This is a genomic window from Streptosporangium sp. NPDC000239, from assembly GCF_040300765.1.
Taxonomy (GTDB): Bacteria; Actinomycetota; Actinomycetes; order Streptosporangiales; family Streptosporangiaceae; genus Streptosporangium.
On the sequence record NZ_JBEPEI010000012.1, the window covers coordinates 56306 to 241972 of the forward strand.

Below are 185667 nucleotides of genomic sequence, written 5' to 3' on the forward strand. Positions count from 1 at the left end.
GACCGCCGGACCTGGGTCCTAGAAGCCCTCGGCGTCACCGACGAACCCGCCGACGTGGGCCGCTACGTCTGGTCACCGGTCAAGGCCAGAGACCCCGACCTCCCACCGATCCGCGTCCGCCTGCTCCGCTCCATCCGCGAACGCCTCCGCTGGCGCGCTCACCTGAACCAACTCCAAGCCGCAGCAGACGGCCAAGATCCTTCGACAGTCGAGAGGAGCGCGGCATGACCATCACCGCCGGTCGTCTCCTGACCGTGGAAGAGACGGCGGAACGCCTGAACACGAGCGTCCGGTTCACCCGTCGCTTGATCGAAGAACGCCGCATCACGTTCGTCCACGTCGGCCGTCACGTCCGTATCCCCGAAGCCGCGCTTGAGGCCTACATCTCCGCTGGCGTCGTCTTGGCGGTCGTGCCCCGTTCCCGAAAGGCCACGCGATGAGCAAGAGCAAGAAGGCCTCAAAGCGCCGCTTCGGACGCGTTCGGCAACTGCCCTCGGGACGCTGGCAGGCCCGTTACACAGGACCGGACGGCGTCGACAGACCGGCCCCGGAGACCTTCGCGACCAAGACTGACGCGGACATCTGGCTCACGAAGAAAGAGGCCGAGATCCTCAACGACGACTGGATTGATCCAGAAGCCGGGAAGATCCTCCTCAGTAAGTACGGCCGGGACTGGATCGACGAACGCCCGAACCTGCGCCCCCGTACGGTCGAGCTCTACGGCTACCTGTTCCACAACCACCTCGTGCCGACCTTCGGCGAACGGGCCATCGCCGACATCAAGGACCCTCAGATCCGGCGCTGGCGCAAGACCTTGTTGGACAAGGGCGTGAGCGCGGTGACCGGCGCCAAGGCGTACCGGCTCCTGAAGGCCATCATGACCACAGCGGTCGACGACCTACTAATCAAGCGCAACCCATGCCGAATCAAAGGCGCGGGACAAGAGAAGTCCCCAGAGCGCCCGGTCCTCTCGGTGGCCCAGGTCTTCCGCCTGGCCGACGTCGTCGAAGGTCGTTATCGGGCGCTGATCCTGATGGCGACTTTCGCCGGCCTCCGCTGGGGCGAACTCGCGGGCCTCCAGCGTCAGGACATCGACATGGAAACCGGCGTGGTCCGGATCAGGCGTCAGCTCATCTCGATCACCGGGCAGGGCCTCGTCTTCACCGACCCGAAGTCGGAAGCAGGTAAGCGCACGGTCACCATGCCCGGCCTGATCCTCGACGACATCCGCGCGCACCTGAACGACTTCACGTTGGAGCCAGACGACGCCCTGGTCTTCATCGGCCCCGACAACGGCCCGCTTCGCAACGTCAACTTCAACCGCCGCGTCTGGTCCAAGGCCCTCACCGACGCCGACCTACCGAAGATCCACTTCCACGACCTCCGCCACACCGGCAACACCCTCGCCGCGAACGCCGGAGCCTCCACCCGCGACCTCATGAAGCGGATGGGCCACAGCAGCTCCCGCGCCGCCCTCATCTACCAGCACTCCACCAACGAACGGCAACGCGAAATCGCCGACAAGCTCAACGACCTCGCCCAACGGGCACAGGAAAAGCCATCGGGCACGCAACGGGCACGGGACCGAAAACAGCCTTGAGAAACACTGAAGCCCAGGCAGAGGAATGGCCTCTGAACTGGGCTTTTACGTGGGTGGAGCCTAGGAGATTCGAACTCCTGACATCCTGCTTGCAAAGCAGGCGCTCTGCCAACTGAGCTAAGGCCCCGAGACCAGGTCGCCGACCGGCATGTGGAAGTGCGCTCGCGACCTGCTTCAGGCGTACACGGTAGCAACTGGACGCCCTCCGACGCCACTTGACGCATGACCACCGGAGAAGGGTCAGCGGGCGGAGGCGCCCACGGGGGTCTCAGCGGGGCGGTCGGTCAGGACCAGGGAGGGCAGGTCCCTGACGGAGTCCAGGATGTGGGTGGCGCCGCCCTTGAGGAGGCGTTCCCTGCTGTGGGCCCCGGTCATGATCCCGGCGACGACCGAGGCTCCTGCGCGCCGTCCGCAGAGCATGTCGTTCTCCGAGTCTCCGGCCACCGCGACCTGGCGGACGTCCTGGACGCGAAGGCGCAGAAGCGCGCTGAGCACCATGTCGGGCATCGGGCGGCCACGGCCGACGTCCTCGGTGCAGAGCACGAGGTCGAACCGGTCGGACCAGCTCAGGTCGGCCAGCACCCGGCTGATCAGGGAGCGGCTGAAGCCGGTGGTCAGGCACACCTTGACGTCGCCGTCGCGGAGTGTGTCCAACGTCTCGACGATGCCGGCCGCCGGGACGAGGCCGGAACGGCCGATGGCGCCCTCGTAGGAGCGCTCGAAGGTCAGATTGGCCGCCTGGGCCTGAGCCTCGTTGTCGGGGAAGATGCCCCGGAAGACGTCCAGTGTGGAGCGGCCCCGGGACCGGTGTACGTGCACCATGGCACGTGCGTACGCGCCGGTCCCGGGCACGATTCCCTGTGTGGCGATCGCCTCGGTGAACGCCCGTTCGACCATGACGACATCGCCGATCGTGGTGCCCGCCAGATCCAGGCAGACGAGCCTGATGGGGAGCGTTCCCCCATCGTGGGCAAGGACCATGAAAGCACCCGAATCGGTAGCCGCGTTGTTCAGTTCTCGCTTCCTGTGGCCTCAGTCCACAGGTCGAGCTCGGCGCGGTCCGCCTGCACCTTGCGCCAGATCAGCAGTCCCCCAAGCGCGACGAGCGCGAGAACGAGCAGCTTCTTCACGGTGTGACCCCACTTCTTGACGGTCTCACCTGCCGGGGTGAGACAACGCCCGGTTCCAACGTTTTCCCTGCAGCCTAGCAAGGGATCGGGCCATGATCCGGTTTGGGCGACAAGCCGAAGCGGCCAATCACCGTCAACCGGGTGATTCTAAACATCACGCCGTACGGCTCGCATCCAAACGGCCGCAATACGCGACGAGTCGGGCCTCATGGCCGTTCCCGCTTCACCATAACCCCCGGAAACCTCTGGCGGCGCACCCACCCGGGGACGATCTTCCCCAAAGCCCGCACGATCAGGAAATATGCGTATTTTTGGGTAGGCGCAGGGGAGGAAAACCGGGAGGTCAGCGCCGTTCCCGCCTTCCGCCGCCCTTGCGACGAGTGCCCCCGGGCCTGGTCAGCGCGTCGCGTCCCCGGTGCACGATGTCCCTGACCGCCTTCAGCCCGGCCTCGTCCCTCGCCGCCGCCAACGCCTCCTTCGCCGCGTCGTAGGCGTCGAGGGCCTCGTGCCAGTCGGCCGCCTCGGCGTCGGTGCCCGCCTGGTCGAGCAGGTCGATCTCCTCGCCCAGCGAGGTCACCTCCTCCTCGACCGCACGCCTGGAGTCCTCGAACCGGGCCCGTTCCCGTACGGCGGCCCGCCTGCGCCGTACGACTCCCCGGGCCATCCTGGCGGCGAGGGCGGCGGCGGCCAGGCCGAGCAGCCACAGGACGACGACCCAGCCGACCGGCATCTCGCTCGTCGAGCCGGAGAGGTCGGCGTCGTCGACGTTGGCCGTCTCCATGTCGGTGACATCCGCCCCCTGGAAGGACGCGCCCTTGAGGTGGGTGGAGGACAGGTCGGCACCGATGAGGGAGGCGTTCCTGAAGACCGCGTCGAAGTACTGGCCGCTGCTCAGGTCGGCGTGTTCCATCATGGCCCCGGTGAAGTCGGCCCGGTCGCCCTTGGCGCTGCCGAGACGGGCGTCACGCAGGTCGGCGCCCTTGAAGGAGGCGCCCCTGAGGTCGGCGCTGCCGAGGTTGGCCGTGGCCAGGACGGCGGAGCCGAGGTCCGCGCCCGTCAGGTCACCGCTGCCGACGTCGGCGCCGATGAGACGGGCCTGGCGCAGGTCGGCTCCCTTGAGGGAGCGGAGCCTGGCCCCGGACAGCGACGCCTTGCGCAGGATCGCGCGGTCGAGCCGTACGGAACTCAGGTTCAGGCCGTCGAGACGGGCACCGGTCAGGTCGGCGCAGCTGAGGTCGTCGGGGAAGTCGCTGACGCCGGTGAGGTCCCGGCCCGCGTACCGCTGGCCGCTGCCCGGCTCGCAGTTCGCGCCGGGGGCGGGCAGGTCGGTGGGGACGCCCTTGCTGCCCGCCAGGTCGAGGCCGGTGGCGTCACGCAGGTTGGCCTCGGTGACGTCGGCGTCCTGGAAGGTGGCCCCGTCGGCGGCGGTCGAGTACATCTCGGCCTTGGTCAGGTCGGTCCTGTGGAAGACCGTGTCGATCAGGATCGCGTTGTAGAACCTGGCCCCCGCCGCCCTGACGTCGGTGAGGTCGGCCCGGCGCAGGTCCGCGTAGTAGACGCTCGCCTCGCGCAGGTCGGCCCCGGTGAGCCTGGCGCCGTCGAACTGGGCGTTGTACGCCTTGGCCCTGACCATGCGGACCCCGCGGAGGTCGGCCCCCTCCAGGTGGGCGTAGGCGAACATGGCGTCGTCGAGGGTCGCCTCACGCAGGTCGGCGCCGCGGGCGTCGGCGCCGGGCAGGTTCGCCTCGGTGAGGTCGGCCTCCCGCAGGTCGGCGCCCGCCATGCTCACGGTGGACAGGTCGGCCCCCTTGAGGGAGGCTCCCCTGAGGTTCGCCCGGGTGAGGGGGGCGCGCAGCCGTACTCCGTCGAGGGTCGCGCCGTGCAGGTCGGCGCAGGTCAGGTCGGCGGGCAGGGCGGCCGTGGTGAGGTTCCTGCCGGACAGGTCGACGCCGCTGCCCGGCCTGCACGCCGCCTCGGCCGATGCCGGAGGGGCCTGCGTCACGGCCGCCAGGATCACCGTCGGAGTGAGAAGGGTGAGAAGCCAGAGAAAGACCCGCATTTTCCACTCGCTATCTCCCCCGAAACATCAGGATCCTACCGAAAAGCGGGTCAGGCGTCCTTGACGAGGTCGGCGTAGTCGGGGTGCCGGTCGATCCACTGCCTGACGAACGGACAGCGCGGCACCACCTGGACGCCCTCGGCGCGGGCGGCGTCCAGGGCCGTGCGGACGAGGGAGCCACCCACCCCCTTGCCACCGAACTCGTCCTCCACCTCGGTGTGGGTGTAGACGATGACGCCGTCACGCCGGACGAACTCCAGCTGTCCCGCGTGCCTTCCGTCGATCAACGCCTCGTAGAGGTCGCCTTCGGGTGAGAGCTTGACGTCGACGTGCACGAGAAGTCCTCCTTCGTCGGGCCGCCGGGCGGCGGCCTACCGATCAGCCTCCACCGGAGGGGATTCATTCCCCCGCGGACCACGGAGCCGTGGTGGCCTGGTAAAAGGCACCCAACAGGATTTCCGGTCAACGGTAAACTGGACGGTCACGGCGTCGGTCGTGTGACGCCTTCCGATCCGACAGCCCGCAAAGGTGGCCCCGTGACCACGGTCGTCCGCGTAACCGTCGTCCCCGGCGACGCCCCCGAGGGGATTCTCCTTCTCGCCCTGGGTGGGGAGCTCGACTACACCAACGCCGAACGGCTGCGGCACGACCTGCACGAGGCCGTCGGCCCCGAGCCGCGTGACCTGGTCGTCGACCTGACGGAGCTGAGCTTCTGCGACTCGTCCGGCCTTCAGGTCCTTCTCGGTGTGCGCGAGCTCGTCCAGGCCCGTGGGCGCCGGATCGCGCTGGCCAATCCGCACCAGCGGCTGAAGCGGATCTTCCACCTGACCGGCCTCGCCGAGGCCTTCGGCGTCCAGCCGACCGTCACACGGGCGGTGGAGATCATGACGAGCCAGACCCCGCTGTAGGACGTAAGTCGGCGGGGACCGGGCAGATGTCTAACGACCACCGGACGGGGCGAGGTCGAGGGGGAAGGCGTGACCGGCGACCAGGAACAGCAGTGGCCGATCGATGAGGATCTCGGTGCCCTGCGGGACTTCCTCCTGCGCAGGGCGGTCCTGGCGGGCCTGCGCGACGACCGCCTCGACGACCTGCTGATCGCCGTCAACGAGGCCGTGATCAACGTGCTCGAACACGGCGGCGGCGAGGGCACGGTGACCGTACGGCACGACGCGGACTGCGTCACCGTCGACATCACCGACACCGTGGGCGCGCTCGGCAGGCGTGACGTCCCGCCCCGACGTCCCGCCGACGCCGTGCGGGGCTTCGGCCTGTGGCTGATGAGTCAGCTCTGCGACGAGTTCACCATCCGGCGCAACGACGGCCGCTCGCTGGTACGCCTGCGGATGTGCCTGGACACCGTCCCCGCCCGGTAAGCCCTCTCCGAAGCTTTGCCTCGCGTGGAGATCGGCACGCGAATCCCGGGGGGATCACCTGGCCATCGTCTGCGCGCGAGGGGGATGCGATGGGCCGTCTCAGGGTGATCGGCGTCGTTGTGGTGGCCGTGGCGACGGGAGCCGCGCTCGCCGGGTGCTCGGGACAGGACAAGGCGGAGAAGGACCCCGCGGCGATCGCCGCCGCGGCGAAGGCCTCGGCGTCCGCGGTCGCGGCCAAGAAGGCGGCCCAGCTCAAGTCCAGGGCGGTGACGGCGGCCCAGGTCCGCGCCAACGAACTGGGGCAGATCCCCGTCCTGATGTACCACCGGGTGGTGGACAAGCCCGGCACCCAGGACGACCGCACCCCGAAGCAGTTCCGCACCGAGCTGGAACGGCTGGCCAAGGAGGGCTACGTCCCGGTGACGGCCGCCGAGTACGTCACCGGGCGCATGGACATCCCGGCCGGCAAGCACCCGGTCGTGCTCACCTTCGACGACTCCTCTCCCTCCCAGCTCTCACTGGACGGGATGGGCGTCCCCAAGCCCGGGACGGCCGTGGCCATCCTTGAGGACGTCGCCAAGCGGAACCCGGGCTTCCGGCCGGTCGCCACCATGTACGTGACGCGCGACATGTTCGGCAAGGCGACGCCCGAGGAGGGCACCGAGATGCTGACGTGGCTGCACGACAAGGGGTTCGACATCGGCAACCACACCCGGGACCACAAGAACCTGCGGGGTAAGCCCGAGGACCAGGTCACCGCCGAGATCGCCGCGGGTCACAAGCTCATCACCGACCTGATCCCCGCCAAGCCCGTCACGCTCGCCCTGCCGTACGGCAACCAGCCGAGCACCAAGTCGTGGGGGCTCAAGGGGGCCTCCGGAGGCGTCTCCTACGACTACGGCGGGGTGTTCCTGGCCGGGTACACCCCCGCGGAGTCGCCCTTCAGCAAGAAGTTCGACCCGCAGGGCATCCCGAGGATCCGTTCGATGGACAAGACCGGTGACTGCGCGAAGTTCTGCTCGACCGCCTGGCTCGACTGGCTGCAGGCCCACCCGGACGAGCGCTACACCTCCGACGGCGACGTGAACACGGTCGCCTTCCCGAAGTTCAAGTCGCCCTTCGCGCTCAAGCGCTTCAGCGACCGAATCCTGGCCTACTGAACAGGGCGAGGGTCTCCGGCAACTGCGAGTGGCGGGGTTCCGGCAGGTCGCCGGGGTCGAACCAGCCGAGCCGGTCGAACTTGTGCGGCTCGCCGATCGCGACCTCGGCGGGGTCGACTCTGACCGCGAAGACGACCGCGACCCAGTGGGAGTCGGGTACGACGCGCACGACGTTGCGGACGCCGATCGTCTCGATGTCGAGCGCGTCCGCCGAGTACTCCTCGCGGACCTCGCGGGCGACGGCCGTCTCGAACGACTCGCCGTATTCGAGGGCTCCGGCGCCGCAGTCCCAGGTGCCGGGTTCGTCCCGCGCGCCCGCGCCGCGCCGGGCGAGCAGCACCCGGCCCGCGCCGTCGTGGCAGACGAAGACACACGAGACGGATGGTGTACGGTTCCCCTCCATCAGAAGTGGTCCAGTAGCTCGGGGAACGCCCGCAGGGTGAGCACTCCCCGGTCGCCGGGGTCGAGGGTGGCCTGTTCGAGCACCCACGTGTGGGCGTTGGGGATGAGGACGGCGTTCATTCCGGCCTGCCGGGCGGGGATGATGTCCGACTTCGGGGAGTTCCCGATCATCCAGGTGCTCGCGGGTGTCAGCGCGTGCTCCTCGGCCAGCCGTAGGTAGGCGGTGATGTCCTTCTCCGCGACGATGTGGATGCCGTCGAAGTGGTGCGCCAGCTGGGAGGCGTCCAGTTTGCGGCGCTGTTCCGCCTGGTCGCCCTTGGTCAGCAGGAGCAGCCGGTGCCGGGTGCCGAGGTCGAGGAGCGTCTCGGCGACGCCGGGGACCAGCTCGACGCGGTGCTCGACGAGCGCGACCGCCAGCTCGTCGATCCGGCGCCGTTCCCGCTCGGTCGTGGGCCGCTCGTTGAGCCGCTCGAAGCAGTCGCGGAGGCTGCGCAGGAACACCTTGCTGCCGTAGCCGTGGACCGCCGTGTTGGCCTTCTCGATGTCGTTGAGGACGGCGCGGAGTTCGGCCCTGTCGAGGGTCGGATGCTCAAGCCAGTCGAGGAAGTCGTCGATGACCCGCTCGAACAGGACGTTGTTCTCCCAGAGCGTGTCGTCGGCGTCGAAGATGAGCACCCTGCCGGTTGACCGCGGTGGCACGACTCTCCCTTGCTCGGATTTCCGCATGCCGTACAAGAGGTACAGGGCACCCGGAGCAGCGGCAAAGGGTTTTCCCGCCGTCAGGACGCGGCTTCGGCGATGACCTCGTCCACTTCCCGGCGGCGCGCCGCCTCCTCGGCGGCGAAGCGCTCGACCTCGATCCGCTCGGCGATCTCCTCGTCCTGCCGCATGAGGGCGTCGAGGTCGCCCCTGGACATCTCCAGGACGCCCATGTCGTCGTAGGCCTGGCGGATGCGCTCGCTCCACAGGCCGATGTCCTTCACGCACGGGACGATCCGGCTGAACAGCAGGCTCTGGAACATCCGGATGTACGGCGAGTCCCTGAGCATCTCCTGGGCCTCGGCGCGGGGGATGCCGAAGTTCTCCCAGATCTCGACGCCGCGCAGCCGGTCGCGCATGAGGTAGCAGCCCTCGATGACGAAGTCCTCGCGTTCGCGCAGCTCGGCCGCCGACAGCTGCGCGTAGTAGTCGCGCAGCGCCAGGCGGCCGAAGGCGACGTGCCTGGCCTCGTCCTGCATGACGTAGGCGAGGATCTGCTTGGGCAGCGGCTTGGTGCTGGCGTCGCGGATCACGCCGAAGGCGGCCAGCGCCAGACCCTCGATGAGGACCTGCATGCCCAGGTAGGGCATGTCCCAGCGGGAGTCGCCGAGCGTCTCGCCCAGCAGGTCCTGGAGCTTGCCGTTGATCGGGTAGACCAGCCCGAGCTTCTCGTGCAGGAAGCGGGAGAAGATCTCCACGTGCCGGGCCTCGTCCATGGTCTGGGTGGCCGAGTAGAGCTTGGCGTCCAGGTCGGGGACGGTCTCGACGATCCTGGCGCCGGTGATCATGGCTCCCTGCTCACCGTGCAGGAACTGGGAGAACTGCCAGGCGGCGGCGTGGTGGCGCACCCGCTTCCGCTCCCGCTCGTCCATCTTCTCCCAGTGCCTGGTGCCGAAGATGGCCAGCGACTGGTCGGGCATGCCGAGCGCGTCGTACGGATCGACCTCGATGTCCCAGTCGATGCGTTTGACCGAGTCCCACTGCTTGTCCTTGCCCTTCTGGTACAGGGCAAGCAGTTTCTCCCTGTTCTCGTCGTACTCCCAGGTGAAGCGGGCGTCGCCGGTCATCGGCACATCCCAGGTCGCCTCGCCTACGGGGGTCGTGTAGAACCGGCCGGTCGACACGATGATCACCTCCATGGCACGCGGACGTACGCCGTAGGAACGGTTTCACGCGCTCCCTGGGGTGTCAACGGCGGGGCCGTAAGTCCGCAACCAGGGAGAACCCGGTTCTCACACCGCCTCGACCGCCGCCGGGGCCTCCGTTTCCTGGGCGGGGGCGCGCAGCCCGCGCACCCCGGGGAAGAGCAGCGCGGCGAGCGAGGCCAGCAGGATGAGGGCGGCGCAGCCGAGCAGCGCGGGCCTCGGCCCGACCAGGATCGCCGCGGGCCCGGCCAGCATCAGGCCGATGGGGCCGAACATGAGGGACCCGAGGGCGTCGTAGGAGCTGACCCGCGACAGCGCCTCCGGCGGGATCTCACGCTGCATGGTGGTGTTCCACAGCACGCCGAAGACGTCGAAGCACACACCCATCACGACCGCGCCGAGGACGACCGTCCACAGCGGCGCCGAGATCCCGAGCAGCAGGTACGGCAGCGCGGTCGGCAGTGTCATGAGTGTGGCGATCAGGATAGGACGGCTGGGCCGCAGCCGCAGGGTGACGACGATGCCGCCGAGCATGCCGACCGCCTCGCCCGCCAGGACGGCCGACCAGGCCGCCGCCCCACCCATCTGTTCCTTGGCGACCAGCGGCCCGAGCACGCCGTGCGCGGCCTGCATGGCCAGCACCAGCAGGGAGAACTGCGCGACCACGACCCACAGCCACTGCCGTGAGATGAACTCGCGCCAGCCGCCGCGCAGGTCGGTGAAGACGGAACGCACGCCGTCGAGGAGCGACGTCCTGGCGGGCCGTACGGTCTCGGCTTCGTCCGAGGCCCGGGCGGCGGCGGTCTTGAGGCGCAGGGCGGCCACGAGCACGGCGGCCAGGGAGAACATCAGGCCGCTGACGACCAGTGCCCAGCCCGCGCCGATCAGGACGACCGTCATGCCGCCCATGACGAGACCGGCGACCCGGGAGATGTTGGTGCCCAGCCCCAGCAGGGCGTTGGCGGTCTGCAGGCGGTCGGCCTCGACGACGTCGGGGACGATGCCGGTCAGGGCGGGGAAGAGGATGGCCGTGGAGACGCCGCTGACGGCCGCCGCCGTCGCCAGGGCGGGCAGCGGGGTCCAGCCGGTGAGCATCATGCCGGCGAGGCTGAGGAAGGCCGCCGCGTTGAGCGTCTCGGCGGTCATCATCACCCGGTCGCGGGGCAGCCTGTCGGCGATCACACCGCCGACGAGCATGAACACCACCATGGGCAGCGACTCGGCGGTGAGGACGACCGACAGGGTCCCGGCCGTCGCGCCGGGCAGGGCCAGGACGCCGAAGGCGAGGGCCACGGGGGCGAAGGAGGTGCCGAGCACCGAGATGGTTCTGGCGACGAGCAGAAGAGAGAAGTCCCGATCCCGGAGCATGCCGAGATCACTCCGGTAGCTGTGCACGTGCCGTCCCCTTAGACCCCAAACCAGAAAGAGAACCCATTCTTCCGGTTCCCGGGTCATATGTCGCATGAATTTCGCCCCCTGTCCAGGAGCCAGGCAACGCAGAAGAAGCCCCAAAAGACGAAATATCCGACAATTGACTGACAGTCAGCACCTCATGTCATCCTCGCGACCACGGCGGCTCCGCAGGACCTCGCGCCCGCCTGACGGCCGGGGACCGCTGCCGAAGGAGTCCGATGAGACCGCTGAGCGTCATGCGATGGGCGGCGCACGAGGACGGCGCGAAGATGATCGACCGGCTGGGGGAGCTGGTCTCGTGCGAGTCGCCCCCCGGTTCCCTCCCCCACCTGCGGGCCTGCGCCGACCTGGTCGCCGGCTGGGGCGAGGCCGTACTCGGCAGACCGGCGCGGCGGGTCGTCAGGGACGGACTGCCCCACCTGCTCTGGGCCGCGCGGGACCAGCGGGTGCTGCTGCTCGGCCACTTCGACACGGTGTGGCCCGCGGGAACGATCAGGCAGTGGCCCTTCGCCGTGGACGGCGACCGCGCGACGGGGCCGGGGGCCTACGACATGAAGGCGGGCATCGTGCAGATGTTCACCGCCCTCGGCCTGCTCGCGGACACCTCACGGGTCGGGGTGCTGCTCACCTGCGACGAGGAGAGCGGCTCCGTCACCTCCCGCGAGCTGATCGAACGCCAGGCCCTGCGCTCGGGGGCGGTGCTCGTCTGCGAGGCCAGTGACCCGGCGGGCGCGCTGAAGGTCGCGCGCAAGGGCGGCTCCCTCTACCGGCTCACCGCCGTCGGCAGGGCGGCGCACGCGGGCGTCGAACCCCAGCGGGGCGTCAACGCCACCGTCGAGGTCGCCCACCAGGTCCTCACCGTGCAGGCGTTCGCCTCACCGGCGGAGGAGACCAGCGTGACCCCGACGGTGCTGACCGGCGGCACCACGACGAACACCGTCCCGGAGACCGCGACCCTCTGCGTCGACGTCCGCGCCTGGACCAGGGACGAGCTCGAACGGGTCGACCTGGAGATCCGCAGGATGACCGCACGGCTGCCCGGGGCCGTGCTGTCCGTCGGCGGCGGGATCAACCGCCACCCGCTGACCCCGGAGGTCGCGCTGCCGCTGCTCGCGGTGGCACAGGCCGCGGCCAAGGACATCGGCCTGCCGCCGCCGGACGGCGCGCACGTGCCCGGCGCCTCCGACGCCAACTTCACCGGCGCGCTCGGCGTGCCGACGCTGGACGGGCTCGGCGCGGTCGGCGGCGGCGCGCACGCGCGGGGGGAGTACGTCGACGTACGGGCGATGCCCGACCGCGCGGCGCTGCTGGCCGCACTCGTCGCGAGGCTTCTGACGACGCCTTCCTGACGAAGGCCCCACATCGGACGGCCGCCCCCAATACGCTGTGATCGGCCGCGCTCCCGCGCGTCCGGGGCTACCGCGAAGGTGGGCGCGACACGATGAACAGGGACAGCCGGCGGATCGGGGTCGAGGAGGAGTTCCTGGTCGTCGATCCGGTCACCAGGTGCGCGGTGCCCCAGGCGGAGGCGGTGCTGCGCCGGGCGGCCGACCGGCTCGGACCCCAGGTGGGCGGGGAGATCACCAAGCTCCAGGTCGAGTCACGGACGCTGCCCTGCCGTACAGTCACCGACCTGTACGGCCAGCTCGCGCGGGGCCGGGCGGAGCTGGACGCCTCGGCGGCCGAGGAGGGGCTGCGGATCATGGCCAGCGGCACCCCGGTGCTGGGGGACGTCGTCCCCTCGCCGATGACCGAGGGCCCCCGGCAGGACCTGGGCAACGCGACCTTCAGGGGGCTGCACGACGAGCTGAGCATCTGTGCCCTGCACGTCCACGTCGAGCTGCCGGAACGCGACCGGGCGGTGCTCGCGGGCAACCACCTGCGGCCCCACCTGCCCACGTTGATCGCGCTCACCGCGAACTCGCCGTACTGGTCGCGGCGCGACACCGGCTACGCGAGCTGGCGCACGCTGGTGTGGAACCGCTGGCCGGTCGCGGGGCCTCCGCCGTACTTCACCTCGGCCGACCACTACGACTCCCACATCGCCATGCTCCAGGAGGCCGGGGCCCTGGTCGACGTGGGCACGGTCTTCTGGGACATCAGGCCCTCGGCGCACCAGCCGACGCTTGAGATCAGGGCCGCCGACGTGCCGACCACCGCCGAGGAGTCGGCGATGGTCGCCGCCCTGGTCAGAGGCCTGGTGACGACCTCGCTCACGCTGGTCGACCGGGGGGACCCGGGGCCGGTCGTCTCGGCCGACCTGATGCGGGTCGCCTACTGGCGGGCCGCCCGCGACGGGCTCGGCGGGTACGGCGTTGACGTGCGCACCGGCCGTCCCGTGCCCGCCGCCGAGCTGGCCGTACGGATGCTCGACGCCGCGGCTGCCGGGCTTGAGGAGCACGGGGACCTCGACCTGGTCACCGGCTGGCTGAAGCGCCTGACCGGGGAGGGCGACGGGGCCACCCGCCAGCGCCGCGCCGCCGAGGAAGGCGGGCTCGCCGGGGTCGTCGACCACCTCATCACCTGTACGGCCCCGCCCGCCCTCCAGGAGGAGAGCACGTCCGCGTAACGACATCCCGGTCCGCCCGGTCCACCCTTGAGGGGAGGCAGGACGGACTGGGAGGCGTTTTCCGTTGACCGAGACCGCAGAGCACCCGACGATTCCCCTGGACACCAGCCGTAGGCCGCCTTCGGCCATGGCCCACGACGCCAGGGCGTTCGCCGACACGATGACCGCCCGCAGGTCGGTGCGGGAGTTCGCACCCGACCCGGTGCCCGAAGGGGTGATCGAGGCGGCCGTACGGGCGGCGGCGAGCGCGCCGAGCGGCGCCAACCTGCAGCCGTGGCGGTTCGTCGTCGTGACGGACCCCGAGCGCAGGCGACGGCTGCGTGCGGCCGCCGAGGCCGAGGAACGGGAGTTCTACGCGCACCGGGCCCCCGCCGAGTGGCTCGACATGATCGCCCCGATCGGCACCGACTGGCACAAGCCGTTCCTGGAGATCGCCCCGGTGGTGATCGTGATCTTCGAGGTGCACCAGGGGCCGCGTACCCCCAAGCCCTACTACGTCAAGGAGTCGGTCGGCATCGCGGTCGGTCTGCTGATCGCGGCGCTGCACCACGCGGGGCTGGCCACGCTGGTCCACACGCCAAGCCCGATGCGCTTCCTCAACGAGGTGTGCGACCGGCCCCCGGAGGAGCGTCCCTACCTGGTGATGCCGGTCGGCTACCCGGCGGCGGGCGTCCGGGTGCCCGACCTGACCCGCAAGCCGCTGGAGGAGGTGATGATCCGCTGCTGAGGCCGCTCCTCCGAGCGGATCCAGGCCGGGGTCGCCCGGCTGCTCAGGTGAGGTTCTCCTCGAAGAAGGCCAGCAGCGGTTCCACGTGCCGTTCGGGACGGCGCCAGTCGGCCAGCAGGTCTTCGAGCAGGTGCCGTTCGGCCACCTGCTCGGTGCCCCGGTGGCGCCGTACGACCGGGTGGATGAACGCGCTCTCCCGCGCCCGGCCGGGTTCGGGGTGCCGTTCGATGGCGAAGACGTCGCCGTAGTCCTCACGCCCCCAGCGCAGCGTGACCGTGTAGTAGTGGGGCTCGTCCCCGAACCGGGAGAGCGCGTAGTCCTCCGGCAGGTCCGTGTAGTGCCTGACCAGCCCGTTCGCCTCGTCGAGCACCAGCACGTCGCACAGGTACTCGAACTGGGTCCACAGCGCCGAACTCCAGTTCACCCGGTCGAGCACCAGCGCCATCAGCTTCTGCGGGTCGGCGGGAACCGTGTCGTACGGCAGCGCCACCCCCTCGTAGCGTTCGCGCAGCAGGGCGGTGAGCGTGCGCAGGTTGTAACGGAAGCCGTCGATGAAGGCCGAGGACGCCCGGCGGAAGTCACGTGCCTGGGCGATGGTGCCCGCGAAGTAGAGGTCGTCGACGTTGGACGAACGCCAGTCCGGGTGCAGCGAGGGGAGCCTGTCGTCGCGTTCGGTCTCCGGACGGCAGGACGGGTCGAAGATCGAGGTGTCCATCCTGAAGCCGGTGCACCGGATGACCGCGTCGTATTCGAGCACGGCCTGTTCCCCGTCGGCGTGGGTGTAGGTGATGCGAACCTCGTAGTGCTCCCCGGTCCAGGAGATCTCGTCGATCACGCAGTCGAGCACCGAGTGCAGCGTCTTGAACTGGTAGCTGTCCAGGATCGCCCCGTACTGACCCCGTACGTCACCGGGGTGTTTGGTGTTCCACGCCAGGCGCAGCGGTCTGCGGCTGGCCAGGTGCACCATCGCCGCGTGGCCGAGGATGGCGTTGGCGGTCTCGAACGCCGAGTTGCCCTTGCCGACGACGAGCACCCGCTTGCCCGCGTACGCCGCCGGGTCGGTGTCCATCTCCTCGTAGCCGACCGCGTGCTCGATGCCCCTGATCTCCGGCACGTACGGCGCACCCCACCCGGTGGCCACGACGACGCACCGGCAGCGCAGCACGTCGTCCCCGGTGCGCACGAGGAAGCCGTCACCGGAGCGCTCGATCCGGCTCACGGCGGTGCCGTACCGGACGGCGAGGCCGTGCAGGCCCTGGAAGTCGGACAGGTAGCGCACCAGGTCGTCGGCCGCGGGGAGGTACTCGGCGCTGTAGTCGGGGAACAGCAGTCCGGGGGAGTCGTTGAGCAGCGAGTTCCAGTCCCAGCGCAGCCTGATCTCCGGGTCGGTGCTAGTGGTGTGCACCTTGTTGAGGGAGATCAGCCTGCGGTGGCGGGGGTAGGTGCGGAAGAAGCTCGCGGGGGCGTCCGCGCGTTCCAGCGTCACGTAGTCGGCGCCCGCCTGCTGCAGGAAGTAGCTCAGCTGGAGACCCGCTGGCCCCGCTCCGACGATGACGTACTGGTGCGCTTCACTCATGGGTGACATGGCCTCCGCTCGTGACCCCTTTTGACCATGGGGGACCCTCAAAAGACTGTCAATGACGCATAGTTGGCCGGATCAGGACGTGTCGCCTTCTGAGCACTTTCAGCGAAGACACGCGGGATGACGCCGTGTCACCATCGGCCTTCACCGATCCTTCGAGGAGTGACGTCATGGCACACATCGATCTCGGCGTGGACGAACGCGCGTTTCCCGGCATCTCCGGGCTCATGCGGTTCAGGCCGGAGACGGCCGGGCCGCTCGGCGCACTGGCCGAGGTGCTGCTGCGCGGGCCGCACCCGCTGACCGCCGGTGAGCGCGAGCTGATCGCCGCCTACGTCTCCGGTCTGAACGAGTGCTCCTTCTGCTGCGCGTCCCACTCGGCGTTCGCCGCCGCCCAGCTCGACGAGGGGATGACCCTGGTCGAGCAGGTGCGCGTCGACCTGGACGCGGCGCCGGTCTCCGGCAAGCTGCGCGCCCTGCTGCGGATCGCGGGCGTCGTGCGTGGCGACGCCCGCGAGGTGAGCCGGGAACTGGTCGAGGCGGCCCGCAAGGAGGGCGCCACCGACCTGGAGATCCACGACACCGTGTTGATCGCGGCGGCGTTCTGCATGTTCAACCGCTACGTCGACGGGCTCGGGACGCTGGCCCCCGAGGGTGGGGAGGGGTACGAGGCCTCGGCCCGGCGCATTGTCGAATCGGGCTATCTGTCCTGAATGTTGGTCCGGGCCGAAAGGTGATTCCTTCACGGCCCGGACGGATATCTCCGGATGCTACAGAATGGCTAATCCGACATATGTAGCCGACAGCGGATTTATCCGGTGACTAGCGGGAGACCTTGCGCCGCCTCATGAGGCGGTTCCACACGACACCCAGCCGGACACCCCAGATGCCGGCGCCGACGACCAGGAAGAACGTCCCGGTGACGTAGGTCCACCAGCCCCCGCCGTGGGAGAGATCGTGAATGCCGCGGACGATGGAGGAGAGACCGATGATGGGGAGGATGAAGGTCAGAAAAATCCAGGTGCTGCCAGGTTGTCCACCGGATGATTCCTTGGGAGACATAACCCCACTCTACGGCGCGGCCCCCGCTCGCGAAACGAATTATTTTCCGGATTTAGCAGGAAAGAGTCCTTCCTGTTAAAGCCGGAAAGAGTCCCTTGTGTGTCGGCCCGTCCGGCGCCCCGGGGACGCGCCTAGGGTGGCGGTCATGGACTGGTCGCTGCTGACCTGCGCCTTCACCGGCCACCGCACCTACGCCCCCGACGAACCCGAACTGCGCGAACGTCTGCGTACGGCGACGGCGGCGGGTGAGGCGTGGCGCTGCCTGCGCTGCGCCGACTTCACCGTGGGACCCGCCCAGGGTGGCGGCCCCGCCGACCTGGCGCCGGACGTGAGCCGGGGCGACCACCTGCGCGACATCGTCGTGCTGCGCTTCTTCGCCGTCGAGCGCCTGTTCAGAACGGTCCTGCTGCTCCTGGCGGCGTACGCGGTCTGGCGCTTCAGGGGAAACCGGGAGCCGCTCCAGCAGATCTTCCAGCGGGAACTGCCGATCCTCGGCCAGGCCGGCCTCGACGTCCAGCACTCCCGTGTCCTGTCCTGGATCCAGGACGCGCTCGGCGCCAGCGAGACGACCCTGCGCCTGATCACCGTCGCGCTGGTCGCCTACGCCGCGGTCGAGCTGGTCGAGGCGGTGGGGCTGTGGCTGCTCAAACGGTGGGGGGAGTACTTCGCGTTCGTCGCGACCGGCGTCTTCCTCCCCCTGGAGATCCACGAACTCACCCAGCGGGTCACCCCGCTACGGCTGGGCGCCCTCCTGGTCAACCTGGCCCTGCTCGGCTACCTCGTCTGGACGAAACGGCTGTTCGGACTGCGCGGCGGCCGGGCCGCCTACGAGGCCGAACGCAGAAGCGCCTCCCTCGTCGAGATCGAACGCGCCGCCATGACCGGCGGGAAGCCCTGGACGCACTGACCACAGAGGTTGAGTACGGCCAAGGCGTGCCACGAAAGTCGTTTGGTCCGCTTGTCGGACACGCCTACCCTCTGCCCATGGTCCAGATGAGGAATGACGAGCTGCGTAGTTATCAAGTGGGACCAGTGCACGCCGAGCTTCGCGCACTCACGGTGAGTGACGACCGTGAAGGTGTGCTCGAAGGGACGCCGCTCCTACACCGCCGCTTTCGTCTGATGGGCATTGAGAAGGCGATGGCAGCTACGCCGCATTTGTATGTGCACGATCTCGACAAGCTCCGGGCCGACGCGGAGGGGCGGGTCGAGGAGTGGCTGCCGCGAGAGACGGTTCACGCTCGGCTGACGTCATGGTGGAAGCCCGAGGACATCGCAGAGCCTGGACACACGGTGCTCTCGGTGATGTGGTTCCAAACGGCCACGCAGGATCCCTTCGCCCACCTGGCCACGATCGTGCGTCCCCTCGACTGGGCTTCGCTCGCCAAGTTCGTCCCTTTTGAAGACTAGGCGTGTCACGGCCGTTCGTTGACGGCCGCGGTCGCCTCGTGGCGTTTGTCGTACCTCGTGGCCACGGCACGGTGCCTCTTGAGGCGGTTGACGCCGCACTCGGCCGCGTGCCGGGCCTTGTACCGCAGATCGAACTTCGGCGGTCGGCCACCGCGCGAGCCGCGTTTCCTGCGGTTGCGGGCCTGGCCGGCCCTGTCCGGAATGGCGCAGCGGATACCGCGTCGCCGCAGGTGAACGTGGTTCTTCCGGAACGGTCCCAGCACCGCCCGTTGCTCACCCGTCAGGTCTCCACGGTATGAGGGAAGAGCCGCCCTGGGTGCGTCAGGACGACGTCGAGTCGTTGAGGAGGGCCTTGATGTCGGTTTCGCGGTAGCGGCGCTGCCTGCTGGGGGTCCTGACCGAGGGGATGCGCCCGGTGAGGGCCCACCGGTTGACGGTCTTGGGGTCCACACCGAAGATCCGGGCGACCTCGCCGGGGGTGAGGAGCCGTTCGGTGGTGCCGGGCCCGGTGGAGAAGGTGCCGTCCGGGGCTACGGCCTTGAGCGGTGACATGGGGCTCTCCTTCAGTAACGACTGCGGTGCAGGATCTCGTCGTGCCAGGCCAGCGCCTCGGCCAGCCGGTGCAGGGTCGTACGGCCCAGCACATCCCGGGCCCCGGCCCCGCGCTGGTCGAGCCGCAAGGGTTCGTAGCGGATGGCCCACCACCGGGGCAGGCCGGGCAGGTCCCGTTCCTCGTACCGCCAGGCGGGGTGAGTGCTGATGAGCAGGCCGATCAGCTGTCTCTCGTAGTCGGTCACGGTCGTCCTGGTTCGAAGGGCGGGCAGGGGAAACGCGTCGTTCGGGTTGGCGGGGGCCCTGTGGAGGCGAGGGAACGTCCTGGTGGAGACAGGGAGGGGGGCGGGTGCCCGGCCCCGAGCCGGGGAGCAGGTGGCCGGGCACCCTGGAGGAGGACCGGCCCCAGGACACAGGGCCGGTGCGCCAGACGGTTCCCTCTTCCCCGGCACGCCCTGTCATGTCCCAGCGCGCACGGAAACCGCCTTGCGAGGGTGTGCGGCCCAGGCCCCTCCCGCCTGAGCCGCACGCTTAGGAGGTACGGCGAGCGACGGGTGGGATGAATTTCCACCGCTCGCCGTACCGGCTTCAAGAGCGCAGAAGTCTGCGCAACGCCGTAGCCGGACCCGGTTTGGCGGCCTGACCAGGGCATACGGCCTGAACGACCCGGGTGGTCCGCGTCCGAAGAGCGCGGGCGACGGCGACGGCCTGAATGCTCGGCGGCACCACCGGAAGCACCTGGGTGCTCAACTTCCGATCCAGTTCCTCAGCCGACCCGGCCCGCACCAGCAGCACGTCCCCGACGTACGGCCTGCCGAACAGGGCACTCCGGTAAGCACTCCACAACCCGGTCGTCGAGCTGTGGAACACCAGCCAGCCCGGATGGGCCGTCTGCACGGAGTCACAGGTCCGATCCGAAAACTCAGATCCTTGACGATCCGTCCAGGCCGACAGCATCATGCCGCCCTCCCACCCGGCAAGCGCCGTTCTCCGGCGGGCACCGTCTCCCCACCCGGCGAAGGCCGTCCACCAGCGGATGTCGTCTCCCCAGCCGGCGAACCCCGCTCCCCACCGAGTTCCCCGTTCCGCGCCCCGGGACCGACGCCGCTCCTCCTGCGCCGAACCGGCGCCGGAGAAGGCTTCGGCGTGGGAGCCGCGAGCCGCATCGCCCGGATCATCTCGGCCTCCCGCATCCTCTCCTCCAGTCCGTCGCCCGTGAGGTCCTCCACGATCACCGGCCGGGGACCGTCCCAGGAGGCGACAGCGTAGAAGGCGCGTCGTCCCAGGCTGTAGAGGACGGTCCAGTCCGCCCACGCCTGGTCGATCCGCTCGGCCTCCGCTCTCGCGGGTCCGTCCCAGACCCGCCGATAGACGAGGGCGTACGGCTGGCCGTCCCTGTGGCGTCCCGTCATGAGGTGACCTCCTCGACGAAGGCGGCGGCGCGGGCGGTCTTCTCCTGCTCGGCGATGACGGCCTGGATCTCCTCGAAGGTGTCGGCGTCCACAGCCGACTCGGCCCCGGCCCGTACGGCGGCGAAGGGGAAGACGTGGTTGCGGAAGGCCCAGAACCGGCCCGCGTCACTGATGAGCAACCGCCAACCCGGGATCACCTGGGCCGTGGGGGCGTTGTGCATGACCTGAACCTCCAAGGTCCAACCAGAGGCGTGCCTGGCCAGGACGTTCGCCAGACGGGCCTGCCCTACGAGACAAGGAACAGCCGAAACCCGAACCGGCCGCCTGGCCGCACGAGCACGCGAAACGGAACATCGAGGCCGTACACCGAAGTGGTGGAGCTGGTGCACCCGCGTCCAGATGACCCCCGACCGAGGAACCCGAGGGAACGGACGCCGAACCCTCCCGGGCAGCGGTGGCCGCGCGGGCCGTACCGGTTTCACAGGCACAGACTCCGGAACCGCAACCGACCCAAGATCCGGCTCCCCACCACCATCCGGTACAGCCTTCGCGGCCGGAACCATCGCGGGCGCCACCGGCTCAGGATCGGGCTCGGGACGGCGCTGGGCGGGCACCAGCGGGATCACCTCGGCGGGCGCGACCTCTGCCGGAGGCCGGGGCGCGGGAAAAACCTGCGGACCGTACTCACGACGGGCCTGGAGACGGGCATTCATCAACAGCCCGGACGGCTGCACATACTCGTGCCCGTCCTGCTGCGAACAACCGTGGGTGTAGGGGGGATGACCACAGCGGGCGCACCCCATGGGCAGGGGCACAGTACCGGCGGCGTCGCTGCTGGTTCCAGCGATCGCCAGGTCGGCCCACACGATGCGGTGGCCGTGTGCGGTGAGCTGGGTGCCGCAGCGCAGTGACAGCCCCGCGACCAGGTCCAGGCCTCGCCCTGACAACCCCATCGAGTCCGGCTGGAGCGGCTGGAAGCGTGGTTCGGACGTTGGAGTGCCCGGGTCGATCACTTCCAGTCGAATGAATCCGGCAGCAAGGCCGAACCGGACCTTGACCCAGTCGCGTTGCGGGCCTGCGGGCACGTGACGAACGGCGTTGGTCACCAGTTCAGAAACGACGAGGAGAGCGTCAGGGTTCAGCGTTATGCCGTAGTCGGCGAGCCAGAGCGTGACCGTCTGCCGTGCCTGGTGCGGCGTTCGGGTGCCGCGTCGTAGTGTTGTGATTTGCCGTTGATCCACCTCAGATGCCTCTTTTAGGAGCTGAGGGGCGGCGGTTGCCGTTGGCATGAAATCACCGACTTATCCGATTTTCGACCTGCCATTCACCAAGACACACCATCTGTCGTCTTCGACGGTGTCGAGGTCAAGCATGAAGGCTCAGGTCGCTCATTGGTGCACCTTCTTCGCGATACCTGGCCGACAAAGAAATACACCTTCCTTGTATTGAGTGTCGTGTTAATGTCGCAGTACGGTCATGGACAATGACCCTTTTCCCCCGCAGCCAGGGAGAGGCCCGTGAATCCTCATGTGAGCGACCAGATATCACCTCGGGCCCGATTCGCCACCGACCTGGCCGAATACCGCAAAGCCGCAAAAATGACGCAAACCACCCTGGCCAGCCGGATTCGGTGCCATGAGTCGCTTATCAGCCATGTCGAAACCGGCCGCCGCGCGCCCACCCTCGAAATCGCCGAGAACGCCGACCGCGTCTTCGGCCTGGACGGCCACTTCGCCGCCCTGTTCACGAAGATCTCCCAGTCACCCGCACTGGGTTGGTTCGCTCGCTGGGTTGAGGAGATCGAACCCCGCGCCGTCATTCTGCAATCGTGGGACCCGCTGCTGATCCCGGGCATCCTGCAGACTCCCGATTACGCCCGCGCGATCTTCCAGACGACCTCAACCCCTGAGCAGGTGAACGAGCGCGTCCAGGCCCGTACCAGCCGGATCGCGATCTTCGACGGCTCTTCCCCACCGACCTTCACCGCCCTCATCGACGAAGGAGTACTGCACCGCCCCATCGGCGGCTCCAAAGTCCTGACGGCCCAGTTGCGCTACCTGCTGGAGATGGCCCACCACCCACGCATAACCATCCAACTGGTTCCTACCGCCGCAGGGTGCGTGCCTGGCATGATGAGCGCGTTCGGGTTGGCGCGGCTGCGCGACGGCTCCGAAGTGGTCTCTACCGATTCGGTCTTGTCCGGCCAGGTGACAGCCGACCACGACGCCGTGGCACGCATCAAACAGCGATATGACAGCATCAGAGCGGACGCTCAACCGAAAAGCGCTACGCAGCAGACAATAGAGGATGCGATCAAGAAATGGACCAGGTAAACCTTGGCGGCGCCTCATGGAGAAAGGCCACTGCCAGCGGCGATAACGGGCAATGCGTGGAAGTCGCCACCAATCTCCCTGGCATTGTCGCCGTCCGCGACAGCAAGGACCCCTCCGGTCCGGCCCTGGCGTTCACCCCCACCCAGTGGCGCTCATTCATCGGCCACGTGAACACCGGCGCCTTCGACGCCTGATCTCCCCGTGAGGCCCTGGCACCGTACGGTGCCAGGGCCTCGTTGTACGACGGCTCGCTCACACAGTGGGATGCGATCGCTTCCGTCTAGGCTGCCCTGCTTGCTGAGCAAGATAGCCTGCTCTCAAGCTGGAATCGTGGATCAGTCAGGCGCCCTGTACCTCGCTATCGCGGACCAGCTCCGCCAGCAGATCGTCAATGGCGAACTGGCCCCCGGAGCCGCCCTCCCCTCACAGACGGAAATCGCCCGACAGTTCGGGGTTTCCGACGGTGTCGCGCGGAAGGTCATCCGGACGCTGGTCGTCATCCCCGTGGACCGGTACCAGGTGATCTACGGCACCGCGATCGACGAAATACCGTAGGGCCGAGACGCGCCCACGATCAGGCGCACTTGCCGGTTGCTCATCCCCTGCTGCATCCGTGCAAGGCAGTGCTTCCTATCCGGGAGCTTCCTGGGCCCCTGCAGCTCGCCAAGCTTGGGGTGTTGCGACGACCACTAATGGAGGGCGGCGCAGAGGCCTTGCCGTACGTCCACATTCACCCGTTCACCTGTGGACAACGGTGTCGTGAGTCCTACGCTCAGATGAGACCGCGTCCAGACGAAAGCCCTGGACGCCAACACGACGTGGGACTACCTGTCCTCAATGGTCACCCGACTCACACAGGTGAAGATCACGGACTCCACGCAACCGTACTCCTGGCGCAAGTCCTCCCTCAGCACCAGTCAAGGCGCGAACTGTGTGGAAGTCGCCGACCTCCCAGAAGGCAACCGGGCTGTCCGTGACAGCGAGGACCCCTCCGGCCCAGCCTTGACCTTCACCTCCACCCAGTGGCGCTCATTCATCGGCCACGTGAACACCGGCGCCTTCGACGCCTGAGCACTTACCTTCTTGTGAGGCTCAGGGTGCCGGAGCCTCGTGTGTGCTGGATTTTCGCGGTCGCCCGCTCAGCCGATTCGCCCGACCCAGTCGCCTCGCTCCAGACGTATACGGCCCGTGGCGGAGATGTAGGCGGTCGCTCCTCTCAGGGGGAGGTCTCCCTCGACGACCCACCGGTGCCGGATCTCGTCGAGGATGGACCACAGTCGGCGCGGGCCGCCCTGGTGCACGATGGGTGGCGCGTCGCCCTGACCGGTCGCTCTGGCCCACGAGCCGTCCTCGTGCACCATGCGAGCGGTGTGCCAGCCGTCCTCTCCCTGCTCGTAGCTGTGCTCGATCCCTGGAGACACCACTTCGAGCATGGAGGGCAACTCCCAGTTCCAGGCCACCTGAAGAACGGGATATCTGCCCTGGGACACCTCCTCACCGTTCAGGTCCCTTGTCACGTCGAACAGGCCCCGAATGCCCGGCGGGTAGCCCGGCCCCGACCGGGTGGCCATGAAGGTCGCCCGGTCCCATTCCACGCGGCCGATCGCGGCCCAGCGCCCGCCGCTGGACCTGTTCGCGGTGATGATCAGGCTGGTGTTGGCGATCGTGGTGACGAACCGGCCGTCCGGCCGCAGAGCCGCCAGCCAGCTCGGCGGGATCGCGGGGACCGAGACCATGGAGACGATTCGGTCGTAGGTGCCCGGCAGATCCCCCGTGGCGTCGACGGTGAGAATCTTTGGACGCATGCCGAGATCCGCGAGGCGACTTTCCGCGATCTCCACCAGGTACGGGTCGACGTCGACACTTGTCACGTGGTCATCGCCGAGAGAACGGGTCAGTAGGGCCGCGCCGTACCCGGAGCCGACTCCCACGTCGAGAACGTCGGCGCCGTCGTAGACGTCCGCGTGCCGAAGCATGCGAACGACCAGGCTCGGCGCGGTGGATGAGGACGTCGGCATGGTCTGCGCGGGGCGGTCGGCCTGGGTCGCGTGGTCGGCGTGGAGTGTCCCCGCCTGCGTCACCAAGGTCTGGTCACGGTAGACCTCCGCCAGCCACCGTTCAGGGGAGTCGGGGCCGTCTCGCAGCTCCCACCGCCGCTCGTCTCTCGCCCACCCCCACCAGCGTGGGATGAGCAGGTGCCGGGGAGTTCGTTCCATCGCCGCTCTCCACCGCGAGCCACGTGGACTGGCGGCTGCGGCGAGAGCACGGGCGCGGGGCTCCCAGTCCATGAGTCGCCCGGCTTCACTCGGTGTCGGGGTCACAGAACTTAGGATCGCAGGCGGGCGTGGACGCGGGGTCACAGTCGTTGCCGTCACCTCTCACCGGATCGCAGAGCTCGGGATCGCACCTCTTACCTGTGGGGTTCGGGATACCGTTCACCAGCTCCTGCCATCGAGCGCCTTGCAGGATTCCGCGCAGGGGCTGTTCAAGAACGTTTCCCGCTGTCATCCACCGAGCCATGACACAGGGCCAAACGTCTCCTGTGGGACTGATCGCCGCCTTCCCTTTTCCACAGGCGCCGCAGAGTTCGGATGCGTTCCTGGAGCCGGGAGCCGTACGGCCGATGGCGCGCAGTCTGTCGCTGCGGATGTCGGTGACGCCGAGAAGGGTGAGGTTGTTTCTTCCTTCGGTGGGCTCTCCGGTCGGCAGCTCGACCATGCCCGCGCGCAGTCGGATGCCGCGTGCTCGCGCCTTTCGGATATTGGCTGTGGTTCGTGCGTGGCTACCGGTTCGGGCGGTCATTCCGTCGTGTTCTTCCGGCCTGTCGCTGTAGTAGCTGGTAGCCAGGGACACGCCGTCGAGGCCGAACAGTTCCCACCACCGCTCTTTGACGTGGAAGAGGTTGGTGTAGACCTCGACCTTCAGACCAGCACCGACCGCGTGTCGGAGGACCGGCTCAAAGGCCGGGCTGAGAGTCGGTTCTCCTCCGATGAGCTGGACGGCCTTCACACCGAGGGTTGTGGCTTCGTCGAGCACTCGAAGCCAGGCCGTTTCGCTCATGGTGCCGTGACCGGCGGTCGGCCCCGACATGGCGTAGCAGTGCAGACACGCGAGCTGGCATCGTCCGGTCAGCTCAAGCTGGAGCCGTGCTACCGCTGTTACCGAAGTGGGGCGTTCAGCGCTCCCCTGCAGTTCCATCAGGGTTGTCTCCCTCGACTGGATTACCGGCATTGAGCACTCACGGTAAAAATACCCTCGCGCTGAGCTACCGAGAGGGAACAATGCCGTCTCCCATGCCGAACCGGCGGTTCCCGTCTGACACGGCCCTCGGTTCCCGGGAAAGCACGTCCCGTTTTACCAGGTCAGCATGTTCTCCATGTGAGCCGGTACTGCGAATTTCCCGTGTTCGTGATCCTGAGCCGAGGAGCCACATCGTTCGGATCCCTTCACCTCGGGACGTTCTCGATGACGACCCCGCTCCACGAGAGCACGAAGGCATACAGATGGTGCGGCGTTCGGTGCCGCTTTCTCGGGGGAATCCGACCGTCAGATCAGGGGGGCGAGACTTCATACTTGGTGGCCTTCCAGGTCAGGGATGGTGTTGTGTTTGAACCATCACCTGACGGGAGCCGCCCGGCCAGCGCACCGGCTGGTGCGCCGTTGTCGACGCATTGTTCACGCGCTGTCGACGACAGCGATCTCCTCGCAGGTCAGCGAGGGGCGAGCAGGGTCAGCAGGGCGTGGTGGTAGGCCGCCTGGATCGTTGGAATCGACGCGATGCGGATCCGCTCGTCGGTGCCGTGCAACCCCACGTAGTCGACGCCGAACCCGGCCGTGGCCTCGATGCCGAGCCCGGCCAGGTAGTTGCCGATGTTCGACGGCCCGGCGATCTTCGCGGTAGTCGGCAGCCCGGCCGCGTCGGCGGCCTCCAGCAGAGCGGCTTTCAGCGCCGAACCGTCGCCCAGCCGGTAGGCGGGCCACCGGGTGGTGATCTCCACATGGGTCGGCTGAGTGCCGGGCCACGCGGCGTCAACGGCGGCGACGCAGCCACGCAGCAGGTTCTCGGAGGCTTGGTCGTCCAGGGCGGGGGTGAGGCGGACGTCGACGTTGAGGGTGCACAGGTCCGGGACGGTTGAGTAGCCCTCACCGCCGGTGATGGCGGTCACGGTGAGTCTGGCCGGCAGCGGGAAGTCGTCGCCGGCGGTTTCCGGTAGTTCGGCGTCGCCCAGGGCTCCGATGAGCGCGGCGGCCTTGGCGATGGCGTTGGGTGTGGGCTTGCTGCCGCCGGAGTGGCCGGCCACGCCGTACACGTGCAGCCGGGCGCGCAGCACGCCCCGCCCGCCGATCACCACATGGTCCGAGCCCGGGTAACCGATCATCACGCCGTCGACACGGTCAGGGGCGCCGGGCCCCTCGAAGTAGGCTTTCGCGCCGCCGAACCGACCGGTGTGCTCATCGACGTCCAGTAACAGGACGGCGCTGCCGTACAACTCCTCTCGGATCGCCTGGAGGCGAGTGAGGATGTGCGCGAAGATCGCCGCTCCGGACTTGGAGTCGGAGGCGCCGCGCCCATGTAGCCACCCGTCGACGAGTTCCCCGGACGTCGGTGGGTGGGACCAGGCGGCCTCATCCCCGTAGGGGGCGGTGTCGAGGCAGGCGTCAAGGACGTAGCGGGGGCCGGCGTGAGCGCCGGTGACCTCGCACACCAGCGCGACCGTCGCCCCGCCCTCCTCGACCAGCCGCCGCGTCTGCAGGCCGTACTCGCCCAGCCAGACCGCCATGTGGTCGAGCACCGGGCCGTAGGGATCGACGCCACCACGGCTGGGGATACGCACCAGTTCGCGGGTGAGCCGCACCACGGTGTCGTGGTCGTCGCGGGCCGCCGCCAATGTGCCAACAATGCTCGTCTGATCGGCGGTCATACCTGTCCCCTTCGCACGACGTTGAGGCCGCTGATCTGCTGCACCGTTTCGATGCGACGGGCCGCCGCATACGCCTGCCGCCCGTGGTCCAGCAGTCGTGACGCCGGTACCGGCCCGACGGTGATGCCGGAGTCGAACGCCTCGTGTGAGGTAAGCGAGGGGATGGGGATCACTGCGTGACGTTCACTGGCGCAGAAGAACCGCTCGGGTGCCAACGCGTCCTCCATGATGCCCAGGTGCAGCGTTTTGACCCCCACACTACGGTCGTTGGGGTCGCGGAGTTTCAACAGCCGCAACAGGTGATCTTTGAGGACCTGGCGGTGCGGCGGGCCGAACAGCACCCGGTAGTAGATCAGCGTCGGTCGTTGCTTCAGCGCCGCCTCGATCGCCTGCAGATACTGCACGTCCCGGGACCTGGACCCCATCACGACCAGGCATTCGCAGGCTTCGCTGACCACGCGGACCATCGCCCGCTGCAGGTCGGGAAACCCGACCAGTAAATGCGGCGCAGCACGCTGGCTGAGGCCCTCGTCCTGATGGGCGAACAGCACATCGGCCGGTAACCCGTAGATGTCGCACAGCGTTTTGCGGTGGCCAATGCTGGTCGTGCGCCGACCAAGCTCCCATCCGCTGACCATGCTCGGCGTCACCCCCGAGTGTCCGCCGGGGGCACAGAGATCCATCTGCTCGACGACGTCTTCCAGCGTCCAGTTCCGAGCCTGACGGGCCCGACGGAGTGGCGTCGACTCTCGTTCCGTACGGGCCATGGGCCCTCCTCCCGGCGGCGAGCGGGATGGCGTCCGAGCTGCTCACGGATGGTGCACGGTCATTTCCCTGATCGGCTCCTCCGCAAGGAGCTTCTCGCAGATCCGCAGCATGTCCAGGTTTCCTGGGTCGCGGAGCCGCAGGTAGCCCTGCGGCGGGTGCCATGAACCGAACCGGTCGCGTAAATCGTCGGCTGACAGACCCTCGTACTCGCGCACGCGCAGAATCGGGATCGCGTACGCCTGCTCCAGATCTTGGACGTACTCCAGTACCGATGCGCCGTTGCCTACCCGGGTCTGCTCGGCGATCCCGGCGATCCGCTCCGGGGTGCCCACCACCGCGGGACCCAGGTCGATGACGGCGCGCAGCCGGGAGACCGGCGCGTTCAGGTAGACCCACCACTGCGTGGACTGACCGGCGAGGAACCGGCGGCGGAACTCATGCCGCTTCAGACCCGGCCAGATGAGGTCGTAGTACTCGGCGTACAGCGTCATCAGAATCGGTTCCGCTGTGTCGCTGCCGTCGAACAGGCTCTCCTGTACCCCAACCTCCATTGATCTCCTGCCACGAGCGTCGAGCCAATGGTGCCGTCCGGCTGATCCCGGACAGGAAGTTTTGACGAACCTGGCGCATGAGGGCCGTCCCACCCGTGAGGCTCAGAGAGGCCGAGAAGGTGTCGCGGTGAGCGGCGCGTTTGGTGGGCCCGTGGTTACGTTGAGGTGTCTACGCTGGCGTGATGACCGAGCACACCGACCCCGTTGGCGGGGTGGACACGGCTTTGGACCTGGACGCCATCCTGACCGTCGGGTGGGCGGTTCCCGAATCGTTCCCGCCGCAGGAGTTCCAGCGGGCTGAGGCGTTCTGGTGGGCGCGCCGCGCCGAGGACGAGCGTCTGTTGAAGGTTCGTACGACCGCGGCCCAACTGGTGAAGGGGTGGACCGGTCGCCCTTCGCGTGATGTCGGGTCGTTCGGCATCCAGCTCAATCTGGAAAGCAGTGACCTGGACCTGGGGATCGGCTATCCGGTCCAGGACCGGCAGGACCTGATCAAAGCGCTTGTCTCGCATACGACGTTCGATGGCGAGCACAACACCCGGTTCACCAACACCCGGTTGGTGTTCTCCTTCGAGGTCGACGGCGTTGAGATCGACCTTTCGGTGCTGACGGAAGAGGGCTTCGACGTCGCGTGCCGGATGCTCGACGAGATCGACGCCGGGATGAGCCGACAGGAACGGATCGCACACACGTGGGTCAAACACCTGCTGCGCGCCAACGGCCGTAGCGAGCAGTACGCGGCATGGAAGCTGGCCACCTACGCCCGCTTCTGCCCGGAGTTCGACTGGGTGCCGATCCCGGAACCGTCGCGATAGAGGGCCGTGGCCGGGCCGCTCCAGGGCGGCCCGGCCGAAGATGGCGTGTCAGGTGCCGCACGGGTCGGCGGTGTTGATCAGCTCCCAGGTGCGAGAGGCCTCACACCCACAGCCGCACAGGTTCGCCGCACGAACCACCCCAGGTCTAGGCGAACAGGTCTCGCCGTACGCCTGCTGCTGTGAAGAGGTGATCGCGGGAGGCCTCAAGGTCGTGTCGCAGGCGGTCGAGGTCGACGTCGAGTAGTCGGCCCCGCCATTTGCGGATCTTTCCGGCGACGAGCACGGTTTCGACGTTGCCTCGGTCCATCAGGGAGACGACCGCCCCCGGCACGTTGTTGAGCGGGGCGACGTTGAGCGCGGTGGCGTCGAGGATGACGATGTCGGCCTGTTTGCCGGGGGTGAGCGTGCCGGTCCTGTCGTCGAGTCCCAGGTCCCTGGCGCCGTTGACGGTCGCGTATCTCAGCACGTCCCGGACGGTGAGCAGTTCGGGGGTGCCCGGTGACACGTGTCCGCCCCGGTCGAGGACCATCTGGTTGACGACCATGCGCTGCATCGTCAACGCGGAGCGCATCAGCGTGAACGGGTCCGCGGCCATCGTCGTCTCGACGTCCGAGCTCAGCGAGGGCTCCATGCCCAGTTCCCGCATCGTGAGGATCGGCGGGGTGCCGTGCCGCATGACCATCTCGATGGGGAAGGCCAGCGAGACCCGCGCGCCCGCGTCCCGGATTCGCTTCCAGGTCTCGTCGGACATGCCGGTCATGTGGATGAAGAGGTTGTCCGGACCCACCCGGACCCCGTCCTCACCCCTCGCGATCCTCTCCAGGTCCTGCCGCATCGTCCCCCACGAGCCGACCGCGTGGGCGGCGATCCGCACGCCCAGTTCGCGGGCGATCGCCCAGGACCGGCGGTGCGCCTGCCCGCCGAGGTGGATCTCGCCGCCCATGACCATGGTCACCAGCTGATCGTCCGTGGGGAACCACCGTTCCCTGACGCGGTAGGCGTCCTCCGGATACCGGGACCCGGTACGGCCTGCGCCCTCGAAGAGGCCGAACGCGGCACGCCGCCCGGTGTCGACCAGCGCCTGGACCGTCGCGTCGGTGTGCTCCGGGGAGTGGTGGATCTGCGACACGTCGAGCACCGTGGTGACCCCCGCGTCGAGTTGCGAGAGTCCCGCGAACAGCACGTTGACGTACACGTCCTGCGGCCGGTAGGCCGGGGCGAACCTCCCCAGGATGTGCTCGCCGTAGTTGGGCTGGGCACTCGGCGAGCCCGACCCGTCGTCGGTGAGCAGGCCGTTGGGCAGGAAGGCGCGCTCGGCCGTCTCGAACTGGTGGTGGTGCGTGTCGACGAACCCCGGCATGACGACACGCCCCCGGGCGTCGATCACGTTCGCGTCCTGGGCGTCGAGGCCGGGGCCGACCGCGACGATCCTGCCGCCCTCGACCAGGACGTCGGCGTCCTCGAAGTCGCCGACGGCCGGGTCCATCGACATCACCGCCCCGCCCCGGATGACCAGGCGACCACCATCGGGGGGCGCGGGCTCGTTCTCGTTCCACTCGCTGGACATGGGGGTCTCCTTCGCGAGGCACCAGCCACAGGGGGATGAGCACGACATATCGAGTTGATGTGTCTACTCGCCACGGTACGCCCATGAGTGGACATGTCAACTCATGGGTTAAAGTGCCCTCATGGCACAGCTGGGACTGACCGAACGCGAACTCCGCGCCTGGCGGACGTCCTTCCTGATGGTCGAGCTGCTGAGGACCCGCGTCGAGCAGCAGCTGCAGGCCGACAGCGGCCTGTCCAACGCCGACTACACCGTGCTCGTCCTGCTGGCCGAGGCGCCGGAGAGGCGGATGCGCGCCTACGAACTCGGCCGGGTCGCGGGCTGGGAGAAGAGCCGCATGCACCACCAGCTCACCAGGATGGAACGGCGGGGCCTGGTCACCAGGGAGCCGTGCGGTTCCCGTGGCGTGTACGCCGTACTCACCGCGGAGGGCCTCGCCGCGCTCAGGAAGGCCGCGCCTGGCCACGCCCGGGAGGTCCGGCGCCTGTTCGTCGACCCCCTCACCCCCGAGGAGCTCGAACGGTTCGCCGACGTCGCCGCCAAGATCCTCGACAACCTCCAGGCCGACGCCCAGCCGTAGGAGGCCGGGACGTCGTCGACGCAGCGTACGGGGTCACCGCGCGGAACGCGGCAGCGGGAGCCGTCGTCCGTGACGACCCGTTCGACCCGGGCGGCGCCGTGGAGCGCCGTCAGCGGGAGACGGTCTGCCGGGCGAGGAGTCGTCGCACGAAGGCCGTGACGCGGGCGGGGTCCTCCTCGGCCATGAAGTGGCCCGCGTCGATCGGTTCGTAGGTGAAGTCGGGTGCCCAGGCCCCCCAGATCTCGGTGGGGTCGAACCCGAGCAGGCTTCCCCAGTCCTGGGAGATCGCCGCGACCGGCATGGTGAGCCGCCGCCCGTCGGCCCGGTCCGCCCGGTCCATCTCAAGGTCGACGCTCGCGGTCGCGCGGTAGTCGGCGACGATGGACGGCACCGCCTTCGACGAGGCCGTGATGTAGTGCTCCCGGAGCCGGGGCGAGAAGGTGGTTCCCGTGGGGTCCCAGGCGTCGAGGAACGACGCGAAGAACTCCCCGGCCACGGCGCCGATCATCTTCTCGGGCAGCCCCGGGGGCTGCGCCATGAGGTAGAGGTGCCAGGCGACCTTGGCGTCGACGCCGTGCAGGACGTCCCAGGTGTCCATGGTCGGGAGCACGTCGAGGATGCCCACGTGGGTGATCGTTTCGGGGTGGTCGAGGCCCGCGCGGACGGCGACGAGCGCGCCGCGGTCGTGTCCGACGACCGCGAACCTGTCGTGCCCGAGCCGTGCGACGACCGTGACGACGTCGTCGGCCATGGTGCGCTTGGAGTAGGTGTCGGGCGAAAGGGCGTCGGGCTTGTCGCTGTCGCCGTAGCCGCGGAGATCCGGAGCGATGACGGTGTGGTCGCGGCTGAGCTCCTGGGCGACGGCGCTCCACATGAGGTGCGTCTGCGGGAACCCGTGCAGGAGGACGACGGGCGAGCCCTGGCCCGCGTGGGCGACGTTGAGTTCGGTTCCGCCCGCTCCTGTGACGCGGTCGTAGGTGAAGCCGGGGATGGTGAGGTCGGTCATGGCGGTGGGTCCTTCGGTCACTGGTGGGGATCGGGGGCGGCCGGGGTGGGGCGGCCGGAGAAGATGCCGTGCTGGTCGGCGCTGACGCCGCTTCGCAGCGCCGGGATGAGGACGGAGTCGACGAGCGCCTCGCGGTAGCGCCGATCGGTGCTGAGGCCGTTGAGCTTGCGGATGACGAGCACGGCCGCCGCGACCTCTTCGTAGGCGAACGGGTCGGCGGACGCCGGAAGCTCGCCCCGGTCGATCGCGGCCCGCAGGACGGCGTCGGGAATCCGGGCGCCGGTGGGGCCCGCGGACTCCTCGATGTGCCGGCAGAGTTCGGGGTCCCCGAGGCCCGCCTGCATGATGGCGAGACTGACCGGAGATCCGGCCTCCACGGTCGCCTCCAGCCGCTCAAGGAGAGCGAGCAGGTCACCGCGGAGTGAGCCCGTGTCGATCGGGTCGGGTTTGTTGCCCGCGGCCGGACCTGCCTTGATGGCCGCGACCACCATCTCCTGCTTCGTCGCCCAGCGGCGGTACAGGGTCCGCTTCGAGGCCTGGGCCCGGCGGGCCACCTCCTCGAACGTCACCCCGTCGATGCCTGTCTCGCTCAGGAGCGAGAGGACGACGGCGAGGATCTCGCTCTCCCTGGCCGCGTCGCGTGGACGACCGGGAGGCTTCGCGCTGGGCGCACTATTAGGATACGGCACGAGTCGTATCCTAATAGGCAACCGCGCGCGAATCCAAAACCGGGAACCGTCACGGACGCCTAGCCGTCCTCGCGCACCTCGCCGACCGGCCTTCTGACGCCCACTCCCTCGTCCGGGGTGAACCCGAGACGCATGATCATCTGTGGGTGTTCGCCGGACAGCAGTTCCTGCCGGGCGAACTCCCGCAGGTGGGCCATCTCCAGGGCCTGGGTGTGGAAGGCCGCCCGGACGTCGTGCGCGGCGGCGTGCAGCAGGACGCGCTGGAGCGCCTGCCCGGCCGCGATCCAGTCCTCCCTGGAGTCGGCCAGGGTGGTCAGCGCCGCCACCAGCCCGGTCGAGGTCGCGGTGAACCGGTCGGACTCCTCACCCCACGGACGGCCGTGGGCGTAGTCGCGCTGGGGGAAGGCGGGCTCGGTCGTCACCGGCTCCCGGGGGTAGGCCTCGGCGGGGACCCCGTCCACGTGCCCGCTCTCCGGCGGCCTTCCCCAGCGGATGACGTCGAGGGTGAACAGCGTGGCCTGGGACTGCACCTCCTGGGCCGCCTCGGTGAGCGCGGCCAGCACCCGCACCGCGGCCGTCGAGCGGATCGGCGTCAGGCGTGCCCCCTCGACCGCGGCCTGCTGGACCAGTTCGTCGACCAGCCGCTCCGGAACCGGCCGGTCGTCGAACCCGGCCCGGTGGGTGCGCCGCCGTTCGACCTGGCCGTACAGCGTCACGGTGTGCTCGTCCGGCTCGACGTGCTCGCCGAGCCGTACGGTGGCCAGCAGGGCGGGGCGGTCGGGGTCGGGGAGCACCCGCACCGGCGCCTCGTGGCCCAGCGCGCGCAGCGCCAGGCGCATGTTCGCCAGGGCGGCGCCGCAGCTGATCAGCATCTCCCTGCCCGTGACGTCACCGGCCCGCAGCCTCCTGTCACTGTCGGCCCGCAGGGCGATCTCCTCGCCGTCGACGGCGAACGACCAGGGTTGGGTGTTGTGCACGGACGGCGCCCACACCGCCGCCTGGAGCGCCGTGTCGATCGTCTTCGTGACGTCCTCGGCCCGCATGGCTTCCCCTCCCTCTCCCCATGACGATCCCCCGGTGGCCGGTGCGACGTCAGCGCCGAAAGTCCCCGATTCGGAGGACCTATGGCCACCCGCCGTCGGCGTGACCTGGAGTCGGCCGAAAGACTCCGGCATCAGGGACTTCCGACCCTCGTCAAGCGGCCTTTCCCGTAGTGAAATGCGGGCAGCCGCGGCATCGTGCCGCCTCGGCCCCGCCCGTACGGCGACCTGGCGGGACCACGACCCGACAGGAGGAAACGTGGACCCCTGGCTCCTCACATACGACGGTTTCGACCCCGCCCACGAGGGGCTGCGGGAGATGTTCACGACGCTCGGCAACGGCTACTTCGCCACCCGGGGCGCCGTGCCCGAGGCGCGGGCGGACGACGTCCACCACCCGGGCACCTACGTCACCGGCTGCCACGCCCGGCCCGCCGGACGGCCCGCCGAGGACGAGGACCTGGTCAACGTGCCCAACTGGCTGCCCCTCACCTTCAGGGCCGAGGGCGGCGACTGGCTCGTCCCCGGTGGAGCCGAGCTGCTGACCTGCACGCACACCCTCGACATGGGCCAGGGAACGCTTTCGCGGCTGGTGCGGGTCCGTGACGACGCGGGCCGGATCACCAGGATGGAACAGCGGCGCCTGGTCTCCATGGCCGACCGGCACCTGGCCGCCCTGACCGCGACGATCGTCCCGGAGAACTGGGAGGGCATGCTCCAGGTCCGCTCCGCGCTCGACGGGCGTGTCACCGACTCCCCGGCCGCCGGGAACGGGTGGGAGGAGCTGACGCCGATCTGCGCGCACGCCGCCCACGGGGTGATCGAGCTGCTGACGCGCATCGCGGCCTCGGGCGTCGAGGTCGCGCTCGCCGCCAGGACGACGCTGGCCGGGGGACGGGCCGAGCGGGTCGTCGAGGAGGGCGTCGGCAGGGGCGTCGAGGAGGGCTGGGTGCACGACGACCGCGCCGTGTGGGTGCGGGCGGGCGAGGAGGTGACCGTGGAGAAGGTCGTGGCCCTCTACACCTCGGCGGACCGGGCCGCCACGGAGAGCGAGGCGTCGGCCAGGTCGGCCGTGGTGCGCGCGGGCTGCTTCGCGACGCTGTTGAGACGGCACGCGACCGCCTGGGAACGGCTGTGGGTGAACAGGCACCTGTACGCCGAGGACCCCCGTGCCCAGCAGGTCCTCAACCTGTACGTCTTCCAGCGCGCGCAGGCCGTCTCCCCACGTCCGCGCAGAGCCACCGTGGAGATCGACTTCGCCGAGGGGTGCGGGCTGACCCGGACCCGCGTGTTCGCCGAGGCTGACCGCCGTGGATGATGGGACTTTCGCCTCTGCCCCGGTAACCGGTCACCAGGCGAAGCTGGCAGGCATGAACGTCGACTCGGCCGGACTGGACGTGCTCTCCCGCCAGGAGTGCCTGGACCTGATCTCCTCGGCCATCATCGGACGGATCGTCTTCACCGATCGCGCCCTGCCGGCGGTGCAGCCGGTCACCTTCTGTCTCGACGGTGAGGACATCGTCATCCGGACCGGCACCGGCTCCAAGCTGGCCGCCGCCACCAGGCACACCGTGGTCGCCTTCGAGGTGGACGAGTTCGACGTTCACACCCGCACCGGCTGGTCGGTCACCGCCGTCGGCCGCGCGCACGCCGTGTCCGATCCCGGGCAGATCGACCGGCTCTCGCGGCTGCCGCTGACCACCTGGGCCCCCGGGGAGCGCAACCACTTCATCGTGGTCCGCGCCGAGCAGGTCTCCGGCCGCCGCCTCAGACGCTGACACCACGTTCCGACACCCTCCGGGAGGCGCCGACGCCGTCCCGGTCTTTCGCGTTCCCCGCTCTCACCCCAGGGGGACGCTCCATTCGAGGTGGGTGCCGCCCTCGGGGGGCGAGACGATGGCGAAGGAGCCGCCGAGCTGTTCGGCGCGTTCGGCCAGGTTGCGCAGCCCGCTGCGCCTGCCGTCCTGGGGCATCCCGGTGCCGTTGTCGGTCACCGTCAGGATGAGCCACTCACCCCGCGCCTCCACACTCACCCCGGCCTTGGTCGCCCTGGCGTGCCGTACGACGTTGGACAGCGCCTCCCGCAGTACGGCCAGCAGGTGTTCGGCGACCGCGGCGGGGACCTCGTGTTCGAGCCGCCCTTCCATCTGCAGCCCCGGCATGAAGCCCAGGTGGCCCCGGGCCCCCTCGACCAGCTCGACGATCTTCCCGCGCAGCCCGGCCTCGGCGTCGCCCTGGGGCGTCTGCAGGGCGAAGATCGTCGAACGGATCTGCCTGATGGTCGCGTCCAGCTCGTCGATCGCGTTCTGCAGCCGGGAGGAGGCCTCGGGCCGTTCGACCAGCCGTACGGTGCTCATCAACGTCATGGCCACCGCGAACAGCCGCTGGATCACCACGTCGTGCAGGTCGCGGGCGATCCGGTCACGGTCTTCGAGGAGGCCGAGCCGTTCGGCGTCCATCCTGCTCTCGGCCAGTTCGAGCGCGATGGCCGCCTGCCCGACGAAGGCGTGCAGGGTGAGCAGTTCGGCCTGGTTGAACGGCATGCGGCCCGGGTGCTTGCCCAGGGACAGCACGCCCCGCACCGCTCCCTCCGCGCCGATGGGCACCGCGGCGATCGGGCCGAGCGACATGTGCTCGGCGACCGCGGCCGGGGTGGCCGCCTCGGCGGGGGCGGTGACCATGAGCGGCTGCCCGCTGGTCAGGGACTGCCCCTCGAAGGAGGCGCCGACCGGGACCCGCTCCCACGTGCCGGGGACCTCCTCCTCGGGGCCGTCAGCGATGATCACCTTCAGGTGGTCGCCCGACCCGTCGGGCAGCAGGACCGCGGCCACGTCGGCGCCCGCCATCTGCCTGGCCCGCCGCGCGATCAGGGTCAGCACCCGCTGCGGGTCGGCCCCGGACAGCAGGCTGGTCGTCACCTCGGAGGAGGCCTGCAGCCACACCTCCCGCCTGCGGCTCTCCTCGTAGAGCCGGGCGTTCTCGATGGCCACACCGGCGGCGGTGGCCAGCGCGACCACGATCGCCTCGTCCTCCTCGTCGAAGGCCCCGCCACCGCGCTTCTCGGTGAGGTAGAGGTTGCCGAAGACCTCCTCGCGGACCCGGATCGGCACCCCGAGGAAGGAGCCCATCGGCGGGTGTCCCGGCGGGAAGCCGTAGGACTCGGGGTGGTCGGAGATGTGGGCCAGACGCAGCGGTTTCGGCTCCTTGATGAGCAGGCCGAGCAGGCCGAGGCCGTGCGGCCAGTGCTCGATGCGGGCGATCTCCTCCTCGGACAGGCCGACCGGGATGAACTGCACCAGGGTGTTCTGCTCGCCGATCGCGCCGAGCGCGCCGTAGGAGGCCTCGACCAGATGGGTCGCGGTCTCCACGATCCGGCGCAGCACGGTCTCCAGGTCCAGGTCGCTGCCCACGGAGACGACGGCGTCCAGCAGGGCGTGCACCCGGTCCCGGGTGGCCAGCACCGCCTCAAGGCGGCTCTGCAGCTCCGTGAGCAGCTCGTCCAGTCTCAGGTGCGGCAGCAGGCCACCGGGCTCGATCCTCCCCATACAGCGAAGTCTCGCACCCGAAGATCCCGCCCTGAAGATGGGGGAGTGTCCTTGGCACAAAAAGCGACGAATCGGGCTTTCAGCGAGGCATGGCCAGCACGGGCGGCAGGCCGAACGCGGGGAAGAGGCGGGTGTCGAAGGTGGTGATCTCCGCCACGGCGCCGTCCTCGATCCGCAGGACGTCGATCTTGAACGCCTTGAACTCCGTCTCCCCTGGCGCCCTGAGGTAACTGGCCGCGGCCGGCATCCGGTTCGCGGCGATCGGCAGCAGCCGCCACTCTCCGGGGTCCGTCAGCCCCCGCTGGATCAGCGGCGCGATCATGGCCAGACCGTCGTAGCACATGGGCAACGGCGGCATCGTGATCCGGATGTCCTCGCGCATCAGGGCGAGCGCGGCGTCGGCGTCGGCCCGCTCGTGCGCCTCGATGAGGCGCCTGAGCAGCTCCCGTTCCGTCTCGCTCGGCGGCCGGGGGGCCGGCCGTACCGGGTGGTGCTCCCTGACCGTGGCGCGGGCCCGCTGCAGCGCGCTGTTGGCGGAGGCGACCGTCGTGTCCAGGGCCGCCGCGGTCTCGGCCGCCGACCATTCGAGCACGTCACGCAGGATGAGGACCGCCCGCTGCTTCGGCGGCAGGAGTTGGATCACCGCGAGGAAGGCCAGCTCGATCGTCTCCCTGGTCACCAGAACGGCGTCGGGCTCGGTCTCACCCGGCGCCACCTGGTCGAGCAACCGGTCGGGGTACGGCTGCAGCCACGGCAGGTCCGCGAAGGACGTGGCCGAGCGCGCCCCGCGCCGGGAGTGGTCGATGCACGCGTTCGTGGCGATCTTGTAGAGCCAGGCCCGGAAGAGCGCGTTTCCCTGGAAACCGTCCCTTCCGCGCCAGGCCCTCAGGAACGTCTCCTGGACGACGTCCTCGGCCTCGTCGAAGGAGCCGAGCATCCGGTAGCAGTGCACGTGCAACTCCCGGCGGTGCCGCTCGACGACGGCGGCGAACGCCGTCTCGTCCCCCGCGAGGGCGGCCGTGACGAGCGTGTCCTCGCCGGTTTCCTGGTGACCCGTCCGCATGGGTACGAACCTAACCAGCGACCAGGCCGCAGGAGACGTTGACGGTCGTGCCGGTGATCCCGGCGGCCCTGTCCGAGGCCAGGAAGGCCAGGGTCTCGGTGACCTGGGCCAGCCTGGGCATGCGCCCGAGCATGGTCATCCCGGCCATCGCCCTCTCGAACGCCTCGGGGTCGAAGTCGGTCAGCCCGCCGTTCACCTCGACGACCTTCTCGCGCGTCAGGGTCTCGATGACCCCGGCCGTGTGCAGGCCGACGACCCGCACCCCGCTCGGCCCGGCCTCGGCGGCCAGGTAGCGCAGGAACGTCTCGACCGCCGCGTCCGCCGGGCCCGTGCTGCCCATCATCGGGGCGGTTCCCCGGGAGGAGCCGCTGGTGATCGTCATGACGACCCCGCCACCCCTGGTGGCCATGTGGCGGGCGGCGACCCTGGCGGTGAGGAAGTTCGTCAGCAGGCCGTTCACGACGGCCGTGGTGAGGTCCTTGGCCGACATGTCGACCAGCGGGACGCCCTGCACGTCCCCGCGGGTGATCAGGTTGAGGGACACGTCCACCCCACCGGCCCGGGAGACGACGGACCGGAAGTGTTCCTCGACCGAGTGCTCGTCGAGCGCGTCGACCTGGTCGACCTCGGCGAGGCCGCCCGCCTCGGTGATGTCCGCCGCGACCGCGTCGAGCGACGCCCGGGTGCGTCCGGCGAGGAAGACCCTGGCGCCCTCCCTGGCGAAGGTCCTTGCCGCGCCGCCGCCGATGCCGCCGCCCGCGCCGTAGATGATGACGTTCTTGTCCCGCAGAATCTGTGTCATGCCCCTGTAACGGGGGCTCGGGCGCGAACTCATCGGTGCGGCGAAACTTTTTTCTCCGGATTTTTCGGGAGATGTCCCAGGGACCTCCCGAGGGCTCCCGGCTCCCCAGTCCCGGGTCCCGGAAACGACGAGGGCCGTCGCACCGGATCCGGTGCGACGGCCCCTGTGGGCTGTCAGGCCTCAGACGAGCGTCAGGAGATGCTGAAGTCGTCGGCGTAGACGTTGCCCTGGCCGTACCAGCCGTGGACGGAGATCTTCACCGTGCCGGAGGAACCGGTGGTGAAGGGCACCGAGACCTGGCTCCAGCCGCCGGAGGAGGCCCAGGCACTGCCGGTCGCGCCGCCGGAGACGTTGAGGAAGGCGTAGTTGCCCTGGACCCAGCCCTTCAGCGTGTAGCTGTGGTTGGGGGTCAGCGTCACCGTCTGGGAGCACTCACCGGTCTGGCTGTTCGTCGCCGCGACCTGCAGGGCGTGGGTGCCACCGTGGGCCGGGGAGCTGACCACGGTGCCGCCCGACTGGCAGTTCCAGGGGCTGAGCGAGCCCGACTCGAAGTCACCGTTGGCCACCGTGCCACCGGGGTTGGCGCCACCGACCGTGAGGGTGTAGGTGGCGGTGTGGGTCGCCGAGGCGCCCGTTCCCGTGACGGTGACCGTGTAGGTGCCCGGGGTCACCGAGGCGGTGGTGGCCAGCTTCAGCGAGGAGGAACCGCCCGCGGTGACCGAGGCGGGAGTGAAGGTCGCGGTCGCACCGGCGGGAAGCCCGGTCGCGGCGAGGTTGACCGTCTGCGCCGAACCACTGGTGACGGCGGTGTTGACCGTCGTCGTCGTCGCGTCCCCGGCGATCACCGTGCCGGTGGCAGGGGAGAGCGAGATCGAGTAGTCGTCGTTCGACGTGCCCTTCACCGTGAGGTTGTAGGTCGCGGTGTGGTTGCCGGAGGCCGCCGTGCCGGTGACGGTGATCGGGTAGACGCCCGGGGTCACCGACGAGGTGGTGGCGAGCTTCAGAGAGGAGGAACCGCCCGCGGTGACCGAGGCGGGGGTGAAGGTCGCGGTCGCACCGGCGGGAAGCCCGGTCGCGGCGAGGTTGACCGTCTGCGCCGCGCCGCTGGTGACGGCGGTGTTGACCGTCGTCGTCGCCGTCTCACCCGGGTTGACCGAGCCGGAGGCGGGGGAGACCGCGACCGAGAAGTCGTCGGACGGGTTCTGACTGCCGCTGGTGAACGGGGCGAAGGCCTGGCTGAAGTACCAGGTGCTCTGCTCGATGCCGGAGCACTCGTTGGCGCCGGCGGTCCCGGGGCAGCCGCCGTTGTCACGCTGGAGCGCCCAGAACGACAGGTAGGCGAGGTTCTTGCTGATCGCCCAGTTCAGCACGGGGGCGGCGTCTTCGACCCTGAACGTCTCGGCGGGACCGAAGTCGTCGATGCCGATCATCTCGATGACGCCGATCATTCTCCACAGCTGGTCCGACGTCTTGTTCGGGTACAGCTGCGCCAGCTGGTCGTGCAGACCCTGGGCCGCGGTCTTCGTGTCGTTGGCCATGTTGTGGCTGGCGTTGTCGTAGTAGTCGAACGTCATGATGTTGACGACGTCGATCCTGGCGTTGTTCGCCACCGCGTTGCGCAGCACGGCCAGACCGCTGTCGGCCAGGCCACTGGTCGTGGTGGGCAGGGTGTAGGCGAACTCGATCTTCTTGCCGTTGGCGGCGGCCCAGTCCTCGACCTGCTTGATCGCCTTGTTGCGGCGGTCGATTCCGGCGCTGTTGGTCAGCGAGTTGTCCTCGATGTCGAGGTCGATCCGGGTGACGCCGTAGGTGTTGATGACGCTCTTGAAGGACTCGGCGATCGAGTTGACGTTGGTGCAGCTGTCGGCGATCTCGGTGCCGGTGTTGTCGGCCGTGTAGCCGCCGAACGACGGGATGACGTCTCCGCCCGCGGCCCTGATCTTGTTGATCGAGGCGCCGAAGGTGGAGGTCGAGATCGGCATGCTGGTGTCGCCGTTCCAGTAGGCCGTGCACGACCCCTTGGTCGCGGCCTGGATGAACGCCATGGTCAGGTGCTTGGCACCGGACTGCTGGGAGAGCGTCGCCGGGTCCTCACCGGTCCACGCCTCGAAGTAGGGGGCGAAGACCCGCTCGGGCAGGCCTGCGGCTGCGGCCTTGACGGGGGCGGTGGCCTTGTCCGGAGTGGCGCTCGCGGCCGTGGTGCCCATGGCGGTGAAGCCGAGCACCGTGACGGCGGTGGTGACAGCCGCCAGGGCAGCACGAAGCGATGTTCTTAGGTGCATTGCAGACTCCCGTAACAGAAGTCAGGCGGGACCCAGCGGGCCCCGGGATGGGGGGGGTGGCGCATCCGGCAGGCCGATGCCGTGTCTGATGCGTGGTTCAACGCAGAGTTGGGAGAACGGGTTGCGGATCCGCGTGTGACCTAATGGTTGGATCAGCCCGTATCTTTTGTCAAGTTTCTTAACAATTCCCGCCGGTAAGTTTCTTAACGATTTCCCGACAGCCACTCTGACCTGGCCTTATATCGCTCACCCGGAGCCGGAGACCCGCGTTATCAGCGGGGGGTGAACAAGCGTGTACACCCGGGGACATCACCCCCGCCGACGGTCACGGAGCGTGACCGTCGGCGGTGTGCCACACGGCCTCCTCGCCCGGTGCCGGCGCCCGGTGCGGCCGGAGGTGTTTCCGGGTCGGGGGAAATGCGGGAAAGGGTGCCGGAAGAACAATCTGGTCAGTCCTGATTCCGGTTTCCTGACACCTTTGCCGGACGTGGCGGACGGCCATCCGGTAGGGAACCCGTACGGATTATCCGGAAAAGCGTAGGAGATGCGTAGACAAAGGGTGAAAAATGGTGGTTCAGAAGTTTGATGAAGAAAGTAGGGATCTCCAGCGGAAAAGGCGGTTGCGATGGTCCGCTCAGAACCGATCGGCTTCTCGCTCGCCGGTGGCCTGTTCGCCACCGTCACCGCGACGGCGGTCGCGTCGTTGCTCTTCACCCCGGGGCAGGTCCGCGGGCGGCTGCTGGTCATGGCGATCGCCGTCGGCGGTCAGGCCCTGCGCACGCCCCGCTGGCCCGCCGCCCTGGCCACCGCCGTCCTGGCGTGGCTGCTCGCCACCGGGTTCCTGGTCAACACCGAGGCCGAACTCACCCTCGACGGCCATGACCTGCTGCGACTGTTCCTGCTGCTGCTCATCGCGGCCCTGGCCGCAGGCGTCAGAACCGTGGCCGACCGCCTGAGCCTCCCCTCCGCCGGGACCGCCGGCGCCCCCGGGGCCGCGAAGACCGTGGAGTCCATGGGGGACGCCTGACCCCTGTGGGTCCCCTGGGCCACCCCGGGACGCTCAGGTTCGGTCGCCGGTGTGGCCACCTTCGGAGCGGGCCCCGGTGGTACCGGGCGGCCGGGGGACAGCGACGCCCCGGCCGCCCGGTGGTCATGGCGCCGTCCGGAAACACAGGCCGGGCGGCGTGTTTTCCACACGGCCCGCGAATACGATCTCCTTGACTGGATCTTGACATTCGAATGTCATCGTCACGAGGTGAGAAACAGCCATTTATCGCGGATTTTCTGCCAGGCCGGTGGGTGTCCGGCGATCGACGGGAACCATCGGGGCCCGGCGGCCGACTACTCGGGTGTCCACCGTCCAGATCCACTGTCCAGAACCGGAGACAGGCCACATGCCTCCTCCGGGGAGAAAGGAGGATCGTCCATGGTCAAGAAGACGCTCGACATCGTGGCCCGCAGGAAGAAGACCCGCAGCCGCCTGCTGAACAACCACGGCTGACAGGGCTGAGCCAGTCATGGACGGTCGCCGCCGGGCTCTCCCGGCGGCGACCGGTCAGAGACGGCGACCGGTCGGCCGGGAACCGTGACCGGCCGGAGGTGGCGGCCGGTCGGAGGCAGGAGAAGCAGCAGGTGAGCGAGAGGGAGCGTGCGTGACGCAGACCGAGTTCCGGCGGGCGCGAACGTTGATGATCTACTGGCACGACGGCGAGCTGACGGCCGAGAACTACCTGGAGAGCCGCTCGACCGACGAGGAGGCCGAAAACGCGGTCGCCGTGAACGCCCAGGCGGTCGAACTGCTCGAACACTTCACCGACTGGACGACCGTCGAGAAGGTCGCCTCCGACCTGGGCGAGTTCGACCAGGACTCGGTGCGCGAGGCGGTCCTGGCCCTGGCCGAGGCCGGGCTGCTGGTCGAGAGGGGAGCCGAGGAGCGCGAGGAACGCTTCCTCGACGCCTGGCGTGACTGGGGGGAGGAGGCCCGCTTCTTCCACTTCGGCACCCGGAACACGATCTACACCGGCGACAGCCTGGAACAACGCCGCGCCGACGCCGGTTGGGTACGGCGCACCGGCGGTCCCCCACCGGCCATCTTCAAGTCCTATCCGGACGCGCCACGGGTCTACCTGCCCAGGGCGTTCCTGCCGCTGGCGGAGCCGTACGGGCAGGTGCTGACCCGGCGGCGGACACACCGCGTGTTCACCGGGGAGCCGGTGAGCCTGGCGCAGCTGTCCACGGCGCTGTTCTACACCTTCGCGCCGATGCAGCTCTACGACGCCGGTGACCTGGGCACGCTGATCCTGCGGACCAGTCCGTGCGGGGGTGCCAGGCACGAGCTTGAGGGCTACGTCGCGGTTCTCGACGTCCAGGACGTGCCGCCGGGGCTGTACCACTACAACGCCGAGGCGCACGCGCTCGAACTCGTCGACCCCGACTTCGACCGGGCACGGCTGCACCGGGTGACCTACGAGTCGGAGATGTGCACGCCGTCGGCGTTCGTCTGCTTCGTCACCGTGGTCTTCGAACGGACGATGTACAAGTACCGGCACTCGCGGGCGCTGCGGGTGACGCTGCTGTCCGCCGGGCACCTGGGTCAGACCTTCGTGCTGACCTCGACCGCCGTCGGACTCGGCGCCTGGCAGAGCGCCGCCTTCCGGGACGAGGAGCTCGACGAGGCACTCGGCGTCGACGGCTTCTCCGAGGGGGTGCTGTACATGTTCGGCGCCGGGAACCCCGTCCTCGGCGAGACCGGGATGCCCGAGGGCATCGCCCGCGCCGGGCTCACCGACCCCAACCGGCTCGTCAAGCGCCACCCGGCCGCCGGGTGAGCGCTCCGGCCACGGCGTACGTGCGGCTGTGGCGGCAGCGGTGGGTGCCGTCACTGCTGCTGGTCGGCGTGTGCGCCCGGGTGCCGTTGCAGGCCTACGTCTTCGCGGTGCTGCTGCTGGCGGCCGAGCGGACCGGCTCCTACCCGGCGGCGGGCGTGGTGACGGCGGCCGGCGGCGTCGCCTACGCCGCCGGGGTCCCGGTGCACGGCAGGCTCGTGGACCGCTTCGGGCAGACCAGGCCGCTGACCGCCGCGGCCTGCGTCAACGCGGTCGCCTTCACCGGCCTGCTGGTGACGGCGCACCTGGGCCCGGCCACCGGGGCCCTGGCCGGGTGGGCGGCGGCGGTCGGCCTCTCGCTGCCGCCGGTGGCCGCCGCGGCGCGGGCGCTGTGGTCGCACGTGATCGACGACGACGCGGTACGGCGCACCGCGCTCGCGGTTGACGCCATGGTGCTCGACGTCGCGCTGGTCGCCGGGCCGCTGCTGGTCACCGTGGTCAGCGCGGCCTTCGGGCCCGCCTGGGCCGTCGGCGGCTGCGCGGCCGTACTGCTCGGCGGCACGGTGTGGTTCAGCACGCTGCCGCCCTCACGTTCCTGGGCCCCGGCCCGCAGGGGGGCGAGCCTGGCCGGGCCGCTGCGCTCGCCGGGCGTCGTCGTGCTGCTCACGGTCTCGGTGCTCACCGGGGCCCTGCTGGGGGTGCTCAGGCTCGGGTTCGTCGAGTTCGCCGGTGAACGCTCCGACGGTCCGGCCTCCGGCGGCCTGGCGCTGGCCGCGTTCGGCGTGGGCAGCCTCATCGGCGGCCTGCTGTACGGCTCGCGGTCGTGGCGCGCCGACGCCGCCGTGCGGATGCGGGTGATCCTCGCCGGGTACGGCTGCGGCGTCGGACTGCTCGCCCTCGCGCCGAACGTCCCCACGCTGGTCGCGCTCTGCGTGCCCGCCGGGCTCCTGCTGGCCCCCATGGTCATCTGCAACTTCGAGCTCATCGGCCGGTGCGCCCCGGATGGGACGCTGACCGAGGCCTTCGCCTGGGGGATCACGGCCACCTTCACCGGGTCGGCGCTGGGCAACCTCGTCGCGGGCGCGCTCGCGGGCACCCCGTCGGCCGTGGTGTTCGCCGCCGCCGCGGGCTTCGCCGTACTGGCCGCCGTCGTCGCGACCGCCGGGGCCGCGGCCCTCCAACCGTCCGGGAAAGGCTCATGATGCGTGTGCTGACACGCTGGTCCCTGGTCGCCGTTCTCCTGGCCACCGGCTGCGCGGCGGCCCCCGGGGGTGGGGTGGCCGTGTCCTCGGCCCCGACAACCGTCACCGGCTGCGGTGGCCCCGCGACGGACGTCGGGGCCCCGCCGGAACGGGTGGTCGTGCTCACCCCGAGCGTGCTGGAACTGATGCTCTGGCTCGGTCTCGGCGACCGGGTCACGGCCATCGGGCAGCAGCCCCGCCCCGGCAGCCTGCCGGAACGCTTCTCCGCGCAGGTCGCCGCCCTGCGGTCGCTGTCCGGCAAGTACACCGCGGGCGGCGGTTACCGCCCGGTGCCGAGGGAGGAGGTGCTCGCCGCGGAACCCGACCTGGTCCTCGGCGGGTTCGCCAGCAACTTCGACGCCCCCGGGGCCATGTCCCGCGCGGAGCTGGCGGCCGACGGCATCCCGTCCTACCTGGCCCTGTCCACCGCGTGCAAGACGGCGGTGACCGCCCCGCTGACCGGCTTCGACCTGGTGTGGCGGGACCTTGCGAACCTCGGCCGGATCTTCCGGGTGCCCGAACGGGCCGAACGGGTCATCGCGGAGATGCGGCGGAAGATCGCCCCGGTCGAGGCGGAGGTGAGGGACGCGGAACGGCTGAGCGTGTTCCCGTTCGAGTACGACGAGGGGACCGCGACGCCGTACGCGCCGGGCAACAGACAGGCGGTCAACGCGGTCATCGAGACCGCCGGGGGCCACAACGTCTTCGGTGACCGGGACGAGGCCTACACCAAGGTCGGCTGGGAGGAGGTGGTGGCCCGGGACCCACGGGTCATCCTGGTCATCGTCTACGACCGGGGAAGCCCCGCCGCGAACGAGGCCCGCTTCGCCGAGGCCGAACGCTTCCTGACCACCAGCCCGGCGCTGCGCGGCGTGCGGGCGGTGACCGAGAGGCGTTTCGCCCGGTTGGTCTACGAGACGGCCTCGGTCGGCGGGGTGCGCAACGCCGACGCCGTGGTCGAACTCGCCGGGCAACTGCGCCGGGCCCGATGAGCGGCCCCCCGCGACCCGCCGTCCTGCCCCGCCCTCCGCGGCGCCGTGTCGTCCTGGGGGCCTGTGCCGTGCTGGGCGGGCTGCTCGTCGTGGGGCTGGCCGCCTCCGTCATGCTCGGCAGCGTCGCCGTACCCGCCGACACGGTGGCCCGCGTCCTCATGCGGCACCTGACCGGCCAGGGCGAGCCCACGTGGAGCGTCAGCCAGGACACCGTGGTGTGGAACCTGCGCCTGCCGAGGGCGTTGCTGGCCGCGCTGGTCGGCGCGGGCCTGGCCGTGTCCGGCGCCGCGACCCAGGCGTTGGTGCGCAACCCGCTGGCCGACCCGTACGTGCTCGGCCTCACCTACGGCGCGGCCGTCGGGGCGGTCGCGGTCACCGTCACCGGGGTCGCGCCGCTCGGCGGGGCCTCGGCCGGGGTGGCCGCCTTCCTCGGGGCGCTGGGCGCCTTCGCCGTCGTCTACGCCCTGGCCCGTACCGGCGGTGCCCTCGCTCCGCTACGGCTCGTCCTGTCCGGGATGGCCGTCACCTACGCGCTGTCCGGGGTGACCAGCTTCCTCGTGTTGCGGGCCGACGACCCGGGCACCACCCATTCGGTGCTGTTCTGGCTGTTCGGCAGCCTGGCCGAGGCGAACTGGGCCTCGCTCGGGCTGCCCGCCGTCGTCCTGGCCGCGACGATGGCCGCCCTGCTCGCCCAGGCCAGGCCGCTCAACGCGCTGCTGCTCGGCGACGAGACCGCCGCCGGTCTCGGCGTCCCCGCCGCCCGGCTGCGCCGGCACCTGTTCCTGCTCGTCGCCCTGCTCACCGGGGTGATGGTCGCGCTGGCCGGGGGTGTCGGCTTCATCGGCCTGATCGTCCCGCACGCCGCCCGGCTGCTCGTCGGCAGCGACCACCGCAGGCTGCTGCCCGTCGCGGCCCTCGCCGGAGCGGCCTTCCTGGTGCTGGTGGACATCGCCGCCCGTACGGCCCTGCACCCGCAGGAGCTGCCGGTCGGGGTCGTCACCAGCGTCATCGGCGCCCCGCTGTTCCTCTGGCTCGTGCACACCCGGGCCCGCGAGACCACAGGACTGTGAGACCACGATGACGAGCCTGCACCTGCGAGACGTGCGCGTCACCATCGGCACGACCCCGGTCGTCACCGGCGTCAGCCTCACCGCGCCCTCCGGCGGGCGCGTCGGGATCGTCGGGCCGAACGGCAGCGGCAAGAGCACCCTGCTGCGGGCCGTCTACCGGCACCTTCCCCTGGCCGGGGGGAGCATCACCGTCGGGGACGAGGACCTGTGGGCGCTCACCCCGCGCCGGGCCGCCCAGCTGGTCGCCGCGCTGCCCCAGGAGACCCGTTCGGACTTCGACGTCACGGTCTGGGAGATGGCCGCGATGGGCCGAACCCCCCACAAACGGCCCTTCGCCGCCGACACCGACCGGGACGTCGCCGCCGTCGCCGACGCCCTCACCCACACCGGGGTCGCCCACCTCGCGGGCCGCCGCTACGCCACGCTGTCGGGGGGTGAGCGGCAACGGGTGCTCCTGGCCCGTGCCCTGGCCCAGCAGACGCCCGTCCTGGTGCTCGACGAGCCGACCAACCACCTCGACGTGCGCCACCAGTTCGACCTGCTCGACCTGGTCACCTCCGCCAAGACCACCGTCGTGGCGGCCCTGCACGACCTCAACCTGGCCGCCGCCTACTGCGACCACGTCTACGTCCTGGCAGAGGGACGCGTGGTCGCGGACGGCCCGCCGTACGAGGTGCTCACCCCGCGGCTCATCAGGGAGGTCTTCGGCGTGGACGCGCACGTCACCTCGGTCCCCGGATCCGGCGCGCCGCACCTCATCCTGCGTCCCCCGGAGGGGGGCCCGACGACCAGGTGAGCTTGACGGTGAGCTGACCCTCGGTCGAGGTCTTGGCGATCAGCGCCCCGGCCTCGGCGTTGAGCTTGACGCCGAACTCGATCTCGATCTGGTCCGGCCTGAGCCTGCCCGACCTGAAGGACTCAAGGGCGTCCGCCGCGGCGACCTCGACCTCGGCCAGCACCTCCCCGAAGCGGCGGGCCACGTCCGTCAGCCCCTTCCTTGAGACCCGCCGTACTCCCTCCTCGTCGGCCGTCTCCACCACGATGTGGCCACCGGTGGTCTCGAACCTGATCAACTCGGACACAGAATCTCCCCTAGTACGGCCATGCGGTCGCGTTCTTCAGGTAATGGGCCGGAGGTGGTCCCTTGTCCGGGTGGCCGGACAGCCAGGTGTCGTGGATCCGCTTCCACCGGCCGTCGGCGCGCAGTTCGTCCAGGACGTGGTTGGTGAACCTCAGCAGCTGGACGTCCCTCTTGCGGAAGGCGAAGCCGTGGGGTTCGTCGGAGAACCAGCTGCAGACGGGGTTGACGTTCCAGACGCACCTGCCGCCTCCGGGCGGCGGGGTCGTGCCTGGCAGCATCCGGGTGTCACCGCTCATCTCCCTGAGGCCGATCAGGATGTTCTCGTCGGAGGAGACGGCCTCGGCCTGTCCCTGCTCAAGCATCAGCAGGCAGTCGCTGGTCACTGCGGCGACGACCGGGACCAGCCCGACCTCCAGCTGCCTGACGTGGTCGATCGAGACGGTCGAGGCCCCGGAGCACACCCGTTTCCCGCGCAGGTCCTCCACCCGTTGGTAGGGGGACCCCCTGCGGACCAGCATGGTCTGGCCGGTGTCGAGATAGTCGCTCGAATAGGCGATCTCCGTGGCCCGCCTGCAGGTCGTGGTCATCGACTGGGCGAAGAGGTCGATGGTCCCGTCGTTGAGCCGCCTGACCCCCTCGGAGAAGGGCACCGTGACGAAGTCGACCCGCTGCCTGGCCTGTGACCCGAACAGGGCCTTGGCGACCTCCATCACCAGCTCGATCTCGAAGCCCTCGAACTCCCCCGTCCTCGGGTTGCGGAACGACATCCTGGGGGTCGACTGGGACACACCCACCTTCAGCCGGTCCAGGCGGGGCCGTACCGGGGACGGAGGCAGGCTGTAGCGGGGGTCGCAGTCCGGTTCGTCCCTCTTTTTCGCGGGTTCCTGCGGCACGGAGAACATCGCGCCCGCAGGCGTCGGCTCGGTGATCGGCGGCGGCCGGTACGGCGTGGCGCAGCCGGAGGCCGCGAGCACCAGGGCGGCCAGGGTCACGGCGGCTCTTCTCACAGGTACTCCCTGATCCTGGGCCAGAAGCCGAGGCCGGCGGACAGGACGGCGCAGCAGCACAGCGCGACGGTCAGGAGTCCGAGCCGTGACGGCGCCGAGGGCACCTGTACGGCCAGCGCCTGGATCTGCCTGGCCCCGTCTTCGAGCTTCGTGGTGTTGTCCCGGTCGACCACCTCGAAGGCCGCCGCGAACCGTCCGCCGGGCAGCGCGGCGGCGACCGCCCCGTCGTTGTTCCCCGCGATCAGCTCCTGGTGGATCGAGATGGTGTAGGTCTGGCACCAGGTGGTCTCCCGTTCCGCGCAGCGCGCGTTCCGCCGGAAGTTGCGCAGCGACTGTTCCCAGTTGAACGGGCTGGTGCCGCCGAGCAGCAGGTAGGTGTCGGCGTAGGCGGTCAGCGCCGCGCGTTCTGCGTCCACGAGTCTTCGCTGGTCGATCAGGCGCGTCTCGATGGCGCCGAGCCGCCGGTCGGTCTCCGGCCAGTTGCGCAGCGACCAGCCGGTGGCGCCGAGCACGACGGCCACCAGGACCGTGGCGCCGAGGAGCCCGAGGTTGAGCACCCGCCGCGTACGGCGCGCCAGCGACCACTGCGTCAGGACGAGCCCGGCGATCGTCGCCAGGAGCAGCAGAAGGTGGGCGGCCGAGGTGCGCAGCGCGGTGCTCTTGGCGTCGCGCAGGTTGTCGGTCTCGTCGCGCTGGAGTCGCGCGGCGGCGGGCAGCAGCACCGTGCGCAGGTAGGAGCTGGCCTCGTGCAGGTAGGCGGCCCCGAGCAGGGCGGGCCCCACGGCCTTCCTCGCCTCGTCCGGGTCGGCCGTCTCGTCCTTCGCCGGGGCGATCAGCGTGCCCGCCTTGTCCACCAGGCCGGTGTAGACGGGAAGCTGCAGGGCGATCTCGGCGACGTTGGTCGCCCGGGAGACGTCTCCCCCGGTCAGGCCGCCCGCGTCGGCCAGGCGCCGCCTGATCCGGTCGATCGCGTCGTCGTAGCGCTTTCGCAGGGTCGCCTGGGTCGTGGTCCCGGCCAGGAAGTGCCCGGTGGCCGAGGTGTCGGCCTTGGCGAGCGACTGGTAGATCACCTGGGCGTCGTCGCTCAGCCTGGCGGCCATGTCGGCCTGTTCCCCGCCCGCCCTCTGCAGGGCGTTGTCGGTGAGGGTTCCGGTGACGCCGACACCGATCAGCGTCGTCGCGGTGAGAATCATGTACAGCAGAAGTCTGGTCCGGGTGTGCCTGACTCTGATGTGACCGACCTCCGTATATACAGCTGGTCACCTTCGGCTTCGGCAAGAATGCCACAAAACTCGGCTTTCCTACCAGCGTTCGGCGCTTCCAGAAACCCTGGTAACCACCCCAATAGTCAAATCTTCCCCGTAATGCCGGCCGTTACGTAGTCTTTTACGGTGAGAGTTGAGCCGGGAGAGGAAACCTGGTGGGTACGAATCCGACAGGCCGGTGGCGAGGTCCTGGGAGCGGGGGTGCTGCTCGATCAGAAAACGGTTCTGACGTGCGCGCACGTCATTCCCGACCGCGCCGAGGAGGTCGTGGCGGAATTCGTCGGTCAGCCCGGTGCGCGTCCCGGCACGGCGAAGGTGGTCTCCTGGGTCCCGGCGGACGACGACCAGCGCGGTGACCTCGCCCTGCTCGGCCTGGCCTCACCCGCGCCCCTGGAAAGACGGCCGGTGTTACGGCGGCCCGGTCTGTGGGGCCGCGAGGTCTACACACGTGGTTTTCCCTCCCTCCTCGACGACGGCCTGTGGGTGCGGGCGCGGCTCGGCGGCCGGGCCGGTCCCGGTGGCGAGTGGATCCAGATGGACGCCGAGCCGTACCGGGAGATCCGCCGTGGGTTCAGCGGCGCGCCGGTGGTCGACGGGCGGACCGGTGACGTGCTGGGTGTCGTGGTCAGCGAGTTTCCCGGGCTCGCCGGGCTGGCGTGGATGATCCCGGTCGAGACGATCGTCCACCACCTTCCCGCCCTGGCCGGGATGGTCGCCGACAGTCCCTCCTTCACCGACCAGATCAGGGAGTTCTTCGGGCCCGGCCGTTCCGGCGGCGCGATGGTCGTGGTCACCGGGGACGCGCCGGTCTCCACCTCGCTGGCCGAGCCCGCGCAGCACGAGGAGGATGTCTCCGGCATGACCGTCGCCGAGGTGTCCCGGCAGGTGCACCGCGCCCTCGAACGGCACTCGGAGCGGCAGATGTTCGTGTTCGACGCCGTGGACGCGGCGGACGACCCGGAGACCCTCGCGCAGGAGGTGATCAGGCCGCTCACCGAGGCGGGCCATCAGGTGATCACCGGGCTGCGGCAGGAGTCCGCCCGGCTGCGCAGGATTCTGGACCAGCCCTCGGTGGCCCGGCGGCTTGAGGTCCTGGACGTACGGGTCACCGAGGCACGGGCGGCGGCGCGGGCGACGCGGGCACGGCACCGCGGGGTCGCCCGGCTGGTCACCCCCGTCCCCGACTGGCCGGACGACGGCCCCGCCCTGCAACTGCGGGTCAGGAGCCTGCGCAGAAATCCCACACTTCCCGATCTTGAGGAATGCGAGAGTGAGACAAGGGAACTTCTCCGCAAATCCACTGAGACTCATAGGGAACTCGATAGAATCAACGACGAGTACAAAAGCCTCAAAAGCCTTCTGAGGGCCTACCATTTGGGGTCGGGCGTCGAGCGCTCGGAACGTGACCGAATTCTGGCCGAACGATACACGCGGGCCCACCACCTGCTTTTCACCCTGCCATGTGACCTCGCCGCGGCGAGCGAGGCGGTCGACCATTACATCCGCGCGCTGAAGGAGAACCGATGACTCCGTGCGCCTTCTGTTCCGGCCGGATCGACGAGGACGGTTTCTGCGTCGAATGCGGGCTCCCCGCCGGTACGGTCTCCCGGCCCGCCGACCCGGTCTCCCTGCCCGCCGTCTCCGGGAGCCGGACGCTCAGGGCCGCCGACGGGCTGGTCTCCGTGCCCGTCCCCTCGGGGAAGGACCCCTCGACCCGGGTGATCTCCGACCCCGGCCGGGTCCGGTTCAGCCGGAGGTGCCGCAAGGGGCACTTCATCAACTTCACCTACGCCGGGCAGCCCGCCGTGCTGAAGGGGTTCTGCCCGACCTGCCAGACGCCGTTCGACTTCGAACCGCGCCTGGCGCCGGGCGAGCTCGTCGCCGACCAGTACGAGGTCGTCGGCCCCATCGCGCACGGCGGCCTCGGCTGGGTCTACCTGGCCCGTGACCGCCACCTCAACGACAACTACGTCGCGCTGAAGGGCCTGATCCAGCCCGACGACCCGACCGCGGTGAGCCTTGAGGTCTCGGAACGACGCTTCCTGATCTCGCTGGACCACCCCAACATCGTCCGCATCTACAACTTCGTCACCCACGACGACAGCCGGGGGGAACGCGGCGGCTACATCGTCATGGAGTATCTCGACGGCCAGTCGCTCGGCGAGGTCCTCGCCAACCGGCAGGCGCGCCCCGAGCCTGAGCACGTCCTCGCCTACGGCTACGAGATCCTCCTGGCGCTGGACTACCTGCACGGCCGTGGCCTGCTGTACTGCGACATGAAGCCCGACAACGTGATCATCACCCCCGAGCGGATGAAGGTCATCGACATCGGCGGGGTCCGGCGCGACGACGACAGGTCCAGCCCGATCGTGGGCACCTACGGCTTCCAGGTGAGCGCCAAGGAGATCAGGGAACGCGGCCTGACCGTGCGCTCGGACATCTACGCCGTCGGCAGGACGCTGGACAAACTCCTCGGCGTCGGCGGCCCGTCCCGCACAGGGCTGGCCGTCGAGTCGCTCAGGAGGCTGATCCAGCGCGCCTCGCACCAGGACTGGGAGCGACGTTTCGCCTCGGCAGCGGAGATGCTCGAACAGCTCAGGGGTGTGCTGCGCGAGGTCAGATCCTTCCAGCCGGAACACGTCCCGGCGGCCTTCGAGTCGTCCACGGTCTTCGAGCCGAGCGCCGAACTCCTCGACGGCGGCCTGAGCGCCGCCTCCCCGCTCGAACGCTGGACCCGTGACCGGGGCGGCGCCCTGCTCGGTCTCCCCCCGGCCGCCGCCCTCGTCGCCCGTGGCCTGCCCGTCCCCAAGGCCGACCCCGACGACCCGGCGGCGGGCCTGCTGGCGTCCATCGGGAACACCACCGCCCGTGGCCTGCTCGACCAGCTCTCCGAGGTCCGCCGATCACCCGAGGTCGGGCTGCGCCGCTGCCGTGCCCACCTCGAACTCGACGAACTCGACGAGGCCGAGAGCAGCCTGTCCGGCGACGGCTGGCGGGTCACCTGGCACCACGGCCTGCTCGCCCTGGCCCGCGAGGAGTACGGCACGGCGCTGTCGTGCTTCGACCGTGTCTACGGCGCGTTGCCCGGCGAGACCGCACCGAAGCTGGCCCGCGCGTTCTGCCAGGAACTCCTGGGCGACCTCCGTGCCGCCGAAGAGGGCTTCGACGTCGTGTGGCGGCGCGACCGCTCGCAGACCAACGCCGCGTTCGGGCTGGTCAGGCTGCGGGTGCGGGCCGGAGACCGGTCGGCCGCGGTCGGCGTCCTCGACGGGGTGCCGAAGGTCGCCCAGCACCACGACGCCGCCCGGGTCGCCGCCGTACGCGTGCTGTCGGAGGAGTTGCCCGGCGGGAACCTCCCCGGCGCCGACGACCTGACAAGGGCGACCCGGCTGCTGGCCTCGCTGGTCCTCGACGGGGGAGAGCCGACCGGCAAGGTCAGGGACCGCCTCACCGCGGCCGTCCGGGAGGCGCGCGACCGCTCCGCGCCGGACGACGAGGCGCGCCGGGAACTGGAACGGTCATATCTGAGACTCGCCGAGCAGGCCACCACCTGGCAGGACCGGGGCAGGCTGGTCGACCTCGCGCACTCCGTACACCCCTGGAGCCTGCTGTGACCCTGAGGTTCGAGCTGAACATCGACCAGGACCCGGTCCTGACCATCGGGAGGACCGAACTCGACGCCGTCCTCAGGGTCGCCGGGCAGCGGCTCGACGGTCCCGCCGAGCGAGCCGAGCGGTGCGAGGTCCTCATCATCGACTGCTCCGGCTCCATGGGCGGGCTGAACCGCAGGTCGGAAGGCCGCCGTCTGAAGATCGCAGCCGCGGTGAGCGCGACCATGACGGCGATCGACGTCCTGCCCGACGGGGTGCTCTTCGCCGTCGTCGCGGGCGACCACGAGGCCCGCACCGTCTACCCGCCGACCCCGGCGAGCGAGCGCACCAGGGCCGACGCCAGGGCGGCCGTACGCAGGCTGACCTGCAACGGCGGCACCAACATCGGCGCCTGGCTCACCGAGGCCCGGCGGCTGCTCGCCCCCCACCCGAACGCGCTCAGACACGCGATCCTGCTGACCGACGGCCGGAACAACGAGTCTCCCGAGGAGTTCGAACGGGCGCTGGCGGCCTGCGAGGGCGAGTTCGTCTGCGACGCCCGGGGCATCGGCGAAGACTGGGTGGCCCACGACCTGCAGCGGATCGCCACCGTGCTGCGCGGCTCAGCCGACGCCGTGGTCGACGACGCCGAGCTTGAGGCCGAGTTCAGGAGGATGGTCGAGGCGGCTCTCGGCAAGGTGACCCCGAAGATGGCGCTGCGCTTCACCACCACCCCGCCCGGCAGGCTGGTCTCCCTCAGGCAGGTCTATCCCGAGCGGGCCGACCTCACCGGGCACGTCACCGCGCTCGGGGACCGCGTCTTCGAGCTGGCCAGCGGCTCCTGGGGTGAGGAGTCCCGCGACTACCAGCTCCGCTTCGAGGTCTCCCACGAGGGCGCCCCGCACTTCACCGACCTGCGCGTGGCCCGCGTCGAGGCGGTGGTCGGCGGTGAGCGCCGTGGCGCCGCCAACGTCATGGTCCACTGGAGTGAGGATCCGGACGCCTCGGCGTTCACCAGCCACACGATCTCGCTCTACCAGGCCCAGGACAACATGAGCCAGGCCGTCGACGCGGGCCTGTCCGCCTACGGCAGGAACGACCTGCCCGGGGCCGAGCGCGAGTGGGCCCGCGCGGTCCGCCTGGCCGCCCGCTGCGGCAACCAGCGCGCCCTCGACGAGCTCCAGCGTTTCGTGGAGATCCTCGACCTCGACGAGGGCCGGGTCCGTGCCCGCCCCAACCTGAGCCACCACGACGTCCAGCTGGTCAAGGTGGCCCTGTCCCACTACGAACAGGCGCCGGAGGAGGAACCCGCCGCCGTTCCCGCGGGCCCTCCCTGGGAGTGCGAATGCGGCCGTACCTCTCCCTCGGCCGCCAACTTCTGCATCCACTGCGGCCACCACCGCCGCCCCTGAGCCCTTCCAAGAGCCAGGGCCGTCAACCACGCCGCACGGGTGAAGTGCCGTTCCTCAGCCTGCGGCCCCGTTGTCCCAGGGTTGCCGATCGCCCTGGAACAGCCGGCCACGCCGTACGGGCGAAGCGCGGTTCCTCAGCCGGCGGCCCGTTGCCCCAGGACCGTCACCTGCCTCAACCCCTGTCGCCCTGGGGCCGCCTCACGGCTTCCAGGCCGGGTCCCTGCCGATGAGGCCGAGCAGCCGGTCGAACGGCGGGGCGTCGTCGGGCACCGCGACCGGCGGCCCGAAGGCGCCGCGCTTCCTGCCCATCTCCGCCATCTGCCCGGTGAAGTCCAGCGCCCGCTCGACCGCCTCGGCGTCCGGCTCGTACGGCTCGCCGACCGCCCTGGACAGGTCCCAGCCGTGCACGACCATGTCGACGAGGAACATGTGGGCCAGCGTGGTCATCGGCATGCCCATGGCGGGGCTGACCCCCTCCCACACCTCAGGGCGCGACCAGACGGCCAGGGTGCGCTCGGCCCGCTCGGGGAAGTCACCCGCGTACGGCCCCTGCTCGACGCGCGGCCCGCCCTCGCCCACCGACTCGAACATCTCGGCCACCCACTCAAGGTGGTTGATCAGGCCTCTGACGTCGAACTCCGCACACGGCGTGGGGTCTCCCAGCCTCTCCTGTCCCGCTGTACGGACCACAGTGCGGACCAGGTCGGCGGTCTGTTCGGTGGCACGCCTCATCAGCGGCATCATGTCGTTCATGGCAGCCATCCTGCCCGGCTCGTCGGGAACGCGGCTTGTAGAAACGCGACAGCGCGGCTGGGTCGACCCGTACGCGGGTCTCGACGCCTTCGCCTTCGCCCGCCACGCGCCCGCCCCCGGCTTGGCGGCCCACGTGGACCACTTCTGGGTCGTCACGTGGACCGGCCTGGCCGAGCCGTACGAGCAGCGCATCGTCTCGCACCCGACCGTGAACATGGTGATCACCGAGGACTTCCACCGGGTCGTGGGCGTGATCAGGGGCGGGTTCTCCTACACGATGCGTGGCAGCGGCCGGGTGCTCGGCACGCGCTTCGTGCCCGGTGGCTTCCGGACGTTCCTCGGCGCCCCGGTCTCCACGCTGACCGACCGTTTCACGGAGATCGGCGAGATGTTCGGCGCGGCGGGCACGACCCTGGTCGAGCGGGTCCTGGCCGAGCCCGACGCGCGGGCCGCGATCACGCTCGTCGAGGAGCTCCTGCTCGGTCTGGAGCCTGAGCGGGACCCGCTCGCCGAGGAGGCCGCGGCGCTGGTCGCGCTGGCGGAGGACGACCCCTCGATGACCAGGGTCGACGAGCTGGCCGCCAGGTCGGGGCGGTCGACGCGCTCGCTGCAACGGCTGTTCCGCGACCATGTCGGCGTCGGCCCCAAGTGGGTGATCCGCCGTTTCCGGCTGCACGAGGCCGCCGAACGGATCTATCAGGGCCTCGACCTGGCCACGTTGGCCGCCGAACTCGGCTACACCGACCAGGCCCACCTGACCCGCGACTTCACCGCCGCGGTCGGCATGCCCCCCTCGGCCTACGCCCGCCTCGGCCGACGCCCCTGACCTCTCTCGGGACGCTCGGCCCTTCCCGTACGGCCGGTCAGGGCCTCTGGTCAGGGTCTCGCCGGTCCTCTCACCCCCCGCCCTCGCCGGTCAGCTCCCGGACCCGCCGCAGCAACGCGGCCCTGCGGGCGTGAGCCCGTACGGCCAGCGCCAGCGCCACCGCGACGAACACCCCGCCGACCGCCAGCGCGGCCCCGACCCCTCCGCCACGTTGGACGGCCGCGACCACCAGCACAGCGGTCGTGGCGACGGCGGCGGCCAGTCCGATCCAGGCCGCGATCACCCGGTCTACGGCGAACAGCGGCACCCGGCGTGTCACCAGCCATCCGCCGTATCCCGCCCAGGCCACACAGCACACCGTGAACACGGCGAAGGCCAGCCGGGTACGGCCCGGCAGCGGTCCGGGCTCGCCCAGCCACAGCGCGCCGACGAAGGCCGTGCCGACCGACCCCGTCAGCAGCGCCGTCACGGCCCGCATCCGTCGGCCCTTGGACAGGGCCGACTCCAGCCCCTCGATCGTCTCCCGCGCCGACATGCGCGGTTCCTCCTCGGTCATGCCCGGTACCCCTTCCGCTCCAGATGCTCACGCGACAGCCGACGGGCCCGGTTCAGCCGGGACTTGACCGTGCCGACGGGGACCTGGCAGATCCGTGCGCAGTCCTCGATCGACAGGTCCTCCAGGTAGAAGAGGACGAGGATCTCCCGCTCCGGCACCGGCAGTTCCGCCAGGAGACCCACCAGTTCGGCGCGGTCGACCAGAGCCTCGACCGGGTCCTCGACGATCGCCCTGTCCGCCGCGAGCGCCTCGTGCTCCCTGGCGTACCGGCCGCGCAGCCGGTCTGTCACCGACCGGCGTGCGATGGTGAACAGCCAGGGCGCGAACCTGTCGGGTTCCCGCAGCCGGGGCAGGCCACGGACCACGGCCAGCCAGACCTCCTGGGCCACGTCGTCGGCCCGCTCGGCGTCCAGCATGCGCCGCACATAGGTCCACACCGGCACCCGCCAGCGGTCGACCAGTTCCGCGAGCGCCGCCCGCTCACCCAGCTGGGCCCGCACCACGAGTAGTTCGTCGGTCATCGCGTCCTCCTGTCACCCTGCACAGTCGGACGGCGGAGCGATCAGGTTCACGGACACACAACCGGGCCTTCCACCTGGTATCGGGTGATGTTTCACGTGGAACAACCGGAAGCCGTCCCGAGATTCGCAAGATCACGCCTCCGCGCCCCCTGGTAGGTTGACGCCGGAACCAGGACAGAAGGGATGTGTCTCCTGTGCTCGACGATGCCGGTCTCCAGGCTCTCCGCGAGGCCGCCCGTTTCTCCCCGGACAACCTCCCGCTGCGGCGGCACCTGGCCGACCAGCTTCTCACCAAGGGATACCTCGCCGAGGCCGAGGCGGAGTACCGCGCGGCGCTCATGCTGGCACCCCAGGACCCGGACATCACAACCGGCCTGGCGGAGGCGTTCACCCGGCAGAGCGCGTACGGCGCGGCGCTGTCGATCCTGGAGCCGCACCTGGCGCGGGCCGGTTACCCGCCGCGGATGGGCGTGATCGCGGCCAGGGCACTGCTCGGTGAGGGCGAGACGGCCGGTGCGGCCCGCCGCTACCACGAGGCGGTCTCCCGCGACCCCTCGGTCGCCGCCCCCGACCTGGCCGCCCGGCTCGCGGCGCCGCCGCAGCCCGTGACGGCGCCGCCGAGCCCGCCTCGGGAGGCCGACTCGGAGGTCGAACGCTCCCGGTTCACCTTCGCCGACGTGGCGGGCATGGAGGCGGTCAAGGAGACACTGCGCCTCAAGCTCCTGCTGCCCGTGCAGCAGCCGGAGCTGTTCGCCGCGTTCGGCAAGCGGGCGGGCGGCGGAGTGCTGCTCTACGGCCCGCCGGGCGCGGGCAAGACACACCTGGCCAGGGCCGCGGCCGGTGAGCTCGGCGCGGCGTTCGTCAGCGTCGGTCTGGCCGACATCCTGGACATGTACATCGGCTCCAGCGAACGCAACCTGCGCGCGGTGTTCGAGATGGCCCGCCGCAACCGGCCCTGCGTGCTGTTCTTCGACGAGGTCGACGCGCTCGCCGCCCGCCGGTCCGACATGCGCCAGGCGCACAACCGTCAGATCGTCAACCAGTTCCTGGCCGAACTCGACGGTGTGGACGACGGCGCCAACGAGGGGGTCCTGGTACTGGCGGCCACGAACGCTCCCTGGTACGTGGACGTGGCCTTCCGCAGGCCCGGCCGGTTCGACCAGCTCGTGTTCGTACCGCCGCCCGACCCGGCCGCGCGCGCCGCCATCCTGCGCATCATGTGCCGGGACAAGCCGCTGGCCGAGATGGACTTCGACGCGGTGGCCCGGATCACCGACAGCTTCACCGGCGCCGACCTCAAGGGGGTGGTCGACCGCGCCGTCGAGGCCAAGCTCCAGCAGTCGATCAGCGCGGGCCGCATGATCCCCCTGGTCACGGCCGACCTGGTCACCGCCGTCGGCCAGGTCAGGCCGACCGCCGTACGCGAGTGGCTGACCACCGCCCGCAACTACGTGCTGCACGCCAACGAGTCCGGCGCCTGGGACGAGCTGATGCCGTGGATCAAGCGCATATGACGCCCGTCCAGGTCGCGCTCGAACGCGCGCGTGGCCTGCTCGGCCTGAACCGTCCGGTCGAGGCCGCCAGGGAACTGCGCGGCGCCATCGCCGAGGACCCGCAGCACCCGACCGCGCACGCCCTGCTCGCCATAGCCCTGGCCGAACAGGGCGAGGTGGCCGAGGCCGCCGCCGAAGCCGACGAGGCCGTACGGCTCGCGCCCGACTCCTGGTTCACGCACTACGCCGCCGGACAGGTCCACCACCGCTCAGGCCGGGCCGACCGGGCGCTCCCCGCCGTCACCGCCTCGCTGGAGCTGAACCCCGAGTACGCCCCCACCTGGGAGTTGCTGGCCCGGGTGCACATACGGAGCGGCCGGTGGAGCGAGGCGGCGAAGGCGGCACGCCAGGGGCTGAGCCTCGATCCCGAGGACCCCGACCTGGCGAGCCTGCTGGCGGTCGCCCTGGTCATGCTCGGTGACGCGGCCGAGGCCGTGCCCGCCGCGGCGCTGGCCGTACGCCTCGATCCGGAGAGCGCCGCGGCGCACCTGGCCTACGGCCGCGCGCACCTGGCCTTCGGCGACCCCGGGGTGGCCGCGGACGCCTTCCGCGAGACACTGCGGCTCAACCCGAGCTTCGACCACGCCAGGGACCTGCTCGTCCTGGCGCTCAAACGCCGCAATCCCCTCTACCGGCTGCTGACCCGGCTGCGCGGCAGGTTTCGCGGCGGCCTGCGTCTGGCGCTGCTGCTGCCCCTGGCGCCGCCGCTCATCGCCGTCTTCGTGCTCATCGCGGTCCTGCACTGGGCGGCGTGGGTCGCCGAGGCCTGGGCGACGCTGCGCCTGTACCGAGGCCGTACGACCCGGCTGCTGCTCGAAGGCACCCAGGTCCGGGTGGCGACGCTCTGCTGCGCGCTCCCGGTCGTGGGCGCGGCGCTGCTGACGTCGGGCGTGCTGGCCGGCCTCGAAGTGGTGGGTACGGCGGGCGCCGCGGTCATGGCCCTGGTCACCCCCGTCCAGGAGGCGGCCCACACCGGCTCCCGCCCCGCCCGGCTCCTCCTGTACGGCTGGGCGACCCTGCTCGCCCTCGCCGTCGTCGTGTCACTGCTCCTGGCGACGACCACCGTCGCCCTGCTGACCACCTACGCCTCACTCGCCACGATCTGGCTCGCGACCGCCCCCCGCCGCCTGGCGCACCGCACCGACGGCTGAGCCTCGCGGCAACCGGTCAGTTTTGGAGAAGCCGTCATGGCTTCGGGTTCCTAGGATGAGATTGTTCAGATCGAGCACCTTCTGAGAGGAAATCTGCCATGAAGGGCACCCAGTCGTCCGCCACCAACACCGAAGCCGCCGAGAAGTACGACGGGTTCACGGCCGAGGAGCGGGACGCGATGAAGGAGCGCGCCAAGGAGCTGAAGGCCTCCTCCAAGCGTGGCTCCCGAGCCCCCAAGGTGGACCCGGAGGTCGAGGTGCTCGCGAAGATCGCCGAGATGGAGGGGACGGACCGCGCCATCGCCGAGCGGCTCCACGACATCGTCAAGAGCAACGCCCCCGCCCTCTCCTCGAAGCTCTGGTACGGCATGCCGGCGTACGCCAGGGACGGCAAGATCGTCTGTTTCTTCCAGCCCGCGCAGAAGTTCAAGGCGAGGTACGCCACGCTCGGCTTCAACGACCCCGCGGCCCTCGACGACGGCACCATGTGGCCCACCGCCTTCGCCCTGACCGACCTGACCCCCGAGACCGAAGTCCGGATCGCCGCCCTCATCAAGAAGGCCGCCGGCTGAGGCATCCCGCCTCCCCGCTGTCGCGTGGCTTCCTGGCGCGTACGGGCTCCACGTGTCCACGCGCCGGCCGCCTCCGGCAACACGACACCACGAGTTCCGGCACGGAGCCGCCGGACCGTGCCCGGCCTCGCCGGAGGCGACGTGCCCGAGGTGGGGACCACACATGTCATCGATCCCGGGCCTGCCGGCCGTACCCTCGGCCACGTGGGGTTCCGGGTGCGAGAAAGGCGAAGGAACCGGCGCCCGGATCGGGCGGCGCACGGTACGGCTGTGGCTCAGGCCGTCATCTTCTTCCCTGTTTTCCTCGTTTCCACGGCCGAATCGGTGAACACCGGCCGCGTCCCCTACCGGAACCGACGGAACGGCCCGGCCATGTGGTTCGGCGTCGAACGTGACATGCCGACGATGCTCGAAGCTCCCAGAGCGGACATCGTGATCTCGGTGATCAATTCGTCCTCCGGAAGCTTCTTCACATAAATGGAAAGCCTCGGCAGGCCACAGGGAATCCGGTTCGAACCGCATCCCTGACGGCTTCCCGGTCACGGCCGGTTCGCCCGTCGAGCCCTGGTGATCAAAGAGCTAGAGTAATCCGAGGAAAGATCATTCCTGGCAGGGTTTCGTCTCCTCTCACCGGCTGCACAGATATGCCTTGACCGTACGATCAAAGATCACCCGGATGGGCCCGGTTTCGCCGATCGCCTCATCACCGTCCGGCGAATCACGGCGTAGCGCGCGGCGATGAGCAGGAAGCACCGGAAGGAAAACAGTGGATTACTACGCCCATCGGGTGGCTGTGATCACGGGGGCGGGCTCGGGAATCGGTCGCGCGCTGGCCGTGAACCTGGCTCGGCGGGGCACGAGGCTGGCGCTGTCCGACCAGAACGCCGAGGCGGTGGCCGAAACCGCGCGACGCTGTCAGCGGTTCGGCGCGCGGGTGTTCACGGACACGGTCGACGTGACCGACCGGCAGGCGGTTCTCCGCCATTCGGCCGCCGTCCACGAGGAATTCGGCCGTGTCGACATGGTCTTCTGCGTGGCGGGTGTCATCCACACCGGAAGGCTGATCAACTCCGAATTCAGTGACTTCGATCACGTGCTGAACGTCAATTTGCTGGGCGTGGTCAACACGGCCAAAACGTTTCTGCCTCTTCTGATCTCTTCGGGAGGCGGGCACGTCGTGACCGTTTCCAGTGCGTTCGGATTCTTCTCGGCGCCGTGCTACACCGCCTACAGCGCGTCGAAGTTCGCGGTGCGTGGATTCAGCGAGTCACTGCGACAGGAGATGCGACTCGACGGGCACCCTGTTTCGGTGACGTGTGTCTATCCGGGCGGCGTCCGTACACCGATCATGCGGAACGGGCGGTTCGCGAAAGGCGAAGACTCCGCCGCCGTCACAAAGAGGTTCGACACGAAGGTCGCACGGATGGACGCCTCCAGGGCGGCCGCGATCATCCTGCTCGGCGTGAGGCGCCGGCAGGCACAGGTGTTCGTCGGAGCGGACGCCAAGATCGCATGGATCCTCGTTCGCGCACTGGGGTCCGCCTACCAGCGTTTGGTGCTCTGGGTCGGGCGGCGATGACCTACCGTGCCCCGATGTCGACGAGACGGGGAGACGGGTACGGCAGACCGCCGACCGAGGCCTTTGGCGGTGAACGGCAAGAGACGCGCCCGAGCTCGTCGCCGAGGAGGCAGCAGACGTCCTGAAGTCCGCCTGACCTCTCCTTCCTGACCACGGAAGCGGACGAACACGGGCGCCGCATGCCGCGTCCTCCCCGTGACGAACGGTGAGCACCGGAACGAGGGGTCCGGCTTCTCCTCCCTTTTCGTATCATCGACCATATGACCGGTGAGCCCTCACACCCCGTCCACTCCGGCGAATGGCGCGTCTCCCACACCGAACGCGAGGCGGTGGTGGAAAGGCTGAGCAAGGCGGCGGCCGATGGGCGCCTCGACCTCGCCGAGCTGGACGGGCGGCTGGAACGGGCGCTGACCGCCAGGACATACGCCGACCTCGCGCCTCTGACGGCGGACCTTCCCCCTGACGTTCCATCGGCCCCGAGAAAGCCGCTGGTCCTCCAGGGGGGTCTCGGTGGCGTCACCCGAGCCGGTCACTGGCAGGTGCCCGCGAAGGTGGTCGCGTCCGGCGGCATGGGTGGGGTCAAACTCGACTTCACCCAGGCCGGTTGTGATCTGCCCGAGGTCGAGCTGGAGGTGCACGGCCAGGCGGGCGGTGTCACGGTCATCGTTCCCGACGGCTGGGCCGTGGAGACCGTCGAGGTGAATCCGGGCCTCGGTGGCCTGAAGGACAAAGTCACCTCTCCCCGGCTCCCGGGCGCACCGCTGATCCGCATGAGCGGCACCGGTGGCGCGGGAGGTGTGGTCATCCGTCACCCCAACAGTTGGGAACGCCGGAAGCTGAAGCGGGAGCAGTCGCGGTGACGGGGATCTCCGGGTAAGCCGCGCACGAGCGCACGGGACGAGGCCGACGGTGAACTTCGAGGTCGTCACACATGTCATGGCGCCGCCGGAACGGGTCTTCGACATATCGCTGGACGTGGACGTCCACTCCGCCTCGATGGCGGGATCCGCGGAGGAGGCGGTCGACGGTGTGACCGCCGGTGGCATGCGGCTGGGCGACACCGTCACATGGCGGGCGCGGCACTTCGGCCTCCACTGGAGGATGACGTCCACGATCAGCGCCTACGACCGCCCCGCGTACTTCGTCGACGAGCAGGTGTCAGGCCCCTTCGAGCGCTGGTACCACACCCACCGTTTTCACGGTGACGACCACGGCGGCACGGTGATGAGCGACATCGTCGAGTTCACCGCGCCTTTCGGCCCCCTCGGAAGAGCCGCCGAACTGCTGGTACTCCGCCATTACATGCCCAGGTTGATCCACATGCGGAACCAGTACGTCAAGCGGGTCGCGGAAAGCGCTCCGTGACCGCGTCCGCCGCGTGATCACCACCACGAGAACCACGACCACAAGACCGGCCCGATCGCACGTTCAGCGGCACACGGCCGCCTCGCTGCTCAAGAGGCTCAAGGATCACGCACGGGGGTCTCAAAAGACGAGGAGACCATTCGAATGAGCCCGTCATAGCGAAACGCCCCGGAATCTGCCCGCTCCGAGGCGTTTATCGATGGGGCTACCAGGATTTGAACCTGGGGCCTCTCCCTTGTCAGGGAATCACAAATGCTCTGGACTTTGGGAGAACCGCCCTCCGACCAGGGATTTAGCGTCCTCCAACGTCCGTGCGAGTTCCCCTGCGTTGTCACGCGGTTAGGGCACGCAAGACCCCGACCGCGTGTGCGGGGGCACGTGAGGATCTGCCCGCCCCACCTGACGGCCTTGGGACCGTTCCCCGCGCCGGGGAGGGCCTGACGCGTCGGTCAGCACCACGGCGAGGGTGAAGGTCCGTACCGGGGTGCCGAGAGCCGTCGTGTTCCGCCGTGGCCAAACGCGACCCGGCTACGTTCGGCCCTGCCGTACCAGAGAACCGCTGAACGCCCCCGTGACTGTTCCGAGGATGGTGTAGTTCGCCTGGATCTCCATTCTTTCCTGACCGGTCAGCCGGACACTCATTGTCAGATCCGCCAGGCAGGTCTGCCCCGATGGCGCGTTGGCCGGGGCGCCGGTGGTTCCGGCCTTCAGAACAAGGTGGTCGCCGTTGACCTCGGCGAGCTGCCAGCTACGTGAGCAGCCGGCCTCCTGACCCCAGTCGACGGCACGCTGGTCTGCGACGGTGTCGCCGATACTGCCCTGCTTTATCGTTATCTCGTCAGTTCCCGCCCCTTTTCCCTCCCTGGTGGGGTCGGGGAAGGTCATTGTGACCTGCCCCCTCCAGGTGCCGAGGTACTGCTCCGGCACAGCGCTGCTCCTGTCGCCGCTCTGGGGGAGCAGCCACGCCAGCAGGCTCACCACGAGCGCCAGCACGCCGGTGATCGCGGCGATGACTCCTGCACGCTCACCCACGTTCTGGCCCAGGAAAAGGGACCAGGAGACGCGCTTCCTTTTTCCGGAAGGGGTGTCACCGGGGTGAGGTGTCTCGGAGGCTTCGCCTGTTTCGGAGAGGCCTGTTCGCTCATTCTGGAGAGGAGGTACGAACCCGGCGGGGTCAGGATCCGTGGAAACCTCCGGAGCGCTGTCGTTTCCGTCTGCCTGGTCAGCGGACTCGCATAACTCTTCCTTGCGGGATTCACTGGACTCTCTCGGTCCGGATTCCGGCATATCCGTTTCCAGCTTTCAATAGATGACGCTTCCCAGGTTTATCGAACACCTACCGGCGTTGCCCTGTCAGTACGTTGATCGGGTCCAGTGGTCGGCGACGAACAGGGCGGCGTCGGGGGATCCCGGTCCTGACGCCGGCCACCCCGTCAGCTCCCGGGGTCCATTCACGTGGCCGTACAGGCCCGACGCCCGGGTCACAGGGGTCACACCCGGCCGCGACCCCCTCGACCAGCGCGAACAGAGAGGGTGCGACCGACGGGCGGGTCACGCCCCTCCTGAAGGCCTTCACCCCTGTTCCTCCAGGGGGTCACGGGGGTCACACCCCCAACCCGGCCCGAGGGGACCGCCGGGACCCGGGTGTGAGAGTCCAACAGGGGGTCGGACAAAGGGGGAGCCAGTCCGTCCGCACGGTTTCGTACCAGGTGGCCATCACCGCCTTCGCCCGCCAAGAGGAGATCACGGCCGCGCGGCACCGAACTGGTATACCTGCTTGTCGGTATAGTTGCGATTTGTCGGTATCCCGTGAGGGGAGACAGGGGGATCTTCCTGATGGGCAGCCGCTTCGGCCCGGTAGCAAAGCTCAGCGGTTCGTGGGCAGCCGCGCTCGTGGCGGGTCTGGCACTCGGTGTTGTCACCAACCTGGCCCAGGGCTGGCTTCCGGGCGCCTGGAACCAGGTCGCCAACTCCGGTGCCGTCTGGTGTGTCCCGGCGTTCGTCGGCGGCGCCCTGCTTGCCGGTTGGGCGTCAGCGTGGTCGGCTGCCGTCGCCGGCCTGTGTGCCTCGATCGGCCTGGTCGTCGGGTATTACGGGTACGCGGAGTTCGGCCGTGACGGCATGGGCAGCCTCACCTATCCGCTGATCTGGCTCGCGATGGCGGTCGTCAGCGGCCCGTTGTTCGGCGTGGCCGGGCTGTGGTGGCGGAACGGACGTACCGTACGTCACCGTGTCATCGGCCTCGCCGCGCTGGGAGGCGTCTTCGGGATGGAGAGCATCATGTATGCCTTCGTCCTGCACTACGCCCCGCAGGCATGGGCCTGCCTGGCCGTCCTCGTCCTCGCACCGCTGTTGATGGCACGTCGGCGAGAGCGGACGCCGACCCTGCTGACGGCCCTGGCCCTCGCGGCACTGGCGTACCTGGTCATCGAATTGCCACTTCAATACGTGACGGCGTGAAGTGAATCGTGGACACGGTAAGCCAGGTCATGTCAGCCGACCACGGCTTCACTGAGTCAGTCCCCTCATCCCTGTTCGGACACCGCTCAGGCGACTCCACCAACGTCCACCGGGCCCCCTCGCGAGCTACGGCACGGCTTCGTCTCGCCGCTGTCAGACCCCGGTGTCCCCCTGGAGGAGATCTCTCGCCTGGTGGGCCACAGCGGCACGGCCGTCACGGAACGGGTCTACCACAAGCGGATCCGCCGGTTCTCCAGAGTGATGGCCATGAACCGCGTCTTTGGGACCTGATCGGAAACGGTGGTCACGCGGAAAACAGAAGGGCCGCCATCCGAAGATCGGAAAGCGGCCTTTTCGCTGGTCAGAAAAGTGGGGCTACCAGGACTTGAACCTGGGACCTCTTCCTTATCAGGGAAGCGCTCTAACCGACTGAGCTATAGCCCCTTGCGACATGAAGAACGGTATCGTATCCCGCTTTGGGAGGCGAATCCGTTCGGTCGAACAGGGAAAAGCTTACCCTGTCCCGACACCAGCTCGCGCCATGTCCCCGGCCCCACTCCTGGGGCGGCACCGGGGACACGACGGCGGTGGTTACTCGGCCTCGCTGAAGGTGACCTCGATGCCGCCGACCAGGTCGGAGGCGATGTTGTAGATCACCGCACCCAGAGTGGACAGAGCCGTGATCAGGACGACGTTCACAGCCCCGATCAGGGCGGTGTATCCGAGGATGCGGACCGGCTCGAACCAGGAGGCGACGTTGAAACCGTTCGCGGACGGCTTGCCGTCGGAGACGGTGAACTGGTTGACCGTCTGGATGATGCTGTCGAACACGCCGAGGCTGTTCAGCACCATGTAGAGCACCGCGACGGCGACGAACAGCACCACGAAGCAGACCAGGGAGACCACGAAGCTGAACTTCATGGCCGACCACGGCTCGACCCTGCGCAACACCAGGTGGGCCTTGCGCGGCGTACGCGGCGAGTTGTCGGAGGCCGGCTTCCTGGAGTCCTGCGACGGGGACGACAGGCCCGCAGGCGGGGGCGGGGGCGGCCCTCCCGAGGGTGACCAGGAGGAGTTTCCCTGCGGAGGGGTCGGACGGACGTGCACCGTGGTGTCGGGCACCTTGCCGTCCTCGGTGGTCGCCGTACCCGGCCTGCCCTTGCCGTCGGCCACCGGCTTGTCAGGCTCCGGGGCGGGCCTGCCACCCCCACCCGCTGACGGCTCACCCGCCTTGGCAGGATCTGCTTCGACGGCTTTATCCATTTTCTCCGACACCTGATCACGTGTTGACGAGGACGCGGGTCGCGATCCTGGCCTTGACTGGGCGCTCACGGGCTACTCACCTTCCCCGTTTTCCTCAGTCTCCAAAGAGTCAGCGTTGCGGGCGAGAGCCACGACGCTGTCTCCATCGACCAGATTCATCAGACGCACCCCCATGGTCTGGCGACCAGACTGCTTGATCTCTCCTGCGCTGGTCCTGATCACCCCACCGACGGACGTGATCGCGAAGACCTCGTCCTCCGGCCTGACCATGACCGCCCCGACCAGCTTGCCACGGGAACTGACGATCTTCGCGGTCAGGACACCCTTACCGCCTCGCCCCTGCACGGGGTACTGGTCGGCGGGTGTGCGCTTTGCATACCCACCCTCGGTGGCGACCAACACATCTTCGCCGTCGGCGATGCGGTTCATCGCCAGCAGCTCGTCACCGTCGAGGAAACGCATGCCGATCACGCCGCTGGTCGCCCGGCCCATCGGCCGCAGGGCTTCGTCGGAGGCGGTGAAGCGGATCGACTGGGCTCCGCGCGAGATCAGCAGGAGGTCGTCCTCCTCGGAGACAAGCCTGGCCGCGATCACTTCGTCATCTTCTCGCAGATTGATGGCGATGAGACCACCGGAACGCGGCGAGTCGTACTCGGAAAGGCGCGTCTTCTTCACCAGACCGCTACGGGTTGCCAGCACGAGGTACGGCGCGACCTCGTAGTCACGCAGGGCGAGCACCTCCATGACGACCTCGTCCGGCTGCATGGCCAGCAGGTTGGCCAGGTGCTGACCGCGGGCGTCCCTGCCCGAGTCGGGCAGCTCGTAGGCCTTGACCCGGTAGACCCGCCCCTTGTTCGTGAAGAACAGCAGCCAGTGGTGGGTCGTGGTGACGAAGAAGTGGTCGACGATGTCGTCCTGGCGCAACTGCGCGCCCCGCACCCCCTTGCCGCCGCGCTTCTGCGCCCGGTAGAGGTCGGTGTTGGTGCGCTTGGCGTAGCCGCCGCGGGTGATCGTGACGACCATGTCCTCCTCGGCGAGGAGGTCCTCGATCGACATGTCGCCCTCGTAGGCGATGATCTCCGTCTTGCGCTCGTCGCCGTACTTGGCGGTGATCTCGGAGAGCTCGTCGAAGACGATGGTCCGCTGTCGCTCCGGCGAGGCCAGGATCTCCTGGTAGTCGATGATGTGCGCCATCAACGCGTCGTACTCGTCGGTGATCTGCTGGCGCTCCAGGGCGGCCAGCTTGCGCAGCTGCATGTCGAGGATGGCCTGCGCCTGGACCTGGTCGATCTCCAGCAGGGACATCAGGCCGCCCTGGGCGTCGGCCGCAGAGGGCGAACGCCGGATCAGCGCGATGACCTCGTCCATCCGGTCGAGCGCCTTGAGCAGCGCACGCAGGATGTGGGCCCGCTCCTCGGCCTTGCGCAGCAGGTATCGGGTCCTGCGGACCACGACCTCGATCTGGTGGTCGACGTAGTGGCGGACGAACTGGTCGAGACGCAGGGTCCTGGGCACGCCGTCAACCAGCGCCAGCATGTTGGCGCCGAAGGTGGTCTGCAGCTGGGTGTGCTTGTAGAGGTTGTTCAGCACGACCTTGGCGACCGCGTCGCGCTTGAGCACGATGACCAGGCGCTGGCCGACCCGCGAGGAACTCTCGTCACGGACGTCGGCGATGCCGCTGATGCGGCCGTCCTTGACCGACTCCGCGATGGCCAGCGCGAGGTTGTCCGGGTTGACGATGTAGGGCAGCTCGGTGACGACCAGGCACTGACGGCCCTTGGCGTCCTCCTCGACCTCGACGATCGCCCGCATGGTGATCGAGCCGCGTCCGGTGCGGTAGGTGTCGTCGATGCCCCTGCGGCCCACGATCAGGGCGCCGGTGGGGAAGTCGGGGCCCTTGACCCGGGCGATCAGCTCCTCAAGGAGTTCGTCGTCGCTCGCGTCGGGGTTCTGCAGGGCCCACTTGACGCCGTCGGCCACCTCGCGCAGGTTGTGCGGCGGGATGTTCGTCGCCATGCCGACCGCGATGCCCGCCGAGCCGTTGACCAGCAGGTTCGGGAACCGCGACGGCAGGACCAGGGGCTCCTGGGAGCGGCCGTCGTAGTTGGGCTGGAAGTCGACGGTCTCCTTGTCGATGTCACGGATCATCTCCATGGCGATCGGCGCGAGCTTGCACTCGGTGTAACGCATGGCGGCCGGCATGTCGTTGCCCGGCGATCCGAAGTTGCCCTGACCGTCGACCAGGGTGTAGCGCAGCGCCCACGGCTGCGCGAGCCGTACGACCGTTCCGTAGATCGAGGAGTCGCCGTGCGGGTGGTAGGAACCCATCACGTCACCGACGACACGGGAGCACTTGAAGTAGCCGCGGTCGGGGCGGTAGCCGCCGTCGTACATGGCGTAGAGCACCCGGCGGTGCACCGGCTTGAGGCCGTCACGGACGTCGGGCAGCGCGCGGGACACGATGACGGACATCGCGTAGTCCATGTAGCTGCGCTGCATCTCCGACTGGATGTCGACGGGTTCGATGCGCTGGTGCTCCGCCGGCGGAGTGTTCACATCCGTCACTGGGATGGGTCCTTTACGAAAGAGAGGTCTGTACGGCTACCGCTACACATCGAGGAAACGGACGTCTCGCGCGTTCCTGATGATGAAGGAGCGGCGCGCCTCGACGTCCTCACCCATGAGGACGCTGAACAGCTCGTCGGCCTGGGCGGCGTCGTCGAGGGTGACCTGCAGGAGCACCCGGGTGTCGGGGTTCATCGTCGTGTCCCAGAGCTGGCCGGCGTTCATCTCGCCCAGACCCTTGAACCGCTGGATGCCGTCGTGCAGGCGCGGGTCGCGCTTGCCCCGCTGCATGCCGTCCTCGATGATCGCGTCACGCTCGCGGTCGGAGTAGGCGTAGGAGGCGTCCTCGCCCCTGCGGTCCCACTTGATCTTGTAGAGCGGCGGCTGGGAGAGGTAGACGTGCCCCGCCTCGATCAGCGGGCGCATGAAACGGAACAGCAGTGTCAGCAGCAGCGTGTTGATGTGCTGGCCGTCGACGTCGGCGTCCGCCATCAGGATGAGCTTGTGGTAGCGGAGTTTGGTGATGTCGAACTCGTCGTGGACCCCGGTGCCCATGGCGGTGATCAGCGCCTGGACCTCGGCGTTCTTCAGCACCTTGTCGATGCGGGCCTTCTCCACGTTCAGGATCTTGCCGCGGATGGGCAGGATGGCCTGGAACTTGGAGTCGCGGCCGCCCTTGGCCGAGCCACCCGCCGAGTCACCCTCGACGATGAACAGCTCGCACTTCTCCGGGTCGCTCCACTGGCAGTCGGCCAGCTTGCCCGGCAGGCCGGAACCCGATTCGAGCAGCGACTTGCGCCGGGTGAGGTCGCGGGCCTGGCGGGCCGCGATGCGGGCGCGCGCGGCCTGCAGGGACTTGTTGATGATGTCCTTGGCCTCGCCGGGGTTGCGCTCGAACCAGTCGCGCAGATGGTCGTTGCAGGCCTTCTGCACGAACGACTTGGCCTCGGTGTTGCCCAGCTTGGCCTTGGTCTGCCCCTCGAACTGCGGGTCGGCCAGCTTCACCGAGATGATCGCGGTCAGGCCCTCGCGGATGTCCTCACCGCTGAGGTTGTCGTCCTTGCCCTCCTTGAGGAACTTCTGCTCACGCGCGTAGCGGTTGACGATCGACGTCAACGCCGCGCGGAAGCCCTCCTCGTGGGTGCCGCCCTCCGCGGTGTTGATGGTGTTGGCGAAGGTGTAGACCGACTCGGAGTAGGAGTTGTTCCACTGCATGGCGATCTCGACGGAGATGCCCTCGCCGTGCTCCTCGAAGTCGACCACCGAGACGTGCGCGGGTTCCTTCTTGGAGTTCAGGTGCCTGACGAAGTCGGCCAGGCCGCCCTCGTAGTGGTAGACGATCTCGACGGGTTCGTCGTTGACGGCGTGGTCCGGCCGCTCGTCGCGCAGTGAGATGGTCAGGCCCTTGTTCAGGAAGGCCATCTCCTGGAAGCGCCGCGAGAGCGTCTCGAAGTTCCACGTGGTGGTCTCGAAGATGGTGTCGTCGGCCCAGAAGGTGATCGAGGTGCCGGTCTCCTCGGTCGCCTCGCCCTTCGCCAGGGGAGCGGTCGGCTTGGAGTGGGAGTAGTTCTGCCGCCAGTAGTGGCCGTCGGTGCGGATCTCCACGTCCAGCGCCGTGGACAGGGCGTTCACCACCGAGACACCGACGCCGTGCAGACCGCCGGAGACGGCGTACGACTTGCTGTCGAACTTGCCTCCCGCGTGCAGCACGGTCAGGACGACCTCGACGGCGGGGCGGCCCTCCGCCTCGACGATGCCGACGGGAATGCCTCGGCCGTTGTCGACGACCCTGACGCCGTTGTCGGCGAGGAGGGTCACCTCGATCCTGTCGGCGTGCCCGGCCAGGGCCTCGTCGACGGAGTTGTCCACGACCTCGTAGACGAGGTGGTGGAGACCACGTTCACCGGTCGAGCCGATGTACATTCCCGGGCGCTTACGGACCGCCTCAAGTCCTTCGAGGACGGTGATTGAGCTAGCGTCGTAGGACAAGTGCGAAATCCTCCTGCCGCGGACACGCGGCGAACGGCCCTGTCGGCCCCGCCGTGCCCGTCACCGTCGTGAATGCCCCGATGCGCTCACCCGGGGGAAGTCGGCGCGGTGGCCGGGGTGACACGCAAGCGGACTGTGTCCGGAATTCGATTTCATTCTAGCGTCTCCGGACGTGTCGTGCGGCATTGACGGGCTCTGGAGGCCTCTGTCGCGCGTCGACCCTCTGCTTACGCATCCCCCTACAGGGAGGGGTGTAGCCGCGCCAGAAAGGCCGCTGATCCGTTTTCCGAGTTGTTGATCATCACCCATAGGTGTCGCCTGGGCCACGGCTCCCCGTGACACGCAGGCCACCGCTCGGTCGCGGCCCGTTCTGCGGCCCGCGCACCCGCACGCGCCGTACGGTCCCGTCGCCGAGCTCCTCGTTCAGCCGCCTGACGAGCGTGGCCGCGAGCAGCCTGACCTGGGTCGCCCAGGCCGTGGAGTCCGCGATCACCACGACCTCTCCCTCGGCGAAGGTCTCCGGTCTGGTGTGCGCGGCCAGGTCGACGCCGACGATCTCGTGCCAGCGGCCGAACACCCCGCCGACCGCGACCGGCCGCTCCCAGCCCCGGTCCGCGAGCAGGTCGGCGATGGCGCTGCCGAAAAGCCTCGGGTCGCCGCCGTCCCTGCGCTGGCCGTACGGCTTGCGCCGGGGTTCGCGGCGGGGGAGCTGGCCGCGCTTGGCGGCGTCGGCCTTGGCCTGGGCGAGCTTCTCCCTGGCCATCGCGGCGCCCTTGGCGGCGGTCGCCTTGGCCGCCTCCTGCCCGGCCTGCCGCGCGGGTCCCTTCCCGGTCCCCGCTGTGGACCCCCCCGCGGACCCCTCCGCGGGGCCCTGGGCGCGTCCTGTGGCCGGTTCCTCAGCGGACACGGGCCACGCTTCCCTCGGTCACGTCGAAGCGGGCGCCGATCAGCTCGGCGGGCACGTCGGCGGCGACCGCGGCGGTGATCAGCACCTGCTCGGCGGGCGCCACGATCTCGGCCAGGCGGCGGCGGCGCTGGCTGTCCAGCTCGGCGAAGACGTCGTCGAGGATCAGCACCGGGTCGCCGCCGTCGCTCCTGAGCAGGTCGTAGGCGGCCAGTCTGAGCGCGAGCGCGAACGACCACGACTCGCCGTGGCTGGCGTAGCCGCGCGCGGGCAGCTCGCCGAGGCCGAGGAACAGGTCGTCGCGGTGCGGGCCGACGAGGGTGACACCGCGTTCGAGCTCGGTGGCGCGCACGTCGAGCAGGGCGGCGCGGATGCGCCCCTCAAGGTCCTCCCCGGCCGTTTCCTCCGGACCGTCCTCGGGCAGGGTGCCGCGGTAGTCGAGGACGGCCGGGGCCGAGGTGGGGGCGAGCGAGGCGTAGGCGGAGGCGACGAGCGGGCGCAGCTCCTCGATCAGCCCGAGGCGGGCGGCGAGCAGTTCGGCGCCGAACTTCGCCAGGTGGGTGTCCCAGACCTCCAGCGTGCTCAGCGGGTCTCCCGCCCCGGCCGCGGCGAAGGCGGCGTCGCTCTCCGCCCGCCTTCCGCTCCTGCCGCGCCGTGACTGCGCGGCCACCCGCAGCAGGGCGCCGCGCTGCTTGAGCACCCGGTCGTAGTCGGCCCTGACCCCGGCGAACCGGGGGGCCCTGGCCACCAGCAGGTCGTCGAGATAGCGGCGGCGCTCACCGGGGTCGCCCTTGACCATGGCGAGGTCCTCGGGGGCGAACAGGACGGTGCGCAACATGCCGACCACGTCGCGCGGGCGGGAGACGGGCGAGCGGTTCAGCCTGGCCCGGTTGGCCCGGCCCGGATTGATCTCCAGCTCGATCAGCGCCCGCCGGTCGTCACGCACGACGACCGAGCGCACGATCGCCCGCGCCGCGCCCTGCCGTACCAGGGGGCCGTCGGTCGCCACCCGGTGGCTGGAGTGGCTCGCCACGTAGCCCAGCGCCTCGACCAGGTTGGTCTTGCCCTGGCCGTTCGGGCCGACGAACGCCGTGACGCCCGGCTCAAGGCCGAGGTCGACGGCGTCGTAGGACCGGAAGTCGGTCAGCGCGAGATGGGCGACGTGCACCTCAGGAAGACTAGCCGCCCCCGTCCTTCACCGGCGCCTCGCCGGTCAACGGTCCGTCTCGGCAGGGGGGACGACGTCGGCGCCGGGGGCGTCGGCGCCCTTGCCGGTCTGGCCCTCCTTCGAGGTGACCGCGTGCCCGCCGAACTGGTTGCGCAGCGCCGCGACGACCTTCATGGCCGGGGAGTCGTCCTGGCGGGAGGCGAACCTGGCGTACAGCGCGGCGGTGATGACCGGCAGCGGGACGGCGTGGTCGACGGCCGCCTGGACCGTCCACCGGCCCTCGCCCGAGTCCTCGGCGTAGCCCCTCAGGTCGGCCAGCTCGGGGTCGTCGTCGAGCGCGCGCACCAGCAGGTCGAGCAGCCAGGAGCGGATGACGGTGCCGTGCCGCCAACTGGAGAAGGCCCCGGCCACGTCGGTCACGACGTCGGAGGCCTCAAGCAGCTCCCAGCCCTCGGCGAAGGCCTGCATCATGCCGTACTCGATGCCGTTGTGGACCATCTTCGCGAAGTGCCCGGCGCCGACGGCTCCCGCGTGCACGAAGCCGCCGTCCTCCGGCTTGAGGGTCTCGAAGACCGGCATCAGGCGCTGAACGTCGTTGTCGGCGCCGCCGACCATGAGGGCGTAGCCGTTCTGCAGGCCCCAGACGCCGCCGCTCACCCCGCAGTCGACGAAGCCGACGCCCCGCTCGCCGAGCTGTGCGGCGTGCTTCTGGTCGTCGAGGTAGTGCGAGTTCCCGCCGTCGATCACGATGTCGCCGTCGGACAGCAGACCGCCAAGCTCCTCGACGGTGGCCTGGGTCGGCGCGCCCGCGGGCACCATGACCCACACCGCGCGCGGCGCCTGGAGCCGTTCGACCAGCTCCTTCAGGCTGGAGACGTCACTGACCGCCGGGTCACGGTCGTAACCGACGACGTCGTGACCCCCGCGGCGCAGCCGCTCGGCCATGTTGCCGCCCATCTTGCCCAGCCCGACCATGCCGATCTGCATACGAGCACCCCCTTCAGGGTTCCATCATCCACCTGTCGCCGAGTCGCGCCAGCGCGAGCCGCACCAGGTGGGCGTTTCCTTCCACAGGGCCGCCGTCGGGGCTGTGGAGGACGTCCTCAAGGCCGATACGCGTGGCCAGACCCAGCTGCCCCGCTTCGTCCACGAGTATCCACGCCGGTCCCTCCTCGCCGTGGAGCAGCCTGGGGCCGGGTACGGCCAGCTCGTCGAGACGCCCGAGCACGGCCCGCGCCCGGGAGACCGCGGTCTCCTCGGCGCCGCCGATGATCTCGACGAGCACCCGTGCGCACCCGAGACCGGTCGCGGCGAGCGCCTCGGCGTCGTCGACGGACCAGACCCCGGCCTCGACGTCCACGCCGAGCCGCCGAAGATCATGCCACAGGCCGGGGAAGCCGGGTTCCGAGAGGTTCACCGAGGCGAAGTCTGGCCGGTCCTGTGGAGAGAGCGCCGCCCACCCCCGTACGGCCTCGCGCCTGGCGCCCTCGTCGCCCCCGGTCATCCACAGGCCCGTGCTCACCCCGACGGGCAGCCCGGGGCAGGCCAGCCGTACGGCCCGCACGGCCGCGCCGATGTGGACGGCGCTGAGAGACTCCCTGCCCGCCTCGTCGCGCGGGTGCATGTGCACAGCCGTCGCACCCGCCCCACGCGCCTCACGGGCCGCCTCAGCGAGCTCCAGAGGGGTCACAGGGACCGCGGGGTGCTCGTCGGGCCGTCTACCGCCGTTGAGACACGCCTTCAGCGTGATCCGGCTCACAGGCTGTGGATCAGCTCGACAGGCGGATGGGCATGATCAGGTAGCGGTAGTCGGGCACGCCCCCGTCGTCCACAGGCTTGCCGCCGGTGAGGATGGCGGGCTTGGTCGAGGTGGTCATCTGCAGCCTGGCCACGTCGGAGTCGATCGCGCCCAGCCCCTCAAGCAGGAACTGGTGGTTGAAGGCGATGTTGATGTCGTCGCCCTCGAAGTCGACCGGCAGCACCTCGACCGCCTGGGCCTCGTCGCCGCTGCCCGCCTCAAGGACGACCTCGCCGTCGCGGAAGGCCAGGCGCACCGGCGTGTTGCGCTCGGCGACCAGGGCCACGCGCTTGACGGCCTCGACGAAGGCGCCGGTCGCCAGGTCGGCCCTCGCGGAGAACTCGGTCGGCAGCAGCGAGCGGTACTTGGGGAACTCGGGGTCGAGCAGGCGGGTGGTCGTACGGCGGCCCGCGCTGGAGAAGCCGATCATGCCCTCGCCGGTCCCGCCGACGGAGCTCATCGCGATCTCGACCTCGGCGCCGGTGCTGCCCAGGGCCTTGGCCGCGTCGGCGAGGGTCTTGCCGGGGATCATGGCGACGGCGGAGAAGTCGGGCTGGCCCGGCTGCCACTTCAGCTCACGCACGGCCAGGCGGTAGCGGTCGGTCGCGGCGAGGGTGACGGTGTCGCCCTCGATCTCCATGCGCACGCCGGTCAGCATCGGCAGCGTGTCGTCCTTGCCCGCGGCGACGGCGACCTGGCCGACGGCGGAGGCGAACACGTCGCTGCCGACCCGGCCCGCAGCCGGCGGCATGGTCGGCAGGGAGGGGTAGTCCTCCACAGGCATGGTCAGCAGGGTGAACCGGGCACTGCCACAGGTGACGACCGCCTTGGCGCCCTCGACGACGAAGTCCACAGGCTGTGCGGGCAGCGCCCTGGTGATCTCGGCGAGCAGCTTGCCGGAGACCAGCACGACGCCGGCCTCACCGGTCTGGGGTTCGAGGGTCACCTCGGCGGACACCTCGTAGTCGAAGCCGGAGAGCTTCAGCTGCCCGCCGTCCGTCACCTCCAGGCGCATGCCGGCGAGCACCGGCACGGAAGGACGCGCCGGCAGGCTGCGTGCCGTCCAGGCGACGGCCTCGGCGAGCACGTCTCGCTCGATACGGAACATCACGGGGATCTGCCTCCTGTGTGTGAGCGCTGTCCGCTCGGTGCCTTGGGTTCAAGTGTTCACTGTCCCGCACCTGCGCTCCCCCGGAACCCTTCTGTGGGTCTTGAGTTCTCTAGTTAGAGATACAAGGGGTCATCGCATTAGGGGCGGTGGATACTGTGGAAATCCTGTGTTTCCGCAGATCAGACTAGGTTTTTTCATCCACCGGGGGTGTGGGTGGAGGGTGTGGAGAACTCGGCGGCCTGGGGAGAACCTCGCTGTACCCACAGGCCGTCCCCAGATCGAGGGGTCTTCATCCACCGGTTATCCACGAGGTTTCCCCAGGTTATCCACTGGGTAAGAGGTCGTTTTGTCCTTGTGGAAAACGCTCTTCACAGGGCGTCCCCAGGTTGTCCACGAGTTCTCCCCAAGTTGTCCCCAGGTTCTCCCCAGAGTTGTCCCCAGCTTGCTCAAACGTGTTGAAACCATCGAAACCGGCATGTTCACGGTGGAAACTCCTCCTCCATTGGTTGAGGCGGAGTCGTACATTTGATCCACAAGGTTTTCCACAGCCTGTGTATCGCGTCCGGGGAAAACTCATCCATTGCGCGACTGCTGCTTGATCCTGGTGGTCAGTTCGTTGACCTGGTTGTAGATCGAGCGGCGCTCGGCCATGAGGGAACGGATCTTCCGGTCGGCGTGCATGACCGTGGTGTGGTCGCGCCCACCGAACTGCTGGCCGATCTTGGGCAGCGACATGTCGGTCAGCTCCCTGCACAGATACATGGCGATCTGCCGGGCGGTGACCAGGACCCGCGAGCGCGACCCGCCGCACAGGTCGTCGATCGACAGGCCGAAGTAGGCCGCGGTCGAGGCCATGATCGTGGCGATCGTTATCTCGGAGCCCGCGTCCTCGGTGATCAGGTCCTTGAGCACGACCTCGGTGAGCTGCAGGTCGACCGACTGCCGGTTGAGGCTGGCGAACGCGGTGACCCTGATCAGCGCGCCCTCCAACTCGCGGATGTTGGTGGAGATCCGGCTCGCGATGTACTCCAGGACCTCGGGCGGCGCGGCCAGGCCCTCCTGGATGGCCTTCTTGCGCAGGATCGCGATGCGGGTCTCAAGCTCGGGCGGTTGCACGTCGGTGATCAGTCCCCACTCGAACCGGTTGCGCAGCCGGTCCTCCAGGGTGACCAGCTGCTTGGGGGCGCGGTCGCTGGAGATGACGATCTGCTTGTTGGCGTTGTGCAGGGTGTTGAAGGTGTGGAAGAACTCCTCCTGCGTCTGTTCCTTGCCCTCGAGGAACTGGATGTCGTCCACCAGCAGGATGTCCACAGCCCGGTAGCGTCCGCGGAAGTTGTCGGCCTTGTGGTCGCGGATGGAGTTGATGAAGTCGTTGGTGAACTCCTCCGAGCTGACGTATCTCACCCGGGCGCCGTCGTAGAGGCTCTGCGCGTAGTGGCCGATCGCGTGCAGCAGGTGCGTCTTGCCCAGTCCTGAGTCGCCGTAGATGAACAGCGGGTTGTAGGCCTTGGCCGGGGCCTCGGCGACGGCGACCGCCGCGGCGTGGGCGAAGCGGTTGCTCGATCCGATGACGAAGGTCTCGAAGGTGTACTTCGGGTTGAGCCTGGCGGGTTCCCCCTGCTGCTGGGTACGGCCTCCCCGGCCGTCCCATCTGTTCTGCACGGGGCCCGCGGCCTGCGGGGGCGAGGGGCGGTCGAAGTTGTTCTGCCCGTGCCGTTCGAACCCGTCGGACTCCTGGTGCGGGGGCGCGGGCTGCGGGGTGTAGCCGCCGCGGCCGTACCCGCCCCCCTGTTCCTGCGGGGCCGGCGCCGAGGGCTCCCCCGGGAGGAACGGCTGCTGCGCTCCGTCCTCACCCTGTTGATAACCGTAGTGACCCTGTGGGCCGTGCTGTGGATATTCGGTGGACGGCATCGGCGCAGGTCCCTGCCCCTGGAAGGGGTTCTGCAGGCCGGAAGCGTTGTGGAGCTGGGGTGTCACGGGCTGTGCATAACCCTGCTGGGGACCCCCAGGCTGGGGATAACCGTGCGCGGGCGGCTGGGGATAACCGTCTCCCCTGGAGACCCCGGGGTCGGAACCGGCCGCGCTGGGGTCGACCATGACCGCGACCCGCATGGGGCGGCCGAACTCCTGGGAGAGCGCGTGGCTGATCAGGGGGCGGAGCTTGTTCTCCAGGACGTCCCTGGCGAAGTCCGTCGGGGCGGCGAGGACCACGGTGTCGTTCATGAGGCCGAACGGGCGGGTCATGCCGAGCCAGACCCGTTGCTGGGAGGGGACGCTCGCGTTGAGGGAGTTCTCCAACGCCCGTTCCCACACCTCGCTGAGGTCCAAGTTGTCCATGCCCGGCCATCCTCCTGTCGACGCGGTCACCGCACCTGCTCACCGCGATCTGTTATCCACACCGATGGCCGCCGGGCACATCGGATTCCCCTGTTTTCCACATGTCGGAGCCCCTGCTGCCCGTCCGGGGTCGCCGCTCGGAATCCACATCGAATCCACACCGCATCCACATGCTGTGCACAGCCCCACGGCCGCCGCCAGACACGCCCGGGCAATGGTGACAAGGGGTTGGAGGGGCTGACAGTAGCCCTGTCCACAGCCTGTGTTCAAGACGTTGTCCACAGCCTAGTGGCACTGTGGGGGAGGCTGAGTGCACATCCTGTGGACGGCGAGGCGTCGGTGGAAAACGGGGCTGTGGATTCGTGGATAACCTATCGTCAGGTGTTCGCCGGTTTGACCTGGGCCTCGCCTTACCCGTAACGTACGACGGTCGGCTTGTCACGCGGAGGCTTTCGCATGCCCCGCTTCCGGCAGGCCAGCCACTGTCGAGCGTCCCCATGTGCTGGGGGCGCGTCCTGAGCCTGGAGCCCACTCGTGAGCAAGCGTACTTTCCAGCCGAACAACCGCCGTCGCGCGAAGACCCACGGTTTCCGGCTGCGCATGCGCACCCGCGCCGGTCGCGCCATCCTGGCCGCCCGTCGTCGCAAGGGCCGCGCAGCGCTCTCCGCCTGACGCGTCCGCCGTGCCCGGTTCGCCGGGCCGGGGCAGTAAGCGAACCGTCGCCCGTCGGCCGTGACGCCGGCGGGCGATAGCCGTACCTGCCCAGGGTCAAACCAAGGTCCTCTCGTGTTGCCGTCCGTGTCCCGCATGCGCCGGGGCGAGGAGTTCGCCGGCGCGGTCAGGAAGGGAAGCCGTGCAGGCCGCCCCACACTGGTCGCGCATTTCGGCATGCGCGCAGAAACGGACGAACCCCCCTTGGTGGGATTCGTCGTGAGCCGTGCGGTTGGTGGGGCGGTCACGAGGAATCGGGTCAAACGTCAGCTGAGACACCTCATGCGAGACCGTCTCGACCGTCTTCCGCGAGGTAGCCTGCTGGTTGTACGCGCCAATCCACCGGCCGCGTCCGCGCGAAGCGAGCGCCTAGCCGCCGAACTCGACGTCGCGCTGGATCGTTTACTCAGGCGGCGTGAGCCCTCCGCGGCTCACAGGGATGGGCGATGATGACGGCGCAGCACACCGCCGGGGTTTCCCCGGCCGCCAGGACCCTGATGGCTCCCATCCGGTTCTACCGGAGCTATGTGAGCCCTCTGCTGGGTCCACGCTGCCGATTCCACCCCTCGTGCAGTGCCTACGGGCTTGAGGCGGTTGCCGTCCACGGGGCCCTGCGCGGCACATGGTTGACGATCCGGAGAATCGGGCGTTGCCACCCATTCCATCCCGGAGGCTTTGACCCGGTGCCCCCACGCCGGGGCCAGTCCGACGAAACGCAAGGGAGCTAGCTCGGTGGAGCTGTCCTGGCTGAACTGGCTGTACACGGCCGTCGCCCAAGTAATCACCTGGATACACCAGGCGTATAGCAGCTTCCTCGACCCGAACAGCGGGCTGACCTGGGCGCTGACCATCATCACCCTGACGGTGCTGATGAGGCTGCTGATCTTCCCTCTCTTCCTGAAGCAGATGCGCTCCTCGAAGAAGATGCAGGAACTCGCGCCCAAGGTTCAGGAGATCCGTAAGCGCTACAAGAACGACAAGCAGCGCATGAACCAGGAGGTCATGGCGCTGTACCAGGGGCAGGGGGCCAACCCGCTCGGCGGCTGTCTGCCGGTCGTGGCCCAGTTCCCCATCTTCATCTCGATGTTCACCGTGCTGAACGCGATGGCTCACGGCGAGCTGAAGTTCGGCATGACCCAGCAGCTGGTCGACAGCGCCAGGGCCGCGCACATCTTCGGCGCGCCGCTGCCGGCGACCTTCTGGAGCAGCGACGCCCAGCTTCAGGCGTTCGGCGCCAACCCGATCCAGACGAAGATCGTCCTCGCGATCTTCGTGGCGGTCAGCTCGCTGACCACCTTCCTGACCGTCCGGCAGAGCGTGACCCGCTCGATGGCCCAGATGCCGGACAACCCGATGGCGCAGCAGCAGAAGATCCTGATGTACATCTCGCCGCTGTTCGCCATCTTCTCACTGAACTTCCCCCTCGGTCTGATCCTCTACTGGGTCACCACCAACCTGTGGACCCTGGGCCAGCAGCACTGGTTCTACAGCCGCAACCCCGCTCCGGTGGCCGACGCCAAGGGCAACATGGTGACGCCCGAGCCCAAGCCGGGCCTGCTGGGTAAGGCCAAGAAGGCCCCCGAGCCCGAGGCGCCGCCCGCGCCCGCACCCAAGATGGTCCGCCAACAGCCCACCCGCCAGCCCCGCAGCAAGCGGACGGGCAGCAAGAAGTCCTGACGATCATCCCGACAGCACAAAGGAGTGGCCGGACGTGACCGAGGCCGAAGCCGAGAAGGAGACCGTGAAAGCGGCTCCGGATCTCGCTGCGCTGGAGCAGGAGGGCGAGATCGCGGCGGACTACGTCGAGGGTCTGCTCGACATCGCCGACATCGACGGTGACATCGACATGGACGTCGAGGGTGATCGTGCCGTGGTGTCTGTCGTGGATGTCAAGGGTGGCGATCTCGTCGGCCCGCACGGCGAGGTGCTTGAGGCGATCCAGGAGCTGACCCGTCTCGCGGTCCACCGTCAGACGGGCGAGCGCTCTCGGCTCATGCTGGACATCGCCGGCTACCGTGAGCGCCGCCGTACCGAGCTGACCGAGCTGGGCACCAAGATCGCCGCGGACGTCAAGCGCAACGGCGAGCCCAAGCCCCTGCAGCCGATGACCCCGTTCGAGCGCAAGATCGTGCACGACGCGGTGGCGGCGGCGGGCCTGCGCAGCGAGTCCGAGGGCGAGGAGCCCCGGCGCTTCGTGGTGGTCCTGCCCGCGTAACGACACGACGGAGAAAAGGGCCGCCGTCCCCGGTCACCAGGGGCGGCGGCCCTTTCTTGTGATCCGTTCCCGGCCCGTCCTTGTACGGCTCCGCGAAGCGGGCCGTTAGCCTTAGAACACCCTGCAGAAAGCCCGTCCCGAGGAAGAGTGAGCCCCGAGTGAGTGACCAGATCCCCGAGCCGCCCGAGGTCGCGCGCGAGGTGTTCACCGGCGATGCCTGGTCCATGGCGGAGACGTTCGCCGGTCTGCTGGCCGGCCCCGGGGTGGTGCGCGGACTGCTCGGTCCTCGCGAGGTGCCCCGCATCTGGGACCGGCACCTGCTCAACTGCGCCGTGGTCGCCGAGGCGGTGCCCGCGGACGTGCGCCTGGTGGACATCGGCTCCGGTGCCGGGCTGCCCGGCCTGGTGCTGGCGATCGTGCGTCCCGACATCCATGTCACCCTCCTTGAGCCTCTCCTGCGCCGGACGGTCTTCCTCCAGGAGTGCGTGGACACGCTGAAACTCGGCAACGTCGAGGTGCTGCGTGGCCGGGCCGAGGAGTTCGTCGGCAAGCGCGTGTTCGACGTGGCCTCCGCCCGGGCGGTGGCGCCGCTCGACCGGCTGCTGAAGTGGTCGCTCCCCCTGCTGCGCGAGGGCGGGGAGCTGCTCGCCCTCAAGGGCGAACGGGCAGCGGAGGAGCTGACGGACGCCGAGGAACAATTGAGGACCAGCGGGGTGCGAACCGCCGAGCTTGTTTCGGTCGGGCACGGTAAGGTCGAGCCGCCCGCAACTCTCATCCGGGTGGTCGCCGGTCGGGCCCCCGAAGGAGTACGGCAGGGCGCTCGCCGTAAGGAGCGTGTCTCGCGGGCCAAGCGGGCGCGAGGCCAGTAGAACAGACCGAGCGAAGCGAGTGCGAGGCCAGTGAATGACCATGGAAGTGCGATTGTGAGCGCGGAAGGTGGTCTCGGCTGGCCCACGGGTCCTGTCGTCCCGCCTCGTGAACGCCTTTCCGGTCTTGGTTGGCCCGCATCGGGTTCCACCGCTGCAGTCAGGCCGGTTGAAAGGACGACGACCGTGACCCAGTCCCCCCTTAATCCCGGCGAATCGCCGTTGGTACGAGAGGCACTCAGCTCAGTGGTTTCACGTGAAACATCTACGGCCGCCCCCGGAGACACCATCGGCGCCCGGGACGGTGACTGGCCCCGGCCGCCCAAGACCCGCATCTTCACCGTCGCCAACCAGAAGGGCGGCGTCGGCAAGACCACGACATCGGTGAACCTGGCGGCGGCGCTGTCCATCCACGGCCTGCGAGTGCTCGTCGTCGACCTCGACCCGCAGGGCAACGCCTCGACCGCCCTGTCCATCGAGCACCGTGGCGACGTCCCCGACATGTACAAGGTCCTGGTCGAGGACGTGCCGCTGGCGGAGGTCGTGAAGGAGGTCCCGGAGATGCCGGGTCTCTACTGCGCCCCCGCCACGATCGACCTGGCGGGGGCCGAGATCGAGCTGGTCTCCATGGTCGCCCGTGAGGCCCGGCTGCAGCGCGCGCTCGCGGCCTACACCCAGGTCGAGTTCGACTACATCCTCATCGACTGTCCTCCCTCGCTCGGCCTGCTGACCGTCAACGCGTTGATGGCCGCCAACGAGCTGCTGATCCCCATCCAGTGCGAGTACTACGCGCTTGAGGGGCTCGGCCAGCTGCTGCGGAACGTTGACCTGGTCCGCGCCCACCTGAATCCCACGCTCGACCTTTCCACCATCCTGCTGACGATGTACGACGGCAGGACCAGGCTCGCCTCCCAGGTCGCCGACGAGGTCCGCTCCCACTTCGGGGACACGGTGCTGAAGAACGTGATCCCGAGGAGTGTCCGTGTCTCCGAGGCACCGAGCTACGGCCAGTCGGTCATGACCTACGACCCGGGCTCCAGCGGCGCGATGGCCTACATGGACGCCGCCCGTGAGATCGCCTACCGTGGCGCCGCCGTGTGAACGCGCCGAGATCCGCAGAAACAGCAGGGGAGGGACCGTGGTAGCTAAGACGCCCAGGGGACTGGGCAAGGGGCTGGGCGCGCTCATCCCGACGGGCCCCACCGTGCTGGAGACGACGCCACCGGCCGTCACCTCGACCCTGGTCGTGGACGAGCCCACGGTCCAGCAGCCGAAGCCGGTCGCGGGCGCCTACTTCCTTGAGATCCCCGTCGAGGACATCACGCCCAACCCGCGTCAGCCCCGGGACATCTTTGACGACCAGGCGCTGGACGAGCTGGCCATCTCCATCCGGGAGGTGGGGCTGCTCCAGCCCGTCGTGGTTCGCCCGGCCGGTGAGGGACGCTACGAACTGATCATGGGGGAGCGCCGCTGGCGTGCCTCGAAGATCGCCGAACTCTCCAAGATCCCCGCGATCGTACGGAGCACCGAGGAGGACAAGCTCCTGCTGGACGCTCTCATCGAGAACCTCCAGCGCGAGCAGCTCAACCCCCTTGAGGAGGCGGCGGCCTACCGGCAGCTGCTCGACGACTTCGGCGCCACCCACGAGCAGCTGGCCACCCGTGTCGGGCGATCCCGCTCCCACGTGTCGAACACCCTGCGGCTGCTCAACCTGCCCGCCAAGGTCCAGCTCCGGGTCTCCGCCGGGACGGTCAGCGCCGGGCACGCCCGCGCGCTGCTCTCCCTGAACGACCCCGTGGCACAGGAACGGCTCGCCGACCGGATCGTGGCGGAGCTGCTGTCGGTGCGCGAGGTCGAGGAGATCGTGGCGGTCGGCGACGCCAAGGCGGCGCCCGCCCCCACCACCCGGAAGGTGCCGAGGGCACGTCAGTCGGAGGAGCCGACGCTCCGCCATCTGGCCGACCGGCTCTCCGACCGCTTCGAGACCCGGGTGAAGGTGGACTTCGGCCGTCGCAAGGGGCGCATCGTCGTGGAGTTCGCGACCATCGACGACCTTGAGCGCATCATCGCCACGATGGCTCCGGGAACCATGCAGCAGACCGAAGACTGAAACACCCGGGCGCCTGTTTCACGTGAAACAGGCGCCCGGGTGTTTCACGTGAAACCCTCAGCCCTCCAGTACGGTCTGCCGTACATCGGCCACGAAGGTGTCCACGTCCTCGGTCGAGGTGTCGAAGGCCGTCACCCAGCGCACCACGTGGGCCGCCTCCTCCCACACGTGGAAGAGATGGCGCTGCTGGAGTTCGGTGATCACCTTCTCCGGCAGGGAGGGGAAGACCGCGTTCGACTGGACCGGATAGCGGAGCGCGACACCGGGAAGGCCGGCGACGCCGTCCGCCAGCCGATGGGCCATGGCGTTGGCGTGGGAGGCGTTCCTGCGCCAGAGGTCGTCGGTGAGGAGTGCGGTCAGCTGGGCCGACACGAAGCGCATCTTCGAGGCGAGCTGCATGCCCTGCTTGCGGAGGAACAGCGCGGGAGCATCCAGCTCGGGCCTGAGGATGACGAGCGCCTCCGCCCCCATGGCGCCGTTCTTTGTGCCGCCGAAGCTGAGCAGGTCCACTCCGACGTCACCGGTGAGCGCACGCAGGGAGCAGCCGAGCTCCGCGGCGGCGTTGGACAGGCGGGCACCGTCCATGTGGAGGAAGAGTCCGTGGGCGTGGGCGAAGTCGGCCAGTTCGGCGATTTCGTCGGGGGTGTAGCAGGTGCCGCACTCGGTCACCTGGGAGATGGAGATGACCCTCGGCTGGGAGTGGTGCTCGTTCCCCAGGATGGAGAGCTGGTCGCGGACGGCCTCGACGGTGAGTTTGCCGTCGTCCGTCGGGATCGGAACGAGCTTGGCGCCGAGTACCCGCTCCGCGGCGCCGCACTCGTTGGTGTTGATGTGGGCGCTGCTCGGGCACAGGACGGCGTCGTAGGAGCGCAGGACGAGCCCCAGCCCCACGACGTTGGCGCCGGTGCCGTTGAACATGGCGTAGGCGCTCACCTGGGGACCGAACTCGGCGCGGAAGGCCTCCTCCATCGCCCGAGTCCAGGGATCGCCGCCGTAGGCGGGAGTGTCCGAGACGTTGGCCTCAACGATGGCGGCGATCACGTCCGGGTGCACTCCGGCGTGGTTGTCACTGGCGAAACTCTTGGGAAGACGCACGGCGTCCACCATAAGTGGAACAATCCGGCGCCGGTCCCCCGGCGCCGGACAAATCAGTTCAAGCAGAGTGCCGAGCGGCAGCCTGTTCCAGCAGGGCCTGGCAGAGGGTGCCGAGATCGTCGCCCGCCGCCTCGATCGCCATGGGCAGCAGCGAGGTCTCGGTCATGCCAGGGGCGACGTTGACCTCAAGGAAGTACGGCAGGCCCGCCTCGTCGACGATGAGGTCGGTGCGGGAGACGTCACGCAGGCCCAGCGCGGTGTGGGCCGTGACGGCCATCTCGGCGCAGGCCTGCGAGACCTCGGGGGACAGCCGGGCCGGGGCGAAGAACTCGGTGTGCCCGGCGGTGTAGCGGGAGGCGTAGTCGTACAGGCCCGCGTCGGGCACGATCTCCACCGGAGGCAGGGCGACCGGGCCCTCGCCGAGGTCGACCACGGAGACGGAGACCTCGACCCCTTCGATGTAGCGCTCGATCAGCGCCGTGTCGCCGTAGGCGAAGCAGCCGACCATCGCCGAGGGAAGCTCCTGCGCGGTGCGGACCATCGACGCGCCGAGCGCCGAACCACCCCGGGACGGCTTGACGAACAACGGCAGGCCGAGCCGTTCGACGATCCGGTCGAGCACCGCCGAGGCACCCAGGTCGTGGAAGGTCTCCTTGGGCAACGTCACCGACTCGGGGGTGCGCAGGCCGAAGGAACGGACGACGGCCTTGGCGGTCGGCTTGTCGAAGGCCACCCGGCACGCGTCGGGATCGGCGCCCACATAGGGCACCGAGAGCAGTTCGAGCACCGAGCGGATCGCGCCGTCCTCACCCGCCCCACCGTGCAGGGTGACGAAGACCGCGTCCGGCGGATCGGCGAGTACGGCGGGCACGAGGGAGGCGTCGGTGTCACGTGTCTCCACCGGGATCCCCACCGCGCGCAGCGCCTCACTCACCCGGCGGCCCGACCGGAGGGACACCTCCCGCTCGTAGGACAGACCACCCGCGAGAACGAGCACGTGGCCCAGATCACTCATCCGAAAAAACCTCTCTTCACGGCCCACGCCGAGCCTTTGGGGTCGCTCTCATCACGCCGGGGACGATCGCCACAACGGCGCCGGAAGTCACCGTACGGCACGGCACCCGAAGTGACGTCACCCACCGGTTCTCGGATGGCGCGTGGCGGGCGTCCGGAAGCGGCCGTCGAACCAGCCCCTTCACGGAGCACCGCGCCGAGAGCCTCCACAGGCTTCACACGGCAGAAGGCGGTGTGGCGAGCGGAAGCGCCCGTCACACCGCCCAGGGAAGCCCGCTCGGACCTCAGGCCAGGTCAGGCCCCGGGGTGTCCACCCCGCCGCGTTCGATGGGCGCGTCCGGCCCGAACGTCTCGCGCGTCTGCATCTCCTGCTCGATCACCCCGGCCAGGCGGCGCACGCCCTCACGGATGCGCTCCGGCTCGGGATAGCAGTAGGACAGGCGCATGTGGCGCGTGCCGCCGCCGTCGGCGTAGAAGCCGGCGCCGGGGACGAACGCCACCCGCTCCGCCACCGCGCGGGGCAGCAGCACCTTGGAGTCCAGCCCCTCGGGAAGCGTGGCCCAGACGAAGAAGCCGCCCGCCGGGCGCGTCCAGGAGCAGCCCGCGGGCATCATCGCCTCCAGGGCGCCGAGCATGGCGTCACGGCGCTCGCAGTACAGCTCCCTGAAGGTCTTGATCTGCTGGCGCCACGGCTGGGTCGCGAGGTACTGCCCGACGGCGAGCTGGGTGAAGGTCGAGTGCGACAGGACGGCCGACTCCATCGCCAGCACCAGCTTGTCGCGGATGGCGTGCGGCGCCAGGGCCCAGCCGACACGGAAACCGGGTGCCAGGGTCTTGGAGAAGGAACCGAGGTAGACCACCCCGTCGGGGCAGTCGGCCCGCAGCGCCCGCATGGTCGTGCCCTCGAAGCCGAGCAGGCCGTACGGGTTGTCCTCCACGATCAGCACGTCGGCCCGCTGGCAGATGTCCAGGATCTGCTGCCTGCGCGCGGTGCTGAGCGTGACCCCGGCGGGGTTGTGGAAGTTGGGGATGGTGTACAGGAACTTGATCCTGGTGCCCGCGGTCTTCAGCGCGTAGATCGTCTGGGCCAGCGACTCGGGGATGATCCCCTCGTCGTCCATGGCGATGTGGATGACCTTGGCCTGGTAGGCGGAGAAGGTGCCCAGCGCGCCCACGTAGGAGGGCCCCTCGGCCAGGATGACGTCGCCCGGGTCGATGAAGACGCGGGTGATCAGGTCGAGGGCCTGCTGCGAGCCGACGGTCACCACGACGTCGTTGGCGTTGCCCTCGATCCCCTCAAGGCGCATGACCTCGCAGATCTGCTCGCGCAGGTGCGGGTCTCCCTGGCCTGAGCCGTACTGGAGCGCGACCGGGCCCCTGCGGGCCACCAGGTCGGCGACGAGCTCGCCCACGACGTCCAGCGGAAGAGCGGTGACGTACGGCATGCCCCCCGCGAGCGAGACCACCTCGGGCCTCGACGCGACGGCGAAAAGAGCTCGAACCTCGGAGGCGACCATCCCGGTGGCTCGTGCGGCGTACCGGTCGACGTAGGCGTCGATCCGCGACCCCTGGGGCGCGATGGTCTGACCGTGATCTGACTCTTGGGGCACGGTCCACCTCCTTGGTTACGGGGAGCAACGAGTGCTCAAGTTAGAGAAACCAGCGTACGACAGTGATGGTTGTCGTCTGCGTGTGGGGACGGGAGACCCTGAAACGAAGGGCCTCACTGAGCTACGATGCCAGCTGGAGACGCCGTTTTCGCGCGTTTTCCGCCACGGCTTGCGCTCGTCTCGCCAGGATTGGGGCCAACAGGTGTCGCGTCGGCTGGCAAACGTCACTCTCGACAATCTTGACGACCTGCCGTACCGGTGCCGCCGGTGCGTGTTCTGGGAGCTTGACCCGGTGAACGGCAACCGTGCGATCGAGGCGGGTGACCCGGGGCTGGAGAAGGAGGCCTGGATCTCCTCGACCCTGCTGGAGTGGGGAAGCTGCGGGAAGATCGTCTACGTGGACGGCGTCGCGGCCGGCTTCGTGCTCTACGCGCCTCCGCACCACGTGCCCCGCTCCATCGCCTTCCCCACCTCACCGGTCAGCGCCGACGCCGTGCTGCTGATGACGGCCCACATCATCCCGGAGTTCTCCGGAGGTGGCCTGGGCCGGATGCTGGTGCAGGGGGTGGCCAAGGACCTCACCCGGCGCGGGGTGCGGGCGATCGAGGCGTTCGGCGACCTGAAGTGGGAGCAACCCGGCGCGTGCGTGATGCCCGCGGACTATCTGCTCTCGGTCGGCTTCAAGACGGTCAGGCCGCACCTGCGTTTCCCCCGGCTGCGCCTCGAACTCAAGTCCGCCGTCTCGTGGCGTGAGGACGTCGAGGTCGCCCTGGAGAGGCTGCTCGGCTCCATGTCCCCGGAAAGGGCGCTCAGGCCCGTCTGAGATGGTTTGGGCCCCTTCCAGGGCCCTCCTGGAGAACCTCACCGACCTCAAGAGTCACGAAAGCCCCCCGCGTCGCGTCGCGGGGGGCTTTCGCCGGGTGGGTGTGCCGCTCGGAAGCGGTGGTACGGCTCCGCTGTGGGGAGCGCAGCCGCAGGGGGCGTCACAGACCCTTTCGACAGGGTCTAGATGATGCCCTCAAGCTCGCGAAGCAGCATCGACTTGGGCTTCGCGCCGATGATCTGCTTCACGACCTCTCCACCCTTGTAGACGTTCAGGGTCGGAATCTGGAGTACACCGTACTGTCCGGCGATCGTCGGGTTCGCGTCCACATCGATCTTGACGATGGTCAGCTTGTCCGCGTGCTCGTTGGCGATCTCCTCCAGAATCGGGGCGACCTGGCGGCACGGGGCGCACCACTCCGCCCAGAAGTCGACGATGACGGGCTTGTCGCTCTTGAGGACCTCAGCGTCGAAGCTGGCTTCGGTCACGTTCTTGATGGCGCCCAAGGTTCCGGTACTCCCTCTTCGTGGTGGTGATCTGGATCAGCTCTCGTGCTCGGCGAGCCACCGCTCGGCGTCGAGCGCGGCGGAGGTGCCCGTGCCGGCGGCGGTGATCGCCTGGCGGTAGATGTGGTCGACGACGTCGCCGGCTGCGAAGACGCCGTCCAGGTTGGTGCGGGTGTAGGGGGAGTCAACCTTGATGTAGCCCTCGTCGTCCAGCTCGACCTGGCCCTTGACCAGCTCGGTGCGCGGGTCGTGACCGATGGCGATGAACAGGCCGGTGGCCGCCAGCTCGCTCTCCTCGCCGGTCTTGAGGTTGCGCAGGCGCACGGCGGAGACCTTGTTCTCGCCGAGGACCTCGACGACCTCGCTGTCCCAGACGAAGCGGATCTTCTCGTTGGAGAAGGCCCGGTCCTGCATGATCTTGCTGGCGCGCAGCTCGTCACGGCGGTGCACGATGGTCACCGAGTTGGCGAACCGGGTGAGGAAGGTGGCCTCCTCCATGGCGGTGTCGCCGCCGCCGACGACCACGATGTCCTGGCCGCGGAAGAAGAAGCCGTCACAGGTGGCACACCAGGAGACGCCGCGTCCGGAGAGGCGCTTCTCGTTGGGCACGCCGAGCTCACGGTAGCCGGAGCCGGTGGCCAGGATCACGGCCTTGGCGAGGTGGGTCTCGGTGGCGGTCTTGACGACCTTCGGGGTGACGGTCAGGTCGACCTCGACCACGTCGTCGGCGACCAGCTCGGCACCGAACCGCTCGGCCTGCTTGCGCAGGTTGTCCATGAGGTCGGGACCCATGATGCCGTCGGGGAAGCCCGGGAAGTTCTCCACCTCGGTCGTGTTCATCAACGCGCCGCCCGCGGTGACCGAACCTTCGAAGACCAACGGCTTGAGATCGGCCCGGGCGGAGTAAACAGCCGCGGTGTAACCGGCGGGACCCGACCCAATGATGATCACATTCCGGACTTCACTCACTGCTGCGCCTCTCCTCCGTCGTTGCCAGTGGCGTCAACAGATCCTAGGCGCCGGTGATTCCCGTATGTCACGACGGAGCCCGGCATGGACGAATCCATACCGGGCTCCATGATCGTTCGAGAGGACTTCGAGAGGTCGAGGCCCTACTTCCAGCGTGCCAGGGCGGGCTTGCGCACGTTGTCACACTGCGGGCCCGTGACGTAGACACGCACCGTGTTCCTGGCCTTGTTGCTCCAGAAGAGCATGACGTTGGCCTCCTGGCCGTTGTAGAAGCCCTGGTCGACGGCGAACGGTGCCCTGCCGACCTTCGCGGAGACCTGCTTGACACACTCGTCGAGCTTGATGCCCTCCGACTGCTCCTGGGCCAGCACGATCTGCGCCGGGCCGATGTAGTCGAGCAGCGGCCCGCGCAGCTGCTCCTCGGTGTAGTTCCAGTTGCTGTCGGTCAGCTGGTACCCGTCGCTCTTGGCCATTACGGAAGGCACAGGCTGGCTGCTCGGAGAGGGGCTCGCGGTGAGCGCGCCACTCGTCATCACGGCCGTGCCCGCGATCGCCGCCGCCACACCCGCCGCCGCGGCCGACAGCGCCCACCGGCGCCGCGGGTTCCCGCGCCGCCGTACGGGCCTGACGGTGCCGTCGTCGCCGACGACCCCCAGCCGTGGCACCAACTCGGGCACGGGCTCGGGCTCCGGTTCCGGCAGGACCGGCTCGGGCTCGGGCAGGGACGCCGCCGTCTCCCACGGCGCGTCGCGCATGATGTCGTCCCAGGCCGGTGCCTCCACCAGGCCTATTCCACCTCCACGGAAGCTCTGGGCCTCTGCGGCCAGCGCGCGGTCGATCCGGAGCGCGACTCCCATCGGCATCGCCGGAGTGGGCGTCGCCGCGAGCACCTCACGGACCGCTGCGAGGTCAGCGAGGCTTTCGCCACAGGGGTCGCAGATCGCGAGATGTTCGCGTACCTGCAGGGCCGTGGCGGCGTCGAGGAGACCCTCTGCCAACTCGGCGAGAGTCTCCAGGTCGTAGTGCGTATCACCCGTCACGAAGTTCTGCTCCCTTCGCGGATGAGACGCGAGTCAGGTCGGATCGGTTCCGCAGGTGGGAAAGAATCGGGGCAAGTTTCGCGCGTCCTCGCGCGCACCTGCTCTTCACGGTGCCGCTCGGCACCTCAAGGACCTGGGCCGCGTCCTCCACGGAGTACCCCATCATGTCCACGAGTACGAGCGCCGCCCGCTGGTCGGACGGCAGCAGCTTGAGCGCGGCGGAGACCTCCATGGAGACCTCACGCTCGGCCGTCTGGTCGAGCACCGGCGTGTCCCGCTCGGCGGCCTCGACGAGTTCGTCGTCCGCGACGGGCCGTACGGACTTCCTGCGCATCCGGTCGAGGCAGGCGTTGACCACGATGCGGTGCAGCCACGTGGTGACGGCCGCCTCGCCACGGAAGCTCTCGGCCTTCCGGTAGGCCGAGACGAAGGCGTCCTGTACGGCGTCGGCCGCCTCGTCGGGGTCACCCAGCGTGCGCAGGGCGACCGCCCACATGCGGTCCCGGTGTCGCTTGACGAGTTCACTGAAGGCGTGTGGATCCCCGGCGATGTGACGGGTCAGCAGGTCGGCGTCGGACACGGCCGGTCGCGCCATCTGCTGTCCCGCCGCTGGCGGGGGCTCTGGTGGGGAATTCACGGGAAGAGTCCTGCTTGCCGATCCGGGGATAACACCATTACGTGATAGATGGTGCCACGAAATCTCACATGATCGGCAAGAACTCGACTAAAAGCGATCAAATCACTCTGGCGCTACTTGACGGCGGTCACCTTCACGTCGAAGACGCTTCCGCGGAACATGCCCTGGTAGGGGGGCAGCTTGGTGAACCAGATCAGGACGTAGCGTCCCTTCTCCGTGGAGTCGGCGCTGTAGGTCTTCTTGCCGGTCAGTCCGGAGAACTTGTGGACCGTCTTCAGGCCGCCCAGGTCGGCCGAGTCACCGATCCGCAGCTCGACGGTGCCGCTCGGGCTCAGGTTGCCGAAGTCGACCGTCACCTGCTTGACCGGCACGCTCTGCCCCAGGTCGAGCAGGAGGCCGACCCCCTTCTTCAGGTTGCCGAAGTCGGCCGAGGTGTAGGACTCCGAGTGCCAGTCGGTCGAGGACTTGCTGTCCACCGCGTTGAGCGCGAGCTCGGGCCGCTCCTCGCCGTCCGCGCCGAACGGGTCGAAACCGGTGACCGACTTCGGCTTGACCTCACGGGTCTCGACGGGAACCGGCTGCGTCGGGGTGACGGTCACCCCCGCCGTCGGGGTGCCCGCGTTGCCGATGCTGCGGCCGATCGTCCAGGCGCCGACCCCGACGGCCGCCATCACCAGCAGCACGATCGCGGTCATGGCCACCTTGCCGAGCATCCCGCCGCCCTGGGCGGGCGGCGGGCGGTGCTGGACGTGCTGGATCTGCGGGGCGGGGCGCTGGGGCGAGGCGGTGTCCACACCGTCGGAGCGCGAGGCCGTGACCGGCGGCGGCGCCACCGGCATCGGCGTGGGCACCGGGACGGGCCGGGGAACGGCGCTGAGGGCCTCGGCCAGCTCGGCGGGCGTGGCGAAGGGGGGCATCCCCCGCTTGACCTCGGACAGTAACGCCCGGCAGGCGATGGCGTCGAGATAGCCGGGAACCCCCGCCGTGACCTGCCGGGGCGTGCAGAGCTGCCCGTCGTTCAGCGGCGCGGGCGGCAGCCCGAAGTCCTCCTCGCCCGCCCAGTGCCCGGTCAGTCCGGCGTACAGCAGGCGGCCGAGCCCCTCGGTGTCGGCACGGGCCGCGTCCTCGCTCGTGACGTCCATCAGCGCGGCGTCGGTGCCGAGGCCGAGCACCTTGACCGTGCTGCCCGCGGCCGTCCACACCAGGTGCTCGGGGGTGAGGCACAGATGGGCCAGACCGGCCTCGTGGGCGTGCGCCAGCGCCTCCGCCGCCTCGGCGACCAGCGCGGCGGCCCGCTCGGGCTCCAGCGGGCCCGCGGCGACCATGTCGGTGAGGGTCTCGCCGCTGACCCACTCGCTGACGACGTAGGAGCGGCCGTCGTCCTCGGTGGTCGCGTCGAAGACCTGGGTCAGCCGGGGGTCGGTCAGTCTGCTGGCGACCCGGGCGGCGGAGATGACCTGCTCCAGCCGGGGGAAGCCAGGATCGAAGGTGTACACCGCGACGGGCCTGGCGAGCACCTCGTCGATGGCCTTCCAGAGTGTCGCGCCGTCCGACTCGTGGACACGGTCCTCAAGCCGGAAACGCTCAGCCAGCTTGGTGCCGGGTTCGACGACGGAGGAACTCATGGGCTCTCCACAAGTGAGAACACGACAGCGCCCCACCAGATTGACACATCAGGACACATCACGCGATGCCGGGTGGATACGCCCACGCCCTCCTGCTTCCATTAGCCGCATGTCGTCACACGCGTTGCACCATGTTAGTCGCGCGCAGGTTCCGCCCGTGTTCTCCTTGTCAGACGCCGGGACCAGGTTCTCGGATTACCGGCGTACCCGGCTCGCGACCATTTCAACGACCGAACTGACCTCGGGGATGCGCATCCGGTGCGCGATGGCCAAGTAGAGAACCATACCGAGGCCGCCACCGGCGGACAGCATCACGGCCGCGCTGAGCGCGTTCAGGCCGGTCAGCTCCTGGGAGACCCACAGCACACCGAGCGCCAGCAGCGCCGCGGGCAGGGCCGCGACGTACATCCGTGACAGGCCCGCGGCGACCGCGCGTCCCCCGAGACCGCCGACCCGGCGGCTGGCCAGGGTCCAGGCGACCGCGGTGCCCAGCACGTAGGTGACGGTGAAGGAGAAGCCGAGCCCCATCACGATGTACTGCGCGGGCAGGGTCAGGTAGGCCAGCAGACTCAGCAGGCCGTTCACCGCCACGTTGCCGACGGCGACGAAGACCGGCGTCCTGGTGTCGCCGAAGGAGTAGAAGACGCGCAGCAGGAGCTGGAAGAGCGAGAACGGCACCAGCGCCAGCCCGAAGACCTGGAGCACGTTGCCGATGTAGACCGCCGAGTCGACGGTCATGTTGCCCCAGGAGAAGATCAGCACGGTCACCGCGGGGCCCAGCACCATCAGCAGCAGCCCGGCGGGCACCAGCAGCGCCGAGATCAGGCGCACACCGGAGGAGAACTCCTGCGTGACCGCGCCGTACTGCTCGTCGGCGACCGCCCTGCTCATCCTCGGCAGCATCGCCGTGATCACCGAGACCGCGATGATCCCGTAGGGGAGCTGGAAGAACTGGTAGGCGTAGGCGTAGGCGGAGTTGCCCGCGCCGGGAGCCCGCTCACCGGCACCGGAGGCGAGCTTGGTGGTGATCAGGAAGCCGAGCTGGCTGATCCCGACGTAGGCGAACGTCCACACCGCGGTGCGGCCCATCTCGCCGAGGCCCGCCTCACGCAGGTCGAGCCTGGGCACGAACCGGAAGCCCGCCCGGTGCAGCGAGACGACCAGCACCGCGCACTGGGCCACGATGCCCGCGGTCGTGCCGAGACCGAGCAGGGCCAGGTTGGCGTCGCTGACGGTCCCGATGTTCGTGCCCGCCGTACCCAGCGTGAGGTAGTAGGTCAGGGCGACGCCGATCATCACGATGTTGTTCAGCACCGGCGCCCACATCGGGGCGCCGAACCTGTCGCGGGTGTTGAGGATCGCGCCCGCGATCGCGCCGACGCCGAAGAAGGCGATCTGCGGAAGGATGAACTGCGCGAGCCTGACCGCGACCTCGGTCTTCCTGGGGTTCCAGTCGGCACTGTAGAGGCTGATCAGCGGCCCGGCCAGCAGCACGCCCGCCACGGCGACCAGCGTCAGCACGATGATCCCGAGCGTCATCAGCCGCTGCTCGTAGGCCCGGCCCCCGTCGGGGTCGTTGCGCTGCCGCTTGACGATCATCGGCACCACGACGCTGCTCAGGACGCCGCCGATGAGGAAGTCGAACAGGATGAGCGGGATCGTGTAGGCGACGTTGTAGGCGTCGCCGAGGGCGAGGGTGCCGATGGCCGCGGCGAGCACCGCCGTACGGACGAATCCCGTGACGCGGGAGACCATCGTGCCCGCCGCCATGACCGCGCTCGCGCGCAGCACCCTGCTCATCGTTCTTCCTCCGCCAGATCGCTCGAATCGCTCGCCAGATCGCCGGGCCGCCGGGCCGTCACGACTCGGTGCCCGCCGGAGCGCTCGCGCGCCTCGGTGGTACGGCCGCCGCCGCCCGGCGGCCTCCCCTGCGCCGCAGGACGCGCAGGACGACCGCGGCCAGCAGGACCATGAGGGCCGCCCCGACGATCACCAGGGCGATCCCGGTGTAGCCGGTCGTGCGGACCGTGATCTCGACGGGCGCGCCGTACCTGCGTCCGTCGTCCGTCATCAGCTGGACCTTGACCGTCGTCTGGCCACTGGCCAGCACCGTCATGGGGACCCTGACGGTGTCGCTCTGACCGCCCAGGATGGTCCGGTGGTCCTCGTAGGTCTCGATCTTCAGCAGTTTGGGCTGCTCCGAGGTCACCCTGAGGCGGACCGAGACCTCGCTGCCCGCCCCGGTCAGGCCGTTGCGGACGCTGATCGGCACCTCGCCGTTGGTGCCCGCGAGCGTGCGTAACGGGGACTGCTCGTTGCCGGTGATGGAGACCTGCTTGATGCGGTCGTCGACCGCCGTGTCCACCTGCTCGACGTACGGCGTCGCGGCGTCCCCCCGCTCCCGCCAGGCGGAGGAGGAGAGCCGCAGCAGCGCCAGGTCGAACACGTCGAAGTCCTGCGCCTTGGTGATCGCCGAGGTCAGGTCGGCGCGGCGGCCGACCCGCCTGACGCTCTTCATGTACGGCTTGGCCAGCTCGGCGCGCCGGTCCTGCTCGGTGTAGGTGAGGTCGGCCCGCTGCGGCGCGAGGCCCTTGCCCGGCCTGATCGAGTCGAGCCTGGCCGGAGCCAGCCACGGCAGCGAGGCGGCCGTCTTGACCAGGTCCGTCACATAGGCGGGGTCGGGGGACCAGCGCCGCTGGGGGGCGGCGATCACGGTCCGCCGGGTGGTCACCGGCTCGGCGGCGAGCATCGCGGTCTCGGCGATGAAGCGCCTGCGGCTCAGCACGGCGGCGCCGGGCACCGTGACGTCCGCGCCGAGGGCCTCGCTCAGCGTCCTGTCGGTGAGCAGGGCGGTGACCGGGCCGTTGACGGTGTTCAGGGTCGCCGAGGCGTCCGGCGTGGTCGCCGGAGGCGTCGTCGGCGGCAGGGCGGCCTCGTCGAGCAGCACGGTCTTGACGCCCTGGGCGGCGAGCAGGTCGAGGCCGTCGTAGTCGATCTTCCCGTTGGCCGGCCAGTTCAGGGTGGTGATGAGGTCACGGCCGAAGGCCCTGCTGCCGACCAGCCTGGCCGCCTCTACCGCGGTCTTCGCCGAGTCGTCGACGCCGCCGTGGGCCAGCGCCGCCACGTCGGGGTCGGCGTACGGCGTCGCCACGACCGGCTCGTTGACCAGGGCGGTGCGCAGGTCGCCGAGCCAGGCCGCCGCCGCGGTGTCGCCGGAACGGCTCTCCACCTTGTCCTTGACCTTCACCGAGTACGGCTCGCCCAGGGTCTGGGCGTCGTCGATGAGGGAGGGGTCAAGGACCCAGGTGAGGTTCTTGGCCGAGGCGGTGCTCTGGGCGAGCTTGAGCAGGTTGCCCAGACGCTTGCCCGGAGCCATGGAGGCCGACAGGGTGTCGTCGAGGAAGACGCCGTCGACGGCCCTGCGGGGCTGGTCGACGATCGGCAGCACCATGGCCAGCCGGGTGCGGGCCACCTGGGTGCCGACGGGCATGTGGACCAGGAAGGTGCGCTGGACGGCGATCGGCTGCCCGTAGACGTCGCGGACCTCGACCATGAGCGGATAGACCCCGAAACGGGTCAGGCTCAGTTGCTGCGGGGTGAAGGTGAAGTCCCAGGAGGCCTTGGCCCCCGGCGCGAGGCTCTCCGGCTGCAGGACGAGTTCGTCGCGCCAGGAGGTCGGCTGGGCGCCCACTCCGCCGACGTAGGCCTCCATGTCGGAACGCCGCAGGAACGGCTGGGAGGAGTAGTACATCCTGCGCCGCATGCCGGTGACCGTCTGGGTCCCGGTGTTGACGAAGGTGCCGGAGAACTTGATCTCGGTGGTCGGCTCACGGGTCACGTCCGGCGTCAGCGCGCCGATCACCAGCTGGGGCGCCTGCCGCCCGGCGGCGGTCTCAGTCGTCTGGGCACTCGCCGTACCAGGAACGGCCACGGCCGCGGGGGAGAGCAGCGTGGCGGTCAGTACGGCGAGCAGCGTGGCCTTGCGGATCACGCGCTGGCCCGGGGTCGAGTACGGCGCACGCCCGTAATGCTATGGCCTATCCGGCGAGCGGGAAGGTCACCTGCTCCCTCCGTGACCGGGATTGGGCCAGGTCGATGGTCTTCCCTGAAACAAGCGACAGAAGGTGTTCCGTTCTGATGAGCAGCGCCGTACGGCGTTCACCCGTGGGGGTGTGGACGAGGTCGCCGGCGCGGGCGAGTCGTTCGTCGACCAGCGTGGTCAGTCCGTCGGGCAGCAACAGCGGGCAGACCAGCCCGGCCGCGTAGTCGGTCGCGGAGTTCACCGTGAAGGCGGAGGCGGGCCTGACCCTGCGGGCGCCGAGCGCGCCGCCGACGGCGCCGAGTTTGGGCGGGGAGGCGGCGGAGGCGACGACGGCGACGGGTTCTCGCCCCACGGAGGTCGTGGCCTCGAAGACGGTCACCACGACGCAGGTCGCCGGGCTCACGGCCAGCAGTTCCGGCAGTTCCTCGGCGCACGTCATCACACGGGGAAGGCGTACGATCTCATGATGAACCTGGTGTGCGAGGAGCCAGCGGTGGATCGCGAGGGCGTCCTTCATGTGTGTGCTCCTTGCCTCGACTAGCCTCGACGCACGCCCCCGACGGTCTCTTGACCGACCGTAACCTGGTGATCGCTTGAGGTGTATCCCCAGTGGGGAACATGTTCCGTAACCGAAGGACCTACCCGGCTTGTCCCTTTCAAACCTGACTGAGAAGCAGCGGCACGGTATGAGCGAACTGTTTAGAAAGATCGCCCCCGTAGCCGACGAACTCGGCGAGCTGTTCGCCGCGAAGGGGTACCAGATCGCCCTCGTCGGCGGATCGGTTCGTGACGTCTTCCTCAGGAGGATAGGCAACGATCTCGACCTGACCACCGACGCGCGCCCCGAGGCCGTCCTCGACCTCGTGCGCGGCTGGGCCGACTCGGTCTGGACGGTCGGCATCGACTACGGCACGGTCGGCGCCCGCAAGGACGGCTGGCAGCTGGAGATCACCACCTACCGCAGCGAGTCCTACGACCCCGCCTCGCGCAAGCCGGAGGTGGCCTACGGTGACACGCTCGAAGGCGACCTGGCCAGGCGTGACTTCGCGGTCAACGCGATGGCGCTGCGCCTGCCCTCACGCGAGTTCGTCGACCCCCACGGTGGTCTGGACGACCTGCACGCCAAGGTGCTGCGCACGCCCGGCCCCCCGGAGCGCTCCTTCGACGACGACCCGCTGCGGATGCTCAGGGCCGCGAGGTTCGCCGCCCAGCTCGGCTTCACGGTCGATCCGGCGGCGCTGGCCGCGATGACCGCGATGGCCGAGCGCATCGAGATCGTCTCGGCCGAGCGCATCCGCGACGAGCTGGACAAGCTCATCCGCGGCGCCCACCCCCGCGAGGGGCTGACGATCCTGGTCGAGACGGGCCTGGCCGCCCACGTCCTGCCCGAGCTGCCCAAGCTCCGCCTGGAGATCGACGAGCACCACCGGCACAAGGACGTCTACGAGCACACGCTGATCGTGCTTGAGCAGGCGATCGGCCTTGAGGAGAACGGCGCGGACGGCATCCTGCGCTGGGCCGCGCTGCTGCACGACGTCGGCAAGCCGAAGACCCGCCGCCACGAGGCCGGGGGCCGGGTCTCCTTCCACCACCACGAGGTGGTCGGCGCCCAGCTCGCCAAGAAGCGCCTGACGGAGCTGAAGTTCCCCAAGGACGTGGTCTCCGACGTCTCCAAGCTGGTCGAGCTGCACCTGCGCTTCCACGGGTACGGCACCGGCGAGTGGACCGACTCGGCCGTGCGCCGCTACGTCCGCGACGCCGGGCACCTGCTCGACCGCCTGCACAAGCTGACCCGCGCCGACTGCACGACCCGCAACAGGCGCAAGGCCCAGACGCTGTCGCAGACCTACGACCAGCTTGAGGAGCGCATCGCCAGGCTGGCCGAGGAGGAGGAGCTCGGCAAGATCCGTCCCGAGCTCGACGGCAACGAGATCCAGGAGATCCTGGGCGTGCCCCCGGGGCCCGTCGTGGGACGCGCCTACAAGTTCCTGCTGGAGATGCGCCTGGACAGGGGGGTCGTCGGCAAGGAGACCGCCGCGCTCGCCCTGCGCGAGTGGGCCGAGGAGAACGGGATCTCGTCCTGAACCTCTCCTGGGAGGCCCTCGACCGTGAGCACGTGTGGCACCCCTACGCCTCGGTGCCTCCGGTCGTGCCCGTGCACACGGTCTCCAGGGCCGACGGGGTACGGCTGACGCTCGCCGACGGCAGGCGCCTGGTCGACGGCATGTCGTCCTGGTGGGCGGCCGTCCACGGCTACAACCACCCCAGGCTCAACCAGGCGCTGACCGACCAGCTCGGGGACATGGCGCACGTCATGTTCGGCGGCCTCACGCACGAGCCCGCCGTACGGCTGGCGAGCACCCTGGCGGACATGACCGGGCTGCCCCGGGTCTTCCTGGCCGACTCGGGCTCGGTCGCGGTCGAGGTCGCGATCAAGATGGCCTTCCAGTTCACCGGGAGGAGCCGCCTGCTCACGGTCAGGGGCGGCTACCACGGCGACACCTTCGGCGCGATGGCCGTCTGCGACCCGGTCAACGGCATGCACCACCTGTTCTCCGGCGCCCTGCCCGAGCACGTGTTCGCCGACCGGCCGCCCGCCGCGCTCGACGAGGACTACCTGGCCCACCTGGAGAAGACGGTCGCCGCGCACGCGGACGAGCTGGCGGCGATCATCGTGGAGCCGGTCGTGCAGGGCGCGGGCGGCATGCACTTCTACCACCCCGCCTACCTGCGCAGGCTTCGCGAGCTGGCCGACGAGTACGGCCTGCTGCTGATCGCCGACGAGATCGCCACCGGCTTCGGCAGGACGGGAGAGCTGTTCGGCTGCGACCACGCCGGGATCCGCCCCGACATCATGTGCCTGGGCAAGGCGCTGACGGGCGGCTACATGTCCCTGGCCGCGACGCTGTGCACGGAGCGGGTCGCCGAGGGCATCGGGACGCTCATGCACGGCCCGACCTTCATGGGCAACCCGCTGGCCTGCGCCGTCGCGGGCGCCAGTCTCGGCCTGCTGGCCGAACGCCCCTGGCGGCGGGAGGTCGCCCTGATCGAGGAGGGCCTGACCCGGGGGCTGGCCGAGGCCGCCGGGGCACCCGGCGTCAGGCAGGTGCGGGTGCTCGGCGCGATCGGCGTCATCGAGACCCACGAGCCGATCGACGTCCGGCGCGTCCAGGACGTGGTGATGGATCACGGGGTCTGGCTGCGGCCGTTCGGGCGGTTGCTCTACACGATGCCGCCCTACTCGATCGGCGACGACCTCGGCCTGGTCACGACCGCGATGACGGCAGCGGCGTTCTCGATCGATCCGCCGAGGTGACCGCCCGGTAGACCACGGCGCCGCCGAGGTATCCGGCGGTGATGAGCCCGAGCACCAGCATGGACCTGCCGTCGGCGGGCAGCAGCGCGGCGGCGATCGCGGCGGCGATCACGTAGGTGCCGTTGAAGAGCATGTCGTAGAGGGAGAAGGCCCGGCCGAGGTAGACGTCCTCGATGTCGCTCTGCACCCGGGTGTCGGTGCAGATCTTGATGCTCTGTCCCGCCAGGCCGAGCACGAAACCGCCGACCGCGAAGCCCCACTGCTGGAACGGCGCGCACAGCGCGAACGACAGCACCCCCGCGCCGGCCAGCATGGTCGGGATCCAGGTGTCGATCTCGAAGCGCTCGGTCGCCCACGGCGTCAGCACCACGGCCAGGGCGTAGCCGACCCCCGAGGTGGCCAGCACCAGGGAGGCCACGTCCAGCGCGTTCTCCGCGCTGTGGGCGAAGTGGTTGCGCGAGAGCATCACGATCATCGCCGTGCACATGCCGTACACGAAGCGATGGGTGGCCATCGCGCCGAGCGCGGCCGCGGCGGCCCGGTGACCCGCGATGTGACGCGCGCCGTCGACCAGGCCGCCGACCACGTTGCGCAGCGCCTGGCCGGCCTGCGGCCTGTCCGCGTCGTGGACCGGGCCGAGGAGCCGCCTGTCCATGGTCCTGGCGATCAGCGCGCTCGAACCGAAGGTGACGCCGGAGATGATCAGCAGTGCCGCCGTGCTGCGGTGGTCGCCGCCGAGGAGCCGGTTCAGCAGGTAGCCGAGCCCCGCGCCGACGAAGGTCACGACGGTGCCCGAGGTGGGGGTGACCGCGTTGGCCGCCAGCAGCCGGTCGCCGGGGACGACGTGCGGCAGCGAGGCGCCGAGGGCGGCCAGGAAGAAACGGTTGACGCCGAGCACGGCGAGCGCTGCGGCGTAGAAGACCCCGTCGGGGACGCCGACGAGCAGCAGCGCGGCGGCCAGGAACAGCAGTGTCGCGCGCACCATCGGCGCGATCACCAGGATCTGGCGCCGGGACCACCGGTCGATGAACACGCCGACGAAGGGACCGAGGATCGAGTACGGCAGGAACAGCACGGCCAGCCCGACGGCGACCTCCGCCGCGCTGGTGTTCTTCTCCGGGCTGAAGAAGGCGAATCCGGTCACCGCGAACTGGAAGACACCGTCGGAGAACTGGGAGGCGAGACGGGTACCGAACAGCCGCCTGAAGTCCTGGCCCCTCAGCAGTACGCGTAGGTCGGATGCGAATGACACGGGCTCAGCCTACGCGTGGCGAATCGGCCACGACGTCAGGAGGAACCCGCCTTGCCGGACACTTCATCACCTTTCATGACGTAACGCTGATCAGGAAGAACGAGCTGACATGGTCACGTACCCTCGGTCGGGTGACAGCTGATGAACACGTCGTGCTCGTCGACCCTGAGGGAAACGCGATCGGCACGGCGCCCAAGGCGACGGTGCACGGTTCCGACACGCCTCTGCACCTCGCCTTCTCCAGCTACGTGTTCGACGGCCTGAGACGGGTGCTGCTCACCCGCAGGGCGTCGCACAAGATCACCTGGCCGGGGGTGTGGACGAACAGCTGCTGTGGGCACCCGCTGCCCGGCGAACCGCTGCCCGGCGCGGTGCTGCGCAGGCTCTCCCACGAGCTCGGTCTGTCCGTCACCGGTGTCGACCTGGTGGTGCCGGACTTCTCCTACCGCGCGGTCATGGACAGCGGGATCGTCGAGCGGGAGCTGTGCCCGGTCTACCGGGCCGTGGTCGACGCCGAGGCCGTCCCCAACCCCGAGGAGGTCGGGGAGACGCGCTGGATGCCGTGGCGGGAGTTCGCAGCCGGGGTGCTCAACGGTGACCTCGTGGTCTCCCCCTGGTGCCGCGAGCAGGTGCCCCACCTGGTGAAGCTCGGCGACGACCCGCTCGGCTGGCCGGTCGCCGACCCGGCGGAGCTGCCGCCCGCCGCCCGTCCCGCCTGACGGCTCGACCCGGCCGCCCGGCCGTACGGCGAGGCCCTCCGCCCGGACCGGGTGGAGGGCCTTGTCATCGGCGGGATGGGCTTCAGCGCTCGACCTCGCCACGGATGAACTTCTCCACGTACTCCCTGGCCTCGTCGTCGGAGTACTGCTCCGGCGGGGACTTCATGAAGTAGGAGGAGGCCGACAGGATGGGCCCGGCGATGCCCCGGTCAAGAGCGATCTTGGCCGCGCGGACCGCGTCGATGATGATGCCGGCGGAGTTGGGGGAGTCCCAGACCTCCAGCTTGTACTCCAGGTTCAGCGGGGTGTCGCCGAAGGACCTGCCCTCAAGGCGGACGTAGGCCCACTTGCGGTCGTCGAGCCACGGCACGTGGTCGGACGGGCCGATGTGCACGTCGGCCTTGCCCATCTCGTGCGGGATCTGCGAGGTGACCGACTGGGTCTTGGAGATCTTCTTGGACTGCAGGCGCTTGCGCTCCAGCATGTTCATGAAGTCCATGTTCCCGCCGAAGTTCAGCTGGTAGGTGCGCAGCAGCTCGACGCCGCGGTCCTCGAACAGCTTGGCCATCACCCGGTGCGTGATGGTGGCGCCGACCTGCGACTTGATGTCGTCGCCGACGATCGGCACACCGGCCTCGGTGAACTTCTCCGCCCACACGGGGTCGGAGGCGATGAAGACGGGGAGCGCGTTGACGAAGGCGACCTTGGCGTCGATGGCGCACTGGGCGTAGAAACGGTCGGCCTCCTCGGAACCGACCGGCAGGTAGGAGACGAGGACGTCGACCTTGTTGTCCTTCAGGACCTGCACGACGTCCACCGGGGCCTCGTCGGACTCCTCGATCATGTCGCGGTAGAACTCGCCGAGACCGTCGAAGGTGTGACCGCGCAGCACGGTGACGCCGAGCGGCGGCACGTCGCAGATCTTGATGGTGTTGTTCTCCGAGGCGACGATCGCCTCGGAGAGGTCGCGCCCGACCTTCTTCGCGTCCACGTCGAAGGCGGCGACGAACTCGACGTCGCCGACGTGGTAGTCACCGAACTTGACGTGCATCAGGCCCGGCACCCGGCTACCCGGGTCGGCGTCCCTGTAGTAATGCACGCCCTGCACGAGCGACGAGGCGCAGTTGCCTACACCGACAATGGCTACGCGCACCGAACCCATGGCACTCGCTCCCCTTGTTCTTAATGGTCAATTGTCTTCCGAGGCGGGGTGCCGCCCCCTGTTATCCGTGCCGGGCGCGGGCGCCCGGGAGGTCCCTTCCTGTGTGGAGCGTCGCTCCTGTTCGGACGCGGAACTCCGTCGCTCCGTGGCGATCAGCTCATTCAACCAGCGCACTTCGCGTTCGACCGACTCCAGACCGTGACGCTGGAGCTCTAGCGTGTAGCTGTCCAGCCGCTCCCGGGTCCTGGCCAGAGCCGTACGGACACCGTCGAGCCGCTCTTCGAGCCTGCTGCGGCGGCCTTCGAGAATCCGCAGCCGCACCTCTGTCTCGGTGTGCCTGAAGAAGGCGAAGTGGACGCCGAAGCTCTCGTCCTCCCAGGCGGAGGGACCGGCCTGGGTGAGCAGCTCCTGGAGGCGCTCCTTCCCCTCCGTCGTCAGCTTGTAGACGATCTTGGAGCGTCTGCCGGTGAGCGTGATGGGGCTCTCGGCGGTGGGCACGTCCGAGTCGTCGTCCTCGACGATGAGCCCGTCGGTCAGGAGCTGACGAAGGCAGGGATAGAGCGAGCCGTAGGAGAACGCGCGAAACATCCCGAGGAGAGAGTTGAGCCGTTTGCGCAGCTCATAACCGTGGAGCGGGGTCTCGTGCAGCGACCCGAGCACGGCGAGCTCTAGCACGCCGCCACGTCCGCCGGCCACGGGAAACCACCACCTCTCGCGTCGATGTATCGAGCCGATACATCCTGAGGATACGTCGGGCCAACATATCTCTGCAATTAACGACTTTCCCAAGAGGTTGGGCGCAAACAGTAAAAAGCCGTAGTCTGGCGCTTATGTGGTCACAGCGAGCGGCAGCGGGCTTGCCCCCCGGCATGGCCAAGACCACTTCCCAATGTGGGAAATTCCACGCTCGGATGGGGGTGGTCTGCCATCGTGGTCCGTGGAACCAGCTGACGGCCTCACCCGTCCTCGGGAACGGAGATCCGCCCCAAAGGGGCGGCTACCAGTGAGCCAAGGCGCTGAGAAAGATCGCGTTCAAGCGGTAATCTCACCCGCCTGCACGCCGTCGTAGACCCCGATGACCGAACGAGGACGCGTGAGTTACAGCAACAGCCATGACCCGGAGCCGTACGGGCGCTCTCAAGCCCCTGACGCGTCTCGCCAGGGACGGCGCCGTCGCTCAGGCACGGGAGCCGCTTCCTCCGCGGTTCCCCCGCCACCGCTTCCCCAAACCGGAGACGCCGGTCAGGCGACCCAGGTTTACCCCCAGCCGAACTTCCAGGGACGGCCGCCTTACGGTGCCCCTGGTCCTGGGCAGGGCGGGCAGGAAGCGCCCCCGCTCGGTGGGCGCAGGGCGGAGGCCGCCTTCGAGGACACCCAGGCCATGCTGGCCGCCCAGGCCGGAGGCTCGTCGCCCACGGCCCACACGGCCGTGCACCAGTCCCCCATGCCGCAGGCCGCCCCGCAGGCGGGACCCGGCGCGCGGGCGGCCATGGACGACCAGGCCACCCAGATCGGCTCGCCCATGCAGGCGGCGGGACCGGCCACGCAGATGAGCACGGGCGCCTCAGGAGTCCCGGCGGCCCCCGGCGGACGCAGGCGCGCGCGCCGCGGCTCCGCGGCGCGGGCCGACTTCCAGGGACAGGGCCGCGCCGAGCAGCTCGACGGTCCTGGCGGCGGTGGCCCCATGGGTCCCGGCGGAGGCGGCGGTCCCGGTGGCCCTGACGACGAGGACGGTCGCAAGCCGCGACGCACGGGCTGGAAGCGCTTCGTGCCGAGCTGGAAGATCGTGGTCGCGGGCTTCACCATCTTCGCCGCGGGCATCTTCGGCATGATCGCCGTCGCCTACGCCAACACGCCGGTGCCCAAGACCACACAGGCGGAGGCGGACGACGAGGGCAGCGTCATCTACTACAGCGACAAGACCGTGCTCGCCCGTCTCGGCGTCAAGCGGACGATCGTCTCGATCGACAAGGTGCCCGAGCACGTCAAGGACGCGGTGATCGCCGCGGAGAACCGCAGCTTCCGCGAGGACAGCGGCATCGACCTCAGGGGCATGGCCCGGTCGGTGTGGAGCACGCTCAGCGGCACCCAGGTCCAGGGCGCCTCGACGATCACCCAGCAGATGGCCCGTAACTACTACGACGGGCTCAGCCAGGAGGTCTCGATCCAGCGGAAGATCAAGGAGATCTTCGTCGCGATCAAGATCAACAAAGAGCTGCCAAAGGACAAGATCCTTGAGCAGTACCTCAACACCATCTACTTCGGCCGCGGAGCCAAGGGCATCCAGGCCGCGGCCAAGGCGTTCTTCAACAAGAACGTCGACGAGCTGACCCCGGAGATGGGCGCCTACCTGGCGGGCCGCATCCAGAACCCCGACGCCTTCGACCGCGCGGAGATAGCCAAGAACCTGGCACCGACCCAGGAGCGCTACACCTACGTGATCAAGGGCATGGCCGAGATGTTCCCCGACAAGTACGGCTCGCTGCCCACCAAGACTCCCACGGCTCCCAAGCGGGTCACCTACGCGAACAAGGACTACTACAAGGGCATCAACGGTTACATGATCACCGAGGTGCTCAAGGAGCTCAACCGCCGGGGGATCAGCGAGGAGGACGTCAAGCGGGAGGGCTACAAGATCTACTCGACGTTCGACAAGAAGCTGATGCTCGCGGCGAAGAAGGCCGTCCAGGAGAACACCTCGGGCCTGTCCCCCGAGATCCACACCGGTCTGGCGGCCGTCGATCCCCGCAACGGGCGGGTGCTCGCCTTCTACGGCGGACCCAGCTTCACCAAGACCGAGTGGAACGACGCGTTCATGTCGCAGAAGCAGGCGGCCTCGGCGTTCAAGCCCTACGTGCTGGCCGCCTGGCTTGAGGCGGGCAACAGCCTCAACAGCTACCTGTCGGGCAAGAGTCCGATCAAGGCGCCGGGCACCAACCCGATCAAGAACTCCCACGACATCCCCGGCGGCTCGGTGAACGTCACCAGGGCCACCGCCGAGTCCGTCAACACCGCCTTCGTGCAGATGGGCGAGGAGGTCGGCCTCGACAAGGTCATCGCCATCGCCTCCGGCGCGGGCATCAACGAGGAGCGGCTCAAGGAGGCGGAACAGCGTCACGCCTTCGCCATCACGATCGGTTCGGGCCAGGTCACCCCGGTCGAGCAGGCCGGTGGCTACTCGATCTTCGCCAACGCCGGCAAGCACTACGACAACCACGTCGTGATCAAGGTTCTCGACCGTGACAAGGTGACGGTGCTCAAGGAGAACGACCAGCCGACCCAGGTCATCAGCCCCGACAGCGCCGCCGACGCCGTCGCCGCGCTCCAGCAGGTGATTAAGGATCCCAGGGGTACCGGCCGCGCCGCCGCCCTGTCCGACCGGCCGGTCGCGGGCAAGACCGGAACCAACGACGAGAACAAGGAAGCCTGGTTCGTCGGGTTCACCCCGCAGCTGTCCACCGCGGTCGGCATGTACCGCCAGCAGAAGAAGACCAACGCCGAGATCTCGCTGGGCGACATCCAGGGCGCGACCTACCCCACCCGCGTGTGGCACGCCTTCATGCAGGAGGCCATGCGCGGCAAGGAGGTCATGCAGTTCCCGCCGCCCGCCAACGTCGGTACGGACAAGAACCTCGCGCCCAAGCCCGAACCCTCGCCGACGCCGACCGCGACCGAGAACCCCGACGACGGCGACGGTGGTTACGGCGACTACGACGGTGACGGGAACGGCGACCAGGGCGGTGACCAGTGTCAGCCCGGGGACATCTCCTGCGACTCGTCGCTGGACGACAACGGCACCGGGACCGGTCAGCGCGAAGACCCTGACGGCACCGGCGACGGAACCGGTGACGGTACCGGCAACGGGATAGGCGACGGCACGGGAGACGGAACCGGCGACGGCATCGGGCTCGACTCGGGAGCCGCGCCGGGTGCGGCCGTACCTGATCCAAAACCGACAGGACAACACCATTGATGAAGAGCGCCCAGACAATGCCTGTCGCGCTGCCCTCCTTAGGCGCGCGAGTCACCCCCTACATCCCCCTGGCCCTCTTCGGGGCCCTGGGGGCGGTGCTCTCCTTCCTGTGGAAGTGGCCCTGCCGGTTCGGCGGGGCCTGGAACGACGGAACCCTGCAGTTCACGAACTTCTGTTACACCGACATCTATCCGCTGTGGTGGAACGAGAAGCTCAGCGAGGGCAAGATCCCCTACTTCGACTACCCGGTCGAGTACCCCGTCGGCATCGGCGGGATCATGGAGATCTTCCGTAGGATCGCCTCCTCCATGGCTGATCCCGCGGTCGCCTTCTACGACCTGACCGTGATCCTCATGGCCCTGTGCCTGATCGTCGGCGTGGTGCTCATGGCCGCGCTCGCCGGTCCCACCCGGCGCTGGGACGCGCTCTGGTACGCCCTGGCCCCCTCGCTGATCCTCACCGCCTACATCAACTGGGACCTGGCGGCCGGCGCCCTCGCCCTGGCCGCGATGCTCGCCTGGTCGAAGCAGCGGCAGTGGCTCGCGGGCGTCATGCTCGGGCTGGCCATCGCCACGAAGTTCTACCCGGTGATGTTCCTCGGCCCGCTGTTCCTGCTGACGGCGCGCACCGGGAAGTGGAAGCCGTTCCTGCAGACCGTCGGCGGCGTCGCGGCCTCCTGGCTCGTGGTCAACGTCCCGGTCATGCTCGCCGCCTTCCCCGGCTGGAGAAAGTTCTACGTCTTCAGCCAGGAGCGGCGCGCCGACTGGGGATCCATCTGGTACTTCTTCGGCAACAAGCAGTGGCCGTTCCTGGGCGATCCGGCACGGCTCGACATGCTGGGCATCGTCTCGCTCGGCGCCTGCTGCCTGGCGATCGCCGTGCTCGCGGTGACGGCCAAGACGCGGCCCCGGCTGATGCAGCTGTGCTTCCTCACCCTGGCCGCCTTCATGATCACCAACAAGGTGTGGTCGCCGCAGTACGTCCTGTGGCTGATCCCCTTCGCCGTCCTGGCCAGGCCGAACTGGAAGCCGATCGCCCTGTGGCAGATCGCCGAGTGCTGGTACTTCTTCGCGATCTGGCTCTACCTCCTGACCCAGAGGCCGGAGAGCGCGGCCCTCGGCATCACCGACGACACCTACTTCACCGCCGTGTGGGGCCGGGTGATCACCATCCTGATCATGATGGGCTTCGTGGTGCGCGACATCCTCAGGCCGGACAAGGACGTGCTCAGGCAGGACGGGATCGACGACCGGTCGGGCGGGGTCTTCGACGGAGCCCCCGACAAGTTCAGGCTCGCCCTCTCCTGAGACACAACCGTTGACCCTGTTCGCCGCGCCCCTGTTCACGACCGACTGGTCGCTGACGGGGGCGCTCGTCTCGGTGGCGGCCTGCGCGGTGGCCGTGGTGGCGCTGGCCAAGCTGGCAGACACCGAGACGGCCGAGCCTGAGGGGCGGCGCCCCGGTGGCCGGCGGGCGGCCGTGGCGCTGCTGCTCTGGCCGACGTCGGTGTTCCTGGTGGCGGGCTACGACGAGTCGTTGTTCCTGGCCCTGGCGATCCCCGCCTGGCTGGCCGCGCGCCGGGGCCGCTGGCCACTGGCCGCCGCCCTGGCCGCGGGCGCGTCATGCGTACGGATCACCGGGCTGTTCCTCGCCCTCGCCCTGATCGTCGAGTTCTTCGGCTCCGGCACCCCGGTACGGCGGGCGGGATGGCTGGCGCTGCCGTTCGCGCCGTTGCTGCTGCGCTCCGGCTGGCAGCGGCTCAACGGCGGAGACTGGCTGACCTGGGGGCAGGCGCAGGAGGCGGGCTGGGGCCGGTGGTTCGTGTGGCCCTGGGAGTCGCTGGCCTCGATCTGGCGCTCCGCCCTCGCCGAGGAACGCTCCGCGTTGCTGTTCCAGATGGAACTCGCCGGGGCGGTCTTCGCGGTCGGGCTGGTGCTGCTGTTGCTGTTCCTGCGGCGCTGGAGCGAACTCGTCTACGTGGGGCTCCAGGCGGGAGTCCTGATCGGTTCGGCCTCCTACCTGGCGATTCCGCGCGCCGTACTGCTGTGGTGGCCCGTCTTCGTGCTCGTGGCCAGGGCCGGCGCCCGGGGACGCTGGTGGGTGCTCGTCGTCTACGCGCTGCTGACGACCCCCCTGATGCTGCTCAACGCGCTGACCTATCTGGAGAGTGTCAGGGCGGGGTGATCATCCCTACCCACTTCCGGCGAAAAGTAATCCAGAAAAGTTATCCACAGGCTGGGGATTACCATCCCTTGTCGTGGACGGAGCCCCCGTACGGCTTGCCGAAACGGCTACGCTCGAACACATGCCGCTAATCGGAGCTCATGTCGACCAGGACGATCCCCTGACCCACGCCAGGGCGCGCGGCGCGGAGGTGGCGCAGTTCTTCCTCGGAGACCCGCAGGGCTGGAAGGCCCCCGTCATCGGGGACAAGACACGGGACATCAAGGACTCCGACGTCGCCGCCTACGTCCACGCCCCCTACGTCATCAACGTGGCCACCTCGAACAACCGGATCCGCATCCCCAGCAGGAAGCTGCTCAGCTCCCATCTGGCGGCGGCGGCCGAGGTCGGCGCCAGGGGCCTCATCGTGCACGGCGGCCACGTCAACGCGGGCGACGACCCCCAGAAGGGCTTCGACAACTGGCGCAAGGTGTTCGAACGCCTTGAGGAGCACGAGGTCCCGGTGCTCATCGAGAACACCGCGGGCGGCGGCAACGCCATGGCGCGGAAACTGGAGAGCATCGCCCGGCTGTGGGAGGCCCTCGACGGCTTCGACGTCGGATTCTGCCTGGACACCTGCCACGCCTGGGCCGGAGGCATCGACCTGGAGCAGGCGGTCGAGCAGATCATGGCCATCACCGGCCGGATCGACCTGATCCACTGCAACGACTCCCGCGACGCCGCGGGTTCGGGCGCGGACCGGCACGCCAACCTCGGCGCGGGCCAGATCGACACCGACCTCATCCTCGCCGCCTGCCGGAAGGCCAACGCCCCCATCGTGGTCGAAACCCCCGGCGACGGCCAGGCGGAGGACATCGCCCTGCTGAGAAAAGAGCTGGCTCAGGGGTAGAAGCCGCCGTGGTAGATGCCGAAGGCGACGCCTACGAAGGAGGCCACGATGCCCACGATGTTGAGGGCGCGTTCCGGGGTCGTCGCCGAGACGTACTGGGAGTAGAGGCCGCCGACGAACCCCACCACGCCAAGCCAGCAGGCGACCGCGTGCGCGGTGGGGAAGAACCCGGCGACGAAGGCGATCAGACCGCAGGCGATGGTGACGACGCTCAGGACGTTCTGCACGGGATGCCGCTGACCGTCGTTGTCCAGTATTCGGGAGATCGGGTTTCCAGATAGACGAGGCGCGTCGGGCATGGTTCCACCTCCCCTTTCCTCTGCTAGAGGAGTGCCCGCGTCCTGACGGCCCAACCATTGACAGCCTGGTAGGCTGGCACGGCTACGTCGCATGGGTGTGTCATCGCCACCCTCCGCCATGGGCGCCGAAATGGGCGTCCGCGGTGAAGACGTCAGCGTCCTCCTGTCACGACACGGTGTCGTGACCGCAAAAGTCCAGAGGAGGTTGGAAGCCAGCATGCGTCGTTACGAAGTGATGGTCATCCTCGACCCTTCGCTCGATGAGCGCACCGTGGCCCCTTCCCTCGACCAGTTCCTCAGTGTCGTCCGCAACGACGGCGGCACCGTGGAGAAGGTCGACGTGTGGGGTCGTCGCAGGCTCTCCTACGACATCGCCAAGAAGCCCGAGGGCATCTACGCCGTCATCGACCTGACCGCCGAGCCCGCGACGGTCAAGGAGCTCGACCGGCAGATGAACCTCAACGAGGGCATCCTCCGCACCAAGGTCCTGCGTCCGGACGTGCACTAACCCCGACTTTTGTCGGGAGGCAGCCGTACTCTGAGCCGATAGACCGCGAAAGGCCGCAGGAAGGGCAACGCTAGCCATGGCAGCAGGCGACACCACGATCACCATCGTCGGCAACCTCGTCGACGACCCCGAGCTGCGTTTCACCCCTACGGGGCAAGCCGTGGCCCGGTTCCGCATCGCGTCCACTCCGAGGTTCCTGGACAAGCAGACCAACGAGTGGAAGGACGGCGAAGGCCTGTTCCTGACCTGCAACGTGTGGCGGCAGGCGGCGGAGAACGTCGCCGAGAGCCTGCAGCGCGGCATGCGGGTCATCGTTCAGGGACGGCTGCGCCAGCGGTCCTATGAGACCAAGGAAGGCGAGAAGCGCACGGTCTACGAGGTCGAGGTCGACGAGGTCGGCCCGTCCTTGAGGAACGCGACCGCCAAGGTCAACAAGACCGCCCGTCAGGGCGGTGGCGGTGGCTTCGGCGGCGGTCCCGCCAACGACCCGTGGGCCTCGGCCGCGCCCGCTCCCCAGGGGGGCGGCAACTACGGCGGCGGCGGCAACTACGGCGGCCAGCAGTCGGGTGGCGGCTTCGGCGGCGGTCAGCCGTCGGGCGGCAACTACGGCGGCGGCAACAACTTCGGTGGCGGCGACTTCAGCGACGAACCGCCCTTCTAGGTCCATCCACGGCCGTCCTCCGGGGCGGCCGGGGCCGCACTGAGAAAACCAGTCCATATCCGCAGCGACCATTCCCGCCGCACGGCGGGGCTCTGAAAGGAGCACCACGATGGCCAAGCCGGCACTGCGCAAGCCTAAGAAGAAGGTTTGCCTGTTCTGCCACGACAAGATCTCCTACGTCGACTACAAGGACACGGCGCTGCTTCGGAAGTTCATCTCCGACCGCGGCAAGATCCGTGCCCGCCGGGTGACGGGCAACTGCACCCAGCACCAGCGTGACGTGGCGACCGCTATCAAGAACGCTCGTGAGATGGCGCTCCTGCCGTACATGAGCACCGCGCGCTAAGGAGGTCCGGACAGATGAAGCTCATTCTCACCAGTGAGGTCACCGGCCTCGGCGCCCCCGGCGACATCGTCGAGGTCAAGAACGGCTACGGCCGTAACTACCTGCTCCCCCGTGGCTTCGCGATCCTGTGGACCCGCGGTGGCGAGAAGCAGATCGCCTCGATCAAGAAGGCGCGCGACGCCCGCGAGATCCGCGACCTGGGCACCGCCCAGGAGGTCGCCGGTCAGCTCAAGTCCCTCAAGGTGGTGCTGAAGACGAAGGCGGGCGAGTCCGGCCGTCTCTTCGGTTCGATCACCACGAGTGACGTCGCCGAGGCCGTCAAGGCCGCCGGCGGCCCGGTGCTCGACCGCCGTCGCATCGAGATCGCCTCCGCGATCAAGAGCCTCGGCTCCCACCGGGTCAGCGTCAAGCTGCACCCGGAGGTCTCCGCAGCTCTCGACGTCGAGGTCGTCGCGGCCTGAGGCCACGCCGACACCGTACGAGATCGTCGGTGACAGGGCTCCCTTCCCGCTGGAAGGGGGCCCTCGTCCGTTTGGGAGGCGCTATTCCCGACCGATGGGGCTGGTTAACTTACCGTTACCGACAATACGTACAATTCGGGAGTTGTCGTTTCCCCTGGAGGTCCTCCATGCTTCGCCCCTCGATGCTGCTCGCACTCGGCGCCCTCGCCGCCACCGCGGTCGCCTGTGCGCCCGCGTCGGATTCGACGACCGGCACGGGCGCCGACGTCGGCAAGGCCGACGCGTCCGCACCCGCCACCTCCTGCGCCAAGGACCAGCTCGCCCTGAAGACGCCGGGCAAGCTGACCGTCGGCACCGACAAGCCGGCCTACGAGCCGTGGTTCAAGGACGACGACCCGTCCAACGGCAAGGGCTTCGAGAGCGCCGTCGTCTACGCGATCGCCAAGGAGCTCGGCTTCCAGAGCGGTGAGGTCGCCTGGTCGACGGTGAAGTTCGACTCGGCCTTCGCCCCCGGCGCCAAGCAGTTCGACTTCGACCTCAACCAGGTCTCCGTCACCCCCGACCGGGCCAAGGTCGTCGACTTCAGCGACGGCTACTACACGGTCAAGCAGGCCGTCGTCGCGCTGGCCGGTTCGAAGACGGCCGCCGCCACGGACCTGGCGGCCCTGAAGACCGCCAAGATCGGTGTGCAGGTCGGGACGACCTCGCTGCAGGCGGTCAAGGACGTCATCCAGCCCTCCGCCGAGCCGAACGTCTACAACGAGCAGATCGACGTGGTGAACGCGCTGAAGAACAAGCAGGTCGACGCCGTGGTCGTGGACCTGCCGACCGCCTTCTACGTGACCGCGGCCCAGGTCGAGAACTCCAAGCTGGTCGGCCAGTTCGGCGCCGCCTCCGGCACGCCCGAGGTCTTCGGCGCGGTCTTCGAGAAGGGCAGCCCGCTGGTGCGCTGCGTCAACGAGGCGATCGGCAAGCTGTCCGGCTCCGGTGAACTGGCCAAGATCGAGCAGGAGTGGCTCGGCTCGGCGGCGGGCGCTCCGGAGCTGAAGTAGTGACCGTCCGACCCTCGCCGGACGCCTCGGGCTGGGTGAAGAGCGCCCGGCAGGTGGAGCGCGAACGCCTGCTCAGGCGGCGTTCGATCCGCTCGGGGTCGATCGCGACTGTCTCGACGCTCCTGGTGGTCGTCCTGCTGGTCTGGGGCGTCACCGCCTCGCCCGGCTGGGTGCGGGTCAGGGAGACGTTCTTCGACCCCGAGCAGTTCGTCAGGGCCTTCCCCGACGTGCTGAGCGGCTTCCTGCTCAACGTCAAGATCTTCCTGATCGCCGAGCCGCTGGTGCTGCTCGTCGGTCTGGCGGTCGCGCTGGTCCGCGGCCTCAGGTCGCCGGTGTTCTTCCCGTTGCGCGCTCTCGCGGTCGCCTACACCGACGTCTTCCGCGGTGTGCCGACCATCCTGGTCATCTACCTCGTCGGCTTCGGCCTGCCCGCCCTCGGTCTGCAGGGCATGCCGACGGACCTGGCGACGCTGGGCGTCATCGCGCTCACGCTGTCCTACGGCGCCTACGTCGCGGAGGTCTTCAGGGCGGGCATCGACTCCGTCCACCCCAGTCAGATCGCCGCGGCCAGGTCGCTCGGGCTGGGACACGGCGGCACCATGCGGCACGTCGTGCTGCCGCAGGCCGTACGGCGGGTGGTGCCGCCGCTGCTCAACGACTTCGTCTCGCTGCAGAAGGACACCGCGCTCGTCGCCACGATCGGTCCGCTCGAAGCGCTGCGCCAGGCCCAGATCCACGCCGCGAGCACGTTCAACTACACCCCCTACCTGGTCGGGGCGTTGCTGTTCATCCTGCTGACCATTCCGCTCGCCCGTCTCACCGACTATCTGGCGGCCAGGTCCCAGCGGCGGAGGGGCCAGTGAAGGACACGAATCTGCTGACCGTCGAGGGCCTGTGGAAGAGCTACCACGGCCACGCCGTACTGCGGGGCATCGACCTTGAGGTACGGCCTCACGAGGTGGTCTGCCTGGTCGGCGCCTCGGGGTCGGGCAAGTCCACGCTGCTGCGCTGCGTGAGCCTGCTGGACACCGTGGACGACGGCGCCATCCACCTCGACGGCAGGGACATCACCGACGTCCGCGCCGACCCGGACGCGGTGCGCAAGCGCATGGGCGTGGTCTTCCAGGCCTTCAACCTCTTCCCGCACATGACCGTGCTCGACAACATCACGCTCGCCCCCCGCAAGGTGCACGGCGTCGGCAGACGGCAGGCCGAGGAGCAGGCCCGTGAGCTGCTGGAGAGGTTCGGCCTGGCGGACAAGGCGGGGGCCTACCCCGACAGGCTCTCCGGGGGTCAGCAGCAGCGGGTGGCCATCGTCAGGGCGCTGGCCGTCAAGCCGCTGCTGATGCTGCTCGACGAGGTGACCTCCGCGCTCGATCCCGCGCTGGTCGCGGAGGTCCTTGAGGTCGTCAGGGAGCTCAAGGCGAGCGGGATGACCATGATCCTGACGACCCACGAGATGGGTTTCTGCCGGGAGATCGCCGACACCGTCTGCTTCCTCGACGGCGGTGTGCTGCTGGAGAAGGCGCCTCCCGAGGAGTTCTTCACCGACCCCAAGGAGCCGAGGACCAGGCAGTTCCTGCGCAGTGTGCTCGACGCCCGTCGCATCTGAGCCTCAGCGTCTGTGCCGTCCCCGCAGGCCGGAGCCGGCGGGGCCGCTCCCGTTCCCGGCGAGCACGCTGTTGTGCCTGCCGTACAGGAGGTAGACGAGCAGGCCGACGGCCATCCAGGCGGCGAAGTACAGCCAGGTGACGATCTGGAGGTTGACCAGCAGCCACAGGCAGGCGGCGATCGAGGCGACCGGCACGAAGGGGGAGAACGGCACGCGGAAGCCCCTGGGCAGGTCGGGCATGGTCCGCCGCATCCTGAGGACTCCCGCGGCCACGGCCACGAAGACGAACAGGGTGCCGATCACGACCAGCGGTTCGAGCGTGAGCACCGGCACGAACTCGGCCATGAGGATCGCCACGACGCCGATGAGCAGCGTCACCCGGGTCGGGCTGCGGTAACGCCGGTCGACCCTGGCCAGTGAGCGGGGGAAAAGGCCGTCCCTGGCCATGGAGAACATGACGCGGGTCAGGCCGACGAGCAGCACCAGGACGACCGTGGTGAGGCCCAGGACCGCGCCGAGGTTGATGACGTGCACCATGAAGCCCTCACCCGCCGCGCGGAAGGCGTTGGCGAGCGGCGCCTCGGTGTCGATCCTGTCGTAGGAGATCATGCCGACCATCACCAGCGCGACCGCGATGTAGACGACCGTGGTGACGATCAGGCTGCGGATGATGCCCTTGGGCACCGACAGGGGGGCGTCCTCGGCCTCCTCGGCGGCGGTGGCCACGACGTCGAAGCCGATGTAGGCGAAGGTGATGACCGCCGAGGCGGCGAAGATGCCGAACCAGCCGAACGCGCCCGGCTGGCCGAACAGCAGGCCGAGCAGCGGTGAGTGCAGGGCGTCGACGGACGGCCCGGCGGGGGCCGGGGGAACCGGGATGGCCGACAGGTTGCGCTGGTCGAAGTGGGTGACGCCGACCACGATGACGGCGCCGATGGCCAGCAGCTTGGCGGCGACGATGACGCGCAGGGCCCGCAGGCCGATCCTGGTGCCCAGTGTGATCACGACCGTCATCAGCACCAGGATGAACAGTGTGAACAGGTCGAACCCCTCGGAGCGGCCGACGAACGAGGCCAGGGGTTCGGGGAAACGCACTCCGAGGTCGGTGAGCAGCTGGGCGGCGTACAGCGACCAGACGCGGGAGACGCCCGCGCCGGCCAGCAGCAGTTCGAGCACCAGGGCCCAGCCGACCGCCCAGGCCCAGACCTCGCCGAAGATGACGTAGGTGAAGGTGTAGGCGCTGCCCGAGGTGGGCAGCGCCGAGGATAACTCGGCGAAGCAGAAGGCGACGAGCAGGCTGGTGATACCGGCGATCATGAACGAGAGGACGACGCCGGGGCCCGCCATGGTGGCCGCCTGGCGTCCGGCGAGGCTGAAGATGCCCGCACCGATCATGACGCCGACGCCCATGACCACGAGGTCCATGGGGCCGTACGCCCTGGGCAGGCCATGGCGCGCGCCGCCGGTCCATCGGTTTGTCGCTTCACTGGGGGGTAGGCGGCGGACGATCGACGAGGAGTGACCTTCGGGCACGACGTGTCCCAATCATGGAGGGTGGACAACCGTATTGCCGGACTGCTCACAGTGCCGCAGGGGGCGCCGTGGGACAAGAGTCTGCTGGTTACGTGGCGGACACCTCCCGATCACGCACCGATCACCAGCCACGCCCCGCCTCTGGCCCGCAGCCCCAGGGCGAGGAACCGGGCGCCCATCCACACTCCCAGCGCCAGCCACAGCATGACCAGACCGCCTCCCGACAGCACGACCGCCAGCGCGACCGGCAGGTAGGCCAGCGTCGTCCACAGGCCCGCCCAGGCGAGGTAGCGCTGGTCACCGGCGCCGATGAGCACCCCGTCCAGGACGAAGACCACTCCGGCGACCGGCTGCAGGAGCGCCACGACCAGCAGCGGGCCGAGCAGGTGCTCCGTGACCTGGGGGTCGGCGTCGAAGACACCCGGCACGAACGGCCTGGCAGCGAGGACCAGGAGCCCGAGCACCACGCCGGAGCCGAACCCCCACCCGACCATCCTGCGGGTCGCCTGCCGTGTCGCCTCGGCGTCCCCGGCGCCCAGGGCGTGGCCCGTGATGGCCTGCCCGGCGATGGCGATGGCGTCCAGGGCGAAGGCGAGCAGCGTCCAGATCCTGAGGGCGATCGTGTGGGCCTCGATCTGTCCCTCTCCCATGCGGGTGGCCAGCGTGGCCGCCACGGCCAGCACCACCTGCAGGCACGCCGTACGGATGATCAGGGCGACCCCGGCCGTTCCCGCCGACCTGATGCCCGCCAGGTCGGGGCGGATCGGAGCGCCGTACCGACCGAAGACGAGGGCCAGGTAGACGACGGCGCCCAGCGACTGGGCCAGCACCGTGCCCCAGGCGGAGCCCGCCACACCCCAGCCGAGACCGAGGACGAACAGGACGTTGAGCAGCGCGTTCAGCGCGAAGGAGCCGACCGAGACCAGTAACGGGGTCGTGGTGTCCTGCATGCCCCGCAGTACGCCGGTCCCGGCCAGCACCAGCAGCATGGCGGGCACGCCGAGCAGGCTGATCCGCAGGTAGGTCACCGCCTGCAGGGCCATCTCCCCCTCCGCGCCGACCAGGGAGACCAGTGAGGGCGCGAGCGGCCAGACAACGGCGATGATCGCCAGCCCGGCGGCCGCGGCCAGCCAGAGGCCGTCGCCGCCGTGCCGTACGGCCCGCGCGGTGTTGCCCGCGCCGACCTGACGGGCCACCGCGGCCGTCGTGCCGTAGGCGAGGAAGACGCACAAGGAGACCAGCGCGCCGAGCACCGTGCTCGCCACGCCGACGGCGCCGAGCGCGGGCGCGGGCAGGTGGCCGACGATGACGGTGTCGGTCAGCAGGAACAGGGGTTCGGCCACCAACGCTCCGAAGGCGGGGACCGCCAGACGCAGGATCTGCCTGTCATGGTCGCGGCCCGTCCGGGAGGTAAGCGGCATAGCTGCATTGTGTCTCTTACCGCCGAGGAGGCCGTCGGCGGGACCAACGGGACAGCCGGGGAGGCTCACGGCGTGTCGCCGCAACTTTCTTTTCTCCACAGGCAGTGGATTAAGTTTTCCCAGCTCAGCAAGGCTTTGTGGACAAACCCCACTGGTTATCCACAGGACTTTCCCCAGGCTGCCCACATGTCTGGCCGAGAACTGCACACCTTATCCACACCCCTGTCGACAGGCCGCGTTGCCACGTCGTCCGGGGGACGCGAGACTGTCAGACCGGTCGGCTAAACCTTAAGATGGCGAAACCATGTTCGAATGAGGGGGTGCGAGGTGAGCATCGCGGAGCCACCTGTCTTCGAGCCTGGATTCGAGCGCACCCCGCCGAACAACATCGAGGCCGAACAGTCCGTCCTCGGCGGCATGCTCCTGTCCAAGGACGCCATCGCCGACGTCGTCGAGATCCTCAAGTCCGACGACTTCTACCGCCCCGCCCACCAGCTCATCTACGACATCATCACCGACCTGTACGGCAGGGGCGACCCGGCCGACGCCGTCACCATCTTCGGTGAGCTGCAGAAACGCGGCGAGGTCGCCCGCGTCGGCGGCGCCGCCTACCTCCACACGCTGACCTCCGTCGTGCCGACCGCCGCCAACGCGGGCTACTACGCGCGCATCGTCCGCGAACAGGCCATCCTCAGACGCCTCATCGAGGCGGGCACCCGCATCGTCTCCTTCGGGTACGGCGGGCAGGACGAGGAGGTCGACGACCTCGTCGACCGCGCCCAGGCCGAGATCTACAAGGTCACCGAACGCCGCACCTCCGAGGACTACGTCCCCCTCGCCGAGATCATGCCGGGTGCCCTCGACGAGCTTGAGGCCATCGGCGGCAGAAGCGGCCAGATGGTCGGCGTCCCCACCGGCTTCCAGGACCTCGACGGCCTCACCAACGGCCTCCACCCCGGCCAGATGATCGTCGTGGCCGCCCGGCCCGCCATCGGCAAGGCGCTCGCCCTCGACACCCCCCTGCCGACGCCGGACGGCTGGACCACCATGGGCGAGGTCGGTCGGGGCGACCACCTCATCGGCGCGGACGGCAGGCCGACCCGGGTCGTCGCCGTGACCGACGTGCTGCACGGACGACCCTGCTACGAGGTCGAGTTCGACGACGGCACGGTGATCGTCGCCGACGCCCTGCACCAGTGGCGGACGGTCCACGCCGTGGTGACGACCGAGGAGATCGCCCGCACGCTCCGCGCCGAGGACGGCGGGCCCGCCCACGCGGTCGCGGTCGCGGCGCCGTTCGACCTTCCCGAGCGCGACCTGCCGGTGCCGCCGTACGAACTCGGGGGCGGGCGTATCCCCCCTGCCTACCTGCGGGCGTCCCTGGAACAGCGCCGCGAGCTGCTCAAGGTCCTGACGGGCGGCGATGAGCGGGTCCGGATCCCCGCGACGGAGGGACCGCTCGCCGAGGACGTCCTCGAACTGGCCCTGAGCCTCGGCCACCGGGCGACCATGAGCGGGTCCGTGATCGACCATGTGATCGACCTCGCCACCGAGCCGGTGCGGCACGTCGTGGACGTCAGGGCGGTGCCCTCGGTGCCGGTCAGGTGCGTCGAGGTGGACAACGCCGACCACACCTACCTCGCGGGAAGGGCCTGCGTGCCCACCCACAACAGCACGCTCGGGCTGGACTTCGCCAGGTCCGCCGCGATCAGGCACGGCATGACCACCGTCGTGTTCTCGCTGGAGATGTCGCGCAACGAGATCACGATGCGTCTGCTGTCCGCAGAGGCCAAGGTGTCGCTGCAGTCGATGCGCTCGGGCACGATGACCGACGACGACTGGGCCAAACTGGCCAGGCGGATGGGCGAGGTGGCCGAGGCGCCGCTGTTCATCGACGACTCGCCCAACATGTCGATGATGGAGATCCGGGCCAAGTGCCGCCGCCTCAAACAGCGCAACGACCTGCGCTTCGTCATCATCGACTACCTGCAGCTGATGTCCTCGCCGAAGAAGACGGAGAGCCGTCAGAACGAGGTCTCGGAGATCTCCCGATCGATCAAGCTCCTCGCCAAGGAGCTTGAGGTCCCGGTCATCGCGATCTCCCAGCTGAACCGTGGTCCGGAACAGAGAACCGACAAACGCCCCATGGTCAGCGACCTTCGCGAATCCGGATCTATCGAGCAAGATGCGGACATGGTCATCCTTCTGCACCGGGAGGACGCCTACGAGCGGGAGTCTCCCCGGGCGGGTGAGGCCGACCTGATCGTGGCCAAGCACCGTAACGGTCCGACCGCCACGGTCACCGTGGCCTTCCAGGGGCATTACAGCCGTTTCGTCGACATGGCGCACTGAGACGCCCGGTCCGTTGTGGCCGACGGTGGTTTCGCGGGGCCAGGCGTCCGTCGCGGACTGGAGGGGCAGGGCCGTTCCCGGGCCGGTACGTGCCCCTCGCCGGGGGCCGTCCCACGGCCCTGCCGTACCCGGTTTGCGGTGGTTTCGGAGGCGGCTCCCGCGTGGTTGACTGGCGCGATGAGTGATGATCCGGAGAGTCTCTTCTTCCCTTCCGCTGAGGCGTTCGAGGAATGGCTGGCCGCCAACCACGCCTCCTCGTCAGGGCTCTGGCTCAGGGTCGCCAGGAAGGTGCCGGGGGTCGAGTCGCTGGACTACCCCCAGGCACTCGACGTGGCGCTGTGCTACGGCTGGATCGACGGGCAGAAGAAGGGCTTCGACACCACGTACTGGTTGCAGCGGTTCACCCCGCGCAGGCCGCGGAGCAGGTGGTCGAAGGTCAACCGCGACAAGGTCGCCGCACTGCTCGAACAGGGCAGGATGCAGCCCGCGGGCCTGCTGGAGGTCGAGCGCGCGAAGGAGGACGGCCGCTGGGAGGCGGCCTACGAAGGGTCGCGGACCGCGACCGTCCCCGAGGACCTGGAGCTCGCCCTGGCCGGCAACCCCGCCGCGCGGGAGTTCTTCGCGACGCTGGACAGCCGTAACCGCTACGCGGTCCTTTACCGTGTCCAGGAGGCCAAGAAGCCGGAGACCAGGGCACGCCGCATCGAGCGGTACGTCACGATGCTCGCCGAGCACAAGAAGATCTACCCCTGAGCCCTACAGGATCGGCCGGACGTGGGTGGTGAGGCGGTCGCCGTCCAGGACGTGCAGGGCGATCTGCGGAGGCAGGGAGAGGTCGAACGAGCGGCGTTCCGCGGTCTCCGTGGGCAGGAGCAGGGTGTTGATCACACCGGGGGCGACCAGCAGGGGACGACCGGCGAACCAGGTGCTCGCGGGGGTGTGGGCGTGCCCGGCCAGGACGGCGACCACCTGGGGGTGACGGCTCAGGACGGCTTCGAGCCGCTCGGGTTCGCGCAGCCGGATGTCGTCCACGTACGGGATGCCCAGCGGGACGGCCGGGTGGTGCATGCCCACGAGGGCCGGGACGTCGGGCGACTCGGCGAGCACCCCGTCGAGCCAGGCGAGGGTCTCCTCCGTCAGCAGGCCGTCGTGCCGTCCGGGAACGCTGGAGTCGCACAGGGCGACGACGAGGCCGTCGAGCCGCAGGACCTGGTTGACGGGGTCGTCGCCGTCCTGGTCGAGGAGGACCTTGCGGAAGGCGGCCCGGGAGTCGTGGTTGCCGGGGCAGATCACGGTCGGGTGGCGTGAGGTGAGCGCCCGCCTGGCGATCTCGTACTCCTCCACCGTGCCGTGGTCGGCGATGTCCCCGGTCACGATGACGGCGTCGAGCGGACCGGGCAGACCGTCCAGGTGACGCATGACGGCTCGGGTCCGTTCGACGCTGCGGGGGGAGTCATCGATGTGGATGTCGCTCACGTGGGCCAGTGTCAGCATCGTCCAAGATTGACATGCGTCAGGGGAGCAGGACGAGACGCCCCCTGAGGCCGCCCCGGCTGAGCCGTTCGTGGGCCTTCGCGGCGTCGTCGAGGGGGAGGGTGTCGGCGACCCTGAGGCTCAGCCGTCCCTCACCCGCCAGTCCGGCGAGCTCGGCGAGCCGTGCGCCGTCGGCGCGGACCCAGACGTTGGACACCCTGGTGCCGCGCAGCGGGCGGGGGACCGCGCCGTCGAGGACGGCCACGAAGGAGCCGCCGCCGCGCACGGCGGTGAGCGCAGCCGTACCGACCACGGCGGCGTCGACGGCGCCGTCGACCCCTCCGGGCACGAGTTTCCTCACGGCCGCGCCGAGTTCGGCACCGCGCGGCACGAAGAACTCGGCGCCGAGACGGCGGACGAGGTCCTCGTCCTCCTGGCCCGCCACGGCGACGACCCGCAGCCCGCGCAGTACGGCCAGCTCCACGGCGTGGCCACCGACCGCCCCCGCGGCGCCGGTGACCAGAACACTCTGGCCTTCGGACAGTTCCAGCAGGTCGAGGGCCTGGTCGGCGGTGAGGGAGTTGAGCGGGAGCGTGGCCGCCTGTACGGCCGTGACGCCGTCGGGGATGAGGGCCAGGGCGTCGGCGTCCAGCACGACCTGTTCCGCGTAGGCGCCCAGGGGAAGGTCGAGCCGGTCGACCAGACCCACGACCCGGTCGCCGGGGGCGAACCCGGTGACGCCCGCGCCGACCTCCTCGACCACCCCGGCCAGGTCCCAGCCGATCCCGTGCACGTCGCGCCGGTCGGCGAGCCCGATTTCGACGAGGACTCCCGCCCTGGTCGCCACGTCGACGGGGTTGACGCCCGCCGCCTCGACCCGGACCCGGACCTGTCCCACGCCCGTCTCGGGGACGGGAACCTCCTCGATCTCAAGCACTTCCGGTCCGCCGAACGAACGAACGACCACAGCGCGCATCATCGCCTCCTCAGGGTTTCGATGAGGCGAACCTATGGAGTGTTACTCTCCATAAGGAAGTACGTACCCGGAAGTGCGTACCGCACCGGAAGGGGCGCCATGACCACCCGTACGGCGGCGCAGCGGCGGCAGGAGGCGAAGGTGGCCTACGACGCCTTCCTGGCCACCTGCCCGGCCAGGCAACTGCTCGACGCGATCAGCGACAAGTGGGTCAGCCTGGTCCTGAACGCGCTGTCCGGCGGACCGAGGCGCTACAGCGACCTGGACAGGATCATCGCCGGCGTCAGCCAGAAGATGCTCACCCAGACCCTTCGGAGCCTGGAGCGCGACGGCCTGGTCGAAAGGACGGTCACCCCCTCGGTCCCGGTGCGGGTCGACTACGCCCTCACCGATCTCGGCCGTGACCTCCAGGTCCTCATGCTGGCCATCAAGTCGTGGGCGGAGGGCAACATCGAGCAGGTCCGCGACGCCAGGGAGGCCTACGATGCGCGATCAGGCGGTTGAACCGCCGTCGGCGACGATGTCGGCTCCGACCACGTACCCCGCGTCGGCCGAGGCCAGCCACAGGACCGTGCCGGTCGCCTCGTCGAGGGAGCCGACGCGACCCGCGGGAACCTGGCCCTTCACACGCTCGGCCCGGTCGGCCTCGGTCTCGCCGGGCCGCATGGACATCGACGTGTCGTGACTGCCGGGGCTGAAGGCGTTGATCCGCACGCCCTGGCCGATGTACTCCAGCGCGGCGGTGCGGGTCAGCGCGGTCACCGCGGCCTTGGAGGCGGCGTAGGCGCCGAACCCGGGCAGGCGCTTGTGCGCGCCGATCTGCGAGCTGAAGTTGACGATCACTCCGCCGCCCCCGGCGACCATGGCCGGGATCTCGTGCTTCATCGACAGGAAGACGCCGGTCAGATTGACGTCGAGCACCCGGGCGAAGTCCTCCTCCGGCTGGTCGGCGACCTTGCCCGTGGCCAGCACCCCGGCGTTGTTGACCGCGACGTCCAGCCTGCCGTACCGGCCGACGATCTCGCCGACCAGCGCGGCGACGGAGGCCGAGTCGGTGACGTCCGCGGTCAGCGCGGCGATCCGGCCGCCGTCGGTGTCGGCGTCGGCCAGCTTCACGGTCTGCTCAAGGGCCTCGCGTCCACGGCCGGAGACCACCACCTGGGCGCCCTCCCTGGCGAAGCCGAGGGCGACGGCCCTGCCGATGCCCGACCCGCCCCCGGTGACCAGGACGACCTTGTCGTGGAACCTCATGTCCCCTCCATATTGGAACTATCAGTCAAGAATTTTGAGTGCCTGAGCGGCCGCGTCGCGCAGCCGTTCCGGAGCGGACCGGCCCTTGGCCGTCAACCGCAGCCCCTGAAGGAAGACCAGCAGGAACCGGGCGAGCGCCACGGGATCGCGGTCGGCGGGCAGTTCCCCCTGCGCCCGCGCCCTGATGAGCGCCGAGGTCAGCGCCGTCTCCAGGCAGGTCCAGTTGGCGTCGACGATCCCGGCGACCCGCTCGTCGCCGGGAAGGAGCTCGCCCGCCGCGTTCACGATCATGCAGCCGCGCCGGTCGCCGATCGAGTCCTCGGTGTAGAGCTCGACCAGCCCCCGTACGGCGGGCAGCGCGGCCCCGGGCTGGGACAGCAGCTCGACCGGCGAGGGGTTCCTGGAGTTCGCGTAGCGCCGCAGCGCCTTCAGGTAGAGGTCGTGCTTGCCGCCGAAGGTGGCGTACAGGCTGGCCCTGCCGATGCCCAGCCGGTCGACCAGGTCACTCATGGAGGTCGCCTCGTAGCCACGCTCCCAGAACAGCTGGAGAGCCGCCTCAAGGGCTACCTCCGGGTCGAACTCCTTCGTCCTCGCCATGGGGAGAAGGCTACGCCTATCTGGAACGAACGGTCAAATAAAAGTACGGCCCACGCCCCCGCGCGCGGGCCGTACCCGTCCCTACTCCCAGCGGAACAGTCGGATCGCCAGCACCACCGTGACCAGTACGGTCCCCGCCATCACCACCAGGTGCAGCGGCTGCGGCGCGTGCCCCGCCCACGTGTCACGCAGTGCCTGGGCGAACGGCGCCAGCGGCAGGAAGTCACCGATCCGGCGCACCAGGTCGGGCAGCATCTCGCGGGGAATCCACATGCCCCCGACGAACAACAGCGGGAACATCAGCAGCGAGCCGATCCCCGACGCCGACTTCACGCTCGGCGCGACCGCCGCGATCAGCAGGCCGAGACCGAGCAGTGAGGCGGTGCCCAGCAGGAACACCCCGACGAAGGCCAGCGGGCTCCCCGGCAGGGGAACTCCGATGGTCACGTGGCCCAGCACGATCAGCAACACGGTCGACAGCACCGCGACACCGATGTTGTTGACCACCTGGGCGATCAGCAGCCGAACCGGTGGCACCGGCGTGGTGGACAACCGGCGCAGAATGCCGCTCTCCCGATAGGCCACCAGTACGGCGGGCAGTGCGGACAACGCCATCGTCACCACGGACAGGATCACCATCATGCCCGGCAACTGGGTGTCGATCACCCGCTGCCCGCCCATCTCGGCACTCGCCTCCTGGAAGGAGGGAATGCTGCCCAGCCCCAGCAGCAGTCCAAGCGGCAGCAGGATCGCGAAGATCGGCCCCGCCGGGTCACGGAGGAAGAGCTTCGCCTCCATAATGATCATCTTGTTCACGTGGAGATCTTCTTTCCGGTGAGGGCGAGGAACGCGTCGTCGAGAGTGGCCTGCTCGGCCCGCAGGTCCTTGGGGACGACCCCGGCCATGGCCAGGGCGGTCGTGACCGCCAGCAGCAGCTCACCGCTTCCCGTGACCTCGACCCTGGCGCCGTCCCGCCGTACTCCGCTGACCTGGGGCAGGTCGGTGAGCGGCGCCGTGTCGAAGAGGGCGGGGGCGCGGAAGGTGACCCGTTGGGAGTCCCTGACCCGTGCGATCAGCCCGTCGGGGCTGTCCACGGCGACCAGCCTGCCCGCGTCGATCAGCGCGAGCCGGTCACAGAGCCGTTCCGCCTCCTCCATGAAGTGGGTGACCAGCAGGATCGTCACCCCGTCCGCCCTGATCTGCTCGATGAGCTCCCAGGTGTCCCGGCGGGCCTGCGGGTCGAGGCCGGTGGTCAGCTCGTCGAGGATCGCCACCCTGGGGTTGCCGACCAGCGCCAGCGCGATGGAGAGCCGCTGCTTCTGACCGCCGGAGAGCGTGGCGTACCGCGCGTTCCGCTTCTCGGCGAGCCCGACCCGCTCGATCAGCGCGCGCCAGTCGGCGGGCTCCCGGTAGAAGGAGGCGTACAGCTCCATCGCCTCCCACACCTTGATCTTCGCGGGCATGGCGGAGCTCTGCAGCTGGACGCCGAGCCGCTCCTTGATCTCGGCACGATGAAGGCCACCCAGCACCTTCACGGTTCCGGCGTCCGGGACGCGCAGCCCCGCGACGCACTCGACGGTGGTCGACTTGCCGGCGCCGTTCGGTCCGAGGACGCCGAAGATCTCCCCCTCCTCGACGGAGAAGGACACGCCGTCGACCACGAACCGGTCGCGGTACTTCTTTCTGAGGCCGTTGACCTCGATAACCTTCATGCCGACGACGCTAGGAAACCTGGCCCGGAACGCAGAAGCCGTTTGGATACACGGCGAAGGTGGGGTTTCCTACACCCCGAAGGGGAGTTGTTGTCATTGGATGTCCGGTTCGGATCGCCGACACTCATATCCATGAGGCGACACACGGTGGCGGTCGGCAGAGCCCTGGCGATGGGGACGATGGCCCTGGCGGACCTTGTACTGCTCGTGATGAGCATGTTCGCCGGGCTGCTCACCATCGTCGGAATGATCTTCTTCTTCCCGCCCGTGATCAGGATGATCCGATGGCGTACGGCCATGGCCAGAAGACTGACGGGCAGGTGGCTCGGCACCGAGGTGCTCCCGTCGTACCTGCCGCCCCCTCCGCCGGTCAGGCCCCAGCCCGACGGCTGGTACCGCTACCAGCGCCAGCTCTACAAGACGCCGTGGTGGCCCAACTGGAACAACAGGACAAAGTGGATATTCACCGACCCCGCGACCTGGCGTGACACGGCCTGGGTGCTGCTCAACCCGATCGTCGGCGGCAGCCTGGCGGTGGTCCCCCTGTTCATGGCCGGTTACGGCCTGACCCTGCCCTGGCGCTGGGCGCCGCAGGCCGCCCCCCTCGGGCTTGTCATCGCGGCCCTCGGCGTCGCGGCGACCCCGTGGCTGCTGCGCTTCTACGGCTGGTGGAACAGGCTGCTGCTCGCGCCCACCGCCAGATCCGTGCTGGCCGGCAAGATCAGGCGGCTCAACCAGGTCAGGCTGGACACGGTCGACTCCCAGGCCGCCGAGCTACGGCGGATCGAACGCGACCTGCACGACGGCGCCCAGGCCAGGCTCGTCGCCATCGGCATGACCCTCGGCGCGGCCGAGGAACTGGTCGACAAGGACCCCCAGGCTGCCAAGGCGCTGCTGGCCAAGTCGCGCGAGGCCTCATCGACCGCCCTCACCGAACTGCGTGACCTGGTCAGGGGCATCCACCCGCCGGTCCTGGCCGAACGGGGACTCGGCGACGCCATCAGGGCGCTGGCACTGGACAGCCCGCTGAAGATCAAGGTCACCGTCGACCTCAAGTCACGTCCCGAGGCACCCGTCGAGTCCGCGGTCTACTTCTCGGTCAGCGAACTGCTCACCAACGCCGCCAGGCACGGCGGTGCGGAACGCGTCTGGATCGACATCAGCGGCCAGGGCAGGACACTGCGCGTCACCGTCACCGACGACGGCTCCGGCGGCGCCGACCCCGCACGCGGCAGCGGTCTGGACGGCATCGAACGACGCCTGGCGGCCTTCGACGGGATACTCGCCCTCAGCAGCCCGCCCGGCGGCCCCACCACCGCCACGATCGACGTGCCCTACGCGCTGGTCACACCGCAGGGGGACACCCCCTCCATGCCCCGGTGGAAGTACGCGGCCGTCGCGATCGGCTGGTGCGTCGGCTGGCTCCCCACGTTCCCCCAGGGCCTGGTCCCCGCGATCCTCAAGATCACCGGTGTTGAGGAACGAAGCTGGTTCCTCGCGCTCTACCTGCCCGAGCCGCTGCAGTGGCCGATGATCGTCTTCAACATCCTCCTCGGAATGGCCCTGTACGGCATGGCGATCGGCATCCCCACCGCTCACGCCCACAAGAACGAACTCAGGAACGGATGCATCTAAAGTGGGACCGGTGCATCCCAGAGTCGTCATCGCCGAAGACCTCTACCTGCTGAGAGACGGACTGGTCCACCTGCTCCAGGCCCACGACTTCGAGGTCGTCGCGGCCGTCGAGTCGGGTCCCGAACTGCTCACCGCCCTGACCACCCTGCGCCCCGACGTCGCCGTGGTCGACGTACGGCTCCCGCCCACGTTCACCGACGAAGGCCTGCAGGCGGCGCTGACCGCCCGCAGGGCCGTACCCGGCCTGCCGGTGCTCGTCCTGTCCCAGCACGTCGAACAGCTCTACGCCCGCGAACTCCTGGCCGACGGCTCCGGCGCCGTCGGCTACCTCCTGAAGGACCGGGTGTTCAACGCCGAACAGTTCATCGACGCCGTACGGCGGGTCGCCGCGGGCGGCACCGCCATGGACCCCGAGGTGATCGCGAAACTCCTGGCCAGTACGGCCAGGCACGAACCGCTCGGCGAACTGACCCCCCGCGAACGGGAGGTGCTCGAACTGATGGCCGAAGGCCGCTCGAACGCGGCCATCGCCCAACGGCTCTACCTCAGCGAGAGCGCGGTCGGCAAACACACCGCGGGCATCTTCACCAAACTCGGCCTGTCCCCGTCGGACGACGACAACCGGCGGGTACTGGCGGTGCTGGCTTATCTCAACGCCGCTAGGTGACATGGCGCCGCCTTCGGCGTCGCGGGTCCGGGCGCTTCGAGCCAACGCTTTCCCTCGTCGCTCATCCGCTGCGCTCCTTCGCTCCTCAGTCCAAGCGTCGGCGCGCCCGAACCGACACTCCTCACGCACGGCACCGGTAAAGCCCACGCTTTGCCTCTTTGCGCCGCCTTCGGCGTCGCGGGGCTTGGGCGCTTCAGGCCGGTGCTTTCCCTCGTCGTTCGTCCGCTGCGCTCCCTCTCTCCTCAGTCCAAGCACCGACGCGCCCAAGCCGGACACTCCTCACGCACGGCACCGGTAAAGCCCACGTTCCACCTCTTTGCGCCGCGCGGGTTCGGGTGCTTTGAACCGGCACTCTTCACCTTCTTGGGCGGCCCAGGCGGAGGGGGAGTTCGCTCAGGCCGTTGATGACCAGGGAGGGGAGGCGGTTCGGGGTGGGGGTTTCCTGGGCCAGGGTGAGGTCGGGGAAGCGGTCGAACAGGGCGGGCAGGGCGATGACGGCCTCAAGGCGGGCCAGGGGGGCGCCGATGCAGTGGTGTACGCCGACGCCGAAGGCCAGGTGTTCGGCCGGGGGTCTGGCCACGTCGAAGCGGTCGGCGTCCTCGCCGTGCTGGTGCGGGTCGTGGCCCGCGGCGAAGTAGGTCGCGAGGATGGCGTCACCCGCGGGAATGCGCACCCCGTCCACGTCGATGGGCTCCGTGGCGTACCGCAACGGGAAGTTGGCGACCGGCGGCGCCCAGCGCAGGGCCTCCTCGATCACCGCCTCCCAGGTGACCTCCCCCTCCCGGATCCGGCGTAGCTGCTCGGGGTGGGTGAGCAGGGCGTGGACCGTGCTGTCGATCAGGTCGACGGTGGTCTCGTGCCCGGCACCGAGGAGGGCCAGCAGGGTGTCGCGCAGCTCGTCGTCGCTCAGCCGGTCGTCCTCGTAACGGGCGTTGATCAGCTCCGTGGTCAGGTCGTCCCCGGGGTGCTCGCGCTTGTGGGCGATCAGGGCGGGGAAGAACGTCCTGATCCTGGCCGAGGTCTCGGCCGCCTCCTCAGCGGTCGCGGCACTGTCGATGAAGGCCGTGGAGATCCAGGCGACCTCGGGACGCATGTCGTCGGGGACGCCGAACAACTCGCAGATCACCCGCAGCGGCATCGGGTGGGCGTAGGCGACGCGCAGGTCGACGACCTGGTCGGCGGGCAGTCTGGTGAGGTCGTCGATCAGCTCGGCGGTGATCCGCTCGATGATCGGCCGCATGGCGAGGGTCCGGCGGCCGGTGAAGCTGGGGGCGACGAGGTTGCGCAGTCGCCGGTGCTCCATGCCGGAGGCGTTGACCAGGTTCCGCATGCCGATCCACAGGTTGAGCCAGCCCCACTCGGGCCGTTCGTCGACCTGCGGCCACAGGCTCCAGTACCGCTGCGGGTCCTTGCTGACCCGGGGGTCGAGAATGACCTGTTTGAGCAGGTCGTGGCGGGTGATGGCCCAGACGGGCACGCCACCGGGAAGTTCGACCTTGACCACGGTGCCCAGGGCACGCAGCCGGGACACCTCACCGGGAACGTCGCTTCCGTAGGGGTCCAGGACGATGGGTGAAGAGGAAATGGCCATGCGGACGCTCCCTGGAGGTCGAGCGGATTGACGCGGGCCGGGACGAGCACACGGCGGCGGACGGGGTCGTCGCGTTCCGGAGGCCGAACCGGCGGCTCCACCGCCATGGGGGTCGCCCCTGCCACCGATGATCAGGGGCCGTAAGAACCACGGCTCCCCGTTGTCGAACATTCGCCGGAGAATACCCAAACACTAAATACGACAACGTCACAAGTCAACGATTCCTCGTCGTCGGGAGGCCACCCCAACGGCATGGAGAATCGCCGGCTCGGCGCGCGATAAGGCAGGTCAGGCAGGCCGTACGGTCGGGTGGTCGGCAGGTGGAAGCCGTTGACGGCGAACACAGGAGGAAATCCCGTACCACGGAAAAAGCCTGAACCAGAAAAGGGTGGTCACTGGAAAGAAAATGGTTCGCCCTTTTTCCGTCCGGAGGGAGTTTCGCTACGACTCGGGCTCGGGAGCCGTTCGGGCGGCCTCCAGGAACTCGACGCAGCGACCCAGCAGGGTGATCAGCGTCTCGCGCTCCTCGGGGGTGAACTTCGCGGCGAGCCCCCGTTCGACACGCACCGCGCGGGGGTCGGCCGCGGCCAGCACCTGTTCGCCCTTCTCGGTGAGGCGGGTCTCCAGGACGTTCCTGTGCCACTCGTGCGGGGTGCGCTCGATCAGGCCGTGCTCCTGGAGGTTCTTGAGCACGGTGTTCATCGTCGGCGGGGTGACCGCGCACGCCCTGGCCAGCGCGGCGGCCGAGATGCCGGGGTTGGCGGAAAGGTGCAGCAGCGCCGCGTACTGCGACACGGTCAGCCCGGCCTGCTTCAGTGCGGCGTTCTTGGCCGCGTTGAGCGCCTGCTCAGCGCGCTTGAGGTGGGAGCCCAGGCGCTCGGAGAGCGGCAACTCGGTCATCTCCGCATGGTAACAACCCGTGAATTAAAGCGTTGACGACCATTAGAGCTCTAACTAGAGTTCGTGTCCGAATAAGAAATACGACTCTGTCAAGCATGTGAAGCCGAACAGAAGGGCGCCATGTCTTCGCCTCGTCTGGTCGTGGCCGCCGCGGCCACGACCCTCACCGCGCTGCTCTCCCTCACCCCCGCGCTGCCCGCCTCCGGTGCGCCGACCACGACAAACCAGATCACGCGGGCACGGATCTCCACCGCGTACGAACTTCCCGGCGACCGGGTCTACCCCGAGGGCGTCGCCGTGGATCCGCGCACCGGCGACCTCTACGCCGGCTCCTACACCGACGGCACGGTCTTCAAGATGACACCGGGTCACCGGGTGGCCCAGGTCTTCCTGCCCGCGGGCGCCGACGGGCGTGACACCGCCAACGGACTCAAGGTCGACCGGGCGGGACGGCTGTGGGTCACCGACTCGACGACCGGGGTCTCGGTCTACGACACGCGCACCCGACGCCTGCTGGCGAGCTTCGACGTCCCCGGGCAGGCCCCAGATAACCCGGCCTTCGTCAACGACCTCGCCATCGCCCCGGACGGCAGCGCCTACCTCACCGACAGCGTCCGCTCCGTGGTCTACCGCGTCACGCCGCGTCAGGTGGCGGCCGGAGGCAGGACGACGCTCACCGTCCGCTTCGACCTGGGCGAGGCCCTCGACCCCCACGGGCCCGACGCGTTCACCCTCAACGGGATCGTCGCCGACCCCTCGGGGCGCTACCTGCTGACCGCCGACATGACCGGTGGCGACCTGTACCGCCTCGACATCGCCTCAGGAGCGATCCGCAGGGTGACACTGACCGGAGGCGACACGCTGCACGCCGACGGGCTCGAACTGCGGGGCGGCAGGCTCTGGGTGGTCCACAACACCGAGAACGCCATCAGTCGCTGGAAGGTGACACGGGACGGCGCCGCGGCCAGGGTCGAGCGGCGGCTGACCGACGAGGCCCTCCAACTCCCGACGACGTTGGCGTTCGGGAACGGCACGCTCTACGTGGTCCGCTCCCAGTTCGACAAGGGCGGCCCACTCGGCTCGGGAACCCCGCGGACCCCCTTCACCATCGCCTCGGTACGGGGCATCTGACCACGCTCCCCCACCTCGCGAGAATATGGGACATTCATTACCCGTTCCTGGGAAATGTCGCCCGACACGGGATGGGGGAGACGGCCGTGCCGCAGTGGCTTCAGGCAGGTCTGTGGGGAACCGCCGCCGGGGGAGCCCTCGTCGTGGGGGCGGCGGTCGCCTGGCTGGTACGGGTCCCGGCCGTGATCATCGCCGGGATCATGGCCTTCGGCGCGGGCGTGCTGATCTCGGCGCTGTCCTTCGAACTCGTCGACGAGGCCGAACGCTCAGGAGGGCTCCTCCCCACGGCGGCCGGCTTCCTCGTCGGCGCCTGCGCCTACGTCGCGGCCAACACCCTCCTCGCCCGGTACGGCGCCCGCCACCGCAAACGCTCCGGCGACAGGCAGCCGTCCGAGGGCGACATCCAGGGCAGCGGTACGGCCATCGCCGTCGGCGCCCTGCTCGACGGAGTCCCCGAGTCGGTCGTGCTCGGCCTGTCACTGCTCGACGGCCGGGGCGTCGGGATCGCGGTCCTGGGGGCCGTCTTCATCTCCAACGTTCCCGAGGGGCTCTCCAGCGCGGCGGGCATGAAGCAGGCCGGGCGCGGCGCGCCGTACGTCTTCGGGGTCTGGGGCGGCATCGCCCTGGTGAGCGGGCTGGCGGCCCTCGTCGGCCACCTCACCCTCCAGGACGCCTCACCCGCGACCGTCTCGGTGATCACCGCCGTGGCCGCAGGGGCGATCCTCACCATGGTCGCCGACACGATGATCCCCGAGGCCTTCGAACGCGCTCATCTCTTCACCGGCCTCATCGCCACCCTGGGCTTCCTGGCGTCCTTCACCGTCGAACGCCTCGGCGCGTAGCCGGTCCGGAGCCACAGACGTCCACCCGGGACCGTGCGTGCTCAGCCTTACGCGAGGGGTGAATCTGAGCGCGCACGGACCCCGGGTCCGCGTTCGGCGTTCCCCTGCTCGGCCCGCGCCTACAGCCTGATCAGGAACACCGTGTTCTCCCGCCGCTGTGATCACCCACGGAGGGGTCCCGGGATAACCCCCGGGACGGATCGCCGCTCGTCCGGCAGAGGGACGATCCGTCGGTACGGCGACGGCCACCATGAGATCGCCATCCCGGCGACGCCTCCCACCCGGCGTCCACGGACGACATCCGGGGATGGCGCGAGCCGTCAACACACGCGCTCTTGGCACAGCACCGAACCCTGTCGGAACGAAAGCCGGAGAACATGAACGTGTACAAGAAGGCTTTGCCCGCCGCGCTCGCGGCGGCCGCGCTGGCCACCCTGACCGCGGCTCCCGCGTCCGCGGCGCCGACCACCCTGGACGTGACGGTCAAGGTCCAGCTCAGCCACACCTCGACCGTGAAGGAGTCGGCCGGGGTGTGGTTCACCTGTCCCGGCAACGAGGTGATGACCGGCCGTTCCCACTCCGGGGACGAGAACGGCTCCACCACCTACTACTGCAGCACGATCACCATCAACGACCAGCCGGTCCAGAACGTGGTGAAGGGACTGTGGAGCGCGAGCCTGAAGGAGAGCCGGTCGTCCTACACCGCGCCGAACGACCAGGCCGTCATCGGCAGGTGGCACTCGGGCGACGAGAACGGTTCCACGAAGTACCTCGCGGCCATGTTCTTCTGGCAGGGCAGGCAGGTGCGCTTCTCCTCCCCCGCGTGGAGCGGCGACCTCAAGGAGAGCAGGCACTCGTGGCGGGCGAACGCGGGCCAGGTCATGACCGGCCGGTACCACTGGGGTGACGAGAACGGCACCACGAGATACCAGTACGCCACGGTGACGATCGTCGACTGACGATCCGGTTCCGGCGGTACCCACCGAGCCCCCTCGGTGGGTACCGCCGATCCACCATGGGTGGGACGGCCGTGATGATGGATGCTGTGATCAACACATCTGAGGGGGCTTCGTGAGCATTCAGGAGTTCGACCGGCGAGCGGTGCGGGACAGCGTGGACGTGGTCGCCGCGGTGACGATCGACGATCTCGACAGGCCGACACCGTGCGCGGGATGGACGGTGGCCGACCTGCTCGCCCACATGACCGTCCAGCACCACGGGTTCGCCGCCGCGGCCAGGGGCACCGGAGCCGACCTGGAGGTCTGGAAGGTCAGGCCGCTCGGTGACGACGCCGTCCAGCTCTACACCAAGGCGGCGGAGGACGTGCTGGCGGCGTTCGCCGAGGACGGCGTGCTCGAACGGGGGTTCACGCTGCCCGAGTTCGCCCCCCGGGGACCGGTATTTCCTGCCCGGCAGGCCATCGGCTTCCACTTCATCGACTACCTGGTGCACGCCTGGGACGTGGCCCGCTCGATCGGCGCCGACTATCGGCCCGACCCGGAGCTTGTCGAGGCCGCCTGGCCGATCGCCCTGGCCGTCCCCGACGACGAACGGCGCACCAGGCCGGGAGCCGCCTTCCAGCCGGGCCTGCCCGTCGACGACGAAACGCCGGGCTTCGACCGTGTCCTCGCCGTACTCGGACGCACCCCCGGCTGGACCCCCTCGGCGTGAGACCGGGAGCCTGGGACGTTCCGCCGCGCGGGAACGCAGCGTGACCACCGGCCGACTGAGTGATATGTCAGTATCAGTGCTTTGTCGGTAGGACCGGCTACCGTTCTCCGGAGTACGGCCACCGCATGTGGTGGTGCCGTTCGGGACGAAGGGATGCTCAGGTGAAGTTCCGGGTCAACCGTGATGTCCTGGCCGACGCCGTGGTCTGGGCCGCTCGTGCCCTGCCGACCCGCCCGGCCGTTCCCGTGCTCTCCGGTCTGCTGCTTGAGGCCGACGCCGAGGACCTGGTGTTGTCGGCCTTCGACTACGACGTCTCCGCCCGCGCCACGATCGAGGCCGAGGTCGCCGAGCCCGGCAGGGTGCTCATCCCGGGCCGCATCCTCGCCGAGATCACCCGGAGCCTGCCCGCCCAGCCGGTCGAGATCGTCACCGACGGGTCCGAAGCGGTGCTGACCTGCGGAAGCGCCGAGTTCGGCCTGCTCACCATGCCCGTTGAGGACTTCCCGTCGCTGCCCGAGGCCCCGCCGAAGATCGGGGCGGTCGGCGGCGGGGTCTTCGCGAGCGCGGTCGGCCAGGTGGCGCCCGCCGCCAGCCGTGACGAGACCCTCCCCATGCTGACCGGCGTCCGCTTCGACATCGCGGGCGAACGCGTGACCATGGCCGCCACCGACCGCTACCGCATCGCCGCCAGGGAGTTCGACTGGCGCCCCGAGCAGCCGGGCGCCACGGCCGCGGCCATGGTCCCAGCCCGGGTGCTCGTCGAGGTGGCCAGGTCGTTGCGCGGCGGAGAGGTCTCGATCGGCCTGGGCGAGGGAGTCGCCGGGTTCGAGAGCGTCGGCAGGAGCACCACGGTCCGCCTGCTCGACGAGCAGTTCATCGACTACCGGGCACGGCTGACCGACGAGTGGCCGATCAGGGCGGACGTGCGGGCCGCCCCGTTCGTCGAGGCGATCAAGCGGGTCGCGCTGGTCGCCGAGCGCAACACCGCGATCAGGCTCACCTTCGGCCAGGGACAGGTGCTCATCCAGGCGGGCGGCGGCGACATCGGCCGGGGCACCGAGGTGCTGGAGGCCGAGCTGTTCGGCGAGGAGATCCAGATCGCCTTCCAGTCGCACTTCCTGCTGGACGGCCTGAGCGGCGTCGAGACCGAGTTCGTACGGCTCAACATGCAGACGCCCAGCCGGCCCGCCCTCATCACCGAGGTGCCCGGAGACGCCGAGCCGGCCTTCCGCTATCTCGTGATGTCCCTGCGCCTGGCCGCCTGAGGCCCCGACCCGAACAGGAAGCACCCGGCGCGGCGGCGTCCGCCGCGCCGGGTGAGGGTCAGCTGGTGAGTTCCTGGGCCTCGGTCAGAGCGATCAGGATGTGTTCCATGCACGCGTGACCGGCGCGCTCGGCGGCGGCGGCGTCGCCCGCCATGATGGCGCGGGCGATGGCGTCGTGCGGGATGTAGGTGCTGTTGAGCGAGGTGCCCGCGGCGGTGATGCTGGCCCGCAGCGCGGCGGAGAAGTCCTGGTAGAGGTCGATCATGACCCGGTTGTGGGTCGCCTGGACGACGGCGACGTGGAAGGCGAGGTCGGCCTCGACGAAGGCGGTCGGCTCGCCCGACTCCCAAGCCTGCTCCCGCTCGGCGAGCGCGGCCTCGATGTGGGCGATGTCGGCCTCGGTCCGCCGCGTCGCGGCCAGCTTGGCGGCCTCGACCTCAAGCGCGCGCCGTACCTCCAGGATCTCCAGCTGTTCGGCGGCGCGTAGCCGTCGCAGCATGGCGCCGGAGAGTTCGCTCGTGGCGCGGACGTAGGTTCCGTCGCCCTGGCGGCATTCGAGCAGGCCTGCGTGGGTGAGTGCCCTTACCGCCTCACGCACGGTGTTGCGTCCGACCCCGAGCTGCTCCGCGAGCACGGTCTCGGTGGGAATCTTCGTGTGCATCTTCCAGGAGTTCGACGTGATCTGCTCTTTGAGCTGGTCGATCACCTGGTCAACGAGAGACGCCCGCTGCGCCGTACGCAGACTCACAGTCCGCCTCCTCCGGAGAAGCCAATCATCCTATGATTCAATGACTGGTAGACCCTAGTTATTCCGGAGGCAGAAAAACAAATCCGGAACGCCGGAGGAGGCGGATTGCTTTATCGAACCAGTGTCGAATCGACCGTCATTCCCACCATCGCGTCGCGGACTCCCGCTGCCTCAAGAGCCTTACGATACGCGCTGGTCTGCTCTTCTCCCGCGCCGACCCTGCCGTAGAGGTCACCCAGCTCACGCCAGGCACGCGCGACCTCACGGTCGGGATTGGACCGCTCCGAACGCAGGGCGTGAAGAAGCTCCCCCGCGGCGTTCAGCCGTGACAGAACCTCACCCTCCCCCCGCGAGAGCGCGGCCTGGGCAAGGACCAGGTGCGCGGCGGCGGCGGTGGGGCTGGCCTGGCCGGACAGCGTGTCGAGGGCGGAGGAGGCCAGGTTGACCGCGCCGTCCGGGTTACCGCTCCCGAGCTGGAGGCGGGCCAGGACCACGAGGCTTCCCGCGTACTCGTTGACCTTCTCGTCGAACGTGGCGAAGACCCCGCTGGCAGCGGTGGCCAACTCGTAGACTTCCTCGGAGAGGGAGGCGCTTCCGAGAGAGACCGTGAGTCTCGCCCATTCCAGTGCGATCCCGGCCAGCCTGAAGGCCATCCGGGCGGGTCGGCCGGTCGCGATGGCGTCGTCGGCCAGGCGTACCGCCAGTGCCGAGTCCTCACCCTCCGCCGCGGCGACGCTCGCCTGCCAGAGGGAGTGGATCTCGGCGGTGCGGTTGACCACCGAGGGAACGCCGTTGACCGCCAGGATGTGCCTGACATACGACAGGCCCGGAGACTGGGGCCTGGCAGCCTCGGTCTCCACCAGCGCGGCGGCCAGTTCGATCGCGATCTCGCCCTGCGTCAACGCCAGGTGGTTGACCTGGCTGAGGGCGTAGATGGCCAGATCATGCGCGCGAAGCGTGTCGCCCGCGCGCTGGTAGCAGCGGCTCAGCGCGACCGTCAGAGGAAGGTCTGCCAGCCGTTCGGGGTGCGCGGCGGCCTCGCGGCGGAGCCGCTCGAACGCCTCTACCGCTGGTCCGACTCGGTCCTGGGCCTCCAGCGAGCGAGCCCGCCCCAGCCGCGCGTGCGCGGCCAACATGGCGTTCTCCTCGCCGGCGACCTTGACGATCTCGCCGAACCGTTCCGCGGCGACCCCGGGGTCGCCGTGCTGCAGCTCAAGCTCCGCGTGACGCAGGCCAAGCTCGGTGTCGATCCGTTGGCGCGGCTCGATCCCGTGCAGCAAGAACTCGGTAGTGCACCCCAGCCGTTCGGCGAGAAGCCGCGCGACCACGGGGGTCGGCGTGCGCTTGCCGGACTCGATGAGGGAGACATAACTGTCGGAGAGGTCAGGCCCTGCCAGCTGGGCCTGAGACATGCGCCTACTCAGCCGCAGTCCGCGGACGCGGTCACCGATGGTTCCCTGACTCGGCATCTGATCTCTCAGGGCGGGGGATGGTCAATGTTCCCGCCATGATTGCACGAAGCAGTCGAATCGGTAACCCCACGTGAAGAGAATCCACCTGCGGACTCTTCGGGCCCCTATGTCATACGGGACATAGGGGCACTAATCATCCGAATCGTTGCCGCCGGGGAAGAGCATCTGACACACCTCTAGGTAGATGGTCTCCGGATAGGGGATGAAGTTGATCCTTGAGAGGGCCTGGTCCTGACCCGCCGACTCCAGGACGAACTCGCCGTATCCCAGCATGCGACCGAGCAGTGAGCGCTGGAAACTCATGTCGGTCACCTTGCCGAGGGGCATCATGTCGACCTTGCGTGTGATCAGGCCCGTGGTGAGCAGCACACGCTTGGAGGTGACGATGAAATGCTCAACCGACCATTCCGCCACTTTCCACACAAAACGGATCAAAAGGAGGAGCCAAGCCCACCAGACGATCACCAGGGCGGTGCCTCCGGAGCTCTGTCCCCCGAACCACCTGCTGAGCAGGCCGGCCAGGATCAGGCCACCGAAGACCTCGGCGATGGGGCGCAGCAGTACGGCCGGGTGAAGCCGCACCATGATTACTTGTTGCTCGTGGGGGAGTAGGTAGCGGTTGACCGACGCGGGAGCCGAGTCCCCGTGGGTCACCAGCCTCATGACAGATGGGATACGAATTGGGCCAGAGAATTGGCCGCGTTGAACATGGTGTCCATGGCGCCCCTAACTGTGTTCGCTGCGTCACCCGGTCTTGTGAAGAGGTAGAACGCCACAAAAGCAATGGCGCTGTATGTCAGAACCTTCTTGACCTGCACTGCGGCCTCCTACGACCACTCACCCACTGCACCCGCCGTATACATTACCCATGCCATTCGCGAGGTAAAGCGTCTTCCCTGACAGGGTCACGATCTCAGCGACGGGACCCGATCAGGGCGGTGTGATATTCGTCACCCACCCTCGCTCGCGGCCAGTGCGAGGACCTCCAGGTGCTTGCGGGCGATCCGCTCGACCAGCACCGGGTGGGCCTGGCCGGTCACCTCCAGCGCGCCGTAGTGCGCGGCCTGGATGCAGCGGGTCACCGTGGCCGCCGGATGGACCTCGGAGAACTCGCTCCGCAACGCGGCACTGACGTGCTCGTAGGGGTCCGGCTCCTGATCCTGGATGGTCCGCTCGCTCATGTTTCTCCCTGATGTGTGCCCGCGGCCTCCCCTGGCCGGGGACACGGAAGAGGCATCCTCGCTACTGCTCGTACCCATTCAAGCACATTGGGTAACGAAGGGGAGGGTTAACGCCTCCCCCCACACCGGGGAGATCCTCAGACCACGCCGTAGAGGCGGTCCCCCGCGTCCCCGAGGCCGGGGACGATGTAGCCGTGCTCGTTCAGCCGTTCGTCGAGCGCGGCGGTCACCAGGCGGATCGGCCTGTCGCTGCCGGCGAACGCCTCGTCCATGTGGGCGATGCCCTCGGGGGCGGCCAGCAGGCACAGCGCGGTCACGTCGTCGGCGCCGCGGTCGAACAGGAACCGGATCGCCGCGGCCAGGGTGCCACCCGTGGCCAGCATCGGGTCGACCACGTACACCTGACGCCCGGACAGGTCGTCGGGCAGCCGCGTCGCGTAGGTCTCGGCCTTGAGCGTCTCCTCGTTGCGGATCATCCCCAGGAAGCCGACCTCGGCCGTCGGCAGCAGCCGGGTCATACCGTCCAGCATGCCCAGGCCCGCACGCAGGATCGGCACCACCAGCGGGTACGGCTGCGCCAGCCGTACGCCCTTGGCCTTGGCGACCGGGGTCTCGACGGTGACACCGGTGACGCGGACGTGCCGGGTCGCCTCGTAGGCCAGCAGCGTCACCAGCTCGTCGGCCAGGCGCCGGAAGGTGGGCGAGTCCGTACGCGCGTCCCTGAGAGCGGTCAGCTTGTGCGCGACCAGCGGGTGCTCGACGACGAGGGTCTCCATGGACGTCAACGCTATCCGGACGGCCGTGCGGGGGACAGCGGCGGGACCCACGTCCCGGACGACGGGCGCTCGCCTGGACGACATCGCCCGCTCACCCGGATTTGGATCACAATTTGGCCCCGGAGGCGTACGGCGACGCGGTGCTTCTGAAAGCATTGACGTCCGTAGCGAGCGCACCGGTGGGGATGAGCATGTCAGACGAAGACCCTCTGGACTTTGCCATCGTCGTCTATCGCGAGGACGACGGCTGGGAGGCGGAGCTGCTTCCCGTGGCGCTCACCTCCGACCTCCAGGGTCTCGTCCACGCCCTACGCCAGCAGCCGAGCATCAACGGGACGATTGGCCTGGTCGCCGTTGGGGATGAGTTCTTCGTGGCGTTACGAGTGTTCGGTGAGCATGTGGAGGTCTTCCTCTCCGACATCGCCGCGTCCTGGGACTTCCCCCTGGCGCGGCAGGCGCTGGAATACCTCGACGTGCCGGTGCCCGACGAGGACGAACTGGACGCGATCCTCCAGGACGAGGAGACGGCCCTGCCCGCCGGAGATCTGTCGATCTTCGCCGACCTGGGGCTCGACGAGATGGAGCTCGGCATCCTCTCCGGGGACATCGACCTCCTTCCCGAGGACGTGCTGTCCAGCATCGCCGCCCGTCTGGGATTCTCCGAGCCCTTCGAACGCGCGATCGACTCTGTGTTCGGCTGACCCCGGGAGACCGGCCATGTCCTCCAGGCAATCCACTGGCAGTGTGTTCTCCGCGGCGTTCGTCCGCACCGAGGACGGATGGAACGGCGCCGAGATCGACCTCGGCGCCGCGGAGATAGCCGACGACCTGGGCGACGCCGTACAGGAGCATCTGGGGCTCAACGGTGACGAGCTGGCCCTGCTGTGCGTCGAGGTCGAGGACGAGTGGTTCGCCATCGTCCGCTACGAGGGAGACCGGGAACCGCGCACCTTCCTGTCCGACGCCCAGGCGGGGCTGACCGACGGGCTCGGCGAGCTCTTCACCGAGTTGGCCGGCGTCGCCCCGGACAAGGAGACCCCCGACCTCGGCGTACGGCCCGCGGGCGACTTCGAGCTGCTGAGCGACCTGGGCATGAGCCCGGAGGAGCTCGTCGAGCTGAGCATGGAGGAGGGCGCGCTCCCCGCGGACACGCTCTCGGTGATCGCCGAGCGGCTGGCCTTCGCGGACGAGCTCGACCGGCTCCGGTGAACCCCGAGGCGTACGCCGCCGGGATGCGGCTGGCCCTTGAGCAGGCCGCCGAGGCGGGCGCCAGGGGGGAGGTGCCGATCGGCGCGGTCGTCCTCGACCCCGAGGGGGCCGTGCTGGCCGGGGCGGGCAACGACCGTGAGTCGCTGGCGGACCCGACCGCGCACGCCGAGGTCCTGGCCCTGCGGCGGGCCGCTCTCTCGCGTGGTGAGTGGCGGCTGACCGGCTGCACGCTGGTCGTGACCCTTGAACCGTGCACGATGTGCGCCGGAGCCGCCGTGCTGGCCCGGGTCGACCGGGTCGTCTACGGCGCCGTCGATCCCAAGGGGGGCGCCGCGGGCTCGCTGTGGGACGTGCTGAGGGACCGCCGCCTCAACCACAGGCCCGAGGTCGTCATGGGGGTGCTGGCCGACGAGTGCGCCACGGTCCTCACCGACTTCTTCACCTCTCGCCGGATGCGCGAGCAATAGCGGATATCCGGTAAGCTGCTCGGCGGTGGAGTCGCCTAGTGGCCGAGGGCGCACGCCTCGAAAGCGTGTGATGGGGCAACCTATCCGTGGGTTCAAATCCCACCTCCACCGCCACAGCAACGAAAGGGCCCCCGGTTCGCCGGGGGCCCTTCGTCGTGCCAGGGGTTCCTCAGTCCTCGGGGAGTTCGAGGACGCGGGCGTGCAGAATCGAGCGCTGGTGCAGCGCCGAGCGCAGGGCACGGTGCAGGCCGTCCTCCAGATAGAGGTCGCCGCGCCACTGGACCACGTGCGGGAACAGGTCGCCGTAGAAGGTGGAGTCCTTGGCGAGCAGCGAGTGCAGGTCGAGCACCGTCTTCGTGGTGATCAACGTGTCGAGGCGGACCTGCCGCGGCGGTATCTGCGCCCACTCGCGATGCGAGAGACCGTGCTCGGGGTAGGGCCGTCCATCACCGACCAGCTTGAAGATCACAGTACGTAGTTTATGAGAGATTCGGATTCTTTGCCTGCTTGCCCAGGTCGGCGACGGCCTCAGAGGCTCCCTGAGAACGTGTCACACCGGTTGGGATCCCCGCTCTCGTAGCCGGTGGTGAACCACCTGACACGCTGTGCCGACGTGCCATGGGTGAAGGCGTCCGGGTTCACCCGGCCCTGGGTGCGCTCCTGGATGCTGTCATCCCCCACGGCCGAGGCGGCGCTCAGCGCCTGCTGGATGTCCTGCTGGGTGAAGGGCTTGTCGAACAGGCCGGTCTCGTAGGCGTTCTTCGCCCACACGCCCGAGTAGCAGTCGGCCTGCAGCTCAAGCCTGACCGAGCCGCTCCGCGGTCCCTGCCGGTCTCCCTGGGCCATGGAGCTGGTGCCCAGGAGGTTCTGCACGTGGTGACCGTACTCGTGCCCGATCACATACGCCTGGGCGAACGGACCGCCCTCCGCGCCGAAACGGGTGCGGAGCTCGTCGAAGAAGCTCAGGTCGAGATAGACCTTCTGGTCGGCAGGGCAGTAGAACGGGCCGACCGAGGCGTCGGCCGCGCCGCAGGCGGTGTTCACCTGGCCGGAGAACATAACGGTCTTGGCGGGCCGGTAACCCTGCACGACGGTCGGCCAGTAGTCCTGGATGCTGTTGACCACGCCGACCACCCGGCACTCCTCGTTCTGGTCGGCGTCCTGCCCTGTCCTGCACTTGGCCGCCAGGTCGGTTCCCGGCCCCACGGGGGCGGGCTCGTTCCCGCCGACGATGTCCCCGGGGTTGAGCCCGAACAGCAGGGCCACGATGAGCGCGAGGATTCCGGCGGCGCCCCCGCCGACCGCGAGTCCTCCTCCGGGAATCCTCCTGCGGCCACCGCTTTCCACCTGTGAGCTGTCCAGCCGGGCGTCGTCTCTGAAATCCATCGCAGACGTCCCTTCGATCCGCTTGGACCCCCACTGCCCTCCCCGGGGCCGACCATGCCCACCGGTTCGCCGGGTACGGCGCAGCGCCTCATCGGCGTCGACTTGCACGAAATATATCCCCCACCTGCAGCTTTTCACCGCCAACAAGGGAAATACCGTCACATGCGGCAGATGCGGATGTTAGTCATCAATGCGCTCTTTGTGATGGCCGTACTCCTCGGCAACGATCTGGGCGCCGACCCGGAGACACCGGACAAGGCGGACCTCGAAACCGGGTCCTCCGTGGCCGTCCCCGTGGCGAGAGGCCCGCTGACACTTGAGGCCGACTACCGAAGGGGCATCGCCAGGGTGCTGCCGTCCGTCGTGCAGATCACCTCGCGGTCGGGAGAGGAGATCAGCGAGGGCTCGGGCATCGTCTACGACGACCTCGGGCACATCGTGACCAACGCCCACGTGGTCGGTGACGCCGAACGCTTCGAAGTCATGCTCGCCACCGGTGGCGCCCCCCGTACGGCCCGGCTCGTCGGGGTCTACAAGGCCGGGGACCTGGCCGTCATCAGGGTGGACGACCCGTCGGGCCTCGTCCCCACCGGCTTCGGCGACTCCGACCGGCTCGCCATCGGCCAGATCGTGCTGGCCATGGGCAACCCGTTCGGCCTGTCGGGCAGCGTGACCGACGGCATCGTTTCCGGGCTGAACCGGACCGTCCAGTTCGCGGCCGAGGGGCACGAGACCGTCGCTCCGACGGCCGGCGGCCTCATCCAGACCTCCGCCGCGATCAACCCGGGCAACAGCGGAGGCGCCCTGGTCGACCTCGCCGGACAGGTCGTCGGCGTGCTGGTCGCCGACCTGGTGAACGCGGACACGGGCAGTGTGCTCCCCGGTATCGGCTTCGCCATCCCGGCCAACACGGTCACCCGCGTCGTCCGCCGGCTCGTCGAGAAGGGCGAGGTGACCGAAACCGGCCGGGCGGACCTGGGAGTCACGGCGCAGACCGTGGTCGACAGACACGGCAGACCGAGCGGTGTCGGCGTCGTGCGGACGGCCCAGGGGACGCGGACGGCGCTCAGGCCGGGCAACGTGATCGTCGCACTCGACGACACCCCGGTCCTGACCGCGCAGGACCTCGCCAGAGCCCTCGCCGCCCACAAGCCAGGCGACTCGGCCAAGGTGGAACTCCTCCACCCCGACGGCTCGACCACCACCACGACCGTACGGCTCGGCACCACCGGAGGCGACTGACCGGTCCTTTCGATGAAGCCGAGGCTTGGGGGCGACCAGGCGATCGCGATGCCCGGCAGGAGCGAACAGGCGGATCTCCAAACAGCGGCACAGGTGCTCACGTGCGTCACCGCCCTGGTGGACGCCGTGTCACCGGCCCGCACAAGCACGGTGGCGTCCGCCGGGTAGGGGCCGCCCCCTCCGCGCGTGACCCTCTACGCCACCGTGAGACAGCTCTCCGGCTGACGCGTGATCCCGGTCACCGCGTACGCCGCGTTCGGGCGGAGGCGTTCCGAACCACCTCCGCCGATCACCACTACGGCGTCCGCAAGACGGTCTCGCTTCCTCCGGCCAGAGGTCGGTAGGCGTGACGTCGATTCGGGGCGATGCTTGGATCCCTTCCCTGCGGGGGTTGGGCGACGGGGGACTCAGCCCGCATGCTTGTGAGGGTTACTTGCCCGGCTCGGGGCCGTACCACTGGAGTGCTTGACCGGTGACCCGGGCGATGCACTCGAAGTCTCGGTCTCGGTCTCGGTCTCGGTCTCGGTGGAGGAGCGTAAGCCCTTGAAGTTCCGCTGTGGCGGCGATGACGAGGCCGACAGGGCCTGCGCTGCGATGTCGCCCTCGCCGGGTGAGGGCTTCCTGAACTTTCCAGGCGCGGTCGTCGATGGGGGTCCAGCCGAACAGAAGCCGTAGATCTTCGACGCCTTGCTCGCGATCCGTAATGGATCGGGCACTGGAGAGGAACTCAAGTTCGGTGATGGGGCAGACTGCGATGAGTCCTGCGACGGCAGATTGACCCCAGCCGTACCGGTCCGCGTCGGGGCGCAGGAAACGGGCAAGGGCACTGGTGTCGATCAGAAACTGAGCCGCATTCATCGACGGTAATTGCTCTTCTCTTCGAAGAGTTCCAGGTCGAAGCCTCCTTCTGAGGCGTCGGAACGGAGCCGAGCGAGCGCGAGCGCTCGGCGCCGGTGCTCCAGCACCTCACGGGTGGCCCCGTGCCATCGCCGGTAAGCGCGCATGCTTCGAAGTGGGCGTGTCGACCGAGGCCGGACAGCACGAAGGGCCCGGGTGGATAGTCCGGGCCCTTCGTGTCTTGCTGCTCAACCAAGCGCGGAGGATAGGAGATTCGAACTCCTGAGGGGTTGCCCCCAACACGCTTTCCAAGCGTGCGCCCTAGGCCAACTAGGCGAATCCTCCGTGGAGTAGCTTACCGAACTTTCAGGACTGCGTTGACCACATATTCGAGGCATCTTCGTTGGCGGCCGTTCACTACTCCGAGCACTCGCGACAGAGGCTAGACTGTGCCAGGACCCCTCGCGCGGCGTCATCCTGTGAACCTCCCCAGGGCCGGAAGGCAGCAAGGATAAGCAGGCTCTGGCGGGTGTGCGAGGGGTCTCTTCGTTTCAGACTCCCTCGCAGGTGGGATCGTCGCATGAGTCTTGCGCTGTACCGCAAGTACCGGCCCGGGACCTTCGCCGAGGTCAAGGGGCAGGAGCACGTCACCGAGCCGTTGCGGCAGGCGCTGCGGAGCGGCCGGATCAACCACGCCTATCTGTTCAGCGGGCCCAGGGGATGCGGCAAGACGTCGAGCGCCCGCATCCTGGCCCGTTCGCTGAACTGCGAGAAGGGGCCGACCCCCGACCCCTGCGGCGAGTGCGAGTCGTGTGTGGCCCTGGCGCCGACCGGGCCCGGCCACCTGGACGTCATCGAGATCGACGCCGCCTCGCACGGTGGTGTCGACGACGCCCGCGACCTGCGGGAACGGGCCTTCTTCGCCCCCGTCTCGGCGCGCTTCAAGATCTACATCATCGACGAGGCGCACATGGTGACCCGCGAGGGGTTCAACGCGCTGCTCAAGCTTGTCGAGGAGCCCCCGCCGCACCTGAAGTTCGTCTTCGCGACCACCGAGCCGGAGAAGGTCATCGGGACGATCAAGTCCCGCACCCACCACTATCCCTTCCGGCTGATTCCGCCCGCCGCGCTGCGCACGCTCATGGAGGAGATCCTCACCTCGGAGAACGTGCCGTTCGAACCCGCCGCGCTGCCGCTGGTGGTCAGGGCGGGCGCCGGGTCGGCCCGTGACTCGCTGTCGATCCTGGACCAGCTCTTCGCCGGGTCGGACGAGGCCGGCATCACCTACGCCCGCGCGGTCTCCCTGCTCGGTTACACCGACGGCGACCTGCTCGACGACATGGTCTCCGCTTTCGCCACCCGCGACGGGGCGAAGGTCTTCCAGGCCGTGAACCGGGTGGTCGAGGGCGGTCACGACCCCCGCAGGTTCGCGATGGACCTGCTTGAGCGCTTCCGCGACCTGGTGATCCTGGCGAACGTGCCCGAGGCCGCGACCAGCGGGCTGCTCGACCGTCCCGGTGACGAGCTGGAACGGCTCCAGCAGCAGGCGGCCTCGATGGGCCCGGCCGAGCTGACCCGCGCGGCGGAGATCTTCAACGAGGGCCTGACCGAGATGCGCGGCGCGGCCTCGCCCCGGCTGCTGCTTGAGTTGATGTGCGCCAGGACCCTGCTGCCCGGGGTGGCCAGGGACGAGGCGGCGCTGCTGACCCGGCTTGAGCGGCTGGAGCGGGGAGGGGTCACGGTGGTCCAGGCGGCGGCCCCTGGAGTGGCCCCTGCAGTGGCTCCGACGGTGGCCCCGGCAGTGATCCCGACGGTGGCCCAGGCGCCTCCCGCTCAGGCTCCCATGGCCGCCCAGGCTCCGGCCCCCACGCAGACCCCCGTACAGCCCGCCGCGCCCGCGGCCGCCGTACCGGTTCGGGCCAAGGACGACGACTGGCCGGCTCCCACGCGGCCGGGAGGGCAGGCGCCCGCCCCCGCCGCGGACCAGCCCCAGGCCCAGGCTCCTGCGGTCCCGGGAGTGTCAGGGGGTGACGCGGGAGCGGTACAGCAGGCATGGCCGCAGGTGCTCGCGGCCCTCAAACGGCGCAGCATCGTCGTCTGGGCGAACGTCAACACCAACGCCCAGGTCGTCGGGGTCGAGGGCAAGGTCGTCACGCTGGGCTTCGCCCAGGTGGGCGCGATGCGCAACTTCACCGGCGGCGGCAAGGACGTGGTGGTCGCGGGGGCGCTGCAGGACGTGCTCGGCGGCACCTGGAAGGTGGAGGCCGTCGTCGGCGGTTCGCCCATGCCGTCCGGCGCCCGGCAGCAGACGCCGCCTCCTCCTCCGCCACGCGCTGAGCCCGTCCAGAGCCCCGCGCAGAGTCCCTCGCAGGGGCCCGTCACGAGGCCGACCGCGGAGCCCCAGGCGGAGGCGCCGCCCCAGGCGGTTTCGCCTCCCCGTGAGGCCCAGCGAGCCCCTCAGGCCCCGCAGACGCAGCCTCGCCAGAGCCCGCAGGCCACCGACGAGTCCTGGCCCGACGCACCGCTCCCCGAGGACCCGGGCTCACCTCCGCCGCCGAGTCCCGGTCTGGCCGCCGCGCGTTCCGCCGCCAGGACGGCCGCCCATACGGTCGCCCAGACGGGGCCGAGGGGGGCGGGGACCAAGTCGGCGTGGCCGGAGGCCGTGCCCGGCAGGTCGTCCGGCTCCGACGACGCCGGTTCGTCCGACGACGCGCTGACCGGCATGGCCCTCCTCCAGCGTGAGCTGGGCGGCCAGATCATCGAGGAGATCGGCCACGCCTGACGGTCCTGCGGGATCAGGGCGAGTCCAGGGCCGACAGGCGGATCGCGGCGGTCACGGCGCGGTGGTCGCTCCGGGGAAGCACGGCGACGAGTCGTTCCAGGACGTGGGCGTCGCCCCTGGCTCCCTCGGTCTCCGCGTAGGCCCACAGGTCGTCGGGGGACCCCCGGGTCAGGAGGCGGGCGCGGACCCGGCCTTCGAGCTCCTCGCGTTCGTCGCGCACCGCGGGGGCGTCGGAGCGGGGCAGCAGCGGCCCGCCGTACGCGCCGACGATCGCGGTGGTGTCCTCACCGGCGAGCAGGCGTCGCAGGGTGAGGAAGTCGGCCCGCACCACACAGGTCAGCCGGTACGGCCGCGCCGCGACCACGGGGCCGAGCTGCAGGCGCAGGCGGTGGATCTCGGCGCGGGCGGTCACCGGGTTTCCCGCGTCGCCGTACAGGTGGAGGGAGAGCTGTTCGGCCGTGACGCCCTTGGGGTTGAGGGCCAGCACCGTGAGGATCTCGGCGTGACGGGGGGACAGCGGCACGTGGGCGCCGTCGAGATCGGCCGCGGGATGCCGCGTCCCGAGGAAGGACAGGGTCAGCACGGGCGTGTCCGCCGTGCCGAGGACACGCAGCAGGAAGCCGTCGCGGACGGGGGTCAGCAGCGCGGTCTCGCCGTCGGGCAGCACGACCCGGTCGCCGGAGGCGGGCAGCCGTACGCGGTCACCCCATCGCAGGGAGCGGTCGGAGGCGACGACACGGCCCGTGGCGGTGACCAGGGCGCCGGGTTCGCCGCGCAACGCCAGCAGGTGCTCGTCGTTGCGGGCGCGGAACAGGTCGTCGCGCTCGCGCATGCGCAGCGCCAGGTGGCTCTCCGCCAGTCTGGCCGTGGTCTCGACGAGGGCGACGGTCGCCGGATGCAGGGCGTCCATGGTGCCGCTGATGTCGACGCAGCCGATCACCTCGCCGCTGTCCGGGTCGTTGATCGGCGCCGCCGAGCACGACCAGGGGTGCAGTGCCCTGACCAGGTGCTCGGCGGAGAAGACGTGGACGGGGCCCCGGGTGGCGAGCGCGGTGCCCATGCCGTTCGTCCCGATCACCTCCTCGCCCCAGTGGAAGCCGTCGGCGAGCCCGACTTCGTCGGCCATGCCCATCACCCGGTGGTCTCCGTCGCGCCAGAGCACCCGGCCCTTCTCGTCGGTGACCATCAGGATGTGCGCGCTCGCCGAGGCGGCCTCCAGGAGGGTTCCGGCGACGAGCGGCAGCAGGGCGCCGACGGGATGGTGGGAACGGACGTCCTCGACGTCCTCCCGTTCGAAGGCGGGCGGGGCCGCGCTCGCCTCGGGATCGACGCCCGCGTCCATGGATCTGCGCCACGAGGCGGAGATCAGGCCGCGTAACGCCCCGTCAGGAGGTTGGGCACCGTTCAGCACGGACTCGTGCAGACGGCGCAGTCGTAACGAGTGGACGTTCAAATCCGGGACGGCTTCCCGGCGGCTGCCGGACATATGGCTCCCCAGGAATCAGACCGATTGCCGAAGCATCGGTTGTCGGGACGGGTGCACGCAACCGGTTCGGCGAAAAGGGAGTGCGAAGGGTGATTGAACGATCGCAACGTGTGTGCAACCTGGAATCGGTTACCTTCGCAGCGCACGCCGTCGTGTGCGGCCGCTCCGGCGCGTGCGCCGTCGGGTCCCGGACGTCGTGGAGGGGGGCCGGGACCCGACAGGATCGTCGTGAACCGGCGGACCGGGTTTAGTCACCACATGGGGGGAACACGGGCATGGGCCAGTACAACACCCGCCTCTGACCCCGTAGGCTCGTGACGACTGACGTCACGGACGAGGAGCACAACGACGGTGAACCCAGGGGATGTCAACCTGCAGCAGCTGCTGGAGCAGGCACAGCTCATGCAGCAGCAGCTTGTGAGCGCTCAACAGGAGCTGAACGACGCCCAGGTCGAGGGCTCGGCGGGCGGCGGGCTGGTCGTCGCCACGGTCAACGGCGGCGGCGAGCTGCTCGAACTGAGGATCAGCGCCGAGGCCGTCGACCCCGGCGACCCCCAGGACACGGCCGACACCATCGCCGACCTGGTCATCGCGGCGATCAGGGACGCGGTCCGCGCCGCGGCCGACCTCCAGCAGGAGAAGCTCGGCCCGCTCGCACAGGGACTTGGGGGCGGCAGCGGCCTCGGTCAGCTGCCCGGGTTCTGAAGCCATGTACGAGGGGGTCGTCCAGAACCTGATCGACGAGCTGGGCATGCTGCCCGGAGTCGGCCCGAAGAGCGCCCAGCGGATCGCCTTCCATCTGCTGTCCGCCGAGCCCGCCGACGTGAAGCGGCTCGCCCACGCCCTGCTTGAGGTCAAGGACAAGGTCCGTTTCTGCCGGACCTGCGGGAACGTCGCCGCCGACGAGGAGTGCCGGATCTGCCGCGACGCCCGGCGCGATCCCCACGTGATCTGCGTGGTCGAGGAGTCCAAGGACGTCGTGGCGATCGAGAAGACCCGTGAGTTCCGCGGGCGTTACCACGTGCTCGGCGGCGCGATCAGCCCGATCGACGGGGTCGGCCCCGACGACCTGCGCATCCGCGAGCTGATGACGAGACTGGCCGACGGCCAGGTCACCGAGCTGATCCTCGCCACCGACCCCAACCTTGAGGGGGAGGCGACGGCGACCTATCTCGCCCGTCTGGTGAAGCCGATGGGGCTGAGAGTCACACGACTGGCCAGCGGGCTGCCCGTGGGCGGTGACCTCGAATACGCCGACGAGGTCACCCTGGGCCGCGCGTTCGAGGGAAGGAGGCTGCTGGATGTCTGACGCATGGGGTGCTCTGGCGGAACGGGTCGCCGGGCACGCGGAGAACTACATCGACGGTCTGACCAGACTGGCGAACGGTGAGGGCGGCGACGCCATCCTGTCGTTGCTGCTGGTCGAGGTCGCGCAGGTCAGCTCGGCGGGCGCGCAGCTCGGCGCCAGCCAGGACGTGATCCTGTCCGGCAACTGGGAGCCGCACCTGAGCGAGGACCCGGACGTCGACGCGGTCCGTACGGCCCTGGCCGAGCGGCTCGGCCCGGTCGACGACTACGCCGAGGTCTTCGACCCGTACAAGGACACCGCGGTCACGCCGTACCGGCTGTCGGACGACCTGACGGCGGTGGCCGCCGACCTTCTTCACGGGCTCAGGCACTACCAGGCGGGGCGTCCTCTTGAGGCGCTGTGGTGGTGGCAGTACTCCTACTTCAACACCTGGGGCAACCACGCCGGGGCCGCGCTGCGCGCCCTTCAGGCACTCGTCGCCCATACTCGGCTGGACGTGGCCGAAGAGCGCACAACCGTGTGATTGTCCACATAGTGGGCCAAACCAGAAGTGCGCTACCCGGGCGACAGTAGACTGAGAGCTCCACAGCCCTAGATTGCTTCGGAGACATCTCGTGGCGCTCGTTGTTCAGAAGTACGGTGGTTCGTCCGTCGCCGACGCGTCCTGCATCAAGCGGGTCGCCCAGCGGATCGTCGCGACGAAAAAAGCCGGCAACGACGTCGTGGTGATCGTCTCGGCGATGGGCGACACCACCGACGAGCTGCTCGACCTCGCCCAGCAGGTCTCGCCGCTGCCGCCGGTGCGCGAACTCGACATGCTCCTCACCTCGGGTGAGCGCATCTCGATGGCGCTGCTGGCCATGGCGATCGCGAACCTGGGCCAGGAGGCCCGCTCGTTCACCGGCTCCCAGGCCGGGGTGATCACCGACTCCTCGCACGGCCGCGCCCGCATCATCGACGTGACGCCGGGCCGCATCAGCGAGGCTATCGGCGCCGGTCAGGTGGCGATCGTGGCCGGGTTCCAGGGGGTCTCCCAGGACACCAAGGACATCACCACCCTCGGCAGGGGCGGTTCCGACACGACGGCCGTGGCGCTCGCCGCCGCTCTCGAAGCCGACGTGTGCGAGATCTACACCGACGTGGACGGGGTCTTCACCGCGGACCCGCGCATCGTCCCGGTCGCCCGCAAGATCCCCAAGGTCTCCTACGAGGAGATGATGGAGATGGCGGCCTGCGGCGCGAAGATCCTGCACCTGCGCTGCGTCGAGTACGCCCGCCGCTTCAACCTGCCGATTCACGTAAGAAGCTCGTTCAGCACCAAGGAAGGCACGTGGGTCATCTCCGACCCCGACAGTGAAGGAACACAGATGGAGCAGCCGATCATCTCCGGCGTCGCGCACGACCGGAGCGAGGCCAAGATCACCGTTGTCGGGGTGCCCGACAAGGTCGGCGAGGCTGCCACGATCTTCAAAACGCTGGCCGACGCCGAAGTCAACATCGACATGATCGTGCAGAACGTGTCGGCGGCGGCGACCGGTCGGACGGACATCTCCTTCACGCTGCCCGCGAGCGACGGCTCGACGGCGCTGACCGCACTGAAGAAGATCCAGCAGAACATCGGCTTCGAGTCGCTGCTGTTCGACGACCAGATCGGCAAGGTGTCGCTGATCGGCGCGGGCATGCGCTCGCACCCCGGCGTCACCGCGACGTTCTTCGCCGCCCTCGCCGACGCGGGGGTGAACATCGAGATGATCTCCACCTCGGAGATCCGCATCTCGGTGATCGTCGGGCAGGACGAGGTGGACTCGGCGGTCAGCGCCGCCCACCGCGCGTTCAATCTCGACGCCGACCAGGTTGAAGCTGTGATCTACGGAGGTACCGGCCGATGAGCCGCAAGCCCACCCTCGCTCTGATCGGCGCGACCGGTGCCGTCGGCACCGTCATGCGCGACATCATCTCCAACCGGGAGGACATCTACGGCGAGATCAAGCTCGTCGCGTCCGCCCGGTCCGCGGGCAAGGTCCTGCGGGTCCGCGGTGAGGACCTGGTCGTCCAGGAGCTGACCGCCGAGGTCTTCGACGGCGTCGACATCGCGATCTTCGACGTGCCCGACGAGGTCTCCGCCGTGTGGGTGCCGATCGCCGCCGAGCGCGGCGCGGTCGCCATCGACAAGTCCGGCACCTTCCGGATGAACCCCGAGGTGCCGCTGGTGGTGCCCGAGGTCAACCCGCAGGCGGCGCGCAACCGCCCGCTGGGCATCATCTCGACCCCCAACTGCACCACGCTGTCGATGATGGCCGCGATGGGCGCCCTGCACACCGAGTACGGCCTGCGCGAGCTGGTCGTCTCCTCCTACCAGGCGGTCTCCGGCGCGGGTGTCGCCGGTTCGGGACGCCTCTACGACGAGGTCGAGGCACTCGCCGGCGACCGGACGGTCGGCCAGAGCGCCGGTGACGTGCGCAAGGCCCTGCAGAACAAGCTCGGTGACGGCGAGTCTCCCTTCCCCGCGCCGATCGCGTTCAACGTCGTGCCGTGGGCGGGTTCGCTCAAGGACGGCGGCTGGGCCTCGGAGGAGATCAAGCTCCGCAACGAGTCCAGGAAGATCCTCGGCATCGACGACCTGAAGGTCTCCGCGACCTGCGTCCGTGTCCCGGTGATCACGACCCACTCGCTGGCCGTGCACGCGACCTTCGAGCGGGAGATCACCGTCGCCGACGCGCACCGCATCCTGGAGGCGGCGCCGACGGTGGTCGTCATGGACGACCCGGCCAACGGAGTCTTCCCGACCCCGGCCGACGTCGTCGGCACCGACCCCACCTACGTGGGCCGGGTTCGCCAGGCGCTCGACTTCCCCAACACCCTCGACCTGTTCGTCTGCGGCGACAACCTCCGTAAGGGCGCCGCCCTGAACGCGGCGGAGATCGCCGAGCTGGTCGTGGCCGAGCTCTTCTAGCACGTCGTCGTCACCGGGCGGGTCGTCTCATGGACGGCCCGCCCGGTGCGGTTTCCCGGGCATCCGGTTTCCCGGGTGACAGCGGCGTTCCCGGGCGTCAGCGGAAGAGGATGTCCCAGTGGTCGGACTCCCTGGCGTAGACGGTCTGTGAGTCCCCGTAGAGCGGGGCGCCGTCACCCCTGACCCGCTGGTAGGGATACTTGCTCTTGATGTAGCGGCTGACGCACCGGTTGGGCTTGATGTCCAGCTTGTAGCCCTCGTAGTGGCTGTACAGGCCGGGGGCGTGGCCGACCTCGGTGCCTCCGGTGATCACGATGGGGCACCCGCTCTCGCGCTTCAGGCCGATCACCCTGTTCACCGTGTCCGTCCTGACGGCCTCAAGTGAGGTGCACCGCCCGTTGTCTCGGCTGGCGCACCGGCCTGAGGACTTCCGGCCGAGACCGGCCCGCTTCAGCAACTGGGCGGCCTGTGTGTGGGCGAGCCGTACCGAGGGCAGGCGGTGGGCCGTCTGGGCGCTGGTCCGCGCCTGGCTCTTTCTGACCGGGGCCTTGGCCTCGGGCTGCCGGGCCTCACTCAGCCCTTCCCGTTCCCACAGTCCCGTGCCGAGGTCGGCGGGCTCGCGCAGGGCTACGGCCTTCAGGTACAGGTCACGGGTGTAGCGCCTGGCGGCCTCCAGAGCGTTGATGTCGTAGCGGCCGGTGCTCGGCACCCGTGCGGACGCGTCGGACGAGTCCGCGATCATGACGGCGACCGGCGAACTGGCGGCCCCGGTCTCGGCGTTTCCGTCCGAGGCCAGGGCGATGAACGATATCTGCAGAGCCAGAAGTGCTCCCGCCGTAAGCCGGGCCGCTCTCCGTCTACAGGGACGTTTCCCCATTTTCTATCCCTTGTCGCGGAAGCCCTTCCACAAGAAGGATCAATCCCACGCCGAACCGGTGGTGACCCCCGAACATCGCGAAATTTGCCCCGTGCTGGCGATCACCGTGCCCCCCGCTGAACAGGCCTTACGCCAACAAACGCGACAAAGTAGCCGGTTTCCGCAGGGTGTGCCGTACGGCCTCGGGGAGAGAAGATCGCCGAAACGGACGGGGAAAGTGTGCCCGCCGTACCGGGTCATCCGGGATCGCCGATTTCGTGAGTGAACTGTGGCGGAACCGTAGGCATCTGTGTAATGAAAAGATTACCCTAAGTAGTTACATTCATGGTTGATCCGAGGGAGTCCCATGGGCTGGATAAGCGTGCTGGTGGTAGTCGCCGTCGCGATCACGCTGATCGCGCTTCTCGTCCTCAGGAGGAGGGGGCACGAGGGAGAGGACAACGGCTCGGCGTCGATCGACTTCGCGGCCAACCTCGCCCTCGCCATCTACCTGCTGGTCCTGGCCTACGCCGTCGTGCTGTGCCGGGACGCCATCTCCACCTCGCAGACCGACGTCCAGGCGGAGACGGAGGCCCTCAGCGAGCTGTACTGGTCGGTCGCGCCCATCCCCGAGGCGGGGCCCATCCGGGCCCAGATCAGGGACTACTCCGCCAAGAGCGTCTCCCTCGACTGGCCGCTCATGGCCCACGGTGAGATGTCCCCGGTCCCCACGAAGCTGCTTGAGAACATGCGTGCCGAGGTGCTCAGACTCAAGCCGGCCGACGACGCGGGCAAGACCCTCCAGCAGGACGCCCTCAGCCACATCTCCGACGTCTTCCACTCCCGCGCCGTACGGGCCGACGACGCCAACACCGGTCTTGAGAGCATCTTCGTGATCTCCATGCTCATCTCCGGGCTGCTGGTCGTCGTGCTTCCCTGGACGGTCGGGAACCGGCCGACGGGCGCCTCGGTGGTCGGTGACCTGGTCAGGGTGACCGTGGTCGTCGTCGGGGTCGGCTTCATCATGCTGACCGGTCGCCCGTTCAACGGCCTGGGCTCGGTCGGGCCCGACGACTTCGTTGCCGTGCAGCAGCAGTACGACCAGATCGACGCCCAGTTCCCCGCGAAGCTGCCCGAGGGCTGAACGGGGCACACGTAGGAGGCCCGGTTGGCGACCGATCGCCAACCGGGCCTCACCCGTTTATCTGCGCGGCCTGCGCTTGAGCAGGGCGACCGCGGTGACCGAGATGACGCCGGTGAAGAGCACCAGGATGACCAGCCTGCGGTCGGTTCCCTGACGCCGTTCGGCGAAGCGGTCCTGGATGCGCTGCCGTCGCATCCCGAGGACCGAACTCTCCGGGCTCGGCGACACCGTGGGAGACGCTGTGGGAGGCGGCGTCGGCGGAGTCGGGGTGGGTGTCGGCGGTGCCGGGACGACGGCGACGGGCGAGACCTGGACGGGTCTCGGCGGTGGCGGTGGCGCGGGTGGCTCCGGAGTGGTGGGCGGCGTCGGAGCGGGTGGCTCCGGGGTCGTGGGCGGGGGTGTCGGGGTGGGGGCAGGCGGCTCAGGCGTCTGGGGAGGCGTCGGAGCCGGGGTCTGCGTGGGCGGGGGGGTCGGTGTGGGTGTGGGCGTGGGCGGAGGAGTCGGGGGCGGGGACGTCGGGGTGGGGGTCGGTGCGGGCGGCGGAGTCGGCGTGGGGGCCGGGGGCTCGACCGTCGGGGTGGGGCGGGGAGCGTGACAGGACTCCCCACCGAGCAGCAGCGAGACGATGGGCAGGCAGATGACGGGTCTCACGGCCTTGGCGAGCGGCTCGCAGTGCGGGACCAGGCCGAGCAGCGACCCCAGCAGGCCGTGCCCGCAGGACGGCGGCCCGACCCTGACCCCGGACCCGGCCTCCTCGTCGGCGGCCTCGCCCTGGCCCGCGCCTTGGGTTCCGGCCTGGGCTTCGTCCTGAGCCCCGTCTTGAGCCTCGTCCTGGGCCTCGCTCTGGGCTCCACCTTGGGTTTTGGCCGGGGCCTCTTGGGCTTTGGCCGGGGCCTCCGGGGAGGTCTTGGGCGGAGCCTCGGCCGGAGTGCCGGCAGAGGCGTCACTCCCGCCCGTGGGGCCGGGCCTGTCGGGAAGGTCGGCTTCGGGCTTCACCCGGGCCTGCGCCGTGACCGACGTGGCCGGGGGCCCGGTCCGGGATGCCTGATGAGTCTGGGGCGTCCCCTCGGTTTGAGGCGGGGAGGCCTCGGGGGTGGTGTCCTGACCCGCGTCGTACGGCGGGGCGCACTCGGGCGTCCCGTTCCGGGTGGCCGTCAGACATTGGCCGGGAGAGTCCTGGACACCGGCGAACGCCGCGACGGCTCCCCCCGTCACCGGGGCGGCCACACAGGTCGCCAGCACCGCCGTACCCAGAAGTGCGTGTCGTCGTTTTCCGCGCCGGTTTTTCGTCACATAAACGTTCTAACATTTAACAGAGTGTCACGGTAGGGTAATGAAACCCTTGCGAAGATCCACCCACGGAACCACGTTTCCCACCTGGATCGGGAAGGATGTGGCCACGGCCTCGAAAGGCCCCGAGAGCCTTTCGAAGGGGTGCGTTCGGCAAGGAGTGAGGCGTTGGACGAACTGTTCGACCTCGACGCGGTCGGCCAGGCGGAGGCGGTGCGCGCCGGTGACGTCTCGCCGAGAGAGCTCGCCGAGGCGGCGATCGCGAGGATCGAGGCGCACGACGGGGAGATCAACGCGGTCGTCCACCGCAGGTTCGAGCGGGCGCTCGCGGAGGCCGACAGGCTCACCGGGGACGCCCCCTTCCTGGGGGTGCCGACCCTGCTGAAGGACCTGGGCTGGAGCATGGCGGGTGAGCCGTACCGGGCGGGCTCCCGGGTGCTCGACGGCGTCGAGGTGGCGCGGGACGGCTACGCGCCGGCCAAGCTGCGCGCGGCGGGGTTCGTGGTCCTCGGCCGGACGAACACCCCCGAGTTCGGCACCGCGATCACCACGGAGCCCAGGACCTTCGGGCCGACGCGTAACCCCCATGACGTCCGCTACAGCCCCGGCGGGTCGAGCGGCGGGTCGGCCGCGGCGGTCGCCTCGGGCATGGTCCCGGTGGCCGCGGGCAGCGACGGCGGCGGGTCGATCCGCATCCCGGCGAGCCTGTGCGGGCTGGTCGGCCTCAAGCCGAGCCGGGGGCGGGTGAGCTACGGGCCGGCCGTCGGCGAGGCCTGGGCGGGCTTCTCCACGCCGGGCATGCTCTGCCGTACGGTCAGGGACAGCGCGGCGACCCTCGACGTGATCGCCGGGGCGATGCCGGGTGACCCGTACGGCGCGCCCGTCTGGCCCCGGAGCCTGGCTCAGGAGGTCGGGGCCGACCCCGGACGGCTGCGGATCGGCTTCCTCACCGAGCACCCGGGGCGCCCCGGCGAGACCGACCCCGACCTGACGGCCGCCGTGTTCGGCGCGGCCCGGCTCCTTGAGTCGCTCGGTCACGGCGTCGAGTCCGGCGGCCCCGAGGCGCTCACGGAGAAGGACTTCGCGCTGCACTTCGGCACGGTCGTCGCGGCCCACCTGGCCGCCGACCTTGAGGACTTCGGGCGCTGGCGCGGCAGGCCCGTCGATCTCGACGAGCTTGAGGAGCGCAACCGCATCCTCGGGGCGACCGGGCGCGGGCTCAGCGCGGTCGACTACGTGGCCTCACGCGACTGGATCGACGGGTTCCGCCGCAGGATGGCCACCTGGTGGGAGTCCTTCGACCTGCTGCTCACCCCGTCCCTGGGAGCGGCGCCGTTCCCCATCGGCTGGCTCGCCTCCGACGACGTCAGCATGGCGCGGGGCCGGATGAACCAGGCCGTGGCGTTCAGCTCCCCGGTCAACGCCACCGGCCAGCCCGCGATCTCCCTGCCGCTTCACCGGACCTCGGGGGGGATGCCGGTCGGCGTCCAGCTGGTCGCGGCGGCGGGCCGGGAGGACCTGCTGATCCGGGTCGCCTCCCAGATCGAGGCCGCGGCCCCCTTCGAGCACACCGCGATCAGGCACGCGACCTCCCGCTGACCGCGTCGATCTCCGAGGCGAGGAAGGCGACGGTCAGCTCCGCCCTGAGTGTGGGCCATCCGTCGTCCTGGACCGGGCCGGGCCGGGCGTAGCGCCGCCGTTCGATGTCGTCGACGACCCGTGTGGGGGCGCCCATCTCCCTCAGTACGGCCAGCGCCCGGTGTTTGGTGACGAGTCTCCCCTCCCTGAGGGTCACCGTGGCCCGGGCCAGGGTGAGCATGGCCGCGTCCACCCAGATGTCACGGAGCCACAGGTCGGGGCGGTCGAGCAGCGGGCGCCAGAACTCCCGCAGGTCCCAGGCCACGAACCCGGCGAGCTCCTCGTCGGTCACCGGCGGCAGGAGGGTCGCGGGGGGCGGGCCGTACAGGACCAGGCCGAACTCGTGGAGCTCGCGCCTGGTCACCGGGGTGATCGGCCGGTGGGTGACCTCCTCGTGCGCCCAGGCGAGGTGGGGCCGTGCGGGGTCGTCCAGTTCGGTCGTGACGACATAGCCGCAGTGCAGCTTCGCCGCGAGCGGTACGGCGGCGCCGAGGCGTTCGTGCATCAGGGTGAGGCCGGACTTCTCCTCGGGGGAGCAGGGGCGGCTGAGGACCGCCACGAGATCGAGGTCGCTGCGGCCCGGCTGGTAGTCGCCCGCGGCCAGGGAGCCGTGCGCCCAGACCGCGAGCAGCGGGACCATGGGGACGAGGCCGGTGACGAAGCGGTCGACGAGGGCGGCGGTGGGGGCGTGTTCGGTCACGGTCATCCCTTTCCCCGGCCGCCCGTGCGTCAGCCCTGGCTTCGGTTCTGGCTGAGGAAGACTTCGAGCTGGATGCCGTCGGGGTCCCGGAAGGCGAGCAGGGCGAAGCCCGCCTCGGGGATGTCCTGGACGCCGGAGTGGGTGACCCCGGCCTCGGTGAGGCGGGTGGCCCAGGCGTCGAGCTCCTGCCGGGTGTCCACGGTGAACGCCAGGTGGTCGAGGCCGGTCCTGCGCTCGTTGAACTCCGCGTCGCCGTCCTCGTGCTTGTGCCTGGTCAGCCCGATGACGACCCCGCTGGGGTGCCGCATGAGCTGCCGTTCGAAGCCCGCGTTGTTCCAGGGGAACAGGGGTGCGAAGTCCAGGACGTCGCCGTACCACCGCACGGAGGCGTCGAGGTCGCGCACGTTCAGCGCGATGTGGTGAACCCCGGAGAAAGTCGTCATCTGTCTCACCTTTCACGTGATGGACATAACCCTAGATTCCTCGGGAACCGTCCACGAGGAGTACGCGTTATATCTTGAGGCGACGGGGTAGAAGGCCGTCGACGAGCGTGCCCCCCGAGGAGGGTTCCCATGGCGAAGGCAGCGCGTGCGGCACAGGCATGGCGGGTCTACAAGCAGGTGTCCCAGCCGGGTTCACCGGGACTCATCACCAGACTGCGCACTGTTCCGAGGATGGTCGGCGCGGTGACGCGGGGCCGGTACCCCGGCATGAGCAAGAGCAGGCTGGCCATGCTCGGCCTGGGCGTGGTCTACATCCTCTCGCCGATCGACGTCATCCCCGACTTCCTGGCGCTCGTCGGGGTGGCCGACGACTTCGGTGTCCTGCTGTGGCTCACGGCCTCTCTGCTCGGCGAGAGCGGACGCTATCTCGACTGGGAGCGCAGGAACATCCAGGCGAGCGTCTTCCCTCCCGAGCACGGGCGTTAGAGCTGTTCCATCCTGAGCCAGGCCCGTGACGGCAGCGGGTGGCCGAACAGGCGGGCGGCGTTGCCGTAGGCGACCCTGGCGATGTCGGCCGGGGGCAGGTTGCCAAGGTTCGTCGCCACGGTCTGCTGGGTGTCGGGCCAGGTAGAGTCGGAGTGCGGGTAGCCGCTCTCCAGCAGCACGTGTTCGAGGCCGACCGCGAAGCGCACCCCGGACAGGGCGTGGTCGTTGAGCGTGCCGAAGAAGAAGTTGCGCCGCAGGACCTCGCTGGGCTTGAGCCCGCCCTCCCAGGCGGCCTCCCCGGCGACCGGGTGGTCGAGCGCGTAGTCGGCGCGCTCGGCGAGCATCGGCAGCCAGCCGACCCCGCCCTCCACGATGAGGATCCGCAGCGCCGGGAAGCGCAGTGGGATGCCCGACCAGAGCCAGTCGGCGCAGGCGAACATGGCGCTCGCGGGCATCAGCGTGGTGATCGCCTCGATCGGTGTGTCGGTCGAGGGGACGGGGGTCCAGGAGGCGGAGCCGGTGTGCAGGCACACGACGGTGCCGGTCTCCTCGCAGGCCTGGAAGAACGGGTCCCAGTGGTCGGTGTGGATGGACGGCAGCCGCAGCCGGGTGGGGAACTCGGGGAAGAGCACGGCCTTGAACCCCCTGGCCGCGTTGTCCCTGATCTCCTTGGCCGCGACCTCGGGGTCGGTCAGCCAGGGCAGTTGCAGGGCGATGATCCGCTCGGGGTAGGTGCCGGCCCAGACGTCCACGTGCCAGTCGTTCCATGCCCGCGTGATCGCGAGGCCGAGCTCCTGGTCGCGGGTCTTGGCGAAGACCATCCCCGACTGCCCGGCGAGCATGCCGGGAAAGCACAGCGCCGCCCAGACACCCGCGCGGTCCATGTCCTCGACCCGCGCGTGGATGTCGTGGCAGCCGGGCCGCATGTGCTCGAAACGCACCGGGTCGAGCGTCCACTGCTCACGGGGCAGCCCCGCGCCCACGTCGAGACCCGCACACGGGTAGGTCGCGCCGCCGTACCGCCAGACCTGGTGCCCGGAGTCGGTCTCGACCACCTTGGGGGCGAGATCGGCGTATTTCTCGGGGAGCCGGTCGAGGAACATGTCGGGTGGCTCGATGAGGTGGTCGTCAGCGGAAATGATCACATAGTCCCGCCGCCGTGGCTCGGGGTCGGGCAGCAGCGGCGTAGTCACGCGGTAAACCGTACGTCGCTGACGTCACACTGAACAACCTGCGAGATATCCGCTTGGTATCTGTGTCTCATCCCATCTACCCCTGTGTGTCCGGTAACCGGCGGAAGGCCCACAGGAGGGTGTCCGGAGGGGTGCGTCCTGGTTTCTCGCGTTCGTGTGTGTCGCGATGGGAATGCGGTCGTGTGCCCTTGTAGGGAGCCCCTAATCTATCCGGCGGCGGACATCTCGCGATGGGGGCGGACATGCAGATCCCGAAGGGCATCCCGTACGGCGCGCGGATCGCCCTGTTGTCCGTCCTGGCGCTGTCCACGATCGTGGTCCACCTGAACCAGGACCCTCGGTTGCGCGAGGCCGAGGAACTCATCTCCGACCTGCGGGCCGGTACGGTGACCAAGGTCGTCTACGACCGGGACTGGCCCGCGTACGGCACGCTGACCTGGTCGAACGGTCCCCTTTCGTGGAACGAGGCCTACTTCGACCCACCGGACGACGTGTGGGACCCGGTGACCACGAGGCTGGTGCCGAGCGAGCTCCGGCGGGTCCAGACGGCCTTCCTGGCCCGGGTCGGGGAGGCGGCGGGCCCGTCGGTCGAGATCGGGCAGGCCCGGGGACCCCAGCGGTTCGGGCTGGCCGGGATGTTCATGGGCTCGCCCGCCTACGCCCGCTGGTGGGAGCCGTTCGCCCCGGTCGCGGTCGCCGCCGAGGTGATCGCCTGGCTGCTGATGCTCACCCGGCGGGACAACCGCTACGCCGGTCGCTGGGCGTGGACGTGGATGTTCCTGGTCGGGGGGTCGTGGCTCTACGTGCTGCTTGAGCCGTACCCGCTGTGGCGTGGGTCGTCCGAGGTGCCGTCCGAGCGGGTCAGGCTCAACGGGACGCAGGGGTTCGCCCTCGCCGTGGCCGTCTTCTTCGGCATAGGGATGATCAGCGCCTGGACGTCATGAGGTAGTAAAGAAGCATGACCTCTGAAGTGGGGGACTTATCGCCCCGATGGCGTGAGGCGCGCTGGGGATGGTGGCTCGCCGGGACGGTCGTCAGGGTCGTGTTGCTGTTGGTCCTGTTGTTCGGCGCCCTGCTCGTGGTGGCGGCCGCGGCGCCGACGGGGAGGACGCTTTCCGACTTCCGTGCGGCCCTGAAGGCGGACAGGGTCACGGTCGTCGTCTACCGGGCGTCCCGGCAGGGGACCGAGATCTCTTCGGAGGCCCCTGACTCGTCGGACTCGCCGGAGGTGGTGTACGCGCTGAGGTGGGCCGAGGGGCCACTGGTCTGGCACCGGATCGACCAGGGACCGGTGTCGGACGGCAAGGGCGCCTACACCTTCGACCGGTTCGGCGCCGACATCGGCGACGCCGAGGTCAGGCTGGTCCAGGAGAGCGTTCGACAACCCTCCTGGTGGTACGCCACCTGGCCCTTCGAGATCCCCCCGATGCTGGGGATGTGGTGGATCGGGGCCGCCTGGGTGGCGACCCTCGTGATCATGCTCGGCTCGACCCCCAGGCTGGGCAACAGGTGGGCGTGGTTCTGGCTGTTCGGCGTCGGCCAGATCGGCGCGTTCGCCTTCCTCCTGCTCGAACCCCGCCCGCTGTGGCACCGGTACGGGCGGCGCCCACCCGAGCGAGGACGGATGCGGGGCGGTACCGGCTGCCTGCTGTCGATCGTGACGTCCGTGGTCGCCGTGGGCGTCGCCGCGGCCGTCGGCGGCCTTCTGAACCTGCTGTTCCCCTGACGACCGTTCTAGGCGTCGACCGTCTCCTTCTCGCCCTTGGCCGCCTCGGCTCGCAGGTCCGCGGCCTCCCGGCGGATCAACAGGATCCAGCCGCCGATCGCGATGCCGATGAACAGCCACCACTGCACGCCGTACGCCAGGTTGAGGCCGCCGCCTCCGCCGACGTCCGGCGCGGGCACCGGGGCCGGCGCGGCCTGGGCCTGCGGCTGCTGGCCGGTCAGCTCGACGTACCCGTCGAGCAGCTTGTACGGCAGGCCTCGCCCGACCGACTCGGTGTTGATCAGCAGGACCTGGCCGGGAGGAAGGCCGGGCCGGTTCCTGATGCCGGTCGTCTCCTCGGTCTCGCTGGGCTGCAGCCGCCCGGTGACGGTCACCTCGCCGGTGCTCGGCGGCGGGACCTCGGGAGGCGCGTCCGCCGTCGCGCCCGCCTTGACCCAGCCCCGGTTGACCAGGACGCCGACGCCGTCGGCCGTCCGCAGCGGGGTGAGCACGTAGAAGCCGACCCTGGTGTCCTGGACGCGTCTGCGGACCAGCAACTGGGCCCCCGCGTCGAACGTGCCGGTGACCGTCACGGGACGGTACCTGTCGTGTGCCCGCATCGGGGCGCCGGGAGGCACGAGGCCTTCGAGGGGGACGGGGGCCGCGGACATGTTGGCGGTGGTCTGGTGGCTGCTGCTCGACCGTTCCTCGTAACGTCCGAACTGCCATCGGCCAAGGAACACGAAGGCGGGGATGACCAGCAGAACCACCACGTGGAGCGCCAGCCATCGGGGAGTCAGAAGGAACCGGTACACGCTCCCAAGGGTAGGCACCGTACCCACCGCTCTCTCCTTCGGCCGGTGCCGGATGTCCGGGAAAGGCTGTCGGACACTCCGGACATCGCGTACGGTCGGATGGATCCGCCCCCCTCGGACCGTTCCATCTCCCCCTCCGGAGCCCGCGCACGATGACCTTGGTCCTGTCGCCCCCCGCGGCTCCGGTCGCACTGCCCCGCCTCGGGGCGCTGCTGCGGCACGCCGCCCCGAGGGTGCTGGAGGGCATGATCCTGCCGGTCGCCGTCTTCTACGCGGGCCTGATGTTCTTCGGTCTGTACGGCGCGCTCGCGGTCGCGGTGGCGTGGGTCTACGGCGGCATCGTCTGGCGGCTGGTCAGGCGTGAGCCGGTGCCGGGGACCGTGCTGCTGGCGGCGGGGACGATCACGGTCAGGGCGGTGCTGGCCGCGGCCACCGGCAGCCCGGTGCTGTTCTTCCTGCAGCCCTGCCTGGGGGTGCTCTGCGCGAGCCTGGGCTTCCTGCTCACCGCCCCGACGCGCAGGCCGCTCGTCCAGCGGGTGGCGACCGACCTGGTCCCGCTGCCCGAGCACCTGCTCGAACATCCCCGGATGCGCCGCTTCTTCGTGTGGCAGTCGCTGCTGTGGGGCGGCGCGCAGCTCCTCAACGCCTCACTCAGCGTGTGGCTGCTGCTCACCCAGACGCTGGAGACCTATCTCGTGGTGCGGACCTCGCTGGTGGCCGTGCTGCTCGGCGGGGCGGGGCTGGTCTCCGTGCTCGGCCTCAGGCGTTGCCTGCGGGCACTGGACCACGGGTACGGCACGCTCCAGGACCGGGCGACGCCGTGATGTCCCTCGGGCCGGAGATCTCGTGCCCGTCCGCGCAGCGGAAGTGCTGTTCGATCGCGGCACCGCAGTCACGGTGGGTGAGCAGCATCGGGGGCCCCTCGGGGTCGGCGAGATAGCGGTCGCCCCACTGCATCAGGGCGACCAGAGCCGGGTAGAGGTCACGGCCCATCTGGGTCAGCCGATATTCGTCGCGTCTGCGCTGACCGGGCTCGCGGTAGGGGACCTTGCGCAGCAGCCCCTCCTCGACCAGGCGCGTCAGCCGGGCGCTGAGGATCTGTTTCGGGGCCCCGGTGAAGGCCTGCATCTCGGCGAACCTGCGCACCCCGAGAAAGGCCTCCCTGAGCACCAGGAGCGTCCACTTCTCGCCCACGATCGTCAGCGCCCGCTCGATGGAGCAGTTGTCGGGGCGCGGGAGCGCGTCGCTCATGACCGCATCGTAGGTCGTCACGGCGTCACCTCCAACGCAGCTAAGTCTACTTGACATACTCAGCTGCCGGGCGGAAGTCTAGGTTCATGTTGCGAACTCAGGGGGTGCTCGCAGGAACCGTCGTCGAGATCAGGTCCGCCGGGCCGGGCGACGGGGAGCGGATTCGCCACTTCCTCGCGGAACTGTCGCCAAGGACACGGCACCTGCGCTTCCTCACCGCCGTGGACGAGGACATGGCGGGCAGGCTGCTGGCGGAGACCGGCCGGGGGGACGTGCTGCTCGCCGTCGCGGGGGAGAAGGTCGTCGGGCATGCCGTGGGGGCCAGGGCCGGCGCCGAGGTGGAGATCGCGGTGGTCGTCGCCGACGCCTGGCAGGGAAGGGGCATCGGCTCCCGCCTGGTCCGCAGGCTGCTGCGCCGCGCCTCGGTCAACGGAGCCAGGACCGCGAACATGGACGTCCTCGGCGACAACCACCGGGTTCTGGCGATGATCCGGGGCCTGTGGCCGGGGGCCGTCACCCGGACCTCCCAGGGGAGTGTGGAGGTGAACGCGCCGGTCGAACCGGCCCTCGGAGGGGGCGTCGCGCCGGGTGGTGGCGGCGAACGGAGCGTTATCATCGACGGGGAGTCCGGTGGCCGGACACCATTTGCGGAACAAGGTTCTGTTGGCGCACCATTGACACCGTGAAAAGTGCCAAGAACGGACGCGACGGCCGCACCAGGATCATCGAGGGCGCACTGCGCCGGTTCAGCCAGGACGGCGTCTCGGCCACCACGCTCGCCAGCCTCCGCGAGGAGAGCGGCGTCAGCGTCGGCAGTTTCTACCACCACTTCGCGAGCAAGGAACACGTCTTCGGGGTGCTCTACGCCGACACCCTCAGGATGTACCAGGAGGTCTTCCTCACCGAGCTGCGGCGTCACGAGGGGGCCAAGGAGGGCATCGAGGCCATCGTCGCCCTGCACATGAGGTGGTACGACGACAACAGGGAGCGGGCGCACCTGCTGCTCAGCGAGCGCCCGCCGAAGCGCGACGAGCCGGGCGGCACCGAGGTCTCCGAGCTGCGCAGGGCCTTCTTCCGCAAGGTCGCCGACTGGTGGCGGCCCCACATGAAGAACGGCCTGCTCCAGCCCGTCCCCCCCACCATGTGCTACGTGCTCTGGCTCGGCCCCGCGACCGAGATGTGCCGCCTGTGGTTCGCGGGCGCCCACCAGCCGACGCCCGAGGAGATCGCGGGCCTGTGCGAGGCCGCCTGGCACAGCCTGCGCCAGCGCCCCGCCCCCGCCTGACCGTACGGCTTCGCCCACCTGGCCCCCGTCGCCGCACCCGTCACCCACCGCCCACGGCCCCGCGCCGTCGTCCGTGAGAGCCCCGGTTTTCGGGCGTCTGAGAGCTCCGGCCCGGAGTCCGGGGGTTCGTCCGGGCCGGAGCGGTCTCAGCGTGCTCCCGCGAGCTGCCGTAGCCGGGTTGGCACCCGCCAGACCTTCTCGTCCAGCGAGATGTCCAGCCGCAGGTCCTGGCGTCGTCGCCGCAGACCGGGCACGCGGACCCGGTCGCTGACGTCGAACCCGCCGTGTCCGCCGTTCGCGGAGTATCCGAAGCCCAGCTCGCCCGGCAGGACCCGTAACTCGTCCCGGTTGCCGCACCTCGGGCAGGTCCACGCGACCATGTCCCGGCCACGGTTGTAGTCGTGGCAGGCGCGGAAGTACTCGTCGGGCCGGAAACGGGACTCACAGGCGAAACAGGGGATCAACATCTCGGAAACCTCAGGACCGGGTGGAGCGACTCCTCATTGGTACCGTCTCCCACTTGTGCCGTGCTTGCAGAACGCTTACGGCGGTCTGCAACGATCGGGTCACCCCCGGCTGGGAGGGCTGCGGGAGGATGGTCGGGTGAGAGATCTTCCCGCCCGTCTCAGAGAGCTGCTGCTCGAAACCGGCTACACCGTCGACGGCGTCCGCGACCGCCTCGGCACGGTCGCCGCGACCGCGCTCTCCCGTGAGGAGACGACACCCGCGCTGCGCGTCACCCGCGACGGCGACCCGCTCGGCACGCTGATCCGGTTGTGGTGGCTCGGAGCGCCGGTCGAGGCGCCGGAATGGCTCCCGGTCGAGGCGCTCGCCGAGGGCGGGCTGGTGACCGTACAGGACGGTCTGGTCAGCGCGGCGGTGCACCTGCAGCCGTGGGAGACGGGTGGCTACGTCGTCTCCGACCGCAAGGTCAGGCCGGGCGATCCCGCGTTGCGCGAGGACCACGTCGTCGGCGCGGGAGGGGCGTCGGCGAACCTGGCCCAGCTCGTCTCGCGCCGCCCGGCCGGGCGCGTCCTCGACCTCGGCACCGGGTGCGGTGTGCAGGTGCTGCACCTGGCCGGCCGGGCGGAGGAGGTCGTGGCGACCGACGTCAATCCCCGCGCGCTCAGGATGGCCCGGCTGAGCTGGGCGCTGTCCGGGATCGAGGGCGTCGAGGCCAGGCAGGGGTCGCTGTTCGAGCCCGTCGAGGGGGAGCGGTTCGACCTGGTCGTCTCGAACCCGCCGTTCGTGATCTCCCCCCGGGGCCGGTTCACCTACCGGGAGTCGGGCTTCGAGGCCGACGGCTTCTGCCGCGACCTCGTACGGCTCGCCCCCCGCTTCCTCTCCCCGGGCGGCACCTGCCAGCTGCTGGCCAACTGGCTGCACGTCGACGGCGAGGACTGGCGTGACCGGGTCGGCGGATGGCTCGCGGGGACCGGCTGCGACGGCTGGGTGGTGCAGCGGGACGTGCAGGACCCGGCCGAGTACGCGGAACTGTGGCTGAGGGACGCCGCCGAGCAGGGCACCCCCCGTTACCGGGAGCTCTACGACGACTGGCTCGACTGGTTCGAGACCATGAAGGTCACCGGGATCGGCTTCGGCTGGATCACGCTGCACGACTCCGGCAGCCTCGACCCGGTGGTCAGGGTCGAGGAGCTGGGGCAGCGGGTCGAGTTGCCGGTCGGCGGCTACGTGGACGAGGTGCTGGCCTCGGTCGGCCTGGCCCACCGCCTCACCGACGAGGAACTGCTCGGTGCCCGGCTCGCACTGGCCGAGGGCGTGGCCGAGGAGCGTACGGGGCCGCCCGGCGCCGAGGACCCGTCGCGGATCGTGCTCAGACAGACGCGGGGGCTGCGCCGCGCCACCCAGGTGGGAACGGTCGAGGCGGCCCTGGCGGGGGTCTGTGACGGTGATTATCCACTGGCCCCGCTGCTGGCGGCCATCGCGGAACTCACCGGTCAGGACGCCGATGACCTGCTGGTTCGTGCTCCCGAAGCGCTCCGCCCGTTGATCGCCGAGGGATTTTTCCACATATCGACCCCCTGATTATCCACAGGCTGTGCATATCCCTGGATGTCCCCACCGATCGGTTGTTGATCCGATGTTGACCGCCGGAAGGGATGCTCTGGACGTGGGCACGGCGTGGACCCGGGGGGTAAGGGACCACGCCGAGTCCGGCCGGTCGTCACAGTGAGGCGGCCGGTCGCCGAAGACGCACCGGATGACCGGGCCCCCTAACGCGTCTTCGACGGCCAGACGGCCGGCCGGGCGCCCCGCATCCGATCTCAGGTTCCAGAGCGACGGGAATTCCAGTGATCAACCACTTTTGGATGACACGGCTCGACGACGATCTGTACGACCTGTATGACGTGTCGTGGTCAGTTACCGACGGGGTCACGGTCGAGCAGAGCGCGGATGTCCGCGGCCTCGGGGGCGCCGAGCCTGTCGAAGATGTCGTGCGCCCGCTGAAGGCAGTCACGGCTGCGCCGGATGTCACCCTGCCCCGCGAGCGCTCTGCCTAGCACCCACAGCGACAGCGCCTCGCCGTACGGGTGGCCGATCTCGACGCTGACCGCCAGTGCCTGCTCCGCGTGCCGGGTCGCGTCCCCGAAGCGGTTGGCCGTGATGAACGTCTCGGCGAGCCGTGAGCAGACGCGCTGCTCCCACACCCGCTGCCCGCTGGTGCGGAAGAAGGCCAGGCACTCGGCGTGGTGGTGCACCGCCTCGTTGAGCCGTCCCACCCGGGACAGCACCATCCCCAGGTGGTAGCGCGCCCGCGCGGTGCCCGGACTTGAGCCGATCTCGGTGAAGATGGTCAGCCCCTGCTCCGCGGCGGCGATCGCCTCCTCGGCCTGACCGAGGAAGAGGTGGTCCCTGGCCGAGTAGCTGAGCGTCAGGGCCTCACCTCCCGGCGCGCCCATCTCCCTGAAGACCTCGCGGGCCGCGTCGAACAGGGCGAGCGCCTCCTGGTGACGGCGCTGACGGCCCGCGACGACGGCCAGCGCGTTGAGCACCTCGCCGCTGACGATGCGGTCGCCCTCGACGGCCAGGCCGAGCGAGGCCTCGAACTCCTTGCGGGCCTCGACCAGCCGGTTCGCGCCGAACAGCACCCTGCCCAGCACGTAGCGGCAGCGCAGCTCGCTGGAGGGCGCGCCGAACCGCTGGGCGGCGGCCAGGGTCTCCCTGGCCCGCCGCTCGAACTCACGGGCGTGGCTGCCGGACTCAAGCAACGGCTCCATGGCCAGCAGCAGGTCGGCCGCCGGCAGCAACGCCTGGACGGTCGTCTGGGCCGTCGTCTGGGCCGTCGTCTGGGCCGTCGTCTGGGCCGCCGCCTGAGCGGTCGTCTGGGCGATGGCCGCGAACAGCGACTCCGCCTCGATCGACAGCCACGCCACGGCCTCGTCGGCGGAGGCGAACGTGTGGCCGGGGCCGGTCACCGAGAGCTGTTCGGCGAGCGTGCTGCCGTCGTAGGCCAGCCGGTGCGCCGACTGCGCCGACGCCAGATAGAAGTCGAGCAGCCGCCGCAGCGCGGGCCCGCCCGCCTCGGCGTCCGCACCGCGCTCCGCCGTACGGCGGGCGAAGAGCCGCAGCAGGTCGTGGAAGCGGTAACGCCCCGGCGCGGGCGCCTCAAGCAGGCTCGCGTCCACCAGGGACTCAAGGATGTCCTCGGTCTCCGTCGGGTTCAGCGCGAGGACGGCGGAGGCGGCCCCGACGGAGATGTCGGGGCCGCCGGGCAACGACAGCAGCCGGAAGGCCCGTGCCTGGGGTGGGGCGAGCTGGCCGTACCCGAGGGCGAAGGTCGCCTCGACGGCGAGGTTGCCCACCCGCAGCTCGTCGAGGCGGCGGCGCTCGTCGGCCAGCCTGGGCACCAGCGAGGCGACCGTCCACGACGGCCTGGCCGCCAGCCGCGCCGCGACGATCCGCACGGCCAGCGGCAGGAAACCGCAGGCGGCGACCACCTCCATGGCGGCCGTGCGCTCCGCGGCCACCCGGTCGGCGCCCGCGACCGTGGCGAACAGCGACAACGCCTCGTCGGACTCCATCACGTCCAGATCGACCAGCCTGGCGGCGGGCAGGTCGGCGAGTTTGGGACGGCTGGTCACGATCGCCGCGCAGCCCGTCGTGCCGGGCAACAGGGGACCGACCTGGGCGGCGTCACGGGCGTTGTCGAGCAGCACGAGCATCCGCCGCTCGGCCAGCAGCGAGCGGTACAGCGCCGCCCGCTCGGCCAGACCGTCGGGAATGACGTCGGGGGGCAGGCCGAGCCCGCGCAGGAACGCCGCGAGCACCGACTCGGCCGCGGCCGGCTCGTCGCCGTAACCGCGCAGGTCGGCGTAGAGCTGACCGTCGGGGAACAGGTCCTGCATGGTGTGCGCCAGGTGCACCGCCAGGGCCGTCTTGCCGACGCCGCCGATGCCGGAGATGGCGGCGACCGGCACACCGTCGGAACCCGCCTGCGACAGCAGGGTGCGCAGCCTGGCGACGACGTGACGGCGGCCGGTGAAGTCACTGACGGCCGCGGGCAGCTGCGCGGGACGGGGCAGCTCGGGGACCTCGACCTCGGTCGGCTCGGGCGGGGCCGTACGCTCCTCGGGCACGGAGACGGCGGCACGCGCGGGCACGAGAGCCGGGTCGCCGGAGAGGATGCGCCGGTGCAGGGTGGTCAGCTCGGGCCCCGGCTCGATGCCGAGCTCGTCGATCAGCGCGGTCCGGGTCTCGGCGAAGACGGCCAGGGCGTCGGCCTGCCTGCCGCACCGGTAGTAGGCCAGCATCAGCTGGGCGCGCAGCCGTTCCCGCAGCGGGTGGTCGGCGGTCAGCGCGACCAGCTCGGAGACCACGTCGGCGTGCCTGCCGAGCTCAAGGTCCAGGTCCATGAGCGTCTCCACGACGCTCATCCTGCGTTCGACGAGCCTGCCGCGCTGGTGTTCGGCGTAGGGGCCGACGGCCCCGGCCAGCGGTTCCCCGGTGCACAGCTCCAGACTGGCGCGCAGACTCTCCGCCGCCCCCCTGCCGTCTCCCGTACGGCGGGCGGTCTCGGCCTCGTGGACACCCCGCTCGAACTGCGTCAGGTCGAGGGTGACGTCGTTCAGCCGCAGAGCGTATCCACGGCCGACCGAGGTGAGAAGCTCCGGGCGGGTCCGGGGGGATCTGCCCGGTTCCAGGACGGCCCGCAGCCGCGAGACGTAGGTGCGCAGCGCGCCGAGAGCCCTGGGCGGCGCGTCCTCGCCCCAGACCGCGTCGATCATCTCCGTGGGAGTGACCGCCCTGCCCTCACGCAGCAGCAACATCGTCAGGATGGAGCGTTGCAGCGGCGTGCCGAGGTCGAGTTCGACGCCGTCACGCCAGGCCTGGACGGGGCCGAGCAAGGCGAAGCGCAACCCCTCTTCGCTGCTGTGAGCAGCCATTTCCTGGATCTCCGCCCTCAAGAAAAAGCCTTACCACCGAAATGATAGGTCCTGCAATGCCGTCACCACAGGAAACCGCCCACTCGTTAACCCTGGTGTTGATTCATCGTCAATCGGGCGTTGAACCGCTTCCCGGATGCTGTGACATGCCGGGCATGGCCCCATACGGGGGCGGTCATGCCCGGTGTTTCACCAGGTTGCAGGCGTTGATTCAATCGTCTGCAGGCGTCGATAAAGGCGCTGTAAGCACGGTGCAGGGACCTCGTCCTATCAATGGGTCATGACTTCCACCAAGGAACGGGAAGTCCGGCCCTCTGGGAGAGGAACCATGAACCGCACCATCCGCAGCCTGCTCGGCGTCGCCGCGGCGACCGCCGTCCTCGCGGTCGGCGTCCCGGCGCTGACCTCCTCGGCCTCGGCCGCGACGACCGGCACCGCGACCGCCGGTGCCCTCGACGTCGACTTCTGGGGCTCCTACTACTCCAAGTACCGCAACGGCTCCCGGGCCAAGGCCAACGGCCAGGTGTGGGACGACGGCTCCGAGGTCCACGTCCAGGGGCGCCTCTACGACAAGAACAGTCCGTGGCGGCTGTGCGGCTACGTCCAGGTCAAGTTCGAGAACGCCGACGGCGACGAGTCCTACGACTGGGCCAGGCAGTGCGTCTCGTCCGGCTACCGGTCCTTCCACTTCTCCGAGGAGGACGTCGACAACGTCCAGGTCCGGGTCTGCTACTGGGAACGGCCCGGGGCCCAGCGCGTTTCCTGCGGCCGGTGGAACTACATCTACGAGGCCGATGACGACGAGTGACGCCTGACGGACGATGAGGTCATCGGGGCGGCCTTGGAAAAGGCCGGGAAGACGAACATCGGGCCCGCCCGGAACTCCGGGCGGGCCTTTTGTTCCATGGTTCATCGGAAGTGATGGGGCTCCGTCACGCCGCCTCGAACAGGCCGAGTCGCGTGTGGAGCCGTTCTCGTACGGCAGGCCACTCGCCGCTCAGGATCGAGTAGTACGCGGTATCTCGGACCGTGTCGTCGGCGCCTCGGGTTTCCGCCCGCCGCACACCGTCGAGGTGTGCGCCGAGGGCCTCGATGGCGGCCCGGGATCGTGCGTTGCGTACGTCGGCTTTGAGCGTGATGCGGTGGACCTGCCAGGTCTCGAAGGCGAGCGAGAGCATCAGGTACTTGCTCTCCCGGTTGACACCCGTGCCCTGGGCCGAGGCGGCCAGCCAGGTGTAACCGATGTCCGCCACGGACGGGACCTCGCCCACCGCTCCACGCGCACCCGGCGGCCAGGGCATGGGGCCCTGCCAGTACTCCAGGTGCATGAGGCGGGTGGCACCGACTATGCGGTCGGTGTGTAGCCACCGGACGGCGAAGGGCAACGTGCGGCCCTCCGCCTGCTCAGCCAGAGCGGCCTCCACGTAGGAGACCATCTCTTCCCGGCCTTGGGGAACGCGAGTGAAGGCGTAAGTAGAACGGTCCTCACTCGCCGCGATGACGAGGTCGTCGACCACCGCGAGGCTGAGCGGTTCCAGGCGCACGGAGCGCCCGGACAGGGTGACAAAAGCGGGCATGAGCACATGATGGGGGCTGACAGGCATGCCTGGTGCCAAATGACACAAGACATCTTGGTTAAGCCCCTGGCGCCCCCTGCTCGGAGGGGTGAAACCGCAGGTCAGAGCATGCGGATGCTATCCCGAATGTGCCTGCTCACGGGGTAAAGTTTCCTTAAAGTGATCTCCTGAAAGATCAGCCCGTCACGGGGCTGGGAACGGCGCCGGAAACACGGCGTCCACCGGGTGCCGGCCGGGCCCCCGCCAGGCCGGTCAGGGCCTCACTCAGATGGTCGAGCGCGGCCGAGATCCAGGGCAGTTCCAGCGGGTCGGCGGCGTGCAACGCGGCCAGTCGCCGCTCGGTCGTCTCGCCGTACAGCAGGCTCGTCGCCACCCGCACCCGCAGGGCCCTGACGTCGTCGCCGAAGACGTGTCCGGCGAGCACCCCGACCCCGTGCCGGTCGAGCAGCGCCGCGGCCAGTTCGGCGGAGGTCGTGAAGTCATGTCCGGTGAAGTCGGGATAGAGGTAGAAACCGCCGAGCGGCGCCTCGGTCCGCACTCCCGCCCGGACGAGCCTGTCGTGCACCGCCCGCGCGACCGTGCCGTGCAGCCGCCTGCTCAGGTCGATCCGCTCGACGATCTCGGCGGGCTCGGTGTAGGCGTAGGCCGCGGCCCGCTGGACGGGTGCCGCCGGACTCGACCAGATCTCACTGGCCACCGCGAGCAGCCGGTCACGCAGCTCGGCGGAGGGAAGCCTGGCCACGCCGATCCGCCAGCCGCCCAGGGCCAGGCTCTTGCTGAGCCCACTGGTGATCACCGTGCGCTCGGGGGCGACGTCGGCGGGACTGACGAAGCCGGTCGCCGGATCGTGCAGGAGGTCGCGGTAGATCTCGTCGGAGATGACGATCAGACCGAGGTCACGGGCGATCCTCGCCAGCCGGGTGACCGTGGCCGGGGAGGCCAGCGTGCCGGTCGGGTTGTCCGGCAGCGTGAGCAGGATGGAACGGACGTCACGCCCCCGCGCCCGCGCGTGCAGTACGGCGGAGGCGACCCGGTCGGGATCGGGCACCCCGCCCTCGCCAGGAGGGGCGGGAACCGGCAGCGGACGGGCCCCGACCAGGTCGGCCTGGGCGGCGTAGCTCACCCAGCTCGGCATCGGCAGCACGACGTCACCGCCGATCGCCAGCAGCAGGCCGTACAGCAGGGGCTTGCTCCCGGGGCCGCAGACCACCAGGTCGGGGTCCGTCGGCAGGCCGCGCCTGTCCCAGTAGCCCGCCGCTGCCTCGCGCAGCGGCGTGATCCCCGCGACCGGGCCGTACCCGTTGTGCTCGGAGGCGGCGGCCAGCCGTTCGCGTAGCGCCGGATGAACGGGCAGACCCGCCTCACCGAAGGCCAGGTGGAGCACCCGCTCACCGGCGCGCCGTCTTCGTTCGATGTCCTCGTTCGCCGCCAGCGTGGCGGAAAGCGTCACGTTCATCAGTGTCCCTTTCCGATCAATGCGGAACGTTCCCAAGCGTGATGGGATGCAGGCATCGGAACAAGCACTGGTTGGTGTGGGTGGGCGTAAGGAAGTCCGATGCTTGATTTTCGTCGGCTTGTGGTGATCTGTGAGTTCGCCAGGAGAGGGAGCATCGCCGCGACGGCGGCCTCCCTCGGCTACAGCCCGTCCGCGGTCTCCCAGCAGCTCGCGACCCTCGAACGGGAGGCCGGAGCCGCGCTGCTCGACCGTTCCGCGCGCAGCGCCGAACTCACCGACGCCGGACGCCGCCTGGTCGAGCACGCCCAGCGCATCCTGGCGATGGTCGAGAACGCGGAGTCGGACCTGTCCGCCCACCAGGGAACCCCGTCGGGGCGCGTCACCGTGACCGCCTTCCCCACCGCCGCCGTCGCCTTCGCGCCCGCCCTCGCCAGGTCGCTGCGCAGGCACACCGCGCTGACCCTGCGGATGGGTCAGGGACGCTCAGGACGGGGGATGCGCGAGGTCAGGTCGGGCGAGGTGGACATCGCGCTGGTCGACGACTGGTACGGCAGGGTGCGCGAGACGGACACGTTGCGGGTCTTCCCGCTGCTGCACGACCCACTGGTGCTCGTGGTGCCGCGCAGGCACCGGCTCGCCTCCCTCGACGAGCCCGTCGACCTGCGCGAACTACGTGACGAGCCGTGGATGGCCACCCCGGACGGCGAACCCTCCCGGCTGGCCGTCGACCGCATGCTGGCCGACTTCGGCGGGGCCCAGCCGGTGCCGTGGGAGTTCGAGGGGCTGGGGACGATCCTCGGCCTGGTCGCCAAGGGCATCGGCATCGCGGCCGTCCCGGCCCTGGCCCTGGCCGCCGGGGTCAGGGGGATCGTCGTGCGGGAGTTCCCCGGCGATCCGGTCAGCCGCGTCGTCCACGCCGTCGCCCGCGCGTCGAGCGTCAACCGGCCCGCCGTCTCCGTCACCCTGCGGGCCGTACACGTGGCCGCCCGGATGCTGGTCGACGACTTGGCCGTCGTCCGGCTGGCCGAACGGTAACGTCTTCAGCCATGCCTCCCACATACGCGCTCGAACGGCTGCTGTCCGGCAACGGGTCGAAGACCGTCGCCGGGATCGACGAGGTCGGCCGGGGCGCCTGGGCCGGACCCGTCGCGGTCTGCGCGGTGGTCACCGACCTGTCCGAGCCGCCCGCCGGACTGACCGACTCCAAGATGCTCACCCCGGCCCGCCGTACCGCCATGTTCGACGAGATCGTCACCTGGGCCGTCGGCGTCGGGTACGGCGAGGCCACCCACGCCGAGATCGACGAACTCGGCATGACCGAGGCGCTGCGCAGGGCGGCGGGCCGGGCCCTGGCCGAACTGCCCGTCCGGCCCGACGTGGTCATCCTCGACGGCAAACACGACTATCTCGGGGCGCCCTGGCCGGTCCGGTGCGAGATCAAGGGAGACCTGTCCTGCGTCTCGGTCGCCGCGGCCTCGGTGGTGGCCAAGGTCCGTCGCGACACCTACATGACCTCTCTGGCCGGTGTCGAGGAGTACGGCTTCGCCGACAACGCGGGCTACCCCTCGCCGATCCACCAACAGGCCCTGGAACGCCTCGGCCCCACCGAACACCACCGCCTGTCCTGGTCCTACCTGGACGACCTCCCTCGCTGGCGCCACCTCAAGAGGCACCGGAACCCTTTGGCGGGGGAAGGTCAGCTCGGGCTTTTCGGATAGGCCGTGCCCATCTCCGCCTCCGTGTCCTGACGACCGGGACCTGGTCCGCGCGCTCATCAGGTGATCCGAGCGAGGGTCGGTCACGTCAGAAGGTCGCGCCGGCGGTCGGCGGCCTCGATCACGTCGAGGCTGACCTGTTCCAGGAACGCCGCCGCTTTGGTCAGTCGTTCCCGCACGGGACTGTCGAGCTCGTAGGCCTGAGCCGCCACCTTGGCGGCCCGCACCGTCTGGAGCGTCTGGCGGCTACCGGTCACGACCGAGTTGTACCAGGCGTCGGCGTCGACCACGTAGACGTCGCGTCGTCGCCGGGGGTCGCGCTCGCGCCGGAGGAATCCCAGTTGGATCAGGAAATTGACGGCGACGGAGACGGTGGCCGGGCTGATCTTCAGCCTGTTGGCCAGTTCAGCCGCGGTGCGTCTGCCGTCCTGGGACAGCAGAAGGTCGATGTGTACGCGGGCGCTCGTCCTGGGCAGTCCGGTTTTGACCGACAGCTCGACGAGTTCGTCCTCCATCGCGCCGCTCAGTGATCCGGCCGGGCGTGGGGGCGCCGGTGTGCCGCGCCGTGCCCGCCGGGTCGTCGCCTGGTGGGCCTGCTGGGGCCGATAGCCGCCGGGGCCGCCGTTGCGGCCGATCTCGCGGGTGATCGTCGAGGTCGGCCGGTTGAGCCTCCTGGCGATCTCACCATAGGAGAGCCCGTCGGCGAGGCCGGCCGCGATGCGCTCGCGGTCCTGCTGGGTCAATCGTCCTCCTGGCATGGCGCCAGTATTGCCTTCGGCGGCATTCATTGCAACGCCCCCTTGCATTCGGGTGCAGTGTCATTGCGTCAATTTATCGCCGTCTACCTGGGATTATGCGCCGCATCAGGTTGACCGAATTTCGAATGCAACATAGCTTTTGATCCGCACGAAACACGTACTATCGTGAATTTGAGGAATGGTCATGAACAAAACCCCTCGCCCGGCCGAAAACGCGACCCGAACACCGCGCATCCCCCGACGTGCGGCGGCCGCAACACTGACGGCCACAGCACTGGCGGCCGCCCTCCTGACCGGGACCGTCGCACCCGCGGCAGCCGCCGCACGCAGCCAGGCCGCACACGGCGCCGGCACCGGGCAAGACCGCCCGCGGCTGCAAAAGGCCCTCCAGGACCTTGCCGACCTAGGCCTGGCCGGAGTACAGCTGCGCGTACACGACGAACAAGGCGATTGGGCCGACAGCGCCGGCGTACGCAAGCTCGGCCAGACCGCCAGACCTCCCACAAACGGACGCTTTTGGGCCGGCAGCGTCAACAAGACCCTCACCGCGACCCTGGTGCTGCAACTGGTGGCCGAGAGCAAGATCGAACTCGATGATCCGGTGGCCAACCACCTGCCCGAACTAGGACTCGACCAGCGGATCACCGTACGGATGATGCTGCGCCACACCACCGGACTGTTCAACTACACCGGCGACTTCGACGCCAACGGGCAATGGGAGCCAGGCATCCCCGGCCACGGCGAGGAGTGGCTGGCCAACCGCTTCCACAGCTACCGGCCCGAGGAACTGCTCCGCCTGGCACTGTCCAAGAAGCCCCGATTCGAACCGGGAACAGACCAAAGGTATGCCAACACCAACTACACGCTGGCCCTGCTGCTGATCGAGAAGGTCACCGGCCACTCCTACGCCGAGGAGATGCGGCGCCGCATCTTAAGGCCCCTCGGTATGCGAAACACCGTGATACCGGGCGACCGCACACAGCTCCCCGGACCGTACGCCCACGGCTACTTCCGCTACCAGGAAGGCGGTCAGTGGAAGGTGGTCGACGTCTCCCGCCAGAACCCCTCCCTGCTGGCCGGCGCCGGAGCCCTCATCTCGACCACCCAAGATCTCCAGACGTTCATCTCCGCGCTGATGGGCGGCAAGCTCCTGCCGGCCCCGCTGCTGGCCGAGATGCGCAAGCCGTACGGCGATCTCGGCTACGGCCTCGGACTGTGGGTACAGGACCTGGGCCCCGGCTGTGGCGGCATCGTCTACCAGCACAACGGCAGCCCTCCGGCGGGCTACGGCGCGCTGATGTACAGCTCACCTGACGGCAGGAAGACCCTGACCGCCTCACTCACCACCGGGGACGCCGCGGTCGATCCGGCGGCGCTGTACCCGAGGGTGGTGGAAAGGCTCCTCAAGGAGGTGTTCTGCGGCGGGAAGACCGCACGCTGACGGGCCGCCCGGCTGGTGGGGTCGAACCGCCGATGTTTCCGCGGGGGCGCGCCATCGGGCCCTGCTCGGCTGAGGCGGGTCGTCCGGTCCACGTCCAGGGCGGGTGAGTTCCATGTGACAGAAGAGGGCCACTTCGTAATCCTTCGACTCGCTCATATCAACATGAAGGGGGCGAAGTGGCCGTCAATGGCATTGTTCCCACCGGTCGCGCGGCATTGTGGCACTCGCTGGTTTCGTGGAGGTCGCGCGCCAGGGCCTGCCGGGAAAACGCCGGCACCGCGGGGATGATGTCGAACTTCGGCGGCCTGCCTTCACGGGAGCCGAGGTTCTTGCGGTTGCCGTCCTCTCCGGAGTAGCTCAGGTGATCCGGCGTCTGCGCAGGTAGGCGCGGTTCGCGCGGAAACCGTAAGCCTTGTCGCCCCAGACCTTGTCGGGCCGGGTACGCGGAGGGAAGGGGGATATGCCCTTTTCTGTCGGGGGGCGGTGGCGCATGGTGGGCAGCATGCGGGTTGGGATCTTCCTCATCGCGGCAGGATTCCCCGGCAGGGAGCCGGGACAGGTGTTGCGGGACACGGTCGAGGCGGTGGTCGTCGCCGAGGAGGCAGGCTTCGACGACGCGTGGATCGCCGAGCACCACTTCATGTCGTACGGCGTGTGCCCCTCGGCGGTGACCTTGGCGGGGGTCGCGCTCGGCCGTACGGACCGGATCGGGGTGGGGACGGCGGTGAGCGTACTGTCGGCGCGGCACCCCGTTGAGCTGGCCGAACAGGCGGCGATCCTGGACCAGGTCTCCGGCGGGCGGTTCACACTCGGGGTTGGGCGGGGTGGCCCCTGGATGGAGCTTGAGGTGTTCGGGACGGGGCTGCCCAGGTTCGAGCGGGGGTTTCCCGAGTCGCTCGACCTGCTGTGCGCGGCCCTCGGGCAGGACACGGTCCGTGCGGACGGGGAGTTCTTCCGGTTCCGGGAGGTACCGATGGTCCCGGCCGCCAGACTCAGGCCGGTCGTGGCGTGCACCTCGCCGGGGACGGTCGCACTGGCCGCCGGGCGGGGGCTGCCGATGCTGTTGGGGATGCACCTCGACGACGAGGGGAAGGCCGGGCTGCTGCGGGAGTACGGCGAGGCCTACGGCGCTGGGGGCGGTGCCCGGGGTGGCGGCTGTGACGACGGGAATCCAGGGCATCGTGGTGTCCGTGGAGGCGGGGACCTGGGGCGTGGTGAGGCCCATGGCGATGGGGATCAAGGGCGTGGTGGTGCCTGGGACGATGGGGATCCGGGGCATGTGGCGGCAGTGGTCGGGCATGTGGCGGACTCGACGCGGGAGGCCGTCGCGGAGTTGAGGGCGGCGATGCCGGGCTGGCTCGGGCCGGGGCTCGCGGGGTACGTGCCCGTTGACGGGCGCCCCACACCGCGCCGTGACATCGCGGACTACGTGGACTTTCTCTGCCGGACGCACCCGGTCGGCTCGGCCGACCTCTGCGTCGAGCGGATCGAACGGACCGTCAACAAGACGGGGCTCGGCCACCTGATCCTCATGGTCGAGGGGGCGGGCTCACGGGAGCGAACCCTCGAAACGATCAGACGGCTGGGGGCTGAGGTGCTGCCCCGCGTCAGGAATGGGAAAGTGCCCTCGCTGGGCCGGGGTACGGCCTGACGAGGGTAGGAGGGGCCAACACCGGGCCTGTTGATCACCAGGCCGGGAACCAGGTCAGGAACAGGGGTGGGGAAGCGCCCTCGCTGGGCCGGGGTACGGCCTGACGAGGGAGAGGGACTGGAGTGCTGTCCCAGGCCGGGAACCAGGTCGGAACGGGACGGTGCCCTCGCTGGGTTGGTATGGCCTGGCGAGGGTGGGGGTGCCCCGGGCAGGAAAAGGAAAGCGCCCTCGTCAGGCCGGGGTGCGGCTTGACGAGGGCGGGAGGGGTCAGCAGTCGACGAGTTCGGGGCTCTGGTTGAGGATCTGGGACCTGGCGGTGATGAACTCGGCGTGGGCCTTGACGGCCGCCGGGTCGAAGACCGCGACCCGGTGGCAGTTCTGGAAGGCCAGTTTCACCCCGAAGTGACGCTCAAGCGCGCCGCGCATGGAGTCGCTGGCGAGGCAGCGCAGGAGCTGGCCGCGGGCGGCCTCGTCCGGCGGCGGGACGGTGTTGTCGGTGAACTCGGCGCCGGTGCGCTCACGCTCCCCCACCAGGTCACTGATGAGCGTCCATGCATATGGCAGGGAGTCACGGACACAGGCGACGAACGTCGCGTCGTCCACCTCTCCTGCCTTCGCCTGGTCGAGAAGCTCGTTCGGAACGGTCAGCGACATGCTGCCTTCTCCTCTCAGAAGGGAACTTACAGACACTAGGCCGGGCCCGATCGACCTCCAGCTAGCGCTGGAGGGACACTCGTGTGGGCCCGAAGACGAATTCGGGGTCGATCTGCGCCGCGAGATCCTCCCCCGTGGCCCGGTTCGCCCAGGCCCGCGCGTTGCGCAGATGGAACTCCACCGCCTGACGACCGAACAGCCCCCAGTCCTTCTCCCGGCCGTCCACCGCCGCCAAAAGCACCTCCAGCCCCGAGGACACCTCCGGCTCCAAGTCCTCAAGCCCGAACGGACGGCCCTGCTCCATCCCCCGCACCACCCCCGAATGCCCCAGGCACACCAGCAGATCCGACCCCACCTGCTCGCGCAG

General features: G+C 69.4%; 186 protein-coding genes, 4 tRNA genes, 1 other RNA gene and 3 pseudogenes (1 of these 194 running past the window's edge). 97 read left to right on the forward strand and 97 right to left on the reverse strand.

Features of this window, described 5'->3' with window-relative positions; translation table 11 throughout:
- The 3 genes and pseudogenes from ABT340_RS26575 to ABT340_RS26585 all read left to right on the forward strand — a co-directional run.
- Positions 1 to 228, forward strand: a pseudogene (locus tag ABT340_RS26575) (replication initiator) (it extends 801 nt beyond the left edge of the window).
- A complete protein-coding gene (locus ABT340_RS26580; RefSeq protein ID WP_352013550.1) occupies positions 225 to 440 on the forward strand; it encodes an excisionase family DNA-binding protein in 216 nt (71 codons plus the stop codon). The pseudogene ABT340_RS26575 and the gene ABT340_RS26580 overlap by 4 nt, the downstream one beginning before the upstream one ends.
- Positions 437 to 1600 (forward strand): tyrosine-type recombinase/integrase, encoded by a 1164-nt coding sequence (locus ABT340_RS26585; RefSeq protein WP_352013551.1) that lies wholly within the window; start codon positions 437 to 439, stop codon positions 1598 to 1600. The genes ABT340_RS26580 and ABT340_RS26585 overlap by 4 nt, the downstream gene beginning before the upstream one ends.
- A gap of 54 nt (positions 1601 to 1654) precedes the next feature.
- On the opposite strand, the gene ABT340_RS26590 is transcribed toward ABT340_RS26585, so the two are convergent.
- The 5 genes from ABT340_RS26590 to ABT340_RS26610 all read right to left on the reverse strand — a co-directional run bounded on the left by ABT340_RS26590 (position 1655) and on the right by ABT340_RS26610 (position 5124).
- Positions 1655 to 1727: transfer RNA gene (locus tag ABT340_RS26590), tRNA-Ala, on the reverse strand.
- 113 nt (positions 1728 to 1840) lie between these two features.
- Positions 1841 to 2581, reverse strand: a complete 741-nt coding sequence (locus tag ABT340_RS26595) for an HAD-IA family hydrolase (protein ID WP_352013552.1) — start codon at positions 2579 to 2581, stop codon at positions 1841 to 1843.
- 29 nt (positions 2582 to 2610) lie between these two features.
- The gene (locus ABT340_RS26600; RefSeq protein ID WP_013130296.1) at positions 2611 to 2730 is read right to left on the reverse strand and encodes a DLW-39 family protein; all 120 of its coding nucleotides are present in this window, start codon (positions 2728 to 2730) and stop codon (positions 2611 to 2613) included.
- A gap of 343 nt (positions 2731 to 3073) precedes the next feature.
- Entirely contained in the window at positions 3074 to 4789 is a 1716-nt protein-coding gene (locus tag ABT340_RS26605; RefSeq protein ID WP_352013553.1) for a pentapeptide repeat-containing protein, read from the reverse strand.
- A gap of 50 nt (positions 4790 to 4839) precedes the next feature.
- On the reverse strand, positions 4840 to 5124 hold the full coding sequence (locus ABT340_RS26610) for a GNAT family N-acetyltransferase (RefSeq protein WP_352013554.1): 285 nt from the start codon (positions 5122 to 5124) through the stop codon (positions 4840 to 4842).
- Positions 5125 to 5325: 201 nt separating this feature from the next.
- Here ABT340_RS26610 and ABT340_RS26615 point away from each other — a divergent pair, with 201 nt between their 5' ends.
- The 3 genes from ABT340_RS26615 (at position 5326) to ABT340_RS26625 (ending at position 7325) form a co-directional block, all read left to right on the forward strand.
- Entirely contained in the window at positions 5326 to 5697 is a 372-nt protein-coding gene (locus ABT340_RS26615; RefSeq protein WP_352013555.1) for an STAS domain-containing protein, read from the forward strand.
- Positions 5698 to 5766: 69 nt separating this feature from the next.
- Entirely contained in the window at positions 5767 to 6165 is a 399-nt protein-coding gene (locus tag ABT340_RS26620) for an ATP-binding protein (protein ID WP_352013556.1), read from the forward strand.
- Positions 6166 to 6254: 89 nt separating this feature from the next.
- Positions 6255 to 7325 (forward strand): polysaccharide deacetylase family protein, encoded by a 1071-nt coding sequence (locus tag ABT340_RS26625; RefSeq protein WP_352013557.1) that lies wholly within the window; start codon positions 6255 to 6257, stop codon positions 7323 to 7325.
- Here the strand turns inward: ABT340_RS26625 and ABT340_RS26630 are convergent.
- From ABT340_RS26630 to ABT340_RS26645, 4 genes are all read right to left on the reverse strand, one after another.
- A complete protein-coding gene (locus ABT340_RS26630) occupies positions 7300 to 7728 on the reverse strand; it encodes an NUDIX domain-containing protein (protein ID WP_352013558.1) in 429 nt (142 codons plus the stop codon). The genes ABT340_RS26625 and ABT340_RS26630 overlap by 26 nt on opposite strands.
- Positions 7728 to 8426 (reverse strand): HAD family hydrolase, encoded by a 699-nt coding sequence (locus ABT340_RS26635; RefSeq protein WP_352013559.1) that lies wholly within the window; start codon positions 8424 to 8426, stop codon positions 7728 to 7730. The genes ABT340_RS26630 and ABT340_RS26635 overlap by 1 nt, the downstream gene beginning before the upstream one ends.
- An 80-nt stretch (positions 8427 to 8506) precedes the next feature.
- Positions 8507 to 9610: a ferritin-like domain-containing protein gene (locus ABT340_RS26640; protein WP_352013560.1), complete on the reverse strand. Its 1104-nt coding sequence runs from the start codon at positions 9608 to 9610 to the stop codon at positions 8507 to 8509.
- Between the two features lie 108 nt (positions 9611 to 9718).
- Complete coding sequence (locus tag ABT340_RS26645; protein WP_352013561.1) at positions 9719 to 11026, reverse strand: MFS transporter; 1308 nt, start codon at positions 11024 to 11026, stop codon at positions 9719 to 9721.
- 236 nt (positions 11027 to 11262) lie between these two features.
- Between ABT340_RS26645 and ABT340_RS26650 the strand changes: the two genes are divergently transcribed.
- The 3 genes from ABT340_RS26650 (at position 11263) to ABT340_RS26660 (ending at position 14340) form a co-directional block, all read left to right on the forward strand.
- Positions 11263 to 12393, forward strand: coding sequence for a M20/M25/M40 family metallo-hydrolase (locus tag ABT340_RS26650; RefSeq protein ID WP_352013562.1), 1131 nt, complete (start codon positions 11263 to 11265; stop codon positions 12391 to 12393).
- A 92-nt stretch (positions 12394 to 12485) separates the two neighbouring features.
- Entirely contained in the window at positions 12486 to 13613 is a 1128-nt protein-coding gene (locus ABT340_RS26655; RefSeq protein ID WP_352013563.1) for a carboxylate-amine ligase, read from the forward strand.
- A 64-nt stretch (positions 13614 to 13677) separates the two neighbouring features.
- Positions 13678 to 14340: a nitroreductase family protein gene (locus tag ABT340_RS26660; RefSeq protein WP_352013564.1), complete on the forward strand. Its 663-nt coding sequence runs from the start codon at positions 13678 to 13680 to the stop codon at positions 14338 to 14340.
- A 43-nt stretch (positions 14341 to 14383) separates the two neighbouring features.
- Here the strand turns inward: ABT340_RS26660 and ABT340_RS26665 are convergent, their stop codons facing one another.
- The gene (locus tag ABT340_RS26665; protein ID WP_352013565.1) at positions 14384 to 15916 is read right to left on the reverse strand and encodes an NAD(P)-binding domain-containing protein; all 1533 of its coding nucleotides are present in this window, start codon (positions 15914 to 15916) and stop codon (positions 14384 to 14386) included.
- A gap of 176 nt (positions 15917 to 16092) precedes the next feature.
- On the opposite strand from ABT340_RS26665, the gene ABT340_RS26670 reads away from it, so the two are divergent.
- Positions 16093 to 16635 (forward strand): carboxymuconolactone decarboxylase family protein, encoded by a 543-nt coding sequence (locus ABT340_RS26670; protein ID WP_352013566.1) that lies wholly within the window; start codon positions 16093 to 16095, stop codon positions 16633 to 16635.
- A 109-nt stretch (positions 16636 to 16744) separates the two neighbouring features.
- Here the strand turns inward: ABT340_RS26670 and ABT340_RS26675 are convergent, their stop codons facing one another.
- A complete protein-coding gene (locus ABT340_RS26675) occupies positions 16745 to 16984 on the reverse strand; it encodes a hypothetical protein (protein ID WP_352013567.1) in 240 nt (79 codons plus the stop codon).
- Positions 16985 to 17129: 145 nt separating this feature from the next.
- On the opposite strand from ABT340_RS26675, the gene ABT340_RS26680 reads away from it, so the two are divergent.
- The gene (locus tag ABT340_RS26680) at positions 17130 to 17891 is read left to right on the forward strand and encodes a DUF2127 domain-containing protein (RefSeq protein WP_352013568.1); all 762 of its coding nucleotides are present in this window, start codon (positions 17130 to 17132) and stop codon (positions 17889 to 17891) included.
- A gap of 77 nt (positions 17892 to 17968) precedes the next feature.
- Positions 17969 to 18394, forward strand: a complete 426-nt coding sequence (locus ABT340_RS26685) for a hypothetical protein (protein ID WP_352013569.1) — start codon at positions 17969 to 17971, stop codon at positions 18392 to 18394.
- A gap of 5 nt (positions 18395 to 18399) precedes the next feature.
- Here ABT340_RS26685 and ABT340_RS26690 read toward each other — a convergent pair whose 3' ends face one another.
- From ABT340_RS26690 to ABT340_RS26720, 7 genes and pseudogenes are all read right to left on the reverse strand, one after another.
- Positions 18400 to 18657, reverse strand: coding sequence for a hypothetical protein (locus ABT340_RS26690; protein ID WP_352013570.1), 258 nt, complete (start codon positions 18655 to 18657; stop codon positions 18400 to 18402).
- A 58-nt stretch (positions 18658 to 18715) separates the two neighbouring features.
- A complete protein-coding gene (locus ABT340_RS26695; protein ID WP_352013571.1) occupies positions 18716 to 18946 on the reverse strand; it encodes a BldC family transcriptional regulator in 231 nt (76 codons plus the stop codon).
- An 11-nt stretch (positions 18947 to 18957) separates the two neighbouring features.
- Positions 18958 to 19191 (reverse strand): hypothetical protein, encoded by a 234-nt coding sequence (locus ABT340_RS26700; protein WP_352013572.1) that lies wholly within the window; start codon positions 19189 to 19191, stop codon positions 18958 to 18960.
- A 343-nt stretch (positions 19192 to 19534) separates the two neighbouring features.
- Positions 19535 to 19843 (reverse strand): hypothetical protein, encoded by a 309-nt coding sequence (locus ABT340_RS26705; RefSeq protein ID WP_352013573.1) that lies wholly within the window; start codon positions 19841 to 19843, stop codon positions 19535 to 19537.
- A gap of 59 nt (positions 19844 to 19902) precedes the next feature.
- A complete protein-coding gene (locus ABT340_RS26710) occupies positions 19903 to 20358 on the reverse strand; it encodes a hypothetical protein (RefSeq protein ID WP_352013574.1) in 456 nt (151 codons plus the stop codon).
- Positions 20355 to 20579 (reverse strand): hypothetical protein, encoded by a 225-nt coding sequence (locus tag ABT340_RS26715; protein WP_352013723.1) that lies wholly within the window; start codon positions 20577 to 20579, stop codon positions 20355 to 20357. Before ABT340_RS26715 ends, ABT340_RS26710 begins: the two co-directional genes overlap by 4 nt.
- A gap of 669 nt (positions 20580 to 21248) precedes the next feature.
- A pseudogene (locus ABT340_RS26720) lies at positions 21249 to 21647 on the reverse strand (ATP-binding protein); the annotation flags it as partial.
- Positions 21648 to 21887: 240 nt separating this feature from the next.
- Between ABT340_RS26720 and ABT340_RS26725 the strand changes: the two are divergent.
- The 4 genes from ABT340_RS26725 (at position 21888) to ABT340_RS26740 (ending at position 23762) form a co-directional block, all read left to right on the forward strand.
- Positions 21888 to 22691, forward strand: a complete 804-nt coding sequence (locus ABT340_RS26725; RefSeq protein ID WP_352013575.1) for a helix-turn-helix domain-containing protein — start codon at positions 21888 to 21890, stop codon at positions 22689 to 22691.
- On the forward strand, positions 22679 to 22885 hold the full coding sequence (locus ABT340_RS26730; RefSeq protein WP_352013576.1) for a DUF397 domain-containing protein: 207 nt from the start codon (positions 22679 to 22681) through the stop codon (positions 22883 to 22885). The genes ABT340_RS26725 and ABT340_RS26730 overlap by 13 nt, the downstream gene beginning before the upstream one ends.
- A 136-nt stretch (positions 22886 to 23021) precedes the next feature.
- Positions 23022 to 23246, forward strand: a complete 225-nt coding sequence (locus ABT340_RS26735) for a winged helix-turn-helix domain-containing protein (protein WP_352013577.1) — start codon at positions 23022 to 23024, stop codon at positions 23244 to 23246.
- A gap of 282 nt (positions 23247 to 23528) precedes the next feature.
- Positions 23529 to 23762 carry a DUF397 domain-containing protein gene (locus ABT340_RS26740; protein ID WP_352013578.1) on the forward strand — a complete coding sequence of 78 codons (234 nt, stop codon included), beginning with the start codon at positions 23529 to 23531 and terminating at the stop codon, positions 23760 to 23762.
- Between the two features lie 68 nt (positions 23763 to 23830).
- Here the strand turns inward: ABT340_RS26740 and ABT340_RS26745 are convergent, their stop codons facing one another.
- The 5 genes from ABT340_RS26745 to ABT340_RS26765 form a co-directional block, all read right to left on the reverse strand.
- The gene (locus tag ABT340_RS26745) at positions 23831 to 24907 is read right to left on the reverse strand and encodes a methyltransferase domain-containing protein (RefSeq protein WP_352013579.1); all 1077 of its coding nucleotides are present in this window, start codon (positions 24905 to 24907) and stop codon (positions 23831 to 23833) included.
- Positions 24908 to 24992: 85 nt separating this feature from the next.
- Positions 24993 to 25889 (reverse strand): radical SAM/SPASM domain-containing protein, encoded by an 897-nt coding sequence (locus ABT340_RS26750; protein ID WP_352013580.1) that lies wholly within the window; start codon positions 25887 to 25889, stop codon positions 24993 to 24995.
- 512 nt (positions 25890 to 26401) lie between these two features.
- Positions 26402 to 27613: a M20 family metallopeptidase gene (locus ABT340_RS26755; protein WP_352013581.1), complete on the reverse strand. Its 1212-nt coding sequence runs from the start codon at positions 27611 to 27613 to the stop codon at positions 26402 to 26404.
- Positions 27610 to 28380: a helix-turn-helix domain-containing protein gene (locus tag ABT340_RS26760; RefSeq protein WP_352013582.1), complete on the reverse strand. Its 771-nt coding sequence runs from the start codon at positions 28378 to 28380 to the stop codon at positions 27610 to 27612. The genes ABT340_RS26755 and ABT340_RS26760 overlap by 4 nt, the downstream gene beginning before the upstream one ends.
- Before the next feature lie 42 nt (positions 28381 to 28422).
- The gene (locus ABT340_RS26765; RefSeq protein WP_352013583.1) at positions 28423 to 28932 is read right to left on the reverse strand and encodes a hypothetical protein; all 510 of its coding nucleotides are present in this window, start codon (positions 28930 to 28932) and stop codon (positions 28423 to 28425) included.
- A 182-nt stretch (positions 28933 to 29114) separates the two neighbouring features.
- Between ABT340_RS26765 and ABT340_RS26770 the strand changes: the two genes are divergently transcribed.
- Positions 29115 to 29747 carry a hypothetical protein gene (locus tag ABT340_RS26770; RefSeq protein WP_352013584.1) on the forward strand — a complete coding sequence of 211 codons (633 nt, stop codon included), beginning with the start codon at positions 29115 to 29117 and terminating at the stop codon, positions 29745 to 29747.
- Positions 29748 to 29892: 145 nt separating this feature from the next.
- Here the strand turns inward: ABT340_RS26770 and ABT340_RS26775 are convergent, their stop codons facing one another.
- The gene (locus ABT340_RS26775) at positions 29893 to 31314 is read right to left on the reverse strand and encodes an amidohydrolase family protein (RefSeq protein ID WP_352013585.1); all 1422 of its coding nucleotides are present in this window, start codon (positions 31312 to 31314) and stop codon (positions 29893 to 29895) included.
- A gap of 121 nt (positions 31315 to 31435) precedes the next feature.
- Between ABT340_RS26775 and ABT340_RS26780 the strand changes: the two genes are divergently transcribed.
- A complete protein-coding gene (locus ABT340_RS26780) occupies positions 31436 to 31894 on the forward strand; it encodes a MarR family winged helix-turn-helix transcriptional regulator (protein ID WP_352013586.1) in 459 nt (152 codons plus the stop codon).
- 109 nt (positions 31895 to 32003) lie between these two features.
- Here the strand turns inward: ABT340_RS26780 and ABT340_RS26785 are convergent, their stop codons facing one another.
- The 3 genes from ABT340_RS26785 to ABT340_RS26795 are packed head-to-tail and all read right to left on the reverse strand — an operon-like array spanning position 32004 to position 34632.
- The gene (locus ABT340_RS26785) at positions 32004 to 32900 is read right to left on the reverse strand and encodes an alpha/beta fold hydrolase (RefSeq protein WP_352013587.1); all 897 of its coding nucleotides are present in this window, start codon (positions 32898 to 32900) and stop codon (positions 32004 to 32006) included.
- 17 nt (positions 32901 to 32917) lie between these two features.
- Entirely contained in the window at positions 32918 to 33589 is a 672-nt protein-coding gene (locus ABT340_RS26790) for a TetR/AcrR family transcriptional regulator (protein ID WP_352013588.1), read from the reverse strand.
- A 59-nt stretch (positions 33590 to 33648) separates the two neighbouring features.
- A complete protein-coding gene (locus ABT340_RS26795; RefSeq protein ID WP_352013589.1) occupies positions 33649 to 34632 on the reverse strand; it encodes an Acg family FMN-binding oxidoreductase in 984 nt (327 codons plus the stop codon).
- Positions 34633 to 34888: 256 nt separating this feature from the next.
- Between ABT340_RS26795 and ABT340_RS26800 the strand changes: the two genes are divergently transcribed.
- Both ABT340_RS26800 and ABT340_RS26805 read left to right on the forward strand, forming a co-directional pair.
- Positions 34889 to 35947 carry a glycoside hydrolase family 65 protein gene (locus ABT340_RS26800; protein ID WP_352013590.1) on the forward strand — a complete coding sequence of 353 codons (1059 nt, stop codon included), beginning with the start codon at positions 34889 to 34891 and terminating at the stop codon, positions 35945 to 35947.
- Positions 35948 to 35999: 52 nt separating this feature from the next.
- Positions 36000 to 36407: a pyridoxamine 5'-phosphate oxidase family protein gene (locus ABT340_RS26805; RefSeq protein ID WP_352013591.1), complete on the forward strand. Its 408-nt coding sequence runs from the start codon at positions 36000 to 36002 to the stop codon at positions 36405 to 36407.
- A 63-nt stretch (positions 36408 to 36470) separates the two neighbouring features.
- Here the strand turns inward: ABT340_RS26805 and ABT340_RS26810 are convergent, their stop codons facing one another.
- The 4 genes from ABT340_RS26810 to ABT340_RS26825 all read right to left on the reverse strand — a co-directional run bounded on the left by ABT340_RS26810 (position 36471) and on the right by ABT340_RS26825 (position 42321).
- Positions 36471 to 38174, reverse strand: a complete 1704-nt coding sequence (locus ABT340_RS26810; protein ID WP_352013592.1) for a sensor histidine kinase — start codon at positions 38172 to 38174, stop codon at positions 36471 to 36473.
- 79 nt (positions 38175 to 38253) lie between these two features.
- A complete protein-coding gene (locus tag ABT340_RS26815; RefSeq protein WP_352013593.1) occupies positions 38254 to 39237 on the reverse strand; it encodes an RNA polymerase subunit sigma-70 in 984 nt (327 codons plus the stop codon).
- Between the two features lie 10 nt (positions 39238 to 39247).
- Complete coding sequence (locus ABT340_RS26820) at positions 39248 to 40039, reverse strand: SDR family NAD(P)-dependent oxidoreductase (protein WP_352013594.1); 792 nt, start codon at positions 40037 to 40039, stop codon at positions 39248 to 39250.
- A gap of 191 nt (positions 40040 to 40230) precedes the next feature.
- Positions 40231 to 42321, reverse strand: a complete 2091-nt coding sequence (locus ABT340_RS26825) for a glycosyl hydrolase family 18 protein (RefSeq protein WP_352013595.1) — start codon at positions 42319 to 42321, stop codon at positions 40231 to 40233.
- Positions 42322 to 42946: 625 nt separating this feature from the next.
- Between ABT340_RS26825 and ABT340_RS26830 the strand changes: the two genes are divergently transcribed.
- The 6 genes from ABT340_RS26830 (at position 42947) to ABT340_RS26855 (ending at position 49245) form a co-directional block, all read left to right on the forward strand.
- Positions 42947 to 43348: a hypothetical protein gene (locus ABT340_RS26830; RefSeq protein ID WP_352013596.1), complete on the forward strand. Its 402-nt coding sequence runs from the start codon at positions 42947 to 42949 to the stop codon at positions 43346 to 43348.
- Between the two features lie 625 nt (positions 43349 to 43973).
- Entirely contained in the window at positions 43974 to 45149 is a 1176-nt protein-coding gene (locus ABT340_RS26835) for a SagB/ThcOx family dehydrogenase (RefSeq protein WP_352013597.1), read from the forward strand.
- Positions 45146 to 46348 (forward strand): MFS transporter, encoded by a 1203-nt coding sequence (locus ABT340_RS26840; protein ID WP_352013598.1) that lies wholly within the window; start codon positions 45146 to 45148, stop codon positions 46346 to 46348. Before ABT340_RS26835 ends, ABT340_RS26840 begins: the two co-directional genes overlap by 4 nt.
- Entirely contained in the window at positions 46345 to 47379 is a 1035-nt protein-coding gene (locus tag ABT340_RS26845; protein WP_352013599.1) for an ABC transporter substrate-binding protein, read from the forward strand. The genes ABT340_RS26840 and ABT340_RS26845 overlap by 4 nt, the downstream gene beginning before the upstream one ends.
- Positions 47376 to 48449 carry a FecCD family ABC transporter permease gene (locus ABT340_RS26850; protein WP_352013600.1) on the forward strand — a complete coding sequence of 358 codons (1074 nt, stop codon included), beginning with the start codon at positions 47376 to 47378 and terminating at the stop codon, positions 48447 to 48449. Before ABT340_RS26845 ends, ABT340_RS26850 begins: the two co-directional genes overlap by 4 nt.
- Positions 48450 to 48456: 7 nt before the next feature.
- A complete protein-coding gene (locus tag ABT340_RS26855) occupies positions 48457 to 49245 on the forward strand; it encodes an ABC transporter ATP-binding protein (protein WP_352013601.1) in 789 nt (262 codons plus the stop codon).
- Here the strand turns inward: ABT340_RS26855 and ABT340_RS26860 are convergent.
- The 3 genes from ABT340_RS26860 to ABT340_RS26870 are packed head-to-tail and all read right to left on the reverse strand — an operon-like array spanning position 49205 to position 51730.
- Complete coding sequence (locus tag ABT340_RS26860; RefSeq protein WP_352013602.1) at positions 49205 to 49531, reverse strand: CU044_2847 family protein; 327 nt, start codon at positions 49529 to 49531, stop codon at positions 49205 to 49207. The two genes, ABT340_RS26855 and ABT340_RS26860, sit on opposite strands and share 41 nt — an antisense overlap.
- Positions 49532 to 49541: 10 nt before the next feature.
- Positions 49542 to 50537, reverse strand: a complete 996-nt coding sequence (locus tag ABT340_RS26865; protein WP_352013603.1) for a transporter substrate-binding domain-containing protein — start codon at positions 50535 to 50537, stop codon at positions 49542 to 49544.
- A complete protein-coding gene (locus ABT340_RS26870; protein WP_352013604.1) occupies positions 50534 to 51730 on the reverse strand; it encodes a GlnX family signal transduction membrane protein in 1197 nt (398 codons plus the stop codon). Before ABT340_RS26870 ends, ABT340_RS26865 begins: the two co-directional genes overlap by 4 nt.
- Before the next feature lie 198 nt (positions 51731 to 51928).
- Here ABT340_RS26870 and ABT340_RS26875 point away from each other — a divergent pair, with 198 nt between their 5' ends.
- The 3 genes from ABT340_RS26875 to ABT340_RS26885 are packed head-to-tail and all read left to right on the forward strand — an operon-like array spanning position 51929 to position 56804.
- Complete coding sequence (locus ABT340_RS26875) at positions 51929 to 53329, forward strand: S1 family peptidase (protein ID WP_352013605.1); 1401 nt, start codon at positions 51929 to 51931, stop codon at positions 53327 to 53329.
- On the forward strand, positions 53326 to 55416 hold the full coding sequence (locus ABT340_RS26880) for a serine/threonine-protein kinase (protein WP_352013606.1): 2091 nt from the start codon (positions 53326 to 53328) through the stop codon (positions 55414 to 55416). Before ABT340_RS26875 ends, ABT340_RS26880 begins: the two co-directional genes overlap by 4 nt.
- On the forward strand, positions 55413 to 56804 hold the full coding sequence (locus ABT340_RS26885; RefSeq protein ID WP_352013607.1) for a vWA domain-containing protein: 1392 nt from the start codon (positions 55413 to 55415) through the stop codon (positions 56802 to 56804). The genes ABT340_RS26880 and ABT340_RS26885 overlap by 4 nt, the downstream gene beginning before the upstream one ends.
- A gap of 198 nt (positions 56805 to 57002) precedes the next feature.
- Here ABT340_RS26885 and ABT340_RS26890 read toward each other — a convergent pair whose 3' ends face one another.
- Positions 57003 to 57557 carry a TIGR03086 family metal-binding protein gene (locus tag ABT340_RS26890; RefSeq protein WP_352013608.1) on the reverse strand — a complete coding sequence of 185 codons (555 nt, stop codon included), beginning with the start codon at positions 57555 to 57557 and terminating at the stop codon, positions 57003 to 57005.
- Between ABT340_RS26890 and ABT340_RS26895 the strand changes: the two genes are divergently transcribed.
- Positions 57556 to 58383: a DUF6597 domain-containing transcriptional factor gene (locus tag ABT340_RS26895; RefSeq protein ID WP_352013609.1), complete on the forward strand. Its 828-nt coding sequence runs from the start codon at positions 57556 to 57558 to the stop codon at positions 58381 to 58383. The genes ABT340_RS26890 and ABT340_RS26895 overlap by 2 nt on opposite strands.
- Positions 58384 to 58453: 70 nt before the next feature.
- Here the strand turns inward: ABT340_RS26895 and ABT340_RS26900 are convergent, their stop codons facing one another.
- Both ABT340_RS26900 and ABT340_RS26905 read right to left on the reverse strand, forming a co-directional pair.
- Positions 58454 to 58939, reverse strand: a complete 486-nt coding sequence (locus ABT340_RS26900) for a hypothetical protein (protein ID WP_352013610.1) — start codon at positions 58937 to 58939, stop codon at positions 58454 to 58456.
- Positions 58936 to 59460, reverse strand: a complete 525-nt coding sequence (locus ABT340_RS26905) for an RNA polymerase sigma factor (protein ID WP_352013611.1) — start codon at positions 59458 to 59460, stop codon at positions 58936 to 58938. Before ABT340_RS26905 ends, ABT340_RS26900 begins: the two co-directional genes overlap by 4 nt.
- Positions 59461 to 59654: 194 nt before the next feature.
- Between ABT340_RS26905 and ABT340_RS26910 the strand changes: the two genes are divergently transcribed.
- The 7 genes from ABT340_RS26910 (at position 59655) to ABT340_RS26940 (ending at position 65680) form a co-directional block, all read left to right on the forward strand.
- Complete coding sequence (locus ABT340_RS26910) at positions 59655 to 60974, forward strand: AAA family ATPase (protein WP_352013612.1); 1320 nt, start codon at positions 59655 to 59657, stop codon at positions 60972 to 60974.
- Positions 60971 to 62164, forward strand: a complete 1194-nt coding sequence (locus tag ABT340_RS26915; RefSeq protein WP_352013613.1) for a tetratricopeptide repeat protein — start codon at positions 60971 to 60973, stop codon at positions 62162 to 62164. The genes ABT340_RS26910 and ABT340_RS26915 overlap by 4 nt, the downstream gene beginning before the upstream one ends.
- A 98-nt stretch (positions 62165 to 62262) precedes the next feature.
- Positions 62263 to 62736, forward strand: coding sequence for an iron chaperone (locus ABT340_RS26920; protein WP_352013614.1), 474 nt, complete (start codon positions 62263 to 62265; stop codon positions 62734 to 62736).
- A 270-nt stretch (positions 62737 to 63006) separates the two neighbouring features.
- Positions 63007 to 63213, forward strand: coding sequence for a hypothetical protein (locus ABT340_RS26925; protein ID WP_352013615.1), 207 nt, complete (start codon positions 63007 to 63009; stop codon positions 63211 to 63213).
- 289 nt (positions 63214 to 63502) lie between these two features.
- Positions 63503 to 64315, forward strand: coding sequence for an SDR family NAD(P)-dependent oxidoreductase (locus ABT340_RS26930; RefSeq protein WP_352013616.1), 813 nt, complete (start codon positions 63503 to 63505; stop codon positions 64313 to 64315).
- Positions 64316 to 64575: 260 nt separating this feature from the next.
- Positions 64576 to 65175, forward strand: a complete 600-nt coding sequence (locus ABT340_RS26935) for a DUF1707 SHOCT-like domain-containing protein (RefSeq protein WP_352013617.1) — start codon at positions 64576 to 64578, stop codon at positions 65173 to 65175.
- 49 nt (positions 65176 to 65224) lie between these two features.
- On the forward strand, positions 65225 to 65680 hold the full coding sequence (locus ABT340_RS26940; protein ID WP_352013618.1) for an SRPBCC family protein: 456 nt from the start codon (positions 65225 to 65227) through the stop codon (positions 65678 to 65680).
- A 528-nt stretch (positions 65681 to 66208) separates the two neighbouring features.
- Here the strand turns inward: ABT340_RS26940 and ABT340_RS26945 are convergent.
- Complete coding sequence (locus tag ABT340_RS26945) at positions 66209 to 66967, reverse strand: hypothetical protein (protein ID WP_352013619.1); 759 nt, start codon at positions 66965 to 66967, stop codon at positions 66209 to 66211.
- 522 nt (positions 66968 to 67489) lie between these two features.
- Between ABT340_RS26945 and ABT340_RS26950 the strand changes: the two genes are divergently transcribed.
- Positions 67490 to 68140 carry a DUF6518 family protein gene (locus tag ABT340_RS26950; RefSeq protein WP_352013620.1) on the forward strand — a complete coding sequence of 217 codons (651 nt, stop codon included), beginning with the start codon at positions 67490 to 67492 and terminating at the stop codon, positions 68138 to 68140.
- A 370-nt stretch (positions 68141 to 68510) separates the two neighbouring features.
- Here ABT340_RS26950 and ABT340_RS26955 read toward each other — a convergent pair.
- From ABT340_RS26955 to dnaA, 10 genes are all read right to left on the reverse strand, one after another.
- Positions 68511 to 68584 (reverse strand) — tRNA-Ile (locus tag ABT340_RS26955).
- 147 nt (positions 68585 to 68731) lie between these two features.
- Entirely contained in the window at positions 68732 to 69403 is a 672-nt protein-coding gene (locus ABT340_RS26960) for a DUF3566 domain-containing protein (protein ID WP_352013621.1), read from the reverse strand.
- Between the two features lie 72 nt (positions 69404 to 69475).
- The gene (gyrA, locus tag ABT340_RS26965) at positions 69476 to 71968 is read right to left on the reverse strand and encodes a DNA gyrase subunit A (protein WP_352013622.1); all 2493 of its coding nucleotides are present in this window, start codon (positions 71966 to 71968) and stop codon (positions 69476 to 69478) included.
- A 42-nt stretch (positions 71969 to 72010) separates the two neighbouring features.
- Positions 72011 to 73957 carry a DNA topoisomerase (ATP-hydrolyzing) subunit B gene (gene gyrB, locus ABT340_RS26970; RefSeq protein ID WP_352013623.1) on the reverse strand — a complete coding sequence of 649 codons (1947 nt, stop codon included), beginning with the start codon at positions 73955 to 73957 and terminating at the stop codon, positions 72011 to 72013.
- Between the two features lie 301 nt (positions 73958 to 74258).
- Complete coding sequence (locus tag ABT340_RS26975; RefSeq protein ID WP_352013624.1) at positions 74259 to 74864, reverse strand: DciA family protein; 606 nt, start codon at positions 74862 to 74864, stop codon at positions 74259 to 74261.
- Positions 74854 to 76029, reverse strand: coding sequence for a DNA replication/repair protein RecF (gene recF, locus ABT340_RS26980; RefSeq protein WP_352013625.1), 1176 nt, complete (start codon positions 76027 to 76029; stop codon positions 74854 to 74856). The genes ABT340_RS26975 and recF overlap by 11 nt, the downstream gene beginning before the upstream one ends.
- Before the next feature lie 45 nt (positions 76030 to 76074).
- Entirely contained in the window at positions 76075 to 77016 is a 942-nt protein-coding gene (gnd, locus tag ABT340_RS26985) for a phosphogluconate dehydrogenase (NAD(+)-dependent, decarboxylating) (RefSeq protein WP_352013626.1), read from the reverse strand.
- A gap of 13 nt (positions 77017 to 77029) precedes the next feature.
- Entirely contained in the window at positions 77030 to 77788 is a 759-nt protein-coding gene (locus ABT340_RS26990) for a 3-keto-5-aminohexanoate cleavage protein (protein WP_352013627.1), read from the reverse strand.
- A 10-nt stretch (positions 77789 to 77798) separates the two neighbouring features.
- Positions 77799 to 78938, reverse strand: a complete 1140-nt coding sequence (gene dnaN / locus ABT340_RS26995) for a DNA polymerase III subunit beta (protein WP_352013628.1) — start codon at positions 78936 to 78938, stop codon at positions 77799 to 77801.
- A gap of 573 nt (positions 78939 to 79511) precedes the next feature.
- Positions 79512 to 81275 (reverse strand): chromosomal replication initiator protein DnaA, encoded by a 1764-nt coding sequence (gene dnaA, locus ABT340_RS27000; protein ID WP_352013629.1) that lies wholly within the window; start codon positions 81273 to 81275, stop codon positions 79512 to 79514.
- 534 nt (positions 81276 to 81809) lie between these two features.
- Here dnaA and rpmH point away from each other — a divergent pair.
- The 8 genes from rpmH (at position 81810) to ABT340_RS27040 (ending at position 87177) form a co-directional block, all read left to right on the forward strand.
- Positions 81810 to 81947, forward strand: coding sequence for a 50S ribosomal protein L34 (rpmH, locus tag ABT340_RS27005; protein ID WP_171200567.1), 138 nt, complete (start codon positions 81810 to 81812; stop codon positions 81945 to 81947).
- 135 nt (positions 81948 to 82082) lie between these two features.
- The gene (gene rnpA / locus ABT340_RS27010) at positions 82083 to 82436 is read left to right on the forward strand and encodes a ribonuclease P protein component (RefSeq protein ID WP_386190973.1); all 354 of its coding nucleotides are present in this window, start codon (positions 82083 to 82085) and stop codon (positions 82434 to 82436) included.
- Entirely contained in the window at positions 82436 to 82714 is a 279-nt protein-coding gene (gene yidD / locus ABT340_RS27015; protein ID WP_352013725.1) for a membrane protein insertion efficiency factor YidD, read from the forward strand. Before rnpA ends, yidD begins: the two co-directional genes overlap by 1 nt.
- Positions 82715 to 82718: 4 nt before the next feature.
- Entirely contained in the window at positions 82719 to 83663 is a 945-nt protein-coding gene (gene yidC, locus ABT340_RS27020; RefSeq protein WP_352013630.1) for a membrane protein insertase YidC, read from the forward strand.
- Between the two features lie 34 nt (positions 83664 to 83697).
- A complete protein-coding gene (locus tag ABT340_RS27025) occupies positions 83698 to 84201 on the forward strand; it encodes a Jag family protein (RefSeq protein ID WP_352013631.1) in 504 nt (167 codons plus the stop codon).
- 224 nt (positions 84202 to 84425) lie between these two features.
- Positions 84426 to 85070 (forward strand): 16S rRNA (guanine(527)-N(7))-methyltransferase RsmG, encoded by a 645-nt coding sequence (gene rsmG, locus ABT340_RS27030; protein ID WP_502992535.1) that lies wholly within the window; start codon positions 84426 to 84428, stop codon positions 85068 to 85070.
- A gap of 243 nt (positions 85071 to 85313) precedes the next feature.
- Positions 85314 to 86168 carry a ParA family protein gene (locus ABT340_RS27035; RefSeq protein ID WP_352013633.1) on the forward strand — a complete coding sequence of 285 codons (855 nt, stop codon included), beginning with the start codon at positions 85314 to 85316 and terminating at the stop codon, positions 86166 to 86168.
- Between the two features lie 37 nt (positions 86169 to 86205).
- Positions 86206 to 87177: a ParB/RepB/Spo0J family partition protein gene (locus ABT340_RS27040; protein ID WP_352013634.1), complete on the forward strand. Its 972-nt coding sequence runs from the start codon at positions 86206 to 86208 to the stop codon at positions 87175 to 87177.
- 57 nt (positions 87178 to 87234) lie between these two features.
- On the opposite strand, the gene ABT340_RS27045 is transcribed toward ABT340_RS27040, so the two are convergent.
- From ABT340_RS27045 to ABT340_RS27055, 3 genes are all read right to left on the reverse strand, one after another.
- Positions 87235 to 88272, reverse strand: coding sequence for a threonine aldolase family protein (locus tag ABT340_RS27045; protein WP_352013635.1), 1038 nt, complete (start codon positions 88270 to 88272; stop codon positions 87235 to 87237).
- A 58-nt stretch (positions 88273 to 88330) separates the two neighbouring features.
- Positions 88331 to 89287: a D-alanine--D-alanine ligase family protein gene (locus ABT340_RS27050; RefSeq protein WP_352013636.1), complete on the reverse strand. Its 957-nt coding sequence runs from the start codon at positions 89285 to 89287 to the stop codon at positions 88331 to 88333.
- A 283-nt stretch (positions 89288 to 89570) separates the two neighbouring features.
- Complete coding sequence (locus ABT340_RS27055; protein ID WP_352013726.1) at positions 89571 to 90803, reverse strand: aminotransferase-like domain-containing protein; 1233 nt, start codon at positions 90801 to 90803, stop codon at positions 89571 to 89573.
- A 385-nt stretch (positions 90804 to 91188) separates the two neighbouring features.
- Between ABT340_RS27055 and ABT340_RS27060 the strand changes: the two genes are divergently transcribed.
- Positions 91189 to 91719, forward strand: a complete 531-nt coding sequence (locus ABT340_RS27060; RefSeq protein WP_502992534.1) for a GNAT family N-acetyltransferase — start codon at positions 91189 to 91191, stop codon at positions 91717 to 91719.
- Positions 91720 to 91901: 182 nt separating this feature from the next.
- Here the strand turns inward: ABT340_RS27060 and trxA are convergent, their stop codons facing one another.
- From trxA to ABT340_RS27100, 8 genes are all read right to left on the reverse strand, one after another.
- Positions 91902 to 92225: a thioredoxin gene (trxA, locus tag ABT340_RS27065; protein WP_352013637.1), complete on the reverse strand. Its 324-nt coding sequence runs from the start codon at positions 92223 to 92225 to the stop codon at positions 91902 to 91904.
- A gap of 36 nt (positions 92226 to 92261) precedes the next feature.
- Positions 92262 to 93194 (reverse strand): thioredoxin-disulfide reductase, encoded by a 933-nt coding sequence (gene trxB / locus ABT340_RS27070; protein ID WP_352013638.1) that lies wholly within the window; start codon positions 93192 to 93194, stop codon positions 92262 to 92264.
- Positions 93195 to 93337: 143 nt separating this feature from the next.
- Complete coding sequence (locus tag ABT340_RS27075; protein WP_352013639.1) at positions 93338 to 94234, reverse strand: anti-sigma factor family protein; 897 nt, start codon at positions 94232 to 94234, stop codon at positions 93338 to 93340.
- Entirely contained in the window at positions 94224 to 94829 is a 606-nt protein-coding gene (gene sigM / locus ABT340_RS27080) for an RNA polymerase sigma factor SigM (protein WP_184716997.1), read from the reverse strand. Before sigM ends, ABT340_RS27075 begins: the two co-directional genes overlap by 11 nt.
- Before the next feature lie 155 nt (positions 94830 to 94984).
- Entirely contained in the window at positions 94985 to 96496 is a 1512-nt protein-coding gene (locus tag ABT340_RS27085; RefSeq protein ID WP_352013640.1) for a protein kinase family protein, read from the reverse strand.
- A 195-nt stretch (positions 96497 to 96691) separates the two neighbouring features.
- A complete protein-coding gene (murJ, locus tag ABT340_RS27090) occupies positions 96692 to 98296 on the reverse strand; it encodes a murein biosynthesis integral membrane protein MurJ (protein ID WP_352013641.1) in 1605 nt (534 codons plus the stop codon).
- 58 nt (positions 98297 to 98354) lie between these two features.
- Positions 98355 to 100487 carry a DUF6049 family protein gene (locus tag ABT340_RS27095; RefSeq protein WP_352013642.1) on the reverse strand — a complete coding sequence of 711 codons (2133 nt, stop codon included), beginning with the start codon at positions 100485 to 100487 and terminating at the stop codon, positions 98355 to 98357.
- Positions 100488 to 100533: 46 nt separating this feature from the next.
- The gene (locus ABT340_RS27100) at positions 100534 to 101055 is read right to left on the reverse strand and encodes an aminoacyl-tRNA deacylase (protein ID WP_352013643.1); all 522 of its coding nucleotides are present in this window, start codon (positions 101053 to 101055) and stop codon (positions 100534 to 100536) included.
- 169 nt (positions 101056 to 101224) lie between these two features.
- Between ABT340_RS27100 and ABT340_RS27105 the strand changes: the two genes are divergently transcribed.
- Both ABT340_RS27105 and ABT340_RS27110 read left to right on the forward strand, forming a co-directional pair.
- Positions 101225 to 102622 (forward strand): CCA tRNA nucleotidyltransferase, encoded by a 1398-nt coding sequence (locus ABT340_RS27105; RefSeq protein WP_352013644.1) that lies wholly within the window; start codon positions 101225 to 101227, stop codon positions 102620 to 102622.
- Entirely contained in the window at positions 102592 to 103854 is a 1263-nt protein-coding gene (locus ABT340_RS27110) for an adenosylmethionine--8-amino-7-oxononanoate transaminase (protein ID WP_352013645.1), read from the forward strand. Before ABT340_RS27105 ends, ABT340_RS27110 begins: the two co-directional genes overlap by 31 nt.
- Here the strand turns inward: ABT340_RS27110 and ABT340_RS27115 are convergent.
- Complete coding sequence (locus ABT340_RS27115; RefSeq protein ID WP_352013646.1) at positions 103805 to 105106, reverse strand: MFS transporter; 1302 nt, start codon at positions 105104 to 105106, stop codon at positions 103805 to 103807. The two genes, ABT340_RS27110 and ABT340_RS27115, sit on opposite strands and share 50 nt — an antisense overlap.
- Before the next feature lie 131 nt (positions 105107 to 105237).
- Between ABT340_RS27115 and idi the strand changes: the two genes are divergently transcribed.
- Positions 105238 to 105825 (forward strand): isopentenyl-diphosphate Delta-isomerase, encoded by a 588-nt coding sequence (idi, locus tag ABT340_RS27120; protein ID WP_352013647.1) that lies wholly within the window; start codon positions 105238 to 105240, stop codon positions 105823 to 105825.
- An 82-nt stretch (positions 105826 to 105907) separates the two neighbouring features.
- On the opposite strand, the gene ABT340_RS27125 is transcribed toward idi, so the two are convergent.
- Both ABT340_RS27125 and ABT340_RS27130 read right to left on the reverse strand, forming a co-directional pair.
- The gene (locus ABT340_RS27125) at positions 105908 to 106987 is read right to left on the reverse strand and encodes an inositol-3-phosphate synthase (RefSeq protein ID WP_352013648.1); all 1080 of its coding nucleotides are present in this window, start codon (positions 106985 to 106987) and stop codon (positions 105908 to 105910) included.
- A gap of 27 nt (positions 106988 to 107014) precedes the next feature.
- Complete coding sequence (locus ABT340_RS27130; RefSeq protein ID WP_352013649.1) at positions 107015 to 107683, reverse strand: PadR family transcriptional regulator; 669 nt, start codon at positions 107681 to 107683, stop codon at positions 107015 to 107017.
- A 685-nt stretch (positions 107684 to 108368) separates the two neighbouring features.
- On the opposite strand from ABT340_RS27130, the gene ABT340_RS27135 reads away from it, so the two are divergent.
- From ABT340_RS27135 to ABT340_RS27150, 4 genes are all read left to right on the forward strand, one after another.
- The gene (locus ABT340_RS27135; protein WP_352013650.1) at positions 108369 to 110960 is read left to right on the forward strand and encodes a transglycosylase domain-containing protein; all 2592 of its coding nucleotides are present in this window, start codon (positions 108369 to 108371) and stop codon (positions 110958 to 110960) included.
- Positions 110960 to 112267: a glycosyltransferase family 87 protein gene (locus tag ABT340_RS27140; protein WP_352013651.1), complete on the forward strand. Its 1308-nt coding sequence runs from the start codon at positions 110960 to 110962 to the stop codon at positions 112265 to 112267. The genes ABT340_RS27135 and ABT340_RS27140 overlap by 1 nt, the downstream gene beginning before the upstream one ends.
- A gap of 10 nt (positions 112268 to 112277) precedes the next feature.
- On the forward strand, positions 112278 to 113144 hold the full coding sequence (locus ABT340_RS27145) for a hypothetical protein (RefSeq protein ID WP_352013652.1): 867 nt from the start codon (positions 112278 to 112280) through the stop codon (positions 113142 to 113144).
- Between the two features lie 121 nt (positions 113145 to 113265).
- Positions 113266 to 114033, forward strand: a complete 768-nt coding sequence (locus ABT340_RS27150; protein WP_352013653.1) for a deoxyribonuclease IV — start codon at positions 113266 to 113268, stop codon at positions 114031 to 114033.
- On the opposite strand, the gene ABT340_RS27155 is transcribed toward ABT340_RS27150, so the two are convergent.
- The gene (locus tag ABT340_RS27155; RefSeq protein WP_352013654.1) at positions 114024 to 114332 is read right to left on the reverse strand and encodes a hypothetical protein; all 309 of its coding nucleotides are present in this window, start codon (positions 114330 to 114332) and stop codon (positions 114024 to 114026) included. The genes ABT340_RS27150 and ABT340_RS27155 overlap by 10 nt on opposite strands.
- A 217-nt stretch (positions 114333 to 114549) precedes the next feature.
- On the opposite strand from ABT340_RS27155, the gene rpsF reads away from it, so the two are divergent.
- The 7 genes from rpsF (at position 114550) to ABT340_RS27190 (ending at position 118972) form a co-directional block, all read left to right on the forward strand.
- Positions 114550 to 114840: a 30S ribosomal protein S6 gene (gene rpsF, locus ABT340_RS27160; protein WP_068928239.1), complete on the forward strand. Its 291-nt coding sequence runs from the start codon at positions 114550 to 114552 to the stop codon at positions 114838 to 114840.
- A 76-nt stretch (positions 114841 to 114916) separates the two neighbouring features.
- Positions 114917 to 115501: a single-stranded DNA-binding protein gene (locus ABT340_RS27165; protein ID WP_352013655.1), complete on the forward strand. Its 585-nt coding sequence runs from the start codon at positions 114917 to 114919 to the stop codon at positions 115499 to 115501.
- 109 nt (positions 115502 to 115610) lie between these two features.
- Positions 115611 to 115847, forward strand: a complete 237-nt coding sequence (gene rpsR / locus ABT340_RS27170) for a 30S ribosomal protein S18 (protein ID WP_012895699.1) — start codon at positions 115611 to 115613, stop codon at positions 115845 to 115847.
- Between the two features lie 14 nt (positions 115848 to 115861).
- Positions 115862 to 116308 (forward strand): 50S ribosomal protein L9, encoded by a 447-nt coding sequence (rplI, locus tag ABT340_RS27175; protein WP_352013656.1) that lies wholly within the window; start codon positions 115862 to 115864, stop codon positions 116306 to 116308.
- Positions 116309 to 116475: 167 nt separating this feature from the next.
- Positions 116476 to 117360: an ABC transporter substrate-binding protein gene (locus ABT340_RS27180; protein ID WP_352013657.1), complete on the forward strand. Its 885-nt coding sequence runs from the start codon at positions 116476 to 116478 to the stop codon at positions 117358 to 117360.
- Positions 117360 to 118223 (forward strand): amino acid ABC transporter permease, encoded by an 864-nt coding sequence (locus tag ABT340_RS27185; RefSeq protein ID WP_352013658.1) that lies wholly within the window; start codon positions 117360 to 117362, stop codon positions 118221 to 118223. The genes ABT340_RS27180 and ABT340_RS27185 overlap by 1 nt, the downstream gene beginning before the upstream one ends.
- Positions 118220 to 118972: an amino acid ABC transporter ATP-binding protein gene (locus tag ABT340_RS27190; protein ID WP_352013659.1), complete on the forward strand. Its 753-nt coding sequence runs from the start codon at positions 118220 to 118222 to the stop codon at positions 118970 to 118972. Before ABT340_RS27185 ends, ABT340_RS27190 begins: the two co-directional genes overlap by 4 nt.
- Positions 118973 to 118975: 3 nt before the next feature.
- On the opposite strand, the gene ABT340_RS27195 is transcribed toward ABT340_RS27190, so the two are convergent.
- The gene (locus tag ABT340_RS27195) at positions 118976 to 120397 is read right to left on the reverse strand and encodes an APC family permease (RefSeq protein WP_352013660.1); all 1422 of its coding nucleotides are present in this window, start codon (positions 120395 to 120397) and stop codon (positions 118976 to 118978) included.
- 218 nt (positions 120398 to 120615) lie between these two features.
- Positions 120616 to 121926, reverse strand: a complete 1311-nt coding sequence (locus ABT340_RS27200; RefSeq protein WP_352013661.1) for an MATE family efflux transporter — start codon at positions 121924 to 121926, stop codon at positions 120616 to 120618.
- A gap of 327 nt (positions 121927 to 122253) precedes the next feature.
- On the opposite strand from ABT340_RS27200, the gene dnaB reads away from it, so the two are divergent.
- Positions 122254 to 124278, forward strand: a complete 2025-nt coding sequence (gene dnaB, locus ABT340_RS27205; protein WP_352013662.1) for a replicative DNA helicase — start codon at positions 122254 to 122256, stop codon at positions 124276 to 124278.
- Positions 124279 to 124455: 177 nt separating this feature from the next.
- Complete coding sequence (locus tag ABT340_RS27210) at positions 124456 to 125031, forward strand: YdeI/OmpD-associated family protein (protein ID WP_352013663.1); 576 nt, start codon at positions 124456 to 124458, stop codon at positions 125029 to 125031.
- A gap of 3 nt (positions 125032 to 125034) precedes the next feature.
- Here the strand turns inward: ABT340_RS27210 and ABT340_RS27215 are convergent, their stop codons facing one another.
- The gene (locus ABT340_RS27215) at positions 125035 to 125772 is read right to left on the reverse strand and encodes a phosphodiesterase (RefSeq protein ID WP_352013664.1); all 738 of its coding nucleotides are present in this window, start codon (positions 125770 to 125772) and stop codon (positions 125035 to 125037) included.
- Between the two features lie 19 nt (positions 125773 to 125791).
- Positions 125792 to 126727, reverse strand: a complete 936-nt coding sequence (locus tag ABT340_RS27220; RefSeq protein WP_352013665.1) for an NADP-dependent oxidoreductase — start codon at positions 126725 to 126727, stop codon at positions 125792 to 125794.
- 99 nt (positions 126728 to 126826) lie between these two features.
- On the opposite strand from ABT340_RS27220, the gene ABT340_RS27225 reads away from it, so the two are divergent.
- On the forward strand, positions 126827 to 127231 hold the full coding sequence (locus ABT340_RS27225) for a winged helix-turn-helix transcriptional regulator (protein WP_352013666.1): 405 nt from the start codon (positions 126827 to 126829) through the stop codon (positions 127229 to 127231).
- On the opposite strand, the gene ABT340_RS27230 is transcribed toward ABT340_RS27225, so the two are convergent.
- The 4 genes from ABT340_RS27230 to ABT340_RS27245 form a co-directional block, all read right to left on the reverse strand.
- Positions 127220 to 127978, reverse strand: a complete 759-nt coding sequence (locus tag ABT340_RS27230) for an SDR family NAD(P)-dependent oxidoreductase (protein WP_352013667.1) — start codon at positions 127976 to 127978, stop codon at positions 127220 to 127222. The genes ABT340_RS27225 and ABT340_RS27230 overlap by 12 nt on opposite strands.
- Before the next feature lie 21 nt (positions 127979 to 127999).
- Positions 128000 to 128575: a TetR/AcrR family transcriptional regulator gene (locus ABT340_RS27235; protein WP_352013668.1), complete on the reverse strand. Its 576-nt coding sequence runs from the start codon at positions 128573 to 128575 to the stop codon at positions 128000 to 128002.
- A gap of 81 nt (positions 128576 to 128656) precedes the next feature.
- Complete coding sequence (locus ABT340_RS27240; protein WP_352013727.1) at positions 128657 to 129382, reverse strand: ABC transporter permease; 726 nt, start codon at positions 129380 to 129382, stop codon at positions 128657 to 128659.
- 5 nt (positions 129383 to 129387) lie between these two features.
- Positions 129388 to 130287: an ABC transporter ATP-binding protein gene (locus tag ABT340_RS27245; protein WP_352013669.1), complete on the reverse strand. Its 900-nt coding sequence runs from the start codon at positions 130285 to 130287 to the stop codon at positions 129388 to 129390.
- 132 nt (positions 130288 to 130419) lie between these two features.
- Here ABT340_RS27245 and ABT340_RS27250 point away from each other — a divergent pair, with 132 nt between their 5' ends.
- Positions 130420 to 131922: a sensor histidine kinase gene (locus ABT340_RS27250; protein WP_352013670.1), complete on the forward strand. Its 1503-nt coding sequence runs from the start codon at positions 130420 to 130422 to the stop codon at positions 131920 to 131922.
- A 10-nt stretch (positions 131923 to 131932) separates the two neighbouring features.
- Positions 131933 to 132589 (forward strand): response regulator transcription factor, encoded by a 657-nt coding sequence (locus ABT340_RS27255; RefSeq protein ID WP_352013671.1) that lies wholly within the window; start codon positions 131933 to 131935, stop codon positions 132587 to 132589.
- Between the two features lie 355 nt (positions 132590 to 132944).
- Here ABT340_RS27255 and ABT340_RS27260 read toward each other — a convergent pair whose 3' ends face one another.
- Both ABT340_RS27260 and ABT340_RS27265 read right to left on the reverse strand, forming a co-directional pair.
- Complete coding sequence (locus ABT340_RS27260; RefSeq protein WP_352013672.1) at positions 132945 to 134180, reverse strand: cytochrome P450 family protein; 1236 nt, start codon at positions 134178 to 134180, stop codon at positions 132945 to 132947.
- Positions 134181 to 134621: 441 nt separating this feature from the next.
- Positions 134622 to 135080, reverse strand: a complete 459-nt coding sequence (locus ABT340_RS27265; RefSeq protein WP_352013673.1) for a MarR family winged helix-turn-helix transcriptional regulator — start codon at positions 135078 to 135080, stop codon at positions 134622 to 134624.
- Between the two features lie 120 nt (positions 135081 to 135200).
- Here ABT340_RS27265 and ABT340_RS27270 point away from each other — a divergent pair, with 120 nt between their 5' ends.
- The 5 genes from ABT340_RS27270 to dnaN (ABT340_RS27290) all read left to right on the forward strand — a co-directional run bounded on the left by ABT340_RS27270 (position 135201) and on the right by dnaN (ABT340_RS27290) (position 139989).
- Positions 135201 to 136211, forward strand: a complete 1011-nt coding sequence (locus ABT340_RS27270) for an SMP-30/gluconolactonase/LRE family protein (protein WP_352013674.1) — start codon at positions 135201 to 135203, stop codon at positions 136209 to 136211.
- 86 nt (positions 136212 to 136297) lie between these two features.
- Complete coding sequence (locus ABT340_RS27275) at positions 136298 to 137053, forward strand: ZIP family metal transporter (protein WP_352013675.1); 756 nt, start codon at positions 136298 to 136300, stop codon at positions 137051 to 137053.
- Positions 137054 to 137430: 377 nt separating this feature from the next.
- The gene (locus ABT340_RS27280; protein ID WP_352013676.1) at positions 137431 to 138012 is read left to right on the forward strand and encodes a hypothetical protein; all 582 of its coding nucleotides are present in this window, start codon (positions 137431 to 137433) and stop codon (positions 138010 to 138012) included.
- A 112-nt stretch (positions 138013 to 138124) separates the two neighbouring features.
- The gene (locus ABT340_RS27285) at positions 138125 to 138724 is read left to right on the forward strand and encodes a TIGR03086 family metal-binding protein (protein ID WP_352013677.1); all 600 of its coding nucleotides are present in this window, start codon (positions 138125 to 138127) and stop codon (positions 138722 to 138724) included.
- 161 nt (positions 138725 to 138885) lie between these two features.
- The gene (gene dnaN / locus ABT340_RS27290; protein ID WP_352013678.1) at positions 138886 to 139989 is read left to right on the forward strand and encodes a DNA polymerase III subunit beta; all 1104 of its coding nucleotides are present in this window, start codon (positions 138886 to 138888) and stop codon (positions 139987 to 139989) included.
- A 58-nt stretch (positions 139990 to 140047) separates the two neighbouring features.
- On the opposite strand, the gene ABT340_RS27295 is transcribed toward dnaN (ABT340_RS27290), so the two are convergent.
- From ABT340_RS27295 to upp, 5 genes are all read right to left on the reverse strand, one after another.
- The gene (locus tag ABT340_RS27295; protein WP_352013679.1) at positions 140048 to 140737 is read right to left on the reverse strand and encodes a FadR/GntR family transcriptional regulator; all 690 of its coding nucleotides are present in this window, start codon (positions 140735 to 140737) and stop codon (positions 140048 to 140050) included.
- 110 nt (positions 140738 to 140847) lie between these two features.
- The gene (locus ABT340_RS27300; protein WP_352013680.1) at positions 140848 to 142206 is read right to left on the reverse strand and encodes a helix-turn-helix domain-containing protein; all 1359 of its coding nucleotides are present in this window, start codon (positions 142204 to 142206) and stop codon (positions 140848 to 140850) included.
- Between the two features lie 132 nt (positions 142207 to 142338).
- Positions 142339 to 142872 carry a PH domain-containing protein gene (locus ABT340_RS27305; RefSeq protein WP_352013681.1) on the reverse strand — a complete coding sequence of 178 codons (534 nt, stop codon included), beginning with the start codon at positions 142870 to 142872 and terminating at the stop codon, positions 142339 to 142341.
- 287 nt (positions 142873 to 143159) lie between these two features.
- Complete coding sequence (locus tag ABT340_RS27310; RefSeq protein ID WP_352013682.1) at positions 143160 to 143390, reverse strand: hypothetical protein; 231 nt, start codon at positions 143388 to 143390, stop codon at positions 143160 to 143162.
- Between the two features lie 137 nt (positions 143391 to 143527).
- Positions 143528 to 144166, reverse strand: coding sequence for a uracil phosphoribosyltransferase (upp, locus tag ABT340_RS27315; RefSeq protein ID WP_352013683.1), 639 nt, complete (start codon positions 144164 to 144166; stop codon positions 143528 to 143530).
- Between the two features lie 191 nt (positions 144167 to 144357).
- Between upp and ABT340_RS27320 the strand changes: the two genes are divergently transcribed.
- From ABT340_RS27320 to ABT340_RS27335, 4 genes are all read left to right on the forward strand, one after another.
- Positions 144358 to 144867, forward strand: a complete 510-nt coding sequence (locus ABT340_RS27320) for a tRNA adenosine deaminase-associated protein (RefSeq protein ID WP_352013684.1) — start codon at positions 144358 to 144360, stop codon at positions 144865 to 144867.
- Positions 144868 to 144883: 16 nt separating this feature from the next.
- On the forward strand, positions 144884 to 145375 hold the full coding sequence (locus ABT340_RS27325) for a tRNA adenosine deaminase-associated protein (RefSeq protein WP_352013685.1): 492 nt from the start codon (positions 144884 to 144886) through the stop codon (positions 145373 to 145375).
- A gap of 23 nt (positions 145376 to 145398) precedes the next feature.
- Positions 145399 to 145842, forward strand: coding sequence for a tRNA adenosine(34) deaminase TadA (gene tadA, locus ABT340_RS27330; protein ID WP_352013728.1), 444 nt, complete (start codon positions 145399 to 145401; stop codon positions 145840 to 145842).
- 24 nt (positions 145843 to 145866) lie between these two features.
- Positions 145867 to 145956, forward strand: a tRNA-Ser gene (locus tag ABT340_RS27335).
- A gap of 55 nt (positions 145957 to 146011) precedes the next feature.
- Here ABT340_RS27335 and ABT340_RS27340 read toward each other — a convergent pair.
- Positions 146012 to 146311 (reverse strand): type II toxin-antitoxin system VapB family antitoxin, encoded by a 300-nt coding sequence (locus ABT340_RS27340; RefSeq protein ID WP_352013686.1) that lies wholly within the window; start codon positions 146309 to 146311, stop codon positions 146012 to 146014.
- A gap of 59 nt (positions 146312 to 146370) precedes the next feature.
- Entirely contained in the window at positions 146371 to 147228 is an 858-nt protein-coding gene (gene ypfJ, locus ABT340_RS27345) for a KPN_02809 family neutral zinc metallopeptidase (RefSeq protein ID WP_352013687.1), read from the reverse strand.
- 177 nt (positions 147229 to 147405) lie between these two features.
- Here ypfJ and ABT340_RS27350 point away from each other — a divergent pair, with 177 nt between their 5' ends.
- Positions 147406 to 148470: a S1C family serine protease gene (locus ABT340_RS27350; protein WP_352013688.1), complete on the forward strand. Its 1065-nt coding sequence runs from the start codon at positions 147406 to 147408 to the stop codon at positions 148468 to 148470.
- A gap of 429 nt (positions 148471 to 148899) precedes the next feature.
- Here the strand turns inward: ABT340_RS27350 and ABT340_RS27355 are convergent, their stop codons facing one another.
- Together ABT340_RS27355 and ABT340_RS27360 are read right to left on the reverse strand one after the other, a co-directional pair.
- Positions 148900 to 149328, reverse strand: a complete 429-nt coding sequence (locus ABT340_RS27355) for a PIN domain nuclease (RefSeq protein WP_352013689.1) — start codon at positions 149326 to 149328, stop codon at positions 148900 to 148902.
- Positions 149329 to 149566: 238 nt separating this feature from the next.
- Positions 149567 to 149652 (reverse strand) — tRNA-Ser (locus ABT340_RS27360).
- Positions 149653 to 149760: 108 nt separating this feature from the next.
- On the opposite strand from ABT340_RS27360, the gene ffs reads away from it, so the two are divergent.
- An RNA gene (ffs, locus tag ABT340_RS27365) (signal recognition particle sRNA small type) lies at positions 149761 to 149856 on the forward strand.
- Between the two features lie 31 nt (positions 149857 to 149887).
- On the forward strand, positions 149888 to 152089 hold the full coding sequence (locus ABT340_RS27370) for a DNA polymerase III subunit gamma and tau (RefSeq protein ID WP_352013690.1): 2202 nt from the start codon (positions 149888 to 149890) through the stop codon (positions 152087 to 152089).
- A gap of 13 nt (positions 152090 to 152102) precedes the next feature.
- Here the strand turns inward: ABT340_RS27370 and ABT340_RS27375 are convergent, their stop codons facing one another.
- Entirely contained in the window at positions 152103 to 153575 is a 1473-nt protein-coding gene (locus tag ABT340_RS27375) for a GAF domain-containing protein (RefSeq protein ID WP_352013691.1), read from the reverse strand.
- A 351-nt stretch (positions 153576 to 153926) separates the two neighbouring features.
- On the opposite strand from ABT340_RS27375, the gene ABT340_RS27380 reads away from it, so the two are divergent.
- From ABT340_RS27380 to ABT340_RS27400, 5 genes are all read left to right on the forward strand, one after another.
- Positions 153927 to 154280 carry a YbaB/EbfC family nucleoid-associated protein gene (locus ABT340_RS27380; protein WP_352013692.1) on the forward strand — a complete coding sequence of 118 codons (354 nt, stop codon included), beginning with the start codon at positions 153927 to 153929 and terminating at the stop codon, positions 154278 to 154280.
- 4 nt (positions 154281 to 154284) lie between these two features.
- Positions 154285 to 154884 (forward strand): recombination mediator RecR, encoded by a 600-nt coding sequence (gene recR, locus ABT340_RS27385; protein ID WP_352013693.1) that lies wholly within the window; start codon positions 154285 to 154287, stop codon positions 154882 to 154884.
- Positions 154877 to 155407 (forward strand): DUF5063 domain-containing protein, encoded by a 531-nt coding sequence (locus ABT340_RS27390; RefSeq protein WP_352013694.1) that lies wholly within the window; start codon positions 154877 to 154879, stop codon positions 155405 to 155407. The genes recR and ABT340_RS27390 overlap by 8 nt, the downstream gene beginning before the upstream one ends.
- 91 nt (positions 155408 to 155498) lie before the next feature.
- Positions 155499 to 156773 carry an aspartate kinase gene (locus tag ABT340_RS27395; protein ID WP_352013695.1) on the forward strand — a complete coding sequence of 425 codons (1275 nt, stop codon included), beginning with the start codon at positions 155499 to 155501 and terminating at the stop codon, positions 156771 to 156773.
- On the forward strand, positions 156770 to 157837 hold the full coding sequence (locus ABT340_RS27400; RefSeq protein WP_352013696.1) for an aspartate-semialdehyde dehydrogenase: 1068 nt from the start codon (positions 156770 to 156772) through the stop codon (positions 157835 to 157837). Before ABT340_RS27395 ends, ABT340_RS27400 begins: the two co-directional genes overlap by 4 nt.
- A gap of 97 nt (positions 157838 to 157934) precedes the next feature.
- On the opposite strand, the gene ABT340_RS27405 is transcribed toward ABT340_RS27400, so the two are convergent.
- Positions 157935 to 158579: a hypothetical protein gene (locus ABT340_RS27405; RefSeq protein WP_352013697.1), complete on the reverse strand. Its 645-nt coding sequence runs from the start codon at positions 158577 to 158579 to the stop codon at positions 157935 to 157937.
- Positions 158580 to 159075: 496 nt separating this feature from the next.
- Here ABT340_RS27405 and ABT340_RS27410 point away from each other — a divergent pair, with 496 nt between their 5' ends.
- A complete protein-coding gene (locus tag ABT340_RS27410) occupies positions 159076 to 159837 on the forward strand; it encodes a bestrophin-like domain (RefSeq protein WP_352013698.1) in 762 nt (253 codons plus the stop codon).
- A gap of 57 nt (positions 159838 to 159894) precedes the next feature.
- Here ABT340_RS27410 and ABT340_RS27415 read toward each other — a convergent pair whose 3' ends face one another.
- Positions 159895 to 161079 (reverse strand): hypothetical protein, encoded by a 1185-nt coding sequence (locus ABT340_RS27415; protein WP_352013699.1) that lies wholly within the window; start codon positions 161077 to 161079, stop codon positions 159895 to 159897.
- Positions 161080 to 161295: 216 nt separating this feature from the next.
- Here ABT340_RS27415 and ABT340_RS27420 point away from each other — a divergent pair, with 216 nt between their 5' ends.
- Positions 161296 to 162726: an amidase gene (locus ABT340_RS27420; protein WP_352013700.1), complete on the forward strand. Its 1431-nt coding sequence runs from the start codon at positions 161296 to 161298 to the stop codon at positions 162724 to 162726.
- Here ABT340_RS27420 and ABT340_RS27425 read toward each other — a convergent pair.
- Entirely contained in the window at positions 162704 to 163471 is a 768-nt protein-coding gene (locus ABT340_RS27425; protein WP_352013701.1) for a nucleotidyltransferase, read from the reverse strand. The genes ABT340_RS27420 and ABT340_RS27425 overlap by 23 nt on opposite strands.
- Before the next feature lie 23 nt (positions 163472 to 163494).
- Positions 163495 to 163908 carry a VOC family protein gene (locus ABT340_RS27430; protein ID WP_352013702.1) on the reverse strand — a complete coding sequence of 138 codons (414 nt, stop codon included), beginning with the start codon at positions 163906 to 163908 and terminating at the stop codon, positions 163495 to 163497.
- 129 nt (positions 163909 to 164037) lie between these two features.
- Here ABT340_RS27430 and ABT340_RS27435 point away from each other — a divergent pair, with 129 nt between their 5' ends.
- Complete coding sequence (locus ABT340_RS27435) at positions 164038 to 164394, forward strand: YkvA family protein (protein ID WP_352013703.1); 357 nt, start codon at positions 164038 to 164040, stop codon at positions 164392 to 164394.
- Here the strand turns inward: ABT340_RS27435 and ABT340_RS27440 are convergent.
- Entirely contained in the window at positions 164391 to 165587 is a 1197-nt protein-coding gene (locus ABT340_RS27440; RefSeq protein ID WP_352013704.1) for an amidohydrolase family protein, read from the reverse strand. The two genes, ABT340_RS27435 and ABT340_RS27440, sit on opposite strands and share 4 nt — an antisense overlap.
- Before the next feature lie 242 nt (positions 165588 to 165829).
- Between ABT340_RS27440 and ABT340_RS27445 the strand changes: the two genes are divergently transcribed.
- Both ABT340_RS27445 and ABT340_RS27450 read left to right on the forward strand, forming a co-directional pair.
- Complete coding sequence (locus tag ABT340_RS27445) at positions 165830 to 166531, forward strand: hypothetical protein (RefSeq protein WP_352013705.1); 702 nt, start codon at positions 165830 to 165832, stop codon at positions 166529 to 166531.
- Between the two features lie 14 nt (positions 166532 to 166545).
- On the forward strand, positions 166546 to 167313 hold the full coding sequence (locus ABT340_RS27450) for a hypothetical protein (RefSeq protein WP_352013706.1): 768 nt from the start codon (positions 166546 to 166548) through the stop codon (positions 167311 to 167313).
- 8 nt (positions 167314 to 167321) lie between these two features.
- Here ABT340_RS27450 and ABT340_RS27455 read toward each other — a convergent pair whose 3' ends face one another.
- Complete coding sequence (locus tag ABT340_RS27455; protein WP_352013707.1) at positions 167322 to 168107, reverse strand: SURF1 family cytochrome oxidase biogenesis protein; 786 nt, start codon at positions 168105 to 168107, stop codon at positions 167322 to 167324.
- A 152-nt stretch (positions 168108 to 168259) separates the two neighbouring features.
- Between ABT340_RS27455 and ABT340_RS27460 the strand changes: the two genes are divergently transcribed.
- The gene (locus ABT340_RS27460) at positions 168260 to 168931 is read left to right on the forward strand and encodes a VC0807 family protein (protein ID WP_352013708.1); all 672 of its coding nucleotides are present in this window, start codon (positions 168260 to 168262) and stop codon (positions 168929 to 168931) included.
- Here the strand turns inward: ABT340_RS27460 and ABT340_RS27465 are convergent.
- Positions 168867 to 169379 (reverse strand): winged helix-turn-helix transcriptional regulator, encoded by a 513-nt coding sequence (locus ABT340_RS27465; RefSeq protein WP_352013709.1) that lies wholly within the window; start codon positions 169377 to 169379, stop codon positions 168867 to 168869. The two genes, ABT340_RS27460 and ABT340_RS27465, sit on opposite strands and share 65 nt — an antisense overlap.
- Positions 169380 to 169444: 65 nt before the next feature.
- Between ABT340_RS27465 and ABT340_RS27470 the strand changes: the two genes are divergently transcribed.
- Positions 169445 to 170044, forward strand: coding sequence for a GNAT family N-acetyltransferase (locus ABT340_RS27470; RefSeq protein WP_352013710.1), 600 nt, complete (start codon positions 169445 to 169447; stop codon positions 170042 to 170044).
- Positions 170041 to 170643: a TetR/AcrR family transcriptional regulator gene (locus tag ABT340_RS27475; protein ID WP_352013711.1), complete on the forward strand. Its 603-nt coding sequence runs from the start codon at positions 170041 to 170043 to the stop codon at positions 170641 to 170643. Before ABT340_RS27470 ends, ABT340_RS27475 begins: the two co-directional genes overlap by 4 nt.
- A gap of 146 nt (positions 170644 to 170789) precedes the next feature.
- On the opposite strand, the gene ABT340_RS27480 is transcribed toward ABT340_RS27475, so the two are convergent.
- Positions 170790 to 171110, reverse strand: a complete 321-nt coding sequence (locus tag ABT340_RS27480; RefSeq protein WP_352013712.1) for a hypothetical protein — start codon at positions 171108 to 171110, stop codon at positions 170790 to 170792.
- 136 nt (positions 171111 to 171246) lie between these two features.
- Between ABT340_RS27480 and ABT340_RS27485 the strand changes: the two genes are divergently transcribed.
- Positions 171247 to 172689 carry a DUF7059 domain-containing protein gene (locus ABT340_RS27485; protein ID WP_352013713.1) on the forward strand — a complete coding sequence of 481 codons (1443 nt, stop codon included), beginning with the start codon at positions 171247 to 171249 and terminating at the stop codon, positions 172687 to 172689.
- 332 nt (positions 172690 to 173021) lie between these two features.
- Here ABT340_RS27485 and ABT340_RS27490 read toward each other — a convergent pair whose 3' ends face one another.
- A complete protein-coding gene (locus tag ABT340_RS27490; RefSeq protein ID WP_352013714.1) occupies positions 173022 to 176048 on the reverse strand; it encodes an AfsR/SARP family transcriptional regulator in 3027 nt (1008 codons plus the stop codon).
- A 328-nt stretch (positions 176049 to 176376) separates the two neighbouring features.
- Between ABT340_RS27490 and ABT340_RS27495 the strand changes: the two genes are divergently transcribed.
- Positions 176377 to 176856 carry a hypothetical protein gene (locus ABT340_RS27495; protein ID WP_352013715.1) on the forward strand — a complete coding sequence of 160 codons (480 nt, stop codon included), beginning with the start codon at positions 176377 to 176379 and terminating at the stop codon, positions 176854 to 176856.
- A 124-nt stretch (positions 176857 to 176980) separates the two neighbouring features.
- Here ABT340_RS27495 and ABT340_RS27500 read toward each other — a convergent pair whose 3' ends face one another.
- Positions 176981 to 177625, reverse strand: a complete 645-nt coding sequence (locus tag ABT340_RS27500; protein WP_352013716.1) for a GNAT family N-acetyltransferase — start codon at positions 177623 to 177625, stop codon at positions 176981 to 176983.
- A 175-nt stretch (positions 177626 to 177800) separates the two neighbouring features.
- Positions 177801 to 179081, reverse strand: a complete 1281-nt coding sequence (locus tag ABT340_RS27505; protein WP_352013717.1) for a pyridoxal phosphate-dependent aminotransferase — start codon at positions 179079 to 179081, stop codon at positions 177801 to 177803.
- Between the two features lie 99 nt (positions 179082 to 179180).
- Between ABT340_RS27505 and ABT340_RS27510 the strand changes: the two genes are divergently transcribed.
- Together ABT340_RS27510 and rnhB are read left to right on the forward strand one after the other, a co-directional pair.
- On the forward strand, positions 179181 to 180116 hold the full coding sequence (locus tag ABT340_RS27510) for a LysR family transcriptional regulator (RefSeq protein ID WP_352013718.1): 936 nt from the start codon (positions 179181 to 179183) through the stop codon (positions 180114 to 180116).
- Between the two features lie 11 nt (positions 180117 to 180127).
- On the forward strand, positions 180128 to 180799 hold the full coding sequence (gene rnhB, locus ABT340_RS27515; protein ID WP_352013719.1) for a ribonuclease HII: 672 nt from the start codon (positions 180128 to 180130) through the stop codon (positions 180797 to 180799).
- Positions 180800 to 180879: 80 nt separating this feature from the next.
- Here rnhB and ABT340_RS27520 read toward each other — a convergent pair whose 3' ends face one another.
- Positions 180880 to 181539: a helix-turn-helix domain-containing protein gene (locus ABT340_RS27520; protein WP_352013720.1), complete on the reverse strand. Its 660-nt coding sequence runs from the start codon at positions 181537 to 181539 to the stop codon at positions 180880 to 180882.
- A gap of 388 nt (positions 181540 to 181927) precedes the next feature.
- On the opposite strand from ABT340_RS27520, the gene ABT340_RS27525 reads away from it, so the two are divergent.
- Both ABT340_RS27525 and ABT340_RS27530 read left to right on the forward strand, forming a co-directional pair.
- Positions 181928 to 182995 (forward strand): serine hydrolase domain-containing protein, encoded by a 1068-nt coding sequence (locus ABT340_RS27525; protein ID WP_352013729.1) that lies wholly within the window; start codon positions 181928 to 181930, stop codon positions 182993 to 182995.
- Between the two features lie 502 nt (positions 182996 to 183497).
- Positions 183498 to 184646, forward strand: coding sequence for an LLM class flavin-dependent oxidoreductase (locus ABT340_RS27530; protein WP_352013721.1), 1149 nt, complete (start codon positions 183498 to 183500; stop codon positions 184644 to 184646).
- A gap of 267 nt (positions 184647 to 184913) precedes the next feature.
- Here ABT340_RS27530 and ABT340_RS27535 read toward each other — a convergent pair whose 3' ends face one another.
- Positions 184914 to 185300, reverse strand: coding sequence for an SCO5389 family protein (locus tag ABT340_RS27535; RefSeq protein ID WP_352013722.1), 387 nt, complete (start codon positions 185298 to 185300; stop codon positions 184914 to 184916).
- A 61-nt stretch (positions 185301 to 185361) separates the two neighbouring features.
- Positions 185362 to 185667, reverse strand: a pseudogene (locus tag ABT340_RS27540) (ATP-binding protein); the annotation flags it as partial.

What these genes read in the sequence shown, in the direction of transcription:
- ABT340_RS26580 (WP_352013550.1), top strand. Translation starts at nt 225, where the DNA reads ATGACCATCACCGCCGGTCGTCTCCTGACCGTGGAAGAGACGGCGGAA.
- ABT340_RS26585 (WP_352013551.1), top strand. Translation starts at nt 437, where the DNA reads ATGAGCAAGAGCAAGAAGGCCTCAAAGCGCCGCTTCGGACGCGTTCGG.
- ABT340_RS26595 (WP_352013552.1), bottom strand. Translation starts at nt 2,581, where the DNA reads ATGGTCCTTGCCCACGATGGGGGAACGCTCCCCATCAGGCTCGTCTGC.
- ABT340_RS26605 (WP_352013553.1), bottom strand. Translation starts at nt 4,789, where the DNA reads ATGCGGGTCTTTCTCTGGCTTCTCACCCTTCTCACTCCGACGGTGATC.
- ABT340_RS26625 (WP_352013557.1), top strand. Translation starts at nt 6,255, where the DNA reads ATGGGCCGTCTCAGGGTGATCGGCGTCGTTGTGGTGGCCGTGGCGACG.
- ABT340_RS26630 (WP_352013558.1), bottom strand. Translation starts at nt 7,728, where the DNA reads ATGGAGGGGAACCGTACACCATCCGTCTCGTGTGTCTTCGTCTGCCAC.
- ABT340_RS26650 (WP_352013562.1), top strand. Translation starts at nt 11,263, where the DNA reads ATGAGACCGCTGAGCGTCATGCGATGGGCGGCGCACGAGGACGGCGCG.
- ABT340_RS26655 (WP_352013563.1), top strand. Translation starts at nt 12,486, where the DNA reads ATGAACAGGGACAGCCGGCGGATCGGGGTCGAGGAGGAGTTCCTGGTC.
- ABT340_RS26665 (WP_352013565.1), bottom strand. Translation starts at nt 15,916, where the DNA reads ATGAGTGAAGCGCACCAGTACGTCATCGTCGGAGCGGGGCCAGCGGGT.
- ABT340_RS26670 (WP_352013566.1), top strand. Translation starts at nt 16,093, where the DNA reads ATGGCACACATCGATCTCGGCGTGGACGAACGCGCGTTTCCCGGCATC.
- ABT340_RS26675 (WP_352013567.1), bottom strand. Translation starts at nt 16,984, where the DNA reads ATGTCTCCCAAGGAATCATCCGGTGGACAACCTGGCAGCACCTGGATT.
- ABT340_RS26680 (WP_352013568.1), top strand. Translation starts at nt 17,130, where the DNA reads ATGGACTGGTCGCTGCTGACCTGCGCCTTCACCGGCCACCGCACCTAC.
- ABT340_RS26685 (WP_352013569.1), top strand. Translation starts at nt 17,969, where the DNA reads ATGGTCCAGATGAGGAATGACGAGCTGCGTAGTTATCAAGTGGGACCA.
- ABT340_RS26695 (WP_352013571.1), bottom strand. Translation starts at nt 18,946, where the DNA reads ATGTCACCGCTCAAGGCCGTAGCCCCGGACGGCACCTTCTCCACCGGG.
- ABT340_RS26710 (WP_352013574.1), bottom strand. Translation starts at nt 20,358, where the DNA reads ATGACGGGACGCCACAGGGACGGCCAGCCGTACGCCCTCGTCTATCGG.
- ABT340_RS26715 (WP_352013723.1), bottom strand. Translation starts at nt 20,579, where the DNA reads ATGCACAACGCCCCCACGGCCCAGGTGATCCCGGGTTGGCGGTTGCTC.
- ABT340_RS26730 (WP_352013576.1), top strand. Translation starts at nt 22,679, where the DNA reads ATGGACCAGGTAAACCTTGGCGGCGCCTCATGGAGAAAGGCCACTGCC.
- ABT340_RS26740 (WP_352013578.1), top strand. Translation starts at nt 23,529, where the DNA reads ATGGTCACCCGACTCACACAGGTGAAGATCACGGACTCCACGCAACCG.
- ABT340_RS26745 (WP_352013579.1), bottom strand. Translation starts at nt 24,907, where the DNA reads ATGGAACGAACTCCCCGGCACCTGCTCATCCCACGCTGGTGGGGGTGG.
- ABT340_RS26750 (WP_352013580.1), bottom strand. Translation starts at nt 25,889, where the DNA reads ATGGAACTGCAGGGGAGCGCTGAACGCCCCACTTCGGTAACAGCGGTA.
- ABT340_RS26755 (WP_352013581.1), bottom strand. Translation starts at nt 27,613, where the DNA reads ATGACCGCCGATCAGACGAGCATTGTTGGCACATTGGCGGCGGCCCGC.
- ABT340_RS26760 (WP_352013582.1), bottom strand. Translation starts at nt 28,380, where the DNA reads ATGGCCCGTACGGAACGAGAGTCGACGCCACTCCGTCGGGCCCGTCAG.
- ABT340_RS26765 (WP_352013583.1), bottom strand. Translation starts at nt 28,932, where the DNA reads ATGGAGGTTGGGGTACAGGAGAGCCTGTTCGACGGCAGCGACACAGCG.
- ABT340_RS26770 (WP_352013584.1), top strand. Translation starts at nt 29,115, where the DNA reads ATGACCGAGCACACCGACCCCGTTGGCGGGGTGGACACGGCTTTGGAC.
- ABT340_RS26775 (WP_352013585.1), bottom strand. Translation starts at nt 31,314, where the DNA reads ATGTCCAGCGAGTGGAACGAGAACGAGCCCGCGCCCCCCGATGGTGGT.
- ABT340_RS26780 (WP_352013586.1), top strand. Translation starts at nt 31,436, where the DNA reads ATGGCACAGCTGGGACTGACCGAACGCGAACTCCGCGCCTGGCGGACG.
- ABT340_RS26785 (WP_352013587.1), bottom strand. Translation starts at nt 32,900, where the DNA reads ATGACCGACCTCACCATCCCCGGCTTCACCTACGACCGCGTCACAGGA.
- ABT340_RS26795 (WP_352013589.1), bottom strand. Translation starts at nt 34,632, where the DNA reads ATGCGGGCCGAGGACGTCACGAAGACGATCGACACGGCGCTCCAGGCG.
- ABT340_RS26805 (WP_352013591.1), top strand. Translation starts at nt 36,000, where the DNA reads ATGAACGTCGACTCGGCCGGACTGGACGTGCTCTCCCGCCAGGAGTGC.
- ABT340_RS26810 (WP_352013592.1), bottom strand. Translation starts at nt 38,174, where the DNA reads ATGGGGAGGATCGAGCCCGGTGGCCTGCTGCCGCACCTGAGACTGGAC.
- ABT340_RS26815 (WP_352013593.1), bottom strand. Translation starts at nt 39,237, where the DNA reads ATGCGGACGGGTCACCAGGAAACCGGCGAGGACACGCTCGTCACGGCC.
- ABT340_RS26820 (WP_352013594.1), bottom strand. Translation starts at nt 40,039, where the DNA reads ATGACACAGATTCTGCGGGACAAGAACGTCATCATCTACGGCGCGGGC.
- ABT340_RS26825 (WP_352013595.1), bottom strand. Translation starts at nt 42,321, where the DNA reads ATGCACCTAAGAACATCGCTTCGTGCTGCCCTGGCGGCTGTCACCACC.
- ABT340_RS26830 (WP_352013596.1), top strand. Translation starts at nt 42,947, where the DNA reads ATGGTCCGCTCAGAACCGATCGGCTTCTCGCTCGCCGGTGGCCTGTTC.
- ABT340_RS26845 (WP_352013599.1), top strand. Translation starts at nt 46,345, where the DNA reads ATGATGCGTGTGCTGACACGCTGGTCCCTGGTCGCCGTTCTCCTGGCC.
- ABT340_RS26850 (WP_352013600.1), top strand. Translation starts at nt 47,376, where the DNA reads ATGAGCGGCCCCCCGCGACCCGCCGTCCTGCCCCGCCCTCCGCGGCGC.
- ABT340_RS26855 (WP_352013601.1), top strand. Translation starts at nt 48,457, where the DNA reads ATGACGAGCCTGCACCTGCGAGACGTGCGCGTCACCATCGGCACGACC.
- ABT340_RS26870 (WP_352013604.1), bottom strand. Translation starts at nt 51,730, where the DNA reads ATGATTCTCACCGCGACGACGCTGATCGGTGTCGGCGTCACCGGAACC.
- ABT340_RS26880 (WP_352013606.1), top strand. Translation starts at nt 53,326, where the DNA reads ATGACTCCGTGCGCCTTCTGTTCCGGCCGGATCGACGAGGACGGTTTC.
- ABT340_RS26895 (WP_352013609.1), top strand. Translation starts at nt 57,556, where the DNA reads ATGGCAGCCATCCTGCCCGGCTCGTCGGGAACGCGGCTTGTAGAAACG.
- ABT340_RS26890 (WP_352013608.1), bottom strand. Translation starts at nt 57,557, where the DNA reads ATGAACGACATGATGCCGCTGATGAGGCGTGCCACCGAACAGACCGCC.
- ABT340_RS26900 (WP_352013610.1), bottom strand. Translation starts at nt 58,939, where the DNA reads ATGACCGAGGAGGAACCGCGCATGTCGGCGCGGGAGACGATCGAGGGG.
- ABT340_RS26905 (WP_352013611.1), bottom strand. Translation starts at nt 59,460, where the DNA reads ATGACCGACGAACTACTCGTGGTGCGGGCCCAGCTGGGTGAGCGGGCG.
- ABT340_RS26915 (WP_352013613.1), top strand. Translation starts at nt 60,971, where the DNA reads ATGACGCCCGTCCAGGTCGCGCTCGAACGCGCGCGTGGCCTGCTCGGC.
- ABT340_RS26920 (WP_352013614.1), top strand. Translation starts at nt 62,263, where the DNA reads ATGAAGGGCACCCAGTCGTCCGCCACCAACACCGAAGCCGCCGAGAAG.
- ABT340_RS26935 (WP_352013617.1), top strand. Translation starts at nt 64,576, where the DNA reads ATGACCGGTGAGCCCTCACACCCCGTCCACTCCGGCGAATGGCGCGTC.
- ABT340_RS26945 (WP_352013619.1), bottom strand. Translation starts at nt 66,967, where the DNA reads ATGCCGGAATCCGGACCGAGAGAGTCCAGTGAATCCCGCAAGGAAGAG.
- ABT340_RS26960 (WP_352013621.1), bottom strand. Translation starts at nt 69,403, where the DNA reads ATGGATAAAGCCGTCGAAGCAGATCCTGCCAAGGCGGGTGAGCCGTCA.
- gnd (WP_352013626.1), bottom strand. Translation starts at nt 77,016, where the DNA reads ATGCAGATCGGCATGGTCGGGCTGGGCAAGATGGGCGGCAACATGGCC.
- dnaA (WP_352013629.1), bottom strand. Translation starts at nt 81,275, where the DNA reads ATGGACAACTTGGACCTCAGCGAGGTGTGGGAACGGGCGTTGGAGAAC.
- rnpA (WP_386190973.1), top strand. Translation starts at nt 82,083, where the DNA reads ATGCGCCGGGGCGAGGAGTTCGCCGGCGCGGTCAGGAAGGGAAGCCGT.
- yidD (WP_352013725.1), top strand. Translation starts at nt 82,436, where the DNA reads ATGACGGCGCAGCACACCGCCGGGGTTTCCCCGGCCGCCAGGACCCTG.
- rsmG (WP_502992535.1), top strand. Translation starts at nt 84,426, where the DNA reads ATGGCGGAGACGTTCGCCGGTCTGCTGGCCGGCCCCGGGGTGGTGCGC.
- ABT340_RS27050 (WP_352013636.1), bottom strand. Translation starts at nt 89,287, where the DNA reads ATGAGTGATCTGGGCCACGTGCTCGTTCTCGCGGGTGGTCTGTCCTAC.
- ABT340_RS27055 (WP_352013726.1), bottom strand. Translation starts at nt 90,803, where the DNA reads ATGGTCGCCTCCGAGGTTCGAGCTCTTTTCGCCGTCGCGTCGAGGCCC.
- sigM (WP_184716997.1), bottom strand. Translation starts at nt 94,829, where the DNA reads ATGGCGCGACCGGCCGTGTCCGACGCCGACCTGCTGACCCGTCACATC.
- ABT340_RS27085 (WP_352013640.1), bottom strand. Translation starts at nt 96,496, where the DNA reads ATGAGTTCCTCCGTCGTCGAACCCGGCACCAAGCTGGCTGAGCGTTTC.
- murJ (WP_352013641.1), bottom strand. Translation starts at nt 98,296, where the DNA reads ATGAGCAGGGTGCTGCGCGCGAGCGCGGTCATGGCGGCGGGCACGATG.
- ABT340_RS27100 (WP_352013643.1), bottom strand. Translation starts at nt 101,055, where the DNA reads ATGAAGGACGCCCTCGCGATCCACCGCTGGCTCCTCGCACACCAGGTT.
- ABT340_RS27105 (WP_352013644.1), top strand. Translation starts at nt 101,225, where the DNA reads ATGAGCGAACTGTTTAGAAAGATCGCCCCCGTAGCCGACGAACTCGGC.
- ABT340_RS27125 (WP_352013648.1), bottom strand. Translation starts at nt 106,987, where the DNA reads ATGGGTTCGGTGCGCGTAGCCATTGTCGGTGTAGGCAACTGCGCCTCG.
- ABT340_RS27135 (WP_352013650.1), top strand. Translation starts at nt 108,369, where the DNA reads ATGCTGGCCGCCCAGGCCGGAGGCTCGTCGCCCACGGCCCACACGGCC.
- ABT340_RS27140 (WP_352013651.1), top strand. Translation starts at nt 110,960, where the DNA reads ATGAAGAGCGCCCAGACAATGCCTGTCGCGCTGCCCTCCTTAGGCGCG.
- ABT340_RS27150 (WP_352013653.1), top strand. Translation starts at nt 113,266, where the DNA reads ATGCCGCTAATCGGAGCTCATGTCGACCAGGACGATCCCCTGACCCAC.
- ABT340_RS27155 (WP_352013654.1), bottom strand. Translation starts at nt 114,332, where the DNA reads ATGCCCGACGCGCCTCGTCTATCTGGAAACCCGATCTCCCGAATACTG.
- rpsF (WP_068928239.1), top strand. Translation starts at nt 114,550, where the DNA reads ATGCGTCGTTACGAAGTGATGGTCATCCTCGACCCTTCGCTCGATGAG.
- ABT340_RS27165 (WP_352013655.1), top strand. Translation starts at nt 114,917, where the DNA reads ATGGCAGCAGGCGACACCACGATCACCATCGTCGGCAACCTCGTCGAC.
- rpsR (WP_012895699.1), top strand. Translation starts at nt 115,611, where the DNA reads ATGGCCAAGCCGGCACTGCGCAAGCCTAAGAAGAAGGTTTGCCTGTTC.
- rplI (WP_352013656.1), top strand. Translation starts at nt 115,862, where the DNA reads ATGAAGCTCATTCTCACCAGTGAGGTCACCGGCCTCGGCGCCCCCGGC.
- ABT340_RS27180 (WP_352013657.1), top strand. Translation starts at nt 116,476, where the DNA reads ATGCTTCGCCCCTCGATGCTGCTCGCACTCGGCGCCCTCGCCGCCACC.
- ABT340_RS27195 (WP_352013660.1), bottom strand. Translation starts at nt 120,397, where the DNA reads ATGGACCTCGTGGTCATGGGCGTCGGCGTCATGATCGGTGCGGGCATC.
- ABT340_RS27200 (WP_352013661.1), bottom strand. Translation starts at nt 121,926, where the DNA reads ATGCCGCTTACCTCCCGGACGGGCCGCGACCATGACAGGCAGATCCTG.
- ABT340_RS27210 (WP_352013663.1), top strand. Translation starts at nt 124,456, where the DNA reads ATGAGTGATGATCCGGAGAGTCTCTTCTTCCCTTCCGCTGAGGCGTTC.
- ABT340_RS27215 (WP_352013664.1), bottom strand. Translation starts at nt 125,772, where the DNA reads ATGCTGACACTGGCCCACGTGAGCGACATCCACATCGATGACTCCCCC.
- ABT340_RS27220 (WP_352013665.1), bottom strand. Translation starts at nt 126,727, where the DNA reads ATGCGCGCTGTGGTCGTTCGTTCGTTCGGCGGACCGGAAGTGCTTGAG.
- ABT340_RS27225 (WP_352013666.1), top strand. Translation starts at nt 126,827, where the DNA reads ATGACCACCCGTACGGCGGCGCAGCGGCGGCAGGAGGCGAAGGTGGCC.
- ABT340_RS27230 (WP_352013667.1), bottom strand. Translation starts at nt 127,978, where the DNA reads ATGAGGTTCCACGACAAGGTCGTCCTGGTCACCGGGGGCGGGTCGGGC.
- ABT340_RS27235 (WP_352013668.1), bottom strand. Translation starts at nt 128,575, where the DNA reads ATGGCGAGGACGAAGGAGTTCGACCCGGAGGTAGCCCTTGAGGCGGCT.
- ABT340_RS27240 (WP_352013727.1), bottom strand. Translation starts at nt 129,382, where the DNA reads ATGATCATTATGGAGGCGAAGCTCTTCCTCCGTGACCCGGCGGGGCCG.
- ABT340_RS27245 (WP_352013669.1), bottom strand. Translation starts at nt 130,287, where the DNA reads ATGAAGGTTATCGAGGTCAACGGCCTCAGAAAGAAGTACCGCGACCGG.
- ABT340_RS27250 (WP_352013670.1), top strand. Translation starts at nt 130,420, where the DNA reads ATGAGGCGACACACGGTGGCGGTCGGCAGAGCCCTGGCGATGGGGACG.
- ABT340_RS27260 (WP_352013672.1), bottom strand. Translation starts at nt 134,180, where the DNA reads ATGGCCATTTCCTCTTCACCCATCGTCCTGGACCCCTACGGAAGCGAC.
- ABT340_RS27265 (WP_352013673.1), bottom strand. Translation starts at nt 135,080, where the DNA reads ATGACCGAGTTGCCGCTCTCCGAGCGCCTGGGCTCCCACCTCAAGCGC.
- ABT340_RS27270 (WP_352013674.1), top strand. Translation starts at nt 135,201, where the DNA reads ATGTCTTCGCCTCGTCTGGTCGTGGCCGCCGCGGCCACGACCCTCACC.
- ABT340_RS27280 (WP_352013676.1), top strand. Translation starts at nt 137,431, where the DNA reads ATGAACGTGTACAAGAAGGCTTTGCCCGCCGCGCTCGCGGCGGCCGCG.
- ABT340_RS27300 (WP_352013680.1), bottom strand. Translation starts at nt 142,206, where the DNA reads ATGCCGAGTCAGGGAACCATCGGTGACCGCGTCCGCGGACTGCGGCTG.
- ABT340_RS27305 (WP_352013681.1), bottom strand. Translation starts at nt 142,872, where the DNA reads ATGAGGCTGGTGACCCACGGGGACTCGGCTCCCGCGTCGGTCAACCGC.
- ABT340_RS27310 (WP_352013682.1), bottom strand. Translation starts at nt 143,390, where the DNA reads ATGAGCGAGCGGACCATCCAGGATCAGGAGCCGGACCCCTACGAGCAC.
- upp (WP_352013683.1), bottom strand. Translation starts at nt 144,166, where the DNA reads ATGGAGACCCTCGTCGTCGAGCACCCGCTGGTCGCGCACAAGCTGACC.
- ABT340_RS27320 (WP_352013684.1), top strand. Translation starts at nt 144,358, where the DNA reads ATGTCAGACGAAGACCCTCTGGACTTTGCCATCGTCGTCTATCGCGAG.
- ABT340_RS27325 (WP_352013685.1), top strand. Translation starts at nt 144,884, where the DNA reads ATGTCCTCCAGGCAATCCACTGGCAGTGTGTTCTCCGCGGCGTTCGTC.
- tadA (WP_352013728.1), top strand. Translation starts at nt 145,399, where the DNA reads ATGCGGCTGGCCCTTGAGCAGGCCGCCGAGGCGGGCGCCAGGGGGGAG.
- ypfJ (WP_352013687.1), bottom strand. Translation starts at nt 147,228, where the DNA reads ATGGATTTCAGAGACGACGCCCGGCTGGACAGCTCACAGGTGGAAAGC.
- ABT340_RS27350 (WP_352013688.1), top strand. Translation starts at nt 147,406, where the DNA reads ATGTTAGTCATCAATGCGCTCTTTGTGATGGCCGTACTCCTCGGCAAC.
- ABT340_RS27355 (WP_352013689.1), bottom strand. Translation starts at nt 149,328, where the DNA reads ATGAATGCGGCTCAGTTTCTGATCGACACCAGTGCCCTTGCCCGTTTC.
- ABT340_RS27370 (WP_352013690.1), top strand. Translation starts at nt 149,888, where the DNA reads ATGAGTCTTGCGCTGTACCGCAAGTACCGGCCCGGGACCTTCGCCGAG.
- ABT340_RS27375 (WP_352013691.1), bottom strand. Translation starts at nt 153,575, where the DNA reads ATGTCCGGCAGCCGCCGGGAAGCCGTCCCGGATTTGAACGTCCACTCG.
- recR (WP_352013693.1), top strand. Translation starts at nt 154,285, where the DNA reads ATGTACGAGGGGGTCGTCCAGAACCTGATCGACGAGCTGGGCATGCTG.
- ABT340_RS27390 (WP_352013694.1), top strand. Translation starts at nt 154,877, where the DNA reads ATGTCTGACGCATGGGGTGCTCTGGCGGAACGGGTCGCCGGGCACGCG.
- ABT340_RS27400 (WP_352013696.1), top strand. Translation starts at nt 156,770, where the DNA reads ATGAGCCGCAAGCCCACCCTCGCTCTGATCGGCGCGACCGGTGCCGTC.
- ABT340_RS27405 (WP_352013697.1), bottom strand. Translation starts at nt 158,579, where the DNA reads ATGATCGCGGACTCGTCCGACGCGTCCGCACGGGTGCCGAGCACCGGC.
- ABT340_RS27425 (WP_352013701.1), bottom strand. Translation starts at nt 163,471, where the DNA reads ATGACCGTGACCGAACACGCCCCCACCGCCGCCCTCGTCGACCGCTTC.
- ABT340_RS27430 (WP_352013702.1), bottom strand. Translation starts at nt 163,908, where the DNA reads ATGACGACTTTCTCCGGGGTTCACCACATCGCGCTGAACGTGCGCGAC.
- ABT340_RS27435 (WP_352013703.1), top strand. Translation starts at nt 164,038, where the DNA reads ATGGCGAAGGCAGCGCGTGCGGCACAGGCATGGCGGGTCTACAAGCAG.
- ABT340_RS27445 (WP_352013705.1), top strand. Translation starts at nt 165,830, where the DNA reads ATGCAGATCCCGAAGGGCATCCCGTACGGCGCGCGGATCGCCCTGTTG.
- ABT340_RS27450 (WP_352013706.1), top strand. Translation starts at nt 166,546, where the DNA reads ATGACCTCTGAAGTGGGGGACTTATCGCCCCGATGGCGTGAGGCGCGC.
- ABT340_RS27460 (WP_352013708.1), top strand. Translation starts at nt 168,260, where the DNA reads ATGACCTTGGTCCTGTCGCCCCCCGCGGCTCCGGTCGCACTGCCCCGC.
- ABT340_RS27470 (WP_352013710.1), top strand. Translation starts at nt 169,445, where the DNA reads ATGTTGCGAACTCAGGGGGTGCTCGCAGGAACCGTCGTCGAGATCAGG.
- ABT340_RS27480 (WP_352013712.1), bottom strand. Translation starts at nt 171,110, where the DNA reads ATGTTGATCCCCTGTTTCGCCTGTGAGTCCCGTTTCCGGCCCGACGAG.
- ABT340_RS27490 (WP_352013714.1), bottom strand. Translation starts at nt 176,048, where the DNA reads ATGGCTGCTCACAGCAGCGAAGAGGGGTTGCGCTTCGCCTTGCTCGGC.
- ABT340_RS27495 (WP_352013715.1), top strand. Translation starts at nt 176,377, where the DNA reads ATGAACCGCACCATCCGCAGCCTGCTCGGCGTCGCCGCGGCGACCGCC.
- ABT340_RS27500 (WP_352013716.1), bottom strand. Translation starts at nt 177,625, where the DNA reads ATGCCCGCTTTTGTCACCCTGTCCGGGCGCTCCGTGCGCCTGGAACCG.
- ABT340_RS27505 (WP_352013717.1), bottom strand. Translation starts at nt 179,081, where the DNA reads ATGAACGTGACGCTTTCCGCCACGCTGGCGGCGAACGAGGACATCGAA.
- ABT340_RS27510 (WP_352013718.1), top strand. Translation starts at nt 179,181, where the DNA reads ATGCTTGATTTTCGTCGGCTTGTGGTGATCTGTGAGTTCGCCAGGAGA.
- rnhB (WP_352013719.1), top strand. Translation starts at nt 180,128, where the DNA reads ATGCCTCCCACATACGCGCTCGAACGGCTGCTGTCCGGCAACGGGTCG.
- ABT340_RS27530 (WP_352013721.1), top strand. Translation starts at nt 183,498, where the DNA reads ATGCGGGTTGGGATCTTCCTCATCGCGGCAGGATTCCCCGGCAGGGAG.
- ABT340_RS27535 (WP_352013722.1), bottom strand. Translation starts at nt 185,300, where the DNA reads ATGTCGCTGACCGTTCCGAACGAGCTTCTCGACCAGGCGAAGGCAGGA.